The sequence below is a fragment of the Teredinibacter franksiae genome (assembly GCF_014218805.1).
Classification (GTDB): domain Bacteria; phylum Pseudomonadota; class Gammaproteobacteria; order Pseudomonadales; family Cellvibrionaceae; genus Teredinibacter; species Teredinibacter franksiae.
This window is the reverse complement of the sequence record NZ_JACJUV010000001.1, coordinates 2,658,259-2,888,944: the sequence shown is the minus strand read 5'-3', so window position 1 is coordinate 2,888,944 and position 230,686 is coordinate 2,658,259. Positions and strand designations below refer to the sequence as shown.

223 protein-coding genes and 1 pseudogene (2 of these 224 running past the window's edge) are annotated in these 230,686 nt (G+C 46.9%); 81 read left to right on the top strand and 143 right to left on the bottom strand.

Annotated features, from left to right (window positions below; genetic code table 11):
- Positions 1 to 1,300, bottom strand: the 5' portion of a protein-coding gene (locus H5336_RS12165) for a TIGR03013 family XrtA/PEP-CTERM system glycosyltransferase (RefSeq protein WP_185234512.1). Its footprint begins 107 nt before the window's first position; the window shows 1,300 of its 1,407 coding nt (coding positions 1–1,300); the start codon lies at positions 1,298 to 1,300; the stop codon falls past the left edge of the window.
- Positions 1,301 to 1,548: 248 nt separating this feature from the next.
- On the opposite strand from H5336_RS12165, the gene H5336_RS12160 reads away from it, so the two are divergent.
- The 5 genes from H5336_RS12160 (at position 1,549) to H5336_RS12140 (ending at position 5,657) form a co-directional block, all read left to right on the top strand.
- Positions 1,549 to 1,755, top strand: coding sequence for a hypothetical protein (locus H5336_RS12160; RefSeq protein ID WP_185234510.1), 207 nt, complete (start codon positions 1,549 to 1,551; stop codon positions 1,753 to 1,755).
- Between the two features lie 205 nt (positions 1,756 to 1,960).
- Positions 1,961 to 3,067: a ferrochelatase gene (hemH, locus tag H5336_RS12155; RefSeq protein ID WP_185234508.1), complete on the top strand. Its 1,107-nt coding sequence runs from the start codon at positions 1,961 to 1,963 to the stop codon at positions 3,065 to 3,067.
- 36 nt (positions 3,068 to 3,103) lie between these two features.
- Complete coding sequence (locus tag H5336_RS12150; protein ID WP_185234506.1) at positions 3,104 to 4,210, top strand: S-(hydroxymethyl)glutathione dehydrogenase/class III alcohol dehydrogenase; 1,107 nt, start codon at positions 3,104 to 3,106, stop codon at positions 4,208 to 4,210.
- A gap of 13 nt (positions 4,211 to 4,223) precedes the next feature.
- A complete protein-coding gene (gene fghA, locus H5336_RS12145; protein WP_185234504.1) occupies positions 4,224 to 5,063 on the top strand; it encodes an S-formylglutathione hydrolase in 840 nt (279 codons plus the stop codon).
- 51 nt (positions 5,064 to 5,114) lie between these two features.
- The gene (locus tag H5336_RS12140; RefSeq protein WP_185234502.1) at positions 5,115 to 5,657 is read left to right on the top strand and encodes a hypothetical protein; all 543 of its coding nucleotides are present in this window, start codon (positions 5,115 to 5,117) and stop codon (positions 5,655 to 5,657) included.
- Positions 5,658 to 5,751: 94 nt separating this feature from the next.
- Here H5336_RS12140 and H5336_RS23630 read toward each other — a convergent pair whose 3' ends face one another.
- Positions 5,752 to 6,894, bottom strand: a complete 1,143-nt coding sequence (locus H5336_RS23630; RefSeq protein ID WP_185234500.1) for a class I SAM-dependent RNA methyltransferase — start codon at positions 6,892 to 6,894, stop codon at positions 5,752 to 5,754.
- Between the two features lie 547 nt (positions 6,895 to 7,441).
- Here H5336_RS23630 and H5336_RS12130 point away from each other — a divergent pair.
- Positions 7,442 to 8,401 (top strand): FHA domain-containing protein, encoded by a 960-nt coding sequence (locus H5336_RS12130; RefSeq protein WP_185234498.1) that lies wholly within the window; start codon positions 7,442 to 7,444, stop codon positions 8,399 to 8,401.
- A 233-nt stretch (positions 8,402 to 8,634) separates the two neighbouring features.
- Complete coding sequence (locus tag H5336_RS12125) at positions 8,635 to 10,092, top strand: serine/threonine protein kinase (protein ID WP_185234496.1); 1,458 nt, start codon at positions 8,635 to 8,637, stop codon at positions 10,090 to 10,092.
- 391 nt (positions 10,093 to 10,483) lie between these two features.
- On the opposite strand, the gene H5336_RS12120 is transcribed toward H5336_RS12125, so the two are convergent.
- Together H5336_RS12120 and H5336_RS12115 are read right to left on the bottom strand one after the other, a co-directional pair.
- Positions 10,484 to 13,168, bottom strand: a complete 2,685-nt coding sequence (locus tag H5336_RS12120) for an eCIS core domain-containing protein (RefSeq protein WP_221628049.1) — start codon at positions 13,166 to 13,168, stop codon at positions 10,484 to 10,486.
- Positions 13,169 to 13,218: 50 nt separating this feature from the next.
- Positions 13,219 to 13,377, bottom strand: coding sequence for a hypothetical protein (locus H5336_RS12115; RefSeq protein WP_185234494.1), 159 nt, complete (start codon positions 13,375 to 13,377; stop codon positions 13,219 to 13,221).
- 308 nt (positions 13,378 to 13,685) lie between these two features.
- Between H5336_RS12115 and H5336_RS12110 the strand changes: the two genes are divergently transcribed.
- The 20 genes from H5336_RS12110 (at position 13,686) to H5336_RS12015 (ending at position 33,487) form a co-directional block, all read left to right on the top strand.
- Positions 13,686 to 14,300, top strand: a complete 615-nt coding sequence (locus tag H5336_RS12110) for a hypothetical protein (RefSeq protein WP_185234492.1) — start codon at positions 13,686 to 13,688, stop codon at positions 14,298 to 14,300.
- 5 nt (positions 14,301 to 14,305) lie between these two features.
- Positions 14,306 to 15,148, top strand: a complete 843-nt coding sequence (locus tag H5336_RS12105) for a phage baseplate assembly protein V (RefSeq protein WP_185234490.1) — start codon at positions 14,306 to 14,308, stop codon at positions 15,146 to 15,148.
- Between the two features lie 35 nt (positions 15,149 to 15,183).
- Positions 15,184 to 15,564 carry a GPW/gp25 family protein gene (locus tag H5336_RS12100; RefSeq protein WP_221628048.1) on the top strand — a complete coding sequence of 127 codons (381 nt, stop codon included), beginning with the start codon at positions 15,184 to 15,186 and terminating at the stop codon, positions 15,562 to 15,564.
- Between the two features lie 84 nt (positions 15,565 to 15,648).
- Positions 15,649 to 16,800, top strand: a complete 1,152-nt coding sequence (locus H5336_RS12095; protein WP_185234488.1) for a phage tail sheath C-terminal domain-containing protein — start codon at positions 15,649 to 15,651, stop codon at positions 16,798 to 16,800.
- Complete coding sequence (locus tag H5336_RS12090) at positions 16,797 to 17,297, top strand: phage major tail tube protein (RefSeq protein ID WP_185234486.1); 501 nt, start codon at positions 16,797 to 16,799, stop codon at positions 17,295 to 17,297. The genes H5336_RS12095 and H5336_RS12090 overlap by 4 nt, the downstream gene beginning before the upstream one ends.
- A gap of 63 nt (positions 17,298 to 17,360) precedes the next feature.
- Complete coding sequence (locus tag H5336_RS12085) at positions 17,361 to 17,606, top strand: phage tail assembly protein (protein ID WP_185234484.1); 246 nt, start codon at positions 17,361 to 17,363, stop codon at positions 17,604 to 17,606.
- A 153-nt stretch (positions 17,607 to 17,759) separates the two neighbouring features.
- Complete coding sequence (locus H5336_RS12080) at positions 17,760 to 19,367, top strand: hypothetical protein (RefSeq protein WP_185234482.1); 1,608 nt, start codon at positions 17,760 to 17,762, stop codon at positions 19,365 to 19,367.
- A gap of 15 nt (positions 19,368 to 19,382) precedes the next feature.
- The gene (locus H5336_RS12075; RefSeq protein WP_185234480.1) at positions 19,383 to 20,645 is read left to right on the top strand and encodes a baseplate J/gp47 family protein; all 1,263 of its coding nucleotides are present in this window, start codon (positions 19,383 to 19,385) and stop codon (positions 20,643 to 20,645) included.
- Positions 20,646 to 20,669: 24 nt separating this feature from the next.
- Positions 20,670 to 21,644: a baseplate J/gp47 family protein gene (locus H5336_RS12070; protein ID WP_185234478.1), complete on the top strand. Its 975-nt coding sequence runs from the start codon at positions 20,670 to 20,672 to the stop codon at positions 21,642 to 21,644.
- A 43-nt stretch (positions 21,645 to 21,687) separates the two neighbouring features.
- Positions 21,688 to 22,524, top strand: coding sequence for a phage tail protein I (locus H5336_RS12065; RefSeq protein ID WP_185234477.1), 837 nt, complete (start codon positions 21,688 to 21,690; stop codon positions 22,522 to 22,524).
- A 64-nt stretch (positions 22,525 to 22,588) separates the two neighbouring features.
- Complete coding sequence (locus tag H5336_RS12060; protein WP_185234475.1) at positions 22,589 to 24,625, top strand: phage tail-collar fiber domain-containing protein; 2,037 nt, start codon at positions 22,589 to 22,591, stop codon at positions 24,623 to 24,625.
- Between the two features lie 19 nt (positions 24,626 to 24,644).
- Positions 24,645 to 25,079, top strand: coding sequence for a phage tail protein (locus H5336_RS12055; protein WP_221628047.1), 435 nt, complete (start codon positions 24,645 to 24,647; stop codon positions 25,077 to 25,079).
- Positions 25,080 to 25,121: 42 nt separating this feature from the next.
- Positions 25,122 to 25,442 carry a tail protein X gene (locus tag H5336_RS12050; RefSeq protein ID WP_185234473.1) on the top strand — a complete coding sequence of 107 codons (321 nt, stop codon included), beginning with the start codon at positions 25,122 to 25,124 and terminating at the stop codon, positions 25,440 to 25,442.
- Positions 25,443 to 26,444, top strand: a complete 1,002-nt coding sequence (locus tag H5336_RS12045; protein WP_185234471.1) for a phage late control D family protein — start codon at positions 25,443 to 25,445, stop codon at positions 26,442 to 26,444. It abuts the gene before it with no gap.
- Positions 26,444 to 28,396: an ATP-binding protein gene (locus tag H5336_RS12040; RefSeq protein WP_185234469.1), complete on the top strand. Its 1,953-nt coding sequence runs from the start codon at positions 26,444 to 26,446 to the stop codon at positions 28,394 to 28,396. Before H5336_RS12045 ends, H5336_RS12040 begins: the two co-directional genes overlap by 1 nt.
- A gap of 66 nt (positions 28,397 to 28,462) precedes the next feature.
- On the top strand, positions 28,463 to 28,825 hold the full coding sequence (locus H5336_RS12035) for a hypothetical protein (RefSeq protein ID WP_185234467.1): 363 nt from the start codon (positions 28,463 to 28,465) through the stop codon (positions 28,823 to 28,825).
- 13 nt (positions 28,826 to 28,838) lie between these two features.
- Positions 28,839 to 30,242: an eCIS core domain-containing protein gene (locus H5336_RS12030; RefSeq protein WP_185234465.1), complete on the top strand. Its 1,404-nt coding sequence runs from the start codon at positions 28,839 to 28,841 to the stop codon at positions 30,240 to 30,242.
- Positions 30,243 to 30,326: 84 nt separating this feature from the next.
- Positions 30,327 to 30,668, top strand: a complete 342-nt coding sequence (locus H5336_RS12025) for a hypothetical protein (RefSeq protein ID WP_185234463.1) — start codon at positions 30,327 to 30,329, stop codon at positions 30,666 to 30,668.
- A gap of 92 nt (positions 30,669 to 30,760) precedes the next feature.
- Positions 30,761 to 33,076 carry an eCIS core domain-containing protein gene (locus tag H5336_RS12020; RefSeq protein WP_185234461.1) on the top strand — a complete coding sequence of 772 codons (2,316 nt, stop codon included), beginning with the start codon at positions 30,761 to 30,763 and terminating at the stop codon, positions 33,074 to 33,076.
- Between the two features lie 135 nt (positions 33,077 to 33,211).
- Entirely contained in the window at positions 33,212 to 33,487 is a 276-nt protein-coding gene (locus H5336_RS12015; RefSeq protein WP_185234459.1) for a Kazal-type serine protease inhibitor family protein, read from the top strand.
- Positions 33,488 to 33,659: 172 nt separating this feature from the next.
- On the opposite strand, the gene H5336_RS12010 is transcribed toward H5336_RS12015, so the two are convergent.
- The 8 genes from H5336_RS12010 to H5336_RS11980 form a co-directional block, all read right to left on the bottom strand.
- On the bottom strand, positions 33,660 to 35,651 hold the full coding sequence (locus H5336_RS12010) for a hypothetical protein (RefSeq protein ID WP_185234457.1): 1,992 nt from the start codon (positions 35,649 to 35,651) through the stop codon (positions 33,660 to 33,662).
- Between the two features lie 956 nt (positions 35,652 to 36,607).
- Positions 36,608 to 38,341, bottom strand: coding sequence for a cellulase family glycosylhydrolase (locus tag H5336_RS12005; protein WP_185234456.1), 1,734 nt, complete (start codon positions 38,339 to 38,341; stop codon positions 36,608 to 36,610).
- 836 nt (positions 38,342 to 39,177) lie between these two features.
- Entirely contained in the window at positions 39,178 to 41,823 is a 2,646-nt protein-coding gene (locus H5336_RS12000) for a helicase-related protein (protein WP_185234455.1), read from the bottom strand.
- A 369-nt stretch (positions 41,824 to 42,192) separates the two neighbouring features.
- Complete coding sequence (locus tag H5336_RS11995; RefSeq protein ID WP_185234454.1) at positions 42,193 to 43,200, bottom strand: magnesium transporter CorA family protein; 1,008 nt, start codon at positions 43,198 to 43,200, stop codon at positions 42,193 to 42,195.
- A 21-nt stretch (positions 43,201 to 43,221) separates the two neighbouring features.
- Positions 43,222 to 43,497, bottom strand: a complete 276-nt coding sequence (locus H5336_RS23420) for a mechanosensitive ion channel (RefSeq protein WP_281385553.1) — start codon at positions 43,495 to 43,497, stop codon at positions 43,222 to 43,224.
- Between the two features lie 4 nt (positions 43,498 to 43,501).
- On the bottom strand, positions 43,502 to 44,080 hold the full coding sequence (locus H5336_RS23415) for a mechanosensitive ion channel family protein (RefSeq protein WP_281385552.1): 579 nt from the start codon (positions 44,078 to 44,080) through the stop codon (positions 43,502 to 43,504).
- Positions 44,081 to 44,104: 24 nt separating this feature from the next.
- Positions 44,105 to 44,371, bottom strand: coding sequence for a GIY-YIG nuclease family protein (locus tag H5336_RS11985; protein ID WP_185234453.1), 267 nt, complete (start codon positions 44,369 to 44,371; stop codon positions 44,105 to 44,107).
- Positions 44,372 to 44,644: 273 nt separating this feature from the next.
- Positions 44,645 to 45,862 (bottom strand): MFS transporter, encoded by a 1,218-nt coding sequence (locus H5336_RS11980; RefSeq protein WP_221628046.1) that lies wholly within the window; start codon positions 45,860 to 45,862, stop codon positions 44,645 to 44,647.
- Positions 45,863 to 45,889: 27 nt separating this feature from the next.
- On the opposite strand from H5336_RS11980, the gene H5336_RS11975 reads away from it, so the two are divergent.
- From H5336_RS11975 to H5336_RS11940, 8 genes are all read left to right on the top strand, one after another.
- Positions 45,890 to 47,248, top strand: a complete 1,359-nt coding sequence (locus H5336_RS11975; RefSeq protein WP_221628045.1) for a DUF1015 domain-containing protein — start codon at positions 45,890 to 45,892, stop codon at positions 47,246 to 47,248.
- A 17-nt stretch (positions 47,249 to 47,265) separates the two neighbouring features.
- Positions 47,266 to 47,817 carry a pyridoxamine 5'-phosphate oxidase family protein gene (locus H5336_RS11970; protein WP_185234452.1) on the top strand — a complete coding sequence of 184 codons (552 nt, stop codon included), beginning with the start codon at positions 47,266 to 47,268 and terminating at the stop codon, positions 47,815 to 47,817.
- A gap of 130 nt (positions 47,818 to 47,947) precedes the next feature.
- The gene (locus tag H5336_RS11965) at positions 47,948 to 48,577 is read left to right on the top strand and encodes a PDC sensor domain-containing protein (RefSeq protein WP_185234451.1); all 630 of its coding nucleotides are present in this window, start codon (positions 47,948 to 47,950) and stop codon (positions 48,575 to 48,577) included.
- A gap of 476 nt (positions 48,578 to 49,053) precedes the next feature.
- Positions 49,054 to 49,809 (top strand): lipase family alpha/beta hydrolase, encoded by a 756-nt coding sequence (locus tag H5336_RS11960; protein ID WP_246439086.1) that lies wholly within the window; start codon positions 49,054 to 49,056, stop codon positions 49,807 to 49,809.
- A 74-nt stretch (positions 49,810 to 49,883) separates the two neighbouring features.
- Positions 49,884 to 50,630, top strand: coding sequence for an SDR family NAD(P)-dependent oxidoreductase (locus H5336_RS11955; protein ID WP_185234450.1), 747 nt, complete (start codon positions 49,884 to 49,886; stop codon positions 50,628 to 50,630).
- Positions 50,623 to 51,165, top strand: a complete 543-nt coding sequence (locus tag H5336_RS11950; protein WP_185234449.1) for a DUF2878 domain-containing protein — start codon at positions 50,623 to 50,625, stop codon at positions 51,163 to 51,165. Before H5336_RS11955 ends, H5336_RS11950 begins: the two co-directional genes overlap by 8 nt.
- The gene (locus tag H5336_RS11945; RefSeq protein ID WP_185234447.1) at positions 51,158 to 51,940 is read left to right on the top strand and encodes a hypothetical protein; all 783 of its coding nucleotides are present in this window, start codon (positions 51,158 to 51,160) and stop codon (positions 51,938 to 51,940) included. Before H5336_RS11950 ends, H5336_RS11945 begins: the two co-directional genes overlap by 8 nt.
- A 1-nt stretch (position 51,941) precedes the next feature.
- Positions 51,942 to 52,457, top strand: a complete 516-nt coding sequence (locus H5336_RS11940) for a DUF3833 domain-containing protein (RefSeq protein WP_185234445.1) — start codon at positions 51,942 to 51,944, stop codon at positions 52,455 to 52,457.
- A gap of 407 nt (positions 52,458 to 52,864) precedes the next feature.
- Here the strand turns inward: H5336_RS11940 and H5336_RS11935 are convergent, their stop codons facing one another.
- Positions 52,865 to 53,029 (bottom strand): hypothetical protein, encoded by a 165-nt coding sequence (locus H5336_RS11935; RefSeq protein WP_185234442.1) that lies wholly within the window; start codon positions 53,027 to 53,029, stop codon positions 52,865 to 52,867.
- 117 nt (positions 53,030 to 53,146) lie between these two features.
- Between H5336_RS11935 and H5336_RS11930 the strand changes: the two genes are divergently transcribed.
- From H5336_RS11930 to H5336_RS11910, 5 genes are all read left to right on the top strand, one after another.
- On the top strand, positions 53,147 to 55,864 hold the full coding sequence (locus tag H5336_RS11930; RefSeq protein ID WP_185234440.1) for a TonB-dependent receptor: 2,718 nt from the start codon (positions 53,147 to 53,149) through the stop codon (positions 55,862 to 55,864).
- Positions 55,865 to 55,932: 68 nt separating this feature from the next.
- Positions 55,933 to 57,153, top strand: a complete 1,221-nt coding sequence (locus H5336_RS11925; RefSeq protein WP_185234438.1) for a glycoside hydrolase family 53 protein — start codon at positions 55,933 to 55,935, stop codon at positions 57,151 to 57,153.
- Positions 57,154 to 57,189: 36 nt separating this feature from the next.
- The gene (locus H5336_RS11920; RefSeq protein WP_185234436.1) at positions 57,190 to 59,574 is read left to right on the top strand and encodes a glycoside hydrolase family 2 TIM barrel-domain containing protein; all 2,385 of its coding nucleotides are present in this window, start codon (positions 57,190 to 57,192) and stop codon (positions 59,572 to 59,574) included.
- Between the two features lie 99 nt (positions 59,575 to 59,673).
- Positions 59,674 to 61,059: an MFS transporter gene (locus tag H5336_RS11915; protein ID WP_185234434.1), complete on the top strand. Its 1,386-nt coding sequence runs from the start codon at positions 59,674 to 59,676 to the stop codon at positions 61,057 to 61,059.
- Positions 61,060 to 61,097: 38 nt separating this feature from the next.
- Entirely contained in the window at positions 61,098 to 62,099 is a 1,002-nt protein-coding gene (locus H5336_RS11910) for a LacI family DNA-binding transcriptional regulator (RefSeq protein ID WP_185234432.1), read from the top strand.
- A gap of 36 nt (positions 62,100 to 62,135) precedes the next feature.
- Here H5336_RS11910 and H5336_RS11905 read toward each other — a convergent pair whose 3' ends face one another.
- The 6 genes from H5336_RS11905 to H5336_RS23810 form a co-directional block, all read right to left on the bottom strand.
- The gene (locus tag H5336_RS11905; RefSeq protein WP_185234430.1) at positions 62,136 to 62,474 is read right to left on the bottom strand and encodes a hypothetical protein; all 339 of its coding nucleotides are present in this window, start codon (positions 62,472 to 62,474) and stop codon (positions 62,136 to 62,138) included.
- Positions 62,475 to 62,553: 79 nt separating this feature from the next.
- A complete protein-coding gene (locus H5336_RS11900; protein WP_185234428.1) occupies positions 62,554 to 63,282 on the bottom strand; it encodes an NYN domain-containing protein in 729 nt (242 codons plus the stop codon).
- A 301-nt stretch (positions 63,283 to 63,583) separates the two neighbouring features.
- Positions 63,584 to 63,868 (bottom strand): hypothetical protein, encoded by a 285-nt coding sequence (locus H5336_RS11895; RefSeq protein ID WP_185234426.1) that lies wholly within the window; start codon positions 63,866 to 63,868, stop codon positions 63,584 to 63,586.
- A gap of 166 nt (positions 63,869 to 64,034) precedes the next feature.
- Positions 64,035 to 64,568 (bottom strand): GNAT family N-acetyltransferase, encoded by a 534-nt coding sequence (locus tag H5336_RS11890; RefSeq protein WP_185234424.1) that lies wholly within the window; start codon positions 64,566 to 64,568, stop codon positions 64,035 to 64,037.
- A gap of 51 nt (positions 64,569 to 64,619) precedes the next feature.
- Positions 64,620 to 64,859, bottom strand: coding sequence for a DUF3465 domain-containing protein (locus H5336_RS23815; protein ID WP_376766531.1), 240 nt, complete (start codon positions 64,857 to 64,859; stop codon positions 64,620 to 64,622).
- Positions 64,856 to 65,017, bottom strand: a complete 162-nt coding sequence (locus tag H5336_RS23810; protein ID WP_376766530.1) for a DUF3465 domain-containing protein — start codon at positions 65,015 to 65,017, stop codon at positions 64,856 to 64,858. Before H5336_RS23810 ends, H5336_RS23815 begins: the two co-directional genes overlap by 4 nt.
- 898 nt (positions 65,018 to 65,915) lie before the next feature.
- On the opposite strand from H5336_RS23810, the gene H5336_RS11880 reads away from it, so the two are divergent.
- On the top strand, positions 65,916 to 67,685 hold the full coding sequence (locus tag H5336_RS11880) for a hypothetical protein (protein WP_185234422.1): 1,770 nt from the start codon (positions 65,916 to 65,918) through the stop codon (positions 67,683 to 67,685).
- A gap of 218 nt (positions 67,686 to 67,903) precedes the next feature.
- Here H5336_RS11880 and H5336_RS11875 read toward each other — a convergent pair whose 3' ends face one another.
- Complete coding sequence (locus H5336_RS11875) at positions 67,904 to 68,122, bottom strand: RNA-binding S4 domain-containing protein (RefSeq protein WP_185234420.1); 219 nt, start codon at positions 68,120 to 68,122, stop codon at positions 67,904 to 67,906.
- A gap of 650 nt (positions 68,123 to 68,772) precedes the next feature.
- On the opposite strand from H5336_RS11875, the gene H5336_RS11870 reads away from it, so the two are divergent.
- Complete coding sequence (locus H5336_RS11870) at positions 68,773 to 69,297, top strand: RNA methyltransferase (protein ID WP_185234418.1); 525 nt, start codon at positions 68,773 to 68,775, stop codon at positions 69,295 to 69,297.
- A 63-nt stretch (positions 69,298 to 69,360) separates the two neighbouring features.
- On the opposite strand, the gene bamJ is transcribed toward H5336_RS11870, so the two are convergent.
- The 6 genes from bamJ to H5336_RS11840 form a co-directional block, all read right to left on the bottom strand.
- The gene (gene bamJ / locus H5336_RS11865; protein WP_313557014.1) at positions 69,361 to 69,840 is read right to left on the bottom strand and encodes a BamJ family beta-barrel-assembly machinery protein; all 480 of its coding nucleotides are present in this window, start codon (positions 69,838 to 69,840) and stop codon (positions 69,361 to 69,363) included.
- A gap of 23 nt (positions 69,841 to 69,863) precedes the next feature.
- On the bottom strand, positions 69,864 to 70,709 hold the full coding sequence (gene ylqF / locus H5336_RS11860) for a ribosome biogenesis GTPase YlqF (RefSeq protein WP_185234414.1): 846 nt from the start codon (positions 70,707 to 70,709) through the stop codon (positions 69,864 to 69,866).
- Positions 70,710 to 70,760: 51 nt separating this feature from the next.
- Complete coding sequence (locus H5336_RS11855; protein WP_185234412.1) at positions 70,761 to 70,901, bottom strand: hypothetical protein; 141 nt, start codon at positions 70,899 to 70,901, stop codon at positions 70,761 to 70,763.
- Positions 70,902 to 70,955: 54 nt separating this feature from the next.
- The gene (locus tag H5336_RS11850; RefSeq protein ID WP_185234410.1) at positions 70,956 to 72,527 is read right to left on the bottom strand and encodes a maltoporin; all 1,572 of its coding nucleotides are present in this window, start codon (positions 72,525 to 72,527) and stop codon (positions 70,956 to 70,958) included.
- Positions 72,528 to 72,767: 240 nt separating this feature from the next.
- Positions 72,768 to 73,244: a YcxB family protein gene (locus tag H5336_RS11845; protein ID WP_185234408.1), complete on the bottom strand. Its 477-nt coding sequence runs from the start codon at positions 73,242 to 73,244 to the stop codon at positions 72,768 to 72,770.
- A gap of 445 nt (positions 73,245 to 73,689) precedes the next feature.
- Positions 73,690 to 73,866, bottom strand: coding sequence for a hypothetical protein (locus H5336_RS11840; RefSeq protein WP_185234407.1), 177 nt, complete (start codon positions 73,864 to 73,866; stop codon positions 73,690 to 73,692).
- A 301-nt stretch (positions 73,867 to 74,167) separates the two neighbouring features.
- On the opposite strand from H5336_RS11840, the gene H5336_RS11835 reads away from it, so the two are divergent.
- The 3 genes from H5336_RS11835 (at position 74,168) to H5336_RS11825 (ending at position 75,931) form a co-directional block, all read left to right on the top strand.
- Positions 74,168 to 74,407 carry a type II toxin-antitoxin system ParD family antitoxin gene (locus H5336_RS11835; protein WP_185234406.1) on the top strand — a complete coding sequence of 80 codons (240 nt, stop codon included), beginning with the start codon at positions 74,168 to 74,170 and terminating at the stop codon, positions 74,405 to 74,407.
- A complete protein-coding gene (locus H5336_RS11830) occupies positions 74,407 to 74,709 on the top strand; it encodes a type II toxin-antitoxin system RelE/ParE family toxin (RefSeq protein ID WP_185234405.1) in 303 nt (100 codons plus the stop codon). The genes H5336_RS11835 and H5336_RS11830 overlap by 1 nt, the downstream gene beginning before the upstream one ends.
- Before the next feature lie 280 nt (positions 74,710 to 74,989).
- Positions 74,990 to 75,931, top strand: coding sequence for an NADP-dependent oxidoreductase (locus H5336_RS11825; RefSeq protein ID WP_185234404.1), 942 nt, complete (start codon positions 74,990 to 74,992; stop codon positions 75,929 to 75,931).
- Positions 75,932 to 76,466: 535 nt separating this feature from the next.
- On the opposite strand, the gene H5336_RS11820 is transcribed toward H5336_RS11825, so the two are convergent.
- Entirely contained in the window at positions 76,467 to 76,838 is a 372-nt protein-coding gene (locus H5336_RS11820) for a glutathione S-transferase N-terminal domain-containing protein (RefSeq protein WP_185234403.1), read from the bottom strand.
- Between the two features lie 793 nt (positions 76,839 to 77,631).
- Between H5336_RS11820 and H5336_RS22995 the strand changes: the two genes are divergently transcribed.
- On the top strand, positions 77,632 to 78,237 hold the full coding sequence (locus H5336_RS22995) for a hypothetical protein (protein ID WP_313557009.1): 606 nt from the start codon (positions 77,632 to 77,634) through the stop codon (positions 78,235 to 78,237).
- 337 nt (positions 78,238 to 78,574) lie between these two features.
- Here the strand turns inward: H5336_RS22995 and H5336_RS11810 are convergent, their stop codons facing one another.
- Both H5336_RS11810 and H5336_RS11805 read right to left on the bottom strand, forming a co-directional pair.
- Positions 78,575 to 80,794, bottom strand: a complete 2,220-nt coding sequence (locus tag H5336_RS11810; RefSeq protein ID WP_185234402.1) for a BACON domain-containing protein — start codon at positions 80,792 to 80,794, stop codon at positions 78,575 to 78,577.
- A 478-nt stretch (positions 80,795 to 81,272) separates the two neighbouring features.
- Positions 81,273 to 83,063, bottom strand: a complete 1,791-nt coding sequence (locus H5336_RS11805) for a cellulose binding domain-containing protein (RefSeq protein WP_185234400.1) — start codon at positions 83,061 to 83,063, stop codon at positions 81,273 to 81,275.
- Positions 83,064 to 83,441: 378 nt separating this feature from the next.
- Between H5336_RS11805 and H5336_RS11800 the strand changes: the two genes are divergently transcribed.
- Positions 83,442 to 84,389: an IS30 family transposase gene (locus H5336_RS11800; protein ID WP_185234398.1), complete on the top strand. Its 948-nt coding sequence runs from the start codon at positions 83,442 to 83,444 to the stop codon at positions 84,387 to 84,389.
- Between the two features lie 75 nt (positions 84,390 to 84,464).
- On the opposite strand, the gene H5336_RS11795 is transcribed toward H5336_RS11800, so the two are convergent.
- Positions 84,465 to 84,881, bottom strand: a complete 417-nt coding sequence (locus tag H5336_RS11795) for a GFA family protein (RefSeq protein WP_185234396.1) — start codon at positions 84,879 to 84,881, stop codon at positions 84,465 to 84,467.
- A gap of 143 nt (positions 84,882 to 85,024) precedes the next feature.
- Between H5336_RS11795 and H5336_RS11790 the strand changes: the two genes are divergently transcribed.
- From H5336_RS11790 to tnpC, 6 genes are all read left to right on the top strand, one after another.
- A complete protein-coding gene (locus H5336_RS11790) occupies positions 85,025 to 85,606 on the top strand; it encodes a TetR/AcrR family transcriptional regulator (protein ID WP_185234394.1) in 582 nt (193 codons plus the stop codon).
- Between the two features lie 169 nt (positions 85,607 to 85,775).
- Positions 85,776 to 86,684 (top strand): tyrosine-type recombinase/integrase, encoded by a 909-nt coding sequence (locus H5336_RS11785; protein WP_185234392.1) that lies wholly within the window; start codon positions 85,776 to 85,778, stop codon positions 86,682 to 86,684.
- A gap of 13 nt (positions 86,685 to 86,697) precedes the next feature.
- A complete protein-coding gene (locus H5336_RS11780; protein ID WP_446697316.1) occupies positions 86,698 to 87,780 on the top strand; it encodes an IS91 family transposase in 1,083 nt (360 codons plus the stop codon).
- Between the two features lie 555 nt (positions 87,781 to 88,335).
- The gene (gene tnpA, locus H5336_RS11775; protein WP_185233959.1) at positions 88,336 to 88,656 is read left to right on the top strand and encodes an IS66 family insertion sequence element accessory protein TnpA; all 321 of its coding nucleotides are present in this window, start codon (positions 88,336 to 88,338) and stop codon (positions 88,654 to 88,656) included.
- Positions 88,653 to 89,018 (top strand): IS66 family insertion sequence element accessory protein TnpB, encoded by a 366-nt coding sequence (gene tnpB, locus H5336_RS11770; protein WP_185233961.1) that lies wholly within the window; start codon positions 88,653 to 88,655, stop codon positions 89,016 to 89,018. Before tnpA ends, tnpB begins: the two co-directional genes overlap by 4 nt.
- 34 nt (positions 89,019 to 89,052) lie before the next feature.
- On the top strand, positions 89,053 to 90,690 hold the full coding sequence (gene tnpC, locus H5336_RS11765) for an IS66 family transposase (protein ID WP_221628031.1): 1,638 nt from the start codon (positions 89,053 to 89,055) through the stop codon (positions 90,688 to 90,690).
- On the opposite strand, the gene H5336_RS11760 is transcribed toward tnpC, so the two are convergent.
- Positions 90,691 to 90,963: a hypothetical protein gene (locus tag H5336_RS11760; RefSeq protein WP_185234389.1), complete on the bottom strand. Its 273-nt coding sequence runs from the start codon at positions 90,961 to 90,963 to the stop codon at positions 90,691 to 90,693.
- A complete protein-coding gene (locus tag H5336_RS11755) occupies positions 90,908 to 91,129 on the bottom strand; it encodes a hypothetical protein (protein ID WP_185234387.1) in 222 nt (73 codons plus the stop codon). The genes H5336_RS11760 and H5336_RS11755 overlap by 56 nt, the downstream gene beginning before the upstream one ends.
- A gap of 79 nt (positions 91,130 to 91,208) precedes the next feature.
- On the opposite strand from H5336_RS11755, the gene H5336_RS11750 reads away from it, so the two are divergent.
- Together H5336_RS11750 and vapC are read left to right on the top strand one after the other, a co-directional pair.
- Positions 91,209 to 91,442: an antitoxin gene (locus tag H5336_RS11750; RefSeq protein ID WP_185234385.1), complete on the top strand. Its 234-nt coding sequence runs from the start codon at positions 91,209 to 91,211 to the stop codon at positions 91,440 to 91,442.
- Positions 91,442 to 91,837: a type II toxin-antitoxin system tRNA(fMet)-specific endonuclease VapC gene (vapC, locus tag H5336_RS11745; RefSeq protein WP_185234383.1), complete on the top strand. Its 396-nt coding sequence runs from the start codon at positions 91,442 to 91,444 to the stop codon at positions 91,835 to 91,837. Before H5336_RS11750 ends, vapC begins: the two co-directional genes overlap by 1 nt.
- Before the next feature lie 176 nt (positions 91,838 to 92,013).
- Here vapC and H5336_RS11740 read toward each other — a convergent pair whose 3' ends face one another.
- The 18 genes from H5336_RS11740 to H5336_RS11655 all read right to left on the bottom strand — a co-directional run bounded on the left by H5336_RS11740 (position 92,014) and on the right by H5336_RS11655 (position 108,098).
- Positions 92,014 to 92,793: a transposase gene (locus H5336_RS11740; RefSeq protein WP_185234381.1), complete on the bottom strand. Its 780-nt coding sequence runs from the start codon at positions 92,791 to 92,793 to the stop codon at positions 92,014 to 92,016.
- Positions 92,794 to 92,802: 9 nt separating this feature from the next.
- Complete coding sequence (locus H5336_RS11735; protein ID WP_185234361.1) at positions 92,803 to 93,555, bottom strand: transposase; 753 nt, start codon at positions 93,553 to 93,555, stop codon at positions 92,803 to 92,805.
- Between the two features lie 188 nt (positions 93,556 to 93,743).
- Positions 93,744 to 94,334 carry a TrmH family RNA methyltransferase gene (locus tag H5336_RS11730; RefSeq protein ID WP_185234379.1) on the bottom strand — a complete coding sequence of 197 codons (591 nt, stop codon included), beginning with the start codon at positions 94,332 to 94,334 and terminating at the stop codon, positions 93,744 to 93,746.
- Positions 94,335 to 94,465: 131 nt separating this feature from the next.
- Positions 94,466 to 94,795 carry a hypothetical protein gene (locus H5336_RS11725; RefSeq protein WP_185230343.1) on the bottom strand — a complete coding sequence of 110 codons (330 nt, stop codon included), beginning with the start codon at positions 94,793 to 94,795 and terminating at the stop codon, positions 94,466 to 94,468.
- 615 nt (positions 94,796 to 95,410) lie between these two features.
- Complete coding sequence (locus H5336_RS11720) at positions 95,411 to 95,857, bottom strand: hypothetical protein (RefSeq protein WP_185234377.1); 447 nt, start codon at positions 95,855 to 95,857, stop codon at positions 95,411 to 95,413.
- A 127-nt stretch (positions 95,858 to 95,984) separates the two neighbouring features.
- Positions 95,985 to 96,350, bottom strand: coding sequence for a hypothetical protein (locus H5336_RS11715; protein WP_185234375.1), 366 nt, complete (start codon positions 96,348 to 96,350; stop codon positions 95,985 to 95,987).
- A gap of 175 nt (positions 96,351 to 96,525) precedes the next feature.
- Positions 96,526 to 96,867, bottom strand: a complete 342-nt coding sequence (locus H5336_RS11710; RefSeq protein WP_221628042.1) for a hypothetical protein — start codon at positions 96,865 to 96,867, stop codon at positions 96,526 to 96,528.
- A 2,425-nt stretch (positions 96,868 to 99,292) separates the two neighbouring features.
- Positions 99,293 to 99,688 (bottom strand): hypothetical protein, encoded by a 396-nt coding sequence (locus H5336_RS11705; RefSeq protein ID WP_185234371.1) that lies wholly within the window; start codon positions 99,686 to 99,688, stop codon positions 99,293 to 99,295.
- Between the two features lie 143 nt (positions 99,689 to 99,831).
- Entirely contained in the window at positions 99,832 to 100,215 is a 384-nt protein-coding gene (locus tag H5336_RS11700; protein ID WP_185234369.1) for a hypothetical protein, read from the bottom strand.
- Positions 100,216 to 100,304: 89 nt separating this feature from the next.
- Positions 100,305 to 100,913, bottom strand: a complete 609-nt coding sequence (locus H5336_RS11695) for an ankyrin repeat domain-containing protein (RefSeq protein ID WP_185234367.1) — start codon at positions 100,911 to 100,913, stop codon at positions 100,305 to 100,307.
- A gap of 833 nt (positions 100,914 to 101,746) precedes the next feature.
- Positions 101,747 to 102,151 (bottom strand): hypothetical protein, encoded by a 405-nt coding sequence (locus H5336_RS11690; protein WP_185234365.1) that lies wholly within the window; start codon positions 102,149 to 102,151, stop codon positions 101,747 to 101,749.
- A 933-nt stretch (positions 102,152 to 103,084) separates the two neighbouring features.
- Positions 103,085 to 103,399 carry a hypothetical protein gene (locus H5336_RS11685; protein ID WP_185234338.1) on the bottom strand — a complete coding sequence of 105 codons (315 nt, stop codon included), beginning with the start codon at positions 103,397 to 103,399 and terminating at the stop codon, positions 103,085 to 103,087.
- 188 nt (positions 103,400 to 103,587) lie between these two features.
- A complete protein-coding gene (locus H5336_RS11680; protein WP_185234363.1) occupies positions 103,588 to 104,367 on the bottom strand; it encodes a transposase in 780 nt (259 codons plus the stop codon).
- A gap of 9 nt (positions 104,368 to 104,376) precedes the next feature.
- The gene (locus H5336_RS11675) at positions 104,377 to 105,129 is read right to left on the bottom strand and encodes a transposase (RefSeq protein ID WP_185234361.1); all 753 of its coding nucleotides are present in this window, start codon (positions 105,127 to 105,129) and stop codon (positions 104,377 to 104,379) included.
- Positions 105,130 to 105,255: 126 nt separating this feature from the next.
- Positions 105,256 to 105,648, bottom strand: a complete 393-nt coding sequence (locus H5336_RS11670) for a hypothetical protein (RefSeq protein WP_185234359.1) — start codon at positions 105,646 to 105,648, stop codon at positions 105,256 to 105,258.
- 543 nt (positions 105,649 to 106,191) lie between these two features.
- On the bottom strand, positions 106,192 to 106,647 hold the full coding sequence (locus H5336_RS11665; protein ID WP_185234357.1) for a hypothetical protein: 456 nt from the start codon (positions 106,645 to 106,647) through the stop codon (positions 106,192 to 106,194).
- A gap of 474 nt (positions 106,648 to 107,121) precedes the next feature.
- A complete protein-coding gene (locus tag H5336_RS11660; RefSeq protein ID WP_185234355.1) occupies positions 107,122 to 107,544 on the bottom strand; it encodes a DUF6896 domain-containing protein in 423 nt (140 codons plus the stop codon).
- A gap of 65 nt (positions 107,545 to 107,609) precedes the next feature.
- On the bottom strand, positions 107,610 to 108,098 hold the full coding sequence (locus tag H5336_RS11655) for a GNAT family N-acetyltransferase (protein WP_185234353.1): 489 nt from the start codon (positions 108,096 to 108,098) through the stop codon (positions 107,610 to 107,612).
- A gap of 410 nt (positions 108,099 to 108,508) precedes the next feature.
- Between H5336_RS11655 and H5336_RS11650 the strand changes: the two genes are divergently transcribed.
- Positions 108,509 to 108,778: a hypothetical protein gene (locus H5336_RS11650; RefSeq protein WP_185234351.1), complete on the top strand. Its 270-nt coding sequence runs from the start codon at positions 108,509 to 108,511 to the stop codon at positions 108,776 to 108,778.
- A gap of 1,613 nt (positions 108,779 to 110,391) precedes the next feature.
- Here H5336_RS11650 and H5336_RS11645 read toward each other — a convergent pair.
- The 16 genes from H5336_RS11645 to H5336_RS11570 form a co-directional block, all read right to left on the bottom strand.
- A complete protein-coding gene (locus H5336_RS11645) occupies positions 110,392 to 110,688 on the bottom strand; it encodes a hypothetical protein (RefSeq protein ID WP_185234349.1) in 297 nt (98 codons plus the stop codon).
- Positions 110,689 to 111,592: 904 nt separating this feature from the next.
- On the bottom strand, positions 111,593 to 111,850 hold the full coding sequence (locus tag H5336_RS11640; protein WP_185234347.1) for a hypothetical protein: 258 nt from the start codon (positions 111,848 to 111,850) through the stop codon (positions 111,593 to 111,595).
- Positions 111,851 to 111,966: 116 nt separating this feature from the next.
- A complete protein-coding gene (locus tag H5336_RS11635; protein WP_185234346.1) occupies positions 111,967 to 112,248 on the bottom strand; it encodes a hypothetical protein in 282 nt (93 codons plus the stop codon).
- A gap of 546 nt (positions 112,249 to 112,794) precedes the next feature.
- Positions 112,795 to 113,298: a GrpB family protein gene (locus H5336_RS11630; RefSeq protein WP_185234345.1), complete on the bottom strand. Its 504-nt coding sequence runs from the start codon at positions 113,296 to 113,298 to the stop codon at positions 112,795 to 112,797.
- A gap of 555 nt (positions 113,299 to 113,853) precedes the next feature.
- Positions 113,854 to 114,255, bottom strand: coding sequence for a hypothetical protein (locus H5336_RS11625; protein WP_185234344.1), 402 nt, complete (start codon positions 114,253 to 114,255; stop codon positions 113,854 to 113,856).
- A gap of 120 nt (positions 114,256 to 114,375) precedes the next feature.
- On the bottom strand, positions 114,376 to 115,098 hold the full coding sequence (locus tag H5336_RS11620) for a hypothetical protein (protein WP_185234343.1): 723 nt from the start codon (positions 115,096 to 115,098) through the stop codon (positions 114,376 to 114,378).
- A gap of 138 nt (positions 115,099 to 115,236) precedes the next feature.
- Positions 115,237 to 115,761 carry a hypothetical protein gene (locus H5336_RS11615; protein ID WP_185234342.1) on the bottom strand — a complete coding sequence of 175 codons (525 nt, stop codon included), beginning with the start codon at positions 115,759 to 115,761 and terminating at the stop codon, positions 115,237 to 115,239.
- A gap of 232 nt (positions 115,762 to 115,993) precedes the next feature.
- Positions 115,994 to 116,449 carry a hypothetical protein gene (locus tag H5336_RS11610; RefSeq protein ID WP_185234341.1) on the bottom strand — a complete coding sequence of 152 codons (456 nt, stop codon included), beginning with the start codon at positions 116,447 to 116,449 and terminating at the stop codon, positions 115,994 to 115,996.
- A gap of 114 nt (positions 116,450 to 116,563) precedes the next feature.
- A complete protein-coding gene (locus H5336_RS11605; protein ID WP_185234339.1) occupies positions 116,564 to 116,968 on the bottom strand; it encodes a DUF4259 domain-containing protein in 405 nt (134 codons plus the stop codon).
- 133 nt (positions 116,969 to 117,101) lie between these two features.
- Positions 117,102 to 117,416, bottom strand: coding sequence for a hypothetical protein (locus H5336_RS11600; RefSeq protein WP_185234338.1), 315 nt, complete (start codon positions 117,414 to 117,416; stop codon positions 117,102 to 117,104).
- A gap of 122 nt (positions 117,417 to 117,538) precedes the next feature.
- A complete protein-coding gene (locus H5336_RS11595; protein WP_185234336.1) occupies positions 117,539 to 117,916 on the bottom strand; it encodes a DUF6869 domain-containing protein in 378 nt (125 codons plus the stop codon).
- A 499-nt stretch (positions 117,917 to 118,415) separates the two neighbouring features.
- Positions 118,416 to 118,721 (bottom strand): hypothetical protein, encoded by a 306-nt coding sequence (locus H5336_RS11590; protein WP_185234334.1) that lies wholly within the window; start codon positions 118,719 to 118,721, stop codon positions 118,416 to 118,418.
- Between the two features lie 15 nt (positions 118,722 to 118,736).
- Positions 118,737 to 119,321, bottom strand: coding sequence for a hypothetical protein (locus tag H5336_RS11585; protein WP_185234332.1), 585 nt, complete (start codon positions 119,319 to 119,321; stop codon positions 118,737 to 118,739).
- A 538-nt stretch (positions 119,322 to 119,859) separates the two neighbouring features.
- Positions 119,860 to 120,237: a VOC family protein gene (locus tag H5336_RS11580; RefSeq protein ID WP_185234330.1), complete on the bottom strand. Its 378-nt coding sequence runs from the start codon at positions 120,235 to 120,237 to the stop codon at positions 119,860 to 119,862.
- A 1,484-nt stretch (positions 120,238 to 121,721) separates the two neighbouring features.
- Entirely contained in the window at positions 121,722 to 122,897 is a 1,176-nt protein-coding gene (locus tag H5336_RS11575) for a BaiN/RdsA family NAD(P)/FAD-dependent oxidoreductase (RefSeq protein ID WP_185234328.1), read from the bottom strand.
- Positions 122,898 to 122,906: 9 nt separating this feature from the next.
- Positions 122,907 to 124,127 carry a permease gene (locus H5336_RS11570; protein ID WP_185234326.1) on the bottom strand — a complete coding sequence of 407 codons (1,221 nt, stop codon included), beginning with the start codon at positions 124,125 to 124,127 and terminating at the stop codon, positions 122,907 to 122,909.
- Positions 124,128 to 124,244: 117 nt separating this feature from the next.
- On the opposite strand from H5336_RS11570, the gene H5336_RS11565 reads away from it, so the two are divergent.
- Together H5336_RS11565 and H5336_RS11560 are read left to right on the top strand one after the other, a co-directional pair.
- On the top strand, positions 124,245 to 125,654 hold the full coding sequence (locus H5336_RS11565; RefSeq protein ID WP_185234324.1) for a PQQ-dependent sugar dehydrogenase: 1,410 nt from the start codon (positions 124,245 to 124,247) through the stop codon (positions 125,652 to 125,654).
- 296 nt (positions 125,655 to 125,950) lie between these two features.
- Positions 125,951 to 127,999: a TonB-dependent receptor gene (locus tag H5336_RS11560; protein WP_185234322.1), complete on the top strand. Its 2,049-nt coding sequence runs from the start codon at positions 125,951 to 125,953 to the stop codon at positions 127,997 to 127,999.
- A gap of 71 nt (positions 128,000 to 128,070) precedes the next feature.
- Here H5336_RS11560 and H5336_RS11555 read toward each other — a convergent pair whose 3' ends face one another.
- The 5 genes from H5336_RS11555 to H5336_RS11535 form a co-directional block, all read right to left on the bottom strand.
- Positions 128,071 to 128,232 (bottom strand): YqaE/Pmp3 family membrane protein, encoded by a 162-nt coding sequence (locus tag H5336_RS11555; RefSeq protein ID WP_221628041.1) that lies wholly within the window; start codon positions 128,230 to 128,232, stop codon positions 128,071 to 128,073.
- 625 nt (positions 128,233 to 128,857) lie between these two features.
- A complete protein-coding gene (locus tag H5336_RS11550; protein ID WP_185234320.1) occupies positions 128,858 to 130,039 on the bottom strand; it encodes an ABC transporter permease in 1,182 nt (393 codons plus the stop codon).
- Between the two features lie 3 nt (positions 130,040 to 130,042).
- Positions 130,043 to 131,200: an ABC transporter permease gene (locus H5336_RS11545; RefSeq protein ID WP_185234318.1), complete on the bottom strand. Its 1,158-nt coding sequence runs from the start codon at positions 131,198 to 131,200 to the stop codon at positions 130,043 to 130,045.
- Positions 131,197 to 131,901, bottom strand: coding sequence for an ABC transporter ATP-binding protein (locus H5336_RS11540; RefSeq protein WP_185234316.1), 705 nt, complete (start codon positions 131,899 to 131,901; stop codon positions 131,197 to 131,199). The genes H5336_RS11545 and H5336_RS11540 overlap by 4 nt, the downstream gene beginning before the upstream one ends.
- A gap of 29 nt (positions 131,902 to 131,930) precedes the next feature.
- The gene (locus H5336_RS11535) at positions 131,931 to 133,007 is read right to left on the bottom strand and encodes an efflux RND transporter periplasmic adaptor subunit (protein WP_185234314.1); all 1,077 of its coding nucleotides are present in this window, start codon (positions 133,005 to 133,007) and stop codon (positions 131,931 to 131,933) included.
- Between the two features lie 199 nt (positions 133,008 to 133,206).
- On the opposite strand from H5336_RS11535, the gene H5336_RS11530 reads away from it, so the two are divergent.
- Complete coding sequence (locus H5336_RS11530; protein ID WP_185234312.1) at positions 133,207 to 133,596, top strand: response regulator; 390 nt, start codon at positions 133,207 to 133,209, stop codon at positions 133,594 to 133,596.
- Here the strand turns inward: H5336_RS11530 and H5336_RS11525 are convergent.
- The 4 genes from H5336_RS11525 to H5336_RS11510 form a co-directional block, all read right to left on the bottom strand.
- Complete coding sequence (locus H5336_RS11525; protein WP_185234310.1) at positions 133,574 to 134,359, bottom strand: 4'-phosphopantetheinyl transferase family protein; 786 nt, start codon at positions 134,357 to 134,359, stop codon at positions 133,574 to 133,576. The two genes, H5336_RS11530 and H5336_RS11525, sit on opposite strands and share 23 nt — an antisense overlap.
- Positions 134,360 to 134,408: 49 nt before the next feature.
- Entirely contained in the window at positions 134,409 to 136,172 is a 1,764-nt protein-coding gene (locus H5336_RS11520; RefSeq protein ID WP_185234308.1) for a GGDEF domain-containing protein, read from the bottom strand.
- A gap of 117 nt (positions 136,173 to 136,289) precedes the next feature.
- Positions 136,290 to 137,183 carry a thiol:disulfide interchange protein DsbA/DsbL gene (locus tag H5336_RS11515; RefSeq protein ID WP_185234306.1) on the bottom strand — a complete coding sequence of 298 codons (894 nt, stop codon included), beginning with the start codon at positions 137,181 to 137,183 and terminating at the stop codon, positions 136,290 to 136,292.
- 133 nt (positions 137,184 to 137,316) lie between these two features.
- On the bottom strand, positions 137,317 to 137,964 hold the full coding sequence (locus tag H5336_RS11510) for a c-type cytochrome (RefSeq protein WP_185234304.1): 648 nt from the start codon (positions 137,962 to 137,964) through the stop codon (positions 137,317 to 137,319).
- A 156-nt stretch (positions 137,965 to 138,120) separates the two neighbouring features.
- Here H5336_RS11510 and yihA point away from each other — a divergent pair, with 156 nt between their 5' ends.
- Positions 138,121 to 138,783 carry a ribosome biogenesis GTP-binding protein YihA/YsxC gene (gene yihA / locus H5336_RS11505; protein ID WP_185234302.1) on the top strand — a complete coding sequence of 221 codons (663 nt, stop codon included), beginning with the start codon at positions 138,121 to 138,123 and terminating at the stop codon, positions 138,781 to 138,783.
- Positions 138,784 to 139,162: 379 nt separating this feature from the next.
- Here yihA and H5336_RS11500 read toward each other — a convergent pair whose 3' ends face one another.
- The 6 genes from H5336_RS11500 to prlC form a co-directional block, all read right to left on the bottom strand.
- Positions 139,163 to 140,434 carry a DUF2264 domain-containing protein gene (locus H5336_RS11500; RefSeq protein WP_185234300.1) on the bottom strand — a complete coding sequence of 424 codons (1,272 nt, stop codon included), beginning with the start codon at positions 140,432 to 140,434 and terminating at the stop codon, positions 139,163 to 139,165.
- A gap of 15 nt (positions 140,435 to 140,449) precedes the next feature.
- Entirely contained in the window at positions 140,450 to 141,595 is a 1,146-nt protein-coding gene (locus H5336_RS11495) for a glycoside hydrolase family 88/105 protein (RefSeq protein WP_313556978.1), read from the bottom strand.
- Positions 141,596 to 142,117: 522 nt separating this feature from the next.
- Positions 142,118 to 143,116 (bottom strand): potassium channel beta subunit family protein, encoded by a 999-nt coding sequence (locus H5336_RS11490; RefSeq protein WP_185234298.1) that lies wholly within the window; start codon positions 143,114 to 143,116, stop codon positions 142,118 to 142,120.
- An 80-nt stretch (positions 143,117 to 143,196) separates the two neighbouring features.
- Positions 143,197 to 144,300, bottom strand: a complete 1,104-nt coding sequence (locus H5336_RS11485; protein ID WP_185234296.1) for a lactonase family protein — start codon at positions 144,298 to 144,300, stop codon at positions 143,197 to 143,199.
- A gap of 11 nt (positions 144,301 to 144,311) precedes the next feature.
- A complete protein-coding gene (locus H5336_RS11480; protein ID WP_185234293.1) occupies positions 144,312 to 144,539 on the bottom strand; it encodes a YheV family putative zinc ribbon protein in 228 nt (75 codons plus the stop codon).
- A gap of 10 nt (positions 144,540 to 144,549) precedes the next feature.
- Positions 144,550 to 146,604 carry an oligopeptidase A gene (prlC, locus tag H5336_RS11475; protein ID WP_185234290.1) on the bottom strand — a complete coding sequence of 685 codons (2,055 nt, stop codon included), beginning with the start codon at positions 146,602 to 146,604 and terminating at the stop codon, positions 144,550 to 144,552.
- A gap of 55 nt (positions 146,605 to 146,659) precedes the next feature.
- Between prlC and H5336_RS11470 the strand changes: the two genes are divergently transcribed.
- From H5336_RS11470 to speD, 3 genes are all read left to right on the top strand, one after another.
- Complete coding sequence (locus H5336_RS11470; RefSeq protein ID WP_185234288.1) at positions 146,660 to 147,226, top strand: gamma carbonic anhydrase family protein; 567 nt, start codon at positions 146,660 to 146,662, stop codon at positions 147,224 to 147,226.
- A 103-nt stretch (positions 147,227 to 147,329) separates the two neighbouring features.
- The gene (uxuA, locus tag H5336_RS11465) at positions 147,330 to 148,508 is read left to right on the top strand and encodes a mannonate dehydratase (protein ID WP_185234286.1); all 1,179 of its coding nucleotides are present in this window, start codon (positions 147,330 to 147,332) and stop codon (positions 148,506 to 148,508) included.
- Between the two features lie 365 nt (positions 148,509 to 148,873).
- Positions 148,874 to 149,329, top strand: a complete 456-nt coding sequence (gene speD, locus H5336_RS11460; protein ID WP_185234284.1) for an adenosylmethionine decarboxylase — start codon at positions 148,874 to 148,876, stop codon at positions 149,327 to 149,329.
- Positions 149,330 to 149,441: 112 nt separating this feature from the next.
- Here the strand turns inward: speD and H5336_RS11455 are convergent, their stop codons facing one another.
- From H5336_RS11455 to H5336_RS11365, 17 genes are all read right to left on the bottom strand, one after another.
- Positions 149,442 to 150,986, bottom strand: coding sequence for a polyamine aminopropyltransferase (locus tag H5336_RS11455; protein WP_185234282.1), 1,545 nt, complete (start codon positions 150,984 to 150,986; stop codon positions 149,442 to 149,444).
- Positions 150,987 to 151,056: 70 nt separating this feature from the next.
- Positions 151,057 to 151,653, bottom strand: a complete 597-nt coding sequence (locus H5336_RS11450) for a hypothetical protein (protein WP_185234280.1) — start codon at positions 151,651 to 151,653, stop codon at positions 151,057 to 151,059.
- A gap of 34 nt (positions 151,654 to 151,687) precedes the next feature.
- The gene (locus H5336_RS11445) at positions 151,688 to 152,503 is read right to left on the bottom strand and encodes a GNAT family N-acetyltransferase (RefSeq protein WP_185234278.1); all 816 of its coding nucleotides are present in this window, start codon (positions 152,501 to 152,503) and stop codon (positions 151,688 to 151,690) included.
- A complete protein-coding gene (locus H5336_RS11440) occupies positions 152,496 to 153,098 on the bottom strand; it encodes a rhomboid family intramembrane serine protease (RefSeq protein ID WP_221628040.1) in 603 nt (200 codons plus the stop codon). Before H5336_RS11440 ends, H5336_RS11445 begins: the two co-directional genes overlap by 8 nt.
- Positions 153,099 to 153,111: 13 nt before the next feature.
- Positions 153,112 to 153,882: a rhomboid family intramembrane serine protease gene (locus H5336_RS11435; protein ID WP_185234274.1), complete on the bottom strand. Its 771-nt coding sequence runs from the start codon at positions 153,880 to 153,882 to the stop codon at positions 153,112 to 153,114.
- Positions 153,883 to 154,003: 121 nt separating this feature from the next.
- Positions 154,004 to 154,309 (bottom strand): hypothetical protein, encoded by a 306-nt coding sequence (locus H5336_RS11430; protein WP_185234272.1) that lies wholly within the window; start codon positions 154,307 to 154,309, stop codon positions 154,004 to 154,006.
- The gene (locus H5336_RS11425) at positions 154,299 to 154,718 is read right to left on the bottom strand and encodes a hypothetical protein (protein WP_185234270.1); all 420 of its coding nucleotides are present in this window, start codon (positions 154,716 to 154,718) and stop codon (positions 154,299 to 154,301) included. The genes H5336_RS11430 and H5336_RS11425 overlap by 11 nt, the downstream gene beginning before the upstream one ends.
- Positions 154,719 to 154,829: 111 nt before the next feature.
- Complete coding sequence (locus H5336_RS11420; RefSeq protein WP_185234268.1) at positions 154,830 to 155,192, bottom strand: DUF4870 domain-containing protein; 363 nt, start codon at positions 155,190 to 155,192, stop codon at positions 154,830 to 154,832.
- A gap of 113 nt (positions 155,193 to 155,305) precedes the next feature.
- Positions 155,306 to 156,307 (bottom strand): hypothetical protein, encoded by a 1,002-nt coding sequence (locus H5336_RS11415; RefSeq protein ID WP_185234266.1) that lies wholly within the window; start codon positions 156,305 to 156,307, stop codon positions 155,306 to 155,308.
- Entirely contained in the window at positions 156,308 to 157,162 is an 855-nt protein-coding gene (locus tag H5336_RS11410) for a hypothetical protein (protein ID WP_185234264.1), read from the bottom strand. It abuts the gene before it with no gap.
- Positions 157,163 to 157,215: 53 nt separating this feature from the next.
- Positions 157,216 to 159,312 (bottom strand): hypothetical protein, encoded by a 2,097-nt coding sequence (locus H5336_RS11405; RefSeq protein WP_185234262.1) that lies wholly within the window; start codon positions 159,310 to 159,312, stop codon positions 157,216 to 157,218.
- Between the two features lie 135 nt (positions 159,313 to 159,447).
- Entirely contained in the window at positions 159,448 to 161,196 is a 1,749-nt protein-coding gene (locus H5336_RS11400) for a glycoside hydrolase family 43 protein (protein ID WP_185234260.1), read from the bottom strand.
- Between the two features lie 286 nt (positions 161,197 to 161,482).
- Positions 161,483 to 162,937, bottom strand: coding sequence for a glycoside hydrolase family 28 protein (locus H5336_RS11395; protein ID WP_185234258.1), 1,455 nt, complete (start codon positions 162,935 to 162,937; stop codon positions 161,483 to 161,485).
- Positions 162,938 to 163,561: 624 nt separating this feature from the next.
- Positions 163,562 to 165,583 carry a cellulase family glycosylhydrolase gene (locus H5336_RS22990; RefSeq protein ID WP_246439082.1) on the bottom strand — a complete coding sequence of 674 codons (2,022 nt, stop codon included), beginning with the start codon at positions 165,581 to 165,583 and terminating at the stop codon, positions 163,562 to 163,564.
- Positions 165,584 to 166,103: 520 nt separating this feature from the next.
- Positions 166,104 to 167,432, bottom strand: coding sequence for a glycoside hydrolase family 5 protein (locus H5336_RS11375; protein WP_246439081.1), 1,329 nt, complete (start codon positions 167,430 to 167,432; stop codon positions 166,104 to 166,106).
- 249 nt (positions 167,433 to 167,681) lie between these two features.
- The gene (locus H5336_RS11370) at positions 167,682 to 168,836 is read right to left on the bottom strand and encodes a helix-turn-helix domain-containing protein (RefSeq protein WP_185234256.1); all 1,155 of its coding nucleotides are present in this window, start codon (positions 168,834 to 168,836) and stop codon (positions 167,682 to 167,684) included.
- Between the two features lie 160 nt (positions 168,837 to 168,996).
- Positions 168,997 to 169,155, bottom strand: a complete 159-nt coding sequence (locus H5336_RS11365) for a hypothetical protein (protein WP_185234254.1) — start codon at positions 169,153 to 169,155, stop codon at positions 168,997 to 168,999.
- A gap of 24 nt (positions 169,156 to 169,179) precedes the next feature.
- On the opposite strand from H5336_RS11365, the gene H5336_RS11360 reads away from it, so the two are divergent.
- The 3 genes and pseudogenes from H5336_RS11360 to katG all read left to right on the top strand — a co-directional run bounded on the left by H5336_RS11360 (position 169,180) and on the right by katG (position 173,815).
- Positions 169,180 to 170,298 carry a family 43 glycosylhydrolase gene (locus tag H5336_RS11360; protein ID WP_185234252.1) on the top strand — a complete coding sequence of 373 codons (1,119 nt, stop codon included), beginning with the start codon at positions 169,180 to 169,182 and terminating at the stop codon, positions 170,296 to 170,298.
- A gap of 86 nt (positions 170,299 to 170,384) precedes the next feature.
- Positions 170,385 to 171,161, top strand: coding sequence for an IclR family transcriptional regulator domain-containing protein (locus H5336_RS11355; protein ID WP_185234250.1), 777 nt, complete (start codon positions 170,385 to 170,387; stop codon positions 171,159 to 171,161).
- A 435-nt stretch (positions 171,162 to 171,596) separates the two neighbouring features.
- A pseudogene (gene katG, locus H5336_RS11350) lies at positions 171,597 to 173,815 on the top strand (catalase/peroxidase HPI).
- Between the two features lie 764 nt (positions 173,816 to 174,579).
- Here katG and H5336_RS11345 read toward each other — a convergent pair.
- Together H5336_RS11345 and H5336_RS11340 are read right to left on the bottom strand one after the other, a co-directional pair.
- Positions 174,580 to 175,050 carry a YHS domain-containing (seleno)protein gene (locus H5336_RS11345; protein WP_185234248.1) on the bottom strand — a complete coding sequence of 157 codons (471 nt, stop codon included), beginning with the start codon at positions 175,048 to 175,050 and terminating at the stop codon, positions 174,580 to 174,582.
- Positions 175,051 to 175,141: 91 nt separating this feature from the next.
- Positions 175,142 to 175,879 (bottom strand): helix-turn-helix domain-containing protein, encoded by a 738-nt coding sequence (locus tag H5336_RS11340; RefSeq protein ID WP_185234246.1) that lies wholly within the window; start codon positions 175,877 to 175,879, stop codon positions 175,142 to 175,144.
- A 134-nt stretch (positions 175,880 to 176,013) separates the two neighbouring features.
- Between H5336_RS11340 and H5336_RS11335 the strand changes: the two genes are divergently transcribed.
- Both H5336_RS11335 and H5336_RS11330 read left to right on the top strand, forming a co-directional pair.
- Positions 176,014 to 176,343, top strand: a complete 330-nt coding sequence (locus H5336_RS11335; protein ID WP_185234243.1) for a hypothetical protein — start codon at positions 176,014 to 176,016, stop codon at positions 176,341 to 176,343.
- Position 176,344: 1 nt separating this feature from the next.
- The gene (locus tag H5336_RS11330; protein ID WP_185234241.1) at positions 176,345 to 177,175 is read left to right on the top strand and encodes a DUF2145 domain-containing protein; all 831 of its coding nucleotides are present in this window, start codon (positions 176,345 to 176,347) and stop codon (positions 177,173 to 177,175) included.
- A gap of 97 nt (positions 177,176 to 177,272) precedes the next feature.
- Here H5336_RS11330 and H5336_RS11325 read toward each other — a convergent pair whose 3' ends face one another.
- The 13 genes from H5336_RS11325 to H5336_RS11270 form a co-directional block, all read right to left on the bottom strand.
- Complete coding sequence (locus H5336_RS11325) at positions 177,273 to 178,148, bottom strand: hypothetical protein (protein ID WP_185234239.1); 876 nt, start codon at positions 178,146 to 178,148, stop codon at positions 177,273 to 177,275.
- Between the two features lie 62 nt (positions 178,149 to 178,210).
- The gene (locus H5336_RS11320; RefSeq protein ID WP_185234237.1) at positions 178,211 to 179,164 is read right to left on the bottom strand and encodes an alpha/beta hydrolase; all 954 of its coding nucleotides are present in this window, start codon (positions 179,162 to 179,164) and stop codon (positions 178,211 to 178,213) included.
- 483 nt (positions 179,165 to 179,647) lie between these two features.
- Positions 179,648 to 180,385, bottom strand: a complete 738-nt coding sequence (locus H5336_RS11315) for a CPBP family intramembrane glutamic endopeptidase (protein WP_185234235.1) — start codon at positions 180,383 to 180,385, stop codon at positions 179,648 to 179,650.
- 40 nt (positions 180,386 to 180,425) lie between these two features.
- Entirely contained in the window at positions 180,426 to 181,106 is a 681-nt protein-coding gene (locus H5336_RS11310) for a zinc metallopeptidase (RefSeq protein WP_185234233.1), read from the bottom strand.
- 20 nt (positions 181,107 to 181,126) lie between these two features.
- Entirely contained in the window at positions 181,127 to 182,410 is a 1,284-nt protein-coding gene (locus tag H5336_RS23625) for an LVIVD repeat-containing protein (protein WP_185234231.1), read from the bottom strand.
- A 360-nt stretch (positions 182,411 to 182,770) separates the two neighbouring features.
- Positions 182,771 to 183,622 (bottom strand): IS3 family transposase, encoded by an 852-nt coding sequence (locus H5336_RS11300; RefSeq protein ID WP_313557731.1) that lies wholly within the window; start codon positions 183,620 to 183,622, stop codon positions 182,771 to 182,773.
- 11 nt (positions 183,623 to 183,633) lie between these two features.
- Positions 183,634 to 183,942, bottom strand: coding sequence for a transposase (locus H5336_RS11295; RefSeq protein WP_185234229.1), 309 nt, complete (start codon positions 183,940 to 183,942; stop codon positions 183,634 to 183,636).
- Positions 183,943 to 184,061: 119 nt separating this feature from the next.
- Complete coding sequence (locus tag H5336_RS11290; RefSeq protein WP_185234227.1) at positions 184,062 to 184,286, bottom strand: hypothetical protein; 225 nt, start codon at positions 184,284 to 184,286, stop codon at positions 184,062 to 184,064.
- Positions 184,287 to 184,331: 45 nt separating this feature from the next.
- Positions 184,332 to 184,973, bottom strand: a complete 642-nt coding sequence (locus H5336_RS11285) for a glutaredoxin domain-containing protein (protein ID WP_185234225.1) — start codon at positions 184,971 to 184,973, stop codon at positions 184,332 to 184,334.
- Positions 184,974 to 185,013: 40 nt separating this feature from the next.
- A complete protein-coding gene (locus H5336_RS11280) occupies positions 185,014 to 185,700 on the bottom strand; it encodes a transposase (protein ID WP_185234223.1) in 687 nt (228 codons plus the stop codon).
- 287 nt (positions 185,701 to 185,987) lie between these two features.
- Positions 185,988 to 186,485, bottom strand: a complete 498-nt coding sequence (locus H5336_RS11275; protein WP_221628039.1) for a hypothetical protein — start codon at positions 186,483 to 186,485, stop codon at positions 185,988 to 185,990.
- 17 nt (positions 186,486 to 186,502) lie between these two features.
- Entirely contained in the window at positions 186,503 to 186,733 is a 231-nt protein-coding gene (locus H5336_RS23805) for an RHS repeat-associated core domain-containing protein (protein WP_221628038.1), read from the bottom strand.
- A gap of 96 nt (positions 186,734 to 186,829) precedes the next feature.
- Positions 186,830 to 187,204 (bottom strand): DUF4124 domain-containing protein, encoded by a 375-nt coding sequence (locus tag H5336_RS11270; RefSeq protein WP_185234221.1) that lies wholly within the window; start codon positions 187,202 to 187,204, stop codon positions 186,830 to 186,832.
- A 224-nt stretch (positions 187,205 to 187,428) separates the two neighbouring features.
- Between H5336_RS11270 and H5336_RS11265 the strand changes: the two genes are divergently transcribed.
- From H5336_RS11265 to H5336_RS11250, 4 genes are all read left to right on the top strand, one after another.
- Entirely contained in the window at positions 187,429 to 188,043 is a 615-nt protein-coding gene (locus H5336_RS11265) for a TetR/AcrR family transcriptional regulator (protein WP_185234219.1), read from the top strand.
- A gap of 128 nt (positions 188,044 to 188,171) precedes the next feature.
- On the top strand, positions 188,172 to 190,559 hold the full coding sequence (locus tag H5336_RS11260) for an efflux RND transporter permease subunit (RefSeq protein ID WP_185234218.1): 2,388 nt from the start codon (positions 188,172 to 188,174) through the stop codon (positions 190,557 to 190,559).
- The gene (locus H5336_RS11255) at positions 190,556 to 191,353 is read left to right on the top strand and encodes an outer membrane lipoprotein-sorting protein (protein ID WP_185234217.1); all 798 of its coding nucleotides are present in this window, start codon (positions 190,556 to 190,558) and stop codon (positions 191,351 to 191,353) included. The genes H5336_RS11260 and H5336_RS11255 overlap by 4 nt, the downstream gene beginning before the upstream one ends.
- Before the next feature lie 18 nt (positions 191,354 to 191,371).
- Entirely contained in the window at positions 191,372 to 192,568 is a 1,197-nt protein-coding gene (locus H5336_RS11250; RefSeq protein WP_185234216.1) for a hypothetical protein, read from the top strand.
- A 73-nt stretch (positions 192,569 to 192,641) separates the two neighbouring features.
- Here H5336_RS11250 and H5336_RS11245 read toward each other — a convergent pair whose 3' ends face one another.
- The 7 genes from H5336_RS11245 to H5336_RS11215 form a co-directional block, all read right to left on the bottom strand.
- Complete coding sequence (locus H5336_RS11245) at positions 192,642 to 193,049, bottom strand: hypothetical protein (protein WP_185234215.1); 408 nt, start codon at positions 193,047 to 193,049, stop codon at positions 192,642 to 192,644.
- A gap of 159 nt (positions 193,050 to 193,208) precedes the next feature.
- The gene (locus tag H5336_RS11240) at positions 193,209 to 193,841 is read right to left on the bottom strand and encodes a hypothetical protein (RefSeq protein ID WP_185234214.1); all 633 of its coding nucleotides are present in this window, start codon (positions 193,839 to 193,841) and stop codon (positions 193,209 to 193,211) included.
- Positions 193,842 to 194,341: 500 nt separating this feature from the next.
- Complete coding sequence (locus H5336_RS11235; RefSeq protein ID WP_185234213.1) at positions 194,342 to 195,010, bottom strand: SCO family protein; 669 nt, start codon at positions 195,008 to 195,010, stop codon at positions 194,342 to 194,344.
- A gap of 2 nt (positions 195,011 to 195,012) precedes the next feature.
- Positions 195,013 to 195,933, bottom strand: coding sequence for a heme o synthase (cyoE, locus tag H5336_RS11230; protein ID WP_185234211.1), 921 nt, complete (start codon positions 195,931 to 195,933; stop codon positions 195,013 to 195,015).
- 12 nt (positions 195,934 to 195,945) lie between these two features.
- On the bottom strand, positions 195,946 to 197,100 hold the full coding sequence (locus tag H5336_RS11225; RefSeq protein ID WP_281385688.1) for a COX15/CtaA family protein: 1,155 nt from the start codon (positions 197,098 to 197,100) through the stop codon (positions 195,946 to 195,948).
- A gap of 17 nt (positions 197,101 to 197,117) precedes the next feature.
- Positions 197,118 to 197,744, bottom strand: a complete 627-nt coding sequence (locus tag H5336_RS11220; protein WP_185234207.1) for a redox-active disulfide-containing membrane protein — start codon at positions 197,742 to 197,744, stop codon at positions 197,118 to 197,120.
- Positions 197,737 to 198,483, bottom strand: a complete 747-nt coding sequence (locus H5336_RS11215; RefSeq protein ID WP_185234205.1) for an SURF1 family protein — start codon at positions 198,481 to 198,483, stop codon at positions 197,737 to 197,739. The genes H5336_RS11220 and H5336_RS11215 overlap by 8 nt, the downstream gene beginning before the upstream one ends.
- A gap of 40 nt (positions 198,484 to 198,523) precedes the next feature.
- Between H5336_RS11215 and H5336_RS11210 the strand changes: the two genes are divergently transcribed.
- Positions 198,524 to 198,778: a DUF2909 domain-containing protein gene (locus tag H5336_RS11210; protein ID WP_185234203.1), complete on the top strand. Its 255-nt coding sequence runs from the start codon at positions 198,524 to 198,526 to the stop codon at positions 198,776 to 198,778.
- A 76-nt stretch (positions 198,779 to 198,854) separates the two neighbouring features.
- Here H5336_RS11210 and H5336_RS11205 read toward each other — a convergent pair whose 3' ends face one another.
- From H5336_RS11205 to coxB, 4 genes are read right to left on the bottom strand one after another with little or no spacing between them, the layout of a single operon-like run.
- Entirely contained in the window at positions 198,855 to 199,775 is a 921-nt protein-coding gene (locus tag H5336_RS11205; protein WP_185234201.1) for a cytochrome c oxidase subunit 3, read from the bottom strand.
- 20 nt (positions 199,776 to 199,795) lie between these two features.
- Positions 199,796 to 200,425, bottom strand: a complete 630-nt coding sequence (locus H5336_RS11200; RefSeq protein ID WP_185234199.1) for a cytochrome c oxidase assembly protein — start codon at positions 200,423 to 200,425, stop codon at positions 199,796 to 199,798.
- A 27-nt stretch (positions 200,426 to 200,452) separates the two neighbouring features.
- Positions 200,453 to 202,003 carry a cytochrome c oxidase subunit I gene (gene ctaD, locus H5336_RS11195; RefSeq protein ID WP_185234197.1) on the bottom strand — a complete coding sequence of 517 codons (1,551 nt, stop codon included), beginning with the start codon at positions 202,001 to 202,003 and terminating at the stop codon, positions 200,453 to 200,455.
- 13 nt (positions 202,004 to 202,016) lie between these two features.
- Complete coding sequence (gene coxB / locus H5336_RS11190) at positions 202,017 to 203,156, bottom strand: cytochrome c oxidase subunit II (protein ID WP_185234195.1); 1,140 nt, start codon at positions 203,154 to 203,156, stop codon at positions 202,017 to 202,019.
- Positions 203,157 to 203,463: 307 nt separating this feature from the next.
- On the opposite strand from coxB, the gene H5336_RS11185 reads away from it, so the two are divergent.
- Complete coding sequence (locus H5336_RS11185; RefSeq protein WP_185234193.1) at positions 203,464 to 204,795, top strand: MATE family efflux transporter; 1,332 nt, start codon at positions 203,464 to 203,466, stop codon at positions 204,793 to 204,795.
- Between the two features lie 144 nt (positions 204,796 to 204,939).
- Entirely contained in the window at positions 204,940 to 205,617 is a 678-nt protein-coding gene (locus H5336_RS11180; protein ID WP_185234191.1) for a hypothetical protein, read from the top strand.
- A 391-nt stretch (positions 205,618 to 206,008) separates the two neighbouring features.
- On the opposite strand, the gene H5336_RS11175 is transcribed toward H5336_RS11180, so the two are convergent.
- From H5336_RS11175 to polA, 5 genes are all read right to left on the bottom strand, one after another.
- Positions 206,009 to 208,135, bottom strand: coding sequence for a beta-propeller domain-containing protein (locus tag H5336_RS11175; RefSeq protein WP_185234189.1), 2,127 nt, complete (start codon positions 208,133 to 208,135; stop codon positions 206,009 to 206,011).
- Between the two features lie 250 nt (positions 208,136 to 208,385).
- Positions 208,386 to 209,021 (bottom strand): glutathione S-transferase family protein, encoded by a 636-nt coding sequence (locus H5336_RS11170; RefSeq protein WP_185234187.1) that lies wholly within the window; start codon positions 209,019 to 209,021, stop codon positions 208,386 to 208,388.
- A complete protein-coding gene (locus H5336_RS11165; RefSeq protein ID WP_185234185.1) occupies positions 209,018 to 209,443 on the bottom strand; it encodes a GFA family protein in 426 nt (141 codons plus the stop codon). Before H5336_RS11165 ends, H5336_RS11170 begins: the two co-directional genes overlap by 4 nt.
- Before the next feature lie 95 nt (positions 209,444 to 209,538).
- Entirely contained in the window at positions 209,539 to 209,874 is a 336-nt protein-coding gene (locus H5336_RS11160; protein ID WP_185234183.1) for a zinc ribbon domain-containing protein YjdM, read from the bottom strand.
- A gap of 143 nt (positions 209,875 to 210,017) precedes the next feature.
- Entirely contained in the window at positions 210,018 to 212,738 is a 2,721-nt protein-coding gene (polA, locus tag H5336_RS11155) for a DNA polymerase I (RefSeq protein ID WP_185234181.1), read from the bottom strand.
- A gap of 221 nt (positions 212,739 to 212,959) precedes the next feature.
- Between polA and H5336_RS11150 the strand changes: the two genes are divergently transcribed.
- A complete protein-coding gene (locus H5336_RS11150; protein WP_185234180.1) occupies positions 212,960 to 213,556 on the top strand; it encodes a porin family protein in 597 nt (198 codons plus the stop codon).
- Between the two features lie 57 nt (positions 213,557 to 213,613).
- On the opposite strand, the gene H5336_RS11145 is transcribed toward H5336_RS11150, so the two are convergent.
- Positions 213,614 to 214,738, bottom strand: a complete 1,125-nt coding sequence (locus H5336_RS11145; protein ID WP_185234178.1) for an OmpA family protein — start codon at positions 214,736 to 214,738, stop codon at positions 213,614 to 213,616.
- Between the two features lie 513 nt (positions 214,739 to 215,251).
- On the opposite strand from H5336_RS11145, the gene H5336_RS11140 reads away from it, so the two are divergent.
- Positions 215,252 to 215,557 carry a histidine kinase gene (locus tag H5336_RS11140; RefSeq protein ID WP_185234176.1) on the top strand — a complete coding sequence of 102 codons (306 nt, stop codon included), beginning with the start codon at positions 215,252 to 215,254 and terminating at the stop codon, positions 215,555 to 215,557.
- A 290-nt stretch (positions 215,558 to 215,847) separates the two neighbouring features.
- Here the strand turns inward: H5336_RS11140 and H5336_RS11135 are convergent, their stop codons facing one another.
- The gene (locus tag H5336_RS11135) at positions 215,848 to 216,840 is read right to left on the bottom strand and encodes a metal ABC transporter solute-binding protein, Zn/Mn family (protein WP_185234175.1); all 993 of its coding nucleotides are present in this window, start codon (positions 216,838 to 216,840) and stop codon (positions 215,848 to 215,850) included.
- A 137-nt stretch (positions 216,841 to 216,977) separates the two neighbouring features.
- Here H5336_RS11135 and H5336_RS11130 point away from each other — a divergent pair, with 137 nt between their 5' ends.
- The 4 genes from H5336_RS11130 to H5336_RS11115 all read left to right on the top strand — a co-directional run bounded on the left by H5336_RS11130 (position 216,978) and on the right by H5336_RS11115 (position 219,646).
- On the top strand, positions 216,978 to 217,472 hold the full coding sequence (locus tag H5336_RS11130) for a Fur family transcriptional regulator (RefSeq protein WP_185234174.1): 495 nt from the start codon (positions 216,978 to 216,980) through the stop codon (positions 217,470 to 217,472).
- On the top strand, positions 217,469 to 218,221 hold the full coding sequence (gene znuC, locus H5336_RS11125) for a zinc ABC transporter ATP-binding protein ZnuC (protein ID WP_185234173.1): 753 nt from the start codon (positions 217,469 to 217,471) through the stop codon (positions 218,219 to 218,221). The genes H5336_RS11130 and znuC overlap by 4 nt, the downstream gene beginning before the upstream one ends.
- Entirely contained in the window at positions 218,214 to 219,005 is a 792-nt protein-coding gene (locus tag H5336_RS11120) for an iron chelate uptake ABC transporter family permease subunit (protein ID WP_185235726.1), read from the top strand. Before znuC ends, H5336_RS11120 begins: the two co-directional genes overlap by 8 nt.
- Positions 219,006 to 219,079: 74 nt before the next feature.
- Positions 219,080 to 219,646: a hypothetical protein gene (locus H5336_RS11115; RefSeq protein ID WP_185234172.1), complete on the top strand. Its 567-nt coding sequence runs from the start codon at positions 219,080 to 219,082 to the stop codon at positions 219,644 to 219,646.
- Positions 219,647 to 219,829: 183 nt separating this feature from the next.
- On the opposite strand, the gene H5336_RS11110 is transcribed toward H5336_RS11115, so the two are convergent.
- From H5336_RS11110 to H5336_RS11055, 12 genes are all read right to left on the bottom strand, one after another.
- The gene (locus H5336_RS11110; protein ID WP_185234171.1) at positions 219,830 to 220,075 is read right to left on the bottom strand and encodes a hypothetical protein; all 246 of its coding nucleotides are present in this window, start codon (positions 220,073 to 220,075) and stop codon (positions 219,830 to 219,832) included.
- Between the two features lie 184 nt (positions 220,076 to 220,259).
- Positions 220,260 to 220,655: an MAPEG family protein gene (locus tag H5336_RS11105; RefSeq protein ID WP_185234170.1), complete on the bottom strand. Its 396-nt coding sequence runs from the start codon at positions 220,653 to 220,655 to the stop codon at positions 220,260 to 220,262.
- Positions 220,656 to 220,916: 261 nt separating this feature from the next.
- Complete coding sequence (locus H5336_RS11100) at positions 220,917 to 221,594, bottom strand: ATP-dependent Clp protease proteolytic subunit (RefSeq protein ID WP_185234169.1); 678 nt, start codon at positions 221,592 to 221,594, stop codon at positions 220,917 to 220,919.
- A 677-nt stretch (positions 221,595 to 222,271) separates the two neighbouring features.
- Entirely contained in the window at positions 222,272 to 223,570 is a 1,299-nt protein-coding gene (locus tag H5336_RS11095) for a serine hydrolase domain-containing protein (RefSeq protein ID WP_185234167.1), read from the bottom strand.
- 464 nt (positions 223,571 to 224,034) lie between these two features.
- Positions 224,035 to 224,397: a DUF4405 domain-containing protein gene (locus H5336_RS11090; RefSeq protein ID WP_185234166.1), complete on the bottom strand. Its 363-nt coding sequence runs from the start codon at positions 224,395 to 224,397 to the stop codon at positions 224,035 to 224,037.
- Between the two features lie 74 nt (positions 224,398 to 224,471).
- Entirely contained in the window at positions 224,472 to 225,770 is a 1,299-nt protein-coding gene (locus H5336_RS11085; protein WP_185234164.1) for a retropepsin-like aspartic protease family protein, read from the bottom strand.
- 19 nt (positions 225,771 to 225,789) lie between these two features.
- The gene (aroE, locus tag H5336_RS11080; protein WP_185234161.1) at positions 225,790 to 226,626 is read right to left on the bottom strand and encodes a shikimate dehydrogenase; all 837 of its coding nucleotides are present in this window, start codon (positions 226,624 to 226,626) and stop codon (positions 225,790 to 225,792) included.
- Positions 226,623 to 227,537, bottom strand: a complete 915-nt coding sequence (gene hemF, locus H5336_RS11075) for an oxygen-dependent coproporphyrinogen oxidase (RefSeq protein ID WP_185234159.1) — start codon at positions 227,535 to 227,537, stop codon at positions 226,623 to 226,625. The genes aroE and hemF overlap by 4 nt, the downstream gene beginning before the upstream one ends.
- 45 nt (positions 227,538 to 227,582) lie before the next feature.
- Positions 227,583 to 228,146: an L-threonylcarbamoyladenylate synthase type 1 TsaC gene (gene tsaC / locus H5336_RS11070; protein WP_185235725.1), complete on the bottom strand. Its 564-nt coding sequence runs from the start codon at positions 228,144 to 228,146 to the stop codon at positions 227,583 to 227,585.
- 12 nt (positions 228,147 to 228,158) lie between these two features.
- Complete coding sequence (purE, locus tag H5336_RS11065; protein ID WP_185234157.1) at positions 228,159 to 228,665, bottom strand: 5-(carboxyamino)imidazole ribonucleotide mutase; 507 nt, start codon at positions 228,663 to 228,665, stop codon at positions 228,159 to 228,161.
- Between the two features lie 121 nt (positions 228,666 to 228,786).
- Complete coding sequence (gene dprA, locus H5336_RS11060; protein WP_246439079.1) at positions 228,787 to 229,968, bottom strand: DNA-processing protein DprA; 1,182 nt, start codon at positions 229,966 to 229,968, stop codon at positions 228,787 to 228,789.
- 215 nt (positions 229,969 to 230,183) lie between these two features.
- Positions 230,184 to 230,686, bottom strand: partial view of a LysM peptidoglycan-binding domain-containing protein gene (locus H5336_RS11055; RefSeq protein WP_185234153.1) — the 3' portion only. 535 nt of this gene lie beyond the right edge of the window; only the last 503 of its 1,038 coding nucleotides appear in the window; the start codon falls outside the window, past its right edge — the gene reads right to left on this strand; it ends in the stop codon at positions 230,184 to 230,186.

The window sequence follows — 230,686 nt, the reverse complement described above, 5'->3', positions numbered from 1 at the left end:
TGTTTTTGGCATCTTCTTCGGATGCGCCGTAGGGGTACTTTAACTGCGCCCAGCCCATTAAGCCCGGCTTAACGGTATGCCGCACATCGTAGTAGTCGAGCTTTTCACTGAGTTCTTGTACAAATTCTGGTCGCTCTGGCCGTGGGCCAACAAAACTCATTTCACCGCGTATAACATTGTATAACTGTGGCAGCTCATCCAAACGGGTATTGCGGATAATGGCGCCTACCCGGGTAACTCGATTGTCGTTCTTCTTCGCCCAAATAGCCTTACCGCCCTTTTCAGCATCCTGGCGCATGCTACGAAATTTGTATATGCGGAAGTGCCTGCCGTTGTAGCCTACGCGATTCTGGTAATAAAGTATCGGCCGCCCCGTCTCCAAGAATACCGCTAACGCCGTAAGTAGCATAAACGGCGCTAGCAATAGGCAGAGCGTAAGACTGATACCCAAGTCGAATGCCCGCTTCGCCATGTCACGGCTTTTTGAATAATGGAAGCCATCGGAGTAAAGCATCCAGGAGGTCGATAGCAGCGGTATTTTCATCCGTGTAAATTCACGCTCGTAGAAAGACACCGCTTCAGAAATATGCACAGAGCGCAGCTTCAGTAAGAGGAATTCGTAAAGGGGCACCCCGCCGCCTTCACTGCGGCGGCGCTCGTCCTGAGCAACCACAATTTCCGATATATTGTGCTGTTGAATAAACGAAAGCCAATCACCTGGAACCTCGAATTGCATGCCCTGCGGAATACGTTCATCAAATGTCGCGCCAAGGCAGCCGACTATCTGTGTTTCACGCAGCCCTTCCTGAGCGGCCGACTCCACCAAGAAACCCGCCATGTTGCCGCTGCCGCAGATAACAACGTTGCGACGCAACTGGTTGCTATCAATAACCCGAGTGAAGGCCAAGCGCACTAGCAGCACCATGATAAAACTGGCGAGCAGCGACCAAAACACTGCCGTTTGATGCATGGTAATCGACGGTAATACAAAACCTGAGAGCGTAAACGTAAGGCTGCCAAGGAGGAAAAAACTGACGATAGTACGCAACACCATATTGGTAAAGCTCTCGCGAGTAAGCGCACCGTAAACCCCCATAGCGAGGGTGCAGCAGGCCATGACGATAGCGTAGGTAACGGTTTGACTCCAGAAAGGCGCATGCTCGAAAAAATTAAACTCCGGTGGTGGCGTAAGCAGCTCAGAAAGCTGATGCGCAATTACCCCATGGCCGGTCATTTCAACACAGCCAAGTACCAGATAAGGAAGATGAAGATAGTGTTTACGAATGCGGATATAGGCCACTCAAGGGTTCCCGTAAAAAAGTGAGGACATTACCAAAGAATTATTGCAGCAGAGCACCAGCACATCCCATATTGAGCCCTACTGCTGCAGGCCGCTAATTGTCTTAGATTCAGCGTTGCAATGCAAAGTGACGATAACACTTACACCCAATTATTTTGCAGTAACCCAGGGTGAATAAAAGCTGTTCTGCGCCATGCTTTTACACTAGAATCCGCGCTCTTATTCATAGCTCACTAGAGGAAAGGCTAATGAAACAAGTTAAAAAAACTGCCGAGTACACCATATTCCAGCGTAACGATGAACGTTACGCCATTCGCAACGCCGATAAAGCCTGGATCAACGGCGACGACAAAGTTGCGATTCTGCTGAAAGAAGGCCTGATGAAGAAGCCAGAGCCTAAACCCGAAGCGCCTGCAGCCGAAGAAGCTAGCGGCGAAGAAGCGGCAGCCGAGTAAACCGGATACGCACACAGATCCGTATAAAAACCGGAAGCCCTCCAAGCTTCCGGTTTTTTTTCGCCTTTAGTAAAGGCGTTTGTTCGACGACGCCCCCGGCTACTCTTATACTGGTGGGCCACGCTTGTACTCGTGAGACATTTATACTAGTAGAACATTTTTATACTAGTAGGACACTGGGCAGCCACTCCATTGAGGATATAATGTGCGCTACAACAACCAACAATTCAACCACCGCCAATCGGCAAAAATCGGCATACTCCTCACCAACTTGGGTACCCCAGCGGCACCAACTAAAAAAGCATTACGCACCTACCTCAAACAATTTTTGTCAGACCCCCGTGTAGTTGAAGTGCCACGGTTACTCTGGTGGCTGGTACTTCATGGTGTCATTCTTAATATTCGACCAGCCCGTTCAGCACGGGCCTATGACACCGTCTGGACTGAGCAGGGTTCTCCGCTTGCCATCCATACCGCCGACCAAGCCGAACGCTTAGCCCGAGCGCTCAGTGTAACCGCAACGGATGACGACAATTTACCGGTTGTACGCTGGGCTATGCGCTACGGTCAACCCTCAATAGAAAATACTGTGCAGAAAATGCTCGACGAAGGCGTACAACGCTTACTGGTATTACCCTTGTATCCACAGTATTCAGGCGCCACTACAGGCTCTACTTTTGATGCGCTAGCCGCTGACTTTACTCAACGCCGCTGGATACCCGAACTGCGTTTTGTTGCTAGCTATTATCAGCATCCAGCTTATATATCCGCTCTGGCAAACAGCATTCGTCAATATTGGGCAGAGAACGGTCGCGCCGGCAAACTGATACTGTCATACCATGGCCTGCCTTTACGCTATTTACACAAAGGCGACCCCTACCACTGCCAATGTCTCGCCACCTCCAGGCTAGTAGCAGCAGAGTTGGAACTAGATGAGCAAGACTACATCACCGGCTTTCAATCCCGCTTTGGTCGAGAGCAATGGTTGCAGCCCTATACCGACGACATATTAAAAGCCTTACCCGCCAAAGGCGTAAAATCGGTTCAAGTTGTATGCCCTGGGTTTTCTTCCGACTGCCTAGAAACCCTCGAAGAAATAGGGGTTGAAAACCGCGACTACTTCCTTGAGGCTGGCGGCCAAGATTACGGCTACATACCAGCCCTTAACAGCAGCGATGAACATGTTCAATTTTTGCTGCAACTGTGTCACGAACAGCTACAGGGTTGGCAAAATCTAAAAACTGAGTCCGCCGCTGATGCCGAAAAGCGAGACGCGCGAGCCAGTGCCTGCGCCTACAATCAGCAGCCGTAAAACAATAAGAACCACACACTGCAAGGAGCGACCCCCATGAAAACACGCGCCGCCGTAGCCTTAGCTGCGGGACAACCACTGGAAATTCTTGAAGTCGATTTGGACGGCCCTAGGGCCGGTGAAGTGCTGGTTGAAATTAAGGCTACCGGTGTTTGCCACACCGATGCTTTCACCCTATCGGGGGACGACCCCGAAGGTGCGTTTCCCGCCATACTGGGCCATGAGGGTGCGGGTATTGTGCAAGAAGTGGGAGCTGGCGTAACGTCACTGAAACCCGGCGACCACGTTATTCCCTTATACACCCCCGAATGTCGCCAATGCGATTATTGTCTGCACCCCAAAACCAACCTATGCCAAGCGATTCGCAGCACCCAAGGCCAAGGCGTTATGCCCGACGGTACCAGTCGGTTCTCACTCGATGGCAAACCCATCCTCCACTACATGGGCTGCTCCACCTTCTCTAATTACACTGTGATGCCGGAAATCGCCCTAGCAAAAATTCGTGAGGATGCCCCCTTCGACAAAGTCTGCTACATCGGCTGTGGCGTAACCACCGGCGTTGGTGCCGTACTATTCACCATGAAAGTCGAAACCGGCAGCACCGTTGCGGTATTTGGCTTGGGTGGCATCGGCCTCAATGTTATTCAAGGCGCACGCATGGTGGGCGCCAGTAAAATTATTGGGGTGGACACCAACCCTTCAAAAATCGCTCTCGCACGCCAGTTCGGCATGACCGACTTTGTAAACCCTAATGATGTTGAAAATGTAACGGACACCATTGTGCAAATGACCGGTGGTGGCGTGGATTACAGCTTTGAATGTATTGGCAACGTAAACGTTATGCGCGAAGCGCTTGAGTGCTGCCACAAGGGTTGGGGCGAAAGCTGCATTATTGGTGTCGCCGGTGCCGGACAAGAGATATCTACCCGCCCATTTCAGCTAGTAACCGGGCGCTCATGGCGCGGCACGGCCTTCGGCGGAGCGAGGGGCCGTACAGATGTACCTAAAATTGTCGACTGGTATATGGACGGAAAAATCGATATCGACACCTTGATTACCCACACCATGCCACTTAACGACATCAACAGGGCGTTCGATTTAATGCACAAAGGCGAAAGTATTCGCTCGGTAGTACTCTATTAAAGGAAAAAGCCCAATGCTCGAAATTGCCCGACAGAAATGTTTTGCTGGCTATCAACTTCGCTTCCAACACCAAAGTGACCTACTGAAATGTGGCATGCGCTTTTCGCTGTACCTGCCACCGCAAGCCGAAACCCAAAGTGTGCCGGTTTTATTTTGGCTTTCCGGGCTTACCTGCACCGATGAGAATTTTGTGCAAAAAGCCGGTGCCCAGCGCTACGCCGCCGAGCACGGTATTGCCCTACTTGCGCCCGATACCAGCCCACGCGGAGAAGATATCCCCGACGACCCGCAAAGCCATTGGGATTTTGGCCTAGGCGCAGGCTTTTATTGCAACGCTACCGAGCAACCCTGGCAACAGCATTACCAAATGGAAAGTTACATCTGCCAAGAGTTACCCGCACTGCTGGCAGCCAATTTCTCTCAATTGTCCGCACATTACGGCATTGCAGGGCACTCCATGGGTGGTCACGGCGCCATCACCCTGGGCCTAAAGAACCCACAGCTGTTTAAATCAATCTCGGCCTTTGCCCCTATTTCATCGCCCATGAACTGCCCATGGGGCATGAAAGCGCTCACCCACTATCTAGGTGCCGATAGAACCAGTTGGCAAAAATACGATGCCACCGCGTTAATAGGGGAACAAATCTGCAAAACACCCCTCTATGTGGATCAAGGCGGCGATGACGACTTTCTAGAAGATCAACTTCAGCCAGAGCGGCTGCGCGAAGCCAGCGAACAGAATAATCACCCACTCACGCTGAATATACGTGAGGGTTACGACCACAGTTATTTCACCATCGCCAGCTTTATTGGCGAGCATATTGCCTATCACCGAGGGCAACTACTAAGCTAAAGACACGGAACATTTATGCAGGGACAGAGTATTTTAGATATGGCGGTAGTAATGACCAAAAACGAAAGGCGCTGCTTTGAAGCGGCCATGCGTTGGCAGAGGCGTCAGCTCGTGCAAGAGCTGGGTCACGCGCTGGTGCCCCGCCTGCCGTTTTTGCACCTGCTAACATCTACAAGCGCCATTACCAAACTGCTGTACACCATGGTAGTTCTGGTGCTTTTGCCCTTACTTGGCGTCATCTGGTTACTGCGCTCACTGATCCAAATAATCGCGTTGCCGTATCGCATCGCCCTCACCCATACCAGCCCTCGTGGGCTAAAAGCACCTGGCGAACGCAATATTCAAGGTATCCACAACGCCTTTACTCGGCACTTTGATTTATCGCCAGAAAATTACGTTAATTGCGTAAATGACTGGATAGCCATTCTGTACAGCGAAGAGGCACTGGAGTTTGTAAGAATGGATCAGCTGGTAAACCTAAAGCGGCTGGAACAAAGCATTTTTACCGGTGTTGAAGTACCCATACCACAACTGCGCAACACATTATCTCAAGCGCGCGAGACCTTATCCAAAAAGCTGGGCCACTATTCCTAATCGTCTGTATTAGATACCCACAGTTTCAAAATAACCCGCCAACCTATAACCGTTATCTACCGACACTTATCTACTCGGTTAAATCGAAATTCCGTTATCTTTTTGACAGTACGGCCATCAACTCTATATGTGGCGTTTGTGGAGACATATCCAGCGGCTGAACTTCCACAACCTTAAACCCGTTTTCCATAAAAACGCCCAAATCGCGGCTAAAAGTTGCTAGGTCACATGAGATATAGAACACCTGCTGTATAACTGATTTTTTTACAAATAAAGGCTTGCTTACTTTCAACCCTTCTCGGGGTGGGTCCAACACCAGTATTTCCGCTGTTTTTACATGGGGTAACAGCTTTTCGGCATCTATTTCTGAAAACAGATTACAGGCCAGCGTAGAAACATTTTGCAGCTTTCTCGCCTTCAGGCCCTCAAGCGCAGTTTCAACTGCTTCTACCGCCAACGTGCTTTGCGCACAGGAAGCGGCAATCACCTCGGTTAAATTTCCCGAGCCACAAAAAAGCTCCAATACCGATTTGCCCGCCGCATAACGGCTCAAGCCTTCCGCTAGCCAGCTGCGGATAACCGCGTTTTGCTGTGTATTCGCCTGCTGAAATGGCAACCGACTATCCACGCTTGCGGTGTCCGCCGATACCGATTCGTCAATATCTAAACTGGTCCACTTTTGCTTAGCTGTGGGCCTCCACTCGGCATTGGGCAGAAGCGCTCTTAAGTGCTGCAACGTTTGTTGATTATGTTGCGAGAGAACTGGGCAAGCGCCAACATCTACCAACTGGTTCGAATTGGCTGCCATATAACCGAGCTTGCGCCCATCTGTTTTAAGCTGGGCGCGGTTGCGATAGCCCAACTGCTGAGGTGATGCCAGAATAGGCTGCACTTTGTCTTCACAAGCCAGTCGCTTCATCGCCTTTTGCACGCGCGCCTGCTTGGCCGCCAATTGCTGCTCATAGGCCATAAACTGCCAGGGGCAACCACCGCAGGTGTTTTCACTAAACCCGTGGTGCTCACAGGCCGGCGTTACCCGAGACAAGTGTCGAGCCTCTTCATCTGCCGATATTAACTCGGCGAATCCAATTCGGCCTTTTAAACCGGTAATGCGAAACTCACCCGCTTCCCCCAACCACACCCCAGGCACAAAAAAAGTTCTGCCTTGAGGGTGAACAACAACACCTCGACCATCACTGGCTAAATCGCGGACTTCGCCTGTAAATTTTTGACCCACTTTAAGCAACTGCGTTTACTCCCGATTACATGTCGCGGCAGTATACCGCTTCTACACGGCGCTTCTAAACCATTACCAAAGCCAACCAAAAAACGCTGCGTAGCCGCTTGAGTACCCCCCCCCAAGATTCCTGTCGCTATGCTCATTGGAGAGCTATTCGAACAAAATTCGCTTGCCTACCGAGGCAAATTTAACTCAACATTTGGAGTCACCTATTATTACGGTAACAACCCGAACCCCATACCGAGAGTTACCAGCAATTCCCTGTAAAAAGCTATTCTCTTTGTGGCGAAACTTAACCAGAATAACCTCAGATTTGTAGCGCTACCCCTCGGGCGCCTTGCTATTCAACGCTATTCGAATTCAAACAAATAGCTTCCAGTGGTAATAAAGCAGGTGAAACATCCAAGAAACATAGCCCCTTACAATGGGTTAACCACGTATGGTTAAAATAACTGTTTGATATGGTCGATATTGTAATTGCCTTGTCAGTATCGCCTGACAGTAGGTAAGATGGATTGTCCCATTTTATCAACCACTCCTAGCTATGGCACTTATACGTTTTGAAGGACATAACGACCTACTGCCGCTGCAAGCGCATCAAATTATCGGCCGCAACGCCTACGGCAATACTCATTTGTTAAGTGATCGACGAATTTCCACCATTCACTGTCAAATTCGTTGGCACAACAATGGCTGGTGGCTAAAAGATCTCAGCAAAAATGGAACCTGGGTTAACAATACGCGCTGCCAACCGCAGGTTGAAATATTACTTCAGAAGGGTGATTGCGTTGCACTAGCAATAGAAAATCACCTACGCTTCACGCTCGAAGATTGCTCTCCGCCGGTCGCGACTTTAGTACGCCTAACGGAACAGCCCCTGGTCATCCAATTGCAGGAAATGAACGCCCTGCCAGACCCAAGCCAACCTGAAGTATTTATCTATAAAGCCGCGCAAGGCCTATGGGTGTGTGAACAATCACAAACGACCCATACACTGAGCGATGGTGAACGTCTATTTTTTGATGAAGAATTCTGGTTGTTTATTGATTCACGAACCGTGGATTACACCATTGATGCCGCCCCCAGCCAACTTCATTCTGCAACACCTGCTGTACTGCACTTTAGTGTGAGTCAAGATCAGGAACATACTTTTTTAAAAGTGGAAAGTGCCGGTCAGTATATTGACCTAGGTGAGCGCACACACCACTTTTTACTGCTAACGCTGGCACGAAAACGACAGGAAGATATAAATAATCACATAGCGACAGAAGAGTGCGGTTGGCTGGACATGGACGAACTCTCACGTATGCTGGGTCTTGAAGTTGCACATACCAACATCCAAATTTTTCGCGCGCGAAAACAAATATGTGAAGCGCTTTCGCCCGCCCTCCCGCCCCTGCAACTTATTGAACGTCGTCGTGGCGCGGCACGAATTGGAAATTTACCCGTGCACATTAGTTGCCGTGTTATGCACAGCTCCGGTGCAGACACAATTTTCACTTAACCCTCTCTAGAGCACCCCTCATAAGTAATTTTGCGCTTCAAAAATTATTTAAACGAACTTTGGCGGCATTTAACGCCAAAAATCCGGCGTGTGTTTTTTGCCACTATACATAGCAGCACTTCGGTGTACTATCGATTACCTCATTGCACAATCGTGCAAACTCAGATGTATACGTTAGGCGCGGGCCCGGTTTAATCGGCCACGAAAAATAAATAACTCAAAATGGGTTTAACGTGACGGACTCGAGCCAGAATTTTTCAATAGCCGCCCCAAGTACCGTTGGCCGCTACCAATTGCAATCTTTGCTGGGTGAAGGTGCATTTGGTGAGGTATACCTAGCAAAATCCATCGATAACCCAACTCCTGTTGCCTACAAAATGCTCAAACAGGCCTCTTCTTCTGGAGCGGCCATTCGTGAACGACGCTTTGCCCGCGAAATCGATATTTGCAAATCACTAGACCACCCGAACGTAGTCAAAGTTTTTGATCACGGCATTCAGCAAGACGGGAAATTATTTGCGGTATATGAGTATGTTAGCGGGCAAACACTACGTGATTATTTAGCTTGCCAACGAATGTCTCCACTGTTGGTGGCCGATATTATGGCCCAGGTACTCTATGCGCTTGCCGAGGCCCATCGCCGCGGTGTCATTCACCGGGATTTAAAACCCAGTAATATTATGGTTAATTTTGATCATCGGGGGCCCAATATAAAACTGCTCGACTTTGGTGTTAGCCGCCATATAGACGACGATACCAATTTAACCACTAACAACGAAACGTTGGGAACCCCGGCTTACACTGCCCCAGAACAATTGCGCGGAGATTGCGCCAGTGAAAAATCAGATATCTATTCCTGGGGATTATTACTGTATGAATGTCTTACCGGCAAGCCTGCGGTTGTGGGGGCCACCTATGCGGAAATTTGTCATCAACAATTGTTACCGGCAGAAATAGTATTTCCACAAAGCATAAGCCTTCATCCTGTATGCGAATTATTACGCGATTCCTTATCCAAAAACCCTTTCAAACGTATTGGTAGCGTTGAGGCACTGATCAAAAAGTACAAAACCATCAATTTTTCGACGCTTAGCCAACATTACTCTAATCTGCAATCATTAACAGATAAAACCGCAAGCGTGATTCATTCAATGCCTAACATTTTTAACTATCGCTGTGCGGTCGCGGTGTGTATAAAACCTAAAGAGCTGTTGGCCGCTACCCACCACTTAAGCCTAGAATCAATCCAGCGACAACAATTAACGGCCGTACAGGACATGTTTGCAAAAGTGTTTGAGCGTGACGAATATAAAACGGTGCGTGCGGGCTGCGGATTTGTTGTGTGTTTTAACGAACAACAGGGCGAGAAGGACACCGTACTACAAACGCTCCTCAAGAAAATATTGGCTTTTACAGAATCCTGTAGCACAAGCCAGTCAACCAATTCCGATTTTGTTTTCACTATCGGTGTGCACGGAGTAGTAACCAAAGATGAATGGCAAACAACTGATGATGCCCTAGTTAACAGCGCACTGCTCATAATGATGAACGCCCCACCAAATGCATTGTCGTTAAACTGCAGCACCTTTCGACAATTAATACCCGAAAACCAGCATTCAAAATTTATTCAAACCGATTCCGATACCCACTCCCTTCCTTTCGATGGCCTCAATCACATAAACCTAGGCTAGAACCAAAAGAACATTTTTTGAGCACCTACTGTAATGACCGGTAATAGTTGTTGTGCTGGTACTTTTCTACACTCTTCCGCCCAAGCTGCTAACGTCACTGCAAGCCAGAGACGCAAATATTTTAGTCATCACCTCAGAAAAGAGGATGTATCCATGTCGGAAATCGCGCTTGGCTGCAGTAAATAATGCCTTACGAATTTTAATCGTGACGTAAGTAAGCTTGAAGTCAACTAATCGATAGCAAGGTTAGTTACACCAATATAGAAGTGAGTGATTTTTTACAGTGTATGGCGTCCAATGCGGGATTGCGATACTCACCCCAGGTTCAATCTGTAAATGCACCACAAACAATACTACTTTCAATGATATAACCTTCGTATTGAAATTGTGGTCACAGGCTCTTCTTCTTTGCAATTGATTCATCCGGCAATATTGGGTCTAGCCATATATTGAGCATGGTTTCAAGAACAGAATAACGATTATATGTCTTCTTAAGAATCGCAACATGTTGAGCTTGATCGGGAACTAGAAAAAGTAGGGTTGATTTCAGCGTTTTAACCATTTCTTCCTTCTTTAGTGCAGTGTTCCTTCTCAGGAAATTAGCCGTCTCCAATGCCATTTGTGTAGCCATCTCACCCTTGATTTTTTCAGTGAGAAAGCGTTTCTTTACACTTTCAGGAATACCGTTTGGATACAACCTCCGAAGCTGCCTAACCGACTTTATAAATCCGTCCGCAACCTTTTGTGGTGTATTGGGGTGCTGGATAATCAAATAGGCAACAATCATGTTTGGATCGGCAGTCAACCAATTAAAACCTTTCCCGATATATTCAGGCATGAATGAATTCATTGCTCCTGTTGAGCTCTTAATTGCCCCCAATTGCTCAGATGAAACAACATTGGAGGGAACAACTTTTGCAATTTCATCGAGTATCCCTCGTGTTTTTTCGCCGCTTAATCGCCAGGCTGATGCACCAATAACGCTGATTCCGCTTTCCTCATTTCCAATACGAAGTCCCAATCCGTATGTACTGTCGAATGCTCCGGCCGAATCTCCTTTAATCACAGCCTCATTTTTTCTAAGGGCTTCAAATGCTTCTTTTGACAAAATGGCTGCCGGTCCCGATGTGTCACTTTCGGCATCCTCAGCGTCAATATCTTGCCCTATACCATAGACAAAATAATCTGCCGTAACCGGGGAGTTAACCGTAGTGCTTTCACCGTCCCTTATTGTGAATGATATTTTCAAAGTGCCGTCGTTCTGAATTAAAATTTTCTCGGAATCACGTTTTGCAGCCACTCGCTTCTCTTCCACCTGAGGACTTGGTGCATTTTTCAATAAGGTCTTATATAGGAAAGGGGGTTTACTACCTAACCACGCAACCAGGGTGCCGCCATCGGCAATGGCTCGGTCTGCAGCATCAATAGCTGCATTTGTCCCTTGTACCACAACATTTTTACCTGCCACTTCATCGCTTGATAAACGTAAAAACGCATCCATATCCATCACTTGATTTCTAATCGTTCTTTTTTTGGCTCTCTCGTTTGAGCCAATCCGCTCATCTTCAACATTATTTACTTTCGCATGATTGGGCAATCTGTGTGGCCCGCCACCGGTACCCATGACAACTTTTTTTGCAGCATAGAAGCCTCTATCAGTTTCGATGATATAATCGAACAGAGTGAAATTGTTCCGCTGTAACCGCCACTCCAAAGCATCCCATAACTTTTTATAGTTAAACGTGGAGGTAGGTGTAAGTAACAGCTTCCGAAGGGTTGGATCATCAAGGTCAATCGCCTTTGATACCTTTTTTACACTGCCGTCTATTACCGTAGCTGCAGGACTAACAATGGCTTCCTTCGTTTTCTGAGCAAACTCAGTGCGTGAAGCAAAAACATCTTCAGGTTCGTGGGGAGAAAACTCTTCTTTTCTCGTTGCGAACTGGGATTCAGGAGCTTCTTTTCCCCATGGTTCAATCATACCCATAGGATGATTAACAAAAGGCACTATCCCTCTTCTTGATTTCCAGGGGTTTTCTTTCCCAATGACAATAGTATGCTTGTGGTCGTAAGATTTACCAAGACTGGTAATGTAATAGCCAATACTGCTTCCCATGCCTAGCAGTGCTAGTTTAGAGAATCCATTTATATTTAAACTTGACTGTTTCGCCGCTCCAAATGTATTAGCCTCCTGTTCCTGTTTTTTCTTGAAGGGTTTGTCTTGCTCGACTAGCGTTGTTTCCTCTTCGTCACTTTCAAACCCCTTTCCTTGACGTTTAATCTGGTAATAAAGCAAGCCTACCTGTTGGTAATTATTTAGGTCAAACTCTCCAAAGAATTGTGAGCGTTCGTCCATTTTCACCATGCCATTCAATATTTGCAATTTGGTCAAGACATCATCTGAAGATATTGCTTCCTTTTCCTCGAAATTGCGTATACTTGCTATCACAGCATCACTTCTGTCTCTATCATAGCCAGAATAATTAACTACTCTTTGAGCAACTGCAGTTACATTTATATTTGCTTTGGTATGCCTAATTTTATTTGGATTCTGAAACTGACTTACCTCCCTGATTCTGACTCCAATTTCATCTGCTTCTTTTTCAAGTTTTTCATCGTCGTTAATATTCAGCATGTTCTTCTTTTGTATAGTCGGCTTCACCCTTCCTTGCTTTTGCTGAACCACATGCCAGGCCTCATGAGGCAAATGTTTTTCTTGACCATATGCTAAGTGAATATCCGCTCCTTGTGCATACGCATGGGCTTGAAGTTGCGCAGGTTTATCCGAGTTATAATGTACTTTTACATCATCCATGGAATAGCCAGACAGATTCTCAATGCCGGATTTGAGATTATCAGGTAAGCCAGTATTATTTTCTTTCTTTTGAATAGAATGCCGTTGTTGCGCAGAGTTATTCACAGCCATTGTCCGTAATTTTGCTGTTTGTTTTACCTGGGGGGTAGTATTCACCAGCTCTTGCTGTTTTCTCTGAGCAACAGTCTCCGTCCGATTATCCGCCATTCCAAAGCATTCATCGCTGGTATTCTCTTTTGGTTTCTCTACGTGCGTATACATATCTCCAACCTTTTTAATCTATTTTGTGAATTGTTATAGGCTGTATTTCATTACCTATAACAACCCCCTAAAAGCCAAAAGTCTTCGTGCCATTCGCAACCGTTGATCTGTTGCAGTTGATAGATAAGCGGTGGGGAATCGTTAACGGGTAGCGCGAGTCGATTTTTGCCAAATATCCATATTTTTTGACAGTCAACGAGATAGCTCATAAGCGCCTCCATAGCGGTAGACAGACAAAACAAATGTTAGTCACTTGTCACACTAACGGCAAGGCCCCAAAAATCAGCATTCCAAATTTATTCAAACCGATTCCCATACCCGCTCCCCTTCTTTCGATGGCTCCAATCACATAAACCTAGGCCAGCACCAACAGAGCATTTTTTGAGCACTTACTGTAATGACTTGTAATGGTTGTTGTGTTGGTATTTTCCTACACTCTTCCGCCCAAGTTGCTAACGTCACTGCAAGTCAGGGACACGAATGTTTTAGGCGTCATCTCAGGAAAGAGGATGTATCCATGTCGGAAATCGCCAAATTTATTAACCAAATTGCCGCCGACATCAGTGCGCAACTTAACGCAACGATCAATACCTGCAAGCCGCTGGCGGGTTTAATTGAAACGACAGATTTAGCCGCCATTCACGCCAACACACCAGCCATTTTTATTGCCACAGTAGGCACCGGTGAATTAAAGCTGGTGGAAACCGAACAGAAAGATATCAAGTTATACCTCATCGCCTATGTGGTGGTGGTAAACCCCGACAGTATTGAACGCGAAGCGGTTACCCGCGACATTGTTGATACGCTGCTGTGTTATGTGCCCTTCCAGCGCTGGCAAAACCCCAACGCATTTCCCGCCGCCGATATTGAATCAGCCGACCTTCACGGCCTCTCTAAAGGTTTTAAACCCGACGTTACCAGTTGGCGCACCAGTGTCTCGGCACTCTCTCGTGCTGCCGACCTCTATGGCGGTGACGATCCAGTATCTCACTTGGCACTGTGGGCCGTGAGCTGGGAACAGGTCATTCGAATGGGCCGAATGTCGGAAGACAATGCTCCTTACCCAGCAAACGCCATTATCGCTAAACACGGCGATGACATCGAAAACGTGTACAGCGAAACGGGAAGTTAAACGCGATGCCAGGGGAAGACAACAGCGCCGCCGATACAGTTGAACTCAATGATGTGATGTCCCAGCAAGAGCAAATGCTGAGTAACAGTGTGCAGTTTGGCCGCATTGTCGAAAAAACCGATACCGACCCAAAACCACCCACCGACATATCCAGCGTTCTGGTGCAGGTGGGCGGTGAAAAGGAAGGCACTTTTACCCGCAACTGGATGCCCTGGACAGTTGCTCGATCGGGTTTAGATGCCGTGTGGTGGCAACCAGAAGTCGATGAACAAGTATTAGTCATGGCGCCTTCAGGAAATTTAGCGCTGGGGGTTGTAGTGGGCGTATTACCGCGGGGTAAATGGCTTAGCTTTGGCGAAAAAAATGATTTTTCCAAGGCCCCTGCCGCACCGCACACACAGCCGCCCGAAGCCACGGCCTACCAGCACATCATGCGGTATAAAGACGGCACCAGCGTTAGCTTCGATCGCGAAACCCACGCCATGGACGTAGAGCTGCGTGAAAAGGCGGAAGAAGACCCTGGGGTGTCCCTTAACATAACCTTAAAAGAAAAGAAGGGTGTGTTTACCTTGTTATTAGGTGATGCCGCTGAACCCAAAACCAAAATCGAATTTAGTACCGAAAACGGGGTGAAGCTAGGGGTGGGCGAAAATTACATTGAACTAAAAGAAGACTGTATCACCTTGAAAAGTAAAACCCTGGTCATTGACGCCGCCGACGGATTCACCATGACCTCGAAAAACATTAACTTTGACGACAGCGCCGAGATTAACGCCACCAGCGAAAAAATCACCCTTAAAGCAGGAACCACATTAGAAATCAGTAGCGGTGGTGCCGATGTTAAATAGGGGTTGTAAATGAACGTAACAGTGAGCCCACAGCAATGACCGACATCATCGGCATGCACATGGAAACCGGCGAAATGCTTTCCGGTGTGGAACATATACGTCAGTCCGTGCGCGACATTTTAACTACGCCGCTGGGTGGCCGGGTTATGCGCAGGGATTACGGCTCCAATTTATTAAAACTGTTAGACCGACCAATGAATGCCGCACTGGTTGCCGATATTCAAGTCGCCGTCTCTATGGCTCTATCTACCTTTGAGCCGCGCTTGCAACTCAGCCGCGTTAGCGTGGAACTGCCATCGCAAGACACTGAGCTTGGGCGCCTAAAGGCAGCCGAAGGGCAGCTACAAATACACATTGAAGGCGTGGTATTGCCAGAGGGGCAATACATTATTTTGAGCGATATTTTAGCGAGTTAACCGGGGTATAAGTGTTTCCCTAACAACATGTCACAACGACACACAGCCCGTTGAGACAGACTTCATTTAATAAAGGAGCATGGTATGAGTGGTTTTTTACACGGTGTAGAAATACAAGAGCTGGATCTCGGGCCACGCCCGATAAGCGGTGGTGATACCTCGGTAATAGGCTTGGTAGGCACGGCTAAAAAAGGCGTTGCATTAAAGGGAGAGCCCATTTTAATTGCGGGTTCTCGCAAAGAAGCCGTTCGGCTATTTGGGGCGATGGATTCCACCGCTACAGAAATTCCTGAAGACAATACATTACCCTATGCCTTAAACGCTATTTTGGACCAAACCGGCGCGCAGATTGTTATCGTCGCAGTTGCCACCGGCGAAGACGGAAAAGCGGCCGAGGCCGATATTCAAGCCGGCATCGACTTATTTTTGGCCGCTGAAAGCAGCGTTCACAAAACGCCTCGTATTTTGGTTGCCCCGGGTTTTAGTAACTTAGCGCTGGTTAGCGCACGGCTTACTCAGGTGGCAGAACGGTTGCGCGGTATTGCCATTATTGACGGCCCAAATACCGACAATAAAACCGCCATTAAAGCCGCTTCTACGCTAGCCAATCCTAGGGCTTATTTAATTGACCCTCAAGTCAAAGTATCGGCCGGTGGCGACACTTCCCGTTTAGAGCCAGCATCACCTCGCGTTGCAGGTGTTATGGCTAAATCCGATGCCGAGCGCGGCTTTTGGTGGAGCCCTTCAAACCGAAACATTGCGGGCATTATTGGCACCAGCCGCCCAGTCGATTTTGCCCTGGGCGACGTTAACGCCACCGCAAACTTACTGAACGAAGGCAAGGTAGCCACCATTATTCACCAAAATGGCTACCGGCTCTGGGGCAATCGCAGCTGTGCCGCCGATGTTAAATGGGCCTTTATCAGTGTGCGTCGCACCGCCGATTTAATTAACGACGCCCTGCAGCGTTCGCACATGTGGGCGGTAGACCGCAACATCACCAAAACCTACGTGGAAGATGTAACCGAGGGCGTAAACGCCTATTTGCGTCACTTGAAAAAAATCGGCGCGATTATTAACGGTAAATGCTGGACCGATCCAGAAATCAATACCTGGGATCAGGTGGTAGCGGGCAAAGTAACATTCGATTTCGACTTTACAGCTCCCTACCCTGCCGAACACATTACTTTTAGAAGCAGCCTTGTTAACGACTATATACAGGAGATATTCGCATGATCCCGAAGGTACTTAAGAATTTTAATTTATTTGTGGATGGACGCGGGTATGCCGGTCGGGTAGACGAAGTCACATTGCCAAAGCTCAGCCTAAAAACGGAAGAGTTTAAAGGCGGAGGAATGGATGTACCCATTGAGCTGGACATGGGCATGAACAAGCTCGAATGCGACCTGACCATTTCCGAATACGATGTGGAAATTATCAAAATGTTTGGTCTTCGTGAAGGCGCACAAGTTCCCCTTACCATGCGCGGTGGTTTGGACGGCGAGTCCGGCGTAACACCGGTAGTGATCAATATTACCGGCGCTTGGCGCGACCTCGACTTTGGTGGCTGGAAAGCCGGCGAAAAAGCACCGCTAAAAGTATCCGTTGCAGCGCGGTATTACCGTTTAGAAATCGACGGTACCGAGCTGGTGGAAATAGATGCGGAAAATATGGTACGCAAAATTAACGGTGCGGATCAGTTGGAAGCCATGCGCAGCGCGCTGGGCATGTAAATCGTTAAAATGCTGTTGGCAGTGCCGGCTACTGCCAACAGCTGATTTTTGTAAGGAGCATGTATGAACACAACCACTATCGACCTTGGCTACCCCATAAATATCGACGGCCGCGATGTGAGTATTCTGGAAATGCGCCGGCCACGCGTAGGCGACCGATTAGCCATCGAAAAAATGTCAGCCGATGATGCCGAAAAAGAAATCCGCTTCATCGCTAACCTGTGTGAGATCGCACCCAGCGAAATAGAAAAACTGGATATGGCCGATTATTTGAAAGTACAGGACACACTCGCAAGTTTTTTATCCTAGACCCAGCAACCATAAGAGAAGCAACTCTTTTACTGGCGCAACAGAGTGGCTGGGGCTTGAAAGACCTAATGGATATTGAAGAGCAAGAGCTAATGACATGGCTGGAAGTCAGCCGCGATCTTCACCGTAAACAATCAAACGGATAATGTAACCGTGCAAACAGTAGCCGAGAGCAACAAACAAAATGTACGCGGGCGCCTTTGGCGCGCCTACAGCCGTGCAGCTTTTGTTGCTTCAAACCCAAGGCATACACGGAAAATAATTCCCGGCCGTTTTTCTCCAGTAGTTAGTTTAAAAAACTCGGTATTCGCGACACAACATTCGAGATATGGTTTAAGTACTCGCGACTTGGTAAGCGCAACTGATCTTTCGTCACCACTGTTTGTATTATTTCAAAACGGGCGATTCAATTACGATTTGAGCGGCTATTGGCAGACCGAAGAGACCGAAACCCAGTCGCAAGATAAAGACTTGAGAGTTGTCGGCCACAACACCGATAACCGCAAATATAGCCAAAACGCATACAAATACACTATTTTTAATAGTGCTTCATGGTTCAGCCCCCGCGTAATTGTAAACCATTGCATTACAGGGTCACGGAATAGGCAAAAACCTGCATCTGTGACACCGAAAATGGCAACGCAAGGCCTACAATTCCCGATAGCCGAAAGTATCTGTGCGCATGTGACCCAGGCATTGTTACTCGGAGGCCAATTGACAGCCCCGCCCATACAAGCTGGGGGGAAATCTACTCAGGGCAACCACCTACAAGCGTTTGGTCAATTAACGGAGTCTAAGCGTCGTTCGCTTTCGCAGAACTGGCGCAGCCCTATAGCAAGCCCAAACAATACTGCCTGGCTCGCCACCACTAGCGCGCAAAAATTTAGTCTGAAAAACGGTCTTAAAAACAGTAGCAATTCAGCACAAAAGGTCAGTCTTAACAATAGTAATACTTCAGCACTAAACGGCGACCCAATTAAGAGCATCGACGAGACCAACAACAAGAATAGCAACCACACCTCTAAACAAATCTCGCCGCTAATTTTACGCTGGCTACAGACGAACGCTGGTGGCTCATTTTTAAATCACGCATTAAAAGATAACGCCACCCTTACCGATGTGCTCTACATCAATAGATCCGACCCGAACAGCCGTTCCAACAAAGAGCAACGATTTTCGCTGGGTGGCTCACGGGCTTGGATCAATATCATAGGTAAGCCCTCAGCGAGCGAAAATTATAGTCGCGAAAATCCATTACTTTCGTCTAGTACCGTTGAGCAAACGTCAACCAAACGCCAGCCCGAAAACCAGCATGCTCGAAATGCTCAGGCTGTTCAGCGAGGAAATGAATCGACACGCTCCAGTACCCCGCACGCTTATGCTGTAAGTGATCAAATTCTGGGCTCCAGCTTACGCAACCATGCAACATCCACTCGTATTCAATCAAACACTGAGCAGCAATTATCTGAACAAAATAGCGCTAGCAAAGTAGCGCCCGCGAGCCGGCTAACAAACACCACAGCTGTTATCAAAGATTTGCTGGACTCGCAGGCGCATCGCGAGCAGGTCATACAGCACACTACCCACACAATCTTTAGCGAAATTCGCGATCAACTCGTGCAAATGGAGCGCAGCAACAAAACCGATGCTAGTGCGCTAATTAAAGTACTGAAAGAAATGGAGCGTGCAGGTGAGCAACGCCAACACACTGGCCAGATGGAACGTCCTATGCGCCCACTTTCCTTTCTCAGTAACCGATAACGGGGTACAGCAGACGTGATTTCTGGACAATTGCAGATCGAGGATGTACAGCAGCTTCAACAGGCCGTTGAACAAGCCGTGCCTAGCTTGGACTATGAAGCATTACTGCAAGAGGCAAAATATAATTTGCAGTTGAACCTGCAAAACAGCAATAGCTTGCGGGGAATAGATGTCAGTCGGGTGCCCGAAAGTGACCCCATCAGTAAACTTTTGGAAGTACTTGCCTATCGTGAACTAATAACCCGCCAGAAAATGAACGAGGCTCTCAAGGCTTGTTTTTTATCGACCGCCCAGGGAGAAGACCTACGGCGCCTAGCCGCATTAATTATACCCTCTATTGGCACGGCTTCCATGAACAAAGCCGACGACGGCGATGTGCGCGGGGCCGTTATTAACGAGTACAGAAATATACACACGGCCGGTTCCGCACAGGCCTATAAAACCTTAGCCATTGAAGCCGCCGACGCAGGAGAAGCACTGCACGACGTGCATGTTGAGAGCCTACGTAAGAGAGAAGTAGATGTGTACCTACTGTACCAACCGGACACACCACCGGATCAACAAGAAGCCATTCGTAAAAAAGTATTTCGCTGTGTAACGGATGACGCCGTTAGGCCTATTGGACAATTTGTACAGGTACAGCCTGCAAAAGTTATCGACTACCGTATAAAAGCTACGCTAGGTTTTCGTGATCGCCTAGGTGCAGCAGAGGCAATTTCATCGGCGCGAATTGCTGTACAGCAGTATGTAAAAGAAAAATATTATTTTGGCAGCAACCTTTATTCCAGTGCCTTACTCTCGGTACTTTATCAGCCAGGGGTAGACTACATTGTGCTACAGGCTCTCAAACCCAATCGCGCACTCGCCGATGTAGCCGTTGGCGCAAACGAGGCCCCATGGTGTGGCGACATCGACATTCAGCTGCATACCGATGTGCCAGAAGAAAAAGTTGCAGGTGTGAATGTGCATAATGTCCGGCTAAAACGAAATTATTTGTCGTGTGATATCGACATTGCACCACCACAACACGAAATTCGTTTAACCAAATATACCCTTTACTGGGGGGGTGAAAACCGCGCGAAATTGTCCGGGTACGGCACGTTAGAAAGTCTACCGGTAGGTGGAGCCAGACGCATTCACCTAAGTAGCACACCTATCCCAGAAGACGCCCACTATTTACTCATTTTTACGGTAAATGAAAATGGCGAGATGGGCGCATTTGATAAAGATTTGAGCGCAGGCTATGCCGTTCCGATCCCCACCGAAAATAACGCTTAATATGAAAATGGAACTGAATTTATTGTGAGAATTTCATCTTCAACAGGTTTGGCGCAAATGGAATTACCGTTGCTCAGCAGCGGTGAAAAACCTCGTTACGATACGGCTACTAAAGCGCACGAGGGGCCACAAAGCGAATTGATAGACGCTTTACTGCAAACCATAAGCGAGCGGCAAACCACATTATATAAAGATCTAAATGATTTAGCCGAATCGGTAATGCTGGCAACCGCCAAGGGCGCAAATTTGGATCAAGCGGCCGCCATTTTGGGTGTTAAACGTCAACAACTAAAAGCCGCCGATGACCAAGCCTCACCGCCCACAACAGCAGTAATGGAAAGCGACGAACGCTTTCGTCTTCGTGCGCGGTACAGCGTGCAAGCGCTAAATCACAGTGGCTGTGAAGGCAGCTACCGATTTTGTGCTCTGTCTGCGAGTGCCAACATTAAAGATGTAAGCGTGTATAGCCGCGATTGGCTAGAAGGCGATAATAAAATCAACGTTGTAGTACTACACGACGACCGCAACGAAGCGGTAACCGAAACACGAGAACAAGTGTTGGCCAAAGTACGCGCAGCAGTACTATCGGTCGCTTCTATTACCGACGATATTGAAGTGCGTTGGGCAACAGTGGTGCCCTATCGAGTGAGTGCGATGCTCGAATTCCAAGAGCAAAGTGACAAATCGGCAACCCTTGAACGTGTCAATACCGCTGTTAATGCGTTAATAAAACGTAACCATCAATTAGGCAAAAACATTGTCCGCGATGAATTTTTGGCGGAGCTCTATCAACCCGGAGTAGAGCGGGTAATTTTGGTAGAGCCCGCAAATGATCTTGCCATTCCGGCTGATGCCGTTGCCCACAACAATAGTGATATTGGTTTTCGCATTGAAGAAGCTGAAGCCATTGCCTTAGCCACACATACGGACATGCAAACATCCATACGCTTGGCGCAATACGTACAGCTACAAACCAACCTAGGCGAGGATAATCAATGACGCATAACCCGACCTCGTCCGCGAAGCATCAGGTGAATAGTGTATGAATCCCGTGAATGATTTACTACCGCCCAACGCCGCACCACTGGAACGAAAGCTTTCCCAAGCAACCGCCGTATTGGAAAACGTGGATGTGCCACTAACCCACTTATGGGACGCGGAAACCTGCCCTGAGGAATTTCTACCGTGGTTAGCATGGGGTGTGGTCGTTGATCGCTGGGATGAAACCTGGCCGGTGGGTTTGAAGCGCGCCATCATCAAATACAGTTCCTATGCGCACAAAATACGCGGCACACGTAAGGCCGTATGCGATGCCATACGTATGGAATTGGCGCTAGCCGATATGCGCGTTAACAATGTGCCTCTAGAAGACATCCACAATCTGGAGCGCTACGGCGGTTCATTCCAAGTAAAAGAATGGTGGCATAAATCAGAGCAAGAGGGCAGCAACCCTTCGCGCGGAAAGGCAGAGTCTAGCGCCCTAACATTTAGTATTCAGCTATTAATTGGCGGCGATATTCTAGGTGGTCGTGGCCTACTAGGTGGTGACCTGTACCGACGCCTTCGCGACGCTGTAGACGCGGTCAAACCCCTCAGCACGCAGTACACATTATCCATTGGCGGCGCCAAGTTAGACGCACAGTTGCCACAGTACCGACCCAGTTTACGGTTGAAGAAATACCACCGTTTTCAGGTGCTACCAAAAGTTTCACTTAAATTGCACGCGCAACTGGGTTTAACAACATCAACTCGAAGTATAGAACAACGACGCTTTTCGATGCGCCCGCTGCCAAAATTACAACTGACCAGTACGCTGAAGCTTCAGCCGGGTGTACGCAATATACGCATGAAAAATTTTGTATTAAAACCCAAAGACTAACGATGGTGGTTTTTAATTAAGCCACTGCACGCTAATTTCAGAATGCAAAAAATGGAGAATAACAATGGCTGATCAACTCGTGCCAATTATTACCGACGCTGGTCGAGAAGCACTAATATCCGGCTTCGCCAATGCAGACAACTACCGCTTTAGCTTAGTGGCGCTAGGCGATGGCACGGGTGACGGTTATCTTCCACAACCGGATATGGAAGCCTTGAAAAATGAGGTTCAACGGGTAAAGGTTGCCAGTGTAGTGATACAAGATCATGCACGGTTACACATTACCGCCGTTATCGGTACCCCTGAGGACAAGGACGCGACTGAATACAACATTCATGAAATTGGCTTTTTCCTACAGGGCGTAGGTAACGGCGGTGCGGATGTTGGCGAGCCCATTTTGTTTGCCGTGTATGCCACTAACCCTGGCGGTAATCCGTTACTATCAAAAGACCCAGCAACAGAATTACTCTTAGCCTTCGATCTAGTATTACCCGACCTAGTTGATGGCGAATTGAAGTTCGATAAAGATTCCTACCTGCATTTACCCGATGCAACCGAATCTTCTGCAGGCCTGCTGCAGATCGCCACCAATCAAGAAGTATTGGAAGGCGAAGTAGCAGACAAAGCTGTATCACCACTCACCTTAAAAGACGCTCTGGAAACCTTTAAAGCTGCGCAGGACGAAGCGGCTATGAAACTGGCAACCAAAGCGGAGGTTACCGCCGGAAAAGCAAATGACAAAGCAGTCTCGCCCCTCACACTTACGGCAGCCTTTGAGCAGTACAGTGCGAGCCAGGCAGATGTTTCGCTAAATACCGATACAGTTGAAATTGGTAAAAAGCTAACCGTGGGTAACCCAAAGGTGGGAACCAACGGTGTGGTAGTGCAGGACGCCGAAACAAAAAAAGAAATTTTCTTTTCTGAAAATGGGCAAATTCGCAGCCGCGATAACAACCATCGCATTCTCCTTCGTCGTACCGAAAATATATTGGAGCTGCGCGAATGGGGCAATATTGTGTTTTCAAGTGGTGCCAAGGCAGGCAAAGAAACCGCAACAGCGGTATTAGATGCGAAAGGAGACTTGAGCGTTAAAGGTACCGTTACCGCCGAAAAAATTATTACCCAAAAATCCACCTACAACCCCAACCATCACCGCATGTACCCAGAAGGGCCTTTGGTCTATCAAGATATTCATGCGGCCTTTAAAAAGGGGGTGATTTCTAAACTCGGCAAGCCCAGCCAATTTGACAATAACACCTACCCTGCCAGCAAACCCTGGAACGGTAAACCCCTCATCAAATTCGGTGCCGACAACGAAAAAGATGGTAACGGCGCGAAGGTCATTGTACCCAAAGGCTACGACACCCTATGGGTAAGGGTATTGGGCGATCGCTGGACAGTGATGAACGCGTATTTTCTAGATGGAAAAAAAGAGAAACTGGGTTTATGGAGTGGTGGATACAGGCAGGACAACTGTTTTTGCCCCGATGGTTCACTGGCCGACGGTCGATGGGTTGGAGGTGAGGATGCTGTGCTCGCCCATCAATGGGTGCCTATTCCCGTGAATCGGGCCGGTGAAGTTGCGCTAATAGCAAAACCAAATACCGCCAGCAACTTTTGGCTATCGGGCGTTGCCTTTTCTAATAACCCTTGGAAACATGCCTCAGCCTCTGCCGTAACCCTACATTGGAAGCTTAACGGTGGCAATGCCATGAAGTGGAACAGTCATAAATGGAACGGCGACATTCTCGCGCAAATCGAGCCCGGTGCAATACGCACGCTAATGATTCCAGTCGTGGGCGACGGTGAAGATAAACTGTTGTACCTTATTGAACATAACAATAACTGGAATGGCGCCATGCACGACGGCATAACCGTAAACGGTAAGGACGTGGAACGTTTTATGGCCACCTACGATACGCCCTTTTCTCGCCACTGGAACGGTAAATTCTATCAGCGTTATATGGCCACGCGTATTCCAGCGGCACTGGTACCCAATGGCTTTTCATGGCTAAAGGTAAAAGTGGACATGCGCAACAGTAATAATTCCTTATATTTTCGCGAAATGGGTACCCATAACCTGGTTACGCCAATCGACTAATTAGCGGCGGAGACTCGTAATGCCAGCGCCCTTTATGATGTTACTGGGGCCTATTCGCTTTTCGGTGGATCAGGCCTCTTATCAGCAATTACAGCGTACTACTCAGTATTCCTGGGCCACGCAAAGCCCACTGGGGCACCCGGTACTTAAATACTTAGGTCTGGGTGGTCCCACGCGGCAGTACATAGGCCCAGGAGAAGACAGTATTACCTTGAACGGCACCATATTTCCGCAATTTAATGGCGGGCCTTTGCAGCTTATTATTATGCGTTTATCCGCAGGCATAGGCATAGCTTTACCGCTTATTTGCGGTAACGGATTAATAATGGGGCGCTGGATTATAGAAAGCATTGGCGAAACCAAGAGCGAATTTTTTGACAATGGTGCAGCACGAAAAATCGAATTTAATTTGACCCTCAAACGTTTTCAACAGGACTTTTTACCGGGGTTTTAGTGCATCGCTTGTGCGACACAAACTTAGGTGGAGTGAAAACCCATGGCAGAATACTTAACGAAAGACGGCGATATGCTCGACTGGATCTGCTGGATGCACTACGGGCAGCGAGCGCAACTTAACGAAGCCACACGGCAAATCGAGCCGCATATTTTAGCGGCTCAAGGTGATATTAGCGACGAAGTGGAAATGCTTAGCCAGTTCAGTACCACCGATCTACGCGGTATTGTTGAACAGGTACTCGACGCAAACCCTGGTATCGCCAGCTTGGGCACAGTACTACCCTCGGGAGTTGCCCTCTCGTTGCCAGAAATTAGCGCTAAAACAGAAGATGTTGCCACCGTACAATTGTGGGACGACTAGATGCTCGCCTACCTCTATAAACAATCACCACCGGGTTACACATTAACGGTTGGCGGCGCGCCCGCAGGCAATCAGCTGCGCAGCCGATTAATGTCGATAAGCGTTGTACTTAACGATGGCGGCCAGAGCGACCAGCTCTCGTTCACCCTTGATGACAGCCAAACGGTAACACTGGGTAGACTTAAGCTGCCGGAAACCGGTAAAGAAATTAAACTGTCATTAGGTTACGAACTGCATAAAGCCCCAATGGGTATTTTTCACGTAGACCAAGTAAGCTGCAGTGGCTCACCCGGCGGTGGTTCAATTAATATTACCGCCGTTCCCAAATTATTATTGGATGAAAAAACTCGCACCTGGGCAGACACCACAGTAGGTGATGTAATAAGTAAAATTGCCGGTGAAAACGACCTTAGTGCTAAGGTAAGTCTAAGTTTAAAAACCAAGAAAATTGTAGTTGAAAATCAAACCAAAGAAACCGACATCAGCTTTGTCACCCGCCTCGCAAAGAAATACGACGCGCTCGCGAAACCAGCGGGCGACAGCTTACTATTTTTAGTCAAAGGTGACTGTAAAACCGCCGCGGGTGTTCCCCTTCTACCCACCATTATCACCGCCGACAACATTATTCAATGGAACTGCAATCTCTCCGACAGAACCGAATACGGCTCTGTGGTGGCCGTATGGCACAACCGTGTAATGGCTACTCAAGAGCAGGTTATTGCAGGAAAAGAAGGCGCCACACCGATAAACCGCATTCCTCACCTTTATGCCACCGAGGACGAAGCCAAAGCCGCCGCCACGGCTATGCTCAATGAAAAAACGCGCGACGCCTCAACCCTTAACCTAACCGTTGTTGGCGACCCCGGTATTGTTGCAGGCAGCTCCATTGTGTTGGCAAAAATCAGAGACAAAGTGGACGGAATGTGGATTATTCGATCGGCCACGCACACCTTAAACAGTAGCGGCTATCAATGCAGCATAGCCGCCTACAGGACAGAATAATGGCGACGAATGAATGGTATGCACAAAACCAGCTGCAGCTAAGCACAGAGTTACAGCTATTACGTGAAGATATTCATCGCTGTTTGGGCAAGCAACCACTGACAGTCGCCGAAAACAACGATACACAAAACCCAAGCGACTTTACCTCAGGCCTTGATGACCTCTGTACGCTATTCCAATTAACGGCATTCGAACGTAAAGTGCTTGTACTTTGCGCAGCGGTGCAATTAGACGGAGAGTTTTCGCAATTGTGTGGACAATTGCTGGGTAAAGAAGAACTCGCACAACCAAACTTTGATGTCGCATTACGTTTGTTTTTCAATAGCCAGTGGTTGCCCTTTTCACCGCAGTGTGGCTTGCGCCGCTGGCAACTGGTTGAACTACAAGAGCCCTCGCAGCCCAACCTCTCACCCATTCGTATTAACGAAACCATTTTGCATTTTATCGCCGGGTTTGGCAGCGAAGACACGGCATTAGCCGCACTCACTATACCCAATAGCGGACTGCCGACCCTCGCCGACAGTCAGTTGGCGATTGCGCAAAATATTACCGAGCTATTCAATAACACCCTCAATGAAACACTACTGCCATTGGTACATCTGCAGGGCCCCGAACCCAGCGCACAGGTGGCGGTTGCTTTTAATGCCGCCGAAAAGCTTGGGCTTCCGTTGAAGCGTATAGATGCACAGTTGCTACCTTCGGATACCAGTGCGCTGCAAGATTTATTTGTACGAATGGAACGCGAAGCGATTCTCTACCACTGCCTGTTTATTTTTGAATGTGATGACATTCAACCCTCAATAGTACGCAGCGTTAATTACCTCTGTAAGCGATTATCCGCATTTTGCATGCTAAGCCACAACCTAACGCTTGCCAATATTGGCCGCGACATTATCAAGCTCACCGTACCCCGCCCCACCTACGACGAACAGTTTCGCCTTTGGCAAACAGGCTTGAAAGAACCGCTATTTTTAAATGGTAGCGCCTCACAATTAACCGCGATTGTGGACCAATTCGATATGGGCGTAAGCAAAATTCAAACCGTTTCGCGCCAGTGGCAAATAGAGTCCAACACTGAAGTGAGTAAGAATGGGCCACAATTGGATTTATTATGGCGATTGTGCCGTAAACAGGCACGCGCCGACATTTCTGATCTGGCAAATATTATTGAGCCCTCTCAGCTGCACTGGGAAAACCTCATATTGCCGGAAGAACAATTGTTAACCCTGCACAAAATTCTTGAGCAAGTAAAACATCGCCACAAAGTCTATCGCGAATGGGGGTTTGCCGACAGCGGTGCCTATGGTCTGGGTATTAGTGCACTATTTTCTGGCGCCAGCGGCACGGGTAAAACCTTTGCCGCCAGAGTTATCGCCAGCCAATTAAAACTGGATATCTACCAAATCGATTTATCCTCAATTGTGAGTAAATACATAGGCGAAACGGAAAAGAATCTCGAAAAAATATTCACGGCGGCCGAGAACAGTGGTGCCATTTTGTTATTTGATGAAGCCGACGCGCTGTTCGGTAAACGTAGTCAGGTGAGCGACAGCAAAGATCGCTACGCGAATATGGAAGTAAGTTATTTGTTGCAACGAATGGAGAGCTTTTCCGGTTTATCGATATTGACCAGTAATTATCGCTCTGCATTAGATCAAGCCTTTATCCGTCGCTTACGGTTTATTGTGCAGTTTCCCTTTCCACAATCACAGGAACGCACAGCGATATGGAAAGGCGTTTTCCCGCCGAAATTACCAAAACACGGCATCGATTTTGACAAACTCGCGAGACTGGAATTGCCCGGAGGTATTATTCGCAGCATTGCCATTAACGCAGCCTTCCGCGCAGCCAATGAACAAGAATTACAAATGGCGCATATACGCGAGGCCGCACAGGAAGAGTACCGAAAAACAGAAAAAACATTGGTTAACACACTGGTAGCGGATTGGTAGCCGCTAATTTGTAGTAGTGAATTGGTATTAATAGATTGGTCGAAACCGTTAGTTGGAGAAAATCGAATGGGTAAAAAAATTGGAGTGGAAGGCGATGTGTTAGCCACCCCCGGAACCTCGCCCTACCCCCCCGCCGATAACGGTGCGTGGGCGCCGGGTAAAGTGAGTGAAACCTCGTGCGCTACTGTTGCCAGCGGCGGCAAAAAGGGCCTGCTAAAAGCGACCTGTACGTTTAACTTCACTGGTACACAAACCACGCCTAACGGCCCTGTACCAGTAAGCGGCAGTGAAACCGTAACGCTGGAGGCAAAAGCCTCCACCTTAACATCAGCAGGCAAAGTTTTATTGTTAGACGGTGAAGAACAGGCCGGTAATTACGGTAATAAATTAAAAGTTGTAGCTAGTCAGCAGAAGCTTACTACAAGTTAACGGGAAAATAGTCATGTACATGGACAAAAGCGCTGTAATAGAGCAACACCCCGCTACTCACACATCCCCCAAAAAAACCGTAAAGCGAAGTTACGACAAACCTCTAGATACCATTCAATGCCAGTATGGCGAAACGCCCACGAAACATAACCAAGGTTCCAACCGCGCTGAAAAAGGCGGTATACCAGGGTCATTACGCTCGGGTTTGGAACAGCTCTCGGGTTATGATTTGTCCGATGTGCGCGTGCATTACAACTCGGCTAAACCGCGCGCACTTGGAGCTTTAGCTTATGCTCAAGGTACGAATATTCATTTGGGTCCCGGCCAAGATAAGCATTTGCCACATGAAGCCTGGCACGTTGTTCAGCAGAAGCAAGGACGCGTAAAACCTACGCAGCAAATGAAAAAAGGCGTGAATATTAATAGTGATTCAAGTCTTGAGCGCGAAGCGGACGTAATGGGCGCAAAAGCCATGAATGCACCCATTATTGGTCAACGCCGGAACAGCCCCACGGCGATAACCGAAAACAAAGCGGGGACAACGCTGCAGTGTTACACCGATAAAAACGTAATCACCCAAGCGCCGGATGACTGGAACGCGGGTAAAGCCCTACGCATTAGCGACAACGGCAACATGGCGGTAGCGCAAGACAGCAGCTATGGTTCTCACGATATGTGGGCGCTTCCGTCTCTTATCACTTCAGCCAACACGGCGCTAACGGCCAAAAAATCGGTCATACGCCTAAAAAGCGGAAGTAAATCCCTTAAAGGCGATGCCCCAGACGCGTCGGGCACTAAAACATTATCGAATGTAGTGCCTGAAAATATAGCGAACAAAACAACAGGAACAAACATGACAATCTGGGCCGACTGTGGTCGTTCCGGGCGAGATATTATGGGCGCAGGACGCGGAACCGGAAAAAATTATAGCAACATGACCGGTGGCTACACCAAGGAGAGGGGCGCCGTAGGGAAATTTTTTGGATTAAGCGCCTCGCGCAGTACCAGTGCCAGTAGCCCTAGCGCTATGGCGTCCGAAATATACCGCAGCTTAGGTGGCAAGGCGGCTTATGACGCGTTATCCGATGTTGAGAAAGAAGCGTTTGATAGCTCGGCAGGTATTAACCGCCACGCAACACCTAGCGTTGGAGAAGGTTACACCATGGCTAGTGGCGGTGCTAATTATGTGGGCAAGATGACATGGAATTTCCACTGGGCGGGTGTGGTGATGGTTAGCGGTGGCGACAGTGTGACAATGGAAAACTTTGCCACAGGTGACGCAGAAGAAGTTAACAAAGACTGGGACTTCCAGATGTACGGGCCAGCAACAAAAGCCGACCAAACTTTTCACGATCAACACAAAGCAAGCCAGCAACACGGCATGGCTCCAACTACTGTTAAAGTACGCAGAAAATGATGGCAACATCGGCATCACAGACTAACCAATCTTACCCAATCGCTATTCAGGCCCATTATCAATCATCACCAAGAGCGCAGCACTATGGAACCCAGCGTAAAGACAACCGAAGAAATTGCAGCGCACGACGGTAAAGACGTTATTGTTCATGGCCGCTATCGACAGCTAGATGTACGCCGCAAACAAAAACCACCGGCAGTATACCGAGGCCAAGTAGCGATTGAATTGAGCGATGGTCAGCTTGTTTTATTAGAACCTAGTTGGTCCAACGATGCGCTGCGCTCGATGGATGAACGTCAACAATTTGATAATAAAACCGTTACCGTTAGAGGCGTATTGCACGCGCGCGCACCTGAAGCGCCCGATCCAGTGGCGACGCTAGTAAGCCCTTGCTTATGCTCTGTAAGAGATATTAGTGCGACCTAACGTGGTTCATCAGCGATCCCTCATCGATCCCTCAGCAATCCCTTTAAATAACCACCACTAGATAACCACCCTACAATAACCAGAGTCAATACATGAGCTTCGACCGCATAACCGAGAACGAAAAAGCATTGGAAAACGATCAGCAGCATAAAGCGGTCAGCACCCCAACGGCGCCCATCCAGCGTCAAACACAGCATACCGCTAGCCCTCATCATCAAACACGCGCTCAGTTTGGCAACTTGCCAAGCGGTTTAAAATCTGGAATCGAAAATCTATCCGGCTATGACATGTCTGATGTTCACGTCCACTATAATTCAGCTAAACCCCGTGCGGTTGGTGCATTGGCCTATGCGCAAGGCAATCAAATTCACCTAGGCGCCGGTCAAGAAAAGCACCTGCCACATGAAGCATGGCACGTGGTGCAACAAAAGCAGGGGCGGGTTAAGCCAACCAAACAATATAAAAAGTATTCCCTCAATGACGATAAAGGCTTAGAGAAAGAAGCCGATATTATGGGCGATCGGGCCACGAGCCTTGGCGAGTCAACAATCGACAGCACAGCTTCCAAGCTCACGAGTGCCAACGTAAATTCCCAGCCAATAATACGCAAACAAGGTTTGCCGGATCATAACGTTGTTCAGGCAAAGCTAGGTTTCGAATTGGAAATGCTAGTATTGGTGGATTACAACGGAAGGCCATTGCCAGAAAAATGCCATCTAGGCACCTACGGAGATCATCTGGAACTCACAGTAGATCAAAACGGAGAAGTAGAAGGTCCAACACCAGAAGCACCAGAAAACTCAAACTTTCAAGTTCCTTCAAAACATAATAATGGTACTCAACTGGGCGAATATGACTTGCCGCCAGGGTGGATCCTTAAAACATGGTCGATTATTGATGATGCAGGACGAGTACAATTTAGAAATGCCGATAAAACTGAAGTCCAGAATGAATACGAAAATAGAAACCAAGGTGGATATCTACGTCGAATAGACAAGGGACAAAAAGCGATCTCACCCGAAATACTGATTCAGGACCTTGACGCAGAGGCGTTTGGCGACCGCACTACAAGAAGTTACAAACTTTTCGACAGAAATGGTTTGGAATTGCAGGTTTTCCCAGCTGATCAAAGACTAAACGCTGAAGCGGCACTTAAAGCGCGAAACTCCGGAGGGCAAATTAAGCCAATATACGAGCATACTGTAGCTGGCAGGCGAACGGAGCATGCCAGTCACCCACTTATTGGTATGGGTATGGGTAGTTACGCCTCCATTTTAGAGATTGTCACCAAAGCCTACGCGCCGGAAACCATGGCTGGCGCTGCCGCAATTTTTGAAGCTATGCATGACGCAGAAGCCTTTGCAGGCAACCTAGAAACCGCAACAGGAAACTTGAACAATCGTGTACGATTAAACACAGTTGCCGGAGTGACCGTAGCTGATGATAATATTTTCGTAGGTAATAGCCATGTTGGTAATCAAACGACAGCGGCATCTATCCAATCTACCTTTGCAGTCGACATAGCCAAACTGCCTGCCTATTTTGAGGCCATCCAAAATACAGTACTCTTTGATCTTAAGAGTCATACCGATTACTCAGTAACCCCGGAAACACGCGAAACTATCGGTGACACAGAGGTCGTAACTAAAGGTACTCCTGTTTGGCATTCACGTGCATTGGAGGAAGCTGCCCACGCATCAGAAGTAGCGACTGCAATCATTAACCGGGTGGGTAAAACTACCGGCAGCTGGAAGTGGAAAAAAGACTACACACTTGAAAACCTACGCGGTGTATTAACCTTGATGTGCCAATATCTACTTATGGGTAAATATTTCTATAAGTCTATGGACGACGAAAAAGGTGGGTTAGACAAAAACCTTGCCGCGCTATTATCACGAACCAATTTGTCTGCAATATTTACCACGCTACCAAATGACGAACGAAATTTTGTTAGAAAAAAATACAAGCGCCTTAAGACCGCAATAAAAGCCGAAACCGAACGTAACGGCGGTAGTACAATTTTCACAGATCCGAGCCAACGTCGCCGTTATGGGCATATTTCTACCACGGTAGATCAATTCATTCATAAAGTATTCAAATCCGACAGCGACGGAATCACCAATGCTTTTGGTGGGTTTCACAGAATGGATGCGGAGTCCATTGATCCTGAAAACCGGAGGATCGGTAATGAGAGCGGTAAAACAGCGCCTGTATTTGAATTGCGAAACATGATACCTAAAGGAGATGGGGAGCGATTCAATAAAGACACATGGCAAGATATGGCGGTGTATCAAGCTTCGCTGCTAAGAATTCTTAATAGAATAAGTGACGCAGATGCACGACAAAAAATATCGATTCGAGCAAGTGAGGCCGACGGATTACAGGGAGAACTAGGCGATGACTGGTGACAAAAAAGTACAACCAGAGACAGTTAATCATTCACAAATATAGCATATGACGATCATTAGACTAAAAATACTGAAAAAAAGTATAGTCATATTCGGACTATACTCCAGCCACCTCAGACACAATGGAGCCCAATCATGAAATCTCCACTCCTAATTCAAATGCTAACGGCAACTGTTTTTTTAACATCCTGCCAAACCCAGCAAATCAAACCTGATGAGACCATTTCTGCGCAGGGGAATAATAACTTTACAAATTGCCCAGAACCACGCCCACAAATTTGCACCATGATCTATGACCCGGTTTGCGCAACGCTAACCGACGGCCAAACCGAGACAAAAGCAAGTGACTGTTCGGCGTGTGGGGATAATGAGGTTGTTGGATATATCCACGGGGCCTGTGAGAATTTGTAATTTGATAAAAAACACTATTTCGATATTGTAAGCGCGATGGCCTAGCGAATACGATCGTGCCGCTCTGCATTAATCGAAAATATACTATCCAACTTAGACAAAAACCTCTATGTAGATGTGGCATAAAAAAACGGCGCAACAAGTGCGCCGCTTTTTATTGCAGAGTATAAAGTTAGTGTGTAAACATACTGGGTAAAGCATGTTGTAGGATAGAAGCGTTCAATATTAACCCGCCTTTACACTGCCGTGTAGCAAGCTCCTGAACAATTTGACCTCGTCTTTGCAGGTCGTCAAAGTCTCGTTCAATACCACCTGCCAATACATTCCCAAGCATAGGATCGCCAACGGTATTGCCTGTCATAAAGCCAGAGAAATTCCGTGTTACAGGGTTAACGTGAGTGAAAAAGGTGTTGGTTTCCTGCGCATGACAGTCGTCACACGTGTTCACCGAAAACTTATGGCGAACCTCACTCTGAAGTTCGGTAGGCAAGTTTACAGAGCCATGTACGCCTGAAATCGTGCTTTGATAGCATGAAGGGTAAGCCGCCGGCAGGTTGGCTTGATTTGTAGGAGCATTCCAAAAAGATGCACTTATATAATCTAAACCTGCCGCTAAAAATGGCGACCCGTTAAAATTATTAGGTACTTGATAGTTTTCACACAAAATATCGTCGGCATTGGTTTCCATAAATAACGCGGTTACCGGGTTTCCTGTTCTAAAGCTAATGTCTGGCGTTTGCTTGGTGGTATCTGGCACCAGCAATCCAGTTCCAGCACTCACGACAAATTCTCGCAGTTGCCAAGGGAGCCCCAAAGACCCAAGGCCGTCGAAAGCAAAATCGTTGGTGCGTAATTGATTTAGAGCGGCTGCCGCAATCGGCGACAAGGTAACGTCATCCGTAATAGCTTTAAGTGCGTTCATGTAGGCTGGCGAACCAAGCACCATAGTATCTAGTGCTAGCCAGTCCTGTGCCCGGGTTTTTATCGTGGAGCAGGTGTCGGCGGTATCGCCGTACTCAAATATAGCCGTCATTTGATCAATACTTGCAGCTGGCGCACAGGATAGTGGGTTTAACAAGCCAAATACGAAGCGTGTTTCACCTTCGGTCGCACTTAAGTAGCTTACCTTGGATAAATCCAATCGATTCATAATCGATAACAGGCGGAAGGGTAAATTATTGATATCCAGCGTTGCTGCATTAATGCCGTCCCAACCAATAAAATAGTCCATAATGCCGGGGCGCGCAGGAATCACAAAGGAATTCACACTCGAGTTCACCATCCAATTACTTAACCACTCATGAATAAACTCCTGGTCCGTCAGACCCGTACCCTGATTTAAATTCGACATCAACGTTTTAAACGACCATGCATTATTCGGGTTGGCGTTATTACCTGTTCCATCGGTATCGCAAGGGTCATAAGTAAAACCAGGGTGGGCAACAACACTTGTGCTATTAATACCCAGCACTTTATTTTCGTCAGCTGTAAAAGGAATAGCAGGTAACACAATCGATAATGCCGGGCGAGCGATACCCACTAAACCTTTGCCAAAATCGAGTTCTTTGGCATTCATCATACTACCTTCCGATAGCCGTTTACCCTGTGCTTCCAATAGGCTATCAAGGCTTGTCGCTACACTAGAGGTAGCAACACGGCCGTTAAACGTTTTCAATACAAGCTTTTCCTGCTTGCTTAGGCGTTTATTTAAAATACTTTCATCTTTTTCCAAACGCTCAAAGTCGACGGAGGAAAAAGCCGAGAATACGCCATCTCCGGGTTCGATGTCCGGTAGCTCGCCTCGGTCGTTGAAGACCACCTTTTGCCTATCGATTGCGGAAACAAACTCACCTTTCTCTAGTATTTCATGCTTACTTTTTCGATCGAACTCTATAAGCGTTACTGCATTTATTGTTTTATTTAGCTGTTCTTTTAATTCAAATAAACGCAAATTTTTAACCGCCGGTAGCGTTTGGGTGGTGATCTCCGGCCGAACCGTTGGCGTGGCTTCAAACTTTACGGTTTCGAATTTGTTCTGGTCAACAATAATTTCTTTCAGATCAACCACACGCTGTTGAGCGACGGCATTAAAAGCGATGCAACTACTAGCAATAAATACTACACCTGAAAAACGCCATTTTTTCCATAAATTGTAATCGTGCATTGTTAGCTCCATTGGATTTGATGTGGGCGAGCACTCCACGGGCGTATGGAGGGCAGCACAAGAGCCTAGAGATTTACTAGCGTTAATCCAATAGCATGATTTTGCGACATAAGTGTCGCCGACACTAGAATACGTCAAATTGAAGCGTGTACTGTCATTTAGTCGATTTAGAGGTCGAATTATTTGGTTTTACTATATTGGGTGTAAATAATTTCAATACTTTTTCTAGGGAATATGGCGGAAGAATGCTCGCACAACGGAATAGCGCCAAATTTTTTAGGTCACACGCCAATTACAAAACAGGTTATTGACGAAAATTAGCGTATACAAAGACCATACAATGACCGAAAAACCCACGAACTTTTGTCTTACATTACATCAAGTGAAAATAACATGGCTTCGTGGCGCCTATTTTTTTAATCGCAAATAGATTGCCATCGCCACGGATATCGCTGGACACAAGACCTACCGGATTATTTTTTTTCCGCCTATTCATATACCCAATCAAACAATCTATCTATCTATCGCCATAGCCTTGAGAGCGCTGTTCATGTGTCAACACAAACACTTCAATTTCTAACCCCTTATCCGTATGCAGCTATACCGACGTACCAATGCCGGCTACAGCTTAAATACTAATTGATTCGAGAACTATAATTTTTAGCGCGTGGTGGTTTTATACATTGCGGTTGCGCCAGATTTCCCCTGAGTTTTGTCAACAATTGTAAACACTCACTTAGCTTTTTTTATTTTCGGCGAAATGTATTGACATAAAATCCCTGTTTTGAAAACGCGATTTTTGATACACCGTTTACTCAAAATTAAGTTCACCTAGAATTCAGGCGTCACCCTAATACCATTACATGACATTTAAAGAACCGCAATAAAAAAACCGCCCGAAGGCGGTTTTGTCCGGCGTCAATCTAGGGAAGGGGACACCCTAGACTCATCGGATCCTATTGGCAAACATCGCCGTTAACGCTAGGTAACTCGGAACCGTCACCAGAACCCTGGAAACCAAAGCTTACGGTTTGGTTGGCCTGAAGGTTGCCATTCCAACCCATATCCGTGGCTGTGTATGGGTTGCCGCCTGAAAGCACGGCATTCCATAAGTTGCTAACGCGTGCACTACCCGTATATTGCCAGCTAACATCCCAGCCGCTGATAGCGCTACTACCGTTATTGGTTATGGAAATTTGCGCAGTAAAGCCACCGCCCCAGTTATTCGTCACACTGTATTCACAAGCCGCACCACCGTTATCGGAGCTGCTGGAGCTAGACGAGGAGCTGCTAGAACTCGAAGAAGAGCTGCTAGAACTCGAAGAAGAGCTGCTGGAGCTGGACGATGAAGTCGAACTGGACGAGCTAGAAGAACTGGATGATGAACTCGAACTACTAGAGGAACTTGAAGAGCTAACCGAAGAACTACTGCCATCACACACTTGGATCACGCCGCCGTCACCGCCATTCTGGCTATTACAGGTAGTGATACCAATGCAGCTCAGGTTGTTTTCCCACCCCCAACCACTATCCTGGTTCTGACATAGCGGACGCGGGTCGTCCTGATACCATTTACACATATCCACACACTGCCCTGCAGACGAAGAGCTAGACGACGAGCTACTGGAGGAGCTGGAACTTGAGGATGTACTTGAACTACTGGAGGAGCTTGAGCTGCTAGACGAGCTAGAACTGCCACCGTATACGGTCGCCAACCGCGACGTTTCGCTAATGCCGTTGCTGCCGTTAAGAATGCGATTGCCCCAGGTTGTGAGGCTGCCAGCATTAAAACTGTTCACCATATCCAGTGATGTACAACAGGAACCGTTACCCGACCAGCTCCAGCCCAAATAACCAATACCGTACTGCGCAGCAACGCTGAAAATCGACTCGGCATCTACAAAGTTGCCCTGATGATCCGCACCGAACTCGCCAACAATCAAGGGTAAGTTATGATTAGCCAAAAACCCCGACACGTAGTTCTCAATCGTACTTAGGCTCTGGTACACCTCATACATATGGACACTAAACATGGTGTTGTTCAGCGAGTCGGCATTAGCCACCTGAGAGGCATTATTGAGCATCACCTGTTGCCAGTCCTGGCCCCAGTTGGATGCGTCTACTAATAGCGTGTGGGTAAGGCCCGCGTTACGCAGCGTTTGAATGGCGGCGCGGTGGTCGTCTATCCACATGGAATCTGGCTGATTGTTACCGATAGGCTCATTTGCGATGTTAATGATGACGTAGTCTTCCTCACCTTGCAGCGCCCCGGCTATATCCACCCAGTACTGGGCAGCTCCGGCAATGCTACCCGCAGCGCTCTCTTCACCACCACCGGTAGCATCGTGAACTTCGAGCACACAAATCAGGCGGTTTTGCTTACACAGAGAAATAACATTGGCTACATCAGACTCGCTGTTACGCGTCCACTGATGGCCGTTACTTAGCACAACACGTACCGTATTCGCGCCGGTAGCGGCAATATCGGCAAATGCGGCGGTCTGGCCGGTGTACCACGTATGCGGGTGGTTTACCCCTCGCATAATAAAGTTGTTACCGTTGCCGTCTAGCAACTGAGTGCCCGACACAGAAAAACCCGCCAGCGCTTGACTAGCCAAAGTTGCGACAGCTAGGGTACCCGCGGTTATTTTAAGTAACTGCGCTGAACAGCGCTTAAAGTGCTTAATCACTATTATCTCCTTTTACATCTCTTGTTAGGTCGCCCAAACCGGCGAGCTGCGAGTATTTCGCAGCCGCAAACCGGGCAGTTTAGGATGGAGTCAAAACGCAAACATGTTTAAAAAATAAAAAGAGTTCGGGCTGATACCTTAGCGAAAACACTCCCAATCTTTATTGTTATTGGGGAGCACTGAAGCCCGAACCGTACCTCACAGATAACGTGCTCTATCAGCTCGAATAATCTATGAAAGTGAGTAGCTTTAACGTTAGTATGTAACCGATTACAATTCAATAAGCTTAAAGCATGAAAACAGGCGCTTTTGTTAACTATTTATATATAAAAACCGTAAGCTACGCCCTCGAAGGCCGTCATGCGTAGCGGCATTAGAAAACTCTGCCTCAAAACGCCGTCTTCGCGTAGGGGGAGAATCATCAACCTTGCCGAGGAAGTAAGTAGGACCTAGCCAATCAATATTCAGGGCCCGAAAAAGGGCGAGGCGAAACAAAAAGCAGAAACAAAAGAGGTGTAAAGCCTAGAAGGGGTCGGGCTTGGGCGCTCCCTCAGAACAACGGAAGCGCCCTATAACCCTGCAGTCAGCACTAGGGAAAAGAACTTAAGGTCTCAGAAATTCCCGAATCGTTATTATGTTTTTAGTCGTGCCAGTAAGTGTGTCTGCCTGTTGTCGGGCAGGGGTGTAAAATTACTCTTTAACCAGTTGCGCAGCAACTGGAAGAAAGTAGCAATTAACCGTTTTTGCGCCGGTTTTTGTGTGCCGAGTGGACTAACCCCTGTGACCCGCTGCGCGCTTTTAAACATTGGCATCGCACGCCACATTGCAACTCCAGCTTAACCGGTAATCACAATCAAACGAATCGCCGACAACTTAAGCTGCGAATGCTCAAGAAAAGCCGTCTGTAAATTGGCATTCCGCGTCTTGAGTAGTTGCAGCTCCTCTAGGTCAACACCACTGTTGTGCCTAGCCAAATTTTCCAGACGTGTGGTTTCGCTGTCAAAATGGTCTTTGGCCTTCTCCGCCGCTGCTTCAACTAACGTAGTTTTTTCAACCTCGGCAAATACTTCTGCTTTTTTGTACCAATCACCAATTTCGGTTTTACGGGATTTAACCACATCGCGTGCAAGGTGTTTTTTCACCGGTTCAATAGACTGCTGCAAAGAGGCTTCCGGCATGAGCGCTGCCAGATTTTTTTCACTGATATCAAGCACCAATGCACGTACAGAATGGCTGGTTAAGAACGGCAAGCAGGCGCCGGCGTGGGGCGATTGAATGACCAGATCGAAACATACCTCCAGCAAGCAGTGCCCAGCGGGCAATTGCTTGGTAGGCAGTGTTGCCACCGAAGCAGAACCGAGGTCGGAATGGTGCAATATTTCCCAAAGACCGATAACGAAAGGGGCGTCCCAGCTCATAAACAACAAGTCTTCCCGCTGGTTGGCCACTTCGCGACTAAAGGTCAGCTCAGTGCCTTCCGGCGGAAGACCTGGCAAAACTGGAATCAACATTTTGTCAGAGGGAATCAGGCTATAGATGCCGTCGTAGGTCGCTTCAAAATGAAAGTTAAACAGGTTGCTGGCCATTTCGATTAGCGCCAGTGGTGTCTCCTGTTCAAAAGCAGCAATACGTGAAGCTAGGCTGTTGGCGAACGGCTGACGACAACTGTTCATTTCCAGCAACGCATCGCGGCCCTGCTGAATCTCCAACTGAAGGGCTTCTACGCGATCGTGGCTCAGCTCTTCCAGCTCCGAAGTAAGTACTTCCTCACTAAATAGATCTTGGCCTTCAAACTGCTCTTGGGTCTCGTCGTGCACTTGGCCTGCCGCCGGATTGAGCCGCTCAATACAGTGCAGTACTTGGTGATACCAGTGCAGTTGCAGTGCTGTGCGCGAGTGCTCCCCATAAGGTATGTGAATACTCACCTCGCGGGTTTGACCAATGCGATCTAGGCGGCCAATGCGTTGCTCTAATAGATCCGGGTGATCCGGTAAATCGAGGCATACCAAATGACAACTGAACTGAAAGTTTCGCCCCTCACTGCCAATTTCAGAGCAAATCAGTACCTGGCTACCCTGCTCTAGGTCGGCAAAGTAGGCTGCGGCTTTGTCACGCTCAATTAAATTTTGTTCTTCATGAAAAAGCGCTGCATCTATGCCGTGCTTTTGCCACAGGTAGCTTTCGCAGTCTTTCACTTGGTCAATGCTGTGGCAAATCACCAGTATCTTTTCTTGCCCCTGCTGCTTTATCCATTGTGCCAACCATTCAAATTTGGTTGGCCAACTATCATCCTGTAAGGGGTGCAATATAGCGTTACGTTGCGGAAAGCCAGCAATCGCTGTGCGCACATTCCGAAACATGACACGGCCAACACCATGAACATCCAGCAATTGGTCGATCAGCGCTTCGTCGGTTTCTTCTGCCTGTAATCGGTAGTCTTCAATGAGCGCCTGCCGGCCTTCCGGCAGCGCGCGAATGCGTTGGTTCAATTGTTTATATTCAGCCTCCTGCTGGTGCAAGTGCTCAATACTGGTGAACTTGGCTGGGTCAAGCAACTGCAAACGGGCGAAGTGGCTTTCAGCCCCTAGCTGCTCCGGGGTGGCCGTCAGTAGTATCAGATGGTCGCTGGTAAGCGATAACTGCTGCAGACAACCAAAGGCTTCACTCTCCGGCAGAATGTGGTGCGCTTCATCGACAATGGTAATATCGAATTCGGCTTCCAGTAATTGTGGCGCGATATGCTCAGCAATACTGTGGGGTACGATATGCACCTGGCCGTTGATAAAGTCGTGTTCTTCACCGCTGTATATAGACGGCACCAACGCAAATTTACGTACCAGCTCTACCAGCCATTGCACCTGCAGAGCGTCAGGCACCAAGATGAGGGCACGCTCAACACGCTCAAATTTCAACAGGCGACTAAGCACCATGCCCGCTTCAATGGTTTTACCCAGGCCCACTTCATCGGCGAGTAGAACCCGCACCTTTTCGTGCTCGCAGGCCATCCAAGCAACGTATAACTGATGGGGAATTAGATTAGCGCGCACGCCGAGTAAGCCGCCCAATCGTGACTGCCAGGTACGGCTAATGGCCTCATCCAGCTTGCGCCGAAAGTAAAACCATTTAGGGGCATCCAGCTGCCCGGTTTGCAATCTAACCAGCGGCTGATTCAGGCTAATTTCTGAGGCCAACTGGGTTTCTGGCACCAGCTTGTCGCCACCAATATCATATATAAGCAGGCCGTTCTGTTCGTATACCTGCTCCACTACGCCGCTGCCACCGGCGGCCAAACAAATTTCATCGTCTACAGAAAAGTGGATACGGGTGAGCGGCGCCTGCGCTATGGCGTAATTGCGTTCACACTCGCCTTGCTCAAAAAAAATGGTGACGGTGCGTCCCTCAACGCCAGTAACAATACCCAAGCCAAGCTCTGGCTCGGAATCTACCACCCAACGTTGGCCTTGAACGAAATCTGGTTGCATCTTTAACTCTCAACTGTAGGTGCTCAACCGGATCACGGCCGAGCGTATATAGCGGTCGCCATTGTACGTATTTATAGCTGTAATGATAGTTGGAGAGGGCTCCTCGGCTAAACTTAGCTTTAAGGGCGCCTCCACTCATTGCTTTTAACCGCTACGCGGTTTGCCAAGCTGAAGCGCAGGGCAGTCTGCGCAGTGGCTATAGGCACATCAACACCACAATAAGGCTAGCCTAGAGCTGCCCTTCAAGGTTTTACGTGCGATTCATACACCCTATTAAAATTTCCACTAGCCCGTCAGCATGCCTGTTGTTTTTACCTTACACATGAACCGCACACAAAGCCCGAGAACAAAAGTAATTTACCGCCATGCCTATAACCACTTTTTTCGCCGGAACAGAAACAGCAAACCTGCCGCAAGGGTGAGCATGGTGCCAAGCAAGAAGAAATAACTATAACGAAACTGTAACTCGGGCATATATTCAAAATTCATCCCATACAGGCCTGCCAGAAAGCCCAGCGGTATAAAAATCGCCGTTATAACGGTAAGCACGCGCATAGTCTCGTTCAGGCGGTGCGAACTTATGGATAAATACCCGTCCATTAAATCACCACATATGTCGTAATGCATTTGACTTAAGGTAAATAAACGGTCGAAGCGTTCGTGTAAATCATTAATAGTGTGAACATAACTCGCAATTGGAATAAACGATTCCACTTCGCCACTGGCCACTAGCGTTTCGGTTATGCCCCGGTGGTAATTAAAGACCCGTCGCAGCTTCACCAACTGACTTTTGTAGGCGGTCAGCTTACTGAGTAACTCGTCACTGCCCGAAGCCGCCATTTCGTCTTCAATATCACTCAGCTCGTTATCGAACGTTAGAATACGCTCAAGGTAAACACTTGAGGAAGAATGCATAATATTTAAGGCCAGCCCCATTGGCGTTAGTGCATTACTAATGCCGTCGTCGTGCTTTAACCGCGGACGGGTTTTAGAGCTTTGGAATATATTTTTTCGAATGGTGTCAATACCAATGGAGCTGCCCCGGTGAACTGTAATCAAATAGCGTTCACCAATAAAAAACGCAAGCTGCAGATGCTCAAACCTTAATTCACTGGCTGTGGCACGAATACCGCGGTAAATAATAAAACAGAAGTCTTCAAAAAATTCGATTTTAGGCGGGTGCCGATCGCGAAAGGCATCCTCACTCGCAAGCGGGTGAATCCCGAACGACTCGAGTATTTTTTGAGCACCTATTAGATCGTTCTCGAAATTAATATCCAGCCACAAAAAACTGTTTTCCTGCGCCTGCCACTGCTCAAAATTTTGTGTATAACTACCGTCAGTTACACAGCTACCGTCAATTAAATAGCTTTCCATGGGCACACCTCATAATCGCTGTTATTCCTCGCGGCCAACCTGCGTACGCATGTGCACGTCACGCTGGGGGAAGGGAATTTTAATATTATATTTTCGTAGAGCGTCGTCAATCGCCCAGAGATAGTCCGACTGTAGGGCGGTGGGCCGCTTTACCTGTTCAGGCGACACCCATACGCCCAGAACAAAATTTAAACTACTATCGCCAAAACTCGCCATCCACACCACTGGCTCACGGTTCGGATCTTTGAGTGTATAGGGCACTGAAGCTGCGGCTTCAAGCGCCGCCTGTTTAACCATCAACTTATCGCTGCCGTACGCCACCCCAAAAGAAAATGCGAAAGCGGCGCACACTTTCTTCTAAGGTCCAGTTTGTCACGGCATTGCCTATTAACTCAGCATTGGGAACAAGGATGTCGACATTGTCGTTGGTGCGAATGAGCGTAGAACGCATATTGATCTCAAGCACCTCACCCACAAGCCCAGAGCTCAGTTCTATAAAATCACCCACTTTCAAACTGCGTTCAAAAAGAATGACCAACCCAGACACGAAGTTGTTAACAATACTTTGCAGGCCCAGACCTATGCCAATGCCTAAGGCGCTGGCCAACAATGCCAACTTTGATACATCAACACCTATGGCCGACACCGCAAACATAAAGCCAACCACAAGAATTATGTAATGCAGTACACGCCCAAGCGCGTATACCTGAGCAGCACTGTTAACATCTGCTCGCCGCTGTAAGCGTCGCAACCCCCTGCGCACCAACTTCGACAGTAAAAATGTAAAAAATAAAAATCCAAAAAAACTGATGAGCTTGGCCGGAGTGAACTTAAACTCGTCAATGCTAATAAGCTCTAAAGCGAGCCAATCGAGAGTCATATTATTGCCTACTAGTGTATTGGGTTATATTTTTACAACCTGCTGACAAAGCACCTGTTTTTCTTGCCGAGGCAACGCTTTTATCGCCGCTTCCCGCTTGCAGGCCGCCGAACGAGACGCCGCCGGCTCGAAATAGGCCAGCTTAACGGGCTGTCTTGCACGCGTATAACGCGCACTTTTTGCTTTGCTGTTATGCTCCGCAACACGACGTTCCACATCGGTGGTAACGCCCGTATATAGGCTGTCGTCTTTACAATGAACAATATAGACGAACCAACAACTGTCACTCATTGCCTTCTCTGAAATACGATAATCGCCACACACCTACGAACCTCATTACCTGCATCTAGGCCATGAACAGCTAAACGAAAAAAGTTTGTTATTCGCCATTCCTCCTGCACCAACGGGTGCTTCGTGCCTCCGTATTTTCTGTTATTCCGTAGATTATCGCCAGCAAAATACTGGCGTATAGTATTGCCTAACTCACCGATTCCCTTACCATAATACTGGGGAGCTTAAATAGACTTACGATGCTGTACGTACAACGTAAAAAGCGAAGCAGCACTACGATTGAACCCGGCCAAATAGCACCTCAGTGCCTATCTTGGGGTGCCGTGGAATATTGAACGACAGCACCAGGGAAGCAACCGCAAATAAGGCCCCCACTAAGAAAACCGCACTGTGGGAAAAGATCCAAACCATACCCAAAACAGCCGGAATGACCACGGCGGCAATATGGTTAATGGTGAAGCTCACACTTGCCGTCGCGGCTATCTCGGCTCGATCGGCAATTTTTTGGAAATAGGTATTAATGGCGATAGCAAAAGCAAAAAACAAATGGTCAATAACATAGAGCGCAGCAGCCACGTTAGCGTTACTCACAAAGGCATAACTGGTAAATATCAGTATTAACGCAACATACTCTATGATCAGCGCACGCCTTTCCCCAATCACCCCAATAAATTTACCGATTTTTGCCGCAAACAAAAAGTTAAATACGTAGTTAACGATAAACAACGCGCTAATTTCGCCAACGCTATAGCCAAATTTCTCAACCATTAAAAAGCCGGCAAACACCACAAAGATTTGCCTGCGTGCACCGCTAAAAAATACCAGCGCGTAATACAACCAGTAGCGTTTACGAAAAATCAGCTTTTTGTGCTGCTCTACCTGGGGGTTAAAATTTGGAAAACGAATGGCGATCACCGCTATGGCGACCAAACCAGAAACCCCAGCGAGTAGATACATCCACTTATAATCTACACCTAACTGATCCATACCTACAAAAATCAGCGCATAGGCCGCAAGACTGGCTACCGCCTTTATCGACATAGCTCTGCCCATAAAATGCGCCGATCGATCTTTTGGCAGCCACTGCAGTGTTAAGGATTTGTTGATCGTTTCAAAATAGTGAAAACCGATAGACATCACGACCGTGGTTAAATACAGGCCAATAGCGAAAGGGAAAAAGCCCGTCAACGCCACCCCCAGCGCCATAACCGCCACCGCAAGCAGCGCAAAGAACTGCTCACGAATAATCAACAACACAAATACGGCGGTAAACGCGAGAAAGCCGGGTACCTCTCGCAGACTTTGCAAAATACCGATTTCTACCCCGGTAAAAGCCGCCCGCTCGATAACAAAGTTATTCAGCAGTACCTGCCAGGTCGCAAACATGAACGACAGCGTAAAAGTCATCGTCAACAACAGGTTTTCAGGCTTCTGCCAAAAACCAGAGCCCTCTAGCTCAATAGTCTCGGGCGTTGATTTGACTTCACTCATAAGGACATCTCGTTCGCAAGACGGGGGATGGTAACACAGGTTAGAATTGCCCCCGCTTATCAACTCAATAGACGTATCCCCATGAAATTCGACGACATCGGACTGTTAGTTCCCGACATTCTTTTACCTAAAGCCAGCACAGATATGAGCCAATGGGCTGTTGTAGCCTGTGACCAATACTCCTCCCAACCCGAGTACTGGCAAGAGGTTTACGAACAAATACACAACAAGGCCTCCACCGGCCACGTAATATTCCCCGAAGCCTGGCTCCATCAGGGTAAAGACAACGAAATTATCACTGGTATACGCAGCAGCATGCAGGAGTATCTGCAGCAAGGTGTACTTCAAGAACACCCCGCGAGCCTCCTACGCTGTGAGCGTACTTTGCGTAACGGCAAGGTGCGCAGGGGCGTTATGGTCGCGCTGGACCTTGAGCATTACAGCTACGAAGCTGGCACCGAAACCTTGATCCGCGCAACCGAAGGCACCATTGTTAATCGCTTACCACCCCGCATAAAAATTCGTGAGCAAGCACCCCTCGAGTTCCCCCACATTATGGTGCTAATCGATGACCCGCAGGCCAGTGTTGTTGAACCTTTGTTTGCACAGGTCGCTGAACCCGCCTACGATTTTGAGCTAATGCAGAACAGCGGCCATATTCGCGGCGACATTATTCAAGACGAAAGCATTATCCGTGACTTTGCCGACAATCTAAGTCAGTTAGCCTCGACCGATACTTTCACCCAAAAATATGGCGCATCGGCCGAGCAAAAACCGCTGCTATACGCCATGGGTGACGGCAACCACTCCTTCGCCACCGCAAAAGCCATTTGGGAAACAATGAAGGCTGAACAAGGTTTTGAAGCCGTAGCCGAGCACCCCGCCCGCTATGCTCTGGTAGAACTGGTTAACCTCTACGATACATCGCTGGAATTCGAGGCCATCCACCGGGTAGTGTTTGATATAGATGCCGAAAAACTTTTAACCGCCTTCCTCGACCACTACCGCGAACAGCAGGCCGAAATTCGCAGCACTGAATCTGTTATAAAACCCGGAGCGCAGGTCATTCCATTCGCCTTACACGGTAAAGCAGGCGAGTTGATTATCAACAAACCCCAACACCAACTAGCCGCTGGCACTCTACAGCTGTTTATCGATCACTACTTGACCCAGCACTCACAGGCTTCGGTGGATTATATTCACGGAGAAGATACCACCCGTGAGTTGGGCACACGTACCGGCAATATCGGCTTTTTACTGCCCGCTATTAATAAAAGTGAATTATTTAAAACCGTTATCTTCGACGGAGCACTGCCGCGCAAAACATTCTCCATGGGCGATGCAGAAGATAAACGTTTTTATCTCGAAGGAAGAAAAATCAATTAGGTTTGCAAGGAGATCTCATGGGACAGCAATACACGGAAATTCAGGACAAACACGTTGCCTTTATCGGCGAACAAAAAATCTATTTTGTTGGTACCGCCACAGCCGACAGTAAAATAAATTTGTCCCCCAAGGGTCATGACTCCCTCAGAATACTTGGCCCAAATCGCGTGGTTTGGCTGAATGTTACCGGCAGCGGAAACGAAACATCCGCCCATGTACAAGCCGACGGGCGGATGACCATTATGTTCGCCGCCTTTGAAGGTAAACCCATTACTCTGCGACTGTACGGCCAGGCAAGCGTTATTCACCAGAGCGATCCAGAATGGCGCACGCTGCTTGGCCTCTTCCCCGCTACGCCCGGAACACGGCAGATTTTCGACCTAACCATTGAGCTGGTGCAGCAATCTTGCGGGATGTCGGTGCCCTTCTATGACTACCGAGGAGATCGCCAGCTGCTTAACGACTGGGCCAAGAAAAAAGGCGATACTGGCATTAAAGAGTACTGGGGAGCCAAGAACCAAACCTCCCTCGACGGCGTGGCAACCCGAATTCTCGAAAAGAACTCTTAAAACCTAGTTCAGGGCACCTTCATCAACTTAAAGATTATTTGACTACAACCAAGCCCCCCGGTAAAAAACGCTTTTTTACCGGGGGGCTTGGCTATACTCATCAACAAGCTAACCACTACGTTTTACGCAAATGAGAACCATTCAACCAATATGCCTACTGCTTGTTTCGGGCCTGCTGCTAAGCTCTTTGGGTCAAGCCGAAAACCACCAGCCATCGAAGGCTTACACTGACCAGCTGGTATTGGTGCACGAAAACCTGGTTCGCGAGCTAGCGAATAGTGAAAACCTCATCAATCACCTCACCACCCATAAAGAATGTAAAACCACCCTCGCCGAAGTATTTGAGAAAGACACCCGTTGGCTGGTATCAAAAAGCTTACAGCAAGATATTACTGGCAATAAAATTGCGGCAAAATTTAAGCGCGTTATCGCTAACGACGAATACCGTATTGTCGAATTCATACTAACCGATGGCCTAGGCGCAACCGTTTCCGCCTGGCCGCTGCCATCCGATTATTGGCAAGGCGACGAAGCTAAGTTTATTCAACCGGTGAAACAGCAAAAGTACTATATAAGTGATGCCCGCTGGGATGAAAGCTCTGAAGCCTATTCGTTTTTTCTCGCTGAACCCGTCTATATGGAAGGAGAATTATTGGGCGTATTAATTGCCGGCATCGATGTTACGATTGAATACATTATGCGCATGCCTTTTGAGCAACTGATAAAGCTACACGTTAAACCTACGCCCGACTTAAACTAAACACTGCCATTCAACATCTAAAGCTTTATTTTTCAAAATTTCCACCGATCAAAAATCTTTTCCTCGTCAAAGTTTAGAGGCCCGTGGCTAAGGTGCCAAACAAATACGAAAGCCTAACGACGAAATCAAAGCCGCCATGAACAAATGGCCTGACAGGTGCAGAAATACGCACAACATCAACAGAAAGCTACTTACAATACCCATTAAGCATCGTAATTAAGAGCCCCACAAGCGTCAAAAGATCACTCACAATAAAGCCTAGCAACCTCACCCATAATGAATAGACGTGCCCTGAATTAATTTTCTTAATGCCGTCAATTCACGCTCCTCCTCAAAAAACCGTATCGATTTAGCCAGCCCACATTCAGGGTTTTACAAATTATTGTCCATTTGTCTCACACAAAAGAAGGTTAACCTCTGCTATTTAGTCGATAACGGACGGTGTAGAATGCCTCATTCCCTGGCAATTATTCGCTATGAACCATACCGCCAAAGCGCTATTACTATTTATCACGCTGATAACCCTCGGCGTAGCCACCCCTGCCTTCGCCAATAATTGTGTAATCTTGCTCCATGGCTTGGCAAGATCAGAAAAATCCATGCATACAATGGAAAAGCATTTACGCCAAGCGGGGTACAATGTTGTCAATTCCGGCTACCCATCAACGTCCGCAACCGTAGAAAATCTAGCCGCGAGTGCGCTACCTCTTGCCATCAACAACTGCAATCAACCTGTAAAAGCAAAGCACGTATTTTTTGTTACCCATTCCATGGGTGGTATTATGCTTCGACAGTATTTGAGCACAAACACAATCGACAACCTAAAGCGCGTTGTAATGCTAGGCCCACCCAATAAGGGCAGCCAAGTGGTCGATCATTTAAAATCTGTGCCTGGCTTTAAAGCATTTAATGGCCCCGCTGGACAACAACTGGGTACAGACGCCAACAGCCTTCCGCTAAAATTAGGGCCTGCCAATTTTGAAGTAGGCATTATTGCCGGCACCTTCTCCATTAACCTGCTCCTCTCCAACCTGCTGCCTAACCCTGACGACGGTAAAGTATCGGTTGAGAATACGCGGCTTGAAGGCATGAAAGATCACCTCGAAGTACCTGTATCTCATCCGTTTTTAATGTCGAACCTAAAGGTAATTGAGCACACGCTCCACTTTTTACAGCACGGGTTTTTCAAAAGAGATGAAAACAGCACCGCCAAAGCTAAAGAAGTGCCTTAACGCCCGCCATTAATCATCCAAAGTCTCACCTGCCGCGTAACTGTAGTCACACAATACTGACGGAGCATACGCAGGTGGATATAACCGGCGAAACCATACTCATTACCGGCGCCAGCTCGGGCATTGGTCGCGCGCTGGCCATTTCGCTAGCCGAACACAACATTGTTATCGCGCTGGGTCGCAATGCCACTAAATTGGCCGAAATGGCCAACGGCTCGGACAACATTCACCCCCTCATCTTCGATGTAAGCGATGCCACGGCCATCCATGAATTGGAGAGAAAACTCCAGCAACTAGTACCCCATATAGATCGAATCATTCTTAATGCAGGTGACTGTCGCTACCTAGAGCCAGAACACTTGGAGTGGTCTCATTTCGACAGGATGATGGACGTCAATTTTTTTGGTTGGATTAACGTGCTCCGCGCAAGCATGCCCTTACTCGAGAAATCTCAACACCCCCACGTGATTGGCGTGGCCTCGCAAGTTGTTTTTGCGCCCTTTAGCCGCGCTTCGGCTTACGGCGCCTCCAAAGCGGCGGCAGCCTATTTTTTAAAATCTTTGGCGCTGGATATTGCCTACAAAAACATCGACACCAGCGTGATATACCCCGGCTTTATTGACACACCCCTCACCCAAAAAAATGATTTTGCTATGCCTTTTCTGATGTCAGTGGAATCCGCGACAGAGCGAATGTTAGGCGCAATAGCCCAAAGGAAACGCGAATACATTTTCCCAAAACGACTTAAATGGCTACTAAACGTTTCCAAAATTGCGCCGAATTTTTGGTTTCACAAGATGACCTGGTACCCCAATGAATAAGACCCTCATTTTTAATGTTATTAGTTTTCAGGTTCTCTGGTTTGCCTGTGTACAGGGGAGCTGGTCGCTGGCTTTGGCGGCTATTACTATTTTTATGCTATTGCACCTACGCTTCGTGCAAAAACATGCCGCGGAATATCTTCATGCACTTTTATTTACGGCCTTAGGTTTTGTAATGGAAACCGCCATCAATAGCCTAGATTTTATTCACTACGCCAACAGCGCTACTATCGGCAATAGTGGCCTGCGCTTTGCTCCCTTTTGGCTCGTCTGCCTGTGGCTTGGTTTTTCCACTACTTTTTTTCACAGCTTTACCTGGCTGCAAACTCGCCCGGTAATGCGCACGCTATTGATTTTAGTGGCGCTACCCATAAGCTACGAATTGGGCGCTCGTTTTTCCGGGTCTACGTTTCCACAATCAAAACCCATAGGCCTGATAGTGGTTACATTGGTCTGGGTATTAGCCTTTAACCTTGGGTTTTACTGGGTTAACTACTTACAACGCATAACCAACGCTAGGCGCTCATATGTTTAAGCGACCGGCGATCAATCTAACTGTGATTAAGTTGGCCACTCGCTGGCTCAGCGTTATAGCCCTAGGCTTTTATTCTGGCTTGTCGATTAGCGACAATTCAAAGCACACCCTAGAGGATGAAAAACTACTGGCGGTGGGCAAGGCCTATAAACAAAACACCAGCACTCTGCTCTATACCGAAAAACATTTTCTCACCGACTCAAACGCTAAGCTCGTTGTTTACTACGAGCCCACGGGAGAAGAATTTGCACGTAAAACGCTAGACTACTCCCTCAACCCCACAACGCCGATGTTTAAGCAGACCAATCAACGTTCAGGAGAATCTGTTGAGGTTAGCTTAATCGAGCAGAATACGCTTTCCATTGCTTATCAAAAAACTCAAGATAAACCGCTAAACAACAGTCGCATACCATTACAGCGCTCACTGGTTGTAGATGCCGGTTTCGATAACTTTATTAACCAATATTGGCATAAACTTATCGCTCGAGAGGCATTGGATTTTGACTACCTGCTACCCACCCGTGGGCGAACCATCAGCCTGACTATCAGTAACACAGACTGTGAAAAAAACTTTGAATGTTTTGAAATTTACCCTACCAATGCCGCGCTCAACTTAGTGGTTAAAAACTTAAAACTACAGTACCACTCAAAAACCAAACAACTGTATACCTTTAAAGGCCGAGGTAATATCGCGGACCACAGAGGTAAATACACAGATGTGCATATTTACTATACCCACTTATTCGAACATCACTCGTTAGCCCAAGGACATTAAAATGTTGCGTATTTTACTATTACTTACTGTTCTTACTGGCTGCGCCCCTGTAGACGTTAACCATTATAAAAACAACACCCCCAAACTTGAGGTAAAAACCTTTTTTGACGGCAAGCTAAAGGCCAGCGGTATAGTAAAAAATCGAAAGGGTGAGGTCATTCGATACTTCAGCGCCGATATCAATGCCGAGTGGAAGGATGGGGTAGGTACGTTGCACGAAGTCTTTATCTTTGACGATGATGAGCAACAAACCCGCATTTGGACGCTGCAAGCGATAAACGAACAGACGTTTACGGCCAGCGCGAACGATGTGGTAGGCGAATCAACTGTTCACACCGCAGGAAACGCGATGTTTTTACAATATACCTTAACAATTCCCTATAAAGATTCAACCATTGATGTTCAGGTAGACGACAAAATGTATCTGGTAAACGAGAGTACGTTGATAAACGAGTCAAGCCTTACAAAATTTGGCTTCGATATTGGGTACGTAACCCTTTCTATCGTTAAACTCTAGCCATATACAAGGCTAGAGTTTAAAACTAATCCGTTCAAAAGTTGGTTAAAAACAGCGGGAATACAATCGCGTTCAAGATTATAAATACGGGATTTCGGCTATCAACCAATTGACTGATAGCAACCTAAATCGATTTTATCTTTAGCAACCCTATGGAAGGGGAACCCGAAAGCCTATTGCCGGCCCCACCACTGCTTCCACCGCCATAAGCGTCAGTAACGCCCCACATAGGCAGTCCGTCTTCCGCTGCGCAGACCGCCTTAAACTAAGGCCTGCTAGGTCACGTAGAGGCTAAAATCAATTAATAGAGGCGCCCTCAAGCCCCCCCCTACCAACGAGAACGCCGTTTGAGTTACCCGATGCCCTAATATTCGTAGCCCCCCAGACCAGAGTATACCGATACTTTGTTACCCGCTTCGCCACCAGAAGCATACATCCGATGAATACCGCTGCAGGCTTTTACCCACTCTCAGATCGGCAGACTTTACAGACTCAAGGAAAACGCTTACCTTACGCAACAAGTGCTGATAAACGTCACCAACCACAACAATAAAGGTAAACGTATAAGTCATACGTATTTCCGCCAACGGGTATTTCAAAGCAATTCGACGACCGGGAGAATGGTAGCGAGTTGGGCCTATTGAGCGTGTTTACGTAATCCGAAAAATAAAGATAACGGGGAACGAGAGATGAAGAATTTTCCATTAAAAACCTGTGCCAGCCCTGGCGTTATGGCAATCCTACTAGGGCTTACAACCTCGGGGTTGGTGTCCACCAGTGTCGCTCAAGAAAATGAAGATACCGCACTGGAAGAAGTTATCGTACAGGGTAGCTACCAGAAGAGCCTGCAGTCTGCGCTCGCGCAAAAACGTGATGCCGCCAGTGTTATTGAAGCCATTTCGGCGGAAGATATTGGCCAACTGCCCGACGTTTCCATAACCGAGAGCCTCGCGCGCCTTCCCGGTGTTGCGCAGGACCGCGACCGCGGTAACGGCAGCCAAATTTCTATTCGTGGTATGGGTGGCCAGCTCGGCCTTACAACCCTTAACGGCCGTGAAGTTGCTACCGTTGAAGAAGACCGTAACATCCGTTACGACCAATTCCCGGCGGAACTGATTAACGCCGCTCAGGTGTATAAAACACCTCAGGCGAAAATGATTGAAGGTGGTGTTTCCGGTACCGTAAACCTAGAAACCGTATCGCCATTAGACTTCGACGAACGTGTAATCGCCATTAATGCTCGCGCCTCTAGTTATTCACTGGGTAGCGACGTAGATGACGCCGCCAACGGTGGCCTAGGTTCGCGCTACAGTGTTTCCTACATCGATAGATTTGCAGGCGACACCTTAGGCTTGGCCCTCGGTATAGCAGGCCAAAGCCAACCTATTGCTACCCAGCGTTCGGAGTTGTGGAACTACGGTGACACGTGGCACAACAATCAGTGGAACGACGCTGAAGGTAAAGATTTTAACGCCCCATGGGGTGGTTCTGCGCTGGTACGTGGTGGCGAAGACTCCCGTATTGGTGGCATGGCCGTTGTGCAGTGGCAGCCAACCGAAACCTTCTCGCTAAGCTATGATTTCTTCTACTCCCAGTTGGACATCCAGGAAGAGCAACGCGGTTTCGATTTTAATATTAATAACAACTATGACCGTCAGTGGACAATTGGTGATTCCGTTGCCACCGGATTCACCAACTCCGCTGCCGATGCCGAAGACCTGCTCGCCGGTCGCGTGGGCCTGAGTTCACTGCGCAGCCTTAACGAAGAGTTCACCCAAACCGACGACATGATGATTAACGGTGCCAAACTGGGCTGGGATCTCGGTGAGTGGGCATTAGGTGCCGATATCTCCTACTCGGAAACCAACCGCGAGCGCCGCTGGCACTCGGTGCGTACAGTGAACACGTCCGCTGATCCCTGGGCAACCTTTGGGGCTAAAGATGAGCGTATGTTTCTCACTCTGGACAGCGGTATAAGCTTGACTGACCCCACCCAGAATAGCGTGGACAACTTGACTGTACAGCCACAGGCAGAAGGCAAAGACGCCATTACCGCTATTGATGTACACGCCGAGCGCTTCTTCGAAAACAGCTGGGCTAGCTCTATTGTGTTCGGCGGTCGTTTTTCAGGTCGCGAAAAATCACTGGATGCCCAGATCTGGGATCAATTCGTAACGCAAAATGCCGATACCGAAATTCCTGCCGGCATGATGATCGACGCGGGTTCCGATTCTTACTGGAGTGACCTCCCCGCGTATATGACACTCGATCGCGAACAGGCTATCGATTACTACTTTAACGGAATAGCAAACCCCAGCCCCGGTGACAACAACGATATGCTGGCAAGTTGGCGGGTAACCGAGGACATTACTTCGGCCTACCTACAGCTCAATATCGACACCCAACTGGGCAGCATACCGGTTAGCGGTAACGTTGGTGTGCGCTCAGTAACGACCGACACGGGATCCCACGGTTCTCAAATATTAACAACCAGCGTTTGGGTTGAAGACCCTGTTGGGTCTGACAACTGGGTAGAAGTACCTGCCTCAGCGGAGCCCGTTAGCGTAGACAATAGCTACAACGATATTCTGCCCAGTATGAACCTAGCGTTCGAACTCAATTCAGACAACGTTATACGACTCGCCGTGGCCAAAACCATTGCCCGCGCACCGCTGGATTTCTTAAGCCCAGCCGTCGATATTGGTCAGGATCAATGGGCACCCAACCCCGGCGAATCCGGTTCCGGTAACCCTAAACTAGAGCCCTTCCGCGCCACCCAAACGGACTTAACCTACGAATGGTACTTCGGTGATAGCAACTCCGTTGCAGCTACCCTGTATTACAAAGATATGGATTCTTACATCGCCCGTCAGGCCGGTGCGGAAACCATCCAAGTAGACGGTACCGAGTACTTGCTATCGCTGCCTGTTAACGGCAGTGGCGGTTACATCAAAGGTTACGAATTGATGTATCAGCAAGCGTTCGACTTCGTACCGGGCTTAGGTGTTTACGCAAACTACGCCTTTGCCGACTCCAACATTCGCCAAGGTACACCGCTAAACTCCACTCCCTTTGGCTTAACCGGTTTGTCCGAGCATGTTGGAACAGCTACTGTTTGGTACTACCTGAGTGGCCTTGAGGGCCGTTTGTCCTACAATTATCGAAGTGAATTCCAGCGAGATATCAACCGCGTAATGGGTGAAGAAGGTGTTAACGCTGCCGAAGGTTACTTCGACCTTAGCCTTTCCTACGACATCACCGACGACTTACAAGTGATGATGCAGGTACAAAACCTCACCGACGAACCGTATAAGGTTTACGGCCTGGAATCCAACAACGAGGCGCACGTAAATAAATATGAAGAGTTCGGTCAGCGCTACAGCCTTGGCCTTTCCTGGAAATTGTAACGCCCCCCTAACAGCGGCCGCCTAGCGGCCGCTTTTTTTTAGGTGAATGCGTAAATCGGATGACTCTTATGAACAACAAATCGTTTCCATTGTCACTCATTGTGGCAGTGATAATAGCAGCACAACCGGGATGTGGCGGCAGCCCCTCTCGCGTACAACAAACTGATCCGGCCACCGTGGAGTCGAGTACCACCAACCCCACCCCGGAAGTACAAACAGCCGAAATAGTGTTGCCGACCGGTGAACCTTTTTACCTAGGTGCAGATTTATCCTACGTCAACGAAATGGATGACTGCGGCGCTGAATTTCGTGTAGGCGGACAAGTTACTGATGCCTACCGTATTTTTGCCGATGCCGGCGCAAACATTGTACGTATACGGCTTTGGCACAACCCCGATTGGACCGAATATTCCAATCTCGCCGATGTAAAACGCAGCATTGCCCGAGCAAAAAACAAGGGTATGCAGGTACTGCTAGATCTCCATTACTCCGATACTTGGGCCGACCCCGAAAAACAAACTATTCCCGCCGGCTGGGCACACCTGCACGGTGACACAACCGCTCTGGCCGACACAGTGTACCAATACACCTACGACACCTTAGCGGAACTTCAGGCAGAACAACTACTGCCCGAGTTGGTTCAGGTGGGTAACGAAATTAACAACGAAATTTTGCAGCCCGAAGCGCAGATGAATCACGCGTTTATTAATTGGCCACGCAACGCCGAACTAATAAACCATGGCCTACAGGCCGTTGCCGATTTTAATCGTGACCACAATACCAACCTGCAGCGTATGCTACACATAGCGCAGCCCGAAAACGCCCTTCAATGGTTTCCTGCCGCACTCAAAGCTGGCGTCACCAATTTTGACTTAATTGGTCTAAGTTACTACGGTAAATGGTCCACTTATACACTGCAAAACTTATCCAATGCTATTGCAGAGCTGGAAAGCACTTACCAGCGCGATGTAATCGTAGTGGAAACATCCTACCCTTGGACGCTGGAAAATTTTGATCAGGCCAACAACGTACTGAATGCCGACTCGCTCATTGCCGGTTACCAAGCCACACCTGAAGACCAGCGTCGTTACTTCTACGATATTGTTGCGCAAGTTGTCGCCGGCGGCGGCAATGGCGTAATTGTGTGGGAACCCGCCTGGGTAAGCACTCAATGCTCCACTCTTTGGGGAACAGGCTCGCACTGGGAAAATAATGCGTTTTTCGACCTGACAAACGACAACGAAGTGTTACCTGTAATCGACATATTTTCACTGCTTAAAGATGAATAAGCGATACTCAATAAATTGATAAAAGCAGATAAGCCTATGAAGTATTTAACTCGATCTTTAGCGGCTAGTGCCTTTTTTGCACTGGTGTTACCGCTAGCTCTCGCTGGTTGCGAAAAAACACCAAAAACATCCGAGACGACGGCTACCTCTGCGCCGGCTTCTTTGGTCACAGCGCCACAATTGTGGAATAGCCATTGGCAGTTTTTCCGCTCCAACGATATATTGTCACTGGAAAAAGCCCGTCAACATAACAGCTGGGAAACCATCAGCCTTCCACACACTGCGCATCTCGAGCCTAGGGTTGTCAACAATCAATGGCAGGGCGATGCCTGGTACAAAAAAACATTTTCTGCTGCCCCGCAGTGGCAGGGCAAAAATGTTTTTTTGGATTTCGAAGCCGCCATGAATGTGAGTGAAGTGTGGATTAACGGAACACCGGTTAATAAACATTACGGTGGCTATCTTCCCTTTAGTATATTGCTTACGCCCCATTTGAAAGACGGCGACAACACCCTAATGGTGCGCTTGGATAACCGCGACAGTGATATTACCGGGCCCAAGCCATTAAAAATTCTCGACTTTAATATGTACGGCGGCATATACCGCAACACTTGGTTGCGTGTAGAAAACGAACTCCATATTTCCGACCCCGTTGCCGCTGGCAAAAAAGCGTCTGGTGGTATTTTTGTTCGCTACCCACAGGTAACCGCCGAACAGGCAATCGTTACCGTACAAACCCATATTGTCAACAGCGGTACAGCCGCTTCCGTTGTCGTTCGCCACCAATTGCAGCACAGCGGCCAACTGGTTCAAACCACAGAAAAACCGCTCGATATAAGCGCGCAGAGCGATGCGGAAGTCAACCAGGAACTGCACGTTAAAACACCTCGACTTTGGTCACCCTCAACACCATCACTCTACACCTTAAAAACGCAAATCCTGAAAAACGGTCAACTGGTCGATGACGACAGCACCCGTATCGGCATTCGTAAATTCGAAATAGTTGAAGACCAACTGTACATCAACGGTGAAAAAACATTTTTACGCGGCGTAAACCGACATCAGGAATACCCCTATGCGGGCTATGCCTTGTCCGACGCGGCGCAGTATCGCGATGCAGAAAAAATGAAAGCCGCTGGGTTCGACTATATTCGCTTAAGCCATTACCCACACGCCAAAGCCTTTATGCGCGCGGCGGATGAACTAGGCTTGGTTTTACTTGATGCTATTCTCGGTTGGCAGTACGTAAACGATACGCCAGCATTTTATGCCCACGCCGAGCAAACCTGTCGCGACCTCATTCGCCGCGACCGCAACCACGCCTCGGTACTGGCCTGGGAATGTTCACTGAATGAATCCAACATGCCAGACACACTCATTACTGGTCTACACAAAATCGTTCATGAAGAGTACCCCTCTGCCACCACCTATTCAGCGGGCTGGGTACCACAAACCTACGATATTTATTTGCAGGCACGCCAGCACCGTCTAGGTCATTACAAAGAGCCCGGTAAACCCTATGTAGTGTCTGAATACGGAGACTGGGAATACTACGCTATGAATGCAGGCCTAAATCAAAATGCCTGGGGTGAACTATTGCAAGACGAGCGCTCCAGTCGGCAGTTGCTTAACGCCGGTGAAACACGCTTGCAGCAGCAAGCGGCCAACATAATGGAAGCTCACAACGACAACTTTAATACCCCAGCCTTTGCCGACGGCTACTGGGTAATGTTCGACTACAACCGTGGCTACAGCGACGACCTAGAATCTTCCGGCATTATGAGCCTAGAGCGTTTACCCAAGTTCAGCTACTACTTTTACCAAAGCCAACGCGACGCCGACGATTTTGGTGGGCCACTGGCAAATGGCTATATGGCCCATATTGGTAGCTACTGGCAAGCCGATTCCAGCCTCAACTTCCATGTGTACAGTAACGCCGACGAAGTAGAGCTTTTCCTCAACGGGCGCTCGCTAGGCAAAGGCAAAAAAGACGTCGAGCGCTACGGCAAAGTAAACCACCCGCCCGTGCTATTTCAGCTGGATACTTTCGAGCCCGGCGCCTTAGTGGCCAAAGCCATGGCCGATGGCAAAGTTGTTGCCAGCCATACAGTTGCAACACCGGGCAAGCCGGCACAGCTTTCACTGGTAATGGAAGACACCTCCATTGCCGCCCAAACCGGCCAAAACGACCTGGTATTTGTCTATGCACAATTACTCGACGCGAAGGGCAATCCCACGCGCGTGAACGGGGCCAAAGTTAACTTCAGTATTTCCGGCGATATAGAATTAGTTTCACCCGCCGAACGTAAAAGTGAAGCGGGTATCGCCGCTGCACTGGTTAAAATCGGTGATACACTGGAATCAGTGCGCATCGAAGCGAGTTATAACGCGCTCACTGCCGAGACGTTAACCTTCAAATAAGCTGTTAAACAAACCTGCGCTATCAGTACTGCCATTACTGCCAAAACTGATAGCGCAGTTACTGTAAAAGCGGCCAGATAACAATAACTGACAGGCCCTATGCTAACGGCAAGCTCTCTACCACCGAATACCAACGGCGTAAAACTGCATTACAAAATCGCCCTCGGATTTGGCTTTTTCACCCTGTTTTTTACGGGCCAGGGTGTGCATATTTTAGCGGTCCCCTATTATCAAATGACCCTAGGGGTAGACCCGTTTCTTCTCAGCCTAGTCATGACCCTGCCCATGCTATTTGGCAGTGCCGTTGCCCCACTTGCTGGCCACCTGTCCGACAATTTGAAATCCCGCTGGGGAAGACGATCGCCGTTCATTTTCACGGCAGCACTTGTATTGGGGCTCTGTTACGGTCTGCTGTGGATGGTGCCACCCCACTGGCCCGAAGCCACGCAACTACTCTATTTCGCTGCATTCGGCACACTCTTCTATCTGGCCACGGCTTTTTACACCGTTCCCTTAAACGGCTTGGCCTACGAGCTTAGCGACAATGCTGGTGAACGCACGCAAGCCATTGGCTTCGCTACTTATTTTTTAAAGAGCGGTTCACTGCTCTATCAATGGGTATTCCCTCTGGCACAGCTCGCCGTTTTTGGCAGTGTTTATCTGGGTATACGCTATATCGGCTGGGGTATGGGAGTAGTGGTTTTTGCTCTGTGCGGCATGTTGCCAGCGCTGATTATTCGGGAAAATGTTTCGGCTTCGCAATACCTGAGCACACGCGTTAGCTTTATCGACAGCCTGCGCAGCGTTATTGATAACCCATCCATGAAGCTGCTACTGCTGCTGGTACTGTTGCAAATGGGTGGCAGCGCCTTCGCCGCCACATTGGATTACTACCTTTTGGTTTATTATGTGCACGCAGGTAACATCGCCGAAGGCGCCATATGGAAGGCCACGCTGTCTACCTCCTACGCGCTAGTGAGCATTGCCTGTGTGCCATTGGTACTCAAGCTATCGACAGTGCAGGGGAAGCTGGGAGCACTGCAAGTGATCTACCTCATTAACGCCTGCGGCGGCCTGGCAAAATGGTTTATTTTCGTACCCGACGCGCGCTGGATTATTATCACCGACGCGCTATTATGCGGTGCCGTCTGGACGGCAATGGTTATCCTTATACCCTCGATGGTCTCTGACCTAAGCCATCAAGACCAGCAAGCAGGGAAAGGCGCCCACGCAGGCATGTATGCCTCCATTTACAATTGGGTATTGAGTATCAGCAGCGTACTCGCTTTAATGTTCAGCGGTTTGAGTTTGAACCTACTGGGCTTCAATGCCCACGCTGGCGCTGCACAAGCCCACGAGAGCTTGCAGTACATGCGCATAATTCTGGCCGGAGGTACGGTTTTGTTCAGTTTGCTGCCGCTGTGGATACTCTACTACTACCGCCAGCACAAACCCGGAGTACTCGCCGCACTCCAGCAGCGATAACAACTAATTTATAAAGCTAATTGATTCAGGACAGCTCTATGGCAACCATTAAAGACGTCGCACGCGTTGCTGGCGTATCTACCGCAACAGTTTCACGTGTCGTTCACAACGGCGGCCAGGTTGGCGATGCCTGCCGCGCGCGCGTGCAAAAGGTTATCAAAGAGCTCGGCTACCGACCCAACACCAACGCCCGCGCGCTGGTAAGTAAAACCAGCAACACCATAGGCGTAGTAACACCACGGCTATCCATGACATTTTTTGGTTGCCTTGCTGCTGGCGTAGAAAAAGCCGCACGCGAACAAAAATACAAACTGCTAATGAGCAACTCGCTTTACGAAACAAAAACTGAACTGGAAGCTATCGAAAGCCTACGCGAACACAGCTGTAGTGCCATTATTTTGCACAGCGAATATTCCGATGAAAAAACACTAAAAAAACTCGCCGATGAAATTCCCGGCTTAGTGATCGTAAACCGCTTTATCCCCGAGCTAGCCAATCGCTGCGTATGGTTAGACAACGAAGCCGGTGCGCAAAAAGTTGCCGATCATCTTTTAGACAAAGGCCACCGCGATATTGCCGTTGTAACCAGTGTTTATCAAAACAACGACCCAGAATTTCGCTTAAACGGTGTGCGTGCCGCCATAGAAAAACGTGGCCTAAGCCTTAATCCCGAAGCCATTGTGGAATCTACTGCCAATATGCGCGGTGGCGAAGAAGCAGTAACAGCGCTGCTGGAAAAAGGTGTTAAATTTTCTGCGGTAGTGGCATACAATGATTTAATGGCCGTAGGTGCGCTTAACGCCCTACAAGACGCGGGCCTACGCGTACCCGAAGACGTTTCCGTAGTAGGTTTCGACAACCTCTATGTTTCCACTGCCTGCCGCCCCAAGTTAACCACCATGGATTACCCGGTAGAAGAGATGGCCAACTATGCAGCTAACTTAGCCATCAACTTAAGCACTGGCGACAATAAAGTTTCTTCGCAAACACATTTATTTATGCCAACATTGGTAGAGCGAAACTCTGTAGCGAAGAAGTAGCGCCAAATAAATTAAACTCACGGGAGCTTTTTAACACTATTTGATTTTATTGATTTCTTTAATTTTTATGCTCGCATAAGCGTCAATAGACATGCCTACAATGTTTTTACCCTTTCCCACCACACAAACTAATTGATATTTTTTCCCCGGCGCCAAATCAAATACAGCTTCAGGCTCAAAAACGATGGTGCCATTATTGCAAGAGCCTTTAAACGTATATTTACCGCCTACCGACGATATTTCAGCAATAGGCCTATCAAAAAATGGTTTCCTTCCCGTAACCTCCTTCTCACCTTCATCCCAAACCAACTCCACCCACGCACGGTATCCGGAATTCAGTGCTTTCGCGCTACCCGGCGTTGTAACGGTAGCCAATTGGCGTACTGGCACAGGCTGAAAGTAAGTAACACAATACAATCACATACTTCATCATCTATCCATCTTCATATTGCACTTATTTTCGAGCGTCTTTTATATACATGGCTTTACCGTCATTTCTCATTTCAACCTCGAAAAGCTCAGTAGCTCGAATTAGATCGCCCAATTTTTTGTAACCATAATTGATGGCAGAGAAGGAACTGTTATTTGAAATATAGTGCCCTACCTTACTCATATGCGCCCAACCGTCATCCTCAGAGGTTTGCTCAATGGCTGTTCGAATTAATTTAACAAGCGATGTGTCGCCTCGCAACTTATTCCTGCCTTTAGCTTTTCTAGTTGCAACGGCGTTTGGTTTTTCATCTGCCTCTACTACTAGATTTTCTGTGTAGATAAAAGGTGAACACGCATCAACAAAAGGTTTAGGCGTTTTCTTTTCTCCGAATCCATACACAGGCAAGCCACTTTCAAGAATCCGTAATACGAGTGGCGTAAAGTCGCTGTCGCTGGTCATTAGCGCAAACGCATCAATATTTTTACTGTATAGAAGATCCATTGCATCAATGATCATTGCCGAATCAGTTGCGTTTTTTCCTTTCGTATACGCAAATTGTTGCATCGGCCTTATTGCATGTGGATGCAGGCGATCAACCCAACCGGACAAAGACGGGCTATTCCAATCACCATGCGCATGGCGCACGTTAACCATCCCGTATTTGGCGAGCTCTTCCAACACACCTTCAATTGAATTATGGCTTACGTTGTCACAATCTATTAAAAGTGCAATTCGTTTTGGTTCTGGCATCTATATCTCCTAGGGAACTTCTAATTTCATTACCCATTTTCGTTCAAACAAGTATAGATTTTATGTTACTTTTTTTTACTCTTTCACTTCGTAAATTACTCTTCTCACCTATACTTCCTAACATACCCTTACAGACTATATCTCTAGTACGTTTGATTGCCAAACCAACCAAAAATTAATCAAAAAAATCTTAGCGTCGACTGATTTTTATCGAAAAAATAAGTTACTATTTTTATTGATGATACCATTAATAACTAAAGAGTATTTCTAATATTACTTTCGTAAAAACTAAGCGACACGCTCACTTAACAAACGAAACGCCATCGACTTCCTCCACAGTAGAAGCATTAGCTCGTTCAATTATTTTCACCAAAGTGGATTGTATGGTTTCGTCTTCACGGACATCATTTTCACTTACAAATTTTTGTTCTTGGGGCTCAACACCCTCTTCCAAAATGAATGAAATAACGACCTCTACTGCAATATCGTGCGACACCCCAAAATACTCGATTGAGATTTTAGGGTAGCCATTGAAGCCCTTTTTCACCTGTTTAGCGATACGTTTTTTTGCTTTATCCACATTCATAATGAGCCCCTTGTGGCTGCCAAACCTAAACGAACATTTGACTAACGTGTTACCCCCACCCTAATCAGTGAATATACCGATGTTAACCAGCACCCTTTTAGCCTTTAGACGGTAACACAGAGCGTCTATTCAGCCCAAGTCAGGTAATAGTCGAATACCATGGTTACTATTGGGAATAGGTATTCCACTTTTTGCAAAGCTGAACGAGAGTTAATCCGGCACATCTTGGCGCTCCAACGTTCAAATGCAGAGGATATTCCAATGTATCACCCGTTTGCTCGTATCCCAGACGTGTATAGAAAGCAATTAACTCCGTACGTACTGAAACCACTAGCATAATAAACCTAGTAGGCTTCAATCTATCAATAGCATAACGCTCTGCCGCCTTTAATATGGACGCACCAAGCCCAATTGACTGATGATCCGGATGCACAGCAAACGAACCGATGTAAACATCGCCATCCTTTTGATCTAGACAGATACAACCCACTATTTCATTCTGATTTTTAACCACAAAAAAAAGCGACGCTTCAATGGACAGCTTGACATCCGATACAACAGAACGATTACCCTCAACAAAAGCAGATTCAGTAGTCCAGCCCTTACCTCCTCGATAAGCAAGGTTAAGTAAATCGTCTATTGCTTGAGCATCAGCTGAATTGGCCAACTCTAATTTTACACACATTCCCGCCTTACCCATAGCGACTACAGGGCAGCCGAACTTCGGCTAAAACTCGCACCGCTAAAAAAATTAGTCGCACTTTCTACCCTTGTGCCGCAGCCCACCCGCCATATGCCTATTATTTTGGTCGTGGTGAGTCCAATGGATTACACCACCTTTCAAATTCCACTCGTACTCCCCATAAAACTTAACTAAATCTAACTCGGCTAACGAATCTAGCCGAGGAGCCAAATCGATATTATGGGCGACTAGTAGTGTATGACCGCTGTCTAGGCGTAGAATGAATTTCTGATGCCGACTACCTTTCACATCGTCGCGTAATATTTTTTTACTACCGAGCCTCTTCCAAATACCTGAACATCACTCTGATGATTTTTATACAGCGCTTCAATTGTGTCATCATTGGCCCAGCACAATGCGGTAAAGCATTGAATAATTGCGAACAACATTAGGAAGCTTATTTTCATACATTGCCTTCCCATGAATGCCGCGATTCGCTGATACACTGTAGCCGTATACACAGGCCCTCCCATTGTAAGAAAATGAAAAACAGAAAATGTATCATATTCATGATTTATCTACCCAAGACAAGATGCAAATACATCCTGTAGACTTCTATTAGCGTCTTGTCGTGATTAATAATTTATTCTGTTTACCCGGGGCCCTGCGCCAACGGCAATAACCGCTAACATTCTTAGCGCTATTCGCAATAAAAAGAGTCTCTTTATCCCTTAATGGTTATTCTTGATAACCACATAACGTATTAAACTCTACCCTCTAACTAGCTATTGGTTTCCTCTCGTTATTGCTTTTCGCCTTCGGTTTTATATGCGGTTCATACGCGAAGAAAAATTTCTAGGAATGCGAATGGCATGGCAAACCAAACGAAAACACCGATCAATACTCATTGCTGTGAAAGCCTTCCCCATAAATGAATTATCGCCGGTTCAACTCGTAATCTTACCCGTAGAGAGGCTATCCCAATACAACTTTAATGGGACTAACCACCCAATATTAGCCGATTAACCTCGTAGATTATGGTTTTTGTGGCAATCGTTAATTGATATGCATCATACCCTTTTAGTTCACGACGCCGTTGATACGGGTGCTATGCTGGCGTTTGACCTAAGGCTGGAGTTCAAGCACCTCCAGCCCGGTTACACCTGCACCTACATTCAACCTCCCATCCATAAATAGTTAAATCGCATTAGTAAGGCGCATTAACAAGGGACACGCACATTTACGTATTGGGTGTATCTCTTAGAATGAATTTGTGCGTAGAATATCCGTTTATCGAACGCATGTCTCGATTAAGGGCACCGCTATTAATTGTATTTCCTAATTCGACTATTAAGGGCGTGGATTATGAGCATCAAAAAGATAACCTTTCAAACGAACTCTTGTACCCGGTATCTTTTGGTTTTCTATGTGGCCATTAACGTCGCTGCGTGTGGCGGAGCTAGTGATAATAGCAACGCGAATAACGATGCCAGCGGGAGTTCCTCAAGCTCAAATACTGCGAATGGAAATGCGTCCAGCTCCAGTACTTCAAATTCTAGCGCTTCAAGCTTTAGTACGTCGAGTATAAGTATCTCAAGCTCCAGTACTTCAAGTTCAATCACTGGCGGAGATAACTGTGACTGTGGCTCTGTTGATCCTGAAAATCCCTGTAACTCGGATGAATTAACGATTGGGTATGAGTTTGCTGATGAAACCAAAAGAATCTCGTTTGAATTTGAGAATACCGTTGCGTGCGGCCAATTTACCAGTGGTCGTTACTGGGCAGCGCCTCTTATAGAAAATGGATCATTGCAATTGGTAAATACCTACCCGTTAAAATCCGGTATTGGCGCAACCACCGTAAACGGATTAATGGATAATATTAATACCATGGATTTTGGAGGCTTCCCCTTTACAGGAAGTGGCCGTTCATTCAATGAAACCTACGCACTAGAAACACCCCATAATTTTGACACTTCAGCATTTCCGAAAAATAATCGGAACATTGGCACTCATACGATATTTAAAGGCGTGAGTCATCTGCAAAACGCTATTATCGACCAGGCAACTGACCCCTCCCGTAAGTGCAGCAATACCCATCGCATGTGTGAAGAAGGCATTTTCAGCCTTACGCTATTATCGGCTCCGCCGGGAGATGTATTTGCGCCGCCGTTCTTTGGTGATACCAGGCCCATGGTGGACGCTTCGGCATTTAACGAAAACCTCCTCCCCAATTTAGCACCTGTCGCCAATATGATGAGTTTTAAGAATGCGTATAATACAGTCCGTTTCTCACGTATAGCCAATGCTAATAAAAATTTGAACGCTAGAGAGTCCCACTACGGCGAAGCAAATGTAAACGGCAGCAGGGGTTACCCTGGTTATTGGCTGCAAACACAGTGGGATGCGGTTATGCGAACAGCGACAGAACCGGGCGATAAAAACGAGGCCGCATTACGATTAAAGGCGGCGAAAGCAATTTCGCAACAGGCGATTGACCTGTACGCCATTTTTTCCGAAGGAGGTAACAAAGGTTCTTCAAACGAACTCTGCGGTGCTTGGATAGCCAATGGCGGCTTTGGGCAAGGTCGGCTGGGCATGACCATTATCGGCTTAAGTTTAATCGAAAAATCTGATTGGCTAGCGAACATTAACACTGTGATGTCGAGCTTTCTCGGTAATCAGTGTTTTGGTGAAAGCATGATGATACAACCCCCTAATCCAGCTGGGCGGAACGAACCCCTGTTTGGCGCGTTAAGTTCAGCGGCTTACACGGTTTCTGCGACAAATAAAACAGCCGCTGATCCTCAAGGTTGGCGAGATGGGAGTGGTAACGCTGTATCTACATGCGGAAGTCAGTACCAGCCTATCGTTACCGGCGGCATGGTAGGTGAAACCATGGCTGTTTTATCTTTCCCTGCGGCATATGAGCACTGGCCTGCTAATTTTTCTCACTTTTTTGACTATATGGATAGATCCTTTGCAAACGGCGATACCACCAGCGCCTATGCTTACTGCACCGAAAATAGTAGTGCGCTGAAAAGCTTTAATCTTAGCTACGTACCAAGTTCCGCTATCGACATGTGGCAAAGTTACTATACTTGCGGGCGCCAGAAAAATTGTGCAGATTTTTAGGATTAGCGTTTAGGCCACCGTCGTCATAAACAACTTTTGGTCTCTTGCTATACGCAGGCTTCATGCGTAAGGAAGTATTCGCAGACAGGCTGACGGTAAGGCTTTAATATCTAATATAAAGCGTACGCAGACCAAAATAGTAAAGTCTGACGAAACTCTTTACCCCCTCCCTGCTCTGTACAGTTATCATTTCTGGCGTTAATTTAGAAATTAGTATTTCATACCAATGCCAGTTTAATTTTTATTTTATTATCCAGGTATTCAATCACGTCACCTGCAATAATTTTCTTTCGCTTTCTTTTTTCCACCGCCCCATTGACCAAAACCTGACCGTCATCGATTACAGATTTTGCCTCACCGCCACTACTTACAATGCCTTCGAACTTTAATATTTTGTAGAGTTCAACAGGCTCTTTTGTAATTTCTACTTCCTTCACTATTTAATTACCTCTACTCATTATTTATACACATAGCGCAGTCAACATACACGCCCCTACGCCAATTTATTTCTAACGCTCAAATAGACCGAACAACACCGACTTAACTTTACACCGACTCAACGTTACAACTTCAGAGCTGAAACACGCCACTCATCCCGCTGTGATCCATTAAAGTCTGATTTAACGGCTGCCCCTTTATACCTCTAAACCTCTATACCTCTAAACCTCTACATTCCCAAATCTGCAATTATTTGGCCGCTAACTCTAAGCCATTCTTACGTATAATGCGGTTATCCATTAACGCCTTAGCTGGAGTGTGATTCTGAAAAAAATCGCTGCATGCCACCTCAAACCCGACTTAGCTCACGCAGACGCATTGCCCCCCTACAGCGCACGCTTCTACATCATATTACCCTACGCCCAGTGCAACACACCATATTAAAATAGCCCAAAGTTTAAACGTCAGGCTAGTGCACACTTAGCGAGACCACATCATCAATTTGAAAGTGCCCTCTGCTACAAACAATTGGCCTATAATGGGTTTGCTTGCTGTGGCAAGTTACATATTTTTTGGCCAACTTTATCTAGGCTCCTCTAGCCTATAATCCATAGGCGGCGGCCCAACAATAACTAACAAGGAATACAGATTGATTGACAGCGGAAATGCAGAGATCGCATTGTGTAACCCAAAAAGCCCCTCTAATGTGGGCGCAGTGCTACGCGCGGCGGGCTGTTACGGTGCTACGGCGGTTTACTACAACGGAAAGCGCTTCGAGAACGCCGAAAAATATCATCAAGATACCAACAGGGTAAAAAAAGAAATTCAATTCCAGGCGGTTGAATCTTTTATGGAGGTACTTAAAGAAAACCAGACATTGGTCTGTGTAGAGTTGGTCGAAGGCGCAACTTCACTTCCAGAATTCATCCACCCGGAAAATGCTTTATATATCTTTGGCCCGGAAGACGGATCAATTCAACAGTCACTTGTCAGTGCCGCCGATAGCGTTGTTTACATTCCTACAATTGGGTGCATGAATTTGGCCGCAACGGTGAATGTATTACTTTATGATCGAATGGCCAAACAACGAAACACCATCAACCACAACGAACGCATCAAGAAAAGTCGCGACAGCAATAATCATCTAAAAATTAAACCTAAAAACTCAAGATAAAATTTTGGGATACAAAGTACTAAAGCACCCAACAACCCCAGTACGCTACCACACACCAATCAATTAGTTGCTGGTGGTTATTGCGAGAAGTTCTACATCAAAAATGAGTGCCGATCCGCCAGGAATCGAGCCGGATTTACGGTTGCCGTAACCTAAATTACTGGGGATAAATAAGCGGCTCTTTTCACCTTCGACCATTAGCTGAAGACCTTCTGTCCAACCGGGAATCACTTGGTTCAAATTAAACTCGATCGGTTCACCTCTATCTACAGAGCTGTCAAATACGCTGCCGTCGATTAGAGTACCGTGATAATGCACTCTAACTTTATCTGAGGGTTTGGCATGCTCTGTACCGGTTCCCGGCTGTAACTTCAGCATCTGCAATCCAGACGCTGTGACTAGAACGCCTTCTTGCTGTTTGTTGTTTTCAAGAAATTTATTGCCTATTGCGCTATTTTCATTCGCCTTTTTCTTTCCAACAGAACCTTGCCAAGTAAAATACGCAATTAGCGCAATGAATAGTACGATAACAAATGTGTTCACACTGTCTGCCCTCATATGTTGTTTTAATCACGAAAAATGTAGCTAAGGTGCGGTTCTTCAAAACTAATGCGTCCGAGCTTTCCGGATCGTAATTCGCGAATAAATAATTCCCCAACGCGCAACAAATCTACGCCGCCACGTTTCATACAGCCACGTTTTTTTGCGACTTGTTCTAAGGCATCGTAGGCGGAATCAACTAAATCGTCAATTTGATAACGCTCGCTTACTCGATCTGGGTAACGCTGGAGCACGTAGTCCATTGCGAACATCGCTAAGTGATCATATTCCACGACGGTATCTCGAATAGCGCCACTGGTTGCTAGGCGATAATTAATCATTTCATTTTTCGATCCGGGCCAAGTCATTCCAGGAGAATCGATGAGGATGAATTCTTCGGAAATTTTTATCCGTTGTTGGCCTTTAGTGATGGCTGGCTCATCTCCTACCTTTGCTATTCGTCGGCCGGCAAGGGTATTAATTAGTGTCGATTTACCAACGTTGGGAATACCCAAAATAAGCCCGGTTACGGGTTTATTTTTATTACCTCGAAAAGGAGCGAGCTTAAACACGCGGTCGGGGATGGTTTTAGTGAGGTTAGTGTTACGAGTACTAATGGCGATGGCATCCATATTACGCTGTTGACGAAAAAACGCCTGCCAAGCTTGAGTAATTGCCTCGTCGGCCAAATCTGATTTACTCAACACTTTTAGGTAGGGCTTTGTCCCCCGTAATTGCTCGATCATAGGGTTGGTGCTGGAATAGGGCAAACGTGCATCTAACACCTCGATCACCACATCAACCCGAGGCATTATCTCCTTGACCTGCTTACGAGCCTTATTCATATGGCCCGGATACCAATTTATTAACATACGCCACTCAGCTTATCGAAAGACCGCTATTTTACCGTCTTTATTGGTAAATTACTGCTGTAAAGAATCCGGCGGCCAATGCCCGGCGTTGCTAACGCTAAAGGTGGCTTCCATTACTTTGAGCGCTACTTTGAGCGCTACTTTGAGCGCTACTTTGAGCACCACTTTGAGCACCACATTAAGCGCAGCCACGCTAACATTAGGGCGCCTCTATTAATCAGGAAATCAGTGTTTTACTTAACTCATTCACCACCATGCTTCCATTTGAACTCCAAATGAAGCACTATTATTTTTACCCAAATAGTCATTACCCCCCACCTGTCCGACAAAATCATCTCCCCATCCAGCATAGGTCGCGTAGGCCCGAATTACCGGGCGACTATTAAAACGACCGCCCAAGGATATTTGCGGTGCAATGGTTATCTTGTAAAGGTGGTCGCTTGTATCAAAGACCTCTGAGTCTACATGATCCCAACCAGCCTCGAACGCAAGGCTTATGCGATCATCGAAATGGTAAATTGGCCGAACCCCGGCTGATATCCACGTTTGCTTGCCCACATTTTCGCCGTAATCTGTAACTTGATAAATTAGAACCGGGCCCAGTGAAAAGTGATCGCCAATATTAGCGGAGAAATTTTCCGTCACGCGAAAACGCCAGGAGTCATCGTTATCGGGCTGGATATACGTTCCACCATCTAACTGAAAGGTTTCAAACCCCGAACTAAATGTTTTCGCCGCCTTGGTTCCATATTGAACTGAAAATTTATTGACGCCATCGTGGCTAATAAACTGCGATTTACTATGGACAAAATGTAATGAATAACCGGTGCTTTCTGGCCCACTATTACCTTCCGCATCAAGCCCCGTTTTGGCGCGTGATAATATTAGGCCAATCTCTGCATTTCCTTTGAACACCGGAAGGTCATAAAAGCGAATATCCAAATTGGTTTTACTAAACCCCGCTTTATCTTCAGGGTTGGGTTGCGGAAGGTTACTAAAGCCACTGGTTGCGCCAGATCCAATCCAGGCCACGGCCAACTTCCCACCGCCCAAGGTAATATCTTCAACCCCAGCACCTCCGCCACTCATATTCCAGAAAAAGAAATCATTAACACCAATATCGTGACGCCGATAAAAACGATTGCCGGCCCAAAATTTTACTGTAGGCATCGATTTTAAAACGTTGCCAAGCGACGCCCACGCTTCGGGAAAACCAACATCGGTGTTGCTCGCATTCGAAAACTCATCATGAGGGTTAAAGAAATCAATTCTCAACTGTACATGCGCAACAGGCCCTGACGCGCTAACCGTTGATCCATTTTGGCCCACAGCAAAATTATCTGGCGTATAAAAGTTTTTACCTATAATAACTTCGCCGAAATTTTCCGCTTCATTGCCTAAACGATACTTGGCCATTGCGCCTGGCGCCTTAAATCCTGGCTGAATTCCACCTTCGCTATTTCTCCCGTAGCCCGCACGAAAGTAACCGGAAATATCCACGTAATTATTCAGTACTCGCTCCACGCGATCGGCTACTTCTTTATCATCTAAAAATGTTGTTCCCGATCGGCTCTCAGTTGTATTGTCGAAATTTACGGGAATACCGTTTGTTTTCCGATGCTCGCGTGTTTGTACTTTTTGTTTATCGGCGGTCGATTCTAATTGCCCTATGCGCTGTTCAAGTAATTTAATGCGCTCTTCGCTAATAAGAGCGCCTTCATCACTCTCACCTATTGCCGAATGCGTGAAAACAGCCAAGCTTATAAAGAGCAGAAATGTACGATATACGCAAGTATTTGAACGGTATATTTGATTCAAAAAAACTCCCTAAAGCCATTTGCTTGTTTGGTTATAGTTAATTTGGCCATGAGTAGTCAAAGCACTATTTGAAAGGAATATGACGCCTTAGAAGGGCACGGCTTTTCCAGCACCGTTTCACTCCGCAACCCCAATAACGCATTTTTTTTGCTGGCTTGTGTATAGATAACCGAAAGCTAGGTTATCGTAGTACGTCTTGTTCTTTGCTGTAGTTGTGGCACTATTTTTTAGAAAGGACTCTTAACCGTCAACCCTAGCAACAATGTCGCCAATCAACTCGGCAGAAAATAACGTTTTAGACAGGTACTGCTGACCTCCAGATTTAGCCACTAGAATGAGCCCTAAATCGGTTTCAATTACCCTTTTGATATCGGTCCACAATAGCACTGTTTTCGTATAGGGGTTCTGCGTTTGAACTCCGTCTTCATTTATGTTTAATTTCACTTCACAACCGGCACTTTTCCCCCACATCTGCCGAGCTAACCACCAAGCTCTCCGAAAGCGAATGTGGATCAGCTCCAGTACGCCCAAAGCAATTGACATACTCGCTACAAACTTATAATGCTCAGAAAAAAAGAGTAATGCCGCACCAGAAGAAAACAACAATGCAGGGAATAAAAAGTTGGGCTTGGGATTTTTCCCATGGGGTAACGACTGATCAAAACATTCAGCAAGATATTCACGAGACAATGTAAATTGGGTATTAAAAGGTTGCATAGAAGCCGCTAATTATGAGTACGTTGGTATTTATTGCTTTAGGCCACAGCCATTAATAGGCCAAAACTGCAGCCGCTATCAAATATAGAATATCGAATAGTTAACCCAAAGAAACGCATGCTATTTCTATAACAACCTAAACACTCTTCGCTCACTTACACCTAGGCTAACACTTGAACCCGACAAAAAACTAACGGGTGTTATTTGTGTGCAAAAAGCCGTGGCCAGTCGAATATTACGCCGCCGTCAGCAAGCTTTCAACGCCGTAAATTTGTATATACAGGGGCTGATACTCGACAAGTCTATAGTACGGATTTTTTCAAAAAGGTAGACACTAGCGACGAAATTATCGGAAGTGGTTGTTATCAAAAAGCAACTACTTTTTTCGAATCTATGACTATCTAAGCGGCGGTGTGGGTAAGTTTTCTCACACCAAACGTTGAACCTATGAGCTATTTTTCACATTAGATTTTTCCGGACTTGCGTGACTAACCTGCCCACTTGTGCCCTTGTCTATTTGCTGGATAGACCCACCTGAATTTAAAAAGGCAGCCGTTTGCTCCTCAATTGAAATGCGAACGCTGGCATTAGTTACTGAGTCTTTGGTAGATTTCTTGCTCATTATATCCTCCAAGATAAATATTGGTCTAAATGCCCACTTCGATAGTCTCTAGTAGCAAATTTAAGCCCAGACCTGTAGTAGCGAATAGGGAAATTCGATTGTCACTATCACCATTAAAAAACAACGATTGAAATTAACGCCATCACTAAATACCGCTTAAAAAGCGCGGCAAGTGCAGTGGAACATAGGGGTAACATGGCGCTGCACCCCAAAGCGAGCGTAGCAAGCGGCGCTTGGTTGACGGTATGATTACGCCCAAGTACCATCATATACCTATATTTGATATTCAAGGTACCCCAACATGCCAAAAAACACCAGTATGACCCTTGGAGACCACTTTGACGGCTTTATAGCCCAACAAATAGCCGAGGGTCGTTACGCCTCCGCCAGCGAAGTAGTTCGTGCAGGCTTAAGAGTACTAGAGGGCAGCGAGCAAAAGCTTGCCACACTCCGGCACTTGCTTGAAGAAGGCGAAAAAAGCGGCGCTGCTGAATATCGCTACGAAAGCTTTATGAATGAGCTGGATGACGAGCTGAGTTAATGGGTACATTTCAGCTTACCAAGCTCGCTAAAAGTGATTTGAAATCTATTGCAGCCTATACTCAACGCAAATGGGGCAAAGAGCAGCGTAAAATGTATATGCGGCAGTTTGACGAAGCTTTCCAATTGCTTGCCGATACTTCCGAATTGAGTAACGCCTGTGATTATATAAAAACCGGCTACCTAAAATTTCCCGTTACAAGCCATATATTTTTTTACACAATACTTCCTTCCTCTCACACTAACGTTATACGAGTTCTTCATAAGAGAGTGGACACCAAGCCATTACTAATTGAGGCATAATGCCGCAAAACAGACGAAAGACATTCAGGGTAGGGCGTCCATCGCCGCAGGATTTCGCCGCGTAATTATGCATGGCCTAGGTAGCTGTTTTTGCTGAACAGCCTAGGATGTAACACCTCCACAATCAGAACACCTCCATAACACTACCATCAGCATTACCAACACATAGCCCAAGGCTTCACCCGAAGGCCCGTATTTTCGAGTACCCACACCACCTAAGCCAAGCATTTAGATGTATGCTACCTGCACATTGGCAATCAAGCACCTGAAAAGAGAATTTATGAGCAACTTAATGAAAGCAGTTCAAATCAATAGTTTTGGTGACCGCAACGTATTAATGTTGAATGACATCGCCATACCAACGCCCGCCGATAACGAAATACTCATCAAAGTAAAATCGGCATCCGTGAACCCAGTAGATTGGAAAATTCGAGAAGGCTACTTACAGCCAATGCTTAATCATCTATTGCCATTAACATTGGGCTGGGATGTTTCAGGTGAAGTTGCTGCCATTGGTAAAAATGTAGATAACCTCAAAGTAGGAGACGCTGTATATAGCCGTCCGGATATAACCAAAAACGGCAGCTATGCCGAATATCAGACCGTGGCGGCTGATGAAGCTGCGATTAAACCTAACTCACTAACCTGGCAAGAAGCGGCCGGGGTACCATTGGCCGCATTAACGGCATGGCAGTCGCTCTATGAATTTGCCAAATTAGAAGCAGGCGAGCGTGCGTTAATTCACGCAGGTTCTGGTGCTGTAGGGCAATTCGCTATCCAGTTAGCAAAACTCCGTGGCGCTTATGTTTATACAACAACGTCGTCAAGAAACACAGAGCTGGTAAAGAGCCTCGGTGCCGATCAAACCATTGATTATAATAAGGAAGACTTCTCGGAGTTAAAAGATATTGACGTTGTATTCGATACCATTGGTGGTGATACGCAAGCGAACAGCTGGAAAACATTAAAAAAAGGTGGACGCCTGGTTTCCGTTACGGAAAATCCAGATCATGCTATTGCGACTAAACATGGTGTCTCTGCATCTTTCTGCTTTGTACAGCCGAACCGAGAACAACTAGAGAAGCTAGCAGAGCTTGCTGATGCAGGTAAGTTAAAAGTTAACATTGACAGTGAGTTCACGTTAGATCAGGTAGCAGAAGCGCACGACCGCAGTGAAACGGGTCGCGCGCAAGGTAAAATTATAATCAACGTTTCAGCGTAAATAACTGCAGTGATAATGATATGCCCAAGTATTTATTGGGCATATCACCTAAATTGGAGCTGCGCGGGGCTTACTCTTCGTCGTGACTACGCTATGCGCGTCATGCGTAATACCACCAGGTGGTGTTACATATCCATATGGCTGAAGCTCATGGTTTGAGTGAGCTAACTTTTGGTCTAAGCGCACCCCAAAAAAGATCGCTTAATTTATAAATTAGAAGAACCTACCCGCGAGGCTGTAAAGAATACTTTAGCAAAACCATTCTCTACATATTATGATAAAGGGAATAACCCAGATATAACAACGAAGCGTCGCTTTAGGCAAAAAAAAATTTAGCTTTAGAGAATAGTAGTGATAAAAAATTCTGATTTAGTCTGGTTTTATATACTCATGCAATTTCGCCTGGAGGCGGATATGGGACGGTTCATCGCTAGCAGTAAACAACGTAGGTTTGACTTGTCTAGAAAGAATGCACGTATCGCAGCTGCGCGAAGCTCGCAAGCGTTGTGAAAACCTTATGAGGGCATGAAGAGCATCAAGCCGCCTGCGTGAACCGCTCTTCCAAGTACCGAATAATCGCTTTGGATTCATACATCCAGTTCACGTCGCCACTGCTGTCGATGATTTTAAGGCAAGGCACTTTGAGTTTACCACCGCCGTTAACCAATTCATGTTTTGCCGTTTCGGAACGTTTGGCATCGCGTGTTTCGATCGGCAAAGCGTGCCGCTTCATCGAGCGTCGAACTTTTACGCAAAAGGGACAGGCCTTGTACTGATAAAGAGTTAAAGCTTTGGCCTGCTCATTAATCGCGGTTTGCTGGTGATCGCTACGACGCACACTCTTGGGTGTTGTCAGCCAATCGATAAGTAAAATAATGGCGCCCAGTAGCTTGTGAATGATCGACATATTCCAACCTTTTAAAGTGTGCTTGCTTGGGTGAATCAAAAAACAATGAGAGATAAAAAAATGGCCGTCCCTGACTCGAACTCCGGGTCTGCGGATTATGTGGCCCGTTAGTCTGGAGCTTTAGGCGGCGTATTCTACGTGATACAAGTAAGGTATGACCAGACTCATACCAGACTCATACCAGATTCCTTACTAGCAGGGCCTATAGAGCGGGGCTTTTAACAATCTGAGTTCTACGCCGTGCCAAAATGTGTCCAGGGAACTAACACTCGCGGACATCCACACTAACACTTGAACCCCGCCGCAAACCACTGTACATTACAACAGCAAAAAGAAACTCAAGGAAGCAACAAATCTCCCTAGAAGCCACACCCTACTACCACTCGGCTTTGGCATCCTGCGTCGCTCTACCTCCTGCGTCCTGCAGTCGTGTACCTCTCGCTGTGTACGCAGAGCCTTTCTCTGTGGCCTTGATGCGCTAACCGGCAAAGATTACGAATACCGCCGCCAATGGGTTGAAGACCGTATTCTATTTTTGGGTGAGATTTTCTGCATTGACGTGTGTGCCTACGCCGTAATGAGTAACCACCACCATGTGGTGCTACACATCAATCTGGCTGAAGCCCAAAGCCTAACGGACCTAGAAGTATGTGAACGCTGGCACAAGCTCTACAAAGGCACCCTCTTAACTCAGAAATTTTAGGGGTGAGCTACTCGACGAAGCCCAATGGCTTGCCGTTAAAGAAAAGCTGGATCAATGGCGGCTTAAACTAGCCAATATCAGCCGCTGGATGTGGGCCTTAACGAGCCCATTGCCCGCATGGCAAACGCCGAAGATCAATGTACAGGACGCTTCTGGACAGGTTTTTGCTCCTGCAAAACCTGCAATTCCAACATCCATGTTGGTCAGCGCTGGTTTAAATCACAAGCTTTGCTCGATGAAAAAGCCTTAGCCGCCTGTATGGCCTACGTGGATTTGAACCCCATTCGAGCCAAAATGGCCAAGACCCCTGAGGAATCTGAGCACACCTCCATTAAACGCCGTATTGATACCCTAAAAACAGATAATTCAAAGCAATTAAAACTCGCCGAATTTGTGGGTAACCCAAGAGAACCCATGCCCCAGGGCCTACCCTTTCATCTACAAGATTACGTGCAGCTTGTAGATATTACCGGAAGGGCTATTCGTGAATACAAGCGTGGCTTTATCGACAATAACTTGCCTCCCATTCTTGAGCGCCTCAATATCTCCAGCCGTGAATGGCTTATACTGACCACCCAGTTTGAATCTAAATTCAAAAGTTTGGTTGGCTGTAAGGAGAAGCTTATGCTTGCAGTAAAGGCGTTAGGACTGCAAAGAAGACCGGCTTACGCCAATTGTGAAGCGGTACTCCACTAACATTCCCAACCGATATTAAGCCCCGCCCCACTTCCTCCCCAAGAGAGGATTAAACTCGTTCGAAATCTGGCTATTTTGGCCATTTGTCGCCTATATGTGGCACACAGGTAACGGGGACAAATAACAACGTACTAGCCTACAAATCTACTAGCTATTCGGCTGTATTTTTTCTTAATATGGCTGTCTTATATCTTCTTTATATCTTCCACGTTACACGTTATACAATCTGTAGATTCATAGTCTTTGTATTTAACTGGATCTTTGTTTTTTAGCTCACTACAAACCTCTGATTACCCCCCCGGGTTAACAGGGGGGGTGTTACCAAGATTAACCGGACTCAGTAGCTGTTATAGAGAGTATGTATCCATTTACTCGTAACATCGTCATCAAAACTAAAAAAGTACGATGTAAAATTCGAATCGCCTGTTACAAAAAGGTGGGCGTCGGGTATTTTATTACTCGGAATAGTGTAGTGCAGGTACGGAACAAACTCATTAGTAAAGTATTCATAGTAGAAGGCTACATCTTCACCCTCTATTCTTTTAGAGAGCCTATATAGCTCGCCACTTTGGGCCAATGCAGCAGCAAAAACTTCAGTTCCTATCGCTGGCCCATAGCCGCCATCGAAGCTCACGTTAAGCTCTGTAATTGCATACCTTTGTGTAAACGAACTGTCTACGAATTTATTGAGGAACAGGTGATCACTATTTGAGGCTGTAAAAATTTTTCCACTACTACATTCGCTATGCGCGCGAATTGCCGAGTCTTGCAATAGAATTTTACCCACTGCGCCATTATAGGCCAGCTGCTGAACATACACATCGCACTCATCATTCAATCCGTAAAAAGCGTGCCCGATAGGCGAAATCTCTAGGGGCACCGCACCCAGAGCTACAGTAGCGCCGCTATCTTCGAAGGTTTCTACCTGCTCCCCAGTCGCGGCTTCCAACCAAGTGTCACCAACATATAAAAACGCTTTTCCACTAGCCCTTAAGTACTGAATGTCATTTACATTATCAAGCGGTACAGATTCATACATTCTTTCACCAGTACGCAGGTTCCACGCCTCAATTGTTTGGGTTGCCTGATTATCGGTAACGAGAATTTGACCGTCGTCTGAAAACACGTACTGGGTTATCTCTGCCTCTGCAGTAAAAGACAATGGTGTCTCGTAGTTGTTTGTATGCAGGTTAAGCCTTTGCAATTGATTGCTATCTGGTTCCCCCATATAGAGATAGGGCAAAAGTTTGTCGGTAGTAATCGGGATTAAGTCGTCAGCGATTTGCTTCTCTTTGTTGTACTCAAACTCGCTAGCTTTGTACACAACTAACTGCACTATGGCCGGTGTAATACTCTTGTTATCCAGTGCAGAAACAATTATGGAAGCGCTATGTATACCAGAGACCAATCCATCCGTTGCAAGTGTATAAGAAACACTATCTCCATCCTGTAAACCGAAACTTATCCAGTCTTGATCTGCCGTGGCTTCCAGAACGATCTCTTGCTCAGGAAAATTACCAATAGCTATATTGCCTGTTAGCTCGCTTTCTCCAGAATAGCTTCCGTGGGCGAGCGCATAGTCACGTGCATGAAGCTTAAATCCATCGGCTTCTAGTGCTACATTTATTTCCCAGTTAATAGGAGCACCAGGAATATCTAGCGTTAGAGCAAAGGTTTCGTTGTATAGGCCGTCTAACAGGTTGATGTCGGCCGGCGAAATAAACAAATCCAAATCTTGGGTTTGCCCCGACGTTTTGCTGGCAACCAACCAGTCAGGTAACCCAGACAATCGCCAAGGAACTATCGCCCCCTCCTCAAAGCTAAGAGCAATTTGCTGCTCCATGCTGCTTACGAACGTTCCCTTGGTAAACTTGAAACTAGCTCCGTCGTGATCGTAACGTAATACAGGCGCATTCATTGTGATGCTAATGGGTAATGTTTCTTCAATCTCACCGCTCGCCGCTGTAACAGTACCACTATAATCACCGCCTACATCAAACTGCGACTGATCGTAATGCACTTGAACCGTTTGAGAACCGGTACCCGAGCTTGGCGAAAACGATATACCCGGCAAGTCAGTGCCAATAACCCAATCGAGATGTGTTGAAACCTGTAACTCTGAGGGCCTATACACGCCCCAAATCTTACTAAGGCCCAGTATCGTTGGGTTAAGCCTAATGCCGTTCTCTATGAGCACCCGATTATTGGATACCAAGCCACTGGAATCGGTAGCGCTAACCGTATACGCAATATCAAGGCTACCCACCGGCGCCACTCTGTAATCAATAGTGGCCGAGACAGTCTGGCTGCCGCTGCTACTGGTTGGACTCAGCCGAACCCAGTCCTCAGTTTCAATGGACCAAGGTACATTGGCGTCGATAGACATAATCCAGCCGTTAGACGTTATGGAAACATCGGTAACTGTCAGCCTAGACTGAGGACCCGTAGAGCCGGTATTTGCGGAGCTGCCTCCACCGGACGATGAACCGCCACCACCACAAGCCATTAACACAATTGAGATCGCCAGAAAGGCGCAAACACGAAGCTTACTCCGCATAATAAGTCCCTACATTGTTATTATTTTATTTGTAACGCGCTGTCTGGTGCACGCTATCCTGCCTTAGCCATTAGCTGACACAATAACACCATACCAGTGATTACGGAAAGACACGCGCCATTAAACCAAACACTTGTGGACATCCACACTAACACTTGCCTCAAAAATTTTTTCTCATTAGACGTTCTGCAAGAGCTGAATCCCGCTCGCGCAAAATCTCTAATATTACCCCCCTTTGAGGGTTTTCTAGCTTGGCAGCTATGCACCGCGAATTTTTGCCAGCCCTTGGGAGGGGAAAATATAGGCAGTTTTTACAACTCTTTTTTGTAGAATCTGGCTGCCAAAAATTAGTCCCCTACGTGCTTTAAAAAAACATAAAAGCCAGCACTCATTGAGCACTGGCTTTTCGCAAAATGATTAGCACTACCCTCTTACATAAAAAACTGCGTGTAAGACAGATAAGCAACCCCAAATTTACTTACTTCCCACAAATAACGCCACTTAATACGGGCACACTTGCGGTATCGCCGCCATTAGCTCCATTAAATCCAAAACTCACGCTTTCACCGGGCTGAATGCTTGCATTCCAGTCAAAGCTGGCAGCGTTATAAGGCTTAGTGCCTGACAAATTGGCATTCCACACGTTGGTAATTGTCGAACCATCGGTGTACTCCCAGGTTACATCCCACCCGTTCACAACTTCGTCGCTGTTGTTGGTAATGGTGATACTTCCCTGAAACTGTTCGCCCCATGAGCTGGCAACGACGTATTCGCAGCTGGTTGCTGGTGCCGATTCTTCCAAAGTTAACCATTGACTAAGTTGTACACCGTAGTTTGAATCTAAAACGTAAACAACGATTCTTACTTCACCGGCTTCCTTGAAATGTTCACTGTATTCTATTTCGCCTGCGCCGGTATAGATTGCACCGTAGGCTCCGCCACCTATCGTGTATAACAAAGTAGGGACGTTGCCGTCGGCATCTGTCGCTGTCGCTTTACAGGTAACCACTAGCCCATCAGCAACACAGTTCAACTCCCCCACTGGTGGGTAACCATTGCCAACCGCCTCAATATCTTTGGATTCGGTAACAATATTCACACCATCACTTACCGTTAAAGTAATCGTATGGGTACCGCTTTCCGCATAAGCATGGATAAAACCGCCGTACAATGTTGTGTATGCAGCGCTACCATCACCCAGGTCCCAGGTGTAGGTTAACGAATCTCCCTCCGCGTCTTCTGCGCCGGCACCACACGACATTTGGTAAGTGGAATAGCCAAAGTTAAGCTCAAAATTATCGGCGTATAGAATACCCGTCTCACACTGAATATTGACTGTTGGGGGGGTATTAGGCCCTGAACTAATTGAAATGTCGCGAGTTGCAGTTCCGGAACCTTGATCGTCCACAACCGTTAGGCTTATGGTGTAATCACCACTCGCTTCATAGGTGTGGTTCGTGAATTCACCCGCTCCGGTATTTCCATCCCCAAAATCCCATTCATACGCATTTATTTTGTTAACCGTTTGGGAAAGGCGGCTAAATGATTCGCTCGCATCCAGCTCAACCGTTAAACCATTAGTAGCAACTCTAAATTTTGCCGTAGGGTTATAGGGGTAGATTTGCGTACGGGTTAACGTTAACTCATCGGTTAGTTCACCATCACTTACAACCAATGCAATGTCATGCGTACCTTTTGAGACTGTTGGTCGCCCTGTCGGCGATGTGGACGGGCCGATAATCAACTCTCCATCGAGGTACCAAGTGTAAGTTAGAGTATCGCCATCTGGATCGGAGGAGCTGCCGGCATCCAGCATAATAGTATATCCAGATAATGTTGTCGTAAACAACGCTACAGGCGGCCTATTTTCGGTGTTTTTGCAATCACCGGATAATTGTGCCGTTGCAATATCGGCTCCGCTGACATTCGAGTACTGAAAACCAACAGTTGCCACAGCATCGGCTGCAACAGACGCATTCCAATTTTCGGCAGAGAACTGATGCAATTGATTACCTGCCACAACCGATGTTGCACCCCAGCTACTTGAAACCGTAATTCCTTCGGGGAATTCGGCGAGGATCGTTGCCCAAGTTGCGGCTTCAAAACCATTATTATGAATACTGAGGTTAGCAGTACCCCCGGATGTCCACTCGTTAGAAATCGATAGCTCACAATTGAAATTGGCATAACTTATTGTTGAAACGGCACAAAAAGTACCCACTACAAAAAACTTATACCAATACTCATTTATCTTATTGTAGATGCGCATAACAAATCCCTATTGCTACGTTGATTGATAGGTAGTTGAAGAAAAACCAAGAATTAAAGTCAGTACTCACGCCCAATCGTTTTATTTTTCTATTCAAGATTAAAGACGAATACTAGATTAACGCAGTACAGGCCTGCCACCACTGAATCAATCAATTATACGAGCAGACTTTTATATAGAAATAGCAGGCACACTTATTAACAATTTATTTTGCCATAAGCACATGGTTATATATTTCGGTTTAAAATATTAGACTAAAGTCTAATGCTCAAAAAAGAGCTGGATTTACGATGTAAGTGCAACACACCCAAATATTCCTTTTTATAGGGTGAACTGGGATACTCATGGTTTTACTCAACCGGCAAGAAGAGGAATCTCATGACGTACCACCAGCTCACCACAGAAGAAAGATATACTATAGCAACCTTACTAAAGCAACGAAAATCTCAAGCCTATATCGCTCGGGAGCTAGGTCGCTCTCCTGGCTCCATATCCCCCGAGCTTAAACGAAACCGCCGTACAGACGGAAAGTACTGTGCGGCTCGGGCAGTTAAGCGTACTTCACGTATCCGTCGCGAGTCTCGGCAAAAATGGTATTTTTCTGACCTTGAATGGCAAATGATTATTGCCTTGATTCGACTCGATTGGAGCCCCGAGCAAGTATCTCTATGGCTTGCAGCTAATAAGATTTTCAAAGTTAGCTATCCGACGGTCTATCGATATATTTGGTATGACCGATGCTGTAACGGCGACCTATACAAACACTTGCGCCAATCGAACAAAAAGCGTCGTAAGCGCTATAGAAGCGCCGATTCACGTGGAATCCTACCAGAAAAGGCTCATATCTCAACAAGGCCTAAAGCCGCTGAAAACAAAAGCCGTATAGGGCATTTTGAGATAGATACCGTTCATGGCTCCAGCGATCTCCATAGCATCGTCACCATAGTCGATAGAAAAAGCAAGTACACCATAATAGGAAAACTTGAAGCTCGCACTAAAGACGAATTAAACCGCAGAACTATTGAGCTAATTAAAAGAGAGGTTAATCAGGTAAAAACCATCACAGCTGACAACGGTACCGAATTTCACGGATATAAAGACATCGAAGATGCCACAGGAACAAAATTCTATTTCGCTAACCCGTATCACTCCTGGGAGCGCGGGCTCAACGAAAATACAAATGGACTTATTCGCCAATATTTACCAAAAGGCAAATCAATGAAACATATAACACAAGCTGACTATGATGATATCGCGTTAAAACTAAATAGACGTCCTAGAAAAATAGTAAATATGAAAACTCCGGAGCAAGTCTATGTGCGATAAAATATTTTGTTGCACTTCACTTGAAAACTCAAGTTTGTGCTCGTAAATTTACTGCCGTCTGTTTTTGTTAGATATTTAGCCTCCCATTCCTGGCGGTAGAGTATCAAATTTTGGTACATCGTTGGGTAAGATCGCCCATGATGGTGCTGATGATGCGTAAATTGACATTTTTGGATTGAACTTAATACTTTTCAATGAAGTTGCTGATACAGAGTAAAAATTACCCGCAGTTATCTCAGCACACAAAGCAGTGCTACAATTACCGCAGAACTTATAATTTACGTCTTTACCTGAATCTCCAGCCCGCGTATACGTTGAAGGCGTGCCTTTAGTAAATTTAAAATTATCTTTTGGCACCCACAGTCCAAACCATTTGTCCGATCCAGTGAGCGATTGGCACTCCTTGCAATAGCAAAAAATAGAATTGATCGGGTCGTTATAAAAGTAAAATTCAATGCCGCCGCAGCGACAACTTCCAATATGCTTTTCCACGTAATCCCCAGTATGGCTAATGGCCGACGACAATATAGTAATGAATATACATATTTAATTTCATTACCATAGATGTAGCTTCATCTTAGATCGGATTTTATATATGATAAAGAACATATATAGTAATAATCAGGGATAGCCCTATGCCATATACAGAGACGCACAAAAACAAAACCCGAGATAAAATTCTTGATAGCTCCTTTAGACTATTTGCAATAAAGGGTTTTGAGGGAGTTACAATCGATGACTTGATGAGTAACTGCGGGCTTACTAGAGGCGGGTTTTATGCGCATTTCACCAACAAAGCAGAGCTTTACCGTGAGGCACTAAAATTTAGAGCCTGCAGTACTAAACTTGCCGGCCTTAAACCAGAGGACACCACCAATAAACAATGGTTGTCTTTGCTGCTAAATACATACCTGAGCTCGGAACATGTGAATGGAGAGCGCTCTTTGACTTGTCCGTTAGCCTTCTTGGCCACAGATATCAACATGCAGGATAACGCAATAAAGACAGCTTATGCTGACGTTTACTATGGCATGAATACAGCAATTATGGAGTACGCAAGTAGTTATTGCGACTGCGACGAACAAGATATTTTGTCAGTTACAGCAATGATGATTGGCGCCGTCGCCATAGCTAGAACGCTTCAGCGTCAAGATTCGATTGAAAGCTTATTAGCAGCTTGCAGACGAGAAGCAGGTGTAAAATTGGGTGGAATATAACGCCAAGCTCTGCTGAAAACATAAGAGGAGGCGAAGCCGTAGCTTATGGTTTTCAGCAGGAGCGCCTTGTTGAACGAAGCCGCTTTGCGGCAAGTATCAAAATTCTGATTTCTCATAAACAATCCCCCTACGTACTCACATCCGAGTACGACAACTTGAGGCATTATTTATGAGAAAGGCACAACAAGCACGATTTGGTTCGCTGTACCAACGTCATATTAACGCATTGCGCCGTCAAGGCAAGGCTGACAATACCATTGACGGATACAGTCGAGCACTGCGGCGCATCACCGAATTCTTTGATCGCGTTCCCGACCGATTGACACAAGATGACCTCAAAGACTACTTCTCTTCGCTCACAAAAACCCACTCCTGGAGCACGGTCAAGGTGGACCGTAATGGCCTGCAGTTTTTCTATAAACACGTACTCAACAAGCACTGGCAATGGGTCGACATTGTTAAACCCCCTCAGAAGAAAGTTCTGCCGGATATATTAACCCTCAAAGAAATTGAGCGGATGATCAATGGCACGCATGAACGCCGCTATCAGGTATTTATACTAACGGCATTCAGCATGGGACTCCGTATTCACGAAACACTAAACCTACGCATTGGTGATATTGATGCGCAGCGCATGAAGGTCCATATCCGCCTAGGAAAGGGTAAAAAAGACCGGTTCGTCACCTTACCGCAAGCAACACTGATTCACCTCAGGCAATATTGGGCCACACATCGACACCCTGATATGATTTTCCCCGCCGGGCGCAATCACCAAGAACGCCAAAGCGCTACCAAAATCATGGACCGCGGGGGGCTACAAAAATCATTTAAAGCCATCCTAGCTTCTGTTGGTATACACAAACACGCAACACCACACACACTGCGCCATTGCTACGGCGCTTTATTGGTGGAAAATGGCGTAACCCAGCGCGCCATTCAAACGGAGATGGGACACGATTGTCCAAAAACAACGGCCCTCTATACCCAGCTAACCGACGTAACGCAAAAAGATACTGACAAGATTATTAACCGCATGGTAAATCGGCTCAATATCGTCCCTACGACGGAGGCTGAATAGTATGCTTGCCTCAATCGAACTGTCTTCCATCATCACCCAATACCTCGATCGTTTCAAACACCAATACGGGGCGCAAACCCGTGACGATCAGTGGTCTGCCATTAATGCCATCACCGGTTGCCGTACGCAACAATATGCGCAAATGACGTTTGCCTGTGATGCATGCCCCTATACCACCCAAAAACACCGCTCCTGCGGTCACCGCGCGTGTAATCAGTGCCAACACAGCGCCACATCTGACTGGCTTGAGCGTCAAGAACAGAAGCTGTTACCGGTGAATTATTTTATGGCCACGTTTACCTTACCCGAGCAATTAAGAGCGCTGGCCAAAGCAAACCCCAAAGTCGTTTACAGCTTGCTATTCAAATGCGCCGTCGAAACACTCAAGACGTTCGCGCGCAATAAAAAAGGCTTTCACGCTGAGTTGGCGATGACAGCTGTATTGCACACGCATACCCGTCGGCTCGACTACCACCCTCACGTGCATATTGTAGTGCCTGCAGGTGGTGTGCACCGTGCTCGTCGTGAATGGCGTACGCTGAAGGGGAAATATCTGTTTAATGGACGCGCCCTTGCCGCCAAATTTCGAGGCGCATTTTTACGCGCCCTATCGGAAGCAGGATTTACCGTACCGACAACATCGAAAAAATGGGTGACGCAATGCCAGCGTGTTGGCCGTGGTTTACCTGCACTTCACTATCTTTCACGATATTTGTATCGTGGAGTCATCAGCAATAAAAACATTATTAAGAATGATGGGAGTGAAGTGACATTCCGCTATACCGAAAGCAACACAGGGGATGTCAAAACGCGTACATTGCAGGGTGAGGAATTTGTGGCGCTGGTGCTACAACATACGTTACCCAAAGGCTTTAGGCGCGCACGCGATTACGGTTTTTTACACGGCAATGCCAAACGCCTACTGAAGACGATACAGTACATTTTATGCGTTGAAACACCCACACCGAACACCCGAAAAAAACCAGTCTTCAAGTGTAAAAAGTGCAAAGGCACCATGCGAGTGATTGCGGTAATCACGCCAAGTAAATCAATAAAAGCAGAAATTGACCCGAATTTTAGTTTGTTTCCAGACTAAAAAGATCAAAAGGGAAGACACCAAAGGGAATCAATTCATTCAAACTGGAGAAGCATCCATGAAATAAAATCAGTATTTTTTTATCGTCTAACAGGCGAGGCTTGCACTCGCCTTCCATAAAGACATAACGTCGACACAACCTTCCGGTTAACAAAACCCATTTTACTTATTTACTATAGAGAGAGCCTGCAGCACGGGCTCGTTCAACAATAGGATATGTCGCGGCTTCGCGCGACATATCCCTATTTGTTATGTTTTGGCCTCGATTTATTGCTTTTTTCGCCATAACGACAGAGCGAGCATTAAAGTAAATATAAGCATGAAAGGTAAATTAATTAATGCTCCTGGAGCATCACCTGCGGTTTCTACTGGCTTATATGAACCAATGTAAAACGCTCTCATCCCATACTCAATTATTCCGAATAAGTACATCAAAGGAATTAGTGCTCGATACCGTATGCATGCAAATAGATAAAGTAAGCGCCCATTAACCCGGGTAATACCCAGCCAACAATCATCAGCTCATAATGGCCCCCCCTAACCAAGGAGTCCATTATGGAAAAACAAACGCGTACCCCCCCAATTGACTGGCGGGTCGAACTCAAAGCATGGCGAGAATCTGGTTTACCACTTTCTCAATTTTGCCGAGAGCAAGGCTTGGTCGCTCACCAGCTGTCATACTACAAACGCAAGTATGAACCCCAAGCACTTAGCCCAGATGCGCAATCAACAGGCTTTAGCCAAGTTAGTGTTTTGAGCACCAATGCCATCGGCGCTGAATGTTTAAGTTTACGCCTGGCCAGCGGACATACAATCGAAGGGATAAGCACACAAACCTTACCGCTAGTGAGCGCATTAATGTGCACGCTACAATGAACGAAGTAATGCGACCCTCGCGGTCGCTACCCGTTATCTACCTTTATCGAAAGCCTGTAGACTTCAGGAAATCGTTTAATGGACTCAGTGCCATTGTTGAGCGGGAGCTGGGGCATAACGTATTTGAAGGGCGCCTTTATGGCTTTACCAACAAGCGCCGCAACAAAATCAAATGCCTATTTTGGGAAAGAAACGGTTTTGTCCTGTATTACAAGAGCTTAGCCGAAGAAAAATTCAAGTGGCCTAGGCAGGGGGATGACATTATCACCCTCAGCGGACAACAATTAAATTGGCTGCTGGATGGCTATGATCTGAGCGCGATGAAACCCCATAAAAAACTGCATTACGAAACAGTATTTTAAAAATAGCGGGGGATAATTTGGTATAATCCACGCCATGACTTCACCTCCAAATACTCAGAATGTAAGCGATAGCGACTCCACTTTTGATGAAGGTTCGTGGCGCGATCTGCTGCTGGAAAAAAATACGCAGCTCGAACAAAAAGAAAATCTACTTGACGAAAAAGATCAGGTCATTGGCAAAAAAACTCAAGTCATACAGTCGCAAAAAGCTCGAATTGCCGTACTGGAAGAGCTGCTTCGGCAACAAAAACAAAAACTGTATGGCCGCAGTAGCGAGCAACAGCCTAATCAGCTGGGGATGTTTGATGAAGCAGAAGCCATAGAGGTTGAGCAGGAAGCCGATGATGAGCCCAAGAAGAAAAAGCCCTCGGGCCGCAAAGGGCTAAATCCCACTATACCGCGTGTTCAGCACCGCATTGAACTCAGTGATGAGGCAAAAGACGGCGCTATCGACACCTACTTTGTCAAAGTTAAAGAAGAGCTGGATATTATCCCGGCACAGGTTCAAGTGATTGAACTGATGCAAGAAAAAGCGATTTTTATCGACGACGAAGATAAAAATATTGGCGGAGAAAATAAGCGTAGAATTGTTTCTGCCCCCTTACCTAAACACCCGCTACCGAAAGCTGTTGCCAGCACCAACACATTGGCCTACATCATTACTGCTAAATACATGGATGCGTTGCCACTCTATCGTTTAGAAGGCATTTTGGGGCGCTATGGTGGCAGTGTTACACGCACTACACTGGCCAATTGGCTAATACGTTTATCGTTACAGCTTGCTCCGCTAATCAAGCTAATGCGAGAGCATCAATGGAATGGTGATCTTATACAAGCCGATGAGACCCGCGTTCAGGTGCTCAAAGAACCCGGTCGGAGCGCAACCAGTGACAAGTGGATGTGGTTAACCCGTGGAGGGCCTCCAGATCATCCCAGTGTTTTGTTTGAGTATGATCCATCTCGAAGTAAGGATGTGCCGTTGCGCCTGTTAGAAGGGTTTAATGGCGCTCTGCAAACTGATGGTTATGCTGGCTACAATGCTGTGGTGAAAAAGCAGAAACTCCAACATGCTGGGTGCTGGGATCATGCACGCCGCAAGTTTGACGAAGCCGAAAAAGCAGCAAGCAAAGATTTAAAAGCTAACGCAAAATCGAGAGCTCCCAGCAAGGCCCGCATGGGATTATCGCTTATCAACAAGCTTTATCTGGTTGAGCGCCAGATACAAGGCAAAACAGCCGAAGAAAAAATCCAAACCCGACAGCAGGAAAGCGTCCCTTTACTCAACACACTAAAAACTTGGCTAGAAAAAAATGAAAGTCGGGTATCAAAAGAAGGATTAACGTGGAAAGCTATTAGCTACACCTTAAACCAGTGGGAAAAGCTGACCTTATACTGCGAGCAGGGGGAAATCCCCATCAGCAATATTCTAGCGGAAAACGCCATACGACCTTTTTGTGTTGGTCGACGTAATTGGCTTTTTAGTGATACTCCGAAAGGGGCAAATGCCAGCGCGATTTACTACAGTTTAATTGAAACGGCAAAAGCGAATGGGCTTGAGCCTTATGGTTATTTTAAGGATATGTTGAAAAAATTGCCTTACGCAGAGACGATGGAGGATCTTGAAAAATTATTGCCGTGGAATTTTAAATGTAAGGATGTCAAGACACCCTAGTTAATGGGCGCTTACTAGATAAATAACGCTTATTACTAATTGTGACAGCCCCCACAACGCAAAAATACCAATAATCGTTAACGATGCTCCTTGTGCATATGTATCAAGAGGGATTGTAGCTATAGATTGTGCCCCTCCGTCAGGCGAAAACAAATGATGCTGGCTTCGCCACAAAGTTACAGCAGTTAATAGATAAAAAAACCAAAGCGCAACCTTATTACCAAGAAAACTGTTGTCGATTTTCTTTGGTAACAATAAGCTTAAATCCAACATTTATATCTCCTTGAGCTGACAAAACGATAAAAACATAACGCCCGCTATAACCTGCGGCCAGAGTGGAGCTGGTTTTGGGCCATAATGGCCGTAGGCCATGCCCAAAGACCAGTGTAGCTTTGGACGTCAGGTTGATAGCTTTGTTAGCTTTTTCTTTTATTTTCAATATGTTACACCTTATAGCCAAGTCACGAGACACAGTATATACTATTCGGTATATACCACCGCATTGAGGGATTTGTATAATGCTAAACCAAATTGCCAAAATTTTTATGAACGGGCGAAGCCAAGCTGTGCGCCTACCCAAAGAGTTCAGGTTCGATTGTGACGAAGTGTACATATCTAAGCAAGGTGACAAAGTTGTAATTTCTCCAACCAAACCTACGTGGGACGACTTTTTTTCTCAGGCTTCGGCTTTTGACGAAGACTACTTAAGTGACCGTGAACAAGGCGCCCCTCAAGAGCGAGATTTTTATTAATGTACATGCTCGACACCAATACCTGTATATTTGTTTTAAAGAATCGAACTACCGAGCTGAAAAATAAGTTTAAAGCCATTAAAAATATTTCTATTTCCACGGTTGCCTACGCGGAGCTTTGTTATGGTATTGAAAACGGCGATCCAAAGCTTAGAGAAGAACGTTACAATCAGCTAGATATATTTACTCAAAGAGTACTTATAGATCCTTGGGATGAAGAAGCCGCTCGACACTACGGACTAATTAGAGCAATTTTAAAACGGCAAGGAAACATTATTGGTAGCAACGACTTATTTATTGCCGCGCATGCGCGCAGCATTAATGCTGTGCTCGTAACAAATAACACTAAAGAATTTTCCAGAATTCCTGACCTTACTCTCGAGGACTGGATTTAAGCTAACGAGGCTGTAGAAAATTTCGGGTTTGACCGTCACTTTTTTGCGCCTCTGAATTGTTTTCTGAGGCGTTCATTATATGACCACAATTATGAATCTAGCTAATCTTCACATTGCCTGATCGACAAATGATCGAATATTGCCATATAGGGCGCCATTTGGCCCTTTCTATCCCTCTATGAGGCATACCTCCATAACTTCTCGGCATTATGTACCATACAATACAACTGCCATTGCGCCGTCACCTTGCTTTCCCCTCGCAAGCTCAATTTGTCTAAACCTTTGTTGCTACAAATATTCCCAAAGACCGGTTCGATTGTATACATTCGCTTGCTATACATTTTTTTACCATCATCACTATCGATGATCTTTTTCATTTTATCTAACTGTGTCACTCTTCTTTTCGATTCGATTAAAACTGATATTTGTCGCCCCTGACTTTTGACTTCTTTCTGCATACATTGCTCTTGCAATGGGCATTCTCGGCAGTCTTTCAAATAACCTCGGAATCGCATGTGGGGTCCACTTTTAGTTTCGAAATCATCACCCAAATAGATCATCTCTTTACCATTAGGACACACAGCTTCCTTCTTAACAAAATCAATTACAAACTCGCTACCCGGAAAGACGTCTCTTGTTTTTTTGTTATCTGTTCTGGTTTCCTGCCGTTTTTTCTTGTGCGCTTTAAACGTTTCTGAGTCCGAATAAACCGGGTCTCTCATTCTAAATTGATTGTCTGGTATGACAGATTTAATATTCTCATCGTGCAAAAACTGTAGGTTATCTTCACTACAATATCCTGTATCAGCTGTTAATACACATCCAGCGGAAAATACATCTTCTTCAAATTTGTCTTTAATACTCTCGACCATCGGTTTCAACGTAATCTGTTCTTGACCGACACCAAAGGCTCTTGCTTCAATAATAATCTGATGCTTCTCGTCCGCAGCAGTCACACAAGCCATTCATTGAATTGTGCCTTTACTAGTGGTCATTTTACACGACTCATTATCCGTGATGTTACTCTGTACCTCTTTCTTACTTTTTGAATGCCCTATACGAGGTTCATTCTCAGCCAGAAAACCATCAATTTTATCGGCTGTCTTTAGCAAGGTTTCTACCGTTTGCATATCCTTTTTATAATGGCCGCTTTGATTATTCTTTGTAGAGTCCGATTCCAGGTGCTTATCCACGATTCTTTCGGCTCTAGCACGCATCTTAGTAGACTTCTTTTCCAGCTCAGGATGGGTTCCACTCCATTGCTTGGAAGCATCGGTAGGAAGCTTGCATCCGTCAATAGCAAAATGCTCCTTACCAATTAAACCACTCTCATCGCAAATGAGTAGAATTTTGTGAAACAACTCCTTAATTGCCTCACAATTACCCGAGACGAAATTTGCAATAGTTGTAAAGTGTGGCGTGGTACCAACAGCCAGGGCCATGAACGTCAAATCAGTTGTGCATAGCTTAGCAATCACTCGACTGGAGGTGATTCCTCGATAATAGGCACTAAAGATAACGCGAAGGAGAAGCTCAGGAGGGTAGGCCTTGCGGCCAACATTACTATTTTTATATCGACTGAGGAAACCATCAATAATTTTGTCTGTATTCAGAAGAGTATACATATAGAAATCAAAATTATCCGTACCAAGCTGGTCAAGGAAATTGATATCCAGAAAAACGGTTTGATTTATATTTGTATCGATGAAGTTGGCCATATCCGCCTCAGTAAACTGCTGAAGTGACATTTTACTATGAAAATCGGCCTAGATCCCGAAGGAGATCTATTTTTCTACAGCCTGAACGCCAGTATCACACGCAAAAACTGCGGCGTGTAGTTTGTGTAAAATGGGCGAAGCCCTTGCACAAACGGAGCGACGCAGTTTTTGTCGTGTGCATACTTTTGTTAGGCTTTTCTGTTTGCACGTTTGTATTTAGCCTGGTAGTCACGTCTTTGCTTTGTGACTTCATAAAGGACTATACCCGTAGTAGTGGCCAAATTTAAGCTCTCTATCATGCCGAACATTGGTATTGATACGCAAAACTCACTTCGTTCTACTACAATATCGCTTATACCTCGAGATTCATTCCCGAACCACACTGCAAGCTTCGGTTGAGTATAGTCAGCCTCATGAAGTACAAAGTTGTCTCTTCCCTTGACGTGAGGCGAAGTTACTACAGATGTAAATCGATTTTTCTCGAGATGCTCTAAACATTCTTCAGTGCTGTCAAAACGCTTAACAAAAGTCCATTTTGAAGCGGATACCGATATCTTTGAGAGTGATTTGCGTTCTCTTAGTTCTTCCCAGTCATCAGGTAAGGACTTACGAGAATCTACTACATATATTTTTTCTACGCCAAGAGCGTTTGCATTTCTAATGACAGATCCAATGTTTTTTATATCCATCGGATTTTCTAAAACTGCAATTAGATTTTTACATTGGTATTCTTTAATTTCATCCGCTCTCTGACGAACTGTACTCTTTGAGTTATCCATTTTTCTCTCGGTGATACTCTCGGTAGCCTAACGCTGCTATAAGCAGCCGTAATGGAGGTGATTGTTTTGTGCTAGCGTTAGCGGCCAGCACAAAATCAAACACCGGAATGGAGGTCTGCTTGATAGCCTGGTTATACGTTTTCTACTTTTTCAAATATTCCAAAATAATATGCACCAATACACCCAAGTAAAAACAGTACCCAGCCAGCGGTTTCGGCATCCAACTCTTTCAGCACGTTAAAACCCGTGAATGAATCTATCATGAACGACATAAATGCAGGCAAAGCTAGAACCATAAACCACATCGATTTACCGCCAGGCTTCACTGCACCCGCACAGTATGGACAAACCCGCACACTTCTAGAAAACTCATACCACTGCGGCTTCTTCTTAACTGGCCTTCGACCGAGTTGGTTTAATGTAGTTTTCTCGCCACACCAAGGGCATATTTTTTTTAGCACTGAACCCTCCTTGACGTATAACGTCGCCATGTGGCGCCACTTTGTAGTTGATTTGATTTGTGCTATCAAAGCACAAATTGAAGCGACGGAAAAGTGGTCGCTACGATGGCCTTGTTAGAAGGCGCACCTCAAGAATTGCTCTGGTACTTCGACAGTGCAATTTCAATTTCTCTCATATTTTTACTCGTACCAATATACGTCGTACGCCCAGCAAACATAATAGAAACACAAGTCGATTTAGGGGCGTCCGAGTATTCATCGTCCAAACAGACGCACCCAATACCTTGGGACTTTGTAGACTCGTACTTTATCCCCCAGCATTGTCTTATAAGTATATACGCATCATTACTTTTTTCGATGGTAAAGCTGAGCCCTTTTGTCATTAGGTATATAACCAATGACCCTACAGCTAAAATTTCCCAAGTGACAACACCAAATACAAAGGGTAAGAATACCAATGGTAGAAATAGTATCGGCATTAAGATAGCGCTCGGCGAGTCTTTTCCTGAATATATCACCATACTTTTCTTGGGTTTCTAACGCCCCTAAGCAGCGGCGTATTTTTGTGCTTTGGAGCGAAGCGACAGCAAAAATACGTCCTGCTGGCTTGGCTTGTTAGCATTTGTGCACTTTTAATAGATTTAGCATGTTTTGTTGTACCTCTTCCAATGTGCCTACATACCCTCTCTCAGCCAAATCAAGGTCATCCCAGTAGCACGCCATTTCTTCTGAAGGAGGCGCCATTGGTGCTATTTCTTGGAGGAACATGTCGTATAGCCCTCTTGCGACACGCTCATAGTTTGGTTGACTTGAAGATAAATTATCGTAAAAGTACCGAAATATAAGTTTTGCAACGGTAGTTTTTTCATTCGACCTACCAAAACATCCAAGTGCCTCAATTATCGAATTTAAATCTTTAGCCAGTGAAACATCAAATAACTCTACAGGTGGCTCGTCCATCTTCTCAATGAGAGCATCTGCCCAAGTAACAACCTCTTCCAATGATAAAACACCATGCCTAAGTGCAAACTCCTTTGCATTTGATTCGATTACTAGATTCATATTGATAGGATGCTAACGCTAAGCTAATTTGCGTTTTGGTTGCAGTGGAGTTTTATGCAAAAATGGCCGGTGGCCATGCATAAAACGGAGCGAAGACCAAAACGTCAAATTGAGCGCATTGTTAAGACTACATACGGTATGCATTTAATTTTGAGTCCCAATTTACGTCATAGTCATCCATATGAACGTGCCAATCTCCTCGGCCCAAGGTATTTCTAACTTCTGTTAAAAACTCAAGCCAGTGAGAAAACGCACCCATCATTTCATTCTCGTCATCAACAGGTAAGGCAGCCGAACCTTCAATTCTTACTGCGCCCTTTTTTATTGGATCGTAGAAGCTAAAAGACTCACCAGAAAACCCAATACCAGTCTGTACGTATTTTTCAACTTCAGAATCTTTGGAAAACTTAGCTAGAATTACCGTGAGCTTCTTAGCCTCCTCGGCTGTTAGCGCGAGCTTTAAGTCGGCACTCCCGTATACTGTATTAGACATAGACAACTCTGAAAATGTTAAAAGTATTAAAATTATAAGAAGACGACGCATATATTTTCCCTAGGGGTCTTAACGCCGCCAGCAACTGCCGGAGTGAGATGGCTGCTTTTTTGCGCTTTTTTGCAAAAAAGAAGACAGCTTACGGAGGTCAGATTGACTGGCTTTGTTATGTGATTTACATATTAGGTTCATTTAAAACTGGCCCCTCTACAGCAAGAGAGAAGTTAACACCAAACTCTGAATTGACTTTAACCAATATTGAGTCGACTAATGCTGTGAATTTATCCCAGCTTATAAAGCCCTCTTCCAAAGTGAAATAGTAAAAATTTTCGTTGTTCACATACAGTCCCCAAACAGTACCCTCAATTTCAATTTGGCCCTCACCTTGACCATAATTCAACACCTTTCCGTCTAAATGGTCTGGTATAAAAAGGGCTAGGTCTTCTTTAGAGGTAAGGTCAATATTTTCTGATTCAAATAATACTATTTTCATGACTTCACATAACGCTAAGCTCATAAGCGCCTACTGTGTAGTTTGTTTTACGCTAAAATGTAGCGAAGCGGAATGCGTAAAACGAACTGCGCAGTTGGCGTCTTATGGAGCGACTGGTTATGCGGCGGCAGTAAGTACCACAACAAAACCACGTTTTATTTTAGCTTGCCAATGGCAGCAGGAAAGAACACACCGCCCCACCAACAAACCCCATACTATAAAAGCGGTGGCCAAATGCGAAGTGCTATTTGCCACCACCTATAAAACGACTATTTGGCACCAGGAACAAAGCTAGCGAGACACAAAGAACCTACGTACGTTAACGCCGAGAGACCCGCTACAACGTGCCGTAAATCAAGCACATGACTCGTTTTATTTATTTTCGAACCGCGCTCATAACGCTAAGCTCATAAGCGCCTACTGTGTAGTTTGTTTTACGCTAAAATGTAGCGAAGCGGAATGCGTAAAACGAGCTGCACAGTAGGCGTCTTATGGAGCGACTGGTTATGCGGCGGCGGTTGGCGCTACAACAAAACCACGTTTGTTAATTTAGCTTGCCGATGGCAGCAGGAAAGAACACACAACCCCACCAACAAACTCCATATTACGAAAGTGGTGGCTAAATGCGAAGTGCTATTTCCCACCACCTATAAAACTACTATTTGGCACCAGGAAAGAAACTGGTGAGATACAAAAAACCCACTTACATTAACGCCGAGAGACTCTCTACAACGTGCCGTAAATCAAGCACATGACTCATTTTATTTATTTTCGAACCGCGCTCATAACGCTAAGGTAGCCTGCGCTGCATATGGAGCTGCTTTTTGTGCAAGAATGTAGCGAAGCGTAATGCACAAAAAAGCGGCGGAGTATGCAGCGTCAGGGTGACCGACTGGTTATGCGGCGGCGGTAAGCACCACAACAAAACCACGTTTTATTTTAGCTTGCCAATGGCAGCAGGAACGAACACACCACCCCACCAACAAACCCCATATTGTAAAAGCGGTGGCTAAATTCGAAGTGCTATTTACCACCACCTATAAAACTACTATTTGGCACCAGGAACAAAGCTGGTGAGATACAAATAAACTACTTACTTTAACGCCGAGAGACGTTCTACAACGTGCCGTAAATCGAGCACATGACTCGTTCTATTTATTTTCGAACCGCGCTCATAACGCTAAGGTAGCCTGCGTTGCATATGGAGCTGCTTTTGGTGCAAGAATGAAGCGAAGCGGAATGCACAAAAAAGCGGCGGAGTATGCAGCGTCAGGGTGACCGACTGGTTATGCGACGGCGGTTGGCGCCACAACAAAACCACGTTTTTAATTTAGCTTGCCGATGGCAGCAGGAAAGAACACACAACCCCACCAACAAACTCCATATTACGAAAGTGGTGGCTAAATGCGAAGTGCTATTTACCACCACCTATAAAACTACTATTTGGCACCAGGAAAGAAACTGGTGAGATACAAAAAACCGACTTACTTTAACGCCGAGAGATCTGCTACAACGCGCCATAAATCAAGCACATGACTCGTTTTATTTATTTTCGAACCGCGCTCATAACGCTAAGGTAGCCTGCGCTGCATATGGAGCTGCTTTTTGTGCAAGAATGAAGCGAAGCGGAGTGCACAAAAAACGGCGGAGTATGCAGCGTCAGGGTGACCGACTGGTTATGATGCGGCAGTATATGCCATAACAAAACCACGTTTTATTTTAGCTTCCCAATGGCAGCAGGAACGAATACACCACCCCACCAGCAAAACCCATATTATAAAAGCGGTGGCTAAATACGAAGTGCCATTTACCACCACCTATAAAACTTTCAATTGGCACCAGGAACAAAGCTGGTGAGATACAAAGAACCTACGTACTTTAACGCCGAGAGACCCTCTACAACGTGCCGTAAATCAAGCACATGACTCGTTTTATTTATTTTCGAACGCGCTCATAACGCTAAGGTAGCCTGCGATGCATATGGAGCTGCTTTTTGTGCAAGAATGAAGCGAAGCGTAATGCACAAAAAACGGCGGAGTATGCAGCGTCAGGTTGACCGACTGGTTATGCGGCGGCGGTTGGCGCCACAACAAAACCACGTTTTTAATTTAGTTTGCCAATGGCAGCAGGAACGAACACACCACCCCACCAACAAGCCCCATATTAAAAAAGCGGTGGCTAAATGCGAAGTGCTATTTACCACCACCTGTAAAACTACTATTTGGCACCAGGAACAAAGCTGGTGAGATACAAAGAGCCGACTTACTTTAACGCCGAGAGACGCTCTACAACGTGCCGTAAATCAAGCACATGACTCGTTTTATTTATTTTCGAACCGCGCTCATAACGCTTCGCTAAGTTGCACTTTGGCCGTAATGGAGTTTTGGGGTAAAGTGCCGAAGGCGCCCCAAAACGGAAAGTAGGCCAAAGTGTCAACTTTAGCGTATTGTTAGGGCTTGCTTCCACTTTTCCTTTCAATACTGATATACCGTTTGTTTTCTGATTTTGGCCAAAAGTACAAGCGCCCAGTACCACTATAGTAATCTGCTACCAGTTCATTATTTGGCAAAGTATAAGGAGATTTCTCCATATACCCAATATATTTGTTGCTTGCTAAAAACTGTATAAATATTTCCGGTGCAATGCCTTCATATTTGCCTAATAATTTTTCGACTGTTTTTTTTGCCTCTGTATCAGAAAAATTAGAAATACTTGGACATACCAAATATATACTTGCCGATCGCTCAAAGAAGTCTCCGGAAGCCAGTACAGGTTCTTCCAAACAGGCAAAACCAAATCCCGAATAAAGCATAACCAACAAAATAATTCTTTTGAATATATTCATACTACCCCTTGTGGAGCCCTAACGCCTATGTCTGTTGCGTTTTGGGTGTAGTGTAGTTTTGGGGTAAAGTGGCGAAGCCACCCCAAAACGGAACGAAAGCCAAAACGTCAACAGGACATAATTGTTATGTGTGCCGAACTGCACTATCTTGGCTTTCGATTATAATTAGCTAAAGCACCATCTGTTGTCGACTTTAACTTAAGATTATTTTTATTTAGATTATGTATATGGCGAATATATTCAATGGTATCGAGTTCGCTAATAAAACTAAACTTTATATTGTCGTCGTTCATCTTCCATTCCCCTTCGACAATACCAAACTGTACGCAACTATTCTCGTATATTGGGTGATGGATTTTAACCACATCGCTTTCTAAAAACTCCAATGACGCTTGGTTTATATCCTCATTTTCCCAGTAACCAATAATGGTCGCCTGATAGTCGCCTAAAAGTACCTCTGGGGTCAAAGAGCAACCGCCAACAAAAACTGCAATCGTATAAATAAATATTTTCATCATTTTAAACATAACGCCGCCATCAACTGCGTAGCAACCTGGCGCGTCTTTTTGCGCAGCAAAAAGCGTGACAGGTTGCGGAGTCAGATTGCATGGCCTTGTTAAACCAAGTTGTATTTATTTAATTTAAAACGCTCTATGAGTTCATGAGCACTTTGCCTTTTATCTGTTTTTATATCTGGATCTGCACCTGCTCCGAGTAATACGCGGAATAACGCTTTATATTGTGCGTAAACAATATTGGCTATTTCATCCGTAAACTCTCTATCAATGATTTGCTTAGTATCCAAGATTGCTCTCGCTAAACAGGTATTGCCATAGGAATCTTCGGAGTTTACTGAAGCACCATTTACGATAATATTCTGAAGAGCCTTAAGAGCAATATTGAAATCATCTTCATTTTCAGTCAAACCATACGTATTGAAAGCGACACCTCTTATGCAGTCATGAATTACTGGAGCATTCCATTCATTGCTTGTGGATTGCTCAATAAAATTAACATCTGCACCTTGGGATATTAGGTAATCTGCTATTTCATAATTCCCGGTTTTGTACGCAACATGTAAAGGAGATTGCCCATCATCTTTTTTGGGTGGTGCAGTATGGCAAGCATTAACGAGCTCCGGAATTTTATTATGGAGTTCTTTCACCAGTTCTAGATCACTAGCTCTAACAGCTTTAAAAAAGCCTTTAATATCCTTCTTTAACATATTCCATTTCTTCGATAGATGATGAATAGGGTTTAACGCTAAGCTCATAAGCGACTGGTTATGCGGCGGCGGTTGGCGCTACAACAAAACCACGTTTCTAATTTAGTTTGCCGATGGCAGCAGGAAAGAACACACCACCCCACCAACAAACCCCATATTATAAAAGCGGTGGCTAAATGCGAAGTACTATTTTCCAACACCTACAAAACTACTATTTGGCACCAGGAAAGAAACTGGTGAGATACAAAAAATCGACTTACTTTAACGCCGAGAGACCTGCTACAACGCGCCATAAATCAAGCACATGACTCGTTCTATTTATTGTCGAACCGCGCTCATAACGCTAAGGTAGCCTGCGCTGCATATGGAGCTGCTTTTTGTGCAAGAATGTAGCGAAGCGGAATGCACAAAAAAGCGGCGGAGTATGCAGCGTCAGGGTGACCGACTGGTTATGCGACGGCAGTAAGTACCACAACATAACCACGTTTTATTTTAGCTTGACAATGGCAGCAGGAACGAACACACCACCCCACCAACAAGCCCCACATTATAAAAGCGGTGGCTAAATGCGAAGTGCTATTTACCACCACCTATAAAACTACTATTTGGCACCAGGAACAAAGCTGGTGAGATACAAAGAGCCGACTTACTTTAACGCCGAGAGACTCTCTACAACGTGCCGTAAATCAAGTACATGACGCGTTTTATTTATTTTCGAACCGCGCTCATAACGCCTTTGTATGCGGAAACCTTTGTGTAGTGTAGTTTTGGGGTAAAGTGGCGAAGCCACCCCAAAACGAAACGTAGCAAAGGTTTTCCGCATGACAAACTTGTTAGGCTTTTGGTAAACCACCCGAACTTAGCTCCTGTAGTTTAGTATACAAGCTCATTGAAACGCGAATACGATCACTACCCATTACATTTAGATAAACTTTTTTTCCGGTTATTCCTTGACGTACTTGAACTGATATTAAACTATAGGGAATTGCTATTCGCCACTTTGGAAAAGTACACATAATGTGTAAATTTTCCTTTCCCAGCTTAAAATCGATTACTCCGGCATACTCTTGACCATCTACACTAGCGTTACAATTTTCCTCAGTAGGCCCATCTTCGTTTAATACGCTTTCTGGGATCGTCTTCTCTTCAATATGGGCCCTTCTTTTTTGAAGAATTACATTTACTATCACAATTAGTATTAAAAATAGTGGCCATATTTTCGATAGAATCTCAATCATTTGATTCTTAGCCTAACGTTTTGCTCACCTGCACGTGCTGCGGAGAGCGTTTTTGTGTGAAAATGGAGCGCAGCGACAAACACAAAAACGAGCGCAGCAGTACGTGTCAGAGTGCAGCAACTTGTTATGGCTTGGACGCCCCACATACTAATTTTGAATCTAGAATACTGTATTTAACAGACCAGATTAAAGCCGGAATCAAAATTACTAGAGGCCACCCTGATTTATATGTGAATACAAGAATCCATGCTACAACAGCTGGAAAAGCCAAATATTTGTATACTAGCCATCCTCCATTAATCGGGACATAGAATTCTCCACCACAACTATTACACAGCTTAGGAGCTAGCCGGGTAGAAAATAACTTTTTCCACCACGAAATCGAATTCATGCCGCAGCAAGGACACTTGTACATAATTACCTTTGTGAGCTATAACGCTAAGCTCATAAGCGCCTACTGTGTAGTTTGTTTTACGCTAAAATGTAGCGAAGCGGAATGCGTAAAACGAACTGCGCAGTTGGCGTCTTATGGAGCGACTGGTTATGCGGCGGCAGTAAGTGCTACAACAAAACCACGTTTTTAATTTAGTTTGCCGATGGCAGCAGGAAAGAACACACCACCCCACTGACAAACCCCATACTATAAAAGCGGTGGCCAAATGCGAAGTGCTATTTACCACCACCTATAAAACTACTATTTGGCACCAGGAAAGAAACTGGTGAGATACAAAGAACCTACGTACTTTAACGCCGAGAGACGTTCTACAACGTGCCGTAAATCAAGCACATGACTCGTTTTATTTATTTTCGAACCGCGCTCATAACGCCGCTAGAAGCAGCCGCAGTGTAGGTGTTTAAATATATGCCAGCGTAGCGACCGGCATAAATTTAAACACCGAAACGTAGGTCTGCTTGCTAGCTTTGTTAGAACGTTCATATACGTAAAACCACCTGCCTTGCCGCCGCGCCTTTTGTAGTAACGAACGTGACCGTATTAAGCCTGGAGTTATAGGTAGCAATCGGTGACTCTGCAGGCATTTGTGTATAGTGGATAAAAAAGTCACTGGAATTGTCAAACTGACCACTAATAATTAGCTTGTATGTAATATCTGCGATATCGTCATCTGTTGCCTTCACAATATCGTCGCAGCTTACAAATATTTCGCCTCCATTCTCAGAGATTACGTCGACTTTATCACACGCTAATGCATTGGAGGCTAGAAGAAATATCGCCACTAGAATTCTCATTTTCACATTCCTTCTAACGAGGCTGTAGAAAAATTCGGGTTTGACCGTCACTTTTTTGCGCCTCTGAATTGTTTTCTGAGGCGTTCATTATATGACCACAATTATGAATCTAGCTAATCTTCACATTGCCTGATCGACAAATGATCGAATATTGCCATATAGGGCGCCATTTGGCCCTTTCTACCCCTCTATGTGGCATACCTCCATAACTTCTCGGCATTATGTACCATACAATACAACTGCCATTGCGCCGTCACCTTGCTTTCCCCTCGCAAGCTCAACTTGTCTAAACCTTTGTTGCTACAAATATTCCCAAAGACCGGTTCGATTGTATACATTCGCTTGCTATACATTTTTTTACCATCATCACTATCGATGATCTTTTTCATTTTATCTAACTGTGTCACTCTTCTTTTCGATTCGATTAAAACTGATATTTGTCGCCCCTGACTTTTGACTTCTTTCTGCATACATTGCTCTTGCAATGGGCATTCTCGGCAGTCTTTCAAATAACCTCGGAATCGCATGTGGGGTCCACTTTTAGTTTCGAAATCATCACCCAAATAGATCATCTCTTTACCATTAGGACACACAGCTTCCTTCTTAACAAAATCAATTACAAACTCGCTACCCGGAAAGACGTCTCTTGTTTTTTTGTTATCTGTTCTGGTTTTCTGCCGTTTTTTCTTGTGCGCTTTAAACGTTTCTGAGTCGGAGTAAACCGGGTCTCTCATTCTAAATTGATTGTCTGGTATGACAGATTTAATATTCTCATCGTGTAAAAACTGTAGGTTATCTTCACTACAGTATCCTGTATCAGCTGTTAATACACATCCAGCGGAAAATACATCTTCTTCAAATTTGTCTTTAATACTCTCGACCATCGGTTTCAACGTAATCTGTTCTTGACCGACACCAAAGGCTCTTGCTTCAATAATAATCTGATGCTTCTCGTCCGCAGCAGTCACACAAGCCATTCATTGAATTGTGCCTTTACTAGTGGTCATTTTACACGACTCATTATCCGTGATGTTACTCTGTACCTCTTTCTTACTTTTTGAATGCCCTATACGAGGTTCATTCTCAGCCAGAAAACCATCAATTTTATCGGCTGTCTTTAGCAAGGTTTCTACCGTTTGCATATCCTTTTTATAATGGCCGCTTTGATTATTCTTTGTAGAGTCCGATTCCAGGTGCTTATCCACGATTCTTTCGGCTCTAGCACGCATCTTAGTAGACTTCTTTTCCAGCTCAGGATGGGTTCCACTCCATTGCTTGGAAGCATCGGTAGGAAGCTTGCATCCGTCAATAGCAAAATGCTCCTTACCAATTAAACCACTCTCATCGCAAATGAGTAGAATTTTGTGAAACAACTCCTTAATTGCCTCACAATTACCCGAGACGAAATTTGCAATAGTTGTAAAGTGTGGCGTGGTACCAACAGCCAGGGCCATGAACGTCAAATCAGTTGTGCATAGCTTAGCAATCACTCGACTGGAGGTGATTCCTCGATAATAGGCACTAAAGATAACGCGAAGGAGAAGCTCAGGAGGGTAGGCCTTGCGGCCAACATTACTATTTTTATATCGACTGAGGAAACCATCAATAATTTTGTCTGTATTCAGAAGAGTATACATATAGAAATCAAAATTATCCGTACCAAGCTGGTCAAGGAAATTGATATCCAGAAAAACGGTTTGATTTATATTTGTATCGATGAAGTTGGCCATATCCGCCTCAGTAAACTGCTGAAGTGACATTTTACTATGAAAATCGGCCTAGATCCCGAAGGAGATCTATTTTTCTACAGCCTGAACGCCGCCATAAATTGCCGCTTGAAGCGCAGCGTAAAGCGGTCAATTTGATGGCCTTGTTATGAGCCATTTGCTAATTGATGGCACAGAGTACCGGATACTTTTTAACACTTTTTTACCTTTACATAAGTAGTCAATAAACACACCCATTTCATGCGATTTATTAGTGTAGTAACCGATAGCTTCTGGCTTTGAATTGGACACTGGCAACTCGGTTATATATACAAATAATTCCTCACCATTTGAACCAAGAAGGAATGATCCGCTTCTTTTGGCAGGACAACCAGATGGGCTTTCCAGTGGTCCCTGCATTTCGATCATGGTTGCAAGGCCTTCAGGATTTACCTTAATAGTAAACCCCAAAGTTTCTGCCAACTCAGGAGTTAATGTTACTTCTTTGGGCCCACCACTCGCGAACGAAAAAGAAGAAAACATAATTAGTATTATTCCAATGAATCTCATCGCTAGTAGCTCATAACGCTAAGCTCATAAGCGCCTACTGTGTAGTTTGTTTTACGCTAAAATGTAGCGAAGCGGAATGCGTAAAACAAACTGCACAGTAGGCGTCTTATGGAGCGACTGGTTATGCGGCGGCGGTTGGCGCTACAACAAAACCACGTTTTTAATTTAGTTTGCCGATGGCAACAGGAAAGAACACACTACCCCACCAACAAACTCCATATTATGAAAGCGGTGGCCAAATGCGAAGTGCTATTTACCACCACCTATAAAGCTTTTATTTGGCACCAGGAACAAAGCTGGTGAGATACAAATAAATTACTTACCTTAAGGCCGCGAGACCCGCTACAACGTGCCGCAAATCAAGCACATGACTCATTTCATTTATTTTCGAACCGCGCTCATAACGCCGTGCTCTGCTGCGTTTTGGTTGTAGTGGAGATTTGTGCAGAAATGGCCGAAGGCCATGCACAAATAGGAGCGTAAACCAAAACGTCAGCAGGAGCACTTTGTTATGCATTACGGCTCATTTACCACTTTTAAACGAGGCTCTTCATTTATGATTGATATGAGCTCTTCCTGAATTTTCGCAAGCCCTTCTCGTGTATCAATATTTTTGAATATACGCTTTAAAAAAGGAACTTCCACTGCTGCGAAACAGTGCCAAGTAATATCTTCTTTGCTTGGCACATTTCCCTCTTCATATTCCTTTTCCATTATGCTAGAGCAGCCTACCCATAACCAGTATGGTTCGCGCTTACACATAACACACCAACCCCAGTCTTCCGGTATCACTTCTTCTACGGCGTATCCAAGACCAATAAATTTGCTGCGTAACCATTCAGAGAATTGCTTTCCATATACGAATGGATTTGTCTCTTCATCCTCTTTTGGTTCGATTTCAAATAAATCAGTTTTTAAGAATATTCTTTCAGGTTCCATTTGATACTCGATTTTGCATAACGCTAAGCTCATAAGCGCCTACTGTGTAGTTTGTTTTACGCTATGATGTAGCGAAGCGGAATGCGTAAAACGAACTGCGCAGTTGGCGTCTTATGGAGCGACTGGTTATGCGGCGGCGGTTGGCGCTACAACAAAACCACGTTTTATTTTAGCTTGCCAATGGCGACAGGAACGAACACACCACCCCACCAACAAACCCCATACTATAAAAGCGGTGGCTAAATGCGAAGTACTATTTGCCACCACCTATAAAACTACTATTTGGCACCAGGAACAAAGCTGGTGAGATACAAAGAACCGACTTACTTTAACGCCGAAAGACTCTCTACAACGCGCCGTAAATCAAGCACATGACTCGTTCTATTTATTTTCGAACCGCGCTCATAACGCCGCCGTCACGCGGCAATTTTGTAGTTGATTTTTTGTGGCAGCGTAGCGGCCGCCACAAAAAAACGACGGAAAAATTGCTCGCTGTGCACGGCTTTGTTATGAGCGAGTGTAGTAGTTTAGGCCTTCAGATTTTACGATATGCCCAGAATCTACAGCGCCTAAAATTGCACTATTGATATCTTCTTCTGACTTCAATCTGTTTTTAAGGTTATTTCTCCGGGAGAAATAAGACAATCTCCAAGCATCAAAGCCATCTATCTCACCATTTATACCGAAATCGAAATCTATAGTTTTACCAGCAACCTCTATTTCCATTCCGTAACCATGAGGACGAATTTTGTACCCGCCACATTCATAGCCTGCGTTACGAATATGTGGCGCGCACCTTGACACAAAATCCATATTTGATTCAGGTCTCTTGCAGCCAAACTCCCGCTCGAGTACGTCAACTGCTTTCTTCTGAGTATCGTTAAACTGCTCGATAAGCAGCTTCAGCTCTTCATCCATTTGGTAGCTCATAACGTTGCCAGCACGCGCTGGTTTTTTGAGCGAAGCGAGAAAAGCCAGTCGCGTGCCTGGCCTTGTTATGCCATTAATACCTTTTCCATTAAAACCGCGTTTTCACCATAGCTTGAGCATATATTTGTCCCTGAAATTGCTTTAAAGCCTAGCAATGACCAAAAGCTATCCGCGCCTTGGATAGCAACAAGAGTTATTCTCTTAACCCCCTTCAGTTCAGCAACTTTTATTAGCTTTGCCATCATTGAGCGGCCTATGCCTTGCCCCATTGAGCGCGAACTAACTGCCATGTCATGGAGAAACAAGGAATCACTATGTCCAATATATGGCAAAGGCTCAAACAATTTTGGTGGCCCAGATCCACTCCATGGGTGCGCCAACAAATATCCTAAAGCATCCCCTTGATCTGAAACGCAGACAAAGCAAGTTTCTGGTGATACGGATTTTTTAGACTTGAGCACATCTAAGTCTTCCGGACCAACTTCATGGTAGGCTTCATCTTGAATTTCCAAGATGCCACCCCAGTTATCTTCTTCGATTTCTTTAATTTTCATGCGTTTTATATGAGGGCATAACGCTTTGGTAAGCCGCCCCCAAAGCGGGAACGGAGTGTTTGCAATAACATTGGCGCAGCCAATTGCAAACAACGAAGAGTAGCTTTGGGGGTCTGCTTGACCAACTGGTTATGTGACGAACCACTTTGTACGGCGACACTACGTTGCAAACCTTTGCCAACAACCGGCGATAGGAAACCGCCCTACACTCTCACTACAATTCCATTTTCACCATGAAGAACAAACGGGGGAAACTTGACAGCAACTCCCTGCTACGGACTCCATAATTGCGATGGTTAAACCTACCACGACACCTGCAAACGAACAAGGTGACGAAACAAGCCACGCGCTATTTGACTACATTCAGGCTTGCAGAATGCAGTTGCGATACTAAAGGCTGAGATAGCTTATTGAACAAGTCAAACCACCTGAAGCAACAAACTCAAATACCACTACAAATAAATTCAATCACCTACGAAGCACCAAACCTAAACCAACAACAAAACAAATGGCAGAGACATATAACGCTTAGCTCACCTGCGAATATTGCGGAGAGCGTTTTTGTAAAATGGCGCTACGCGACATACAAAAACGAGCGCAGCAATATTTGTCAGGTGCAGCTACTGGTTATGTGCGCGAACTCCGATAGGCAACAACACTACTTTGCGAAACGCGAGTGAAGCCTTTGCTGACGACTAGCGATAGAAAACTACGCTACAAGCCCACTACCATTTTAGTTTACAACATGAAAAACGAACGGGGAAAACCTGACAGCCACTCCCTGCTACGGACACCTTAATTGTGATGGTCAAACCTACCACGACACTCGTAAACGAACAAGGTAGCAGAACAAACGTCACGCTATTTGATTGCGTTCAGGCATGTAGAGTAAATTTCCATACTCAAGACCGAGATAGCTAATTTAACCTGCCGAACCACGCTAAACAACAAGCTAAAATACCAATACAAACCAAATTACAGACGAAGAACCAAACCTAAAGCAACTACAAATTAAAAAGCAGAGCCATATAACGCTAAGGTAGCCTGCGTTGCATATGGAGCTGCTTTTTGTGCAAGAATGAAGCGAAGCGGAATGCACAAAAAAGCGGCGGAGTATGCAGCGTCAGGGTGACCGACTGGTTATGCGACGGCAGTAAGTACCACAACAAAACCACGTTTTATTTTAGCTTGTCAATGGCAGCAGGAAAGAACACACCATCCCACCAACAAACCCCATATTATAAAAGCGGTGGCTAAATGCGAAGCGCTATTTACCACCACCGATAAAACTACAATTTGGCACCAAGAACAAAGCTGGTGAGATACAAAGAACCGACTTACTTAAACGCCGCGAGACCCACTACAACGTGCCGTAAATCAAGCACATGACTCGTTTTATTTATTTTCGAACCGCGCTCATAACGCTAAGCTCATAAGCGCCTACTGTGCAGTTTGTTTTACGCTAAAATGTAGCGAAGCGGAATGCGTAAAACGAACTGCGCAGTTGGCGTCTTATGGAGCAACTGGTTATGCGGCGGCAGTAAGCGCCACAACAAAACCACGTTTTATTTTAGCTTGCCAATGGCAGCAGGAAGGAACACACCGCCCCACCAACAAACCCCATATTACAAAAACCGATGGCCAAATGCGAAGCGCTATTTACCACCACCTATAAAACTACTATTTGGCACCAGGAACAAAGCTGGTGAGATACAAAGAACCGACTTACTTTAACGCCGAGAGACGCTCTACAACGCGCCGTAAATCAAGCACATGACTCATTTTATTTATTTTCGAACCGCGCTCATAACGCCTTGCTCTGCTGTATTTTTGGAGTGGATTCTTTTGTGCTATTGAGCACAAAAGAAGTAACGGAAAAAATATCAGCAGGAGCAACTTGTTAAGTGCTCTTTCATTTTGGGCATAGTAGCTCATTCGATTTCTTCTGGCGCGATGAATGGTACGGATGGATGTAGCCTTTTCTGCAAACATAAACCATGCGCACTCATTGATTGAAGCTGCCCCTCTTCGAGTTCTAGCGTCATTGCTACTAGTGCTTCATTTTCGATAGATTCACCGCAAAAACAACACTGATGATTAGTCATCAAAGACTCCGAAACGACTTTAATTATTTTTTCCATATTACGTAATTTCGCTTAGCTAATTTGCCACTTAACGCCGTTATAACCCGCCGAAACGGAGTTGATTTGTTTGCGCTAGCGTAGCGTTTAAGCGCAAACGAAGCAACGCAGTGGAGGTCGGGTTGATAACCTTGTTAAGTTTTGAACCCATTTTAGCCAAGCACCAAGTAATACAGTAAAACTAACGAAATGAGAGCGCAAATTGTGTACGAGCTAAACCGCATAACCTTGTGTATTTTAGTTTGAATAAGATGCGCACCGATCGCGGCGCCGCACCAAGCAGGGGAAGCAAACATGCTTCCAATAGCTACTCCCATTAAATACTCATACCTTGCTGGGTTATCTGCCTGCATTAAGTAGAGCCCATAAAAATATATAGTTACGCCGAGGAAATAAAAGCCAACACCAGCTCCAATAACGAATAGCAACCATCCAATTTTGATACTCATGACGTACTCATTTGGAACTTAACGCTAAGCTCATAAGCGCCTACTGTGTAGTTTGTTTTACGCTAAAATGTAGCGAAGCGGAATGCGTAAAACGAACTGCGCAGTTGGCGTCTTATGGAGCGACTGGTTATGCGGCGGCAGTAAGTACCACAACAAAACCACGTTTTATTTTAGCTTGCCAATGGCAGCAGGAAAGAACACACCGCCCCACCAACAAACCCCATACTATAAAAGCGGTGGCCAAATGCGAAGTGCTATTTGCCACCACCTATAAAACGACTATTTGGCACCAGGAACAAAGCTAGCGAGACACAAAGAACCTACGTACGTTAACGCCGAGAGACCCGCTACAACGTGCCGTAAATCAAGCACATGACTCGTTTTATTTATTTTCGAACCGCGCTCATAACGCTAAGGTAGCCTGCGCTGCATATGGAGCTGCTTTTTGTGCAAGAATGAAGCGAAGCGGAGTGCACAAAAAACGGCGGAGTATGCAGCGTCAGGGTGACCGACTGGTTATGATGCGGCAGTATATGCCATAACAAAACCACGTTTTATTTTAGCTTCCCAATGGCAGCAGGAACGAATACACCACCCCACCAGCAAAACCCATATTATAAAAGCGGTGGCTAAATACGAAGTGCCATTTACCACCACCTATAAAACTTTCAATTGGCACCAGGAACAAAGCTGGTGAGATACAAAGAACCTACGTACTTTAACGCCGAGAGACCCTCTACAACGTGCCGTAAATCAAGCACATGACTCGTTTTATTTATTTTCGAACGCGCTCATAACGCCGCTATCACCGGAAACGAAAGCGGAGTGTTTTTGTGCTATTGTTTGAGCGCTTGCGCGAGTTGCGCAAAAACGCGTAGCTTTTGTTTTCCGGTGCATAGCTTTGTTAGGTGACAACACTGAAATAGTCTGCACATAAGCTTTCTGGCTCATCATCAAACCACCACCAACTTTGAAGTTTACCGCTTTCGACGTTAATAAAAGCAAACACAGATGCTGAATCGTAGTGACTATGTCCAATATTCTTAAGCTCATAGACTGAATTTTTAGAAAACTCCGAATTCGGATGGCTCAATATTTTTATATTTGCCCTGTATCTTCCTCCCAATACAAACGGGTGATCTCTCCAGGTAGAACCACTCATAGCCATAAATCACCTAACGCCCAGCTAAGCCGCCGGAACGGAGTTGATTGTTTTGTGCGAGCGTAGCGCTTAAGCACAAAACGAGCAACGCAGTGGAGGTCGGCTTGAGCTGTTTGTTAAATGCTATCTTCGATATGGCTCAAATACTCCAAACCTACTTCGCCTGATACGTAAGGACCATCATCGCTACAATCCATAATTGGTTCTTCGAACTCAACCCAAACACTGGTGACAATACTATTTTTTCCAGTGAATGTTCTCTGAGTGCCAGAAAACTCGGCCTCACCTTCTAGCGCTACCGATACAAATTCTGGTGGCAAAGAAACAGTACCCAAACCTCCATCAGGCCACCATACATGCGGCTTGATTTTTACCTTATCACCATTCTTAAATTTCATTTACATTCGGCCATATTACCGACTCTTGATTTGGCATTTAACGCCGCGGTAAATCGCCGGAACGAAGTTGAAGTTTTGTGCTATTTAAGCACAAAACGCACAACGCAGTGGAGGTCGATTTGACCGCTTTGTTATAGCTTTGCCACCGCGAACTTAAAAGTACGAACTGTTGCCAATAGAACAGCTAGTAAAAAACAAATACAGAATACCAACCACACCAGAATTCACAACCACCCGTATTGCACTAACCAAAAACATACCTGATGCGGCACTTACCCAAAAAAATATCAACTTCACAACGGTGGCAAAAACCAAGAAACTAGCAGATTGCGTGACTTCTATAAGGCTAGCACCAATTACACAGAATATTTTAAACCGAAAACACTCCACTGCCCTGTTAGAAAACCAAACTTCCCGCAAACTGTAGCCTTTTACCGCGCGCTATAACGCCGTTATAACCCGCCGAAACGGAGTTGTTTTGTTTGCGCTAGCGTAGCGTTTAAGCGCAAATGAAGCAACGCAGTGTAGGTCGGGTTGATAACCTTGTTATACGCTACTAAGAACCTTGCAAATAAATGAAGATTTAGCGCTTGTGTAAGCAGCTTTATTTTCCTTGAACCTCTGCGCGAGAGACTCCTTTAACCGCTCATATTCTCCTGCAAGCTCAGGATAGGTTATAAGCATTTTCTTGAAGTATAAATGAGAAATAATGTTTTTATGGCCTTTTTCATAGACATGAATATGGCACACCCTTTCCCCATTTTCGTCCTTCTGAAAGTAGCGCCTACCTTTAATCCCATTTTCGCCTTTTGCCTCATAGCCTTCAAGGTGAATCTCATCAAGCTTCTCATGGCAGCCGACAACTATGAGTACATCTACAATCGGCTTTGCCTTAATCCCTCTAATTGAAGTACTTCCAACATGATGTACTTCAAGACAGTTATCACCCAAGGCACTAAACCAAAAAATACTTTCTTTTCTAAACCTTATCTCCCAGTCAGGGCTCCAATCTACGAGGCGAACATTTCTTTTTAAGTACGGCTCATTCACTGAAGTGATCTCTACTTACGTATAACGCCGCGGTAAGTTGCCGAAACGTAGTTGATTTTTTTGTGCTATTTAAGCACAAAAAGAGCAACGCAGTGGAGGTCTGCTTGACCGCTTTGTTATAGCTTTACCACCGCGAACTTGAAAGTACGAACTGTTGCTAATAGAGCAGCTAGTAAAAAAACAAATACAGAATACCAACCACACCAGAATTAACAACCACCCGTATTGCACTAACCAAAAAAATACCTGATGCGGCACTTACCCAAAACAATATCAACTTCACAACGGTGGCAAAAACCAAGAAATTAGCAGATTGCGGGACTTTTCTCAGGCTAGCACCACTTACGAAGAATATCTTAAAACGAAAACACTCCCACTGCCCTGTTAGAAAACCAAACTTCCCGCAATTTTTGGCCTTTTACCGTGCGCTATAACGCAGAGTGCAGCTGCATTTTGGTTGGTGTGGAGTTTTGTGTAAAATGGCGAAGCCATACACAAAACGAAGCGCCGACCAAAATGTCAGCTGACACGTATTGTTATACGCTTTGCTCACAACTAACCATCGTACCGCTTTAGATCGGCGAACTCATATATGTTTTTGATATATTCTTTGCCGTTAGTATCACGGGCATAAGCTTGGACCTCTAGTTGCTTGCTTGATGCAATGTAAATATCCGTTCGAAGTTCTGCAATAACTGATGCATCTAGTTCGTGCTGATGAAGAAGCTTAGGTAACCACTTTTTGTAATATTCAATGCTTTTAGAAATGCGTTCATTAAATAGCGGAACAACTTTATTTTTTGGGTATAACCAATATATTGAGACCTTCTCTCCATTGGCGATTTTTGCCAACTCTTTCAAATCTTTAAATACAAACTCTCCATCCACATAGTTCTCAAAGCTAACATATGAGTGGCTGAGATTGTGTGAGAACGATTTGATATTCTTCAATTTCATGATTGCGTATAACGCCCCGCTCAACTGCGGCTGGTATGGAGCGTATTTTGTGTTAATGTTTGAGCGCCAGCGAGTAACATAAAAGGCGCGTAGTACCAGCCGTCAGACTGGAGCGGTTTGTTAAGTTTTTGAACTATCATAAGCCCACGAGTCTAATTTTCTGAGTATGTGAACGCCTATCTCTTCACGGAATGGCAAATTCTCTTCATCTAAATCCAGATCGATTAGAATTTTCCGAGACTCATCTATATAACTTGTTTTACACGTTTTCCGATTAAGTACCGTAAAATGGCAAAACGCTATAGAAAACCCTTCGTCTAGGTAATTCTTTGACTCCCTACTAGGCATATCTTTGATAACTTGCCAGCTACCGCCTTCAGCCAACCAATAGGCTCTATACCAACCATTTTTTTCGAATTTTTCAAGACGTCGATCGCTCCACTGGCCTTCACCAAACCAAAGATCTTGAAAATATTTCTCATTTGCACCGTGATATTTATAGCGCCTTACCTCTTCATCGGTTAGATAGCTTATCAATATAAGATCTTCGCCCATCGGATCATTGTTTATATTTCTCTCAATTTCATATTCCGGTACGGCTTCTTTGTACTCGAAGCGTGAGAATAAAATAAGAGCTTGTGTACCCTCAGGGCTTTGATCCAAACCAGGAATCAAACTAAATGGATTGAAGCTGATCTCATATTCTGCCGCCTCACGTGGAACGCAATATTCTGAAGGCCCAATCTGCACATATACAGCGTCTCCGCATACACCAAAGTATCTTGAATAGACTACTCCGGCTGCAAACAAAACTAATGATAAAAGTACGAATCTACGAATCATGGGGAAACTTAACGCTTTGCTAAGGGGCCGCAGTGCAGGCGCTTCTTTTTTGCTAGCGTTAGCGTAAAGCAAAAAAGAAGCGCCGGAACGTAGGTCCCGCGGAGGCCGCTTGCGGCCGGAGTGTACTTGAGCAACTTGTTAGATTTTGGGTTGACCATGCAGTGTTGCCGGTAATGAGTAAAAGCCAACCTGTATTCTCCAATTTCCCTTATCCGGACGAATGCCATTTTCTCTCAAGAGCGCGTTATTGATTACCCATACAGTTTTTGCATACGTATATGCGTCCTCGAAGCCCACCTCTAGTATGTCCTCTGACCTAGGGTCGCTTTCAATGAGGTGCATAATACTATTTCGCATGTTATGCAGCTGCCTAGCACTTTCTATTACAACTTCGGGCAATTTCAGCTGCGAAGCTAGACGGTCTGGTGAATGAGTTGCAGTAACCCTGTATTCTTTATTTCCACCCTTAACCTTTTGTTTCTGCCGAAAATAATTTGCCGCAGACAATATCCAGACATGGCTAAAAATAATTGAAGCTATAGACTGCGTATACTCCTCACTCTCATGAAATGAGAACTCCCTTCTCGCAATCATGTATTCCGAACGGCCAAATCGATTGTCATCATTACCCACACCTCTATGCCAAGCATGTGGAGCCTTCAATCTATAATGCTCCCAAGCACCACTAAGATGTCTGAAAGCAATCTCTGTCGTTCGAAAGCTATGATCATTTTGAGCCTCCAACGATCTAGATGTACTACCTGATGGTTTTCTCAGCATGACTTAAATCTAACGCTAAGCTCACCTGCAGTTTTTGCGGAGAGCAATTGTGTAAAATGGAGCTGCGCGACATACACAATTGAGCGTAGCAAAAAATGTCAGGTGCAGCTTCTTGTTATGTGCTTATTGCATTACTAATTGAACATTTTTCTTGTTTATTTTTGATACTTATTTTAGATCTTGTTCTGCCATTATTCTCGAAAACATCTACAACCTCTAACGTTGTACCAAAAACAACTTTGGAATAAGGAAGATATTTTTCATTTATACAGGTATGCGCACCCGATTGATATTTAGAAGAATAGAGGTTTAATTTGTAATGAGTAACGACTTCAGCGTTTTCATTACCAATTTCGACTAAAATACCACCAAACCGTTCCTCACCTTCGTCAAACCCCTTAACCAGTTTAAATTCCAACATTTTGGTACCGGATTTACAGATGGAAGGCGAAGATCTATACGACACTTCTTTTACATATTTTTTGTATTCTTTACCAGTGCACACACCATTATCGGCGGAGGATAAACTGGATATAAATACGACAATAGCAAACCACCAATATTTAAACATTTAAATCTACTCTACAATTTGATCACATAACGCCGCAAACAGCGCGCGTAGCAAATTGGCGGGCATTTTGGCACAAAATGCATGACAGTTTGCGGAGTCCGCTGGTTTGCCTGGTTAACTGTTGAGGCCACTGATGATTGCACTAATATTCCCTTTCCATGTTGGATAATCATCTTCGTTTTCAGCCCACAACTCGTTTAGTTCAGAAGTATCACCAATAACTAGTAACAATGCCGATGCCAATTTAGATTTAAATGGTATCACTGCTGCTTTATCTTGTTTAATGAGCCAGTTATCAAGGTCATCAACACCCTCATAAGAAACGCCGTTAATGAGAGAATTTACCATTGCACTAGCAACGATTATTTCGTGACACTCTGTGTATTCGATATAGTCACTTTCTGCTGAGGACAAAGCTTTTTTGATGATGCCCTCGATAGATGTGCCGTCATCAATTGCATCTTCGATAACCTCACATGAGGTGTCGTCATCGAAAACACCTATTCCCCAAGCACCCATGATTTACCCCTTTGATACAGTTAACGCCGCTAGAAGCAGCCGCAGTGTAGGTGTTTAAATATATGCCAGCGTAGCGACCGGCATAAATTTAAACACCGAAACGTAGGTCTGCTTGCTAGCTTTGTTAGAACGTTCATATACGTAAAACCACCTGCCTTGCCGCCGCGCCTTTTGTAGTAACGAACGTGACCGTATTAAGCCTGGAGTTATAGGTAGCAATCGGTGACTCTGCAGGCATTTGTGTATAGTGGATAAAAAAGTCACTGGAATTGTCAAACTGACCACTAATAATTAGCTTGTATGTAATATCTGCGATATCGTCATCTGTTGCCTTCACAATATCGTCGCAGCTTACAAATATTTCGCCTCCATTCTCAGAGATTACGTCGACTTTATCACACGCTAATGCATTGGAGGCTAGAAGAAATATCGCCACTAGAATTCTCATTTTCACATTCCTTCTAACGCCCGGCTCACCAGCGGCCAAGCCGGAGCGGTTTTTGTGATAAAGTGTAGCGCAGCGAAACCACAAAAACGGCGTAGGTTTGGACGTCTGCGTGGAGCCGCTTGTTATAACGACGGATGCCAACCTTCACGGACTGCTTCCTTAGCTATAGAGGCAATAAGCTCTTTAACTTTTTCTGAGCCCTCACCAGTGATTCTAATGCCCATTAAAAGAGCCTTTTTGAAATTCTTACATCTGCTGGATGCTTGAAGTATTAATTCGTAATAGTAATCACCGAATGCAGTTAGCATATCTTCCATAGGTCCTGCTGCCAATGCACCCAAAACATCTTCAGAATCGGACCGCTTGGCTATTTCAATGACAAGTAGCCATGCTTCGTCGTGAGACCTGTCAGTAATCTGATGTAGCTTTTCCCAAGCCCAGAAGGTCTTTTGATTTGTGATCCAATCGTCTATTAACCTGTTGTTTTGCTCGATATCCATATTAGTTATAACGCTAAGGTAGCCTGCGATGCATATGGAGCTGCTTTTTGTGCAAGAATGAAGCGAAGCGTAATGCACAAAAAACGGCGGAGTATGCAGCGTCAGGTTGACCGACTGGTTATGCGGCGGCGGTTGGCGCCACAACAAAACCACGTTTTTAATTTAGTTTGCCAATGGCAGCAGGAACGAACACACCACCCCACCAACAAGCCCCATATTAAAAAAGCGGTGGCTAAATGCGAAGTGCTATTTACCACCACCTGTAAAACTACTATTTGGCACCAGGAACAAAGCTGGTGAGATACAAAGAGCCGACTTACTTTAACGCCGAGAGACGCTCTACAACGTGCCGTAAATCAAGCACATGACTCGTTTTATTTATTTTCGAACCGCGCTCATAACGCTGCTATCACGCGGCAGCTTTGTAGTTGATTTTTTGTGGCAGTCTTTTGGCCACAAAATCAAGCAACGGAAAAGTTGCTCGCCGTGTATAGCCTTGTTAGGGTTTTAGCTTCCTACGTCGAACGAGCTTTAAATCTTCGCTGATACCAGTAAAGATATAATTACCTACGGGAGCATATTGAGGATCATCGTGCTCAAGAGGGTTTTCGTTAATCCATTCTATGACAACTGAATCAGCATCGAGAATATTCTCGCTCTTTACCCAGGTTTCAAATGTACTTTCTAATTCCAAATACTCGTAGTTTTCACCAAGCATCACCACTCGGCCTTGTGAGCGGCCATTAGGCATATCTAATTCAACGATATCACCCAGTGCAATCTCCTGCTCATCTCGATATTCCATGTGAACCCTAACGCCTCAAGAAGAGGCGCCGCTTGCGGCGTCCTTCTTGCTTGATTTGTTAGTGCTGTATACTTGATATGAACTCAACTTGTCTCTCATGACAACATAATGCCTCTTGCCATCGGAAACAAAAATGTATTTCCCTGTAGTTTCAATTAGGTACAGCCTCTCAGGTATACTTACCTCAGATGCAATTTTACCGGGGATCTCAATCTCAACGTGCGCCTCAATATGCGTTCCTTTTGAATTACCTATGAGCATTGCGGCAAATGGAATCACAAAAATAATTGATATTACTTCAAAGCTTCTCGTCGTGAAAAAAGTATTTTTACACCTTACCCAAAATGTTTCACCATCCATATGCCTTTGATTAAAGGCAAGATCCTTGAATAAAACTAATAGATGTACAACAACCATAAACAGAATATAAGGGGTAGCTTTCCCGAAAGCCATAATAAAATCCGATGGAGATGCATAGTCAAGTACATTAATACCTAGCCTTCTAAGATGAAAAAACTGGTATATCAACCCGACTATAGACATATAAATATATAGGGCGGTAACGGCCATGCCGGGTTGTTCTTTAAAAAATTTAATCACTACATACCCTGCTCATGTGATTTAGCACTAACGCTAAGGTAGCCTGCGTTGCATATGGAGCTGCTTTTTGTGCAAGAATGAAGCGAAGCGGAATGCACAAAAAAGCGGCGGAGTATGCAGCGTCAGGGTGACCGACTGGTTATGCGACGGCAGTAAGTACCACAACAAAACCACGTTTTATTTTAGCTTGTCAATGGCAGCAGGAAAGAACACACCATCCCACCAACAAACCCCATATTATAAAAGCGGTGGCTAAATGCGAAGCGCTATTTACCACCACCGATAAAACTACAATTTGGCACCAAGAACAAAGCTGGTGAGATACAAAGAACCGACTTACTTAAACGCCGCGAGACCCACTACAACGTGCCGTAAATCAAGCACATGACTCGTTTTATTTATTTTCGAACCGCGCTCATAACGCCCGCATAAGGGGCCGTAACGTAGTTGATTGTTTTGTGGTAGCGTAGCGTTAAGCCACAAAGCAAGCGACGCAGTGGAGGTCCCAGCCACGAAGTGGCGAGCCTTGATGCGATTGTTATGTGATTTCGGACTTAACATGAAAATTTAATTTATTACCATCAACGTCTCTAAAATATGCACAATAGTACCCACCAGACCGCATTCCAGGCTCTCCTTCATTTAATGCACCCAACGATATAGCTTTAGCATGAAGCAAATTAACTTGATCCTCGCTAGCAGCCAATAGAGCAATCATAGTGCCATTTCCCGGCGTAGCTAATTCACCATTAAATGGCGAAGTAATTGAAAAAATTACTGCCTCTCCATCAGCGGACCATGCTACGTAGCTATCGTAATCATATACTCGTCTTGCGCCCAATATCTTAAATAGTGGATCATAAAATTCCGCTGCCTTAGCAACATCATTTGAGCCTAATGTAATATATCCAATCATAATTATTCTCTCACTACGCGCAGCACATAACGCCAAGCTCACCTGCAGTTTTTGCGGAGAGCAATTGTGTAAAATGGAGCTACGCGACATACACAATTGAGCGCAGCAAAAAATGTCAGGTGCAGCTTCTTGTTATGTGGGCGATCTACTTCACGGAACAACACTACGTTGCGAAACGCGAGTGAAGCCTTTGCCGACGACTGGCGATAGAAAACCACCCTACACACTCACTTCCATTTTAGTTTAAAACATGAAGAACGAACGGGGAAAACTTGATAGCGACTCCCTGCTACGGACTCCATATTTGCGATAGCTAAAACTACCACGACACTCTCAAACGAACAAGATGCCAAGACAAACCACTCGCTATTTTATTACATTCAGACTTGCAGAATACTCAGCGGTGCTCAATGCTAGATAGCCAATTTAGATTACCGAACCACCTAAACCTACAAACTAAAATTACTCCACAAACCAAATAAACTTACCTACGAAGTAAAAAAACTAAAAATAATCACAAAATTAATGGCAGAGCCATATAACATTTGTATATCGCGCCCCAGGCGTCATATTTCGGGGCGCGCATATTTTTTATTTGTAAACCCGAAAACTACGCTCAAACCCCCGCCACGTCAAGCTTTCCGCCAAGTGGCGCCTAAATCCCAAAAGGACAAATGGTCCCAATGGCCTCATATCACCGAATTCCCTCAACCCACGTAACCCTTTGAATTCATTAAAAAAACAGTCCATTTTTCCAACAGCCTCAGATATATGAGGAAAAAATCGACTATTTTTTTGCCCGCCGCGATTTATACTGTGTTTTCAATACTTTTGAACGACAATGCACTCAATTCACCTAGGAAGTACGCCCTTACGCTATTCATCAAAATCACTTAACCCTAGAGCGAAGCCGTTTCGTCAGCAGGCGATAAAATAGCCTTTAACGCTTTAACCTTTTTGTTGAGCAGTGTTTGAATATTAAGGTGGGGGCTCTGTCTTTAGGACGCCGATATATCAAGCTGCACCACAGAGGGACTACAACAGGGCCTGGCCACGAAGAAAAATTTTCTCAATCTACAAATGAATGAAGTAACAAAAAAATAGCCTCTAATTTTTAGCCCAACTCAAGCTTTACCGTGCGTTATTTAACGTGAAAAAAGGTTGGCAACTTTCGCATTGCTTCGTCGTCAACGCCCTTACATTTCCGTAAATTTGTATATGCAAAAAACGCCCGGTAGATGTTATGTTAATTATTCGGTAACGGGTATCTCATTTTTTCTGCCAAGCCCTTTATTGTCTAAACGAGACCTTTTTATGGTAATGACCAAACCACTAAATATTGCTATGTGTATGGAGCAATATTTATTTCGTAAGTTACGATTGAATTATTTTCGAATCCTTAAGTACATATCGCGCGTGAGTTGTAACCTCTGAATACAAGCCAATAGATGTTGGTACTGTTAAAGCTTGTGTAAAACCGCCATCTAAACCACCTGCCCTGCACACCACCCAGAAGCCCAGGCCCACTGAAAGTTATACCCCCCCAGCCAACCGGTTACGTCTAACACCTCGCCCACAAAATACAACCCCTGCACGTTTTTACTTTCAAAGGTTTTAGATGATACTTCATCGGTATTTATACCTCCGCGTGTTACTTCTGCGGTGCGATAACCTTCGGTGCCTGACGGAATGACAGACCACTGCTGAAAGCAATTATGTAGGCTTTCGGTGTCTTTTTGGTTGAGATCTGCAGCGGTTTTGTTCTGTAGGGCTTGTGGTAGCCAGCTGTTCACGAAGCGTTTGGGCAGCAACTGCATCAGCAGATTTTTTATTAATTGCTTGCCGCTGGTTTTTTTCCATTCGGCTATACATTCCCGTAGCGTGTCATTAGGTAAAAAATTTATGGTGATCGCTTCACCAAGATTCCAGTAGTTTGAAAGCTGTAAAACGGCCGGGCCGCTTAGACCTCGATGGGTAAACAGTAGCTCGCCGGTAAACCCTGTTCGTGGGTTTTCGATGGTTGCTGTAACGGATATACCCGAAAGGATGGCAGCTCTATCTTGTGTTTTGCCCGAGAGTGTAAACGGCACTAGCGACGCGCAAGTTGGCAATACGGTGTGTTTGAATTGTTTTGCCAGCTGGTAGCCAAAGCCGCTAGCGCCCATGGTAGGTATGGATAGCCCACCGGTGGCAACTACTAGTTTGTCACAGGTGAAATCGCCACAGGCGGTGAGTAATTGAAAATGGTCGCTAATCTTTTCTACCGCTTCTATTTCACAGTGGGTTTGCAGGGTTACTTTAGCTTTTGCACATTCAGCGAGTAGCATTTCGAGAATGTCGCTGGCTTTATTGTCGCAGAATAATTCGCCTTGGCCTTTGTCGTGCCAGGGTATTTCGTACTGGCTCACCAGGGCGATAAAATCCCACTGGGTGTAGCGGCCTAGTGCAGATTTCACGAAGTGTGGATTTTGACTTAGGTAGTTTTCGGGTGTTATGTCTAGGTTGGTGAAATTGCAGCGCCCACCACCCGACATAAGTATTTTTTTGCCGGGCTTGTTGGCGTGGTCTACTAACAATACCTTGCGCCCGCGTTTACCGGCGGTAGCCGCACACATTAAACCTGCGGCGCCAGCGCCGATGACGATTACATCGTATTTCATTAAGTTTGGTCAGAATCCATTTAGCGCAAGGGCGATTATTACGATTTGCGGTACGGTTATTAGCGGCAAGAATAACGCCAGTTTCCACGAGCGGGTAGTGTCTTTTAGTACCATTATTTCGGTATAGTCGGTGCTTACACCGGTCATGAGAAAGGCAAAGGAATTACCCGGTGCTAGCGCACGATTGAATATATCGGCGGCTATGGGTGCCGAGCCTTCCGAACACACCTCTAATACGGTTGCGGTTAGTAATGTTATCGAAAGGCCTAATACCGTTGGCCCAAAATAGGTACCAAAATAGTCGGCTGGCACAAAGGTTCTAATTAACGCGGCCAGCAATATACCCAACAACAACCAACGCAATACCATACGCGATTCTTTTAGCCCATCTACACAAAACTGCCATAGGCCTCCGTGGCTGTAGTTACCTTGCTTTAGCGCTTGCAGTGCCGTGGGCCAAAAAGCGAAATCATGCGGTAGGTCGGTGGTGTTGGGGTTTTGGGGGAGTATACCGCGCTTTATTAAGGCGTCGAATATAAGCCCGGTAATAACCGCAATAACCGCTGAAAGCACAATAAAGGCCAGCGTCCAACTAAGGCCAATCATGGCTATTAATATCAGGGTAAGCGAAAACGAATTCCATGGGCTGGCAATCAGGAACGCCATAACCTGACCGGTACTGGCGCCACGGTCGTAGAGCTTTGCACCCACCATGAGTATGCCGTGGCTGCACAGGTCTAACAGCAGCCCTGCGCCGGTTGCGCGCAGTATGCCTTGAAAGCCTCCGTTTGTACCCAGTATCGACATCACCAGTTCGCGTGGCACTTTGCATAGCAGTGCCACCATGAATACCCCCAATAACGCACCCCAGGCCATGGTGTTGGTTATATCAGCAATGGCATGGCCTAAATGGCCCAACGTGGTGTCCATTAATGCGGGGGAAAACTGCCCAATAACCAGATAATAGGCGTAGCCGAGTACTACCCCGGTAAGCGAACCCCAGAGCATGTAGTCGGTTTTTGTTGGGGTGTCACAACAACCGCCCGCTTGGGGCTGTGTTTCCACTGGACCTTCAACTCGATTACCAGCCGGGCTGGTATTGTCATCACCACAACCCTGTTCGGCGGCGGCTGTTGTAGGTGCTTTGGCCGCGCAGCAGCCATGGGCCGGTGCCTCAACCTTTGGCTTTTCAGGTTCTTTTTTGTCGTGGCTACAGCAGGGCTTGTCCATGGGAACAACTTGTCTCGTATCGTTTAACCGATTTACATCAACATTATGACCTCCATTAACCCTAAAAGCACATCTGCTCTGCTACACTTTTGATCTACCTATTTAAGGAGATTTGCCATGCACACATTTCGCTTTGGCCCACTTCTCGGCACTTTCGTGCTACTTAGCTTCCTGTCTACCGTCGCATTGGCCGCTCCAAAAGTTGATCAACTATACAAGAATTTTTGTTCCAGTTGCCATGGACCAAACCTTGAGGGTGGCCTTGGCAGTTCGTTAGTAGATGACACCTGGGCCTACGGTGGCAGCCCGGAGGCAATAGCCAAGGTTATTAGCGAAGGTATACCCGCAAAGGGCATGCCGCCGTGGAAAGGCGCGCTTAATGAAGACCAGATTCGCGGCATGGTTATTTACATTCAAGAACAGGGCGCCGAAGCAAAACAACATGAGGTTTTAAAAAAAACTAGTGCCACGGATGGCAAGATAAATAGTGCGCTACATAACTTTAAAATCGAAACGCTTCACGACGGCTTTAATACACTTTGGGCTATGGATTTTTTACCCAACGGCAATCTACTGGCAACCGAAAAAGCCGGTAAACTTTGGTTAGTCAGCAATACCGATAAAACCGAAATTTCTGGCACCCCGGTTGTGTGGCCTAACGGCCAGGGCGGCTTAATGGACGTACGTATACTGCACGACGGCAGCGTTGACCCTTGGGTGTATCTTAGTTTTAGTAAAGAAAAATACGGCCGCGCGATGACCACTATCGTACGCGGTAAAATTAAAGACAATAAGTGGGTTGATGAGCAAACCATTTTTTTGGCTCCATTAAAGAGCTGGATCAATACTGGCTACCACTACGGATCGCGCATTATTTTTCAAAACGATTTTATCTATTTCAGCATTGGTGATCGAGGCCGCAAAGAAATGGCTCAAGCGCTGGAAACACCCAATGGTAAAGTTCACCGTTTGCACCTCGATGGCCGTATTCCGGCCGACAACCCTTTTGTTAAAACTAAAAATGCTATGGCCTCTATATGGAGTTACGGGCACCGTAACCCTCAGGGGCTTACACTGGCCGAAGACGGGCGCATTTGGTTAACCGAGCACGGTCCACGCGGCGGCGACGAAACCAACCTCCTACTGAAAGGTAAAAATTACGGCTGGCCAATTATTACCTATGGTATGAATTACAACGGCACCCCCATTACCGACAAAACCCACCAAGCCGGCATGGAACAACCCAAGCACTATTGGGTACCCTCTATTGCGGTTACCGCCGTAGAAGAGTATCGAGGCAAGCAATTCCCCAAGTGGAACAATCAACTGATTGTGGGCAGCCTGGCAAAAGAGGAATTACAGCGTTTGAAAGTAGACGCAGCCGGAAACGTAGTGGAAACCGAGGTGCTCATGAAGAATCAGGGGCGTATTCGCGATATTCGTATTGATGCCGCAGGTGTTGTTTATTTGGTGGTGAATCGTGGGTCTGAAAAGTCGGGTAGTATTCTTAAACTAACGGCGTTTTAACTAGGGTAGTTTTTATTGCCGATTTATAAACAGCGAAAAATCAGGTTTTCATAAAGCCCGAACACAACGAGTAAAACTGAATATCCACAGGCGCGAGTCTAACCACGAGTCAAGTCTGATGGACTTATTTAATACAAGCGGTCACCGTGCCGTGGCCTAGCTTAAGGGTAGCTCCATTAATTGACTTTAGCCTCTGAGCGCCCGCCGGAAAATGAACAACTAACATCACTAGACGTTTAAAGAACACCTACGTCATTAACCATTAAATCGCGACTCAATCATTTAATTGTACAATTTTGATAAATAGAACGTTACTACTATCCCTCGCTTTTATATCTACCAGCGCCTACGCCGCCGAGAGTCCGTATCTTGAGAGCGTTACGGTCGTGGCTACACGCAACGATGCGTCGATAAACGCTTTAGCGCAATCGGTATCCATTGTTGATGAAACATCGCTGCACACAACCAACGCGCATCACCCCAGCCAGATATTCCAACACACGCCCGGCGCTTGGATTAGCCGCGGCAATGGTCAGGAACATTTAACCGCAATACGTTCACCTGTTTTCACCGGTGCTGGTGCCTGTGCCGCTTTTCTTATGAGCGAGGACGGTATTCCCCTTCGCCCGAGCGGATTTTGTAACGTAAACCAACTATTCGACACCCACTACGAAGTTGCGAGCCAGATCGAAGTTTTACGCGGCCCAGGGTCGGCCGTGAACGGCAGCAATGCATTATTTGGCTCCATTAACACTCGCTTACCTCACCCCCTGGATATCACGCACTCCACATTCAGTGCAGAGCTTTCGACCCATGATTACTATCGGCTAAAGTTCGTGCAGCCCGTTTTAAAACGAGACCATTCTGCTCTGGTGGTATTGGGTTCTGCCACTCATGATGGTGGTGCACGGGAATCTTCGGGTTATAGCCAAGGAAAAATTTCACTTAAACACCATACCGAAACCGATAGTTTTTCGGCAACTTCCGGTGTAACGCTAACATCACTCGACCAGGAAACAGCCGGCTATATTTATGGCGAGGACGCTTACAAAGATAGTACGCTGGTAACAACCAACCCCACGCCCGACGCATGGCGAAAAAATCAAACTATACGCGCCTGGTCAAAACTTAATTGGGACATTGACTATGGGCAACTGTCTCTTACGCCCTATGCGAGGAAAACTGACACCAACTTTTTAATGCATTTCGTTCCGTGGCAACCAGAAGAAAATAATGATACGCGCTCGCTCGGTATGCAGGCACTTTGGCATGCGCCAACAGATGAGACTTTTGACTTAACAGTTGGTAGCGACTTGGAGTTAGCCAACGGCCATTTAGCTGAATTTCAGCATCAGCCATCGCCCTTTGCTACCGACAGAATTCCACAGGGCGCACATTACGATTACGAGGTGAGCGCCAAAAATACCGCAGTTTTTGCCCACGGCAACTGGTATTGGGCGAATCGATTTGCAACAAAACTGCGTATTCGCCACGATTTTATTGCATATGACTACACAAACAATCTCAGCAGCGGCTCAGCCTGCACGCAAGCCGGCCTTAGCTGCCGATTCTACCGACCGGAAGACCGGTACGATAATTTTTCATTCAACTCTGTCTCTTTTGGTCAGCACTATTCATTTAATCCCCATCACAATAGCTATCTAACCATTTCTCGCGGTTTTCGTGCGCCACAGGCTTCCGAGCTTTACCGCTTACAGCAAGGTCAAAATTCTGCCAGTTTACTGCTACCCGTGGTATTAACAAACATTGAGCTCGGCATACGGGGAAGCGGTCAAAATTATTATTATCAGCTTTCTGTGTTCAATATGTTTATGAACCACGGAATTTTTATGGATTCACAAAGACGTAATGTAAGTGGAGCAGAAACCCGTCATAAGGGTATTGAATATGAATTGGGGCATTCTTTTTCACACGGCATTAAGGTACGCATAGCAGGGAGCTTTGCTGATCACCGTTATGATAATAATCCAGACTTGCTAGGCACTGAAATAGGGATTGAGGATAACCTGATTGATACTGCACCCCAAAATATGCATGCTCTAAAACTGGGTTGGCAAGTAACGGAGCGTTTTACAGCCCAATTGGAGGCAAGTCATATGGGCCGCTATTACCTAGACCCTGAAAATAGTTTTAGTTACCCGGGGCACAATATTGCCAACATTAGATTGCAGTATTCAACCGTTAAACATATGACTTTCGGGCTTAATATATTGAATATTTTCAACAATGCCTATGCCGAACGGGCCGATGTTTCCTTCGGCGAGTATCGATATTTTCCTGGCGAGGGACGTAAAGCGGCGCTTTCTATTGAGGTAAATATATAGCGATAGCGACTGCGCGCTTCCCGAAGAGCCCCCCCCACAGGAAGCTTTTCGGGTTTTGGCTTATTCAATAACTATTTTGTAACAATCCAAACCGCGTGCACGATGGCAGGCAAATACAATAAAAAGCACAAAACAATATTGATAATTAAATCTTTGCCTACGCCCTTTTTCAAGAATACGGCCAAGGGTGCCAGTAATATGGCAATGATAATTAACACAATCTTATTATTCATATCTATTAACCTTTCATTGTTTAGTGTTTGGATAAACTCAACCTGTAAGTATACATCCTCACACACAAGTGCGGGCTGCCTATAACAGGTTTGTATCTGTGCATACCTTGGCTAACAGAAATTGCTATAAGCGGCGCCACTCGTTAGTTCTAAAAGTTTTGTTTGTTCGATTAGCAACGAAGACAAGGTCGATTGGTTACCGTGGTAAAAGTGTTGTCACGGCCGTAAACCCCACTACTATTGTAGGAAATGTTAAAACCTTCACGCTCCGGTCATTCAGTCACGCTCACAAACATGGGGCCTAGTATTTTCGATGGCTTGAATTTTCGGGGCCCGGAAAATACTTAAGAATTGAGATACGCGTACTTGGGCATGACCCAAATTTGAGTTTGAATTGCGCGCGTTCAATGTAAACGCCGACCGATTATAGGTTTGAATAAGTCAGTAGGCATATTCCGTACACTGGTACGCGTATGCAGACGCTCATTTTTAGCCGTAAAGCACAGGCTTTAAAGCCTACCTATAACTTTTTGGCAGCGACCGTAATGGTACTATTAAAACACACGCAATAGCCGTTCTATTGCATAGCCCACTTCACCACTCAGGCCGCTACCTGTCTTGGGATTTACGTTTTAAAGGCGACAACCACAGGTAAGCGGGCTGCGCGTAGCGCGGGAAAGAATCCGCCGATAAAGCCGATAACCAACGCCAGGGTTACTCCACTTTTAAACGCACCTACCGATACATTAAAATCGAATACCACTTGCGTAAAGCTACCGCCCATAGTGGAAGTACTAATGCCATCAAATAGCACGTAGGCGATTAAGGTGCCGAGTATGCCGCCCAACGCTGCCAATACCAGCGATTCCATCAGTGTACCCACAAAGGCTGCCGTCGTTTTAAAACCTATTGCACGTAGGGTAGCAATTTCCACTGCCTTACTTTCAACGGAGGTGTACATGGTATTCAGTGCACCGGCCAACGCACCCATAGCCATTAATATAGCCAAACCCCATCCCATATAAATGAGGCTTGCCATACCGCGACTTTGGTCTGAGTAGTAGGCTTTTTCTGTCATCACATCGAGATTTATCCGCGGCTCATTGGCAATAAAATCTTTTAATGTTTGCAGGCCATTGTCGCCCGCCAATCGGACTCTTATCGATTGATACGAATTACCGCGATTAAACTGCGTTTGTAATGTGCGAACATCGGTTAGCAGCTCGGAACCAAACACAGAACCACCCGCATCAAACACACCGACTACCGTCCATGCTGTAGTACCGAATTTTACGGCTTTGCCCATTTCAAAACCTTCGAACTGACTAAGCACACTGCTGCCCACAATTATTTCAGTTGTACCCTCCTCGAACATTCGCCCCTCGATAAGGGTTATATTTTCGCGTAGCGCAAAACCCGCTGTGCGAATGCCGCGTAAGGGCAGATTGGCTTCAGTTTGGGATGAACGTTTTGTACCGTCTACCACTACATATAACTCGCCAGAAATAATCGGGCCGTTTTCGTCCTGTGCAATGCCAGGTGCAGACGACACGATATTCAGTACATCACCACCCAGGCCACTGTTCAGTTCTGCCTGGGAACCACCGCGCAACATGATGGCGACGTTGTCTGAGCCAGAACCTTCCATTGTTTTTTGGAAGCCTTCGCCCATGGCCATGAAAGCCAATAGCACCGTCACCACAATGGCAACGGCGAGCAGTGTTGTAATGGAAGAACCTAACCGACTCGGGAGACTTAGCAGGTTCATGCGCCCAACGGCGACAATTTGAGCAAATAGCGGTCCCATAATCTATCTCCTGTTAAGTGCATCAATGGTGTTGAGTTTCATCGCCTGCCACGCGGGCACGATGCCGGTAACAAAACCCAGTATGGCAATGAAAACCAAGCCAGCAAGAAAGACACTTTTCCCCAAAACCAGCGCAGGAAGGAAGCTTTGCGTAAGCGGCGCGATGCCCATAACCAATACCCATGCCATCAACAGCCCCAGCAGGCCGCCTATAGTTGCCAGTAGAAATGATTCGGCAAGCACCATGGAAAAAACTTTGTTGGCGGTAAAGCCTATGGTTTTTAGCACGGCAATTTCGTTGGTACGCTCACGAATGGACTGCCACATGGAATTGCCCACAATTAGCAGAATGGTAAAAAATGCAGACATTACCACCGACATAATAATGAAGCCTATATCGCCAATTTGTTCGATAAAAGCTTTACCGAATTGCGCTTCTGTTGAGGTTTCTGTTTCTGCCGGCGAGTTGGCAAACATATTATCGATAGCGTTCATCACCTCTTCGTTTATCATTGGGTCGTCTGTGCTCAGCGGCACCCAGCCAATCCAGTCGCCGCCCCATACCTGCGTTTCCATAAAATATTTGTAATGAATTAACGTGTAGGAGGTATCGGTTTGCGGGTTTTCAGGTTTGAAAATACCCGAAATATTGAACTCCCACGTACTGCTGCCATTTTGCTGAGAAAATATATTCGACGAAACTGGAATTCTATCACCCACTTTCCATCCGCGAGCTAGTGCAATGCGTTCCCCCACCAATATTCCCTGACGGTCTTTTTGCCAATTGCTCAGTGCCTCTTCGGAAAGAAGCAGATCATCGTAAACGTCAAAGTAGGAAGCCGGGTCTACGGCGAAGGTCATTAACTGGTTGGCTGGCTCTTGGTAATAACCGCCAAACCAGTTGGCCCAGGTAGCGTGCTTTACACCCTCCACTGCGCGTATCTTGTTGACATAGGCAATCGGTAACGTTTGCGTGAAGTTAATTTTATTGACGACCATTAGCCGGTCAGCGGCTGCTACTTCAATTCCCGATTCGAACGCATTTTTTATGGCGCCAAGAGAACCGAACAACAAAAATGCAATAAATATAGCGAAGCAGTTGAGCGATAGTCGTAACTTGTTTCGCGTTAGATTTTTACGCACTAAAGTTACGCTGTTCATGCCACTGTCTCACTATTCTGTTGTTCAATAAATTCGCCTTTATCCAGATGCAGCTGCATATTGGAAAACTCTGCAGCAGCCGGGTCGTGGGTAACCATAACGATGGTTTTACCAAATTCTTTATTCAACAATTGGAGGGTTTGCAACACTTCGGTGGCCGTTGTACGGTCTAGGTCGCCGGTGGGCTCGTCACAAAGTAAAAGTTTTGGGTCTGAAACTATCGCACGGGCAATGGCTACTCGCTGCTGCTGGCCGCCCGACAGTTCATCGGGCTTGTGTTTGGCCCGGTCGCCAAGGCCAACCAGTGTTAAGGCAGCATCTATTTTTTTCTTACGCTCGGCACTACTGAGCTTTTTCAGCAGCAGTGGTAATTCTACATTTTGTGCCGCATTAAGCATGGGCATCAAATTGTAAAACTGGAAAATAAAGCCTACATTTTCGGCCCGCCAGCTAGCCAGTGCATTTTCACCCAGGTTTTGAATGGGCTGACCCGCGTATAAAATTTCACCGCTGGTTGGTCGGTCTACACCGCCGAGCATATTCAACAGTGTGGTTTTGCCTGAACCCGAGGGGCCCATAATCGCAATAAATTGTTCGCGGGCAATATCCATGCACAGGTTATCGAAGATGGTGATCGTTTCCTTACCTTTGGTAAATCGCTTGGCAATGCTTTTTAATTCAAAAAGATTTTCGTTGCTCACGGTTACGGGCTCCTTACTAGTGGATATTTTTATTCGTTTATTTGGCTGTAGAAAGCCACCTTGACTCCCATGTTGGGCAAAATCCGTTTGTCGCTGTTGATTATTTTTATACGCACACGCACCGTTGCCTTTGCGCGGTCGGCTGTGGGAATAATAGCTATGACACTGGCCGGAATATCCCACTCGGGGTAGGCATCTAGGTTGGCAATCACTTTTTGGCCCGGTAGCACGCGGCCAATATAGGCTTCGTTAACATCGACTTCAATTTCCAGTGAGCCCATATCCACTAGCGTGCAAATACCCGTACGTGTAAAACCACCACCGGCGGCGGCTGGCGCTACAATTTCACCGGGTTGTGCGTTTTTTACAGTGATCACACCGGCAAAGGGCGCACGAATGGTGTGATCGTCTAATTGTTCACGCGTTCGCTCTACATTCAAACTTGAAACATTAAGGTCGGCACGGGCGCTGGCAAGCGCCGCTTTTAATTTGGCAACGTTGGCTTGGGCACGCGTACGCTGGGCGACACTGGCGTAGTTGTCTTCACCCAGTTTTGCTAAACGCCTGAGTACACGTTGCGATTCTTCCAAATCGGTTACAACGCTTTGCACCCTCTGGCTTTGCGACTGCATCTGCGCCTGTGCCAAGCGCAGATTAACCTGCGCTTTTGAATCGTCTAGCGTCGCCAATATTTGGCCTTGCTCCACGGTCATGCCTTCATCCACTGCAACTTCCGTAATCAACCCCATTATTTCGGCTGAAACGGTGGCCAGTCTTCGAGCGGTGATATAACCGGATGCGTTTAAAATAGCATCGGTTTGTGCGCGGGTTTGTGCGCGAGCTTCCTTAACAGGGGAATTTGACGGTGCGCTGTAACTCGCAATGTTGGCGGTTTTATCTGCTAACACAGCCGCTGCTTCGGTGGCCATGTCTGGCGGATATACCGTCTGCCTGGGAATGAGAAAATACACGACAAAGGCCCCCAGTAGAGCAGCCACAGTGGTAGCTGCCAGCAGCTGCCAGCCCGTAAAGCCAGAGGGTTCTGGCTCGCTTCTATCAATAGTTAATTGTTTTAATAATTCACTTTTATCGTCATCCGTGCCCAAAACAGCCTCCCCGCTATTATTAGGTTGCTTAACTATACCGCTAGTGCAGACGCCTCCGCGTGATCAGTGATCATATAAATGATGTACGTTCTATTCATAACGGCAATACCACTTTAAGCGACACATTCCACCAGCAGTATTCGCTCTCATGGTTTATTCTTAAAGAACTCCAGAAAAACACGTGGTTCCGTTTTACGTTATGTCTACAGTTTTAAACCAAACGAGTCGTACGGTATTGGTTGTTGAAGACAACCCTGACAACCAACAACTAGCCACCTGGATACTCGAAGATCACGGGTTTAAGGCCACATGTGTTGATTCTGCTGAAGAAGGTTTGGAATTACTAGAAATATCGCGTTTCGATATTGTACTTATGGATATTTCACTGCCTGGCATGGATGGTAAAGAAGCCACGCGAAAAATTCGCCAATCACCACATTTAGCAAAACTGCCCGTACTAGCACTGACGGCACATGCCGTTCACGGTGAACGGGAAGATATTCTCGCCTCTGGCGTAAATGGCCTGGCAACCAAGCCCGTAGACGAAACCGAGCTTATTGCGCTTATTAATTCTTTATTGGCGGACTAACAATCGCGAGTAAAGGCGCTGGCAACACCGCTCCCGCTTTGCTCCACTGCAACAGCTCAACCTTTGCACCCCGTTCGCGTAGCGCTAGTGAAACAATATCGCCACCGGCTTTATCCAAGCCCTCGTAACTCCACCAGTAACAGTCTCCGCCAGCGTATTCACGAGCCTGTTCGGTCACTGTTCCCCAACTGTTACCGCCTTGGGGCTGTAGGGTTATCGCCAAATGTTTACTGGCCCGAAAAATACTCGAATCGGCTAATTTCACCTGGCTTTCCATCATCGTCCAGAACACGGTGAAAAGACGGGCTTTTTCGCCATCACTCCCGCACCGCTCCACCTGCTTAGCGTTGTACGCATGCATAAAATTCTGTGGTTTACGCCAAGGGGGCGCCAACTTGCCTCGCTGGCGATGAATGGCTTCTACATCCACGCCTAGCTCGACAGTGCCTATTGCGACGACAACGGCGGTATCACAATGGGAGATACTGAACCGCCAAGGGCTTTCGCACGCCAAGCCAGGCTTGCCGTTTTCGCTATAGGTAAAACGCAGTGTTTGCGCATCGCAATAGAGTTTTTGTGCCAACAGCTGACGTACCATGCGTCGCCCCTGAAAAAACCGCAAAGCCACCGGTGGGCGCATACGTTGGTAGCGCTCCTGCTCTTCTAAGTCAAGCAGTGCAGCAATTTCTGCCTCAGCAGGCGGGGCTATATCGGTTGTGGCGCAGTAACAAACTAACACCTGGGGCGTGTGAACAATGGGCATGGTAGCTATGGCAAATAACGGCGGTGGCTTTTGTAGCCGCTATTATGCCCTAAGCCGATGCCATTGAAGGGTCATATATGATGCAGCGATTACGGCCCTGCTCTTTCGCTTGATAAAGTGCTTTGTCGGCACGCTCAAAAACGGACTCTACGGTGTCCTCTTTTTCAAACCCGGCAAGCCCAAACGATATAGTGATACTCACCGGTTTTTCTTTAAAGCGAAAAGCGGCTTTGGCAATGGTTTTGCGGATTTTTTCCAACACAATTTGGGCGGATTCGGGGGAGGTTTCGGGCATTAACAAAACAAATTCTTCACCGCCATAGCGCCCGGCGAAATCCACTTCGCGCAGGCGAGTAAAAATAAGCTTGGCGATTAATTTAATCACCTTGTCACCGGATTGATGGCCGTAGTTGTCGTTTATTTTTTTAAAAAAATCGATATCACACACGGCCATGGTTAGCGGCCGCTCATAGCGTTTAAAACGCTGCAATTCGTGAAATGCGCGTTCATTGTAGGCCTCTCTATTCGGCAGGCCGGTGAGCGTATCGTGGGTAGCTTTGTAGCGCTCCTCTTCCAGTAACTCTTTGGTTTTGGATGACTCTACCTCAATCGCCTCTACTTTTGATAAAAGCTTTTTCAGCTCATTGGTAACGGAGTCGGTGTCTTGCTGCTGTACCGCGCGATAATCCTGTAACGCCGCCTGAATAATAGAAAGGTGACTGTTGACTGAGATTTTCATGTTATCCAGCGAGGTGGAAGCCGTCATGCTCGTCTGGATCTTTTGCATTTCTGAATTCACCGCCTCAGACAATTCCGTTGCGTGAGAATTAGCTCTGGCTTCGCGCTCCAGCGCTGTGCTTAGGGTGTCACTTATGGTCAACAGCTCTTTATTGACATCTTGCAGATATTGGCTAAATTCACGATCGACATCCAAATAGCGTTGCATGAGAATATCGCGAATATCTTCCAGGGTGACGGACAACGAAAACCAATCCATACCGCGCTCGATACGCGCGCTAACCATATCGACGCGATGACGAATAATATCGTTGGGCTCAATATTTTCTACCAGCTCTCTGAGCGTCATGGCAATACGCGCTGCAACCGCGTCGTAATCGTCTTCATTAAGCTTATTACCCACATGCCGACTCGTGTGTAAACTGGGCGCCACGCTGTGTTCCACGGCTTGATCGCGGGCATCTAGTTGCAGGTTTTCGGGCTCTATTGGGGCGTCTGGCTGATGCTGGCGTTTGCTTGCGGGTACTTGCTTGTCTTCCACTGGGCCTTCACGGGCACTCAGTGTACGACCGCCCTTCAGGCGTTCAAAAAATGACTCGGCAGGGTTCATGGCCGCTTGCAAAGCCGATTTTTGTAACAGGGTAAGCTCCCCCAGCACCCGTGGATAGTGACGATAGGAGCTAATAGCCTGTTGTAGGTTGCCGCTAAAAGCGCGAACTTTATCGCTTAGCTCGGCTGGCAGTTTTAACGCCAAATAACCCAGTAGCAGTGCCCGCATTTTCTCCACAGTGGCTTGATGTTCGTGCTCCCGGTTGCGCTCGAAGGCCATTACCGCTTGTTGTACACGCTCCAGCTGCTCTACCACTTGAACCCCAGCAGCACCGCGCATTTTCTCTTTTAGGAGCAGTAATTCGGCATCCAGCTTTTTATCCAAACCATGGGCGGCACTGCCCAGATAGGTAAGCGTGCGGCGCATGAGGTCCAGCTGAAAATTAAGCTGTTTCTCCTGCCGCTCTTGATCGTCTAACGCCTGGAGGTATTTATCTTTATAACCGCTACCCGCTATTTCAACCATCTGTCTGTTGGCCTCTGTGTTTACGTACCCACAAAAGTATAGGCAAAGCTGGGCAAGCCGGAATTCCAGGCACAAAAAAACCCGGCAATTGCCGGGTTTGATGTCACGGCTGAGCTTTTATAGCCCGCGTTCGCGCTTAACTTTTGCCACCAGAAAGTCGGCTACTTTAAACATGGTAGGGTGATCGCCAGCCAAACCAGAGGTAATACGGTAACGCCCATCAACAATTAGCTCCGGTGTACCGGCCGTTTTAAAGCCTTCTCGTACACGCTTGTCGGCCATTTGAACTTGACTGGTAACACCGAAGGAGTCAAAGGTTGACTCGAGAATATCTCGCTCTACACCGGCTTTAGCAAAAATGGGTGCGAGTTCATCCATATCGGCCAAACGCTGGCGCTGCACATGAATGGCTCTAAAGACTTCTTCGTGTACCGGGTCTAGCACATCCAGTATTTTCGCTGTGTAAAAAATGCGCGCGTAATAGGCCCAGGCTTTGTTAAACAACGCTGGGGTTTGAACAAATTCAGCGCCCTGCGGCATTGTATTTTTCCATTGCTTGGCAACGGCTTCAAAGTGGTAGCAGTGAATACACGCATAGGAGAATACTTCCGTCACTTCTACATTATTGCCGGTTATGGTTTTAACCGGCGTAGGCAGCACTTCGTAGTGAGTACCTTCGATGTAGGTGGGGTTTACAACCGCGCCCGCATTGTTTTGGGCTTTGGCCTGAACAGCTGCCGCCTTGTCTTCAACCTGCTTTACAGCAGCCTGGGTTTTCTCCACAGTGACTTGGGCTTGCTCCACTGCGGCTTCCTGTGCCTGCGTGGCTGTTTCAGTAGCGCCTGCATCGGTTATTGCTGGAACCTGCGATGAAGCTGGCGCCGCCGGTGCCTGTTCTACTGTGGGTGCTGCCGCTGCTGGTTCCGCGACGGAGGCGGGTGCTGCTTCCTGTTTGTCACAGGCCATAAGGAAGACACTGAGTGATAAAGTGATTACTGCGAGAATACGCATCTTGTTCTCCTGAGTCCCAAAGGGAATTTTCTTGTCGTTATTAAGGGCAAAAGTATTATAGAGACATGTCGGTACTTAATAAATTCCACAAAAAAGGGCAGCCTTGCTGCCCTTCACATCATTAAAATTTATTTCAATTCAAACCGGCAATAAAATTGGCTACGGCGTCTATTTCGGCATCACTCATGTATTGGGTAACACCACGCATTACCATGGAATCACCATCGGTGGTGCGGTTACCGGCGCGGAATTCTCGCAGCTGCTTGGCGATGTAATCTGCATGCTGGCCGCTCAAACGAGGGTAACCCGCCGGAGCGTTACCTAAACCGGTAGGTGAGTGGCAGCCAGTACAGGCAGGAACACCACTTTCATGGTTGCCACCGCGGAAGACTTTAGCGCCCAGCGCCAAGCCGTCTACCTTTAAACCAGAGTTAAGTTGCACTTGCTGCTCTTTAGAACCACTGAGCTGCATGGGCTTGCTGGAGTAGAAAGCGGCAATGTTAGCGAGGTCTTGCTCGCTCAGCGCATCTAGCTGACCCGCCATTTCGGCAATGTTACGGGACTTGTTTTTGATCGCAATCATTTGGTTAAGCAGGTATTTCTCGCCCAGGCCCGCCAGTTTTGGAAAGGCTGCGAGTGCACTATTACCATCGGCACCGTGACATGCGCCGCAGGCGGCAACCAGTTTTTCGCCCTTGGCGGCATCACCAGCTGCGTTCACGTAACCGGCCGCAGCGAGGAGGCTAAGAGACATCAAAGTGGTGCAAACTAGGTTCTTCATTGTTTTATCCGTTATTGCTCGTCGAAGTTTCTTTTAAGGCGATGCTAGAATGGCACCCCATTGCATGCAGCCCCTATCAAAAGTAGCGGCATTATATACATTGTCCACCGGTAACTCACCTTTCTTACTTCTGTACTTGAATTAGAAGACGATACTATGACGGAAATACACTTCCGAACAGCTCAATTTTTAACCAGCGCCCCTAGCTTGAAAGAATGCCCAGCCGAAACGGGGGCCGAAGTCGCTTTTGCGGGTCGCTCCAATGCGGGTAAATCCAGCGCCATAAACCGCCTTACGGAAAACAATAAGCTCGCGCGAACCAGTAAAACCCCTGGCCGCACACAGCTGATTAACTTTTTCAATCTCGATGACGATGGTCAGCAACGCCTCGTCGACTTGCCCGGCTATGGCTATGCCAAGGTACCCCTGGCCACGAAGAAGAAATGGCAGGAGCACCTGTCTGAATACCTGCACAAGCGCGAGTCCCTTGCGGGGCTAATACTGCTGATGGATATACGCCACCCGCTGCAGGAATTCGACACCATGATGATTAACTGGGCAGTCGAAGCCGAGATGCGCGTACATGTGCTGCTTACCAAGTCTGACAAACTTAAGCGCGGCGCCGCCAAAAGCACACTGTTAGACCTGTGCCGCCATTTAAAGAAAGCCAATGTAGAAGACTTGGTTACCGCGCAAACCTTTTCAGCGTTAAAAGGCGACGGCGTAAAGGAATTGGAGAAAGTTTTAAAAGCCTGGCTAGTTCTGAAACCCGAAGCTGAGCAACCCACGGACGCGCCACCCACCGACGAGCAGGGGTAATGGATTCTGGATTCTTGGCATGCTCCTTAGAGCACACTAGCGCCGGAATAGGCTTAGTGGCTTTTACTATCCCTGCGCACGGAGCGCGGTTGCATTGAGTGAGTTCAGTTAACGCTCAAGTCTCGGTCATACACGCGAACGCGGATATCTATTTTTCATTGCTCCCTAAGGCCCCCATAACACCAACCTCCCGCGTTCGCGGGAGTGACTGAATGGGCACAGTACGTAAAGGTCTTAAATTGCTATTGCTCCGTAAGTTAGTTACCCCCTGGTAACGATACGCAACAGCGACAGTCAGGTGTTACGCCTTAGAATAAGGCGCGAATGCTAGCCGCATGTGTTACTCGGTAGATTAAAGAACACACACTTAACCTCAACCTTAGTAGGTAACGGAATAATCCTTTCTAAAAGGCTCGCCCGCAAAGGCTAGCTTTTGCGTCCAGGCCTTGGCTGGTGAGGCCCAAAAGGCGTCTGTTGGCGGAAGCCCCAAAGGCAGGAAGCTGGCCGTGGTGATATACATACTGCCGTTATTGGAGTACCAATCGCCTAGGTTCGGGTCTGCTCCGGCAAAACCAATCTGTAAAAAACCGTCTGACGTAAAGTTGCTGGGGTTGTTGAATATGGCCTCGTGTACAGCACGAAGTGCCGCCCTTACCTGCCCCGGTGGCAATGTTTCGGGTAATTGGTGCTTCAACGCCAGCTGCGCCAAAGGCTGAAAGGCGGTGGTGCGGTAAGTCAGCGAACGGCCAATGGGCGGATACGTACCCGTGGGCGATATCAGCCTCTCCAAATGTTCGGCAAACCGCTGACTGCGTTTAAGCTGAGTGGCATGCACGTCTTTGATATCCCCGTGCCAGAAGTAGGCTTCTTTATTGACCATCACTTCCAGAATATCCAGCATCATTGGGTGAATAACGTAAGAATTGTAGTAATCGAACGCGAAGTGTTCGCCGTCGGCAAACCAGCCATCACCCATATACCATTCTTGAAACTTTCGTATCGCCAAATCCAAGCGTATCGGATCGTATTTCTCGCCCACTTGCATCAAAAAGGCTTCGTTCATGGCGGCGAACAGCAACCAATTGGTGTAGGGCGGCGCAACGTCGCGCAGCGATTTTATGACTTCGACAATGCGTTTTTGGGTTTTCTTACTTTGGGCTTGCCACAACACCGGTGCGCGCAACATGGCCTGGGTGTAATAAGCAGAATCCACCAGCATCTGCCCCTGACCCAAATCCCAGTTCAGGTAGTCTGCACTCTTTGGGTTTACTGAATGTTCGTAGGCCTGTATGGCCTGTTCACGCAATTTCAGACGATCAGCTTGATCTGGTCCAGAGCCCTCTAGTGCCAGCCAAGGCGCGGCACCCGCGATGGTGCGACCAAAACATTCTAGGTACGCCACGCGCTTGTCGCGGCCATCAGCATTGGGGCTGACTTCCAGCGGAAAATCCGTATGTAAGCGCTCACTCGCCATTAACTCCAGTACTGGCGAGGTGATCTTTTTTAAAAGCGCTGTAAAGTATGCGTGGTCATCTAGATGATTGGTTGATGTATTCGGCTTTGCTGTTGCCGCCTCCGCCCCCACAGGTAACCCGGTAGCCCCAACGGCGGCTCCCATGGCTGCTACCGTTAAAAAATCGCGTCTTCGCATTTTGGCCTCCGATTGTTATTGTAGTTTTGCCACTTCGCTAGCCGCCAGCAAGAAGGCGCCCACACCATAGTAATGAGTGTCTGCTTCGTTCACCACATCGGGCTGATCCGATACTTGCTGAACCCAACCCAGACGACCCGCTTTGCCCACGGCTTTAGTGAGCGCCACCCAACCGCGATTGGCTGCCGGCTTGTAAGTTGCGCTCTCTAATAGCCCGCTATTAACGCCATAGGCCATACCATAGGTGAAAAAGCCTGTACCACTGGATTCCGGCGGGGAGTTTTCGGCTGCTAATAAAGACGGTGACCAGTAACCGTCGGGCTTTTGCAGCGTTAGCAAGCGTGCCGCCATCTGTTGAAATAGGGCTTCCATACGCGCGCGTTCTGGGTGTGCGGGGGGTAAGATCTGCAAAATATTGACGATTCCCGCAAACACCCAACCATTTCCGCGACTCCAAAAGAGTTTGCGCTTGCTGGCGTCGCGCTTTTCAAAGAAGCGACTGTCACGGAAATAGAGGCTCTCGGCGGGGTCGAAGAGGAATTCTGTGGTCGCCCAAAATTCAGAAAAGGCATAGTCGGCATAACGTCTATCACCGGTTTCCAAGGACAACCCTATCATCGCCTGCGGCGACATAAATAACGCATCACACCAACACCAGCGAACCAAACATTCCGCCGAGCCGTAGCCCTCTTCACCGAAGTAAAAACTTAAATGCACGTTGGGGGGGTTAGCGAGGATTTTATCGAACGACCGCCGCATGGGTTCAAGTACTTCGGCTTTCGCACCGTTTTTCTTCGCCCACAAATAACTCTGGCCAATGGCATGGTCGTCTGCAAATTCTAGCCAAGGGCCCAATTGCCACGCGTTTGTGCGTCCCTGATCAAGCAATGCTTGGCGATAAGCGGGCGCCTGGGTAAGGTCGGCAAAGCGAGTGAGTCCAACCCAAAAAGCGGCTATTTCCCAGGCTTTAGCGTGGGATCTGGTCTCCGGTAGCAGCTGCACCCCCGGTAAGTAACCGAGCTGCTGTAGCTGCCAGTTAGCAACCTTCTCACCCACTTCAATAACCGCATCTCGACGCTGAGGCTCTACAGTAGCGGCCAACGCACTGGCCGTAAGCATCAGCGCGGCGGTGAAAATCGCAAAATTTCGGGTAGCACGCACACTAAACTCCTTGAGTTTTTGGAAACAAGTTTATTTTTTATGGGCACTTTATCAGAATTAGCGGGAAGAGAGGTTGTGAACAACAACGAAGGCACATTAGGCGCCGATTCGGCATACAGTCACATCGTTCGTAGCGTTAGTTCAGACCGGAAGGCGGAAGTGCAGAAAATGCATGGACGCAATTTTCTGCCGTACATCCTGTCATCGCCGTTCCCGGCCATGACGTGCATGGATGCACTAATGTAGCGGTTGCATGGATGCAATTGAGCTACCCATGGCCTCCACGGCATACGTACATCCTGTACATAAAAAAAGCCCCGAGTGGGGTGCTCGGGGCCAGATATCGCTTTTGGGGAAGCTTAGATCAATCAATAAACATTGGGAGGAAACCCGGCGAACAAACTTGTTCGCACTGGTAATTCTGACTGGGGCATTTCAGTTAAGTTCAAAGTTTTTAAAAAAAACTGAAAATTTTATTTTTGAACACCATAAAGGTACTTTTCGCGCCACCCAACTATTCTATTATAGAGCTGCCCAATCTTTCGGCTCCAATGGCTTATTTTTTACTATTGCCTCAATAGCTTCCACCACGTCAGCACTTAATTTTTCAAGCACCTCCAACGCTTTTACGTTATCCAATAACTGTTCAATTTTGGATGCACCGAGTATAACCGTAGAAACGTTCGGATTCTTTAAACACCAAGCCAGCGCCAAATGATGCACAGGCACGCCAAGGTTATCTGCAACAACAGACAGTTGTTTCACCTTTTCAATTTTAGCCTTGCCCTCTTCAGATTCAAATATCTCCCGTAGCCATTCATAACCCGGCAACGAAAGGCGGCCTTCCTGACCAATACCGTTGTTGTATTTACCCGTTAATATACCGCTGGCCAATGGCGACCAAACAGTTGTACCCAAACCGACACTTTCATAAATATCGCGGTAATCGTTTTCTACTTTATCGCGTTCAAATAAATTGTATTGGGGCTGCTCCATGGTCGGTGGCGTAAGATTGTGCCGCTCGGCGATACGGTGCGCTTCCATAATTTGCTGGGCATTCCATTCTGATGTACCCCAATACAAAATTTTACCCTGCACAATTAGGTTATGCATGGCTCGCACAGTTTCTTCGATAGGCGTGTTGAGATCTGGGCGATGGCAGAAATATAAATCGAGATAGTCTACCCGCAGGCGTTTCAGCGCAGCATGGCAAGCTTCGGTAACATGTTTTGAACTCAGGCCGCGTAGATTGGGTTTTTCACCACCCCAAAAAACCTTGCTCGACACGCAGTATTCCGCTCGCGGTAGGCCCAATGATTCAACGGCTTCCCCCATAACAATTTCCGATTTGCCCGCTTCATAGGCCTCTGCGTTATCAAAAAAGTTTATGCCTAAATCAAACGCCGTTTTAATCATCGCTTTAGCATCATCCAAATGCACCTGCTTGCCAAACGTAACCCAAGAGCCTAACGAGAACGCACTTAGTTGTAACCCAGATTTACCTAGTCGACGGTATTGCATATAAAATTCCTTACAAGTAATTTGTAATAGATAGTAACAATTAGCAGGTAAACGTACGCTGAAATAACACTCTGTGTCTTTTAAAGAGACGGTGCAATAAAGGTAGGGGCATTAACCGCGAGCGTTTGCCCTGTCTCACTTAAGCTTCCATTTTTCGCAATGGCCAGAGCGACAAGGGAGTTGCTCTTCTGATTAGCAACCAAAAGCGTACTGGCGTCTTCCAGTAAAAGAAAAAACCGCGGCCAATCACCCTGTGTATTCTGCCACTGATTCATTGCCATCTTACCGTCATCTGCCAGTTGAATATGAGCGATGGAATTATGACCGCGATTAGACACATACACATTTTTGCTATTAGCCGAAAGAGCAATATGGGCAGCTTGCGAATGATCTTTAAAATCTGCAGGCAAGGTAGAAATGGTTTGTTGCTCTATGAGGTCGCCATTGGACTCTAGCTCGGCATAGGTCAACGTATTATTGAGTTCATTGAGTATATAGGCGCGCTTACCGTTAGGGTGAAACACCATCTGACGTGGGCCAGCACCCACAGGTAGTAGTAATTGACTGCCAACGCGATCAAAATGGCCGGCCTCATTACGACTTTTTGTATAGGTAGTAATTGAATCTAGACCTAAATCTACGATATAGAGAGGGTCTTTGCCCGGCGCCCAGCCCGCCCAATGTACATGGGGCTTTGTCACTTGTCTGGCATTCGGGCCCTTGCTGCTGTGTAAAATCGTAAAGGGATTTTCCTCCAGCAAACCGCTCGAAGGATCACGGTTAAACACCGCGAAACTACCACCGGTATAATTGCTTACCACTAAAGTTTTACCATCGTCGTTAATGGCTATATGACACGGAGCAGCGCCTTCACTAGGCAACGTTTGAACACGCTTGCCGTCTTTAAAAAAATGAATGGCGCCAGCGCCACTTTCTTCAACGGCATATAGCCCCTGCTCGGTAACCGCTAGCCACGAAGGGCTGGTGGTAGCCGTATAGAGCACTGGCTGCGACATTTCACGAGTGCCCGGATCAAATTGAACGGTATAAACACCCTCGTTCGTCGGTACTTTCTCAGCGGTATATCCGCCGACATATAATGTTTGCAAGGCTTGTTGTTGATTACCGGAACCACAGGCAGCCAAACTACCAACAAGTAACAAGACGGCTATTCTAATGGCCATTCACTCTATCCTTATTGTTTTGGTGGAAAATTCAACACCTGCATCTCTTTAAGTTTTTCGTCTTCGGTTACATTCACCCGCGTATCTAGCTCACGCACTACCGGTCGAATGTGTATTTCGTCTTTAAATCCACAGGCGACACATTCACGATAATTTTTTTCGTCGTCCTGATAATTCATAATCTTGTCCATTTGCGCACACTTCGGGCAAACGGCACCGGCTATAAATCTTTTTTTCACGTTAACTCCTTTACGCAGCCAACCCTGAATGTTTTAGCAGCGCGTCCACTTTTGGCTCTCGCCCACGGAAATTTTTAAACAATTCCATGGCGTCTTCAGAACCACCCTTTTGCAATATCTCGTGTAAATAGCGCTTGCCCATTTCGTGGTCGAAAATACCGGCTTCCTCAAAGGCAGAATAAGCATCTGCAGACAGTACTTCCGCCCACTTATAGCTGTAGTAACCCGCCGCATAACCACCGGCGAAAATATGGCTAAAACTGTTTTGAAAACGATTAAATTCTGGCGGGCTTAATACCGCCACCTCATCTCGTACCTGGTTTAATAGTGGCTGTATACCGGCGAAATCATTTTCGCCGTAGTGCATATGCAAGAGAAAGTCGAACAGTGAAAATTCCAGTTGGCGCTGCAAAAACATGGCAGCCTGGAAATTTTTAGCCGCTAGCATATTATTAAGCTTGTCTTCCGGTAGGGTCTCTCCAGATTCGAAATGCGCCGATAAAAATGCCAGCACTTCACGCTCCCAGCAAAAATTTTCCATAAACTGACTAGGCAGCTCTACGGCATCCCAGGCCACGCCATTAATGCCGCTCACGGCTGCCACGTCTATTTTGGTAAGCATATGGTGAATGCCATGGCCAAACTCGTGAAAGGTGGTAGTCACTTCATTGTGCGTTAACAGCGAGGGCCTACCCTCCGCCGGTGGGTTAAAATTACAGACTAAGTAGGCAACCGGCAGCTGTAAGCCCGTAGCCGTTTGGCGACGTACGCGGCATTCATCCATCCAGGCGCCACCACGCTTTTTCTCGCGCGCGTAAAGGTCAAAATAGAAACCCGCAATGGGCTTTTTATTTTGATTAATCTGGTAATACTTCACCGATTCATGCCAGGTTTCGACTTCGCTGGTTTTATCTTCAAACTCAATATCGAACAGTTTATTGGCAACGGTGAACAGGCCTTCAACAACAACGTTGGCGGGAAAGTAAGGGCGTAATTCTTCCTGAGAGATATTGTACCGCTGAAGCTTTAATTTCTCTGAATAGTAGGGCACGTCCCAAGGTTCTAGGCTGGCAACCCCGTATTCGCTTTTAGCAAAATCTTGTAGTTCCTTTAATTCTTTCTCGGCAAAGGGTTTACCCTTGCTCGCAAGGTCTTGGAGGAAGGCAACAACTTGCTCGGTAGACTCAGCCATTTTTGGCTCAATAGAGAGTTCCGCATAGTTATTAAAACCTAACAGCTTGGCCAGCTCCTGTCGCAACGGCAGTATTTCTTCCATGATGTCGCTGTTATCCCATTTGCCCGCGCTTGGACCGCGGTTAGACGCACGGGTATTAAAGCCTTCGTACATTTCTCTACGCAGATCTGCGTTTTCACTTTGGGTCATTATTGTTAGATACACCGGCGCATCCAAGGTGAGCACCCAGCCCTGCAGCTTTTTGCCTTCGGCCGCGTGCTTTGCCGCCGCTACGGCAAATTCAGGCAACCCCACCAGTGCCTTTTCATCGTCAATATGCTTAAACCACCCGTGGGTAGCATCGAGCACATTGTTAGAGAATTGATTGGTTAGCGTCGAAAGTCGCTGCTGAATATCGCCGTAACGTTTTTTCTCCGACGCCGGCAACGCAACACCACTGAGTTTAAAATCGCGAATGGCGTTGTCGATGGTTTTTTTTTGCGGCTGACCTAAATCAGCGTAGTGCTCGCTGTCGCGAAGTGCCTGATAAGCCTTATACAACTGTTCGTTCTGACCAAGTTCAGTGAAATATTCTGTAAGCAGTTGTCGGCCCTGCTCATACGCCTCGCGCAACTCATCGCTGTTGCAAACGGAATTTAAATGGCCTACGGGCGACCAGGCTTTATTCAATGTGTCGCCTCGCTCTTCGATGGGCGCTACCAGCGTTTCCCAGCTAACATTTCCCAATGCATCCAACTGCTGCGCCAACGCCTTACGTGCATCATCCAGTAATTGCGTTACAGCGGGTACAACATGCTCAGCCTTTATGGCGGTGAAGGGTGGCAGTGCGTGATTTTGTAGCAGCGGATTGGTCATTGGCAGGTTAGTCATCGATTGTTACGTCCTGAACACATAAAATGGTGGGATCAAATTAATGGAGTTGAGTATGAGTGAAAACAAGCCCCAGGCAACCAATATTCGCGCCTATAGGGGCCATAGCCCCAAATTGGGCGCACGCGTATTCATTGATCCCGCCGCTGTCGTGATTGGCGACGTAGAGCTTGGAGATGATGTGTCAGTGTGGCCCTGTGCGGTTATTCGCGGTGATATGCACCGTATTCGTGTGGGTGCCCGAACCAGTGTGCAGGACAACGTAACACTGCATATTACCCACGCGAGTAAATTCAGCCCCGATGGCTGGCCACTGCATATAGGCGAAGATGTAACCATTGGCCACGGGGTATGCCTGCATGGCTGTACTATCGGCAACCGGGTACTCGTCGGTATTGGGGCAACCGTTCTTGACGGCGCTGTGGTTGAAAATGATGTGGTCATTGCCGCTGGTGCGCTGGTACCACCCGGTAAAAAACTGCAATCCGGCTACCTGTACGTAGGCAGTCCAGCCAAACAGGCTCGCCCGCTAAAGGACGCTGAAAAGGCGTTTTTCACCTACTCGGCGGCAAACTACGCCAAGCTGAAGGATGAATACTTGGAAAACCCAACAGGAGAATAAAGCACCCTCAGCGCAAAAAAATCGCTCACTATCGCGTTAATAGTTGGGATTAACGGCTTGGCGCACTAGAATACAAGCTGAATGATATTGGAGGACTCAGTGCATGACACAACCTTTTATGGAGCAAACCATGCGTTGGTTTGGCCCAAGCGACCCGGTTAGCCTTGCTAATTTACGCCAAGCGGGCTGTGCCGGTGTGGTAACCGCGCTGCATCATGTTGCCAACGGCGTGGTTTGGGAAAACAACGAGATTCTGAAGCGCAAGCTTGAGGTGGAAGCCGCCGGTATGCGCTGGAGTGTGGTGGAAAGCCTGCCGGTACACGAGGATATTAAATCTCAGGCGCCGGGTTTTGAGCGGTTTGTCGACGACTATAAACAAAGCCTCCGTAACCTCGCGGCCTGCGATATAAAAATCGTAACCTACAATTTTATGCCGCTACTGGACTGGACCCGCACTGACCTCGGCTACACCATGCCCGACGGCGGCAAGGCTCTGCGTTTCGACATGATTGAGGTAGCCGCCTACGACATCTTTCAGTTAAAGCGCCCTAATGCCGCCGAAGACTACCCCGATACCGTGGTAAAACGGGCAAAGACCAAGTTCGACTCGCTGACTGAGGTCGATAAGGCTATGCTCGAAAAAACCATCGTCGCTGGCTTGCCCGGCAGTGAGGTCGCGTTCGATACCCAGGCGTTCTTACAAGCCATTATGCAATATCACCACCTTGGCCCAGCACAATACAAACAAAACCTGATTTACTTCCTGCAACATATTTGCCCACTGGCGGATGAACTGGGCATTAAGTTGGTTGTACACCCCGACGACCCGCCATTTTCCATCTATGGTTTACCGCGCGTGGTTTCCACCGCCCAAGACTTACGCGATTTATTTACCGCTGTACCTAATCCGTCTAACTGTCTGTGTTTTTGTGCTGGCTCCTTCAGTATTCGCGCCGACAATGACTTAGTCGCAATGATGAAAGAATTTGGTGAGCGCGTTTTCTTTATTCACCTGCGTAACACCCAGCGTGAGGAATATGGCAGCTTCTATGAAGCCCAGCACCTAGACGGCAGCATCGACATGTACGCGCTGATAAAAACCATTAGCGAGGTAGCAAAAACGCATAACCGTTCCATTGCCATGCGCCCCGACCACGGTCATCAAATTTTGGATGATTTAAACAAATTGGCGAACCCTGGCTATTCAGCCATTGGCCGATTAAAAGGTTTGGCTGAATTGCGCGGGCTGGAAATGGGGATTATTCGATCAATGGAGGGCTAGCGCCCTCCTCTGCCCAGCCATGCATTGGTGTTCAGGAAAAAGTAGAGCCTTCAGGCAGCTCTGGTCCAGCCGCTCCCGCGTACACGGGCATATAGTATTTCGGGGCCTTCGGGAGTATTTAAATATTGATAGCGGCGTTCGCGGGCATAACCGACATTTGAGTTTGAGTTGCGTCGCCCAATACAAACGCCGACTGTTCATGGGGTGCGGGTAAGCCGCTAGAATTTCCCCCGACAGCAGTGCCCAGCCATGGGCAAATAAAAGGCCCCCTATGTAGCGACTAACCAACCCTAGCCTCTAAACCCTAGCCTCTAGTTGCACCATGCGCTTATACTAACCAGCGAACTAAGGACAGCTGCTGAAGTATGAGTCATTCCGAACCATTGCATAAACCCGCTCCAAACGCACCCGCTGTGGAAGTGACCACTAGTGAGAGCTTTACCTTTCAGGAAACAACCGAAAACCCCACGGCTATCAGTAACTGCGCCGGCCGGCATTTTATTGTGGATTTCTGGGGTGCTCAAAACCTGGCGAACACCCAACTGATTGAACAAAGCCTAGTGGAGGCCGCGCGTGTTGCAGGTGCCGTTTTATTGCATATTCACCTGCATAAATTCAGCGAAGGTGGTGGGGTTACCGGGGTAGCGCTATTAGCCGAGTCTCACATCAGTGTGCACACCTGGCCAGAGCTCGATTATGCCGCGTTTGATGTTTTTATGTGTGGTAACGCCAAACCCGAACAAGCGGTCGCTTGCTTACAGGCAGCTTTTCAACCCGAGAAGGTCGACATAAAAGAAATTTTACGGGGCGAAGTGAAATAGACTTAAAAACACCTCTATCAATTGCTTTTGGCCGCTGACTTTATCTGCGGGTTCGTGCGCAGGGTAAAACTTACTGGCTTGCCAGATCTATAAACAATTAATAGCGCTGCCCTTAACGACGTAAATCATCAATATAGAGTTGATAAAGTTTGGGTTCCATTATGGAATTCACCGGCGAACTCACCTTCGCCATATCTTTATCGAACTGCAGTGCGGCGAGCATGGTATTTTTGGTAATGGCTTTAGTGGGCACGTCAAAATCAAACTGCTGCGGTAACGCTTCCCCGTTTCTCGCCATGTTATAACCCCATATGCCAAATGACGGTAAAGCGGTGTGATAACTCAGGGTATGATCAAACACCTCTGCCAACGTTTGTTCAATACACCAAAAAACACGACGCGTATAAAACGGCGAAGAGCTCTGAGTAACCAACACCGCACCGGGTGCCATGCGCTTGGCAATCATGGTGTAAAACTCTCGTGAATAGAGTTTATTTATGGCTTCATTGTGTGGGTCGGGCATATCGATAACAACCCGGTCATAGGCAATACCGGGCTGATTGATAAAGCTGAAAGCATCTTCAGAAAAGGTAGTTATCCGTTCATCGTCCAAACTTTTTTCGTTCATACGCTGTAACATCGGTAACTCTCGACCAATACGCACCATTTCTGGGTCGATATCCACTAAGTGGATTAATCCTACAGCCTCATATTTTAAAATTTCCCGCGCTGCAAGACCGTCACCGCCGCCTAAAATTAATACGTTTTCTTTTGTACCGGGAATCGCCAGTAACGGGTGAATAAGATATTCGTGATAGCGATATTCATCGCGCGAAGAAAACTGAATATGGCCATCAATATACAGGCGTTGCTCGCGGGTATTGGTGGAGCGCGTCATTACAATTTTCTGATACTGCGTTTGTTTGGTATAGATAATCTGATCAAAATACAGGTGCTTTTCGGCAAAACGGGTAATGTAAGAACCGTACAGAATACAACCCACCAGGAGCGCCAAGACCAACAAGCATGCCTCTAGCATGCGCTTATAGTTTGGCAGCATGGCGCGGAACACAATTACATTTGCTATCGCAACAAAAATATTGATCAGGCCAATCGCAAATGAAGACTGAATTAGACCTAACGACGGCAACAACAACAGCGGAAACGCTACCGAACCAATAAGCGCACCGACATAGTCGAACGACATAATATCCGCTATCGAGTCTTTCACCTTTTTACTTCTGGCCAGCAGTGTTGTAAGAATGGGAATTTCCATGCCCACCAATGCGCCGATCACAAATATAAGGCTATACATCACCAGTTCGTAGAGAATACGCGCAAAGGGGAAGGCCATAAATAGCAATATGCTGCTTATTCCGCCAACAAAGGCGATAGCGATTTCCACCAAAATAAAGTTGCGAACGTACTGCTCGTTAAAATATTTAGAGATCAACGACCCCATTCCCATAGCAAACATAAAGAAGCCAATGGTGAGGGAAAACTGGTACACACTATTGCCAAGTAAATAACTTGAAACGGTGCCAATGATAAGTTCGTAGACGATGCCGCATAGCGCAACAATAAGAATAGAAAACAGCAGTACACCGGTCTGTTTTCCTGAAAGCGGTTGGCCTTCACTGTCGGAAGTAAGAGACATTGAGAGATTTCTTTAATTAAGCACGACAGCGGCCCGGACAGGCCGCTGCTTTATTTCCAGCCAGGCGGAACTATTTACCTTTGGAATGACTACCAGAACCAGCGCGAGCTTTAGCTGCAGCGCGGGCGGTAACAGGCTTCTTTTGAGCAAGCGAACTGGAAGTAACACCGGCCATACGTTGGCGACTCATCATGCTACCAATAAGGTAACCCGCCAGTAGCCCTGTACCACTAAAATGATGGTCGTTAACCGCACCGCTGCGACTTGAAGCGATAACGCGAGACTGCTCACCGTCAATTTCAACAAGGAACAAGGCATCTTCACCTTCGTCCATGATGCTGTTGGCATTGAGGTCTTCATAGGCCAGAAGAGAAGCATCGCTACCGGGCGCCACACCAATTGCAGCGGTGTGCAGTACCGGCACAGCAGCGTTGTAGTTATCTTGTAACTCGGCTGCGAATTCTAGGAAGGTATCGTCGGCGTCTAACGATTCATGGTCTACACCGTCGAGCGTACCTTGAAACGCATAGATAGAGTCGACAGTAACGTCCAATACAGCATCAAGATCTATATCGTCTTCGGTGTAGCTTTGCCCACCAAACTCACTGTATAAGTAGAAGCCGCCAATAGCAGCTGCGATCAATCCATATTTCACAAGATCATTCATATTATTAGTTCCTTGTTATACCCGTAAACTCGATTTAGTTGCCATCTAAGTTGTGCGAAAAGTGCATTTCATGAACTCCCCGCTCGTAGTAGTCTTTGAGATCGCCTACATACTTAAAGCCTACGGCCTGCAACGGTTTATGAATTAGAGGCAAATTGGAGGGGAATGTCAAAAAAACCTTTCTTCCACCATCGTTTTTCACCGCATGCAAGCCTATCAGTAAATCCTCATCGGAAAAACTGCGTTTGCCAAATAGTGGTTTTTTCTCCTGAACTATCCAAGAAAAGGTATAAGCGCCGTCTGACTCCACAATTTCAAACATACCGTCAAACCGAATAACCGGCTTTTCTTCAATAATCTCGAGTTCCCCTGCATCTCCACCCTGCCGCAGCTGTAAGCCGTAGATTAACTGATCTTCCGCCTCATCATAAAAATCCTTGTTAGTCACTTCCAGCTCAAATCCCACTGATTCATACATTTTTTGAGCTCGCGCATAAATTTTGCCGTCTTCTGGGTCTTCATAAGTAGACACTTTGACAAAAATCTTGCGTATATCGGCTTCGCGCAATTTCGACAACAGCTGGTTCATCATCGATTTGCCGTAACCCTGCCCACATTTTGCTCGATCAACGTAGGTCCAAGATAGCCAAGCGGTATTGTCCGTTGCAGGTACTTTTCGGAAGCCGGTAACCCCAACCACCTTGCCCTCCACTTCCAATACAAACTGATCGTCCAACCCATTTTTTTGGTAATCTTCTTCCGCCGCCTCGGCGTCATCGTCATCATGGCCGTCAATAATCTTGACGACGCGGGGAAGGTCGCTCATATACATAGGGCGAAATTCAGACATCGGGGTTCCTTTGATTCAAGTGACTATACAAAACGTTGCTACCGGCCAAGACAAAACCGCAGGCTAGGCCGATAAAATGTGCTGTATTTGAGAATTTGCCAAATACACCGCTAGCGGCTACAGGTAATAGAATAAGCAATAAAATGGACAAGCCTTTGTCCAGTTGCAGTGCCGTATTTTTTTTAAAATATTTTAACCCCCAGCAGTAACTCAATAGCCCATAGGTTACCCCCGAGAGACCGCCGAAAAGCGGTCCGCTTACCAACCACTGGGCGCTGTTGGAAACAATGGCGGTTACAAAAAACACCAGTACAAGCTCATTGCGCGATGCAGATTCAATTTTTGCCCCAAAGTACCACCAAACATACAAGTTGGTAAGCAGGTGGGCCAGTGTGTAATGCACAAAGGTGGGCGTGAGTATACGCCAGGGGCTCTGCCACAAAGCGCTGGCATCCGCCGGCACAAACCAGCCGCTTAATGCCGCCAAATTTTGCGTCATGAGTATGGCATAGGGCACACAGCAGAGTACCGCAACACTCCATACAAACGGGTGCGCGCGCAGCGAATCGGCCTGCGGCCAAGGTAATGAGTACACGCTTTCGTCCTTTTTATTCGCGGTTGGCCGGGTCATCCCAAATATTCGCCGCCTTTTTCGGCCGCTGCCAACCGCGGTAGGGGTGATTAAGCAACAGCTCTTCGTCTTTAAACACCCATACCAAAAGCGCTCCCCCTACAAAGCCGCCAACATGCGCCCAAAAGGCCACGCCACCACCGGTGGAGCCCATGGAGGAAAAGGCACCCAATAATTGCACCACTATCCAATAGCCCAGCATGGCGATAGCCGGCACGCGGAAAGTGGTAAAAATAATGATGAGAATTACAAACATGTGTACCTTAACCCGCGGGAACAACATGATGTAAGCCCCCATCACCCCACCGATTGCACCCGAAGCACCCACCATGGGAATAGCCGAAGAAGGGTCGGCGGCAACCTGTGCGGCGGCGGCACAGAAACCGCAGAGCAGGTAGAACAGCAGAAATCGCACTGGCCCCATAGAATCTTCAACATTGTCGCCGAACACCCAGAGAAACCACATATTGCCCAGAATATGCATCCAACTTCCGTGCATAAACATGGAGCTGAAAACACCACCCCAACCCATGCCATCACTAGGGCACACACCACGAGGCGCAACATCGGTTAAACCATCACCAAATAGGTCAGCCGGTATCAAGCCATAGTGACAGACCGAAGCATTCAACTGTTCACCAAAGCCAAAACCCTGCAGTAGAAACCACGCCAGTGCATTGGCCGCGATAATGCCATAGGTTACATAAGGTGTATTGACTTGAGGGTTGTCGTCGCGAATGGGAAACATTACTGCCTACCTAAACCATTACTAAAGAAGCTTATCATGCCATTTTTTGAAGGCTGGAGAAACTTGGCATTGAGACTTTACCCCGATACGATCGCCCTCAGGGCCATACTCACTCAGGCATTCAAACTTTTGTTTTTGCAAACTCTAAGGCTTCTACCAAAAACCCTTCGAATTCATTTTCTCGTTCAAGAGGAATTAGCACCCACTCTTTAAAGCGCTTTTTTGTGAAGTTAAATTCACGGCCGACACCCTGTTCAATAAGTTCTTTTACCCGCGTTTCGGCTACTTTAATTATTAGCGCGTCTTCTTTATCGAACATCATGCCAATGAACTCGCCTTTGTAGCGCAAGCAGGGGCTGTTCATCATAGTAGAGGGCTCAGCACCGTATCCGGCCATTAGCACTTTTTCCGCATCTTTATACGCCATTGTCATGCTCCCGAACGTAGTTAAACAAAAGTTCATTATTGTCGAGTTTTCGCGGCCCCATTAAAGCGCCATTGAGACCATTACATTTCAAATTTACGAAGTTGAGTGAATTGGCAAAGACTGGTTTCAACGCACGAATATTACCGAGCAACATAAATCGTTTTTTGGGTGCCTCTGCGTTTTGAGTTCGAACAAAGGGCAATGTTCGTTTTTGAATTTCCGCCTCGGAGATATTCAGTTTTTTGACGGTTCCGACAAACTGAATGTTTTGATGGGGAGCAGATATATAGAAATACACAATATCGCCCAGCTCAATTTTTGAATTTATTGGCCAGGCGACCGACGCTTGCTTAAACGCCGTAAAGACATCGTAATGTTTGATATTGGCAGGGTATAACCAGCTACTCATCACTCCGTCCTTGGGTTTGGGTATACGGTTTGTACTTGGGTATGCAGCTTAAATGGCAATAGTATAGTTACAAGTACAACCAACGGCCGATCTCGCAACAACCGGCTTTTTCTATTCCGTTTTAAAAAATCGAATACTCAGTGGATATGGCCACAGCACGCCTTCATTGGCCTTTACCGCGCCCATTACCACAAAAACCAGGTTAACAATTGCCAGTGCCACTAACATAAATGCACCTATAACAACGAAAATCAGAATAGCGGATACAACGAAATAGATAAACAAACTGATCATCCAGTTCAGAATCACCTTGCCATGGCGGTCAATTTCAGGCGATTCGTCTTTATTAGTAGCCCACATCACAATGGGGAGTACCAAGCCTGCACCCGGTATAACAAAACTCGCCAACTGGCTAAGGTGCATAAGTAACAGAAAAGTCTTTTGTTCCATCCCCCAGGGTTTTAAATCTTCCATACCAACTTCCTTTTCGTGACTGTTTTATTTTGTAATAAATGGGTGCGCAACATCTAAAACGCTATTAATCGCAATTAAAGATCCGGCGAATTCGCCGACGCTAGCGTGATAACTTACTCTATCAAACCCAGCCCAAGCTCCGGCGTAACGTTAAAGGCCTGCGGCTCTTGTGTTTCTAGTGTACCCAGCAAATAATTATACAAATCTGGCTGATTAGTTTCGTCAAAATACAACGAAACATACACTGGCGTGGGCAGCCCTTCGCGGAATTCAAATACGGCATATCGTCGGCCAGTATCTCTTTCCCTATTATGAGAGCCGCTCGAATCTGTATAAAATATCTTCTCAACAGATTGCGTTTTCCCATCTATTTTAGCACCGGGATATATGATGTTATTAATTTTTATCGCTGACTTACCATATGTAAGTGACGGCATAGTTAAATAACTAACGAAGCCCACGAAAGTAAGCGCCATACCTATAAAGGTCAATTGCTTTGGCGTTAAGCCAATTTTTTTTGATTGCTGTTCAAAAAGATCTTTAACTGGCGGCGCATCACTAATGCTTTCATAATTTTTCGCTGCATAAACCTGATGACCAAACATGTGTAGCACTACCCAAAGAACAAGTACAAGCACCAGACCAAAGGAGATCATAGGAAGCAGACGGCGTGCAGATAAAGTCTCTTTCGGTGCGCCAATGCGATTTGTTCCTTTCTCGAAGACAAAAAGGGTTTTGGCGTACATATTTTTAAATGTAGCGTTGGTACTAAAAGCGTAATTAGAAACAAAAGGTTTGGCAGAAAGGTTATCGGGGTCTACAAACATTCCACCCTTTTTACTCTCACCGACATAGAGGTAGGATGTTGTGTCCCCAACAACTGACAAATAGACTGCTTGGACACTGATCACCCATATCAAATAGCTACCAACCAAACAAAAAAACAAACCTACCAACAAAGGAAAACCATTCTCTGCGGAAGAAAAATTCTTAACCCACCAGCCAGCCACCTGAAAAATATTAAGCTGGAAAAAACTCTTAAAATAGAAGGATATAGCGTAGAAAAACACAAGGACCGTCGCTATGTCCTTCAGGTAGGCCAGTAATTTAAGCATTTAGCGAATCATTACCCACTGGTTTTTTTCGTTTTTGTAGAACATGAATTTGTGGATGTGAAGAAGTCTTGGGTTTTCTTGAATGTAGGCTATTGGTTGGTTACCCGAGATAGTTACCGCCCTTGCTAGCCTTTTATTACCTATTACCTGTAGATGCAATTTGTTCTTGTCTAAAAAATCAAGCAGCTTTAAGGAAGGGTTTAAAGCATCTTTGCCAGTGCTTATTTTTTTATGCCCAGCGTCAACGCCATCAAGGTTATAAGCAATCGCTATTTCTTCAGCACGCTTTGTATATAATGTTTTAAGTCGTGCTTGATCTTTTTCCTCAAGAGCGACATATACTTCACGATATGCCTGCATCAATGAATCAAAGGATTCCTGATTGTGTTCAATTTTTTTGCCCGCCTGCCAAGCCCAAGATGGAAATGGTGATTTGATTTTTGCAAACGCTGTAAACGAAGTTACTTTATTACCCAACCTTACTAGTTCAGGTGTTCGCTCGCTCAAGGTACTTTCCTCAATCGGAGCCAACTCACCAGCAGAGTCTAACCGAAGGTCAATTTCTGCTAAGTATTGTTTTTCTCCATCATTATCTTGACGGAATATTCTGGCGTTTACATAAGCACCAGCTTCATAATTCTCTAGAATTTCTTTGCCTCTTTTCGGCGGCTTGGCAAGTACGGTCAAAGAATTGTAGCCATCAACAATAGAGTCTGGGCAGGGAAGCTCTACCGTTAATTGCCCTGCCTTTATGTCTTCATAGATGGGGATGTCATTAACACGCACTTCTATGCCCACATTCACAAGATCCAAATCTACTCCGAAAAATGAATCAGCTTGTGTGTTACTTGTCATAATTAGCAACCCTGTAATCAGTAATAAAATGTAAATGTCTTTTAGCATAATATTTAGAACTTAATTAAATAGTGTCTATTACTCTGTTGAGCGTCGGCTGTTCCCGGATCAGTAACCGTATCAGACTTAGACTCTTCATCTGGATCAGGTTCAATCCAAGTCCACTCATGGGTACTTGAATTTTCTATATCATCCGGTACAAGCCCGTAATCAGCAAAATCATCTTCGTCGTTTGTGATCTTCTTCTCGACTTTCTCATAGCTGGTAAAATATACAACCAAACCATTAAACAAAAACCGGGAGTACCAATAATAACCGACCTCATCACGGGTTATAACGACCTTACCCACAAATCCAGTTTTTATACCTGCCTTATAATTTTTTTCGAATTTAATGACCCAGACATGCCCCTTCGCACCAACTGTTCCCTCTAGTTGGAATTCCATATTGAGCGACTGTTCAGACTTAACCTCTGTGTCATCTTCTCCGTTGGAGCCTTTCGCACTAAAGTTAATATTAACCGCAGTACCAATTGAAAACTTCAAACTGATATCGGCTTTCAAACTTGCAACACTGTCATCGCTGCCCACGCCTTCCATTGCAGCTTCCAAAATGGCCACTATCGGCGCTGCAGCCGGGTTTCCTTTTGAGGCTTTTAGTAGTACTGGAAATAGATCGACAGTGCCCTTTAAGCCGAGAAGCGGGGCCGCTGTAAATACTAGCTCATGAGTAGTTTTTACCACCGGTTTGGCTTTATCTTCTTCGAGCGCAGCCTTATAAGTAAGAGAGAAGCTTGGCCAAGAAACTTCGATCTGTACAGGGCTATTACCGTCACTGAGCTTACGTAAAAAGTAGTCGAGCTTAGCCTTCACCCAATCCAGCTTATTGAGAACTTGGTTAATTTCGCCTTTATAGGTGAGGGCTAAATCTTCTTTCTTTTCGTCGTAATTATATTCAACTTTGCCCTTAAAGGCGGCAGCTTTGTTCTCGTATGAATACGGAGCCAAGGGATTTCCACTAGCGGCCTCGGCACTCCCCAACCCGTACGAAACACTTGCACTCCAAGACACCTTCGGGAACACATTCACATTGACCGCTGCTGGCCGAAAACGATCGCAGGCTTTGGCGGCGATGTTGTAGCGTGCCGGGCTGATGGAGGGCAGCCACAAAATCTTGAAGGGGTTGGTTATTTTATTGCACGCTAAATGGTAGGTATTCTCCAGCGACCCGATTTCGGTCTTTTTGGGCGCTGGGAAAATCGATGAGCTGGTCTGAGTATGGTCTCCGCAGGGCGAGGAGGTATCTACGGTGGCTTTAATTTTTTCAAAGCCGCGCTTGCTTGTTTCGCTGGCCACAACATCTAGCTCTAGCGTGGTGCCGGTTTTTTCTGTGACAACCTGTTTGCGGCCGTCGTGGGCACACATAACCGTGAGCTTGGTGAGCTTACACTCGGGGTCTTCCTCTTCAGCCGGCTCTTGCACCAGTGGGGCGGGAGTCTCGGGTGTTACCGTATCTGCCCGCCGATTACCCGCGGTATTGGACGCGGCTTGCGGTTCTTCCGCGGCACTACTGTCACTCGTCGCGGCGCTGAGCCTTGGTAACTGCTCGTTAACCACTAGCTCGCCATCGGCAATTGATTGTACGAGCGCTTGCTTGGGGGGAATTTCAGTACTTGCGGCGGGCACTTTTAGTTCTGTCAGCAGTGCTTGGGCGTCTTCGTCGGTAATCTGCAATTCATCGATCAGCGCTTGCGCTTTTTCAGCGTTCGCAAACTGTTCCGACGCCGTTGCAGCGCCACTAGCCGCGAGCGCTGCAGGTAATATAGAAATCGCAGCGCCGCCATTTGCGCGTTTGTAATTGGTCTTACCCGAGGATTTTAAGTGCTCGAACGCCGATATATCGCAAACATGCAGCCCACCCTTGCACAGTAGCTGAGCAAGGCTATCGACACAGGCGTCGGGACCTGAATAGGGCATGCTGGAAACGCTGTTCACCATGGCTGCCAGCTCTGAACGGGAGCATTTCAGCTTTAGAACGAACTGACGAGCGTAGGTAACGTCAAGAAAATCTAGGCATTGCCCAGCAGGCGCAGCCCCTTGCGAAATATAATAGCCACGACCGTAGTAGTCATAAACGGTTTTGTTGAACACCTTTAACTTCCTTTTAGCAAGCGTATGCCGGTTGGTCGACTAGTGTAAGCGAGCGTGGGGGGCATGTTAAGTGACGGATGTCATCAAACACGCAGCCAACGATACCAGGCTGTAACAATCCGTCTTTATGGGGCCTTAGTGTGGCTCGTCACCACCCAACGCATACATGCCCACAACTGCGCCTGTAAACCCACCTGCCATGGCCGTGCTCAGTACGCTTGCGTCGGCATTTTCCAGCAACAGCTTATAGTCTTTTCCGGTGGTACTATAAAGTAAATCCAAAACACCTTTGTTGACGTTCATTTGAAAATATACCGGATCTCCTAACGGTAGCGTTATTTTTTGCTCTTTCAGGATTGCCCCCGCAACGGGCGTATCCGCACCTGCACGTCTACGTACGCGCACAACCGTATCGCCACTTTCGTCATGCCCCAACCCCAACGTATAAAAGTGCTCATCATTTTGAATTGCTAATAGACCGGCTTCGTCGCCCACCGCCTGGGGGGAAAATACCAGTTTGGTGCTAAAGGATGCTGAAAGGTGCGCTAGCCTGCGCCCCACAAAGGAGGGTTGCTGGTATTGCCCTATGCCTTCGGCTCGTGGCTGAATATGCAAAGCCCCACCCCCGCTTCGCCACCACTGCGTATGCGGTGTTCTAATGAATAGCCAGTGTGGGCCAAGCTTACTTTCAGTAAAGTCTTCGCGAATAGCGAAGTTGCCGGTAGTGGCGCGCTCAACAGTTTTTGCCCTCGGCAATTGCGGTCTTTTTACACGGTAAGGCAGCGCCGTATCGTTTTCTAAGATGGTCGGCCATCCATCTTTCCAGGTAACTGGCAGCATGAACGTTTCTCGACCGGTATGGAAATTTCCGGGGTCCTGCGGGGCGGCGGTTAAATCGTATACCCGGGTACCAAGAAATACCGCCCACCAGTCGCCATGGGTATCCTCAAACATATCCGCATGACCGGTTGCCGTTATCGGGTGCTCACGATCATCGGGCAAACCCCATTGCGTTAAGATGGGGTTGTTGGGGTTGGCTTCATATGGGCCATAGATATGGCTAGAACGATAAATCAGTTGTTGATGAAAGTAGCCGGTGCCACCACCGGGCGCGGAAAGATAATAACTACCGTCCACAAAGTAAATATGCGGGCCTTCGTGATAATCGGTGTTCCACGGTGTTTCATCTCCGCCGTCTATGAGCATGATATCGTCTGAACGGGGCTCGAAGGTTACCGGGTCTACCTCCATTATCCACAGAGCCGTATGGGCGGGATAACGTTTTTTATCTAGGTCGGGATCACGGTGGTGAACCACATAGGTTTTACCATCGTTATCAAAAAATATAGACGGATCAATACCGATTAAATGCGGCATCCATATAGGGTCTGACCAGGGGCCAGCCGGATTTTTCGCGGTTACAACAAAATTTCCACCGCAGCCGATACAAGTATTGATTATGTAAAAGACCCCGTCTTTATATTCTATAGCGGGCGCGTAAACCCCTTGGTAACCAAGATGCAGCCCATCATAATTGAAAGCCTGCGGATCATTTACGGCATTGCCAATTTGAACCCAGTTAACCAGGTCGGTACTGTGGAAAACCGGAATGCCAGGAAAAAAGCCAAAGGTAGAATTGATGAGGTAATAATCTTTGCCAACACGCACAACGCTGGGGTCTGGATGATAACCCGCCAGTATCGGGTTTTGGTATTCATCAGCTGAAAGCGGCTTTTTAAAAATGTCATCGCGACCTTCATAGTCAAACCATTCAAAGCGCGCTTCACGGTTTATATTTTGGCCCGCATCACTCGTGTGTTGATTTACCGAGCAAGCGCTGATTAATCCAATCAATGGGCTTAGCAGCCATACCATTATTTTCATTTTCTTCTCACAGTTGTATTGTTTTAGATTTAATCCGTATGCAGGTCAAAACCTCAGGATTATTTTTAGTCAATAAATACCTAAGTTTTTGAGTGCAAACGCCGCAGAAAACAACAGAAAGAAGAAAAGGGTAACAACCATATTTAGCTAATGTATTTTTACAGTGCACTACCTTAAGCCGTAAGGCAGCACACTGTAAACCCTATGTACACAACCAAGAGTACTATTTAGATAACAGGAAGTACTGGTTATATAATAGCGAGCACCGGTTATAAAATAGAGAGCACTACGAATTTTCCATTAACTGTTCTGCGCTTATTACCTGCCCTTCAATAGTCACATTATCCAGTGTGAAGTTTTCCACATGACGCACAATGGACGGCTCGCCCCCACGCGCGAAGGTGCAATTACGCACGGTAATATCACGCATAGGTGCGCGCTCAAACCCCTGCAAATTAAACGGTTTGTGAATAACATTTTTACAATGCAGGTTTTCTATCACAATATCGCGCACGGTCGGGTCGAATGTACCGGCGTCGCCCTCTTCGTAAAAGAAGTTAACCACGATGGCGTTCTGTACATCGCCCACCTCCAAGTTACGATAGCGCAGGTGCTCGATAACACCCCCTCGTATTGAATTGGTTTTTATACGAATAGCACGCTCCAATAGCGGGCTATTCATTGTGCAATTTTCAACGAACACATTGTTCACACCACCGGATATTTCACTGCCAATCACTACACCACCGTGACCGTCTTGCATATTACAGTTAGCGATCACAACATTTTGGGTGGGCACATTAATACGGCGGCCGTCGGCATTGCGGCCGGATTTGATCGCAATACAGTCGTCGCCGGTATTAAAGTTACAGTCTTCAATTACCACTAAGTTACAGCTTTCCGGGTCGCAGCCATCGGAGTTAGGGCCGTGACTATCGAGCGTTACCCCACGTACAGTAACGGAATTACACAGCACCGGATTTAGCAGCCAAAACGGTGAATTTTTAATGGTTACGCCTTCTACCAACACATTGTCACAGTTGTAGGGCTGAAAAAACGGTGGTCGCAGGTACGCACCTTCGGCATACAGGCGCTTTTCAACGGGCACTCCGGCTTCAGCATCCGCCATTAGTTTATTGCGTGCCGTCTTTTGGTCTTCTCCGGGAATTAATCGCCAATGCCGTTCAGAATGCTCACCCTTCCAAGGCCACCAAGTATCGTCGTCGGCACAACCATCCAACACACCTTCACCGGTAACCGCAATATTCTGTTGGCCGTAGGCATACACCAGCGGCGAGTAGCCCATATGCTCCAAACCTTCCCAGCGAGTTAATACGGCTGGCAGGTAGCGCTTGGGTTCAGGTATAAACTTGAGGGTAGCGCCCTTTTCAACATGTAAATTAACATTGGACAATAAATGTACAGGGCCGGTATGGAACTCGCCGGCGGGCACAACCACTCGCCCACCACCCGCGTTGTGACACGCCTTTATAGCTTTAGCTAACGCGTCGGTACTGTCGTTATCTGCACCCGTTATCGCTCCAAAATCGGTGATCGTAAAATCATTTTCAGGAAAACTAGGCACCACTATTTCGGCACGAATGGCATCGGCTTTTAGCCAATCTTTGTCTGTTTGAGCAGCCTGCCCGGTGATGGCCGGTGGTTTCGCACAGGCGACAAATAGTGGTTGAGCTGCTGTGGCAGCCGCCAGTTTTACCAGCGTCCGTCTACTAATGGTCATTTATTATCTCCAGTGGCAAGTTGAAACATGTTGAGCACATTTACTTAGATTAAGTGACCGCTAGTGTACTTGGCTTTTCACATTTGAAAAGCCCTATGGTTTAATAATCCTTTTAATACCAATAGGGCCGAACGCACACTAAGAGTGAGTGCAAGAAGAGTTTGCGCGGAAGCGTTTTAGGGCTGTCAACATATTTACCCATAAATGAAAACCCTGCGGCTAGACCGTTAGGGCCCTCTATTTATACCTATAACGTTTATGCGGTGTTTGTAGTTCGGGACCAATAAAAGACTATTCCTTTTGAGCAAAAACCAGTAACGCATTTTGGCAAAACACTATGATTTCTTAGTTAGTTGCAATCTTTTTGCTGAAAGTTGTATTCAAATTTCGGGAGGGAATAGCGTTGTAGCAAGCGAACAAATAATGCCGCTTGCTCAGCACCAATGTCGGAACGGACTATAATATTTAGCGCAGTTTTACTTTGACCTAACGGCCTGCAAAAAGCAGAGCCCTTATAGCTGAACACAAAGGGGAAAGAGAAATTCGGCGAATGGCACGCCTGTAGCAAGCGCTAAAAAAAACCAGGCGCGAGCAGGCAATACACCCGCGCCCGGTTAAACAAACTTACTTACCGGCACCTTCTACGAGTGCGTCAAGTGTTTGGGTATCGAAAACAGTATTGGCATTTCGGTCGAAAATACCAAAGGCATTAGCGTCTGTGCCGCCGTTATCCCAATAGTAAGGCAGCAAGCCGTGGGCCAAGGCCGACTGAGTAACATACTGGTGCCAGTAGGCGCGTGACTGCAGGTGAAGCTGCAGGTCTGCGCCCGAAAGCTGGTCTGTACGACGCATAGCACCGTATTCACCGAGAACAACCGGAACACCCTGATCAACAAACTGGGTTTTCATCATGGTAAACAACTCATCAATCCAATCTTCTTCACCCCAATTTGGGTTGTGCGTAGTATCGGTTGTTGAGTGGTTACCTGCACCCCAGTAGAAGAACTGGTTACCCCAGCCTGCATCTTCCGCCATCAAAGTAAATTGATAGGGCGTGTAGAAATGCACTTCGGCCATTAAACGGCCCGCAATGGTATCGTCTGGCAGGGTGTGCATCAGCTCGTTGGTTTTCTCAACGTCTGTGTGGGGGCCTTGAACAACCAAAATACGGTAAGCATTTTTACCGCCGGTTTCACGTACAGCATCGACAAAGGTTTGATGATACGAGAGCAGCACAGCCATTTGTGAGGCATCGTCTGCATTTGGCTCATTGGCACTGGCGAACATCACACGCTCATCAAAGTCGCGCAAATGCGTAGCGATTTGCTGCCACATAGCTTTTTGCTTCGCGTTAACCGCTTCTTGTGAACCGGTATTGATATTGTTTTCCAGCCAGCCGTTATCCCAGTGAATGTTAACCAATACCGTTAGGTCGTTGTCTATACACATCTGAACAACTTCTTTGACGCGGTTCAACCAAGCATCATCGATTTTAGCGTTGCCTTGGTCGGCATGATCGTTCCAAGCTACCGGCAAACGAATAGAGTCAAAACCGCTGTCCTTCACCAACTGAATAAGCTGCGAAGTAATTGCAGGATTACCCCAAGCGGTTTCACCACCGATGGCTTCCATGGTGTTACCCACGTTCCAACCGAGACGAATAGTATTCGCCAATTCTGCAGCCGTGCTACCCATACCGTTCATATCGGGTGCAATAGGGTTGGTGTTGTAATCGGGGAAAAGGCCATTACTGGAAGAAGAACTGCTGCTTGAAGAACTGGACGACGAGCTACTAGAGCTAGACGAACTGCTGTTCGAACTGGAAGAACTACTTGAAGATGAACTTGAGGAAGAACTCGAGCTGGAAGTGCCGTCGCAAGTGCCCAAAGAGGTCCAAGTACCATCACTGCCCGGTACGCTATTCGTGTACCAATTCGCTTGATAGAGCACGTTTTCGTACACCATCTGATCACCGCCTTCGGCATGGTTGTAGCTACCACCCGCCCAATCTTTTGCTGTCCAATTTGGGTAGACATTTACGCCGTCACAGGCACCCCCAGTAGAGCTGGAAGAGGAGCTGGAGCTGCTTGAACTCGAACTGCTGGAGCTGGATGAAGAACTAGAACTAGAAGAAGAGCTCGAACTGGAGGACGAGCTCGAACTGGAGGACGAACTCGAACTGGAGGACGAACTCGAACTGCTAGAGCTCGAAGAAGAACTGGAGCTGCTTGATGAAGAGCTTGAAGATGAGCTGTTATCGCCACCTTCAGCCACACAGCCTAAAATAGTGGCTGTGGAGTCGTCACCATTACCCTGCATACCAAAACTAACGGAGCTATTCGGGGCTATATTCCCGTTCCAACCAATATTGGTGGCGGTATAGGGGTTGCTGCCACTAAGATTGGCGTTCCACCCACCGGAAATTGTTGAGCCGCCATTTTGCTGCCAGCTCACTTCCCAACCGGTTATAGCGGTAGAGCTGTCGTTAGTAATATGAATGCTGGCGGTAAAACCGCTACCCCAGTCGTTATCAAGGCTGTAGTCGCACTGTAGCGCCGATGCCTGTGCGGAAAGTAAAAGGGTTATTAAGTACACACCAAAAACAACAGGTGCACGAAGAATCCTACTTCGCGATCTGGTCGTCATAGGTCAATCCTCTAGAATTGTGCGTTTATTCATTATTGTTTTGCAATTTAGGGACAACGTTTCGGAGTGAAACGCTGAAGATTGCGGTTTGGCTGAGACTGCCGCCGTCTCAATACCTCTTAGCATCCATTCACGACGAAAAGTTACGCGCGCTAGCGCTCAATACACGCAACGAATACGAAAAATTACATACGATTTTCGCAGGGGGTACCGCTTAACCACGGCATTTGTAGAGGAGCCGGTCCGTAGGCTCCGTCAACAACTTCATTATTATTTTTATTATTATTTCTCCGACACGTTTCCGGGTGGAGTACATTTAGTTTTATAGGCCTTCGAAAACAAGGCCGTCATCCACTGTCAGGCTTTCATTCAGTATGGGTTTGCGCCGGCAGGCTGATACTTTCGTAAGCTTTCATCGTCATGCTCACCTCTCACCTCTCACCTCTCACCTCTCACCCAAGGTCGAGCATGCGAAGCGAACACCCAGCGTTGAACTGCCCAGATGCTAAGGGCTAGAAAACTACTCCGTCAAACCGTCAAGCAGCGCGTTCAATGTCTCAGTATCAAAGACGGCATTATTATCCCTATCAAAAATACCAGACGAGTGATTATTTAAACCGCCGGCGTCCCAATAATATGGCAGTAAGCCGTGTGCCCGCGCCGACGCCGTAACATGGGTATGCCAAGCATTGCGCGACTGCTTATGTAAGCTTAAATCTTCACCGCTTAGCTGGCCATTGCGGCGCATCGCCGAGTACTCGCCGAGTACCACCGGAATACCGTTATCCACAAATTGGGTTTTCATCTTAGCGAATAGAGCATCCACACCATCCTCTTCGCCCCAAGTGGTATTGCGGCTGGTATCGGTAGTGGAGTGATTACCGTCACCCCAGTAGAAGAACTGGCCACCCCACTTTTCATCTTCACCCATTAAGGTAAATTGATAGGGAGTATAGAAATGCACTTCTGCCATAAGACGGTCTTGCAGGGTATCCACTGGCACTTGGGTAAATAAGGTTTCGGTTTTTTCTATGTCGGTTGCGGGTCCCTGTACTACAAGAATACGGTAGGCATTTTTGCCGCCGGTTTCACGTACGGCATCAATAAAGGTTTGGTGATACGACAACAGTACGCTCATCTCCTCCGCATTAGCCACATGCGGCTCGTTCGCACTGGCAAACATCAAGCGCTCATCAAAGTCACGTAAATGGGTGGCAATCTGCTGCCAAAAGGCTCGCTGCTTGGCATTATTCTCTTCTTGCTTCGCCGGTGTTACATTTTCTTCCAGCCAACCGCCGTCCCAGTGGATATTAATAATAGTGGGCATATCGGCATCCATACAGTACTGCACCACCGTCTTAACCCGGTCTAGCCAAGCGCGGTCGATCTCAGCCGTAGCCTGGTTCGCATTCTGGTCCCATGAAACAGGTATGCGAATGGAGTCAAATCCACTGCTCTTTACCAATTGAATCAATTCAGCGGTTACGAGGGGGTTTCCCCACGCGGTTTCACTACCGCTCGCCTCTAGAGTATTGCCAATATTCCAGCCCAAGGTAATTCGGCTGGCCATCTGCTCGGCGGTACTGTCCATGCCCGTCATATCAGGAGCGAGCGAACGGCTGTTGTAGTCCGGATAAAGGCCCTCGCTACTGCTGCTGGAGGAGCTGCTGCTTGAACTGGATGACGAGCTGTTAGAGGTAGAGGAAGAACTACGGGAAGTCGATGAAGCGCTACTCGAGCTGGCACTCATGCTTGATGTGCTAGAGGAACCACCACCGCCGCCACAGGCTGAACTGATAGCCACAACAGCGAGTAAGACAAGGGCGCACATTCGATTAGTTTTAATCATTATTCTTCACTATACAAAATACGCAGTGGGTTGCTCATTGGCCAAATTCATCCACGAGGGAGAATCGCTGTACCAATATCGGGGCAATGTAGAGTAATGAATTTTACGCACTGGTGATAATGCTTTTATATGTAACACTGTCAATTTACGAAAAATTGAAGTTTTTTTACCATATGTTGAAGAATTTCGGCGGGTAAGAGGCTGACCAGACTACTAGAGGCGTCACCGTAATAGCATCTACCAATCGTTCTAGCGGGACAGCGAGGCACTTTTGAAGGTTTTAGGCGTACAGCCGTACTCCTCTTTAAACAGCTTATTAAAGTAAGACACATTCTTGTATCCCACGGAATAAGCGATTTCGGCCACATTCGCCTCCTCCTTCTCTGCCAGTAGGCGCGCCGCCTCGGTAAGACGTAATTTGTTCAAATAAGCGCTGAAGGTATAGCCTAATTCTTCGCGCAATATATCGTTAATTTTTGAGCGGCTAACCCCCAGTTCAGATACTACCAACTCCAGGTTCAATTCAGCATTCGGGTACTCCGTAGCCATATAACGGAGAATCGAGCTCTTATCTCGGTCGCGCTTAGGTTCTACCGACAGCTGTTGGTAGGCTATTAGTGGTCTGTCCTTCTGTAGTTTGGTTTTAATATCAGCTACTAGCGCCCGCCCATGAGCCCTAAATAGCCAGAACACAAACCCACACCACACCATCGTCATCAGCCCGCCCAGCACATACATATAGCGCCATTCGCGGCCGTTTAGCGTCAGCTCTTCCAACTGAATTTTGGCATCCACGCCGTAAGGTGTCTGAGCAGAATTACCAATGGTGATTTTCGATACCTGACGCAGGTTGTAAGCCTGATTCGACAACTCAAAACCAAACATTTCCAGCCACCAGGAGGGTGTTTCCAAGCGCGTGAGGTCAATAGTCACTTCACTCCACTGTTGCTGACAGGAGAAAAAAGTCATTGGGCTGCGGTAGGTAAGGTCGTCATCCAATTGGGTTACCGCATCGTCTACGGTGAACACCAGCAGCGCTAACACATTGTCGGGGGAGCACTTAACGCTGAAAGATAAGGATTGGTAACGAGATAAATCGACGAATGTCTCACCGCCCTTCTCGCTGCCAAATACCATGGCGAAATTGGCGTATGGGTGTTGTGCACCCTCTATCATATGAATATCGAAATCTAAGCCAAACGTTGTGTCATTAACTTTAATAAGGGAATGTCCACCCACATCTTTATCTGCCCCGGCCGCCATCAACCAGGGCAACGCGCTTTTAGCCCCCGGCAGCATGCGCACGTGAAGAAAAGTGCGATCGATGCACACAAAAGCTACAAGCCCGCTAATAACCAGAAGCGACGAAAAAACGAGGGTAGCGGTCTTATAGAAATTGAGCATGGCCAAAACTTTGTGATCGGGGAACCGTGCATTCTAGCGAAACTTCAACCATCTCGCGCGGCAATCTGATCAAGGTTTATAACATCTAATCGGCGCAAACCATTTCATATGTAAACTGTTTTTTGTTCACTAAAACCAGTCCCTTTTAATCACATCGCATTTAATTGCGGTACTTCGGGTCGCAGGCACCTACGCCGGCGGCAAAATTCAATTTATAACGACTATTACTATCAATATTAGAAATTTTAATTGCACTTTCCACTAGCCAACTCAACATCATCACTTCATCTCCGTACACTCGGCGCAAAGTGAAAGCCAAATAACAAAACCGATAGGCTCTTCCATGTCGAATACCACAAGACGAACGCTGTTCAAAGCCTGCGCCGGAAGCGCACTTGCTTCACCACTCGTGTCTCTTAACGCCATCGCAGCGCGATCGCCAGAAATAGCCCGGCCCTGTACTAAAAACCCAATGAACTGGGTGCGCGGCATTGAGAACCAACGCAAAGCCGATATTGGCAATGGTCTATTTTTAAACCCCATCCTGCCAGGCGACCACCCAAACCCGACAATACTAAAAGACGGTGACGACTATTACCTGACCTTTTCGTCGTTCGATTCCTACCCAGGCATCATCATCTGGCACTCAAAAGATCTTATTAACTGGACGTCTATTGGCCCCGCCCTGCACAAAAATATCGGCTCCGTATGGGCGCTGGATATCTGTAAAGTCGGCAACCGTTTCTATATTTACATCCCCGCCGCGCCAGCGGGTAAGCCCTGGTCAATCTTTGTGATCTGGACTGACGATATTCGCGGCCCCTGGAGCGACCCCATCGACTTAAACATCGCCGGTTGTATCGACCCCGGACACGCCATAGGCGAGGACGGCAAACGCTATTTATTCGTCAACGGCATTCGTAAAATTCGCCTGCGAAACGACGGTTTAGCAACCGACGGCGAAGTGGAGGCCGCCTACAGCCCTTGGCAATATCCGCAAGACTGGGTGACCGAAAACTTTGCCCCAGAAGGCCCAAAACTACTCAGACATAACAACTGGTTTTATCTGGTAACCGCTGTAGGTGGAACCGCAGGCCCGGTAACCGGGCATATGGTAATCGCCGCCCGCTCCCGTTCCATACACGGGCCATGGGAGCATTGCCCCCACAACCCACTAGTAAGAAGTGAATCTACTCGCGAACTCTGGTGGTCACGCGGCCACGCAACCTTAGTAGAGGGGCCAAAGGGTGACTGGTGGATGGTATACCACGGCTATGAAAACGGTTTTCGAACCCTAGGCCGACAAACACTTTTAGAACCCATTGAGTGGACTAAAGACGGCTGGTTTCGTGCGCTAGGCGGGGATTTATCGCAACCGCTACCTACACCAACAAACACCGCAGGTGCTCAAGCAGGCTTTCCCCTCAGTGATAATTTTTCCAGTAATAAATTTGGTAAGTAATTTAGTTACCAGGACCTCGGTATAAACGTATCCCAACACGCCCATGAAAAAAACAACCATTTACACAACCTCAGCATGCCATCGCCATGATTAAAGACCACAACAATGTAAATTACTCGGCCCCCTCTTTAAACAAAGCACTCGATATTCTCGAGTTTTTGGCAACCGAAAAAAAACCTTTGGGCCTTACTGACATTGCTATTCAGCTTAGAAAGTCTGTTGGCGAAATTTACCGCATTATGGTTGTACTGGAGAAACGTCATTATATAAAATTCGAACAAAATTCCGGCTACAGCTTACACAAAAAACCGTTATCCATTAAATCCTCAAAGTTAAAGCGCGAAAACTTCATCGAAAGTACGCTACCGCTAATGCAAAATTTCTCAAGAAAAACAGGGCACCTATGCGCCCTTGAAATTTTATCTGGAACGGAAGTTGTCACAGTCGCCTGTACAAAAAATATCGGAAGGTATGATCTTTCGATTAAAATTGGACGCAGACAGCCCGTTATGCAATCCGCGGCCGGGGCTGCGCTATTAGCCGTTTTCGATGGGCATGCGCTGAATAATTTTATAGACCAACTTCGCGCTTATTCTAGCGCGCGCTCGATTGAATATTTCATCGAAAAAATTGAACGGATAAAAACAGAAAAATTCTATAGTAGAAAGCTTTCCATTCCGGATATACAGGAAATAGCCACCCCCATTGCTAATAGCATTAATGAATATGCCGCGCTCTCCACGCTATATTTTCCGAATGGCTCAACACATTCCCCCTATGAACAAACAATTTCTGCACTCATTGAGGCTTCAGTTTTAATTGGTGAATATGACGACCCGCACGAAATGATGTATTGCAATTGATAATATTTCCAAACTGCCACGTATAGACCATCAAAATGGGCAGCCCTCAAAAATAAACACACATCCGCCCACAATAACAGGGTTTCACCTGCGACAGAATACACAGTGTTATTTGGCTAAATCCATCAAATCAATAGTGCCTGCCTATGCATAAATTCGGTTGATTAGGAAACGTCCGCAATATGCTATTTACACGAAAAATTAGTCTATAAAACGACAAATTTGATTAAATATCACTATATACAAAATAGTTGATTCAATTTTCAGTTTTTTATGTGACTACCCATCGATAAAACTGAACATAAAAACTATCATATTATTTATCGATAGTGATCATCTATTTTTTGTATCAACGTTGCTGTCTTTTAGTCCTTAGAATGCTCCTTTGCTGTATGCCTGATTATTCCTCCAATAAATCGATAGGATGCCATTCTAATGCTTAAACATACGCTCCCCCTCGTGGCTGCACTGACGGTAGCACTCTCACCGCTGGTGGCACCAACCTCTGCATTCGCAGAAAACATGAACGCCAAGCCCGCGCAATTTTGGTGGCCCGAACAATTAGATTTAAGTGCTCTGCGTCAAAATGCTGATAAGTCTAACCCGATGGGCGATGACTTTAATTACGCAAAGGCATTTAAAAGCCTCGATATAGAAGCCATTAAACAAGATATATCGGCCCTGATGACCCAATCGCAAGACTGGTGGCCAGCCGACTACGGCCACTATGGCCCGTTTTTTATTCGCATGGCGTGGCACAGTGCAGGCGTCTATCGTATTTACGACGGCCGTGGAGGAGCAGCTGGCGGCCAACAACGCTTCGAACCGCTTAACAGTTGGCCAGACAACGTCAATCTTGATAAAGCCAGGCGATTACTTTGGCCGGTCAAACAAAAATACGGTAGTAAAATTTCCTGGGCCGACCTAATGGTACTAACCGGCAATGTCGCCCTCGAATCTATGGGCTTTAAAACCTTTGGCTTTGCCGGCGGCCGCGAGGACGACTGGGAAGCCGAACATGTTAACTGGGGGCCGGAACAGGAATTTTTAGCCGATGACCGTTACAGCGGTGACAGGAAATTACAAAAACCCCTAGCCGCTGTTCAGATGGGGCTGATTTATGTAAACCCGGAAGGACCCAACGGTAACCCCGATCCACTGCTGTCGGCAAAAGATATTCGTGACACTTTTGCTCGAATGGCTATGAACGATGAAGAAACCGTCGCCCTTATTGCCGGTGGGCACACCTTTGGCAAAGCGCACGGTGCCGTTTCCCACGATTGTGTTGGCAAAGAACCTGCAGCAGCCGGTATAGAAGAGCAGGGCTTTGGCTGGAAAAACAAATGCGGCAGCGGCAAAGGCAAAGACACCTTTACCAGCGGCTTGGAAGGTGCATGGTCTGCCAACCCTACGGCCTGGACATCACAATATCTGGAAAATCTTTTCGCCTACGAATGGGTAAAAACGAAAAGCCCCGCAGGTGCAACACAATGGGTGCCTAAAAATGCAGATCAGGTTAAAATCGTACCCGACGCCCACGACCCATCAAAACGTCATGCACCCATTATGTTTACCGCCGACTTGGCGTTAAAGTTTGATCCGGCCTACCGCAAAATATCCAAACGTTTTCTCGATAATCCAGAGGAATACGCGCTGGCATTTGCCAAAGCCTGGTTTAAGTTAACGCACCGGGATATGGGCCCACGTACTCGCTATCTCGGCGCCGATGCACCGAGCGACGTTTTAATTTGGCAAGACCCCGTACCCCAATTCAAGCACAAGCTGATTACCCGTAAAGACGCCAATAAACTAAAAGCTAAAATATTGGATTCTGGCTTAACCGTACCGGAGCTGGTGCGCACGGCGTGGGCTTCGGCAGCCAGTTATCGTGGCACCGATATGCGCGGTGGCGCCAACGGTGGCCGTGTTCGTCTGCAGCCACAAATTGATTGGCCAGCTAACAGCCCTAAGGAGTTGTCCTCCGTATTACAACGCCTAGAAGCTGTTCAACAAAGCTTCAATAGTAAATCGGGTAAAAAACAAATCTCACTGGCGGACATCATAGTATTGGGTGGCGCAGCGGCCATTGAAAAAGCGGCCGAAAAACGTGGCTATGAAATCGAAATACCTTTCACCCCAGGTCGCTCCGACGCCTCACAGCAACAAACAGACATCCTCTCGTTTGCCGTGCTCGAACCCAAAGCCGATGTTTTCCAAATTACTTTAGCCCTAGTAGTCAGCGTTCCCCGGCAGACATGTTAGTTGATAAAGCCAATATGCTCGGCTTAAGCGTACCCGAAATGACCGTACTTGTAGGTGGCTTGCGCGCGCTTAACGCCAATACAAACCAGTCGAAGCACGGGGTGTTTACTCAGCGCCCAGGCACTTTAACTAACGACTTTTTTGTTAACTTATTGGATATGTCCACTCAATGGCGCAAGTCGTCTACAAGCGAAGGCCTTTACGAGGGTTTAGACCGTAAAACCGGTGCGCTTAAATGGACAGCCACACCCGTGGATTTGGTCTTTGGCTCCAGTTCAGAATTGCGTGCAGTAGCCGAGGTTTATGCAGCCGACGATGGTAAGCAAAAGTTTGTACACGATTTTGCTGCCGCCTGGCATAAAGTAATGACGCTGGATCGATTCGATCTCTAATTATTATTTTTTATAATCTCCGGGAAATTCTGGTTAATTTCCCGGTTTTTTTCATTTTTTGCTTTTTTTTATGCCGCAATACACTGCCCTCGAAAAAGCCGTTTCAATCAACCTTTTTGTTTTTGACATAAGGGCACCTCTTCACATTGATTCTAGCCACGGCGATAATGCTTAACCCTTCATATCAATAGTGAGGCAAGAAGACGGAATCATCTAGAACACGGCAATAGGATTATTCTGCACCAAAAATCCCGCATAATGCTTGGATACGGGTACCCGCCCCTTTAGCAATCCGTTAGCTCATTTTTATTCATCACTATAAATCGCTACTCTGTCCCGCCCGTTTTCTTTCGCTTGGTTGTCTATCCAGCTCGAAGAACTGTCACCCTCGAACATACTGTCATCGTAATTATGAGCAACAAGGCGATCTGCAGGAATCTATTCCCAGGTCTTTGCGGGCAAAAATTGGTAGGAAGCTGCAGCTAGTATCGTAAAGAACGCAAAAAATACGAAATAGCGGGTCATGTTTAGGGCAAATTGGTTATTTGAGCATTAATACTCTGGGCTGGGTTAGCTCTAGACTGGGGTAGCTCTAGGAGTATTAACTATAATAGCCCAAAGGCGGCTGAATGTTTATCACTGCCGCATTCATCTACGGCAGCTAACGGTGGATTCTAATCCCTCGTGAAACGTGTCGCATCATACCATGCGTTTACACACGTCTCCGATTTCAAAATAGGGAAAACACTTAAGCAAAGGCTTAATCAATCATTACAATTTCCTCTCTCCTCACACACCTTCAGCACACCTGGCCAGTTTGCGTCGGCCTCTTTAATTTTATCTTCGCTATCCAGCCGCCAACGTAAATATGAGATTCGGCTGTAGTTTAAATACAACTTGCCATCTACAATTTTCCAGCTATCGGGCCGAATAGACGTCGTAAAGCCATGGGCCACGGAAAAGGCACAATAACCTCCATACTGAGGCGCATAGGCTTCTGGGTTTGCCATAAACGTGTTTTTGTTTTCCTCGCTGGAAAACTTCCACGTGGCACCCTGCCACAAATAGCTAAATTCATCCGCGCCCAGAACAGCCTTATCACCCTCTTTCAGGCCAAAATAGGCGACTACATCCACGCCCTTAATAGCTCCCTTGGATTTATGGGAGTAGATTGGTGGGTCTGCTGCCCATACGCTGCTGCAAAACAATATTGAAACGAATATAAGGGTTTTCATGAAGCCTCCTATCGAGGGTTACCTCTGTGAGGACAGTAGCATACTCGCTAAGTTCATTTAGAGCGCCGTTCACCTAGCCGGTAAATAGCGTTTATTTTTGCCGACGCATCGCCTGAAACAACGATAATTCCCAGGGCCGCATAGCTAACAATATACCCATATGGGTACGCTCACTAAGCGGTAATTTTGCATCTATACTGTTGAGTTGGGCGGCTTCTGCCGTTAGTTGATCCATGCGTTTTTGCAACTGCTTTATCGAATGCTGCGAATAAGCCCCCCGCAGGTAAAAGCGGAAACTTTCCGCCTCCTGAAAACGAGCATCCATAAATTTGCTAATAACATCTTTGGTGATGAAGCGCTCCAGCGGCCCTCCCGGTCGCCAGCGAAACTCTTGGGAGATGAGTACCCGATAGCGATTTTCGGGTAACAACTCGATCATCTTTAAACGGTCTAGCTGGGCCAGTAAACGCGTACACTCAAGTGCATCTATGGCGTATTCATTCACGATCTCTTCAAAACGCCAGCCGTCTCTTACGCATACGGCAACCAAACACAGTCGCGGATTCTCTACTAACAGTTTTTCCTGCTCTTCTGTTAATTCAGAAATACGCCGCTCACGCATTTCTGCATGCCTGAACAGATCCGCTAGAGAATAGTTTAAAATCTCACAAATCTCTTCCAGCCGTTTCAGGCTCATGCTGTTTTGAGAAAACATGCGCTTTACATTGGCCTCGCTCATCTCCAGCTGATTTGCCAACGCCAGGTAGGTTAAGCCCTGCTCCTTCAACAGCTGTTTAAGTGTCGTGCAAATCTCTGGAATCTTACTCATAGTCTATAAATCCTATACCTAATATACACGCCGGCTATACATTATCAGTTTTCGTTTACCTAAAATATCTTTTATCCATAATGGCTCTCGCTGGCAACAGCAATCCAAAAGGACATTCTCAAAGGAAAGATATTATGAAAAGCTCAACGAAAGTGACTTCACTATTGCTGCTCGCAGCGGTACTTACGACCCCCGCCTGGGCAGTTTCCGATAACGCCAGCCAAGCGGGCAAGCACTCGGCTATGGCCTTGGCCCATACGGGTGTAGCCACCACCAAAGTCGTTAGCGCGGTTGCCGCGGCCCCCTTGGTAGTGATTGGCGAGCTGGGCAAGGCAGCCGGTGAGGCTGGCGATTCAATGATGGGCTACGCACTGGAAGATGAGCCGCTGGAAATAAGCGATGACACCGTTATCGCCGACCCAGCACCACGCCACCTAAATGCCAGGAAGCAACAGGAGATTTAATATGAGAACCCCAGCACCAGTCACCAGCCTAACATTTACCTATGTATTACTCACACTGCTGACGCTGGTGCTGCCCGCCCGCCTTTGGGCGGGTAGTGCGGCGCCGGAAGATGCCATTTTTGAACCAGAGCAAATTTCCACCTTCGCTAAACAGGTGGAACGTTTCGCTGCCTCTAAAGGTGCCCGCGCTTTTATTATTGCTCGCCAGGGCAGGCCCGAAGATGAGCTGCCCGAGGGAATTCAGTTTACCCATACGGCTATTGCGATTTATTCCACCATTACCCTTGAGAACGGTAAAACTGCAAAAGGCTATGCCATTCACAACCTTTATCAGCAAGCCGATAAAGTGGATAGAAGTGAGCTAGTCGTGGATTACCCCGTAGATTTCTTCTGGTCGGCTAAAAGCCTAAAAGCGGGCGTGCTCATTCCCACACCAGCATTACAACAAAAGTTGATTGCGTTGGTCATGTCCGATAAAGATGAGCAATTACACAACCCCAAGTATTCGGCTATCTCAAACCCGTTCAATGCCGTTTTACAAAACTGTACCGAATATACATTAGATATTCTTAATGCCGCCATCTACGACACCACCGATACGCAACGGTTGAAGGCCAACGCCAAAGCACATTTCACCCCAACCGAGGTTAAAGAAAACCCCATGAAAATTGCACTGGGCGGCGTAGTTAAAGCTGATATCAGTATACGGGACCATACCGACACCATTGCAACCGCAACCTTTACGTCCATAGCTGGTTACTTAAATGAAAATGCGTTAAGTACGCTAGCGGTTACCTTTGAAGGAGCAGATAACGTTACACCGCTGCTTTAAATTAAACGACTGAAATTGGCCCGAACGGTTCGGGTCAATTTAGTCTTATGAAACTTCTATTCCTTTCAGCTATTTCCTTCACAACGTTCTGATGCCGTTAATGACTAATTTTTTCACAGTTTAGGCGAGTAATGCTATCTTCCAACTCGAACGTATATTCTTCTGTTACAGTGTTACTGGGTATCGATATTGTTGCTGTTTCAGTGAGATCGTTAAACTCTATCTCTAGCGTATGCTCTCCGTCTGCAGTAGTAACGAAAGGCGTCGATATTGTTGAAAATTCAAAAATGTTTCCCTGCGTAATCGTTGCTACACCCTCATTGATTGAAGTGATTCCGTCACCTTCACCGTGCGATAGCGCCTTCCCCACTATCGTATCGGATGAACCCACTATAGTGCCTGTAGAAGCCGCCTGAGCAATAAAAATTTCTACGCTGGATAAACCCGATGACATTGTATTATCTAATCGATCTTGTGAGCTAGGCGAGACATACACTTGTGGGCCAGAGCCATCTATCACCGTAGAGCTTCCAGGTGGACCACGGTACGTACTTGCCCAAAAAAAGTCTCCGTAGCAATTTATAGTCAAAGAACCTCTATAGTCCGAATTATCAATTTCGCCAAGTAAATTGCAAACACCCAACGAATTTATTTGAATGCTTCCGTCACCCTCAAATATTTCATCGGATATGGTCATCAGTGACCCTTGGTCCAAATTGATGTTGACAAAATTATAAATTTTTTCTTCTAACTCAAATATATCACCGTGGGCCAGGTACAGTTCGCCATCAGAGCCGTCGCCATAATCCATACTTGCCTTATTCAAGGCCTGTGGGTAATTCGGGCTAGCATTTACACAATCATCGACTAACTCTAATTCTATTATTTCGTATTCAGAATTTTTGCTGGACTCACCTCCACAGCCAAAAAGAACACCCATTAACGCTATTAAACTTATTACCCTGTAAGACACTTTTCCCTACCTTTAATTAAATTTGGAATAATATACTCTAAATATTGATAAATTGGCGAAGCCTATAAAATACCTAAACTACGCAACCAGTATTCACATAGTTTCGGCCAGTGGGCAACAGGGCCTTTAGCATCGCGAATACCAAACCCGTGACCACCGGTTCTAAAAATGTGTAACGCCGCCGAACCTCCTGCACCTCTTAAGGCCGTGGCAATTCGCTGCGCGTGCTGCGGGTTTACCGCTGGGTCATCTTCAGCATGAAAAATAAACGTGGGCGGAGGCACGGCGCTAATGGGCGCTTCAATTCGATATTTCCAGAATAGCTTGTCTCGCCCCTTCAACTGGTCGATATCGGTTGCCCTTGCGTCACCCAAAAGCCCCGCCGCTGGGTAGCCCAGTATAACAAAATTAGGTTTGGCGCTAATCTCATCAAGCTTATCGACGGGCGTGTAGATTTGCTTGTTGTAAAAAGCAGCTAGTGACGCGCCCAAATGCCCTCCTGCGGAGTAACCGGCGTAACCCACGCGGTTAACATCAATACCCCACTGAGCCGCATTGGCTCGAACATAGCGAATTGCGCGCTGTGCATCTTGGAGAGGTACATCTTCGGCATTCAAATGATCGTCTTCCGGCATTCGATAATATAAAACAAAAGCCGTTACACCCAAGCTATTCAGCCAGGCGGATGTATCCGGCCCTTCTTTGTCTACAACCACACGTCGGTAACCACCGCCTGGGGCAATTACTACAGCCGCTCCATTAGGCTTTTCTGGGCGGAACACTTTCAAAATTGGCTGAATAGTGTGAATGACGGCCCGGTCTGGATGTGCAGGTTTTTTGCTTCGCTCTACAACCGCTGGCTTAACGGTCGTCCCTGCCGAACCCGGTGCAACTCCGGGCCAGATGGGTAATTCAACGCCGGTTAAGGGGATAACTTGCCCTTCTCCAGAATAGGTCGCTACTGAATAAAGCATACTCATTAAGAGAAGAAGAATTGGTATCAATTGGCGTTTCATGTTTAGCGTACTCTGCAAAAAGCTTACTTTATTCTACCCTATGCGGGTGTTAGGTTAGCCGCACGGCTTAATGCCTAAATTTTAGCTACAGCAGGCTGCAAGACGCTGATCTAGCACAACATGTGTGGTGATTTTTGGGCGGCGGCCGGGAGAAAACCAAGAAAAATGAAGAGCGTACCGCTGCGGCCTCCACGTTGCACCTATTAGTAGTTGCACCTATTAGTAGTTGCACCTATCAGTAGTTGCACCTATCAGTAGTTGCACCTATTAGTAGTATCTACCGTTCACCAATAGCCGTTCTTATTGCTGTCGGCATTGGGGTTACGCCATTTTCGTCTGTGCTGTAATCTATTCTGCTCTGCACAAAGGATTCAACCACCAGCAAGTGCCACACTTTCAGCGGCTGAACCGATCGCAACGCTCATACGATTGGTTTATCCAATTAATGAATAAAGCCGAAGAAAAATTTGAGTAGCTCACATTTTAGCTAGCGAAATGAAGCTTTTCGACATTGCGCTGAAATCGCCATAACACCAATAGCACAACTATTCCCGGTACGGCAATAACACTATTGGCAATATGCTCGGGCTGAAGCCAGGTAATGGCGTCTACATTTATCAAGGTAAAGCCTTTATTCACGGTAAAGAAATACACATTAATACCCACGTGAAACCCCCAAACCACGGCTAAACTACGGGTTTTATGATAAAGAACGCCCAATAATATGCCGCCGAAAACCATAGTGGTTAGAATATCCAACCAATGCTGGCCCCAATGAATAAGGCCGAAGAATACAGCGCTTAGAATTATTACAGCAGAAACGGGAATCCAATTTTCACATAGTTTGAAAAATAATACGCGGAAAATAAACTCTTCCCAAAGCGCTAAAATTATTATTTTGAGTAGTACAATGCCCGTAAAGTTGAGATTAAACTTTAGGCTGAACATCGCGCTATTAGTTAGATACAATAAAACCGGTAGGCAGGCGAAAAACAAAAATACGCATGTGCAAGAGCCAAAAAAATATACACATTCAGTTGCGCCATAGCGCAAACTAATACCCGTAACAAAAACGTAATGTGTCACCAAAATGAGACCCGCTAAAACCACCGCAATGGGCGTAACATTACCTTGGTATTGCACTACAAAGCCAAAAATTATCGGTGGCGAAATAATGAATAACACTAAGAATAAAAACAACGTCCGTTTAACCTTATTCATTAATGAATCCTTTCATTAGCTTTGTTACCCCCCGGCTCTTTCAGCGTATTATCCTGAACCAACGCCACAAACGCAGTACATCGGCTAGGGCACCGGCAACATAGGTATAAGCCGCAGCTCGCAAAACTTGGCGAACAGCGAGCAGGTGTTTTTCGGGTACATAGCCTTCGGCCAATATCGGCAGCGCCTTATTAAAGCTTGCATCGTATTCTTCCGGCAATACCGCTACGTACATTAACATTGAAACTAGCATTGTTATAACACCCACAATGGCGGCCACCACAAACAAATGCGGTACTTTTATTATAATCGCGATAATGGGTAGAACGGTAAGCACAACGGTTCCGGCTTTTTTTATTTTTATGGCCTTACCCATATATTTATTGCGCAACTGTGAAACCGGTTCTTCGCGAACAAATTGAATGGCGTGACCCACTTCGTGAGCAGCAATGGCCACGGCGGTAAGTGAACGCCCAGCATAGACACTTGGACTAAGGGAAACGCGCTTGTCGGCCGGGCTGTAGTGATCTTGGCCCTCCAACCCTTCTTCTACGGTCACACCCTCTAGCTGAAAACGTTCGACTAAATGCTTAGCTAACTCGCCACCGGTACCGGGCATACCGCCGATATCTTTTGAGTGCTTCCATAAAACAAATTTCACCCAGAATTGCGGGCCGTATACCAAAAGGAATACGGCCAATCCCCCTACAATAAATATCATGCGCTTAAAGCCATTTAGAATTAGTCGACGGTGATTCTACTTATCTCGATAATATTATCCAAATCTGTGTAGTCAATTTGAGTTATATGCTCATAGCCCTGTAATACACCATGACCGGCATTGAGAATAACGTCTTTCGCAGGAAAATTAGCATAAGTGTGGGTAAGCACCGGGTTCGCCGGGTCGATAACATCGAGTATTTTCAAACCGGCGCCGCCATCGGCAACAAAAAGGTTGGAGCCTTCTTCTGCAAGCCCATAGGGTTCGTTCATTTCGACACTGGTAATTAAAGTCGGGTTTTGAATATTACTTACATCGAGAACATCTAACTGATTTTGCGCACCACCACAGCCTGAACCGGAACGCAGCGTGGAATAAGCGACGGTGCCACTGACCACTACCGGATCGCACTGGCGCGGGTGTTGAAAAAGGCCTGCTTTCTGCGGGTGAGCCGGGTCGGTTAAATCCAAGATTTGTACACCGGTGCGTGTACCTATATAAAGCGCATTATCGTGATAGTAAACCGTTTCCATTTCCAAACTAACATTGAGGGTATTAGTCAAGCTAGGCGCTTGGGGCTCAGCAACGGAAATGGTAATAACGTTATCCTGTGATAAAACATAAAGGTGTTGCTCTACTAGTAGCATAGTCGCCATTGAGCCAGCGACACCCACGTTGAAACTACTGCTGTCTGGCAATGCAGCAGGTGACGCGCTGCTACCTCCACCACAGCCACCATAAGAAGTACTGTCATGATAGCTACCACCACTAGAACAGGAATAATGCCGTGTAACATCAATCACAACCCCCTGGGTTTGATCGGCAGCAACAATACCCTCCGCATTGTCGCCAGGCGCATCGTCATAGGGAAATACATTTTGTACCCGACCCACTTCAATCGCCTGCTCTGCATTCCTGATATCGATTGCCACTAGGTCCACATAGCTCCGGGCTAGCAAAACATCATCTACCACCGCAATTTGTCCAGCGTCCACTATAGGGATAAAGCTCGATTTGCGGGGAGCACTGATGTCTGTATTGTCAATGAGGTGAACACCCTTATTGGGCTCGGGCACCACTAGAAGATCTTGGTACACCACCACATTGCCGATTGCTCGAAGTTCAGCCGGGGCGGTACCCGCAATGGGGGCACGAAACTCTTCCCACCCCATGTAGGTGTGCTCATATTCCGTCACGCATGGCGGAGGGCTAGAGGTTATCGCAGGCTTAAGAATTAATGCGCTAGACAATAAAACGATGGCGGCGAAGGTTTTATGTCGTTTATTGAAGACTGATGAAGGCACAACAAATTCCTTTTTGAATAGATCGCTTTATTTTACGTTAAACCCCAATAGGCCATTTGTACAAATTTGTACTGTGCTTTTTGAGCAAGCCCTCAAAAGCCTACATAACCGTCGATATCGCCACCCTTTATTGCGAGAAGCGCCTCTTGGCCGCAGAGGCCTCACAGCGGGATGCATTCCCGCACAAACCAAAACCCTATTTCACACCAGCGCCCCAACACCCAACCACCGCAACGAATTAAAACCCGGCACCGCGTGGGAGGCGCTTTCGGCTTAGCCACCCTACTCGATATTTTTATTCCAGGTACGGCCGTAACTCATAATTTAATTTGAATCTGAGGTTGCTACAAAAAAACGGACTTAAAAATTGGGGGCATATCTTTCCTCAATTTCCACTGGCGTAAAATAGTCTAAAGTTGCATGGCGGCGACGTCGATTGTAAAACACCTCAATGTACTCGAAAATACTACGCCTAGCTTCTGACCTTGTTCTGTAGTCCTCATGGTGAACAAGCTCGTTTTTAAGGCTTCCAAAAAAGCTTTCAGCTACAGAGTTGTCTAAACACTCACCTTTTCTGCTCATGCTACAACGAAGCCCTTGCTCTTCCAGGAGGCTTCGGTACCGGCTCGATGCGTAAGTATTACCTTGATCAGAATGAACGATAACATCTGTCACTTTCCCGCGCCGCTTGAGTGCCATTTGTAAGGCATCCTCAACCAACTCCGTATTATTCTTCTCAGCCATCGACCATCCAATAACCTGCCTAGAGTACAAATCCAGCATGATAGCCAGATAAAGCCAACCCTCGCGTGTCGAGATAAAGCTGGTATCAGATACCCAAGCTCTATCGGGACTTTGAGCGGTAAACTCTCTTTTCAAGAGGTCAGGTGCCGGTTGTGTTGTTGACTTCGAATCCGTCGTCACTACAAACTTACGCCGAAGCTTGGATTGAATGCCAGCCTTACGCATTATTCGAGCCACTCTTGGTTTACTGCATGTCTCACCTTCAGCCACCAGATCTTTGTGTATCTTCGGTGCGCCGTACACCTGATTAGATCGACCGTGAGCGGTTCTGATCCGCTCAAGAAGATGTCTGTTTTCCCGGGATGTTTTACTCTCTGGCCGATCCAGCCAATCGTAATAACCGCTGGAGGATACTTCTAACACTTCACAGAGCCTAACTACCGTGTGTTCTTTGCTGTGCTCGCGAATAAATGCGAACTTCAGTCCAGCTCCTTCGCAAAGAACACGGCGGCCTTTTTTAAAATTTCGTTCTCCTCTCTGAGCTTTCTAAGCTCTGCCTCAAGTCTTGCGACATCACTTTGAGCTTCTTTCTTCGGCCTGCCACGCTTAGATGATGCGACATCACCAGTCGTCCCAAGCTGATCCTTCCACTTGTACAGCTGATTCCGGCGCAAGCCCAGCTCCCTGGCAATCTCCGCGGCAGGCCGATCTGACGTCACCATCCTGCGAACCACCTCAAGTTTGAATTCTTTGGAATAAGTTTTATAGGGTCTACGTTTTGCTGTCATTATAAACACTCCTAAGGGCTCTATTGTCCCTGATTAAAAGTGTCCGTTAAACTGTAGCAGGTTCAGTCTGTCCCCAATTATTCGGGGTTGCCGTCTTCATCTTCAAAATTTACCACAACTTACACGTTGTCGAGGGGCATATCGTCTAGCGCATTGTTAATTTTCATCTGCGCATCGAAAGCCTGACGCTCCAGGGTTAATTCCTGCTGAATTTCGATCTTTACAATCGCGCAGACAGATTCCTGTGCCTGCACATTCACAGCACAAACGATACTCAATAATGTGGCCATACAAGCCAACAATAGACCAGCCGTGGATTTTGCTTGTGCTGCGCGCTTTGTCATTTTCAGAGCCCTAATTAAAAACATCCTAAATACCAAACCTGTTCGTTAAAGTGCTTTCTTAATATCTTGTGGAATACGGCCGCCAAAACCAGAAAATCGTTTCGTTCCCACATAAATAAGCGGGTAGCCCGTGCCCTCTAGCGCCTCGTAATAACCTAACCCTTGCGCCGACTTTTCAACATCCACTTCTGTATACGTAATAGCATTATCGGTAAAATATTTCCGCGCCTTCTTACAGTAAGGGCACCACTCGGTTGCGTACATCACCACCTTATCGCTACCATCGCTATAAAAATGTGATGCCATTGCCTCTCGCTGTTTGCGAGTAAAAACGTCCTCGCCGTGCTGTTCGGCCAGCGCTTGCAACCACTTCATACGGTCATAGCCATGTAAAGTGGTAGAACCAATATGCACAACTGGGAAGGGGTTGCCACCGCCCATGCTCTCCCACTTTTTTCTGTTCTCTTCGCTGGCTACATTGTAATGTTGAAACGCAATGTCTTTGCGTTCCAATAGCGCGATGCCGTCTTCGCAAAAACGCCCGCAGTCATCAAAGGTGAATAACACAACCTCGCCTTCATTCACTCCCGAACTGGAGCCAAAATGTTGAGTGACACCCGAAAATAATTCAGGTTTAACAAAATAAGCAAGTCCAATACAGGCCACAACCACTAAAAACTTTTTCATTCCCTTCCCTTATCTAGTTTCACCACAAACCCTGAATAGGCTAAAAACCGGCTGGTCGGCCTGGCTTACCCGGCTGTACTCTGCGCGAAAATAAAGCCTCTAACTCCTGTTTAAAACGCGCATTCCCCAACGCCATGCCTTTATTCACCGTAACGCGAATTTCTTCAATTAATTTTCTATCCAATTGCCCACAAAATAGTTGTCGGTACGCCGCCATACGAAGAAATTCCGTTTCCCCCAAGGCCAAATATTGTGGGTGCGGTGTGCATAAATCCGTTTTTATTCCCAGCGCATTCGCACGATAACTGGACCACTTGTACTCTGCGGGGTCGGCCACCATTTTGGCCCGCACTGGGTTTAACTCAATATAACGGTAGCACTGCAACAAATATTCTTCAGACTGCACCAAGCAAGACTTAAACCGTCCTTCCCATAACGTGCCCGTTCGCCGATACGAACGATTAAAATATTGCACATAACGACGCCCTAAAAACTGCATCAACTTCGACAAACCATCCTTCTCCATTGGCGTAGCCAATAAATGCACATGATTTGTCATCAAAACCCAAGCATGCACCTGCACATTAAACTGCTTGGCGTATTCTTTTAACCAATGAATGTAAAAAACAGTGTCTTCATCGCAGCCAAAACAAAGCTGCCGGTTATTCCCGCGCTGAATCACATGCTGCGCAATACCCGGCGGACACAACCTCTTCAATCTCGCCATCTTTCCTCCTTGAAAAATGCTTAAAAAATTCATCCATAACAACTTATAAAATTAGCATTAATCCCTAGCCTTTCCCCCTAAAGGGGTGAGCGCCTAATTAACTCTTAAATTAATGTGGATCTAATTTAATGTGGATCTGACCCCAATTATTCCTACCCCCATATTGTGCTCCAAATATTTTTAAAATAGCCTGACCGGAATCCAATTTTGTCAGTAAAACGCTCTATCTTCACGCTGCCGGGACAGCTTCACCAACGAATGACCCACGGCACAATTAAGGGGCCAAGCTATTCAAGCACAATATCACCCCTCCAACAGCCAGCACCGCAAGGTTCACCATAATCTTGCGCAACTGCACCTCTAACATTGGGAACAACGCCTTGTGCTTGCTCATTAATATTATCGGCTGCGGTATTTGAATTAGGACCGAGTACCGGATCATAAGGCCTTTGAGTATAGTTATCCCCCACATCTCTTACAATCTGATCAAATTCATCACTCGAAATTCCTGGAGGCGGTTGAATTTCGGCAACAAAATCGTTATTTCCCGGAAAAGTAAAAGCATCCCTGTCAACGTCATAGACATCGTTCCCCCAAGAACCTTGTTGAAGCGGAGATCGCCCACCGAACTCGACGCTGTATTGCCTATCCGACTCACAAAATACTTCACTATCAGGGTCCTCAATAATTACAGCACAATACCGGCCTCCAGCGGCACCTAACAACCCATTCAACCCCTGTAGAGGTCTGCACACAAAGTAGACTTCCAATCCCTCTGGGTCCATATACTTCACTGGATTATTTAATACGTAAGAATAGGTATTCCCCCTCCCCACAAGCCAATAGGATTACTCTGCACATACCTCCCCAAGTTCGCATCATAATCCCGAAAATAGTTATAACTCGTCCCCGTCTCCTCATCAAAATACTGACCAGGAAACCGCAACGGATTCGCCCAACTAGCCCCGGCGGACACAACCTCTTCAGTCTCGCCATCTTTCCTCCTTGAAAAATTCTTAAAAAATTCACCCATAACAACTTATAAAATTAAAGTTAATCCCTAGCCTTCCCCCCTAAAGGGGTGAACGCCTAATTAAGGCTTAAATTAATGTGGATCTGACCCCGATTATTAAAACTGCCCCTTTCTTTTCTTGCAGTTTATTTCTGCCGCTTTGGACGGCATGGAGGAGCAATCCCAACGGTTTACTTTTTTGGTTGTAGGTTTTGGCGTATTTGAAGGTGGGCGGTAAGCGGAATTTTGTTGAGCGCTAGAACTTCGATCTGCGTTCTGCCGTTCTATATTTTTGAAGGCTTTTTTGTTCTTATCACGGTTGTCGTTATCGACTACGTTGGTGTCGGTTTCGACCGTTTCACTTTTCTCTTTATACTTTTCCGGCACTTTGTCGCCATAGTGAACCCGACCCTTCTCGTCAACCCATTTCAGTATTTCAGCCTGCGTACCCATGGTACACACACATAACACAATCGCTAGTAGTCGTTTCATAACACCCGGTTCCTATTGGGTTGCACTTGCTAAACACGGGCACCGCTGGCCACAGACTTAAACATTAACTCGACAGAAACCAGTAGAACAAGCCTTAAAGGATAAACGAATTAGACCTGCTATGGCTGCCATCACTCAATTACTTGCCCCGACAGCTGCTGTTTACTTAGCGACCGCTCGGTCGGTATACTCAATTTCCCACTATTTGTTGTAGCGCTGTACCCATGAATGCACTCAGAGACCCCGAAGCCACGCGCGCGCATCTGCTAGAAGTGGCAGCCGAAGAGTTTAGAGCCCGCGGCTACGAAGGTGCTAGCTTATCGGATATTCTTGCCCGTGCGGGGGTTTCCAAGGGTGGGCTTTATCATCATTTCGCCAGCAAGCAAGCCTTAGGCTATGCGGTGTTTGACGAAATTCTGGTGCCGTATTTTTTCGGTAAATGGCAAGGCCCACTCTCTATGCAAGACCCGATTCAAGGGCTGTACGAGCTGATGACTTTCTTTGCTACCTCGATGACAGACGAACAATTGGCCGTTGGCTGCCCCATGAACAAGATGGCTACGGAGCTAGGCCAGTCTGACGACGGAATTCGTGATAGAGCTCAGGCAGCCTTTAATACGCTTCGCGAGCAATTCTGCGAAGCGTTCAGTAAGGCTAAGGAACGGGAACTGGTAGCAGCTGATACAGACACGCGGGCCGCCTCTGCATTTATCGTTGCCAGTATTCAAGGGCTCACGCTGCAGGGTCAGCACTCTGGCGATATGGATTCTTTTCGGTCTGGCGTTTTATGCCTAGCAAATTATATTCTCTCGCTGAAAGGTCACACGCCCAAAACGTAACCCACACGCCAATATTGCCAAGGTGAAGAAAATTTCACCTTATACCGACCGGTCGGTCGGTATCGTTTCCCGCCGTTGATTCACATCAAATCTACGACTCCATTCATCGCTCCAGGAGGAAAAGACAAATGGTTCAGTCTCATGCTTTCGACAAACGTATCGGTCGCTTTGCCGACCTTATAATTCGCCAACGCTGGTGGATAGTACTCTCGGCGGTAATTATTAGCCTAGTGCTCGCCAGCGGCATGCGCTTTCTCGGTTTCGACAACGACTACCGCGTGTTCTTCTCTGAAGATAATCCGCATCTCCAGGCGTTCGACGAACAACAGCGTACCTATACCAAAAACGACAACATTCTCTTCACCCTCACCCCCAATAACGGCGAGGTGTTCAGCCCCAAAACCCTAGCGGCGGTTGAGGAGGTCACACGTGAAGCCTGGCTAATGCCGTTTGCGCTGCGCGTAGACTCCATTTCTAACTTCCAATATTCCCACGCGGATGGCGACGAACTTATCGTGGAAGACCTAGTAGTCAACGGAGCAGAGTACGGCCCCGCACAACTAGCACACGCCAAAGCCATCGCCCAGTCTGAGCCTTTTATCGTGGGTCAACTGCTAAACCAGGACGCCAGTGTTACAGCGGTAAATGTAACCTTTCAGATGCCTCAGCTGTCTATGGACGAAAACCCTCAGGCTGTAACGGTTGCCCGTGCGCTAAAGGACAAGATAGAAGCTAAGTACCCGGTTACTGTGCACCTTTCCGGCGTTGTTATGCTCTCTAATGCTTTTTTCGAGTCGAGCATGAACGACATGGCAACACTAATTCCTGCGATGTATCTGGTTATCATACTAATTACATTTGCACTAGTGCGCTCTGTCGGGGCCACCTTAACAACCGTATTGGTCATATTTTTTTCAATGCTCGGTGCAATGGGCGCAGCGGGTTTTGCGGGTATTAAAATTACCCCTCCGTCTTCTTCGGCCACTACCATTATCATGACCCTGGCGGTAGCCGACTCTATACACTTTCTGGTGTCGATGTTCGCTGGTATGCGTAAGGGCATGAACCGGCACGACGCTATTCGCCATAGTATGAAAATAAATTTTTCTCCTATATTGCTCACCTCGATTACCACCGCCGTCGGTTTTTTGTCGATGAACTTCAGCGATGCCCCACCGTTCCACGACTTAGGTAATATGACCGCTATCGGTGTGATGATCGCTTTTGCGCTTTCAGTAACGTTGTTACCGGCAATGATGGCAATAATTCCTGTAAAAGCGAATGCAAGCCAAACACGCTTTGGCACATGGATGGAAGCGCTGGGTGAATTTGTGCTCGCCAAGCGTAAGCCAATATTCATCGTAAGTGCGCTTGGGGGCATCGCGCTCGCCGCTGCCATTCCGCTCAATACTTTTGATGATAATTTTGTAAAGTATTTTGATGAGTCTGTAGAGTTTAGAACCGACACCGATTACATCAACGATAATTTAACCGGTATTTATCAAGTGCAATTTTCGCTGTCTGCCGGCGCAGATTACGGCATAAGCGACCCAGAATTTTTGGCAAAAGTCGATAGTTTCGTAAATTGGTATCGCTCACAACCCGAAGTTACGCACGTTAATAGTTTTACTGATACCTTCAAGCGTATTAACAAAAACATGCACGATGATGACCCCTCTTACTACTCGCTGCCAAAAGATAAATCATTAGCGGCACAATATTTGTTGCTGTATGAATTGTCGTTACCAGAAGGCCTGGATCTTAACAACCAAATGGACATTGGCAAAAGCGCCACTCAGGTTATCGTCACCCTTCACGACATGCCCTCCAGTAAAATTGCCGACGTCGCCCAGCGCGGACGTAATTGGTTATCGGAAAATGCTCAGTTAGACTCCTACGGCGTTGGCCCATCGGTTATGTTCGCCTATATCTCCGAAACCAATATGAAAAGTATGCTCGCCGGCACCTTCGTCGCCATACTGGTTATTTCGCTTATTATTACGTTTGCGCTCAAAAGTGTGCGTATTGGTTTAATAAGCCTTATTCCAAACCTATTACCCTTAGCGGCTGCTTTTGGTCTTTGGGGCATTCTTGTGGGTGAAGTAAATGTGGCCGTATCCATGGTGTCGGGTATGGCGCTGGGAATTGTTGTGGATGACTCCGTACACTTTCTCAGTAAATATCTGCGTGCTCGGCGCGACGAGGGGCTAAGTACGGAGGATGCCATTCGGTATGCTTTCTCTACGGTTGGCGTGGCCATTGTCGTTACCAGTATTATTCTGGTTGCCGGCTTTAGCGTACTCGCACAATCTAGCTTTGGCATGAATTCGGGCATGGCCATTCTTACGGCTATTGCGATTACCTTGGCGCTAATACTGGATTTTCTGTTGCTCCCCGTTCTGCTGCTTAAACTAGACAAGCAGCCCGCAACAGAAAGCATTACACCCGCTAAAGACATTATTAAATCTAAAGACCCTCAAATGGAATTTAAACCTCAGCCGGAGATTGTTGCATGACCACTCTCAAACCCCTCGCCCTTGCGCTCACGTATACCACCAGCTTGCTGTTTGCACACGCAACTTTTGCAAACACGCCCGAGGAAACTGGTTTAAAGATCGCCAAGGAAGTTGATACCCGAGATATTGGCTTTGGCGATTCAATATCCGAAATCACCATGTCGCTGAAAGACCAACACGGCAACGAGCGCAGCCGTAAGATGCGCAATCGCACCATGGAAGTTCTCGGCGATGGCGATAAATCTATCATTATTTTCGACAACCCTGGTGATGTTAAGGGTACCGCATTTTTGAGTTATACCCACAAAACAGGGCCAGACGACCAGTGGCTATTCTTACCTGCGCTTAAACGTATTAAGAAGATTTCCTCTAGTAACAAAGCCGGGGCTTTCATGAACAGCGAATTTGCGTTTGAAGATATTGCCTCACAGGAGGTTGAGAAGTACAGCTACCGGTTTTTGCGAGACGACACCTATGAAGGCAAGCCTGTATTCGTCAATGAAAGCGACCCCGTAGACCCTAAATCGGGCTACTCAAAGCTCGAGGTCTATATTGATACAGAGCGCTATATCCCACTTAAAATAGATTTCTATGATCGCGGTGAGCGCTTAAAGAAAACCTTAGTGCTATCAAACTACAGCCAGTACCTCGGTAAATACTGGCGTGCGCACACATGGTCGATGCGTAATCATCAAACCGGCAAAAGTACGGTATTAACCATGGAAAACTGGAAGTTCGGTAACGGTTTTACCGACAAAGATTTCAACAAAAACAGTCTTTCGCGTATCAAGTAATCAAGGATTTTTAGCACAATGCCCAATTCCACCTATTGGGCAGTCGCCAGTTTACTGGCACTGCCTTTTTTTTCTACACTTGGTATGGCAGGCGAATTCAAAGGTTATATTGGCGCAGAAGGGCGCTATTTTTTTGAAGACGCTCCATTCGACACTCAGGAAGACCCTAGTGCCTCACTGTCGGCGGAACTGGAATACTTCCACGACTTCGCTAGTAACGACCAGCGATTGGCCTTTACTGCTTTTACCCGTTACGACAGTGTCGACGACAACCGCACTCACACGGACTTACGCGAGGCTTATTGGTGGAGGGGTTTTGATCAGTTCGAAGTTTACTTCGGCCTGCGTAAAATTTACTGGGGTGTGACCGAATCCGTTCATTTGGTCGATATTATTAACCAGACCGACGTGGTAGAAAATATCGACGGTGAAGACAAACTGGGGCAGGGAATGCTGCAATTGGTTTCTCAACAGACGTACGGACTAATTGAATTCTTCCTGATGCCGCATTTCCGCGAACAAACATTTCCCAGCGAGAACGCTAGATTACGGCTTCCTATCGCCATATCCGATAACACTAGGTACCAATCCAGCGATGGCGACCGGCATGTGGATTTCGCGCTGAACTGGAGCCACTATTTCAACGTTTGGGATGTTAATATTTCCCATTTTTCAGGGACAAACCGCACGCCCATTTTTTTCCCAACGATGGAAACCGGGCAACTGGAACTACAGCCCTATTACAGCCAAATTGATCAAACCGGACTTGCCCTGCAGGCAACCGTAGACGCCTGGTTATGGAAGCTAGAAGCCATTAGCGTCGAGGAAGAAGACTACGGGCGGAACTCAGCAGCCGTTGCCGGTTTGGAGTACACTTTTTTTAGCGTATTTCAAACAAACGCCGACTTAGGCCTAATCGGTGAATATCAGTTTGATGATCGTGTTGGTGCGAGACAAACCCTCTCACAAAACGATCTGGCAATCGGTATGCGCTGGGCCCTTAACGATATAGACGGTTCTGAATTTCTTACTATTGCCAGCCACGACTTTGATTACGATACACAGTTTTTTTCATTTGAACTAGGCCGAAGAATTACTGACGATTGGCGCATAGAGGCCGAGGCACGGTTCTTTGCTGCGGATAACCCTCTAGCACCCAGCTACGCTTTTGATCAAGAGGATTATGTACAGCTCGAAATTCGACGATATTTTTGAACAAGCCAAGTCACCCGCTTGGACAAAAAAAACCGCCGATATCCGGCGGTTTTTTAAAAACAGCTATCAGAACCTAGTTGCAAATGCCCTGATACACCAAAGTACTGCCCTGCATTACGCCATTCACACGACCGGAACAAGAAGAACACGTTGGAACACCTGAAGTCATCATACCAGGTATAGATGAACCATTTGTAGTTGATCCAAAGATGTAACCCGATGGGCGAGTTCCGCCGCAAGCATTAGGTACTATCTCGCTTATAGCTGGTGAGGTACAGGAACCTGTATTTCGAAAACCAGTACTTAAAGAGATTTGACAAGTAGTCGAACCAACCGCCTTTGCTGTCACTTGTTTAACAGCGGCAGTTTCACCGTCGATTACACAGGAATATTGTACATCTAGTGTACCGCTGCTGCCTCCGCCATTAAGACCGGTTAGGTTCCATGTACAGTCGTCGGCAAAGACACTCATCGAACTCATAAGCAAAGTAACTAGCGCTATTTTAATAATATTCATTATTTATCCTTAAGTTTAAAAATTGAAACATCCAAGAAAAAATCCCTTTTATTGCGCAAATGCATTTTTAAATAGAGCAGATACAGTTACGCGCCACGCCAAATCCTTTTTAGCGCTAATTCTTTATTCTGATTCTTCAAATTCACCGACATAGAAAGTCACTTCGCCCGCGTCGATATCGCGTTCAATATTCACCTTCATGGCTTCGCCCTTTAGCATCACTTCCCGTGTAAACGTTTCCACCAAGGTATCGGCGTGCTGTTGATCCGTTACCGCTACGGATAATTTACACTGGTCATCGCGACACTCAGTGCCCTTCAATACATAGTCTTTAAATTTTTCATTGCTTAAAAAAGACTGCAGGTGTTCACTTTCATTATCGTAGGCATCATTGGTAATAGGTCTGTCTGCGTAGGTTTCGGCAACTGCCTCTTTTTTTGCGACTAGATCGTCGCCAACCCATATCGTTTTTTCCGTCTGTTGTTCCGGCACGCTAGTAGTGACTGCTGCAACGGGCGCATTCGCGGTATAGACTTTTCCGATTAGATCACTGCCGTTTTTCGGCACTACGTTTATGGCGATATCGCTTTTTAACCCTGTAACGGAAGTTGCGTCTGACGGGTAAGGCACACTAAGGGTATCTTCGGTAGTGGAGATTGGCGGGGCGATTTGCTTTGAGGGTTTAACGAACAACGTAAATATGAGTAGGCAGCAGACAGCTATTACCGCCGTAGCGAGTAGAAATCTAATCGACATGAGGGAACATCCTGTTATAGAAAGAAATTTCCAATGTAAAAAAACAAGCAAGAACGGTTCACGGGCTTCCGTATAGTTAACGTGTAAAGATATTAAATTAGAATAACTCACCCCATATAGATCGCGGGTAAAACTAGGATGGGAAAACAGTTCATATATTTGGAAGTGTGAACTATTTACGTTTTATGACACGAAATACACCATTCAGACATATTCGAACGCGTCTACTGTGCGCTTGGAACGCTGCTTGGGTTCGTGCAACACCGTCTAGTTATGGCAAACAGTCGAACATCTATTTTAAAAACAAAATGAACTTTTCATTGATTTTGTATATGAATAAATTTCATTTCGGCTAGAGCGTCTTTAGCTCCGGTAATGGGTATTTATTCAGGCATAGTTATTTATTTGAGGGGGAGTGTTTTGGAGGGGCTGTTTCAGGTGTTAGTCACCTGAAACCTAGCTAACACCTGACGATACTAACTGTGAGGGCTAAGGTTTGACTAAAAAGTTGTCACAATCGATTGGTACACCGTAATCATACGGGCCAGCTCAAAGGGTGGCTTTATAAAAGCGTGGTAATGGCCTTTCGGATTTATAATCACAATGTTGCCGGTATGATCAACCGTATAGTCGTTATCTAGCATCACCTTGCGAAAGGCGACATTTAAATTTTGGGTTAGCTGCATGGTCTGTAAAAAATCGCCGCTAACGCCAATAAAATCTTCGTGGAAATGCGCCACATATGGCGTAAGCTTTTCGGGCGTATCGCGTGCCGGGTCTACGCTTACTAATACAACCTGTGTTTGCTCAGCAATACGGCTGTCGAGTTTTTCATACACTTGGGCCAATTTTGCCATGGTAACTGGGCAGATATCCGGGCAGTGGGTAAAACCAAAAAACATAATGGTCCACTTGCCGGTAATATTTTCCAGCTTAAAAGCGTTGCCTTTTTGGTCGGTAAGCGAGAAATCTTTAATGATGCGTGGATTATCAAATACAACGGCGCCGTTGACCCGTAATTCCATCTCGCTCATAACGCGAGGTTGTAGCATTTTGTGAAAGAAACCCGCAACAAACAACGCCATAAGCGCAACTATAAGGGCCACGGTTTTAGCAATACCGCGTTTCTGCGCAGGGGTTTTTACAGCGTTTAGAGAATTATTTGTCATTATTAACGACCAATTGTTGATACAGGCATAAGGTAGTGGTCAAGCAACATGATTACAAACAGAGCCATTAAATAGACGATCGAATATTTAAAGGTATCCATGCCGGCATTTTTATTTTTACCTATCATCATTGTAATGGCGTAGTAAATAAACCCAATGCCCAGTACAAGTGCGCCCAACAAATACAATACATTTAGCATTTTCGTTGCAAATGGCAATACCGTAACCACTACCAGAATTATGGTGTAGAGCAATATATGCAGTTTGGTATAACTTTCGCCGTGGGTAACGGGTAACATGGGAATTTCGGCATTCGCGTATTCCGCTTTTTTGTGTACGGCCAAGGCCCAGAAATGCGGTGGTGTCCACGCAAAAATAATAAGCACTAGCAATAAACCGTGGCCGTCAACACTGCCTGTTACCGCTGTCCAGCCAAGTAACGGCGGTGCCGCACCCGCAAGGCCGCCAATCACAATGTTTTGCGGTGTCGCACGCTTTAAATAAAAGGTGTAGATATACGCGTACCCCACCAGAGAGGCGAACGTTAGCCAGGCGGTAGTGGGGTTAATGAGAAAATACAGTATTGCCATACCCATAAGGCCGAGTACTGTGGCAAAAATAATAGCGTTCATGGGGGCTACCCGGCCTTTTGCTACAGGTCGGTTAAAGGTCCGCGCCATTTTTAAATCAACTTGTCGGTCAACAAGGTGGTTTACCGTAGCCGCTGAACCTGCACAAAGCGCAATACCCAGGTTACCAAACAGTAACACCTGCCAAGGTACCATACCCGGCGTTGCCAACAGCATGCCGATAACGGACGTTAGCAACATTAACAATACCACGGTGGGCTTAGTTAGTTCGTAATAGTCCTTCCAGTGATGCTGCATGGCCTCTTCAAAGGTTTGTTCTTTTAACTCTGTCATGAACTTTGCTCTTTAGAGTGTCTTAACGGTGCGGATACGGTGATTAAGGGTAACCATCGCCAGTAGGAACAAGGCCCCCCCCGCGTTATGCAAAACCGCGATTGACAGCGGTAATGCAAATACAATGTTACTTATGCCTAAAGCTACCTGAGTCACGACTATGCCTGTCACGGCAACAGCCATTCTGCTAGCCAGCTTCGTTTTTATCTGCCAAAGCCTAACCGTCAATAACAAAGTAACGAGGGTAACCACTATCGCGCCAAAACGGTGGATTAAGTGGATAGCCGTACGCGCATTGTTATCCATTAAGCCGCCGAGATAATTAGGGCCCACTTGCTGGAAAATGTTAAAGCCTTGGGCGTAGTCTGCCTGGGGTAAATACATGTTTTGACAGGTTGGAAAATCTGGACAGGCAAGTGCGGCATAGTTAGACGAAGTCCAGCCGCCCAAGGCAATTTGGCAGACAACGAGCACAAGTGTTAGCAAAGCAAGTTTTTGCAACGCCATCAATTTAATAACCTGCGGTGCCTGTAACGACCAATGCCAACCGCCACTGCGTTGCAATAGCAGCCAAATTAAACTTAGCGTAGCGAACCCGCCCAGTAGGTGCGCGGTTACCACTTGAGGCCATAGTTTTAAGGTAACCGTCCACATGCCAAAAAAGCCTTGAACGATTACTAAACCCGCCAGTAAAGCCGGTAGTAGAAACGGCTGCTTATCTTTGATCGCAGGCGCTTTTATTCGTGCTAAATTACCGAAATAAAGCCCAATAAGCACCCACAGGTAAGGATCCAGTATATCGCCTATGATAACCCTTGCTACAACACCAGAAACCAACACAACCAATAGAATGAGTACGCTGCGCAATGGCTGGCTATTTTTTCTGGCGTTATACGCGATGCCGAAAATACCAAGAATAACTAAGCCAAGCGTTGATGCAAAAATTCTATGAATTTGTTCTGGCCAGGTTTTATGGGCTTCTACGGGGGTTTGTTCAAACAGTTGGTTAGCCGCTTCAATTTCATGGGCTTCATTTGGCACCCACACATGGCCATAGCACGTTGGCCAGTCTGGGCAACCTAGGCCAGCGTCTACCAAACGCGTAAAGGCGCCGAGCACCACTACAATCGTAGCCATAATTAAAGCCAGTAACGCCAGCCTTGTCATCAATTTATTAGGTTGCATTATTGGTAGTCAATTGAGTATTTAAGCGCACGTTTAATATCTTTTAGCAGTTCATTGCCGTGTTGTGCGGTGGTGTAACTCATCATCGCAAAGCCTTCTTGGTCTATGAGCAAATAAAACGGATTTTGGGTTGCGTCCAATCCAGATTCACTTTGTCCAAGCCACGTAACCCAGTGATTTGAATCTGCGTTAACCAGTTTTAAATTTGGATGCTCAGCTTTTATTTGATCGTATATGCGCTGCCCTACTGTGCCACCTACATTGACGGCAATACGTTCAACCCGCGAACTTTTTTCAGACAAACGAATATGAACCTGGCGTGTGGTATAAAAATTCTGTTCACACGCCTTATTACACTCGGTAGTAATAGGAATGAGTAATCGCCACTTCTTATTGGTTTGCAACGCTTGGATAAAGTCGGGCTCTGTGGCCCCCAGTAGGTCTTGAACTTTTACCGCTTTTGATAGGAGTACACCGGTATTGACGGTATGGTCGGGCACGCCCATACCGGTATAAAACATGGTGTAGGCGGCTATTATCGGAAAAATCGAAACCGTTAAAAGCGCTATTATTGTCCAGCTTTTCTTTTTTGGGGTATTGGTTTTTACCGCGTCCGTACTATTCATCGTATTTATCTGTTTGCTTTATTAAATTCAAAATATTGGTGTTGGTAGCCAGCCAAAGTACGCAAAGCGCGAAGGCCATGGCAAACCACTGTACGGCATAACCACGGTGTTTCTCGGGCGTCATATTAATAGGCTGCCAGTTTACCAGCAGAGCATCCTGGCTGTCGGGGTCGATAAGCAGCGCTTGGGGCTCAAAATGTTGGCCGGCTTGTTTCGCCATAAGCGCAATATCAATTTCCAATAGCCTATGGGGCCAGTTTAACGCTTTTTCGGTTGGCTTATGCTCGATAAACCGCGAATCACTCGGGTACTTGAGCGTACCGGTAATTCTATGCACCCCAGTAGTGGTGTTAATTGTTGGGTTATCTTCCCGGTAGTAGCCAGCCTTGATCCAACCACGATTAACCAGTATCCAGTCGCCCAATTGGGTCTTAAAGGGCATTACCACCTGATAACCGAGCTCGCCAGCCAACTGCTTGTTTTCGATTAACCAAAATTTTTCGCGGTAAAATTCGCCCTCTAAATACACACGCCGCACGCTTTCGGCGGTTGCTAAAATCTCGCGGTAATCTACGGCCGGCTCAGCTTGCTCGGCCAGCCAGCTTTGCTGTAAGGTCTGCTTCTCTTGCGCGCGACCCATTTGCCAAATACCCAAGCTAAGCAAAACCGGCAGCAACAACACTGAAAAAGCCGTCAGCTTCCAGTTCAGCGTTAAAGCTAGCCGTTGGTTTGTCGCCATGTCGCGTTCTCTTTGGGAATACTCTTACGGAAAATAATGTATGAGCACCACAGGCTTAAAAATCGCCATCATCATACTGTTTATTGCCATGGTTGCCAGCCTCAGTAGCGGGCTGGTTTTTCTGGTCAAGGATATAAGCCGCTCAGAATCGAAAAGAACGCTTATTGCGCTAGGTGTGAGGGTTACCCTTGCAGCCGCACTCATGGGAACCATTGGCTACGGTATTTACAGCGGAAAATTATCGAATACGGCTCCTTGGGGGGAACACCGACAGGCGCCAGCTACTCAGCAATAAGCGAAGCTAAAAAAAAGCTCCCATAAACAGGGGAGCTTTTTGGTTTCCGTCGCCAGACAACTGATGTGTGGCGTTTTTATCCCAGTATATAAACAAAGAGGAACAGACCAACCCATACCACATCTACAAAGTGCCAATACCAACTGGACGCTTCGAAGCCAAAGCAGTCACTGTGACTGAAGTGGCCCTTGGTTACCGAACGCAGCCATTGCACCAGTAGCATAAAAGTACCCATGGTAACGTGCAGGCCGTGGAAACCAGTGAGCATAAAGAAGGTGGTGCCGTATACACCTGTTTCCAGGGTAAGGCCCATATGGCTGTAGGCGTGAACATATTCTTCCACTTGCAAGATTAAGAAAATAATGCCCAGCGCGACAGTAATACCGAGCCAAATGTTGAACCGCTTTTTGTTGTCTTTTTTAAGTGCCGTATGGGCAAAATGTACCGTGAAACTGGAGGTAATCAATACCGCCGTGTTCCAGAAGGGCAACCAACTTGTCCATTTACCCACGCCGGGGTTGCTCATGTTTTGATCTGGGCCTACAACGCCACTTTCAACACCTTTCGCCATATCGGGCGTAGTCATGAGTGGCCATTCGGCTTTAAAGTCATTCCACAACAATTCACTTGTGGGCCCTTCACTTAAGCTAGGCAACGATATATTGCGCAAGTACCACAAAGCCCCGAAGAAGGCGCTGAAAAACATAACCTCAGAAAATATAAACCAACCCATACCCCAAACATAGGAGCGCTTAAGCTGTGCACCGTTTAGGCCTTTCATGTTTTCGTCGATAACGGTGGAAAACCACTTAAAGAGTACAGCGGCCAAAAGCACAAAGCCGAGTAAAAATATTGTAGCGCCGCTGCCGTCTTTGTCGGCGGACATTTCGTTCATCCAGTTCCCAAGACCAAATACCGTTAAAAACAAACCAAGGGATGCCAGTATTGGTAACTTGCTCTGCTCGGGAACATAGTAAGTTTCGTGTTTTTGTTCCATTTATCCTACCCCGCTATTTCTCAGCGTGCGGTTAATGTGGGTGAATCGGTAAGCTCCGATTCTTGATTATTTTTTGCTTCCAGCTCTTGCTGCTTGTGGGCAACAGCGTCTGGCGAAATTTCGGTAACATCAAACAATGTATAAGAAAGGGTGATGGTATTCACCCCCTTGGGTATTGCTTGATCGACAATAAACTGTAAACCCAAATCGGTTGTTTCGCCTGGCCCTAGCGCTTGCTGGTTAAAGCAGAAACACTCGGTTTTGTGAAAGTAGTCTGTGGCGTTGTGGGGTACCAAACTGGGTACTGCCTGCCCAACCATAATATTGCCGGTTGGGTTGTGGGCAACAAAGTCGGTTACAACTGACTCACCCGGATGCACTTTTAACGAAAAATCCTTTGGTTTAAAACCCCAGGGCATATTTTCGTTATTGGTGCCAACAAACTGTACGGTTATCACCCGGCTTTTATCCACATCGGCACTAACCGCTATGTACTGGCCCTTGGTTTTACCGTTCAGGCCAGTCACTTCACAAAACAGGTTGTAAAGGGGTGGCATCACCCACATAGCGAATACAAACATAGCCACCACTAAACTCAGCGATTTAATAATGCTGGCCTTAATAGCTTTTTTTTCACTGCTTGTATTCATTACAACCTTGCCTTATTTGCTAAAAATTTACTTCACCTCAGGTGGCGTAGTAAAGGTGTGGTAGGGCGCCGGTGAAGGCACTGTCCACTCCAAACCATGCGAACCTTCCCACACTTCTGCTGTAGCTTTCTTACCACCGACAATGGTGCGAATCACGATGTATAGGAACATGAGCTGAGCAGCACCAAACAGGAACGCGCCAATAGATGAAATCATATTCCAGTCTGCCCACAGTGGGTTGTAGTCGGGAATACGCCGCGGCATACCGGCAAGGCCGGAGAAGTGCATCGGGAAGAAGGTTACATTCAAACCAATAAAGGCTATCCAGAAATGTACTTTACCTAGGGTTTCGTCGTACATGTTGCCCGTCCACTTGGGCAGCCAGTAGTAGACGGCTGCGGTAATGGAGAAGATAGCACCCGGTACCAGTACATAATGGAAGTGAGCGACAACAAAGTAGGTGTCGTGATACTGGAAATCGGCCGGAGCCATAGCCAGCATCAAGCCGGAAAAGCCACCGATGGTAAACAGAATCACAAAGGCAATGGAGAACAGCATGGGCGTTTCAAAGGTCATAGAACCCCTGAACATAGTCGTCACCCAGTTGAAAACCTTCACCCCGGTTGGGATCGCAATCAGCATGGTGGCATACATAAACACCAGCTCACCAAACAACGGCATACCCACGGTAAACATATGGTGCGCCCACACAATAAAGCTTAAGAAAGCGATAGAGGCTGTGGCGTATACCATGGAGCTGTAACCAAATAATGGCTTGCGGGCAAAGGTGGGGATAATCGCTGACACTATACCGAATGCGGGCAGAATCATGATGTACACCTCTGGATGACCAAAGAACCAGAACACGTGCTGGAACAATACGGGGTCACCGCCACCGGCCGCATCAAAGAAGCTGGTACCGAAGTGAATATCCATCAGCATCATGGTTACCACACCGGCCAATACCGGCATTACCGCGATAAGCAGGTAGGCGGTAATCAGCCATGTCCATACAAACAGCGGCATCTTCATCAATGTCATGCCTGGTGCACGCATATTCAGAATAGTCGCAATAATGTTGATGGAACCCATAATCGACGAAGCACCCATAATGTGTACTGCGAAGATAAAGAAGGTTACCGATGAAGGTGCATAGGTAGTGGACAATGGTGCGTAGAATGTCCAACCGAAGTTGGGGGCTCCGCCTTCCATAAACAACGTGGACGCCAACATTGCAAACGCAAAGGGCAAAATCCAAAAGCTCCAGTTGTTCATGCGTGGCAGGGCCATATCCGGAGCACCGACCATCATCGGTATCATCCAGTTAGCCAAACCCACAAACGCGGGCATAACCGCACCAAACACCATCACTAAGCCATGCATGGTGGTCATCTGGTTAAAGAAGTTAGGCTCTACAATTTGCAACCCGGGCTGAAATAACTCAGCTCGGACGACTAGAGCAAAAACACCGCCAAGAAAAAACATGGCGAACGAAAACCACAGGTACATTGAACCAATGTCTTTGTGGTTGGTGGTGTATAACCACCGAGTAAATCCTTGAGCAGGACCATGTGCCATAAAGTTATTCTCCTTATTGGCCTTGCTGGAAATTCACGACGTCGATTGGCTGGACACTATCGCCCATGTTATTGCCAAACGCGTTACGCTGAAAAGTGATAACGGCTGCAGACTGAACCGGCGTTAACTGCTCGCCAAAGGCCTGCATCGCTGTTCCGTTGACGCCGTTGAGTACCACGCCCAGGTGATTATTCATCTCACCCACGGCAACAGCACTACCGGCAATTGCAGGGAACATGCCCGCAACACCTTGGCCATCAACTTGGTGACAGGCTGCACAACGTTCGTTGTAAACCGTTTCACCCTGACTGTAGAGCTCTTCGAAACTGAGAGTCTGCTTGGCCGCTTCGGCAATGGCCAATGTGGCCTCGCGCTTTTTCGCCAACCAGGCGTCGTAATCAGCCTGCGAAACAGCTTTGACCACAATCGGCATAAAGCCGTGGTCTTTGCCGCAAAGCTCCGCACACTGGCCCACAAAAGTGCCAGGCTCTTCCACGTAGGTCCAGCTTTCGTTGACATAACCCGGTATAGCATCGCGCTTAACCGCCAGTGCAGGTACCCACCAGCTGTGAATAACATCGGCGGCGGTCACCAGAAAGCGAACCTTTTTACCCACTGGAATAATCAACGGCTCGTCGACATCCAACAGGTAGTCTTCCGTTTTCTTTTCTTTGTTGTACACCTGTGCCTGAGATTTTTTGCTCAGGTTGGAGAAGAAGCTGACTTCTTGGCCAAGGTATTCGTATTTCCACTTCCACTGGTAACCCGTCACCAGAATGTCGATATCGGCATTATCGGTGTCATAGAGCTTTTTAAGCGTAGTCGTAGCAGGAATGGCCATAAAGATAAGAATAAGGAAGGGAATAACCGTCCAGATAATTTCCAGCGTGGTACTTTCGTGAAAATTCGCAGCTTTAGCGCCACGGGACTTGCGGTGAACGATCATGGAGTAAAACATTACCCCAAAGACCACAACACCAATGGCGACGCACCACCACAAAATCGTCATATGGAGGCCGAATACCTCCTGGCTGACGGAGGTTACGCCTTCGGTCATGTTCAGTCGCCACTCACCTGCGGTAGCCATAGCGGGCACTACCAAAACAGTTATCGCAAGTAGCAGAGCGAACGACCGCTTGGAAAAACTTAACATCGCCCCATCTCCGTTTGAAATTATTGTTTGCTCATTATTGTTTTAGCAAACTCTGAACAAGTCTAGGTCGCCAAAGACCAATTAGGCTTGTTCAGAGTTTCCTGCATTTATTTGCGCCAAATCATTGAAAAAGCGCCAATTTAGGTGCGACACCAAGTCGCAGGCCGCGATTATAACGGCAGCCAGTGCAATATAGTAAGTGGTGATGGCCATTGCATTTAGTATTTTTTATTCCAATGGCGCATAAAACTAACACTTTTTGTACAATTATGGGCCATTCTTATTCAAACCGGCCCGGATAAAGACCATGCATTTCAAAGGGTTACCCCATAAAAAGGCCTTCCACATGGCCTGGCCGATGATCCTCAGCAATATTTCGGCTCCACTGATGGGTATAGTCGATACAGCGATGCTTGGTCACCTGGAAAGCCCTCTTTACCTCGGTGCTGTGGCTATAGGTGCCAATATTCTTGCGCTGTTACTGTGGATGTTCGCGTTTTTACGTATGGGCACCACCAGTTTCGTCGGCCGAGCTTTCGGCGCCGGGGACACCGACTTGCTACAGCGACAGCTCGGTCAAAGTATGGCGCTGGCGGTTATAGCCGGCTTTGCGCTTATTGCTCTGCAGTGGCTGATAGTACCCATCGCTATTGGCTGGATGGCGCCCAACCCCGAAATTGCCGAGCTGGCCACACGCTATTGCCACATTCGCATCACCGCCGCGCCGGCCGCGTTTATTACCTTTGTGGTGATAGGGCTGTTGATTGGTCTACAGAACACCCGCTTGCCCCTTGTGATCACCGTCGCCGCTAATGCCCTCAACATTGGTCTCGATGTACTGTTTATTATGGTGTTCGATTGGAAGAGTGACGGTGCCGCATGGGCAACGTTAATTGCCGAAGTGTTTGCAGGGATGCTCGCGCTGTGGTTGGGCGGCTATGCACTGCGGCGCTATTTAAACATCCGCTGGCATCGCCCCAGCCTGCAATCACTGCTTGATGGCAATGCCTGGGCGGAGCAATTAAGGCTCCACGGTGACCTGTTTATTCGCACCGCACTACTCTTGTTTATCTTCAATTTTTTTACCGCTCAGAGTGGGCAACTGGGCCCAGTCGTTCTCGCAGGCAACGCCATTCTCATGCAACTGGTACTGTTTCAGTCTTTTGGTTTAGATGGCTATGCCCACGCCGCCGAAGCCATGGGTGCCAAGGCCTTGGGTGAAAAGGACCTCAACGGCTTTAAACGCAGCTGCGGTGCCAATTTTAGCGCTGCTATTGTGCTGGCGCTGGTCGTTTCCACGGGCCTGCTAGTGGTGAAACAGCCGTTGATCGGGCTGTTCACTAATATTTCCGCCGTCGCTGAGTCCGTCGCCAGTCACTACCACTGGTTGGTGCTCTTCCCGTTAGTCAGCGTTTGGACCTACATACTCGACGGTATCTTTATTGGTGCCGGAAAAACCCGGATCATGCTATTAACCATGGTGGTCGCGGTGTTCGCTGGATTTCTGCCTTTATGGTGGTTCACCCAAGCTCTGCTCAACCATGGCCTATGGATTACTTTTCTTATTTTTAACACGATTCGCGGAGCAAGCCTGGGCTGGGCCTTCTATACTCTAAGCGCAAGGCACAAATGGTTCTAAACATCCATTTCGCTGGAGGGAAGCGTTCCGACATTGCTGTAAACGTAAAAATGGCGCACGAGTTAACATAAAGCCCGTAGAGAAAATGCTGTAATACTGTTATCGGCCCCCTGATTTTACACGCCCGTTCTGCCCACGTTTTATATGATTGAGCAACGAATTTTGTACATCCGCGAATCCATAGCTGAAGCTCACAGGATTGAGGCGAAGAATCACCGGTTAAGAGACTTTTTGGAAGCGAAGTTGCCGGAGCTGCACCATGCCATCTCTCTTCCCCAGGGAAACGGCGTGGATGTGCTGCAGGAATTCATCACTCACTATATAGAGCACGTTCCCGACTTCCTCGAAGCCCTGGCTGAAATTACCAAATCGGCCGGTGTGTATGAATACGCGAAAAAATTTTTGGTGATCGCCGAAGACTACTTCTTCGAACCGCCCGAACTACTTGAAGGTCACGATGGTTTACTGGCGTTGATCGATGAAGCCTACCTAGCCCACCGTTTAATAGAAGAAGTAAACGACCGCGTGATGATGGCCAGCGGCTTGCCGCTATCGCCCATGGATATGACGCTCTCCAATATTGTTGTGCACGATATTCTTGGAGATCAGTTTGCCAATCAACTCGACCTCGCCGTGCACTACTCAATGGAATCGCTGTTCGAAACCGACAGTTTTTTCCGCAATGCCCATTTCGAAAACTATTTGCATACTCACAATAACGATGACTGGAAAGAAGCTATTGAGAAGTGGCCGTGTTTGGCCGGAGACTCTGCAATAAAGCTGAAGCTTGCGCACAAGCCCCAGGGTGGGTCAATCCACTAGTTTCAGCCCCCCACCGCCACTACACACGCTTAAAAACGTGAACACGGGTCAAACAGTACCCCATTACCGCTGGGATATGATATGGCCACACTACAACATCTGCATTACTCAGCGTAGTGCATGGGTAGCCTGAATAATTCTAGCCACGAGTATTTATGGGCGCTTCTATTAATGGCTTTTGCCCTATGCACAGTCGGCGTTTACATTGGCCCAGCGCAATTCAAACTCAAATTTTGATTGTACCCGCGAAAGCGGAAGCTATTTTTACGTACTCCCATAGGCCCTGAAAATACTTGACTCCCGCCTTGGCGGGAGTAACTGATGGGAGCTGTTCGAAGGTTTTTACCCTAGTATTTCAATCTAGGAACCACCGCGATTTTATGTGCAGCGCCTATTGCTCTCCGTTAAAAGGGCCAAGCACAGTATCGGGGTCGGACCAAAAAGCGCCCCACACACTCGGTTCCTCTACGTAGTACACGGCATCCCCGTGTAAAATTCCACGGCCAAACGCACTGTAAGAACTCCACAGTTGATCGGTAGCACTATCGACTACCATCGCGCCCTGAAGACCTAAACTGGCCTGATCTTGCGTTAACCCGCTAACGTTCATTAACACCAGCATGCGCGTGTTTTCGCTAGGCGAGAACGAAAGTTCACCACCACCATCGAGTACACCCCCGCCACCCAAGGTAACGGGTAGGGTAATACGCAATTCATCGTCACTGTGACGCAGGAACGAGAGCGATTTGTGATCGTAAAGTGCATCGCTCCAGCTCCAGTTACCCCCCATGGTAACTTCACCCGCTATTGCAGGGTTCGCCGGATCGCTCACGTCGAATAGCGCCGCTTTTAACCCTAGCTGTATGCCTTGTTCCGTTGCTTCACGACCAAATCCAAATACATAGTCGTCATCTATCGGGTGTAAATAGGTCGAAAACCCTGGTAGCTCTAACTCCCCAGCAATTTGCGGCGCCGCAGGGTTAGAAAGGTCCAGAATATACAGCGGATCTGTCTGCTGGAAGGTCACCACATAGGCTCTGTCTTCCCAGAAGCGCACCGCATAAACATCTTCACCGGGCTTCCCAATGGCCTGATCGCTGTCTTCGGCCGGTAACATACTCACTAGGTCCAGTGTTTTGGCCTCGGTGTTTTCCGTTAGCACCCACAAACGGTGCTCCCGCTCACCATCGTCACTGATACTGCTGGTGAGTATCCGCATGTGATCTTGGTACTCGTCCATGCGAAAAGAGGGGCTAGACCAACCCAAATTGCCCGGTACCGAGCCCGTGGCCACGTAATCTACGGTGTTATCAGCAAGGCTGAATTTATGCATCACCGAGTAGCTTTCACGCCAATTGTTGCCGTATTCCGTTGCTACCAGATAAAGCGCATCGGTAGAACTATAAATATTTTCTACCGGCGTACTTAAACACACCGATTTTGCTACCACCTGCTTGCGTAGATCGATGGCGACAATATGGTGAAGGCTGCGATACCCCTGGTATTCGTCAAGGTCCGCACTTGCCAAACATTCATCACCGGTTGTTAACAGCTGGCGCTCACCGCCATTAATACGATAGCCCGGCAAAAGGTCGGCAATACTCAAATCGCTTAGTGCATCTTCGGTAAGGTCGGTTAAGTCGTTACCGCTATGGTCCAAAAGAGCAGGCGCGCCACCGTCGGCGGTGTCTTTTAGCACGCTAAGTTGAGGTAGATAACTGGTAACCAAATACAGCATGTCGCCAATTTTTCGGCTGTTATGCAGCATGCCGTCTAATTCCAGCTCCCATGTCAATTCAGGTTCCGCGGGGTTTTCTAAGTCATGAATTTTAACGGCAGAAGAATAGTGGGTGTTGTACCACCCCCAGTCCGCAATACCCACACCGCAAAAACCAATAAACCCAGAGCTATTTAAGCTAACCAATGCATCTGCCGGCGCGTTAACCGGTGCGCCTTCTGCCGGTTCATCGTTCAGTAAATACAACTCCAATGCGCTGTAACTACTGTCGCTGAATGGGATTTCTGCTACTGGCGAAGCCGTTGCCGTCTCGGGGTCTGTGGCGAGAATTTTTATACTGTCCCCCGTAGACTCACCATCTACCCATCGTGGCCATGCGTGCACGTAAAGGTATTCACCGTCGTATTTCACGTGGTCTGCTTCGTCTACACCGAATACCTGAGTATTGGTGCCGGAGAAACTGCGTGAGCTATTATCCGCGTTGGCGTCAGATGCAGACTCCGCTGCAGGGGAGACACTCGATTCAAAAGCAAAGTTCGGCTCACCCAGGGCAATAAAGTCTCTGGTGTTGTGCACGTCACGGCGCACGCCATTGCTTAATAGTTGCAGTAATTGTTCGCTGGTAGCGTACTGCAGCACCTCAGAGGAAGGCTTAGGCGCTTTCAGCAGGTCGTAAGAAATGATCGCCCCATCTTTAGGGTCCAAGTTGTCGGTATCAGAACCACCATCACAAGCCGTAAAAAGGGTGACGACACCAATCGTCAACAATAGTCGTTTCATCGAAAGTCTCTCCTTGGGAACTATAAATCAGTCGGTTTCCCTTGTACTTCGTTTAAGGGCTGCAGATTTAGCGGCAGGCTACCTTTTATGCAACGGCCCTGTCTGTTAACAAAATGTAGGCGTTAAATCACTATATCCACACGCCAAAAATCAAAGAATGTATTTTTGCGCCATTGCCTCTTTTGGCTAATTCAACTTCACAGCTAGCCAAACCTAAACAGGCTCAAACTTAGTCACTCACACATGCGCGCTAGGCGTTGGCCCCGGCTTCATCTTCATGCAAAATTTCTGTTTCTTTTAATGCCGCTGTCACCCATTCCAGCATTGCCGGGTGAGTTAAAACCCGCTCACCATATTGACCGGCTTTTTCAGAAAGCTTTACGCCATAGGTTTTAAAGCGAAAAACCACCGGCGCAAAAAAGCAGTCCGCAATGGTGAATTCACCGAATAACCAGGGACCCAATGCTTCACTGAAAATCGTGTCGATGCGCTCTATTTCGCGCTGCACATCTTCGCTTAGCGTTAACGTGCGTGTGGCGCGGCAATTCATGGGTAATTCATTGCGAATAGCGGTAAAACCCGCGTGCATTTCACAGACCACGGCGCGTGCTTTTGCGCGTGTTGCAATAGCCGCCGGCCACCCCTTGCCCGCTAGAAACTGTTCGCTTACATATTCACAAATTGCCAGCGTATCCCACACGCTAACATTGTCGTTGAGCAATACCGGCACTCTGCATGAAGGCGAATAGGTGGCAAGTTTTTCTCGTCTATTTTCCGCCGATAGCCAAAACATTTCAGTTTCAAACTCAACACCAAAATGTTTTAGCAGTAGCCAAGGCCTTAGCGACCAACTGGAGTAATTTTGATTTCCAATAATCAGTTTCATTCTTGCTCCTTTTGCGTGTAGGCCAAAATATCGGCGCCTGTCATTGAATTTGTGTCATTTGCCAAACGGTAATAGCTGGGCTTTTCGTCAATATACAGTTGCATGTTAAAATTGACCGGTAGGTCGTTGGCAAACAGGCCCGCCGAGAAGGCCAGGTGCCCACTGGATTTATCACGATAGTAAATATTACTGCCGCATATTTTACAGAAAGCACGCTCAGCCCGGACAGAAGACTCGAAAAACGTAAGCTCATCTTCGCCACTGATCTGGCATTCACCTTCACTTTCTACATAGAAAAGCGGTCCGCTGGACCATTTGCGACACAAATTGCAGTGGCAAGCACCCACGTGGGGCTTGAGGGAAGCACAATTAATGATAATGCTGCCACATAGGCAGCTTCCGGAGGCTGAGAGGGAGGCCATACCACTTTCCTTTGCATTACTTTGTAAAACCGGAAGTTTAGCGGTACTCACATCAAAGTAAGATGAACGTATTAAAGGAAGTACAAAGCCTAAGGCTAAGCTTTTTTTACAAATTCAGATTTCAGCTTCATCGGCCCAATGCCCTCTATTTTACAATCGATGTCGTGGTCGCCATCCACTAGGCGAATATTTTTCACTTTGGTACCCACTTTTACCACCAGCGAAGACCCTTTAACTTTTAAATCTTTGATAACAGTAATGGTGTCACCATCGGCCAATGGGTTGCCGTTTGAATCTTTTATCACCGCTTCAGTTTCTTCTGCCTCCCCCGATTGCAACCATTCGTGGGCGCATTCAGGGCACACATACAGGTCGCGGTCTTCGTAGGTGAATTCGGAGTCACAGGAAGGGCAATGGGGGAGGTTGGACATTATCTATTTCCAAAATTAAATCGTTGGGTTTGGTAAAACTCTACCCGACCAGAGGAAGAGTTTTAATCTGTCTTGCTTCCAGCAGGGCAAAGCCCGCTGCAGAATCCAGAAGCGAGCGCTCCCGAATCCTCGCTGAAAGCGAATTAATGTGCTTCATCCCAATTGTCGCCAATGCCGGCTTCAACCAACAACGGTACACTTAGTTCAACGGCCTTGGCCATACGCTCGCACAGCGTTTTTGATACGTCTTCAACCTGTGCTTCTGCCACTTCCAACACCAATTCATCGTGCACTTGCATAATCATTTGTGCATCCACGTTTTCCTTTTCCAGCCAAGCGTCTACATCGATCATTGCGCGTTTAATAATATCGGCTGCGGTTCCCTGCATGGGCGCGTTAATGGCGGTTCGCTCGGCGGCCTGACGGTGCTGGCCGTTACGGGCGTTAATTTGCGGTAGGTACAAACGCCGGCCCATTAGCGTTTCAACGTAACCCTTTTCCGCTGCGCTCGCACGTATACGGTCCATGTATTCGGCTACACCAGGGTAGCGGTCAAAATACGTATCGATATATTGCTGGGCATCGTTGCGGCCAATGTGTAACTGCTTGGCCAAACCAAAAGCGCTCATGCCGTATATCAAACCAAAGTTAATAGCTTTGGCGCTGCGACGTTGGTCGACCGTGACGGTCTCCAACTCCATACCAAACACTTCCGCCGCCGTTGCTTTGTGTACGTCTAAACCTTCGGCAAAGGCTTTTTTCAACCCTTGGTCGCCAGACAGGTGCGCCATAATGCGCAGCTCTATCTGTGAATAGTCGGCGGCCAAAATTTTGTAGCCTTCGGGCGCAATAAACGCCTGGCGTACACGGCGACCGGCTTCGGTTTTAATCGGTATGTTTTGTAAATTTGGATCACTAGAGGATAAACGCCCTGTAGCGGCAACCGCTTGATGGTACGAGGTATGAACGCGACCCGTTCGTGGGTTAACCATTTGTGGCAGCTTGTCGGTATAGGTGCTTTTTAACTTGGACAAGCCCCGGTATTCCATTAACAGTTTCGGCAGCGGGTAATCTAACGCCAACTCCTGCAAAACTTCTTCGGCGGTGGAAGCTGCGCCCTTGGGCGTTTTTTTAATAACCGGTAGGTTTAACTTTTCGAATAAAATTGCGCCCAACTGCTTGGGTGAACTTAAATTGAATTCTTCGCCCGCAAGGTCATAGGCTTCACGTTGCAAGCGCTCCATGGTTTCGCCGTGTTCGTGGCTTTGCTGCGCCAGAGATTTTATGTTTAGCAGCGCACCATTGCGTTCAATTTTTGAAAGAATGGGTACTAGAGGCACTTCGATAGTCTCGAAAACATTTTTCGGGCCGCTTTGCTCCGCCAATTGCGGCCAAAGTTTTTCGTGTAAGCGCAAGGTAATGTCGGCATCTTCCGCGGCATAGGGCCCTGCTTCTTCTAGCTGTATTTGATTAAAAGTAAGCTGCTTTGCACCTTTGCCGGCTACGTCTTCAAAATGAATTGTTTTATGATTGAGGTAGGTCTCCGCTAGGGTATCCATATCGTGGCGGTTCGATATGCTATTAAAAATGTAGCTTTCGAGCATGGTATCGAAAGCGATGCCTTTTAATTGAATAGCGTAATTTGCCAGCACGTTGGCATCGTATTTTAAATTTTGCCCTACTTTTTTCAGCTCCGGGTTTTCCAGCAGCGGTTTTAAGGCGTTTAATACGAATTCTCGTGATAGCTGCTCGGGGGCGCCTAGGTAGTCGTGGGCCACCGGTACATAGACAGCCTCACCGGGATTGATCGAAAAACTCACACCAACTATTTCGGCTTCCATATAGTTAAGACTGGTGGTTTCGGTATCGAAGGCTATAAGCTCTGCGGTTTTCAGTTTCTCCAACCACGCATTAAACGCGGCTTCCTCTAATACTGTTTGGTAGTGGGTTTCAATCGCGGGGCCAGCCTCTGCCACGGCCGCAGGCTCTCCCTCTAGTTCATCCAACCAACCTTTAAAATCTAGCTCGGTAAACCATTTTAGTAACACCTCGTTGTCGGCGGGCTGGTGTTTCAATTCATCTATCGCCTGCTCAAGCGCTACGTCGGTTTTGATGGTGGCCAACCGGTAGGATAAATAAGCGTTATCTTTGTTTTCTTCTAGCTTGGCGGCCATTTTTTTACTACCGCGAAACGCCAAATCGGCTATTTCTTCCAGGCGGCTATATATGGAATCTAGACCGCCCAGATTTTGCAGCAGAGCCAACGCGGTTTTTTCACCTACCCCCGGCACACCGGGAATGTTGTCTACTTTGTCGCCCATAAGCGCGAGGTAATCAATAATGAGCTCCGGGGGAATGCCAAACTTCTCTTCAACACCGGGGATATCCATGGTGGTTTCGGTCATGGTATTCACCAAGGTGACCTTATTATTCACCAGTTGGGCCATGTCTTTATCACCGGTCGATACCACTACATCTAGACCTTTTTCGGTGGCCTGGCGGGCGTAGGTGCCAATTACATCGTCCGCTTCTACGCCTTCTATAACAATAAGCGGCAACCCCATCGCACGGATGATGGTGTGCAGCGGCTCGACCTGCAGGCGAAGGTCGTCGGGCATTGGCGGGCGATTGGCTTTGTAGTCGCTGTACATGTCATCGCGAAAAGTTTTGCCTTTTGCGTCGAATATCACCGCTACAGGGCTTTCCGGGTAGTCTTTTTCCAGCCGCTTAAGCATTGCCACTACACCGCGTATAGCACCGGTTGGAAACCCCTGCGCATTGCGTAAATCGACTTTGTACATGGCGTGGAAGGCACGATAAAGGTAGGAAGAACCATCAACCAGGAGCACAGGCTTGGTAGTCATAAACTCTTTTCCGGATATTTTTTTCGAAGGGGCCGAATTCTAACGAATTTAGCCGCGAATATCCGTTTGGGTATCAGCTGAATTGAGCCGGGCTCGGTCTGTTTCACAGCTTTCACGGTTTTCCCTTATTTACAGCACTGAATCTGTGGTATTTTTTCGCCTTGGCTCGCCACTTACTTGTGGCTGCAGTATTTACGCAAAGTGAAGCAATGGAGACCTCAATGCACCATCCGCAATTACGTTCTGTGTTTTTTCTGGCTCTGGCCCTAGTCAGCGCTAACACGCTTGCCGATAACAACCGTGGATTTTTCGCCGGGGGTAACCTGAACTATTTACAGGCCAATGATCTGTTACCCAACAATGCCACTGAAGAAAAACTAAGCCTTAGCGCTATAGAATTGATGGGCGGCTACAAGTACAACCCTTGGCTAGGCGTGGATGTACGTCTTGGTTTTGGCTTAACCGATGGCGAAACCGAGCTGATGTCGGATGCCGACGTACCCGTGGCAACGGGCAGTAATACCTACAGCATGGATAGCTATCAGTCGATCTATTATCGACCCGAAATTCTCAACGAAACCGCGCGTTTTTACGGCCTTATTGGCTACAGCAGTGTTACCACCAAAACGGATATGTACAACATTGATGATGAAAAAACAGGCACTGAGGAGCTTTCCACGTCGGGCGTTTCACTCGGTTTTGGCGCAGGCTGGTTTATTGATGAGCACCTGAATTTCAATATCGAACTCAAGTCTTTGGCGAATGCCGACAAAACCAGCATTAACGCCGTAACGGCTGGCATAGATTATCGATTCTAATGCGCTAGCACGGGGGAGCAACGGCTCCCCCGGCTTTTCAAAGTAAAGCTAGCTAGCTTACTTCTCTTCCATACTTTCTACTTTAGCTGAAACCTTTGCCACAACTCTGCGGTTCGCTTTGCGACCTGTTGCCGTTGATTCGTCTGCAATAGGCTGCTCTTCACCGTAACCCATCGCGCTCACGCGGGCCTGGCTCACACCCATCTGCTGTACCAAAACAGCGGCAACAGCATCCGCTCTGCGCTGAGAGAGGTTTTTGTTGTAACTCGCCGACCCGCTGGTATCTGTATGGCCTTCAATAACAACACTAGTACCCACGTACTGCTGCAGGAACTCAGCCACCCGACCAATCTCCCCATAGTAGGCCGGCTTAACAACATCGCTGTTGGAATCAAAGTTTACGTTCAGGTCTATTGACACTGTTTCACTGAGTTTCACCGGGCAGCCGTTGCTGTCTACCTTCAACTTTGCCGCGGTATTGGGGCATTTATCGAGGTAGTCAGATACGCCGTCATTGTCGGTATCCAGTGGACAACCATTAGCACTCACCCCAACGCCCGCGGGCGTTGCTGGGCAAGTATCGCTGCTGTCGGTAACACCATCGTTATCACTATCGGCAGGTGCCACTGGCGCTTTTGCCTTCGGTGCCGCACTTGAACCACCACCCACAACCCAGGAAAGCGTTAGCCCGACAGTGGTGAAATCTTCATCGTATTCGGTGTTCATAAAATAGTTAATCGCCGGACGCAGTATGAGGTTGTCCTTTAGATACCACTTAATGCCCGCACCAAGATTGGTTGCCGTTGTATCGTTATCAAAACTAGAATCCGCTAACTCCATTGAATTCTGACCCCAACCCAAAGACACGTAAGGCTGCACATTAGCTTCCACATTAAAGTGATAGAGCCCGCTCACATAGAGCTGGCGCATATCAAACGACAACCCCAAAGGGTCGGTTTCCGTTGATATACCGTCTAGCACTAACTCCATACCGAAGCGTTCATTGACACGGTAACCGAGCAAGCCGCGATAGCCTATGTCGTCGGCAACATTAAAATCATCGTCAAACATCACATAGGTAACGCCCGCGCCCAGCTCCACGCCCGTTTCAGTGGCGGTGACAATAGGCGCAGCGAGAATAGCGGCAATGGCCGTAGCTAGACGGATTGAATTTTTATTCATGATTAACTCCTTGTAGATAAATGCGCGCAAGGCGGCAACGAGATTTTAGGTGCCTATTTAGGTACCTCTATAGGGGTAACAAGCGAGCGCCTGTAACCGCTGTTTTGAACTTTTTGAGGGGTGGGAACATTAGCACATACATGAATTTAGATGTGTTACCTAATGAATCATGCGTCAGTTTTTTATGTTCTAAGCGGAACCTGCGCACATTACTAATATCTTTTTGTTTTAACAAAAGCAGTCAGTTAGCTCCATTTACACTACGTAATCGTTATAAGTATCAATATAAGGGGCTTTAACTAACAAAAAACACTATATGTAGTATGTGTGGCGCCAATAGGAACCATTCTCATAATTGCGCCAACTGCATTTGATCTAAATTAAGATTTGCATAAAGTGTTACCCATGGTTACAATTCGAATCACAAGGTAACAACAAGCCTTGTACGGAAGTCGGCAGTAACCCCTATCGGCATTCGGTATCAACCATCCCTCTTAAAAGGAGAACCTTACGATGAACTATTTCGCAAAATTTGTTTTCGTTGCGCTGCTTTCAAATAGTGTCGTTGCTGGTGAGGTTGGTGCCCTTGATCCTGAATCATCCAGTGTAGCGTCTGCTTATGACGTTGCTCTAGCGGAGATAGGCACCAGCGATCGCTGGGACACACAATTCGATAATTTTCGCGTTGTCCCGGTTGAGAGTGCTAGTTCTCGTCAAATGGAACTGTTAAATCAACACTTGAACACTATCAACGCCGAGATTAACGCAAAAATGAACGCGTTAATTGAAGAGAAAGTTGCAAGCTCCCTGAGCAAGTAGTACGGGGAGAGACGCCGGGCGCAGCCCGGTGTCCACCCACAGCACCAGCCGTATCGGTGCCGTGGTATTAACGGATTGAACTCAGGAAGATTCGCTCCGTTGCAGTAACATCAGGTTGTTGTTGTCGGGGCCAGCTGTTCGAGCCCCGTGCAACCTGAGTTATGCACACAGTTTTGTTACATTTTTTGTAACAGCGGTTTTTTTCTCACGTAGATCTCTTGTAATAGCCAATATTGCTATATTCACCCTGCTTCATCCCTCCCAAAATTTGATGCAGGGTTTTTTTTCGCCTACTCAAAGCCCAAGCAGGTTTCAAACGCATCGGTAATGCTATCGATATACTGTAAGTAAGTATTCACTTCGGTATCTTGAGCCAGCAAATCGAACGTTACCAGTCTCCACCCCAGCTTTTTTGCGTACCCCTCAGCAGCTACTAGTTCGCCGCGGTCGGCCAGTAAGCACGACGGCTTGCCCTGTTTTTGGTACTGAATGAGTGAGCGCATTCCCACTTGCTCGTCTGGCACCTCTGTAAGCGCCGCCTGCTGACGAATATCGAACTGATGTACATAGTGGCCAAGGCTATCGTGGTAAACCGCAACCGCGTTTTTTTCATTCGCTACCTGTGCCAACCGAACGCGCACAGCCTCTCTCGCCACCGCCAAAGACTGCACATAATCGACGACAGCACTGTCTAGAGCGGCACTCTCTTGGTCGACGTTGGCAATATCGGAATAAACGGAAACATCACGGGCTATTAATGTTTTTATTTGCACGGCCACCGCACGCGCAATAATGGCGGCATTATCGGGGTCTAGCCAAATATGTGGGTCACCACCGCTGCCTTCGTTATGATTGTGGCCATGCCCATGATCCGCTTCGGTGCGGTGTAGCTTGTTCAGCGTTATCAATTCAATTGTTGGTCTGGTCGCTCGGTGCTGAGCAATAACAGGCGTTAAGTAATTTTCCAAAGGCTCGCCCACCCACACCAACAGGTCTGCCTGCTGTACACGGCGAATATCGCTGACCTTCAAAGATAAATGATGGGGAGAAGCACCGGCGGGCAGCAATACATCCACCGCGATTTTATCGGCGAGACCGGCTCTTTCTAGCAGATCCTCAACCAACAGCGCCACCGGACGTACACTCACTAATATGTTAACGGATGCCGGCTTACCGTTTTCCGCAATTGCAGGTGCAACAAAACCAAAACAAGCAAAAAATATAAAACAAACCATCACGCTGCCACGCAGACGCTTCACTGATAGACAACTCATGTAGCTCATGTAACCCCTCCAGCACCTATAACGCATTAAGCCCGCCCAATTCACAAAGCTCACACAACACCCGTCATAACTAAGCCTCACAGCAATTGTTATATGATAACATAACCGCTATTGCTATATTCTAACGGGTTTAATACATGAACAACCCCGACTCACTTCGAGAAGGCCGTCACGATCACACGGCCTGCATAGCCAAAGCGCTAAAACAGGCCGATGCCCTGTGCACACGCAGTGGTGTGCGGCTAACCGCCCTGCGCAAACAGGTTTTAGAGTTGATTTGGCAGTCCCACAAACCCTTGGGAGCCTACGCGCTGATGGAAATGCTGGAGGAAGCCTCTGACCGTAAACGGGTTGCCCCACCCACCGTTTACCGCGCGCTGGATTTCCTTATGGAGCAAGGCATCATTCATAAGGTTCACTCGCTAAATGCTTTCATCGGTTGCACAAACCCCAAAAGGGAGCACAGCGACGCTCTATTTATTTGCCTTACCTGTGGCTTTACCGAGGAAGTACCCAGCCGCTCGATTCAGCAGGCCATTAACCTCAGCGCATCACAACAGCGCTTTGAAGTGAAATCCAAAGTGCTAGAAATTACCGGCTTCTGCAGTGAATGTAAGGGAACTAAAGCGTGAAACCATTATTACAACTGCAAGGTATCTGCAAAGCTTATAACGGCCGACCCGTGCTCCAAGAAATAGACTTCTCTCTGGCCCAGAGTGAAATTTCTACCCTTATTGGCCCCAACGGCGCCGGTAAAAGCACGCTGGTTAAAATTATGACCGGGCTACTGCAAGCCGATAGCGGCCAGGTTATAAAGGCGCCAAAACTCACCATTGGCTATGTGCCGCAAAAACTGCAAACCCATAGCAGTATGCCGGTAAAGGTGAGTCGGTTTTTAAGCTTTGCCGACCGCTCGCGAGAAAATCGCACACACGCACTGGAACGGCTGGATATTGGCCACCTGCAAAGCAGCCAAATTCACAGCCTGAGTGGCGGAGAATTACAACGCGTACTGCTGGCCCGCGCTATTTTGCGAAAGCCACAATTACTGGTATTGGATGAACCCTTGCAGGGTGTAGACGTTAGCGGCCAGGTAAAACTGTATCGCCTAATAGCCAACCTACGAGACGAATTGGGTTGCGCCATTGTGATGGTCTCTCACGATTTGCACCTAGTAATGGCACAAACCGATTCGGTTGTGTGCCTTAACCAGCATGTATGCTGCCACGGTAAACCCGAAAGCGTTAGTCAACACCCCGAGTATTTGCGCTTATTTGGCGGCGGTGTAGCCGACGACCTAGCGGTTTATACCCACCACCACGACCACCAGCACAACTTACACGGCGACGTGGTGCATACCTGTGACCACAACCATGATTGATTTCGACCTGCTTTCACTTATAAGCCTACCCCTGCTGGCGGGTATCGGTATTGCCCTCATCGCTGGCCCCTTAGGTGCCTTTGTGGTGTGGCGACGCATGGCCTACTTTGGCGATACCCTGGCGCACTCGGCGCTGCTAGGTGTTGCCCTCGGGGTAATAGCCGACTGGAACCTAACCGTTTCAATGATATTCGCCGGCGTACTCATTAGCCTCGCCCTGTGGCAACTGCAAGGCCGTGCTGGCCTCGCCTCAGACACCCTACTCGGTATACTTTCACACAGCGCACTGGCACTGGGTTTGATTTGTGTGAGCCTGCTGTCCGCCAGCCGCATTAACTTATTTGGCTATTTATTTGGCGACTTACTCACCGTGGGCATACAGGATATCGCTGTCATTTATTTGGTCGGTACCGCCTGCTTAGCAACACTCGGTTATTTTTGGCGACCCTTGGTGATGGCCGCTATCGACGAAGATTTAGCGCGGGTAGAAGGTTACAGTGTAGAAAAACTTCGGTTGTTGCTCATGGTGTTAATGGCTACCGTTGTCGCGCTGTCGATGAAACTCGTTGGCGTGCTTTTAATTACTGCGCTGTTAATCATACCGGCAGCGGCGGCAAGGCGCTTAACCCGTTCACCAGAAGCCATGGCCATAATTGCCGCTCTGGTTGGCGTGCTTTCGGTAATCGGTGGCATATTAACGTCCGTGCTCTTGGATCTACCGGCCGGGCCTTCGGTGGTGTTAGTGGCGGCGCTGTTTTTTATGGGTAGCTTAGTAAAAAAATAAAAACGGGGTTAGCACCTTCTCAACTATCTAATAGCCTTCTAATAGTGATGAGCCAAATATGAAAGGGGTTACCTTTGTTTATTGAATCCTTTTGGTTAAGAGTGGCGCTATTAATTGCAGTGCTATCGATAGTTGCAATAATTGACTTTTATCTTAAGGGATATAAATCGAAAAAATGGAAGGAATATTTATTTGTGTTTTCAATGGGAATTCTGTTTTCGATTTTCGGCGCAATCCATGATCAAATCACTGTCACGATATCCCCGGCGTATTATGCCATTGGGAAAGGTGTTGGATACGATTCTTTGCGACTTCAGGCATCCTTAGTTGGCTTAAAATCTGGGATGTATGCGGGCCTAATATTCGGCTGCTTATTTTTATTTCTGAATAAAAACTGGAATTCAACTATCTTATGTCATTGGTTAAAATGTACCGCAATATTTGCTTTTATTTCACTCGTAATAGGTTCCTCAGTAGGATACATTTCGTCCATACTTGGAATCACTATTCTACCGGCGGGTAAAGAGAATTTAAGGTTTTTGGTTGTTTGGGGTTGGCATATAGGTCTATATTCCGGGGCTGTATTCGGTTTATTGTTTGTGGCTTTTAAGCCCATCTATCTATCAAAGTTCAGCACATAAAAAAGTTGCCCACGACTTAGGTCAATCGTCATTTTTTCCTAAAAAAATGGCCAACGCCCCTAATCCTGTTCACTTGGCGTTATGACTTCACGCTCAACAGGGGGAATGTCAAATGTAAAGCCTGCCGCCGTGATTTCTTTTAGTAGGGATCCCGAATTCAATAATTATTTTTTGCCTAAATTTTTAACCCGTATTCAAATACAGCGCCTGCGAAAAGGCCACACCCTTTCCACAATTACGCTCAAAAACCTGGGCATAATCGGCCATGCGCGCCACCGAACCGGCACTGGAACCATAGCGGCGACCAAAATTCTGGGCATGGTCGACACATTTACTTGGATTAATACCCAACCGCGACACTATGGCCGGCAGTTCACCGGCGATAGCACCGCGTTTATCGTCTCGCAGAATACGGCCGGTGGTATCCACCAACTCAAAATAATCTTCACGGGTAAAGGGTAAGGCGTGATAGGTATTGGTATGGGAGGAGCCGTCACATTACAACAGCAAGTAGTTGGATGTCCCTTTATTCCCTTATTATAGAGAGAGCCTGCAACACGGGCTCGTTCAACAATAGGATAGATCGCGGCTTCGCGGGACATGTCCTTATTTGTTAGGCTTTGCCTTCAACCAAAGATATAATTATACCAACAATAGACAATACCATTAGAAGCATTGATGGGATCAGTGAAAGCATAAAACCAATACCACGACTTTTTGGCTCAGTAACATATGCACGCCAATATATAAAACGGCCAACTATGTATACAAGCCCTAAACCTGAAGTTAATAAAGAAGGCCAATAGTTTGAGGCAATGAAGATAACTGGAATAAAAATTACTAACATCTCCAATGTATTCATTTGAACACGATACATACGCTCAAATCCTTCTTCACCTGTTGTAGCAGGAGCTTTAACTCCATACTTCACTCTAGCCTTTCCGGTCATAACACCAAAAAATAAAAATTGGACTACCGCTGTAATTACTATTAATTCTACGTATTGCATTAAAACTCCTAAATGATATGAAAAAGCCTAACGCCGCGCTCTGCCGCAAATTTGGAGGGCAGCGAAAAATTTGTCCTACAGCAGCGCCTTGTTGATTTTGCCAGACAAGTACTCAAAGACTGCTGATGTCGCCTCATTTTTTATCTAACTTGATCTAACCTTACCTACATAATACGCATTTTGTATTTTTCCTTAGTAGCCGCTAATGCCAAGTAATTGAATGTCCTTTTATTTGACATTTACGATCGTGAACTTACCATATTATTGTGTAAAATTATTGAGTACAGGCATAGGCTCACTTCCCCTACGATAAATTTTGTCCACTAAACCATACTCCAATGCCTGATCTGCATTTAGATAAAATGTTTCGTTAAATTTTTCCCCCTCAAGAGGAAAGAAGCTTTCAGGTAATTTTAGATCGGACCAATAGTTTCTAATATTTTCATCCTGTACTCTGCCAGCTGAAAAATTTCCGCTATCCTTTTTAAACAGCATATGAATACCAACTACAGCGCTTTCATGAACAATTCTTTTTCCGGTTGCATTAGCTAATATGTAGACTCCCGAGGAGCTTACGCTTCCTATACCAATCACATTTACTGGTGATGCTAAGAAGTCCATGGTTTGCACGATAGATTGCCATTGACTCCTTTGTCCACCTGGCGTATTTATCAAAAGTGAAATTGGCTCACCGGGATGAAGATATTCAAGTACTAACAGTTGCTTGATTACTCGACTAGCGACTGATTCGGTAATACGTCCATTTACCAAAATCAATCTCTTTTCCATTAATGGATCGTGATCAAATAGTGTCGCATTAAAGTACTTGGGATCATCCGAATATTTCGTTTTCTCTCCTTTTGATATAGTTATATATATAGAAATCACGATGACCGTACATAGCGCTGTCAGTACAAGATACTTTCCTGTTCGGATCATAATAGAGCCATTTCCTTGTAAACTAGAAACTAATGGGGCGCTTTACCACGTTACCGCACGGGGCAATGCCTAGGGAGATATCTACAATTCCGACGAAGACCGAACAGTCTTTCTCAGTTTGCTGAAAAACACATGCGAACGCCATCAATGGCTTTGTCATGCCTATTACCTGATGGACAATCACGAAGAGGGCACACTCTACTTACCTGTGAGAGTAAGGCTACATTTTGTGAGTCCGAATATTTCTTTCTTGGATCACTCATCCTTGATTCACTTCCATAGTAAGTGACACTGCCTCGAAGTTATAACAATAGTATTAGGCAGAAAGTTCCCGTGTTATAACACGAAAAACGTCCCCCTAACACGATTTACCCGTAAAGACGCTCTGCTCTGTACAGCCTTTAAACATTATGGTTCGGGGGTTTTGTCGCCGCTCGCCCTCTGTGCAAATACTGAACGTCAATTAAGTGGATGTCCTTTTTTTATCCTCCTTTTTTTATCCATACACAAGTTAAGCGACGCAGTTTTTGTCGTGTGGATACTTTTGTAGGTCCTTATCTATTTTTTTAGTAACCAAGGAATCAAAAGGTCGTAGTATTTGATTTTTTCAGTCTGCTTTTTAATTAATCTCACCGTTGATTGCCAAACCTTGGATTGTCGCGGTTTGAAATCCACACCTAGTCGAATAACCCAGATGTCACAATTGGACGAAGATATTTCTGAATCCGATGGGTTGGTTCAGTCGAGAAAAAAGCTATTACAAGGTCACGATCAGGCGATACATAGAGACCTTGAGTGTTCAAACCGGATTTGAAGAAATCTCCGTCCTCAAAGATGGCGTCCCATTGGCGTGCCGCCGTTCTGACCGCTTCCTCACCAAGCCGAGCCATAAAACGCTGTCCCGAACCAGCATTTCCTCCCAGATAAAAATCACGTGTACGCGGAGTGTTCTGAATTCTGTCAAGCATCGCGGGTGACACGATCCGTTCGGTAGATACCTTTCTCCAGCTTGGCGTATAAAGGATTCCCACACGTGCGAGGTCTCGCAGGTTGGACGAGGCCGGCCCATGAACGATTGCGATCCCGTCTGGCGAGAGGTGCATTTGCAAGGGGCCTTCTACACCCATCTTAGACCAAACGCGGTCTTCGAAGAAATCCGACCAACTTTTACCCGAGACGGCTTCCACCAAAAAAACCAGCGATTGTGTGGTCGCAGAAGAGTAGATGTAGCTCTGACCAGGCTTTTCGACGGACTTAGCGTCCACCATTACCTCGAGCATGTATTCAATTTTGCCATTCGTCTCTTCTCCAAGTTCCGCTCTGAACATGCGTGACGTCACTGAGGATGGATCTGCAAATTGCTCGGCAGAATCCCGAGCATCCAGACCTGCTGCCATATCCATGGCATCGACAACCTTGATGTGTTCCCAGGCTGAACCTTTGAATTCGGGAATATAATAGCCAAGCGTTCTGGACTCATCGATCAAACCATCATCTATCAACAGCCCAACGACCATAGAGGCCAGCACCTTCGTTGTAGAGGCCCAAAAGTGTGCATCGAGTTCATGCATCCCCGGATAGGATTCATAGGCGACCCGACCTTTGTGAACCACGATGAAGCCTTGGGCAAAACTTTTCGGGTGATTCAAGTAGTCGTTTAAGGTCATGCGGCCAAGATCCGTCTCAACACTGATTTTTCCTATCTCTGGTAACCGCGCCGTTGGTAATTTCATGATTGGCTGACGGCGCAGGAGTATCGCGGTCTTGTTCGTCTGCGAGGCATGGGAATGATACCAAAGTGCAGCAGGCTTACCGGTGGTTAGGTCGGAAACGCTGAAGGTGCGGATGTAATCCAGAGTTTCCTTAGCCGACCAACCATCAAAAACTTTCTGAACAGGGGTGGATTTCTGTGCCTGGCATAACGATGATGAAACCATTAGTGTTGCGGCGGTAAGTAGTAAAGTGATTATTTTCATGTGTTTCCAGCTAAAGTTTTTCAGCAACATCTCTATTACGTACACCATCAAGTAAACTCATCTCGACAGCCGTTGCTTTAAGCTCTTGAGAGTATTGCCATGTGCGGCGGGAATTGTTGTATTTTGCCATTGGACACCTTTACCTTAGTTAGGTTCTGGTGTCCGTTAAACCGGGGGAAGTTCAGTCTCTGCACACTCAGCGGCATTCCCGAAGTTGTTGTAGCGGAGGCAAGTAGTGATGCTTCAGCGGTAGTTGCTTAACCAGTAATTGCTGGCACTAGTACACACCTCTTTAGCGTTTGCCATGTATCTTTATGCTCTAACGAATACCCCTGTACCGGAGAAAATACATCAACGGGGTGAAGAATTCTATTTGTAATATATCGCGAACGAACCACCTATAAACACGTTACGCGCACGCAGACGCTAACATTAAAACGAAATAGTAAAGCCCAAATGGCGTGCTAAATACAGAAAGAAACAATAGGTGCCAGTGCTATCGCCAGTAATGCGAGCAGTGCCGCCAGCCCCACTAGCATACGTCTACGGCTTTCTATGCCCAGCGCGTAAGACGCGGTTTTGCCAGCCACTAAAGACACGATCCACTTCCAGTGCAACACCACATGAAAAGCAATAACGCTAAGAAACACCAAAGCTAACCAGAAGTGAATATCGCCCCAATCGTGGCGATTAAGGCCCCAGATATTCAGCCAGCCGCCGGTTCGCGGTGGTAGTTGGTATTTCATTATTACACCGGTAGACAGCAGGAATACGAAGCACGCAAACGCAATGATATCGGTGATGAAGTTGATTTTGACTTTTTTCATGGTTCACCTCTAGGGGTGAAGGTGGGAGTAAAGCCAGTTTACGCCTCCTCGTTTCTGAACCGAATAAGCGTGAGTTATTCTCGGGGGGTTAGCCGTAACTTGTGGTTATCTTGGTCGATTTGAAAGTGAAATTTGCTCAGTACATTCATCCCTAGCAACCCGTGCACCCCCTCACCTAGGTCGGCTGTCTGTACCGCAAGACGTACATTTTCGAGGCTATAACCACCAAACTGGAGTTGATCGACCTGTACGATTCGGCCCCGTACCAAGCCATTGGCGGTATTGAACATGGCCCAGCCGTGGTCTTGCCAGCCGGTTGAGGACACCATGCGCGAAAAAGTATCGACGGTAATCATGGTGATGGTGGCACCGGTATCTAACAGCAACGTGGCCTGATTTTCACGGTTAATACCAATATCAATGAGATAGTGGCCTTTCGCCGGTTTCATGGTGATAGAGGATTGAAACGCTGGCGAGTTACTGGCACTTAGTGCGTATTCACCGTCTTTTTCATATTGGGCTTTAAGCTCCTCTACGCGCTGGCGCCAGCCGGCATTTATTTGCGCCAACTCGTCTAATACCAAATAGCCAACCTGTTCATTTTGTTGCATTAATAGCAATTCGGCGTAGCGAAATTGTTGTGTGTGGGTAGCGAGGTCTAGTTCATCTAGCTGGGCAAAAAAACCTGTCAGTTCGTGCCATTTATTGCGGTTCATCCAGTCTTTTTCGCGGGCGAAAATAAAGTCCTGTAAATCGCTGTGGACTTTATTCTGGGCGAAAGACGAATGCGCGTGAGCGTAGGCCTGTATGTAGGTTTGCAGTGCCTCACCGTGATAACCCAGCACGCGACTGTATCGCGCAACCAACAGTAAGACATCAATATCGCTGTAATTGAATTGCAACCACATACCCGCTAGTTCAGAGAAGAGTTCGGTTTCACCATTGTCGAGACGCCGCGATAAGAAATCTATCACTACCGCACGCCAGCTTTGCTGTTCTTTAACGGCCAGCTCTGTGCCTTGCTCTAAATACAGGTTCATTGCGGCATCAAATTTATGTTGGTGCAGCAATGCCGTGAACTTGTTTAGTAATTCTTCGGCTTTGGTTTTGCTCTGACCCTCTGCGCCTAGCTGTTTTTGGCTATCCGTTTTGTACTGTGGAATAGCCGGAACATTGGCCATTCGTTCTTCGGCGGGCGGGGGCGTAGGTGCGTTGGTCAGTTTTGGGTGTATACGTGCGGAATCGCTGAGTGCGGGTGGTGACGGGTGATTTGCGGTTGGCTCCGATGGGCTTTTGGACACCAGCCCATGGCTAAACCAACCGAGTGAAAAAGCCACAGTTATTGCAATATAAAAGCGGGCTTTGTCGAACATAGGTTGTCCTGCGTTCCGGTTATTTTTGGCTTAGCATGTCTATAACAGGGCCGATTTGTGGCTCTACGCCGCGCCACAATCGAAACGACTCGGCGGCCTGTCCAACCAGCATACCAATACCATCACTGTATTTGGATACCCCCATATCGGTGGCAAAGCGCAGAAATTCTGTTGGCTCGTCGCTATACATCATATCGTACACAAGGGTATCTTCGGTAAAGCAGCCGAAGTGTACGGGGGGTACCTCACCGGTAAAACCGGCCGAAGTGCCGTTGATAATGAGGTCGAATGGTTCCGCTGGCAGGTTGTTATAACTGTAACCTTCTAGTACGCCATGGCTACCAAATATTCGAGCCAATTCTTCAGCTTTGGTTTTGGTTCGGTTGGCAATCACAACCTTGGCAGGCTTTTCCTGTAGCAAGGGCAACAACACACCCCGCACTGCTCCACCCGCACCGAGTATTAATACCCGCTTGCCTTCTATTGCCCAGCCCAAGCGCTGAGTAATGTCGTGCACCATACCTACGCCATCGGTGTTGTCGCCAATAACCTGACCATCCTCCATACGAGCCAAGGTATTAACGGCACCGGCAATACGCGCGCGATCGGTTAACAGGTTGGCGAATTCGCAGGCATCCTGCTTGAATGGAACCGTTACGTTGGCGCCAACACCGCCCTCTTCAAAAAATTTTGTAGCGGCTTCCACGAATGCATCTAGCTCTACTAATTGCCGGGTGTATTCCAGGGCCTGCTGGGTTTGCTCGGCAAAGGCCTGATGAATTTGTGGCGATTTAGACTGATCGATGGGGTTGCCAAAAACACAGTAGCGATCGGCGGTAGTTTTTGTGCTGTTCAATCCAGCCACTCCTTTGGTTTTAGAAAGTTTTGATAAAGGTCGGCTTCTGCGCTGCCCTCTTCGGGGTGCCAGTTGTAGTCCCAGCGTACCAACGGTGGTAAAGACATCAGTATGGATTCTGTTCGGCCACCGGTTTGCAAACCAAACAGGGTGCCGCGATCGTACACCAGATTAAATTCTACGTAGCGACCTCGGCGGTATAACTGGAAATCGCGTTCGCGCTCCCCCCAAGGTGTGTTTTTTCTGCGCTCAATAATGGGTAGGTAGGCCGCTGCGTAGCTGTCGCCCACGGCACGCATAAAAGCGAAACTTTTATCAAAACCCCAAGCGTTGAGGTCGTCGAAAAACAATCCGCCAATACCACGCGGTTCTTCCCGGTGCTTTATATAAAAATAGTCGTCGCACCACTTTTTGTACTGCGGGTAAACATCATCACCAAAAGCTTCGCAGGCTGATTTTGCCGTTTGGTGCCAGTGGGTACAATCCTGAGTATTACCGTAATAGGGGGTAAGGTCGTAGCCGCCACCAAACCACCACACTGGCTCTGCGCCTTCTTTTTCAGCGATAAAGAATCTTACGTTGGCATGGCTGGTAGGTACATAGGGGTTGCGCGGATGAATCACTAACGAAACACCCATGGCTTCAAAACGTCGCCCGGCGAGTTCGGGCCTGTGTGCGGTTGCCGATACCGGTAGCTGTGAACCCATAACATGTGAAAAGTTAACACCACCTTTTTCTATGACCGCCCCATCGGTAAAAACCCGAGAGCGACCGCCACCACCTTCGGCTCGTTGCCATTGGTCTTCGACAAAGCTTTTGTCACCACCATCTACTGCAGCAAGGTCTGCACATAGGCGATTTTGTAGATCCTGTAGGTAGGCTTTTACTGCGGCTTTATCCGGCGCGGCCATGGAGAGTTCCCTGTTCCTTATTTTTCTTCTTGTTCTTCTTATAGTTTAGTCGCGTAATATCGCGCCTGTCACTAAATCGCGAATTTGTGACGGTGCTCGATTTGCCCCTACTTGGCCTGGCCCAAATTCAACGCCGCTACGGCCAAAATATCGCCGCGCCATGGTGCTATTGCGCGCGGGCAGCTTACCTTGCGGATTGGCAGACGTGGAGACAATTGGTCCACCGAACGCTTCACAAAGCGCCTTTACCACAGGGTGCGCACTAACGCGGACAGCAATACTAGCATGGCTGCCGGTTAGGTTTCCGGGTAGTAGATTACGATGCGGAATGAGCCATGTAACGTGCCCCGGCCAGCTGGCTGTCAGTTGCTCTATTTGGCTTTGCGGGAGACCTTCCAACAACCAATCAATTTGCTCAATGGAGGCGGCAACCATTATTAGGCCCTTGTTCGCACTTCGACCTTTAAGCTCGAAAATGCGTTCTACGCCATATCGGTTGAAGGGGTCGCAACCGAGGCCCCAAACAGCCTCGGTTGGATAAGCAATAACACCACCGCCATTAAGCTTACTCACACAGCGTGCAATGCCGGGGTGATATCGATAGTTCAAAACCGTGGTCAACTATCGATTCTTCAGTTTTTCCTGCAGTGCTGCATCTTTGGCCTGCACGGCTTTAGCGTTTTCTGCACGCTCAGCTATCAGTTTTTGGTGCATGTCTGCATCGCCAACACCGATAATTTGTGCAGCAAGATACGCGGCGTTTTTCGCACCGGCTTTACCAATAGCGACTGTCGCAACGGGAATACCACCGGGCATTTGTACCGTAGACAGCAGCGCATCCAAACCATCCAAAGAACCGTTAATGGGTACGCCAATCACCGGCTTAAGCGTGGTAGCCGATACGGCGCCCGCCAAGTGGGCAGCCATGCCAGCGGCACAGATAAAGGCTGCGCAACCGCGCTTGTCGGCATCTACAACAAAGTCGTGTGTAGCCTGAGGCGTGCGGTGAGCCGAAGTCACTTTCGCTTCGAATTCAATACCGAGCTTGGTTAGTACATCAAAAGAACCTTCCATAATGGGCAGGTCAGAATCGGATCCCATCAAAATAGCGACAAAAGGTTTACTCATAGTAGGCTTCTCCAAAAAATAGCAATCGACGGGCTATCTTACGACAGCACAGTGTTTTTGGCTTAACAGGGGGAAATCAGCGACCACTGATTGATCAAAAAATAAGGGCGGCAAAGGTACTCTAATTGGAATTAAAGGACAAGCCCGTTGCGGTAGTGCGTGCATCGTGGCGAATGCGCATATACCCAGTGCCGATGTTCGCCACCATGCCTTTTAACTCCAGCGTAAGCAGGCACGCCATAACATCACCAACCGGAAGGTTTGTGCGCTCGGTGAGCGCATCGATGGCTGTGGGTTCATAGCCCAACTGCTGGAGGACGATATCTTCGTGCTCAGTTGCCACCATTTCGCCGACGATACCTCGCGTATCTGGCACTTTGTCGAGATTTAGCTGCTCCCACTTTAGCTGCAGGAAGCCGTTGAGCTCGGCCACTATATCTTCGGCACTCTCCACCAGTTTGGCGCCGTCTTTTATCAAGCTGTGGCAACCACGAGCCAAGGGGTTGTGAATGGAGCCAGGAATAGCAAAGAGTTCACGGTTCTGCTGTAAAGCATAGCGCGCGGTAATTAACGAACCGCTACGAACGGCAGCCTCTACCACTAAGGTGCCATAGCTTAAACCACTGATAATACGATTGCGCTGCGGAAAGTTTGCCGGTTGCGCGGAGGTACCTAAAGGGAATTCACTGACTAAGGCGCCGCCGTTGGCCACAATCTGGTCGGCGATCTGCTTGTTGCGTTGGGGGTAAACTTGGTCGATACCGGTACCCAACACAGCTATGGTCTTGCCCTGACAGGCTAATGCTCCCTGATGAGCAGCGGCATCAATACCAAGAGCCAAGCCACTGGTAATGGTAAACCCGGCAGATGCCAGGGATTTACTGAACTCGAATGCTGAACCACGACCGGAGGGCGAAGGGTTGCGGCTACCCACAACGGCAACCTGAGGAAAAGACAACTGCGTTACATCACCCGCCACATAGAGCAGCGGTGGTGGGCGCTTTATTTCGCGCAACAATTCCGGGTAGTGCTCATCATCGGTGTCGATCACCTGCACTTCGTGCTGCTCAGCCCACGCGAGGTCGGCGCGTATTTTACGCACCAGCGCACAATCTTCACCGGCGTGCTGAAATTCACGCAGTAGCTGACGGGCTTCTTCAGAAAATATATCGGCAAAGGTATCGGGGGGGGATTCGAGCACAGAAGACAAACTGGGCGACCGCTCCATAAGCTTCCAATAGCTAGCAGCGCCAACGCCGGGCAGTTGTTGAAAAAGGAGTTTCTGTTCGACAGCACTTAACATAGCACGCAATTCCATCCCTGAATTAGGCTGAGATCTGTTACGAAATTGTAATAAACACCAATTGTACCTGCCAAAGTGTGGGAATTAAACAGCACACGGTTTGACCACAAGCCCACTGGAAGGCTAGCAAGGGCGCAGTGGTGTGTCACCCCTTGCTTTGGAATAAAACCTATACTCTTCAGGCTAATGGAATATAACCTGCCGTCAGGCTGTGCCTATGGGTTTTGCACGTAATCCGAAACGGAAATACCGCGGTAGGCTTCCAATACCAGCCCGAGGCTTACTTTATCAAACACACGGAATACCATAAGCACACCCGCACGCTCGTCGGGCAAGAGAACGCTCTCGCCGGTTACGCGGTCACGAATTTTACCGCCGCGCTTATAAATAGCCATGACGGTGCCAGGTGCTATGCCTTCACGCTCGCCACGATTAATCACAACCACGTCCAAATTACCGACCTGATGAAGGCCTTTTTCAACGGCAAGAATAACGCCTTTCACTTCGCTTTCCGGCGCCGATGGGTAAAAAGTGGACTCAATTGCACGCTCTTCATGGCGTAGCATTCGGTCGCCAGCACGAATTTCTTCGGTTGAACGCACCACTTTCAGGGTACTGATATCGCGCTCACTAGTCATCAATTCTGCGGTGCCCATATCTTCAGCGAGAACACCCAGTTTTTCGCCAGTATCAGGGTCAACAAAGGATTCACCTCGGC

Coding starts and splice junctions, on each gene's coding strand:
- H5336_RS12160 (WP_185234510.1), top strand. CDS start 1,549: ATGAAACAAGTTAAAAAAACTGCCGAGTACACCATATTCCAGCGTAAC.
- H5336_RS12150 (WP_185234506.1), top strand. CDS start 3,104: ATGAAAACACGCGCCGCCGTAGCCTTAGCTGCGGGACAACCACTGGAA.
- fghA (WP_185234504.1), top strand. CDS start 4,224: ATGCTCGAAATTGCCCGACAGAAATGTTTTGCTGGCTATCAACTTCGC.
- H5336_RS12140 (WP_185234502.1), top strand. CDS start 5,115: ATGACCAAAAACGAAAGGCGCTGCTTTGAAGCGGCCATGCGTTGGCAG.
- H5336_RS12130 (WP_185234498.1), top strand. CDS start 7,442: ATGGCACTTATACGTTTTGAAGGACATAACGACCTACTGCCGCTGCAA.
- H5336_RS12120 (WP_221628049.1), bottom strand. CDS start 13,168: ATGTATACGCACGTAGAGAAACCAAAAGAGAATACCAGCGATGAATGC.
- H5336_RS12115 (WP_185234494.1), bottom strand. CDS start 13,377: ATGAGCTATCTCGTTGACTGTCAAAAAATATGGATATTTGGCAAAAAT.
- H5336_RS12110 (WP_185234492.1), top strand. CDS start 13,686: ATGTCGGAAATCGCCAAATTTATTAACCAAATTGCCGCCGACATCAGT.
- H5336_RS12105 (WP_185234490.1), top strand. CDS start 14,306: ATGCCAGGGGAAGACAACAGCGCCGCCGATACAGTTGAACTCAATGAT.
- H5336_RS12100 (WP_221628048.1), top strand. CDS start 15,184: ATGACCGACATCATCGGCATGCACATGGAAACCGGCGAAATGCTTTCC.
- H5336_RS12095 (WP_185234488.1), top strand. CDS start 15,649: ATGAGTGGTTTTTTACACGGTGTAGAAATACAAGAGCTGGATCTCGGG.
- H5336_RS12090 (WP_185234486.1), top strand. CDS start 16,797: ATGATCCCGAAGGTACTTAAGAATTTTAATTTATTTGTGGATGGACGC.
- H5336_RS12085 (WP_185234484.1), top strand. CDS start 17,361: ATGAACACAACCACTATCGACCTTGGCTACCCCATAAATATCGACGGC.
- H5336_RS12065 (WP_185234477.1), top strand. CDS start 21,688: ATGAATCCCGTGAATGATTTACTACCGCCCAACGCCGCACCACTGGAA.
- H5336_RS12060 (WP_185234475.1), top strand. CDS start 22,589: ATGGCTGATCAACTCGTGCCAATTATTACCGACGCTGGTCGAGAAGCA.
- H5336_RS12055 (WP_221628047.1), top strand. CDS start 24,645: ATGCCAGCGCCCTTTATGATGTTACTGGGGCCTATTCGCTTTTCGGTG.
- H5336_RS12050 (WP_185234473.1), top strand. CDS start 25,122: ATGGCAGAATACTTAACGAAAGACGGCGATATGCTCGACTGGATCTGC.
- H5336_RS12045 (WP_185234471.1), top strand. CDS start 25,443: ATGCTCGCCTACCTCTATAAACAATCACCACCGGGTTACACATTAACG.
- H5336_RS12040 (WP_185234469.1), top strand. CDS start 26,444: ATGGCGACGAATGAATGGTATGCACAAAACCAGCTGCAGCTAAGCACA.
- H5336_RS12035 (WP_185234467.1), top strand. CDS start 28,463: ATGGGTAAAAAAATTGGAGTGGAAGGCGATGTGTTAGCCACCCCCGGA.
- H5336_RS12030 (WP_185234465.1), top strand. CDS start 28,839: ATGTACATGGACAAAAGCGCTGTAATAGAGCAACACCCCGCTACTCAC.
- H5336_RS12025 (WP_185234463.1), top strand. CDS start 30,327: ATGGAACCCAGCGTAAAGACAACCGAAGAAATTGCAGCGCACGACGGT.
- H5336_RS12020 (WP_185234461.1), top strand. CDS start 30,761: ATGAGCTTCGACCGCATAACCGAGAACGAAAAAGCATTGGAAAACGAT.
- H5336_RS12015 (WP_185234459.1), top strand. CDS start 33,212: ATGAAATCTCCACTCCTAATTCAAATGCTAACGGCAACTGTTTTTTTA.
- H5336_RS12010 (WP_185234457.1), bottom strand. CDS start 35,651: ATGCACGATTACAATTTATGGAAAAAATGGCGTTTTTCAGGTGTAGTA.
- H5336_RS12000 (WP_185234455.1), bottom strand. CDS start 41,823: ATGCAACCAGATTTCGTTCAAGGCCAACGTTGGGTGGTAGATTCCGAG.
- H5336_RS11995 (WP_185234454.1), bottom strand. CDS start 43,200: ATGGAAAGCTATTTAATTGACGGTAGCTGTGTAACTGACGGTAGTTAT.
- H5336_RS23420 (WP_281385553.1), bottom strand. CDS start 43,497: ATGGTTAAACAGGCGGCGCTTGAAGCCGCAGCTTCAGTGCCCTATACA.
- H5336_RS23415 (WP_281385552.1), bottom strand. CDS start 44,080: ATGACTCTCGATTGGCTCGCTTTAGAGCTTATTAGCATTGACGAGTTT.
- H5336_RS11985 (WP_185234453.1), bottom strand. CDS start 44,371: ATGAGTGACAGTTGTTGGTTCGTCTATATTGTTCATTGTAAAGACGAC.
- H5336_RS11980 (WP_221628046.1), bottom strand. CDS start 45,862: ATGAGTGAAGTCAAATCAACGCCCGAGACTATTGAGCTAGAGGGCTCT.
- H5336_RS11975 (WP_221628045.1), top strand. CDS start 45,890: ATGGTAACACAGGTTAGAATTGCCCCCGCTTATCAACTCAATAGACGT.
- H5336_RS11970 (WP_185234452.1), top strand. CDS start 47,266: ATGGGACAGCAATACACGGAAATTCAGGACAAACACGTTGCCTTTATC.
- H5336_RS11965 (WP_185234451.1), top strand. CDS start 47,948: ATGAGAACCATTCAACCAATATGCCTACTGCTTGTTTCGGGCCTGCTG.
- H5336_RS11960 (WP_246439086.1), top strand. CDS start 49,054: ATGAACCATACCGCCAAAGCGCTATTACTATTTATCACGCTGATAACC.
- H5336_RS11950 (WP_185234449.1), top strand. CDS start 50,623: ATGAATAAGACCCTCATTTTTAATGTTATTAGTTTTCAGGTTCTCTGG.
- H5336_RS11945 (WP_185234447.1), top strand. CDS start 51,158: ATGTTTAAGCGACCGGCGATCAATCTAACTGTGATTAAGTTGGCCACT.
- H5336_RS11940 (WP_185234445.1), top strand. CDS start 51,942: ATGTTGCGTATTTTACTATTACTTACTGTTCTTACTGGCTGCGCCCCT.
- H5336_RS11935 (WP_185234442.1), bottom strand. CDS start 53,029: ATGACTTATACGTTTACCTTTATTGTTGTGGTTGGTGACGTTTATCAG.
- H5336_RS11930 (WP_185234440.1), top strand. CDS start 53,147: ATGAAGAATTTTCCATTAAAAACCTGTGCCAGCCCTGGCGTTATGGCA.
- H5336_RS11925 (WP_185234438.1), top strand. CDS start 55,933: ATGAACAACAAATCGTTTCCATTGTCACTCATTGTGGCAGTGATAATA.
- H5336_RS11920 (WP_185234436.1), top strand. CDS start 57,190: ATGAAGTATTTAACTCGATCTTTAGCGGCTAGTGCCTTTTTTGCACTG.
- H5336_RS11915 (WP_185234434.1), top strand. CDS start 59,674: ATGCTAACGGCAAGCTCTCTACCACCGAATACCAACGGCGTAAAACTG.
- H5336_RS11910 (WP_185234432.1), top strand. CDS start 61,098: ATGGCAACCATTAAAGACGTCGCACGCGTTGCTGGCGTATCTACCGCA.
- H5336_RS11900 (WP_185234428.1), bottom strand. CDS start 63,282: ATGCCAGAACCAAAACGAATTGCACTTTTAATAGATTGTGACAACGTA.
- H5336_RS11895 (WP_185234426.1), bottom strand. CDS start 63,868: ATGAATGTGGATAAAGCAAAAAAACGTATCGCTAAACAGGTGAAAAAG.
- H5336_RS11890 (WP_185234424.1), bottom strand. CDS start 64,568: ATGGGTAAGGCGGGAATGTGTGTAAAATTAGAGTTGGCCAATTCAGCT.
- H5336_RS23810 (WP_376766530.1), bottom strand. CDS start 65,017: ATGAAAATAAGCTTCCTAATGTTGTTCGCAATTATTCAATGCTTTACC.
- H5336_RS11880 (WP_185234422.1), top strand. CDS start 65,916: ATGAGCATCAAAAAGATAACCTTTCAAACGAACTCTTGTACCCGGTAT.
- ylqF (WP_185234414.1), bottom strand. CDS start 70,709: ATGTTAATAAATTGGTATCCGGGCCATATGAATAAGGCTCGTAAGCAG.
- H5336_RS11845 (WP_185234408.1), bottom strand. CDS start 73,244: ATGCAACCTTTTAATACCCAATTTACATTGTCTCGTGAATATCTTGCT.
- H5336_RS11840 (WP_185234407.1), bottom strand. CDS start 73,866: ATGAGCAAGAAATCTACCAAAGACTCAGTAACTAATGCCAGCGTTCGC.
- H5336_RS11835 (WP_185234406.1), top strand. CDS start 74,168: ATGCCAAAAAACACCAGTATGACCCTTGGAGACCACTTTGACGGCTTT.
- H5336_RS11830 (WP_185234405.1), top strand. CDS start 74,407: ATGGGTACATTTCAGCTTACCAAGCTCGCTAAAAGTGATTTGAAATCT.
- H5336_RS11825 (WP_185234404.1), top strand. CDS start 74,990: ATGAGCAACTTAATGAAAGCAGTTCAAATCAATAGTTTTGGTGACCGC.
- H5336_RS11820 (WP_185234403.1), bottom strand. CDS start 76,838: ATGTCGATCATTCACAAGCTACTGGGCGCCATTATTTTACTTATCGAT.
- H5336_RS11810 (WP_185234402.1), bottom strand. CDS start 80,794: ATGCGGAGTAAGCTTCGTGTTTGCGCCTTTCTGGCGATCTCAATTGTG.
- H5336_RS11805 (WP_185234400.1), bottom strand. CDS start 83,063: ATGCGCATCTACAATAAGATAAATGAGTATTGGTATAAGTTTTTTGTA.
- H5336_RS11800 (WP_185234398.1), top strand. CDS start 83,442: ATGACGTACCACCAGCTCACCACAGAAGAAAGATATACTATAGCAACC.
- H5336_RS11790 (WP_185234394.1), top strand. CDS start 85,025: ATGCCATATACAGAGACGCACAAAAACAAAACCCGAGATAAAATTCTT.
- H5336_RS11785 (WP_185234392.1), top strand. CDS start 85,776: ATGAGAAAGGCACAACAAGCACGATTTGGTTCGCTGTACCAACGTCAT.
- tnpA (WP_185233959.1), top strand. CDS start 88,336: ATGGAAAAACAAACGCGTACCCCCCCAATTGACTGGCGGGTCGAACTC.
- tnpB (WP_185233961.1), top strand. CDS start 88,653: ATGAACGAAGTAATGCGACCCTCGCGGTCGCTACCCGTTATCTACCTT.
- tnpC (WP_221628031.1), top strand. CDS start 89,053: ATGACTTCACCTCCAAATACTCAGAATGTAAGCGATAGCGACTCCACT.
- H5336_RS11760 (WP_185234389.1), bottom strand. CDS start 90,963: ATGTTGGATTTAAGCTTATTGTTACCAAAGAAAATCGACAACAGTTTT.
- H5336_RS11750 (WP_185234385.1), top strand. CDS start 91,209: ATGCTAAACCAAATTGCCAAAATTTTTATGAACGGGCGAAGCCAAGCT.
- vapC (WP_185234383.1), top strand. CDS start 91,442: ATGTACATGCTCGACACCAATACCTGTATATTTGTTTTAAAGAATCGA.
- H5336_RS11735 (WP_185234361.1), bottom strand. CDS start 93,555: ATGGCCAACTTCATCGATACAAATATAAATCAAACCGTTTTTCTGGAT.
- H5336_RS11730 (WP_185234379.1), bottom strand. CDS start 94,334: ATGGATAACTCAAAGAGTACAGTTCGTCAGAGAGCGGATGAAATTAAA.
- H5336_RS11720 (WP_185234377.1), bottom strand. CDS start 95,857: ATGAATCTAGTAATCGAATCAAATGCAAAGGAGTTTGCACTTAGGCAT.
- H5336_RS11715 (WP_185234375.1), bottom strand. CDS start 96,350: ATGTCTAATACAGTATACGGGAGTGCCGACTTAAAGCTCGCGCTAACA.
- H5336_RS11710 (WP_221628042.1), bottom strand. CDS start 96,867: ATGAGCTTAGCGTTATGTGAAGTCATGAAAATAGTATTATTTGAATCA.
- H5336_RS11705 (WP_185234371.1), bottom strand. CDS start 99,688: ATGAATATATTCAAAAGAATTATTTTGTTGGTTATGCTTTATTCGGGA.
- H5336_RS11700 (WP_185234369.1), bottom strand. CDS start 100,215: ATGTTTAAAATGATGAAAATATTTATTTATACGATTGCAGTTTTTGTT.
- H5336_RS11695 (WP_185234367.1), bottom strand. CDS start 100,913: ATGTTAAAGAAGGATATTAAAGGCTTTTTTAAAGCTGTTAGAGCTAGT.
- H5336_RS11690 (WP_185234365.1), bottom strand. CDS start 102,151: ATGATTGAGATTCTATCGAAAATATGGCCACTATTTTTAATACTAATT.
- H5336_RS11685 (WP_185234338.1), bottom strand. CDS start 103,399: ATGAGAATTCTAGTGGCGATATTTCTTCTAGCCTCCAATGCATTAGCG.
- H5336_RS11675 (WP_185234361.1), bottom strand. CDS start 105,129: ATGGCCAACTTCATCGATACAAATATAAATCAAACCGTTTTTCTGGAT.
- H5336_RS11670 (WP_185234359.1), bottom strand. CDS start 105,648: ATGTTTTCTTCTTTTTCGTTCGCGAGTGGTGGGCCCAAAGAAGTAACA.
- H5336_RS11665 (WP_185234357.1), bottom strand. CDS start 106,647: ATGAGCTTAGCGTTATGCAAAATCGAGTATCAAATGGAACCTGAAAGA.
- H5336_RS11660 (WP_185234355.1), bottom strand. CDS start 107,544: ATGAGCTACCAAATGGATGAAGAGCTGAAGCTGCTTATCGAGCAGTTT.
- H5336_RS11655 (WP_185234353.1), bottom strand. CDS start 108,098: ATGAAAATTAAAGAAATCGAAGAAGATAACTGGGGTGGCATCTTGGAA.
- H5336_RS11645 (WP_185234349.1), bottom strand. CDS start 110,688: ATGAGTATCAAAATTGGATGGTTGCTATTCGTTATTGGAGCTGGTGTT.
- H5336_RS11640 (WP_185234347.1), bottom strand. CDS start 111,850: ATGAGTGGTTCTACCTGGAGAGATCACCCGTTTGTATTGGGAGGAAGA.
- H5336_RS11635 (WP_185234346.1), bottom strand. CDS start 112,248: ATGAAATTTAAGAATGGTGATAAGGTAAAAATCAAGCCGCATGTATGG.
- H5336_RS11625 (WP_185234344.1), bottom strand. CDS start 114,255: ATGAAATTGAAGAATATCAAATCGTTCTCACACAATCTCAGCCACTCA.
- H5336_RS11620 (WP_185234343.1), bottom strand. CDS start 115,098: ATGATTCGTAGATTCGTACTTTTATCATTAGTTTTGTTTGCAGCCGGA.
- H5336_RS11610 (WP_185234341.1), bottom strand. CDS start 116,449: ATGTTTAAATATTGGTGGTTTGCTATTGTCGTATTTATATCCAGTTTA.
- H5336_RS11605 (WP_185234339.1), bottom strand. CDS start 116,968: ATGGGTGCTTGGGGAATAGGTGTTTTCGATGACGACACCTCATGTGAG.
- H5336_RS11600 (WP_185234338.1), bottom strand. CDS start 117,416: ATGAGAATTCTAGTGGCGATATTTCTTCTAGCCTCCAATGCATTAGCG.
- H5336_RS11595 (WP_185234336.1), bottom strand. CDS start 117,916: ATGGATATCGAGCAAAACAACAGGTTAATAGACGATTGGATCACAAAT.
- H5336_RS11590 (WP_185234334.1), bottom strand. CDS start 118,721: ATGGAATATCGAGATGAGCAGGAGATTGCACTGGGTGATATCGTTGAA.
- H5336_RS11580 (WP_185234330.1), bottom strand. CDS start 120,237: ATGATTGGATATATTACATTAGGCTCAAATGATGTTGCTAAGGCAGCG.
- H5336_RS11575 (WP_185234328.1), bottom strand. CDS start 122,897: ATGAAATACGATGTAATCGTCATCGGCGCTGGCGCCGCAGGTTTAATG.
- H5336_RS11570 (WP_185234326.1), bottom strand. CDS start 124,127: ATGGACAAGCCCTGCTGTAGCCACGACAAAAAAGAACCTGAAAAGCCA.
- H5336_RS11565 (WP_185234324.1), top strand. CDS start 124,245: ATGCACACATTTCGCTTTGGCCCACTTCTCGGCACTTTCGTGCTACTT.
- H5336_RS11555 (WP_221628041.1), bottom strand. CDS start 128,232: ATGAATAATAAGATTGTGTTAATTATCATTGCCATATTACTGGCACCC.
- H5336_RS11550 (WP_185234320.1), bottom strand. CDS start 130,039: ATGGGACCGCTATTTGCTCAAATTGTCGCCGTTGGGCGCATGAACCTG.
- H5336_RS11545 (WP_185234318.1), bottom strand. CDS start 131,200: ATGAACAGCGTAACTTTAGTGCGTAAAAATCTAACGCGAAACAAGTTA.
- H5336_RS11530 (WP_185234312.1), top strand. CDS start 133,207: ATGTCTACAGTTTTAAACCAAACGAGTCGTACGGTATTGGTTGTTGAA.
- H5336_RS11525 (WP_185234310.1), bottom strand. CDS start 134,359: ATGCCCATTGTTCACACGCCCCAGGTGTTAGTTTGTTACTGCGCCACA.
- H5336_RS11520 (WP_185234308.1), bottom strand. CDS start 136,172: ATGGTTGAAATAGCGGGTAGCGGTTATAAAGATAAATACCTCCAGGCG.
- H5336_RS11515 (WP_185234306.1), bottom strand. CDS start 137,183: ATGCGTATTCTCGCAGTAATCACTTTATCACTCAGTGTCTTCCTTATG.
- H5336_RS11510 (WP_185234304.1), bottom strand. CDS start 137,964: ATGAAGAACCTAGTTTGCACCACTTTGATGTCTCTTAGCCTCCTCGCT.
- yihA (WP_185234302.1), top strand. CDS start 138,121: ATGACGGAAATACACTTCCGAACAGCTCAATTTTTAACCAGCGCCCCT.
- H5336_RS11500 (WP_185234300.1), bottom strand. CDS start 140,434: ATGCGAAGACGCGATTTTTTAACGGTAGCAGCCATGGGAGCCGCCGTT.
- H5336_RS11490 (WP_185234298.1), bottom strand. CDS start 143,116: ATGCAATACCGTCGACTAGGTAAATCTGGGTTACAACTAAGTGCGTTC.
- H5336_RS11485 (WP_185234296.1), bottom strand. CDS start 144,300: ATGGCCATTAGAATAGCCGTCTTGTTACTTGTTGGTAGTTTGGCTGCC.
- prlC (WP_185234290.1), bottom strand. CDS start 146,604: ATGACTAACCTGCCAATGACCAATCCGCTGCTACAAAATCACGCACTG.
- H5336_RS11470 (WP_185234288.1), top strand. CDS start 146,660: ATGAGTGAAAACAAGCCCCAGGCAACCAATATTCGCGCCTATAGGGGC.
- uxuA (WP_185234286.1), top strand. CDS start 147,330: ATGACACAACCTTTTATGGAGCAAACCATGCGTTGGTTTGGCCCAAGC.
- speD (WP_185234284.1), top strand. CDS start 148,874: ATGAGTCATTCCGAACCATTGCATAAACCCGCTCCAAACGCACCCGCT.
- H5336_RS11455 (WP_185234282.1), bottom strand. CDS start 150,986: ATGTCTCTTACTTCCGACAGTGAAGGCCAACCGCTTTCAGGAAAACAG.
- H5336_RS11450 (WP_185234280.1), bottom strand. CDS start 151,653: ATGAATGATCTTGTGAAATATGGATTGATCGCAGCTGCTATTGGCGGC.
- H5336_RS11445 (WP_185234278.1), bottom strand. CDS start 152,503: ATGTCTGAATTTCGCCCTATGTATATGAGCGACCTTCCCCGCGTCGTC.
- H5336_RS11435 (WP_185234274.1), bottom strand. CDS start 153,882: ATGTTTCCCATTCGCGACGACAACCCTCAAGTCAATACACCTTATGTA.
- H5336_RS11430 (WP_185234272.1), bottom strand. CDS start 154,309: ATGGCGTATAAAGATGCGGAAAAAGTGCTAATGGCCGGATACGGTGCT.
- H5336_RS11425 (WP_185234270.1), bottom strand. CDS start 154,718: ATGAGTAGCTGGTTATACCCTGCCAATATCAAACATTACGATGTCTTT.
- H5336_RS11420 (WP_185234268.1), bottom strand. CDS start 155,192: ATGGAAGATTTAAAACCCTGGGGGATGGAACAAAAGACTTTTCTGTTA.
- H5336_RS11415 (WP_185234266.1), bottom strand. CDS start 156,307: ATGCTTAAATTACTGGCCTACCTGAAGGACATAGCGACGGTCCTTGTG.
- H5336_RS11410 (WP_185234264.1), bottom strand. CDS start 157,162: ATGACAAGTAACACACAAGCTGATTCATTTTTCGGAGTAGATTTGGAT.
- H5336_RS11400 (WP_185234260.1), bottom strand. CDS start 161,196: ATGAAAATAATGGTATGGCTGCTAAGCCCATTGATTGGATTAATCAGC.
- H5336_RS11395 (WP_185234258.1), bottom strand. CDS start 162,937: ATGACCATTAGTAGACGGACGCTGGTAAAACTGGCGGCTGCCACAGCA.
- H5336_RS22990 (WP_246439082.1), bottom strand. CDS start 165,583: ATGACGACCAGATCGCGAAGTAGGATTCTTCGTGCACCTGTTGTTTTT.
- H5336_RS11375 (WP_246439081.1), bottom strand. CDS start 167,432: ATGATTAAAACTAATCGAATGTGCGCCCTTGTCTTACTCGCTGTTGTG.
- H5336_RS11370 (WP_185234256.1), bottom strand. CDS start 168,836: ATGCTCAATTTCTATAAGACCGCTACCCTCGTTTTTTCGTCGCTTCTG.
- H5336_RS11360 (WP_185234252.1), top strand. CDS start 169,180: ATGTCGAATACCACAAGACGAACGCTGTTCAAAGCCTGCGCCGGAAGC.
- H5336_RS11355 (WP_185234250.1), top strand. CDS start 170,385: ATGATTAAAGACCACAACAATGTAAATTACTCGGCCCCCTCTTTAAAC.
- H5336_RS11345 (WP_185234248.1), bottom strand. CDS start 175,050: ATGAAAACCCTTATATTCGTTTCAATATTGTTTTGCAGCAGCGTATGG.
- H5336_RS11340 (WP_185234246.1), bottom strand. CDS start 175,879: ATGAGTAAGATTCCAGAGATTTGCACGACACTTAAACAGCTGTTGAAG.
- H5336_RS11335 (WP_185234243.1), top strand. CDS start 176,014: ATGAAAAGCTCAACGAAAGTGACTTCACTATTGCTGCTCGCAGCGGTA.
- H5336_RS11330 (WP_185234241.1), top strand. CDS start 176,345: ATGAGAACCCCAGCACCAGTCACCAGCCTAACATTTACCTATGTATTA.
- H5336_RS11320 (WP_185234237.1), bottom strand. CDS start 179,164: ATGAAACGCCAATTGATACCAATTCTTCTTCTCTTAATGAGTATGCTT.
- H5336_RS11315 (WP_185234235.1), bottom strand. CDS start 180,385: ATGAATAAGGTTAAACGGACGTTGTTTTTATTCTTAGTGTTATTCATT.
- H5336_RS11310 (WP_185234233.1), bottom strand. CDS start 181,106: ATGATATTTATTGTAGGGGGATTGGCCGTATTCCTTTTGGTATACGGC.
- H5336_RS11295 (WP_185234229.1), bottom strand. CDS start 183,942: ATGACAGCAAAACGTAGACCCTATAAAACTTATTCCAAAGAATTCAAA.
- H5336_RS11290 (WP_185234227.1), bottom strand. CDS start 184,286: ATGACAAAGCGCGCAGCACAAGCAAAATCCACGGCTGGTCTATTGTTG.
- H5336_RS11285 (WP_185234225.1), bottom strand. CDS start 184,973: ATGAAAAAGTTTTTAGTGGTTGTGGCCTGTATTGGACTTGCTTATTTT.
- H5336_RS11280 (WP_185234223.1), bottom strand. CDS start 185,700: ATGGCGAGATTGAAGAGGTTGTGTCCGCCGGGTATTGCGCAGCATGTG.
- H5336_RS11275 (WP_221628039.1), bottom strand. CDS start 186,485: ATGGACCCAGAGGGATTGGAAGTCTACTTTGTGTGCAGACCTCTACAG.
- H5336_RS23805 (WP_221628038.1), bottom strand. CDS start 186,733: ATGGGTGAATTTTTTAAGAATTTTTCAAGGAGGAAAGATGGCGAGACT.
- H5336_RS11270 (WP_185234221.1), bottom strand. CDS start 187,204: ATGAAACGACTACTAGCGATTGTGTTATGTGTGTGTACCATGGGTACG.
- H5336_RS11265 (WP_185234219.1), top strand. CDS start 187,429: ATGAATGCACTCAGAGACCCCGAAGCCACGCGCGCGCATCTGCTAGAA.
- H5336_RS11260 (WP_185234218.1), top strand. CDS start 188,172: ATGGTTCAGTCTCATGCTTTCGACAAACGTATCGGTCGCTTTGCCGAC.
- H5336_RS11255 (WP_185234217.1), top strand. CDS start 190,556: ATGACCACTCTCAAACCCCTCGCCCTTGCGCTCACGTATACCACCAGC.
- H5336_RS11250 (WP_185234216.1), top strand. CDS start 191,372: ATGCCCAATTCCACCTATTGGGCAGTCGCCAGTTTACTGGCACTGCCT.
- H5336_RS11245 (WP_185234215.1), bottom strand. CDS start 193,049: ATGAGTTCGATGAGTGTCTTTGCCGACGACTGTACATGGAACCTAACC.
- H5336_RS11240 (WP_185234214.1), bottom strand. CDS start 193,841: ATGTCGATTAGATTTCTACTCGCTACGGCGGTAATAGCTGTCTGCTGC.
- H5336_RS11235 (WP_185234213.1), bottom strand. CDS start 195,010: ATGACAAATAATTCTCTAAACGCTGTAAAAACCCCTGCGCAGAAACGC.
- cyoE (WP_185234211.1), bottom strand. CDS start 195,933: ATGACAGAGTTAAAAGAACAAACCTTTGAAGAGGCCATGCAGCATCAC.
- H5336_RS11225 (WP_281385688.1), bottom strand. CDS start 197,100: ATGACAAGGCTGGCGTTACTGGCTTTAATTATGGCTACGATTGTAGTG.
- H5336_RS11220 (WP_185234207.1), bottom strand. CDS start 197,744: ATGAATAGTACGGACGCGGTAAAAACCAATACCCCAAAAAAGAAAAGC.
- H5336_RS11215 (WP_185234205.1), bottom strand. CDS start 198,483: ATGGCGACAAACCAACGGCTAGCTTTAACGCTGAACTGGAAGCTGACG.
- H5336_RS11210 (WP_185234203.1), top strand. CDS start 198,524: ATGAGCACCACAGGCTTAAAAATCGCCATCATCATACTGTTTATTGCC.
- H5336_RS11205 (WP_185234201.1), bottom strand. CDS start 199,775: ATGGAACAAAAACACGAAACTTACTATGTTCCCGAGCAGAGCAAGTTA.
- H5336_RS11200 (WP_185234199.1), bottom strand. CDS start 200,425: ATGAATACAAGCAGTGAAAAAAAAGCTATTAAGGCCAGCATTATTAAA.
- ctaD (WP_185234197.1), bottom strand. CDS start 202,003: ATGGCACATGGTCCTGCTCAAGGATTTACTCGGTGGTTATACACCACC.
- coxB (WP_185234195.1), bottom strand. CDS start 203,156: ATGTTAAGTTTTTCCAAGCGGTCGTTCGCTCTGCTACTTGCGATAACT.
- H5336_RS11185 (WP_185234193.1), top strand. CDS start 203,464: ATGCATTTCAAAGGGTTACCCCATAAAAAGGCCTTCCACATGGCCTGG.
- H5336_RS11180 (WP_185234191.1), top strand. CDS start 204,940: ATGATTGAGCAACGAATTTTGTACATCCGCGAATCCATAGCTGAAGCT.
- H5336_RS11175 (WP_185234189.1), bottom strand. CDS start 208,135: ATGAAACGACTATTGTTGACGATTGGTGTCGTCACCCTTTTTACGGCT.
- H5336_RS11170 (WP_185234187.1), bottom strand. CDS start 209,021: ATGAAACTGATTATTGGAAATCAAAATTACTCCAGTTGGTCGCTAAGG.
- H5336_RS11165 (WP_185234185.1), bottom strand. CDS start 209,443: ATGGCCTCCCTCTCAGCCTCCGGAAGCTGCCTATGTGGCAGCATTATC.
- H5336_RS11160 (WP_185234183.1), bottom strand. CDS start 209,874: ATGTCCAACCTCCCCCATTGCCCTTCCTGTGACTCCGAATTCACCTAC.
- polA (WP_185234181.1), bottom strand. CDS start 212,738: ATGACTACCAAGCCTGTGCTCCTGGTTGATGGTTCTTCCTACCTTTAT.
- H5336_RS11150 (WP_185234180.1), top strand. CDS start 212,960: ATGCACCATCCGCAATTACGTTCTGTGTTTTTTCTGGCTCTGGCCCTA.
- H5336_RS11145 (WP_185234178.1), bottom strand. CDS start 214,738: ATGAATAAAAATTCAATCCGTCTAGCTACGGCCATTGCCGCTATTCTC.
- H5336_RS11140 (WP_185234176.1), top strand. CDS start 215,252: ATGAACTATTTCGCAAAATTTGTTTTCGTTGCGCTGCTTTCAAATAGT.
- H5336_RS11135 (WP_185234175.1), bottom strand. CDS start 216,840: ATGAGCTACATGAGTTGTCTATCAGTGAAGCGTCTGCGTGGCAGCGTG.
- H5336_RS11130 (WP_185234174.1), top strand. CDS start 216,978: ATGAACAACCCCGACTCACTTCGAGAAGGCCGTCACGATCACACGGCC.
- H5336_RS11120 (WP_185235726.1), top strand. CDS start 218,214: ATGATTGATTTCGACCTGCTTTCACTTATAAGCCTACCCCTGCTGGCG.
- H5336_RS11105 (WP_185234170.1), bottom strand. CDS start 220,655: ATGCAATACGTAGAATTAATAGTAATTACAGCGGTAGTCCAATTTTTA.
- H5336_RS11100 (WP_185234169.1), bottom strand. CDS start 221,594: ATGATCCGAACAGGAAAGTATCTTGTACTGACAGCGCTATGTACGGTC.
- H5336_RS11095 (WP_185234167.1), bottom strand. CDS start 223,570: ATGAAAATAATCACTTTACTACTTACCGCCGCAACACTAATGGTTTCA.
- H5336_RS11090 (WP_185234166.1), bottom strand. CDS start 224,397: ATGAAAAAAGTCAAAATCAACTTCATCACCGATATCATTGCGTTTGCG.
- H5336_RS11085 (WP_185234164.1), bottom strand. CDS start 225,770: ATGTTCGACAAAGCCCGCTTTTATATTGCAATAACTGTGGCTTTTTCA.
- hemF (WP_185234159.1), bottom strand. CDS start 227,537: ATGGCCGCGCCGGATAAAGCCGCAGTAAAAGCCTACCTACAGGATCTA.
- purE (WP_185234157.1), bottom strand. CDS start 228,665: ATGAGTAAACCTTTTGTCGCTATTTTGATGGGATCCGATTCTGACCTG.
- dprA (WP_246439079.1), bottom strand. CDS start 229,968: ATGTTAAGTGCTGTCGAACAGAAACTCCTTTTTCAACAACTGCCCGGC.